The sequence below is a fragment of the Marinobacter litoralis genome (assembly GCF_016427555.1).
In the GTDB taxonomy this organism is placed as follows: Bacteria; Pseudomonadota; Gammaproteobacteria; order Pseudomonadales; family Oleiphilaceae; genus Marinobacter; species Marinobacter litoralis_A.
The window spans coordinates 1,317,638-1,548,323 of sequence record NZ_JAELVS010000001.1 but is presented as its reverse complement, the minus strand read 5'-3'; the positions used below and the strand labels follow the sequence as shown (position 1 = coordinate 1,548,323).

Below are 230,686 nucleotides of genomic sequence, written 5' to 3'. Positions count from 1 at the left end.
CCCGGATTTCTCAGTCATTCGCGACACCACCGAGCGCAAAGCAGCCTTCTTTTCTTTTTTGTTTCCACGCATTGTGCTGGCCAACAGTCGTATTTTAATCGAACGCCACTACCTTGAGACGCTCCGCGCAAAATCAGAACTCACCGAAGCGGAACGCCAATGGCTGGCCGCTCATGCCACTCGCCTTCGTATCGACGAGGCCATTGGCAGTGACGCGCAATTTGCTCTTTTGGAAAAGCGTATCGGAGTAATACCACCCTCACTCATTCTTGCTCAGGCGGCCAATGAATCGGCTTGGGGCACGTCCCGGTTTGCCACCAAGGGCAACAACCTGTTTGGCCAGTGGTGCTTTTCGAAAGGCTGTGGCTTGGTGCCGCTTAGCCGGGCAGCCGGCGCCAGCCACGAAGTCGCCAGCTTTGCCTCGCCTTACGGGTCAATCCGAGCGTACATGACCAATCTGAACCGGCATCCGACTTACCAGCTGGTTCGAAACCTTCGTCAGCAATCATTCCAAACCAATCAACCGCTGTCGGGTGTCGTGTTGGCTGGCGGTCTGCTTGGCTACTCGGAGCGTGGCGAAGACTACGTTAAAGAAATTCGGGCGATGATTCGTTACAACAATCTGGAATTCTTCGACAAACAGTTCCAGGCGTTGATTGCCGACCAATCTCCGGAGCATTTGCTGGAGCTCGCCACTGCACCGAACGCTGCTGCCTTGTTACCCCGCAATCGTGGTACAAGCTCAACCGAACAGTAACCCTACAACCTGGATCAACAGAGACGTTGCGATATGCTTAACTTCTTGCCCGCCCCACTCAAAGGGGTTTTGGTACTGCTGCTCATCGTTCTGAATACGGTTATCTTTCTGCCGTTTTTGCTGCTGTTTGCGATCATCAAACTGGTTTTGCCCATCATTTTGATTCGCAAAGGCTGCACCATCGTGATCAACGGCATCGCCTGGTACTGGATTGGTTTCAACAACACCCTGATGCGGATTTTTCACAAGGTTGAATGGGACGTGCGGGGCGCCCAGACACTGAGCAAAGATCACTGGTATTTCGTGACCTGCAATCACCAAAGCTGGGCCGATATCACCGCCATGCAATACGTGCTGAACAGTAAAATCCCGTTGCTGAAGTTCTTCCTGAAAAAAGAACTGATTTGGGTACCTCTTTTAGGGATTGCCTGGTGGGCTCTGGATTTCCCATTCATGCATCGCCACACCAAGGAACAGCTCGCCAAGCGCCCGGAATTGAAAGGCAAAGATATCGAAGCCACCAAAGCCGCCTGCGAGAAATTCCGGTATACGCCGGTTACCATTTTCAACTTCATGGAAGGTACTCGCTTTACACCGGAGAAACACCAGCGCCAGAACTCACCCTACAACAACCTCCTGAAGCCCAAAGCCGGTGGCACTGCCTTTGTGTTTGGCGCTATGGGAGAGATGATCCACACCATGCTGGACGTGACGATTGTATACCCCGGTGGCACACCCGGCATCTGGGATTACATGTGCGGGCGGGTAAAGAAAATCATCGTAGACATTCGCACCCGTGAAGTGCCAGCGCAGTTCCTAGGTATGGACTATGAAGGGGACCGTGAGAAACGGGTGGAATTCCAGCGCTGGGTCAGCGCAATCTGGGCCGAGAAAGATGCCCGGATCGATCAGCTAAAGCAGGAAGCCTGACACTGACGCACTGAGAACCGGGGCTTAAAGCAGCCCCAGTTCCCTGGCCCGCACGATGGCCTGGGTTCTGGATTTCACATCCAGCTTGGCGTTAATACGCCGAGCATGGGTTTTCACCGTATGCAGCGAGATATGCAGTTTGTCGGCAATCGCCTGATTCGACAGCCCCTTGGCAATCAATTCCAGAACGCCCTGCTCACGCTCGCTGATAGGTTCGGCCAACTGCCCGGCTGAGGCCTCAGCCTGACATCCGAACACCTCACCCAACGCCTTGGTAAACTCCCCTTTTGGCAAGAACGCGAATGCCTTCTCCATTAACGGTGCCAGTTCTTTAGAAAGCTCCATGAACGGACTGATGAAGTGTTCTGCTGACGCCTGCAGCACGACTACTTCTAACTGCTTTCTGGCGGCCTGAGTGCCTTTTTCAGACAACAAGAGCACGGCATTCAGCAAACCGACGTGAAGCTGCAATCCAGAAGGGAAGGCATCTCCGTACCGCTGATGAATGGTCTCGAGATTTTCTCTGGCCCGCACAAGATCACCCGATGCAATCGCCTCCCTTACCTGCAGGCAATCCATAAGGCCCGGCATGGAGGGAAACAGCTCTGGCACGCAGCCGTCTTGCCGATACGGCTCCAGTTTCCCGATCGCTTGTTTGGCACTGTCGGTTTGGCCACACGCCAGCCAGCAACTGGCCTTCAGTGCCTCGAGTACGGGCACGTAAAGCGCTTCGTCTACCTGCCAGGCATGCATGGTGCGCTCCGCCCGCCCGATCCAGACAAACGCTTCGTCCAGCATGCCCTGACTGCGACACATCAACACTCTGAGCGCCATGGCAAGCAACAGGCCCAAATCCCGTGTTTGCTCGGCGTGCCGGACACAGCTAACCAACAGGCGATCCGCCTCTTTGACCCGGCCTTGATGCCAAAGCACCAATACCAGGCTCAACTGGAGCCGGGTTTCGCCGATGCGAGCGGGCCGACTCAGCTCCTGGAGCGACGTATCTAAACCGGTACGAAGCAGGTTTTCTGCGTGTCCTAACGCACCCTTGCTCAACTCAATTCTCGCGTGCGAATACACGGCCAGTGCCTCTGAACCCGAATCCCCGGCTTCTCTGGCCAATTTTGACGCTTGGCGGTTGGCTTCCCGGGCTTCCTGAAAACGACCGGCAGCGCATAGCGCGTTTGCCCGCACGATGTGTGTTACCAGTTGCGCTTGCCCGGATAGCCCCCCGGCTCTGAGCGCTTTGTCAGCCATGGCCAATGCCGGCTGAACAAACCCTTCGCCCCTCAGAATAAACGCTTTCAATGCGTAGATACGCGCTTCGTGCTCTTTCCAAGCATCCGGCGCGAAACCTTCCAATAACTGGCGCGCTTGCCGGAATTGACCGCCGATCGCATGCACCCAGCCGTAGACAATTCGCAATCTGGCACTGCGCTCGAGCAGGTGCTCCGGCAGATGTTTGCGCAGCATTAGCAGCGAAGCCGTGTCCTGACCCAATAAAAGCGCTTCCGTTCCTTCCGATGCAATGCGCACAACCTCAGCGTTATCACCGGCCAGAACAGCGCATTTTAACGCCTCCGGAAACTGTTTCCGCTGACCAAACCACTGACTGGCCAGCAGCATGCGGCTCCCTTGCCCAGCCACAGGCGGGCTTTGCAGGAAAGTTTGCAACAAAGGATTGAGACGGAACCATCTGCCCCGGCCCGGTACCTGCTTAATAGGCAGACCAAGCTCGACAGCCTGAGACGGCGATAAGGCCGAGCTGTCACCCGAACCACCAATTGCATAAAACAATTCATCGCAGCAACTATCGAGCTCAGCGATAATCTTGAGAGACTTGATTTGCGAAGATGTCAGGGGCTGACATAACGCGTCTTTCAGAAAGCGTTCTACATAAGGGCTTTCCTGAATAGGCCGGCGTTCTTCTGCTGTTTCAAGCTCCCGCCGGTACAGCGCCAACGGCGTCAGCCAACCATCGGTCAGGTTGTAGAGGTAATCGATGGCAACGCTGGTGATCGGATTTTCAACCTCCGCTTTCTGGAAGAATTCAAATGTTTCGGCGCGCGTTAATTCCAGGCGTTCCTGATCAATTCGGCGGTAGTTTCCGTTCAGTTGCAACGTATGACTGGCAAACGGCAAGGGTAAACGAGACACCAATGCAATCGCCAGGTTGCCCGGAATGTGCGTTACCAAATAATGAAGTAGGCCAACGACCGCCGGGTTGGTGACATGCTGAAGGTTGTCCAGAACCAAAACTTCCGGCTGGGCGGCTGTCTGGCGCGCTTTCGATACCAGCATCAAAGCCAGATGATCCTCGAAGGCTTCGCTGTTTCCTTGACCTGTATCCGGAACTTTCAATGCCGAGGCGAGTACGGAGAGGAATCGGGAAGGCGCGTTATCACCCGCACTTAACGATACCCATCGTATCGCGCCCCGCTCAAGAGCCTCGGACAAATCCGTGAGGGCACTCACCAGCGCATGAGTTTTGCCATAACCGCTCGGGGCTTCAATCGAAAGTACATGCCCAGGCACCAGAGCAGCCCGAATGAGCTGGTCCAGTTCCGGGCGACGCAATCGGTCTGCCGGAATCGCCGGGAGTTGAAGCCGATGTTCAAGAAGCTCACGAACCAATTCACCATGCTGAACACCGGCATTGGCAATTTGAAATTCGTCGTTAGCTGCACAGCCGTCGCTTAAAGGTTTCACGCTCTGCCCCATTCAAAACCAGGCAAGGTTGCAAACAGCCTGGTACAACTATGATTCGCTTAGGTATATAAGCGCTGGCGCCCGACATAGGGGTCGCCTTTAGTATGAGATTAAGGGTAGAGGGTAAACCAAATAACAGGCCATTAGCAAAAAATGGCCCTTTCCGACATTGCAATATAGGCGCGTGATTTGAGTCACATTTTCAGGAAATATTTACGACCACAAAAAAGGGCGAGCCAGAGGCTCGCCCTTTCCACCACATCAATTGCGGAATTAACGCGTACCAGCTCTTCGCAGAGCAGCCGGCGTGTAATCACGCGAATGACGCTCAGCACCGAAAGTGTAAGGATTATTCTCTTCGTTGGTCAGACCCAACACCAAATAGCGGCCAGAGAGCAAATCGTATAACACCTCGACGGCGTACCACGGCACATCTTTATCGTAGAACTGCATGGTGTGCGCTTCAGCTACACGCCACAGCTCTCCGCGGCCATCGTAATGATCAATTACGCCGGCCTGCCATGAATCCTCGTCGATGTAGAAGTCACGCTGAGCATAAACGTGACGCTCACCTTCTTTCAAAGTAGCGCGAACGTGCCATACCCGGTGCAATTCATAGCGCGTCAGATCCTGATTAATGTGCCCGGCTTTGATGATGTCATCATAGTTCAGATCACGATCAACCAATTTGTAGGAGTTATACGGAATGTACATCTCTTTCTTGCCCAGCAACTCCCAGTTGTAACGGTCTGGAGCGCCGTTGAACATATCGAAGTTGTCACTGGTACGCATGCCATCAGCCGCTGTACCCGGGCCGTCGTAGGCTACCTGAGGCGCACGACGAACACGACGCTGACCCGCGTTGTAAACCCAGGCACGACGCGGCTCTTTTACCTGGTCGATGGTTTCGTGGACGAGGAGTACGTTACCCGCCAAACGTGCCGGCCCTGTAATGGCTTGCTTGAAGTAGAACAATACGTTGTCGTCTTGCCCCTTTTTGTAATCCTTCAATGCACTGTTCCAGGTAATCTCGTCCTGGAATCGCACGATGGAGTATGCACCATTCGCGGTAGGCGTTGCCTGCCCTACATTACGCGCAACCGAACCACCACGATAACGGGTGATGTGGTTCCAGATAACCTCTAAACCATTCTGCGGAACGGGAAACGGCGTAGCGCTTTCATAGTTGCCAAGCCCGTTACCGTTCTGAATCAGCTCTACCGTGGTGGCGTTTTCGACGGTTTTATCCATAACGTCTTTCGGATAAGTCGCCGTCCGGTGGGTTGGATACACCGGAATCTTGTAATCGGCGTATTGACGAATCATCGCAACCTGGCCCGGCGACAACTTGTCGGCGTACTGATCAACGTTACTCTGATCAATCACGAATTCAGGCTTTTCATCCGGGAACGGGTTAACGTAGATTCCATCGCCTTTATAGCCTGCGGGTGGCGTTGTCATGCCGCCAGTCCACGCCGGGATGGCGCCGCCGTTGCCGGCTTTCTCAGCACCGATCGGGGTCAATGTATCACCCAACTTGGCCGCTTCGCCGGCAGAAACTGCACCCCAGGCCTGGCCAGCAAACATGCTTGCGGCCAGAACACCTGTAGCTAATAGTTTCTTGTTCAGTTTCATTTAAATTACCTCTTTGAACAAAAGCTGTCCGGTTCAGAATGAGTAAGAAACGCTCGCGCTTACAAAGTCGCGGTCGGTTCGCTCGTTATAAGGCTTGCCACCGAAGTAGTTGGTGTAACCGATGTTGCCGGTGATGGTGTTTTGATATACGCCCGTTAGAGATAAACCGATCGATTTGCTGCCTTCATTGAAAGCGCCACCCGGCTGCGGGGCATAGCCTTTAACGTCATGAGCCCAAAACACAGAGGGGGTCAAGTTGATGCCCGCGAAAGCATTCGGATATTCCCAAGCGAGGTTGGCACGGTAACCCCAGGAGAAGGACGTTACGAAACCATCGTTGGTGCAGTTGTCAGGATTCAGGTTGTTGTTCTCGCAGTCATTACTGCCCGGCGTAGCTCCCAGCCCGAAGGTTCCCGAACGGCCGTAGCGAGCTTCGTCCTTACCCGGCAGATCGTGGATGTAAGTTGCGCCAATTTCCGTCACCAACGACATCCGGCTGGCACCCATAACCTGATCGAAGAATTTGATCAGCGTCATCTGAGCTTGGGATACGCCGTAACGGTCGTTACCGGATACGGCAACCCCGTCAGTATTGCCGTTATTTTCAGCAGCGATTTTATCTTTATCCCGAGCGTAAAGAAGACTGAAGTCTTCCTGCAGTCCGCCGTAAATCAGCTCAAAGGCGTTCCACTGGATCGGCATTTTGTCGCGGTAGCTGTATTCCGCACCAAGCGACCAACCTCCGGGTGTTGTCGTGTTGATACTGATACCATACAGATCGATAGCTTCAGGGTATTCAATGAAATAGTTCGGGAACGGCTTGCCGTTTGAAGGGTCATTGGTCCGGCCGCTAATGTACGGCAATCGGCTATGGTACTTGATGTAGTAGAAGCCCAGCTCGGAATCGTTCAACTCGGGAACGTACCAACGCACAGCCACACCAAACTGATCTTCAGGATCGGGTTCTGCGTCGGCTTCACGATTGATTACAAGGCCGCTGGCCTGGTTCTGAGCTTCAGAAAGCGCGCCAGTCACAAACACCGGCCCACAACCATCGGCGACGAAATCGACATTTGAGAAGAAGGTCCCACAATCATCTGTACGAATTTTTTCCCAATCGGTTTGCACGAAACCTTCGATGGTCACGTTTTCAGTGACACCGGCTGACATGTAGAACATCTCTACTGGCAACAGCGCATCTTTCAATTGCGAGCCGGGGGCACGGAAAGCCGGGATATCAACCGGGTTGATGGTGTTGATGCCACCTTGGATGTACGTACTCTCACCCCAGCTCAGAACCTGCTTGCCGTATCGGGCACTGACGGGCACGTTGCCCAGGTACCAATCGGTAAACACGTAGGCATCGAGGATTTCGCCGCCCGATGCGTTGTCTTTGGCTTTGTCGTTCAGTTCAACGTAACGGCGATCGCCATCTTTGAGCTCAAAGTCGTACCAATAACGGCCTCGTACCAAAGCACCTACTCGGGTCAGGTAGTCGGAATCAACACTGTAATCCAGGAACAGCTCACTATTACCTTTAACAACATTGGAGACCATGTCGCCTTTGTCGAAGTTGCGGTTGCCGTCATCGTAGTTGTTTGTTGATGCTGTGCCACGGCCATCGTGTGGTGCGAGCAGTCGCTTGTCAGCATCTTCGGTGCGCCATGCAGCCCCAACTGACAGCGTGGTGTTAAACTGGACTTGCCCGGCATCCCCCAAGGGGTACGAAATAGCAAAAGCCGGGCTGGAGACGCCGGCTGCGATGGCGACGGCAAGTGGTAACTTGGTCCAGCGCTGCCAGGGTTGAGTTTTTCTTGTCATTGGAAGGCTACTCCGTTGTTGTTCTGAGTCGCTGCTCGATTATTCTGTTGGTTGGTGTTCGTCGGCCGTGTAGATATTGCCGTGATGCTAGCACTATAGCTAAGGCTTCTCGCGGCTTTGATCAGTCAAAAGTATGATTTTGCTGTCACTCTTGGTTAGCCGTCTTTCTCGCACCTCATCACTATAGTCAAGATTCGGGGATGCAACCACTTTGGGGCGGGCGGTTTTGGGCTTGTTCTTTTGCGGGTTTTGGAGAGGAATTCGGCTGGTAGCTACTAGCAGAAAAGAAGGCAGACACCGTGCAAGCGCACAATACAAAACCTCCCCTCCGGAAACCGCTACAAACACGTCCATGTGCGCTTCTCTTCGGCCATCCCTGGCCTACGACATTTCCGGAGGGGAGGTTTTATATTGTGCTCCCAAACTTTTTTAGGGAGGTCCGGGAGCACCTATTCGACACTACGTGCCGGTTACATCATTTCGATAGCCATCGCTGTGGCTTCACCGCCGCCGATGCACAGAGCCGCTACACCTTTCTTTTTGCCGTAGCGCTGCAGGGCATACATCAACGTAACCAGCAGGCGTGAACCTGTGGAACCGACCGGGTGGCCCTGAGCGCAGGCGCCGCCGTGGACGTTTACTTTTTCAGGGTCCAGACCCAGTTCTTTGATGGGCATCATGGCGACCATGGCGAAGGCTTCGTTGATTTCAAACAGGTCAACGTCGTCTTTAGTCCAGCCGGTTTTTGCGAACAGCGTCTCAATCGCGCCAACAGGTGCACAGGTGAACTCTGCCGGCAACTGCGACTGGGTGGAGTGACCGACAATGCGAGCCAGCGGTTTGAGACCGCGTTTTTCAGCTTCGGATTCGCGCATCAGAACCAGCGCAGAGGCACCGTCGGAGATTGACGAGGCGTTGGCGGCGGTTACGGTGCCGTCTTTGGCAAACGCGGGGCGCAGGCTTGGGATTTTTTCGATGTTGGCGTTGTGGGGCTGTTCGTCGTCTTCAACAACCACTTCGCCTTTACGGGTTTTGACGGTCACCGGGATGATTTCGTCTTTCAGGACGCCGTCTTCGATGGCTTTTTTGGCGCGGTTCAATGAGCGGATGGCGTATTCGTCCATTTCTTCGCGGGTGTAGCCTTTTTTGTCAGCCACTTCCTGCGCGAAGGAGCCCATCAGGCGACCGGTTTCAGCGTCTTCAAGGCCGTCCAGGAACATGTGGTCCTGCGGTGCGGGGCCCGGACCCATGCGGTAGCCTTGGCGGGCGCCTTGGAGGATGTGCGGGGCGTTGGACATGCTTTCCATTCCGCCTGCAACCATGATGTCGTTGGTGCCGGCTTTGATCAGGTCATGGGCGAACATGGTGGCTTTCATGCCGGAGCCGCACAGCTTGTTGATGGTGGTGGCGCCGGTGCTGTCAGGCAGACCAGCTTTACGCATGGCTTGTCGTGCAGGGCCCTGTTTCAATCCGGCAGGCAGTACGTTACCCATAATGACTTCTTGCACGTCAGCCGGCTGAATGCCAGCGCGTTTGACGGCTTCTGCGATGGAAATAGCGCCCAGCTCGGGTGCGGTGATCGGGGCTAGGCTGCCCATGAATCCGCCCATGGGGGTGCGTACACCGCTAACGATTACGACGTTGTCTTGGCTCATGTTGTGACCTCTCTGTTTAGTGATTTCTAGTTTTATTTAAGGCTTGTGCGGTGCTTCCAGATATTCCTGGGACTGCATTTCCAGCAAGCGGGATTCGGTACGTTCAAATTCGAAGCTCAGACTGCCACCGGAGTAGAGTTCGGTGATCGGAGCTTCGGCGGAGATGATGAGTTTTACGTTGCGGTCGTAGAATTCGTCGATCATATTAATGAAGCGGCGCGCCTGGTCGTCTTTTTCAACACCCATCACCGGCACATTGGAGACGATGATGGCGTGAAACTGACGCGCCATTTCAATGTAGTCGTTCTGACTGCGCGGGCCATCACACACGTCGAGAAAATCAAACCATACCACGTCATCGGCGTGGGCCTGTGCCGGGATTTTACGGCCGTTGATTTCCATCGATTTACTGTGTTTGCCGGCCTCAACAGCCAACGCGTCAAAGCTTTCCCGCAAACTGGCATCGGCGCCTTCGTCCAACGGGTGGTAATACAGTTCAGCCTGTTCCAGCGTTCGCAAGCGGTAATCCACACCGCCGTCTACGTTGACTACGTCGGTGTGCTGTTTGACAAGTGCGATGGCGGGAAGAAAACGCGCCCGCTGCAGTCCGTCTTTATAGAGACCGTCCGGGACGATGTTTGACGTGCACACAAGGGTGACACCCCGGCTGAACAATTCTTCCATCAAGGTGGCCAGGATCATGGCATCACCGATATCCGATACGAAGAATTCGTCGAAGCAGATAACCCGGGTTTCTCCGGCGAAGGTTTTGGCTACTTTCTCCAGCGGGTTTTTCTCGCCTTTGAGTTTTTTAAGCTCACCGTGAACGCGCTGCATAAAGCGGTGGAAGTGGACACGCATTTTTCGGTCGAACGGCAGGGCTTCGTAGAAGGTATCCATCAGGTAGGTTTTGCCTCGGCCTACCCCGCCCCAGAAGTACAGACCTTTAACCGGTGTTTCTTTGCCTTTCTTCAGCTTGCGGCGCAACTTTTTAAGGCGCTTGGAACGGTCACTTTCAGCTTCCACCAGTTTGTCGTACAGTGCTTGTAAGCGGCGAACGGCGTCTTCCTGCGCCGGGTCCTTGTGAAAATCCGGGCGCTCGAGATCCTTTTGGTAACGTTGCCAAGGAGTCAGGTTCGCAACAGTTTCGGTGGACACGGCTTCTGTCATCAGGGTTTTCCTGCCATCTGGGTGGATTTCTGGGCGCGGTATTGTCGCTTATTTCGTGCTTTTTGGCCATGTTACTTGGGCTGTGGAGCAATACGACGATTGGCGCAGTGTTTCGGCATGTGCGCTGGTGCTTCTGAGCGGTATACTCCTTTTAAAGGTTTTCGCTCTCTCGCATGTACTGACTAGGACGATTGTTATATGACGAACCTGATTCTTGCGGCCGCGGTCGCGCTGGTAGTAGGCATTATCATTGGGGTTCTTTTTGGACGCTCGGGCCAGGGGGCCTCTTTGCGTCAGCGGCGGGCTGAGCAGAAGATTGATGAGCTTCGGGGCGAGTTTACGCGTTATCAGGCTCAGGTGAATGAGCATTTCCTGGAGTCGGCACAGTTGTTGGAGCGGTTTAATAGTGCCTATCGCGATGTGAATGATCATATGGCGCGTGGGGCGAATCGTTTGTGTAATGATGAGGAGTGGCCGGAGTCGCTGGGGCAGGATGTGTCCGGGCGTATTGAGCACTCGGATTCTGATTCTTCTGAGCCGCCGCGGGATTATGCGCCCAAGGCTGATCCTGAGGAAAAAGGCACCTTGGCTGAAGACTTTGGTTTGCCTAAGGGTGAGAAGCGGCCTGCTTGATACTTTCAAAACGGTATAGGCTGATCAGAGCTTTCCGTTAGATCAGGATGGGGCGGCTTTTCAAAAACCGCTCCTTCGGCACGTCCATGTGACGCTTCTGCTCCGCCATCCATGGCTCCGCACATTTTTGAAAAGCCGCCCCATCCTGATCCTACAAATTTATGAGTTGCCCGCCCCTACGTTTTCGACGACTTCGAGCGCCCTTTTTCTTAGCGAGACTTTGGCCACGCCCCTTCCCGCAGTACTTCCGTCCCGTTATGCCGGGTTATCGCAGTCGATAAACTGGTGTTCTACTCCAAATTCTTTCGCTAGCGCTTCACCCAATGCTTTCGCGCCATAGCGTTCTGTGGCGTGGTGGCCGGCGGCGTAGTAGTGGATGCCGCATTCCCGGGCGGTGTGGGTGGTGGGTTCGGAGATTTCTCCGCTGATGTAGGCATCGACACCGAGCTCCAGTGCTTTGGCAATGAACCCTTGAGCTCCGCCAGTGCACCAGGCGACGGTTTTGATCAGGTCTGTGCCCTCGCCTACGTGAAGTGGCTGCCGGTTCAGCGCGCTTCCGATGTGCTGGCTAAAAGCTTCTGGTGACGTGGGCTCCGCCAGTTCGCCTTGCCAGATTAAGCCTCCAGCCGGTCGTGGGTTTTGGATACCGAGTACGTTGGCCAGTTGGCGGTTGTTGCCGTATTCGGGGTGGTCGTCGAGTGGGAGGTGGTAGGCGACCAGGTTGATGTCGTGATCGAGGAGTTGTTTGATGCGGCGTTTTTTCATGCCGCGGATGGCTTGGTCTTCGCCTTTCCAGAAGTAGCCGTGGTGGACGAGGATCATGTCGGCGTTTTGTTTTACCGCGGCGTTGATCAGGGCTTGGGAGGCGGTTACGCCGGAGACGATTGTTTGGATCTCGTCTTTGCCTTCAACTTGCAGGCCGTTTGGGGCGTAGTCTTGGAAGTTTTCGGGCTGGAGCCATTCGTTTATTTTCGCCAGTATCTGATTTCGATTTGCCATGAGTTATTCCCCTATTCTTCAGACTTTCGAGATCGGATCGGCGCTTAGATATTGGTGCAGGGATGGGGCTGGGCGGGCTTTCCAAAAACCGCTCCTTCGGCACATCCATGTGGCGCTTCTGCTCCGCCATCCATGGCTGCGCACATTTTTGGAAAGCCCGCCCAGCCCCAACCTTTTAACTTGAGTGCGCGCCGGTTGTTAGATCAAATTTCTCGCGAGCTTAGAGAAAGTCCAGAGCTTTAATCAACGCGTTGTTTTGGTCGCTGGTTCCTATCGTGATTCGTAGAAACTCGCTGATCCGCGGCTTGTTGAAGTGACGAACGATAATGCCCTGCTCTCTTAGCTCGGCGGCGACATCCGCACCTTTGTGGTTCGGGTGGCGGGCGAGTACGAAGTTGGCTTTTGAGGGCAAAACTTCGAAGCCGAGGTTTTCCAATCCTTTGGTGACCTTCTCACGTTCGCGAATAACACCGTTGCAGGAGTCTTCGAACCACTGGCGGTCTTCGAATGCGGCCACGGCACCCGCCAACGCCAATCGATCAAGCGGGTAGGAGTTGAAGCTGTCTTTGACACGGTTCAATCCTTCAATGAGTTCTGCGTTGGCGACGGCGAAACCGACTCGAAGCCCGGCCAGAGAGCGAGCCTTGGAGAGGGTTTGGCAGACCACCAGGTTCGGGTATTGGTTCACCAAGCGAATCGCGGTTTCACCACCGAAGTCGATGTAGGCTTCATCGACCACAACAACACTGTCCAGATTCGCTTCCAGTATAGATTCTACGTGCTGCAGGCCGATGTAACGACCGGTCGGAGCGTTCGGGTTCGGGAAGATGATGCCGCCGTTGTCGCGCTTGTAATCATCCGGGTTGATTTCAAAGTTTTCGGTCAACGGGATGATGTTGCTTTCAACTTTGTACAGACCGCAGTAGACGGGATAAAAGCTGTAGGTGATATCCGGAAACAGGATGGGCTTGTCCTGTTTCAGCAGGCCTTGGAAGATGTGAGCCAGCACTTCGTCGGAGCCGTTGCCGACGAAGACTTGGTCCTCTTCTATGCCGAAATCGGTGTAGTACGAAGCGATAGCCTCTTTCAGAGCGTGGCCTTCCGGGTCCGGGTACAGGCGAAGGTTGTCGTTCAGCTCTGATTTAATGGCCGAGATCACTTTCGGGGATGGCCCGAAGGGGTTTTCGTTTGTGTTCAGCTTTATCAAATTGGCCATTTTAGGCTGTTCGCCTGGCACATATGGCTGTAACTCGCTGACTAGTGAGCTCCAGTATTTACTCATGTGTATTGCACTCCAGATTGGTGCGGGAGTCGGTTTGGTTGTTTTGATTTGGGAGTTTTCGCGGGTCGGGTAGTGCTTTCCAAAAACCGCTCCTTCGGCACATCCATGTGACGCTTCTGCTCCGCCATCCATGGCTACGCACATTTTTGGAAAGCACTCCCCGCCCCACTCTTTAGACTTTCAACACAACCAACCCAACTCGCAAACTTCGAAGATGGATATCAGCAGCGTTCGCTACCGGAAAAATCTATCAGTCTTTAATACGGTATTCCGCCGAACGGGCATGAGCAGTCAGGCCTTCGCCACGGGCAAGAACAGACGCCACACGCCCCATACGATCCGCACCTTCAGGCGTAAAACCGATCAGAGAAGAACGCTTCTGGAAGTCGTAAACGCCCAGAGGCGAGCTAAACCGCGCGGTGCCGCTTGTTGGCAGCACATGGTTCGGGCCGGCACAGTAGTCGCCTAGTGCTTCTGCGGTATAGCGGCCCATGAAGATCGCGCCTGCGTGGCGGATGTCTTCCAGCATGGCTTGGGGGTCTTCTACTGACAGCTCCAAATGCTCCGGAGCGATGCGGTTCGACACCTCCGCGGCTTCTTTCAGGTCGGCGACGTGGATCAGCGCGCCTCGGCCCGTCATGGATGTGCGAATGATGTCTTTACGTTCCATGGTCGGAAGAAGCTTATTGATACTCGCCTCTACCGCATCGAGGAAGTCTGCATCCGGGCTAACCAGAATGCTTTGCGCTTGCTCGTCGTGCTCAGCTTGCGAGAACAAATCCATCGCGATCCAGTCCGGATCGGTTTTGCCATCGCAAATCACCAGAATCTCAGACGGCCCGGCAATCATATCGATACCAACAATACCGAACACCTCGCGCTTGGCGGTTGCCACAAAAATATTGCCCGGGCCAACGATCTTATCCACTGCCGGCACGGTCTCCGTGCCATAAGCCAAAGCTCCCACCGCCTGCGCGCCACCCAGAGCAAACACACGGTCAACGCCGGCAATGGCGGCTGCGGCCAGAACCATATCGTTCACTACACCATCCGGCGTAGGCACCACCATAATCAACTCGCCGACACCCGCCACCTTGGCGGGAATCGCGTTCATCAAAACAGACGACGGATACGCTGCCTTACCACCCGGCACATACAAACCGGCCCGATCCAAAGGCGTTACCTTCTGGCCCAGAACCGTTCCGTCTTCATCCTGATACTGCCAGGACTGCTGATTCTGCCGCTCGTGGTAGTCGCGAACCCGCTCCGCCGCCTTCTCGAGCGCCTCACGCTGATCCTGAGGAATCGCCGCCAAAGCAGCCTGCAAACGATCCTGACCCATCTCAAGCTCGGCCATGGAGCCGACCTTCAAACGGTCAAACTTCTCGGTAAACTCAAGAACCGCCGCATCGCCGCGGGTCTTCACTTCATGCAGAATATGACGCACCGACTCGTTCACCTGATGATCCACACTGTCATCCCATGCCAACAGGTGGGCCAGCGCACTGTCAAAGTCGCTTTGGGTGGTGTTAAGTCTGGTGATCTTATCGGTCATAACTCAAATCCTGCTTTGGATTGAAAACAAATGTCTGCCGAATAAAACCCGCCGGCAGCTACGGGGTTCGAAAGAAGATAGGCCAAATACCCCAAGCCCGAAAGAGCGTTCAGGGTGTCCCTTCCAAAAATGTGCGGAGCCATGGATGGCGGAGCAGAAGCGCCACAGGGATGTGCCGAAGGAGCGGTTTTTGGAAGGGACACCCTGAACGCTCGTGCACCAAGCGTCTAAAAAGGAGAGCCTTACTCCGAACCGCGACGACGCTCCACAGCCGCCGCCATCATCTCGATGATCGGATTAATCTTCCCATGCTGCATCTTCATCGACGCCCGATTTACCACCAATCGCGTACTGATATCGTCAATCAACTCCCGCGCCTCAAGGCCATTCGCCTTCAGCGTATTACCGGTATCCACGATATCCACAATCTCATCGGCCAGATTCAGAATCGGCGCCAACTCCATCGCACCATACAACTTGATGATATCCGCCTGCCGACCCTGTGCCGCATAATATCGACGAGCAATATTCACAAACTTCGTCGCCACCCGAATGCGCCCGGCCGGCGGCTGCTCACCTTTCTTCCCGGCCGTCATCAAACGACAACGGGAAATATTCAAATCCAGCGGCTCGTACAACCCGTCTCCGCCATGCTCCATCAACACATCCTTGCCGGTCACGCCAAGGTCAGCTCCACCGTATTGAACATAGGTGGGCACATCCGTTGCGCGAAGAATCAGCACTCGAACATTCGGATCCGTCGTGGGGAACACCAGCTTGCGGGACTTTTTCACGTCGTCTACCAGCTCAATGCCGGCTTCTGCCAGCAGTGGCAGAGTCTCTTCGAGAATTCGTCCCTTCGACAAGGCGATGGTGATGGAATCTGTCATGGATCTTTCCGGGTTCCCGTTGGTGTTTGATTACGCTGGCAAACGGCGAATGCTTCCGCCCAACAGCTGCAACTTCTCTTCAATACATTCGTAACCGCGGTCAATGTGATAGATACGGTCTACAATGGTGTCGCCCTCAGCAACCAAACCGGCAATGACCAAGCTGGCCGAGGCACGAAGGTCAGTGGCCATAACCGGCGCACCGGTCAAATGATCCACGCCTTTGATAATGGCCGCGTTACCTTCCAGCGTGATGTCGGCACCCATGCGAATCAGTTCCTGCAGGTGCATGAAACGGTTTTCGAACACCGTTTCCACGATGGTGCCGGTACCTTCCGCGACCGCATTCATAGCCGCAAACTGGGCCTGCATGTCGGTGGGAAACGCGGGATAAGGTGCGGTACGAATGCTCACTGCTTTCGGGCGTTTGCCCTTCATATCCAGCTCGATCCAATCTTCACCGGTGGTAATGTGAGCACCGGCTTCTTCCAGCTTCAGCAGCACCGCTTCCAGAATATCTGCGCGGGTATCCTTCAACTTCACACGGCCGCCGGTGGCCGCAGCGGCAACCAAATACGTGCCGGTTTCAATACGGTCTGGCTGAACGTTGTGGTGACAACCGTGCAGGCGCTCAACACCGTTGATTTCAATCGTCGCGGTACCGTGGCCTTTAATGTCTGCGCCCATGGCGATCAGGCATTCCGCCAAATCCACCACTTCCGGCTCGCGGGCGGCGTTTTCCAGAATGGTTTTGCCGTCAGCCAAGGTAGCCGCCATCAACAGGTTTTCCGTACCGGTTACGGTGACGGTATCCATGAAAATGTGCGCGCCCTTCAGGCGGCCATTGGTTTTAGCATGGATGTAGCCATTTTCAACCTTGATCTCTGCACCCATCTGCTCGAGGCCGTGGATGTGCAGGTTGACCGGCCGCGTACCAATGGCACAACCGCCGGGCAAAGACACCTGAGCTTCGCCAAAGTGCGCAACCAGCGGCCCCAGCACCAGAATGGAGGCGCGCATGGTTTTTACCAGCTCATAAGGCGCGTGGTAGTGCTCAATGGTGTTGGCGTGTACTTCAACACTCATTTTCTCGTCAATCAGCAGCTCGACACCCATACGGCCCAGCAACTCGATCATGGTGGTGACGTCGTTCAGATGCGGCAGGTTGCCAACGGTTACCGGCTCGGAAGCCAGCAGCGTTGATGCCAAAATCGGCAAAGCCGCGTTCTTGGCACCGGAAATCCGAATTTCGCCATCCAGAGGCTTTCGGCCTCGGATCAGAAGTTTATCCACAATAGTAATCCTGTTCTGTTTAGCCGTTGGCCTGGCGCTCAGCCCACTCGCTCGGAGTAAAGGCTTTCGGGTGAAGAGCGTGAATGGTGCCGTCCATGATGTACTGGAACAGCACCTTGTTGATCATCTGCTGTCTTTTAATAGTAGGCAGGCCTTCGAATACGTCACCCACTGCAACGACCATGTAGTGGTTGCCATCGACTTGTACCTGAACCTCACAATCAGGCAGGGCTTCTTTGACAAGTTCGGTAACCTGGGCGGCGTCCATAGAAAATCCTCAGCATTATTAAAATCAGGAGCGGAATTGTAACCAATTCCCGAGCGGCGGTCAGCTATGTGCGGAAAATCCCGGCAGATGGGCATCCAGATTGCTCAGTGCCGCCAGCGACTTCAGGCGGTCGCTGGCACCCTCGAACGAAAGTGCCACTTGCTTCGATTGCGCCAAACGCTGCCAGCACATCAACATGGACAGCACCACGCTGTGGGCAGTGTCGAGCTGCGCCAGATCAACCTTTAACGACCCTGTGGCCGAGCCAACGAGCTTCTCGCCCTGTTTGCGCAGTTCAATCACGGTGTTCGCATCAACCTTGCCGGCGACACTCAACACGGAACCCTCCAGGTTGACGACTGGGCTGGAGTTGCTCATGACGCATTCACATCGTCTTCAAGGTTCAAGGATTTAACCGAATCGGTCCAACCATCAATCACCACCTGAACCTGGCCGCGATTTTCTTCCATTTCCTGGGCGAAGCGATCACGGAACGCCAGACCAATGTTGACGCCTTCAACAATCACGTTTTCCATCAACCAGCGGTCTTCTTTATTCTTGTACATCGAGTAGGTCACGGGGTAGCGATTGCCCGAGGCCGTAATCACCACCAACTGCACGGATGCGCGATTCTCATTTTGCGGCAAAATCTCCGCTTCCCGCACTTCGATGGTGAAATCGTCGGCGGTCACCAAGGCTTTGGCATAGCTGTCAAACAGACTGCGCTTAAACTTGGCCACAAACTCGTCGCGTTGCTCCGGGGTGGTCTGGCGTGCATAACGCCCCATCACCCGGGCCGCTATCCGTCGAAAATCCACGAAATCCGTCAGCGCATCTTCCATGCTCTGATAAAAAGCTTCCGGATCTTTATCATACAGACCTTTTTCAGCGTGCAGCTTCTCCACCAGCATCTGGGTGTTGTCGCTGACGTATTGCTCCAGATCTTCCTCTACACCCGCCCACGCCTGGCCGGCGACCAGTATCAACGCGGCAAATAAAACGAACAGCTTCTGTTTAAAAATTAACATCCTAATCTCCTGTCCTGGTTGGCATCAGCGGCCAGAGGCGAAATTGCTGATCAATCTTTCCAGATTCATTGCAGACTGGGTGGAATAAAACGTATCCCCATCACCCAACGACTCCATGTCTCCACCAATCGAAATATCAATGTACTGCTCACCCAATAGCCCAGACGTGCGAATCACGGCTGCGCTGTCCGCCGGGATGGTGTCCACATCCGAGCGAATGGCCATGGTTACTTTGGCCTGAAAGGTGTTCTTATCAAGGCTGATCGACTCGATGGAACCCACCGTCACGCCCGCCATCGACACTTTGCCGCGCGGGGTCAGACCGCCCACATCGTTAAAGTTAGCGTAGATTGTGTACGTCGAGGAGGCCGATTTGGGCGACAATCCGCTCACCTGCAGCGCCAAAAACAGCAGCGCGGCCAAACCGGCGATCATGAAGAAACCTACCACTATTTCCGTTGTTCTCTGCACCATAACAGGGCCCTAGAATCCTTATTAGAAATCGCCAAACATTACAGCGGTCAGCACGAAATCGAGGCCGAGCACCGCCAATGATGAATACACAACTGTTTTTGTTGTCGCAGAACTGATGCCTGCAGACGTAGGCACACAATCGTACCCCTGATAGACGGCTATCCAGGCACACACAAAGCCGAAAACCACACTTTTAATGACACCATTCAGCACGTCATCGAGAAAATCGACCGATGACTGCATGTTGCCCCAGAAGGAACCCTCAAACACGCCCAGCCAGTCCACGCCTACCAGCATGCCGCCCCAAATACCGACTACGGAAAAAATCATCGCCAGTATCGGCATGGCAATGAATCCGGCCCACAGACGAGGCGCAACCACCCGGCGAAGTGGATCAACGCCCATCATTTCCATGCTGGAGAGCTGTTCTGTAGCCTTCATCAAACCGATTTCTGCGGTCAGCGCAGAACCTGCACGGCCAGCAAATAAAAGCGCCGTCACCACCGGCCCCAACTCGCGCACCAAAGTTAACGCGATCATTTGCCCTATCGCGGCTTCGGAGCCGTAATCGCTGAGTATGGTATAGCCTTGCAGGGCCAACACCATACCGATGAACAATCCGGAAACCACCACAATGGCCAGCGAGAGCACGCCCACCGAATAAAGCTGCTTAACCAGAAGCGGAAAACCTGTTGCAGGCCTGGGGACACCCACCAGTACACCAAACAGAAACTGAGTCGCTCGCCCCAACGACCCCACAACTTCCAAACTCCTTCGACCAAAGCCCGCTACGTAGTCCATCATATCGATGCTCCCTTGATGCCGAAGTCATCGACAGGCTTATTGGCCGGATAATGGAAAGGAACCGGGCCGTCGGGATGGCCACTCAAGAATTGCTGAACCAGTTCGGACGGGTGATTACGTAATTCGTCCGGTGTGCCGGTGCCGATCACCTTGCCGTCAGAAATAATGCAGGCGTAATGGCAGATGCTGAGCGATTCAGGGACATCGTGAGACACCAGCACACTGGTCAGCCCCATAGAGCTGTTGAGATCCCGGATCAGCTTAACCAACACCCCCATGGCAATCGGATCCTGCCCCGCAAAGGGTTCATCGTACATGATCAGTTCCGGATCCAGCGCGATGCTTCGGGCCAGCGCCACACGGCGAGTCATCCCGCCTGAAAGCTCGGAAGGCATAAGATCCCGAGCCCCTCTCAGCCCCACAGCCTCCAGCTTCATCAATACGATGTCGCGAATCATATCTTCCGGCAAAGAGGTGTGCACACGCAGAGGAAAAGCCACGTTCTCGAACACACTGATATCTGTGAACAAAGCGCCGCTTTGGAAGAGCATGCCCATCTTTTCGCGCAGGCGGTACAGTTCTTTTCGCTTAAGCTTCGGAACTTCGTGACCCGCCACGACAACCTGACCGGAATCCGGTTTCAGTTGCCCACCGATGACCCTGAGCAGCGTGGTCTTGCCGGTGCCACTGGGCCCCATAATGGCGGTAATCTTACCCACGGGAATATCCAGGGTAATGCCATCAAAAATGCGCCGTCCGGAGCGGGAAAACACCACATCCTTTAGCGAAATGTATGCAGATGACTCCATAATCGATCCTTTTCGAGGAGCGCCTACATTAAGATAAGCGTCGCCTGACCTCAATTACAGGTTATTAAAATGTACTGATTGCAACGTTCAGATCCCCTGAACATTGGCAGCCCTACCGGGTATCAGTGATATACTTTCCGCCATAGTCGTCCGTCCCGATAACAGGGCCGGCTCCACAGACCGACCGAGTAAAGCCAGCCGAGATGACAGATTCAACTACTTCAAGTTCCCCGGATTACCGCAACTCAGCCGTTCGGGCCATCCAGATTGAACGGGATGCCATCGAAGCACTTGAACACCGCATCAACGGCGATTTCACCCGCGCCTGCGAGATCATCATGGCCTGCAAAGGCCGTGTCGTGGTCACGGGCATGGGCAAATCCGGCCATATCGGAAACAAAATTGCGGCAACTCTGGCCAGCACCGGCACGCCATCCTTCTTCGTGCATCCGGGCGAAGCCAGTCATGGCGACCTCGGCATGATCACACCGCAAGACGTGGTGATTGCCATCTCCAACAGCGGCAGCACCAGCGAAGTGGTGACCATTCTACCTTTAATTCGCAGAATGGGCGCCCCCCTGATCAGCATGACGGGCAACCCCGATTCGTTACTGGCAAAAGAAGCTGCCGCCAATTTGGATGTAAGCGTTGCCATTGAAGCCTGCCCACTGGGGCTCGCCCCTACCTCCAGCACAACCGCTACGCTCGTGATGGGCGACGCGTTGGCCGTGGCATTGCTGGAAGCCCGTGGGTTCAGCGCGGAAGACTTTGCTTTTTCTCATCCCGGCGGTCGTTTGGGGCGCCGCTTACTGCTGCGGGTTTCCGACATCATGCATGCCGGCGACAAGGTTCCTCGGGTTCTGGGAACCACCCCCCTCAGCGGTGCACTTCTGGAGATAACCCGCAAAGGCCTGGGTATGACTACCGTGGTGAACGAGGCGGGGGAATTGACCGGTATCTTTACCGATGGCGACCTGCGTCGAACTCTGGACAAATCGGTTGATGTTCATACCACCGCCATCAGTGAGGTAATGACACGCAACGGCAAAACCATCCAGGCCGACCAGCTGGCCGCCGATGCGCTCAACATTATGGAAGAGTTGAAAATCAACGCGTTGCCGGTGACCGACACCGAAGGCAACCTGGTAGGTGCCATCAACATGCACGACTTGCTGCGCGCGGGGGTCATTTGATGCCGGAGCTAACACCGCCACTCAGTCAACACTGGAGCAACGAGGTTCGCTCCAAAGCCGCCGCCATCAAACTGGTTGCCTTCGATGTGGACGGCATCATGAGTGACGGAAAACTTTACTTCAGCGCCAGCGGCGATGAACTGAAAACCTTCAACATTCTGGATGGTTTGGGGCTGAAACAATTGATGAACGCAGACATCACGGTTGCCGTGATCACCGGCAGACGCTCACCTCTGACCGAAAAACGCATGAATGATCTGGGCATTACCCATCTCATGCAGGGCCGGGAAGACAAAAAAGTAGCCCTGCAGGAACTGGTAGCCAACATGGACATCACCGCTGAGCAGATCGCTTACATGGGCGACGACCTGCCCGATCTCCCTGCCTTGCAATTCGCAGGACTGGGCATCACCGTACCGAACGGTTATTGGCTGGTCAGGCAGCATGCGGATTACTGCACCACTGCAGCCGGGGGCTCCGGTGCCGTGCGAGAAGCCTGCGATCTGATCCTCTGGTCCCAAGGCCGACTGTCAGCAACTCTTGAACCCTACATGAGTGCCGAATCGTGATTGCACGTCTTTTCAGCCCAGGAAAAGGCAAAGCCTGGGCCCGAACCCTGGCTTTAGGCGGAACGATTGCGGCTACCTTGTTTCTTATGTGGCAAAGCGACGAGCCACCGCGCAGTCAGGACAAAGCCAAGGAGCTACGTGGCCCCGCCGAACCAGACGGTTTTATTGTTCAGGCCGAGTACCGTACCTGGGATGCTCAGGGGAACCCGAAAATCCGGCTGACCAGCCCGCGCATCGAACAGTTCGAAAGCCAAAATCTCGCATCGATGGAGCAACCCAAAGCCACTTTGCACGGTGAAGGCGATCCGGTGCCGTGGAATATTGAGGCGGATGAAGGTAGCCTTTTGCAAAACGATGGGCTGGTCAACTTGCACGGCAACGTTGTTATTCATCGCCGTTTGCGAGGCTCTGACACCACCTTTGAAACCGACCAGTTAACCCTGAACAACACCGAAGGTACCGTGTACACCGACCAACCGGTGACCATCACCGAGCCACACGGAACTACCAAAGCAACGGGCATGAAAGCCTGGCTGGACGACCGAATTCTGGAACTCAATTCCCAAGTGGAAGGGCATTATGATCCCATCAGGTAACCGACTTCTTTTTCCGCTGGTAATGGCCGCCGCCGTATTGGCCAACCCGGCGGCCGCATTCACGCTGGACTCCGACGAACCCATCAAAGTCAGCGCCAACTCTGCGCGTCTGGATGACAGTGCAGGTACTGCCATCTACACCGGCGCCGTGGAATTGGTGCAAGGCAGCGTTAAACTGGATGCCGAACGGGTTGTCCTTTATCGCAGCCCCCAAGGCCTTAGCCGCATCGAAGCGAGCGGCTCCCCTGCCCATTATCGACAGCCTTCTCAGGATCAAACCGCCGTTATCAATGCCGAAGCACTGAACATTACCTGGTCTGCCAAAGACAGCCAGCTGACCTTCGAGCGAGAGGCCTTGATCGAACAAGGTGGCAGCACCTTCCGTGGCGACGTTATTCATTACGACACGGTGAATCGGGTTGTGACGGCAGAAGGCGGCAATTCAGAGGGCGCAAACACCGGCCGCGTAGAAATGGTGATTCAGCCCCGCAGCTCAGGTCAATAACAGGAAGGTTCTGATGGCAGTTCTCAGGGCCAGTAATCTGGCTAAAAGCTACAAGCAGAAAAAAGTGGTTCTGGATGTTTCTCTGGAAATCCGCTCAGGTGAAATCGTCGGCCTGCTCGGCCCGAACGGCGCCGGAAAAACCACCTGCTTTTACATGATTGTCGGGCTGGTTCCGGCTGACCACGGTCGCATTACCATCGACAACAACGACATTACCCCCCTGCCTATGCACGGGCGTGCCCGTAAAGGTATTGGCTACTTGCCACAGGAGGCATCGGTGTTTCGCAAGCTGACTGTGCGCGACAACATCATGGCCATTCTGGAAACACGCAAATCGCTTTCCAAAGCGGACCGTGAGGCGAAGCTGGAAGAGCTGCTGGAAGAGTTCCACATCACCCACATTCGCGACAGCGTAGGCATGGCGCTTTCAGGTGGTGAGCGTCGCCGCGTCGAAATTGCCCGGGCGCTGGCGATGGAGCCGGCCTTCATTCTGCTGGACGAACCCTTTGCCGGCGTAGACCCCATTTCGGTCAGCGACATCAAACACATCATCCGGCATCTTCGAGACAAAGGCATTGGCGTTCTGATCACCGATCACAACGTGCGCGAAACACTGGATATTTGTGAGAACGCTTACATCGTCTCCGGCGGCCACATTATCGCCTCGGGCAGTGCTGACGCCATTCTTGCCAACCAGCAAGTAAAAGAAGTTTACCTTGGGGACGAATTCCGGCTGTAGACAAATGTAGACCTGAACGCCGGGCTGATTGTTTTGCTGAACGCGAGCAAGTAAACTCGGCAGGGTACTTGCTTAAATTGTTGACCATGCGTCGCAAGTTACCAGCGCGCAACAACTTTTTATATTTGCAAGCAATGCTTTTTATCAGGATGCAAGCACGTTATGGATACTGAGCCATGGTTATGAAAGCTTCATTACAGCTTAAAATGGGCCAAAGCCTAACCATGACCCCCCAGCTGCAACAAGCCATTCGGCTACTGCAGCTTTCCACCTTGGACCTACAACAGGAAATCCAGCAGGCACTCGATTCAAACCCGATGCTGGAAACCTCCGAGGACGACGACCAGACGGATTCAGCTGAACAGCAGGACAACAATCTCGACGAGCAACGCGAGACCGCCTCGGCTGCAGACGAGCCCGCACCAGATTCACAAACTTCAGACTGGGACGAGTCGGAAACCGCACCCGACTGGTCGGCCGAGGACCAAACACCCGAGAACATCCCCGACGACCTGCCGGTTGATACCGCCTGGGACGACATTTACCAGTCGGCACCCGCCCCGGCCAGCCGCGGCGACGATGAAAACGACTCCGATTTTGAAACCCGGAATTCGCCCAGCGAAACCCTCCACGACCATCTGGAATGGCAGCTGAATCTGACCCCGCTCAGTGAACGGGACCAGGCGATTGCACACGCCCTTCTGGATGCAGTCGATGACCGAGGGTATTTGACCTCTTCCGTTGAAGAGATCCACTCCGGCCTGTTTGAAGGCTCGGAAGACGATCCGCTCGAACTGGATGAAGTGCAGGCCGTTTTGCGCCGACTCCAGCACTTTGATCCACCGGGGGTATTTGCGCGGGATCTTCAGGATTGCCTGATGATTCAGCTTGGCCAACTGCCTCCGGATACGCCTTGGCTCCGCCAGGCCAAACTTGTGGTTACGCAGTTTCTGCATTTGCTGGGTAATCGTGATTACGCACAACTGCTTCGCCGCAGCCGCCTGAAAGAAGATCAGCTGAAAGAAGTGTTGGGGCTGATCACCAGCCTGAACCCGACCCCCGGCGACAATATCGACCGTACCGAACCGGACTACGTCATTCCGGATGTGATCGTGCGCAAACACGAAGGTCGCTGGCGCGTGGAGCTTAATCCGGAAATTGCCCCACGCATTCGCGTCAATGCAAGCTATGCTTCATTAATACGACGGGCCGATAGCAGCGCTGACAACACCTACATGCGCGACCAACTGCAGGAGGCCAAGTGGTTTATCAAAAGCCTGCAGAGCCGCAACGAGACCTTGCTCAAAGTGGCCACTCGAATAGTTGAGTACCAGCAAGGCTTTCTGGACCATGGCGACGAAGCCATGAAACCACTCATCCTGTCGGACATCGCCCAGGCGGTGGATATGCACGAGTCGACCATATCCCGGGTCACCACTCAAAAATACATGCATACTCCGCGGGGCATTTTTGAACTTAAATACTTTTTCTCCAGCCACGTGGGCACTGCCGAGGGTGGAGAATGTTCCTCAACAGCGATTCGTGCGATGATCAAAAAACTGATTGCGGACGAAACTCCTAAAAAGCCGTTGAGTGATAGCAAAATTGCAGCCATGCTAGGAGAACAGGGAATCAATGTCGCCCGACGTACCGTAGCCAAGTACAGAGAGGCGATGCACATCCCTCCCTCGAACGAGCGTAAACGTTTGGTTTAAGGATTCGTCAGTACAAGAGGTGCTGACACTCAGACCGGCAAAAGCCGGCTATATGACAACAGGAGAAGCCTATGCAACTCAATATTTCAGGCCATCATGTAGAACTGACTCCCGCACTAAAGGATTACGTAAACACCAAGTTTGATAAGCTTCAGCGACACTTCGACCACATCAGTAATTGTCAGGTGACGTTGCAAGTTGAGAAAGTTCGCCAAATGGCCGAAGCTACCCTCCATGTGATTGGTGGCGAAATTCACGCAAAGGCTGAGAACGAGGACATGTACGCCGCCATCGACGGTCTGGTCGACAAACTCGACCGACAGATCCTCAAGCATAAAGAAAAGACAGTCGCCCGGATGCAAGGTAACGGCTAACGCGCCTCTTAGCGTGAAACCGAACCGGGTGTTTCAATAAAACGTGCTGCGGCAGGAGTATCATCCGGCCGCAGCCTTTTTTTTACGGAAATGAAGTCGATCTATGAGCGATTCATCCCTGACCATCGACAACATTCTGGCTCCAGAACTGACTCTGTGCCGTGTTGCAGCGTCAAGCAAGAAGCGAGTACTGGAGTTTATCGCTGAGCACATTCACCAGCAGGACGAAAGCCTCAACGATACAGATATCTTCAACAACCTGGTGTCGCGGGAGCGACTGGGCAGTACCGGCATCGGCGAAGGCATCGCCATCCCCCATTGCCGGCTGGACGGGCTGAATCGAGTCATCGGCGTGTTGATGACACTGGCCGAACCGGTCGAGTTCGACTCGATCGACAACCAGCCCGTCGATATCGTATTTGCCCTGGTTGTGCCCAAAGAAGCGACCAGCGAACACCTCGAGCTGCTCAGTCAGCTCGCTGAAAAGTTTAATGAAAGCTCTTTTTGCGAAAAGCTGCGCCAGTGCCAGAATACCGACCATCTGCACAAGGCCATGATTTCGAATCAGAATTGATACGAGCTCAACAAAAGCGCGCAGCATGAGAGGAACACTGTTATGAAGCTGATTATCGTCAGCGGCCGCTCAGGCTCGGGTAAAAGTACCGCCTTGCATGTACTGGAAGATCTGGGGTTCTATTGCATCGACAACCTCCCCATTGGACTGCTCTTCCCCCTGACCCAGGAAGCCGCCACCCAGGAAGCGACCACTCGCCTGCGGAAAATGGCGGTCAGCATTGATGCACGCAACCTGTCGGGCGAGCTGGCCAATTTCGAGGCCATATACAGCCAGCTCAAAAGCACGGGCATGGATGTTGAAATCATTTTCCTGGATGCCGACGAACAAACCTTGCTTCAGCGCTTTCACGCAACCCGGCGCAAGCACCCGCTCAGCGATGACAAAACATCGCTTCCTGAGGCGGTATCCTATGAAAAGAGCCTCCTTGAGCCGCTCTCCCGGCTGGCCGACCTCTATGTGAACACCACCGGGCTGTCCATGTACGAATTAAGGGACATGGTCAAACAACGGGTAGCCGGGCGGAAAGATCAGGAATTAGCTTTGCTGGTTCAATCCTTCGGCTTCAAGCACGGGGTTCCGGTTGATTCGGATTACGTCTTCGATGTTCGATGCCTCCCAAACCCCTATTGGGACACCAACCTCCGAAAATACACCGGCGTTGACCAACCCGTCATCGACTTCCTCGAGCGCGAGCCTTTGAGCCAGAAGATGGTGAACGACATTATCGGGTTTCTCGATTCCTGGCTTCCGTCGTTCGCGGACAGTAACCGCAGCTATATGACCATATCCATCGGCTGTACGGGCGGCCAGCATCGCTCTGTGTACGTTTCCGAACAACTGACCAAACACTTCGCAAAAAAGTATCGAAATGTGCAGGTTCGCCATTCCGAACTGCCTCACCTGCAGGCCAGAGGGGAAATCTGATTCGCCATGATCAGCCGCACGGTGACAATCATCAACAAACTCGGTTTACACGCGCGGGCCACCGCCAAGCTGGTTGCGACCGCCTCCGAGCACGAATCGAAGGTCTGGATCAGCCGCAATGACCGCAAGGTAGATGCCAAAAACATCATGCAAGTCATGATGCTTGCGGCCAGCCAGGGCACCATCGTTGAACTCATTGCAGACGGCCCCGATGAGCAACAAGCCATCGACGCATTAACCTCGCTGATTGCAGATTATTTCGGCGAAGGCGGCTGATTCTTCGCAATTCACCTACAACTGCCCCTCACCGACGCTCGCTAACTCCGCTATAATACGGAGGTTTTCTGACCGTAGGTGGATCCATGTCTGATATTCTGGAACAAAGTCAGGCCCACCAGAGACTCCGCTCCCTGAGCGAGGCTCTGGATAGTGGCGCGCTGAAGCAGGTTGCCCGCATCCTGAACGGCGGTCTCAGTCCCAGCGATATCGCCCACCTTCTTGAATCCTCTCCGCCTCGTCAGCGGGCTTTGCTGTGGAATCTGGTTGATAAGCAACTGGAAGGCGAGGTTCTGCAGCACCTTGGTGACGATATCCGAGGGTATTTCCTGAGCAAATTCAACGCTCAGGAACTGGCCGACATCATTGAAGATTTTGAGTCGGACGATCTCGCCGACTTGCTTCAGCAGCTACCGGACACGGTCATCCTGGAAGTCCTCGAGACCATGGACGAACAGGATCGGCAACGGGTAGAGGAAGTGCTTTCCTACCCGGAAGACACCGCCGGCGGCTTGATGAACACCGACACCATCACGGTGCGCCCGGACATCAGTATCGACGTGGTGCTGCGTTATTTACGCCGGCACCGCAGTTTGCCGCCCATGACCGATAGCCTGATCGTAGTTAACCGGCGGGATGAATTCATCGGTACCCTCGCCATCACCCGCATGCTGGTATCCAACCCGGCGTCTACCGTCCGGGAAGTCATGGACACCGACATTGAGCCCATTCCGGTCAGCCTGTCTGACACCAAAGTGGCCACCCTGTTCGAACGGTATGACCTCATCACGGCTCCGGTCGTGAACGAACACAACAAACTACTGGGCCGCATCACCATCGATGACGTGGTGGATGTTATCCGTGAAGACGCAGACCACTCCCTGATGAGCCTGGCCGGTCTTGATGAAGATGAGGATACCTTTGCTCCTGTGATGAAAACCACCCGCCGCCGCGCGGTCTGGCTGGGTATCAATTTGCTGACGGCATTTACAGCCTCAGCGGTAATTGGTCTGTTTGAAGATACCATCGCCAAGGTGGTGGCTTTGGCGGTCCTGATGCCCATTGTCGCCAGTATGGGCGGCATCGCCGGCAGCCAGACGCTGACGCTGGTGATTCGGGGCATGGCCGTGGGGCAAATCAGCAGCGTTAACGTTGCATGGTTGCTGAATCGGGAACTGCTCTCCGGTATCCTTAATGGGCTCTTATGGGCCGCGGTGGTGGCCACTGCGGCCATTCTCTGGTTCGGAGACTGGATGATCGGCGGCGTGATTGCGGCCGCCTTGGTGATCAATCTGGTGGCCGCCACAGTAGCGGGCACCGTACTGCCTCTATTCCTGAAGTCCCGTAATATTGACCCGGCCCTTGCCGGCGGTGTTATTCTGACAACCGTGACCGATGTTGTTGGCTTCATGGCCTTTCTGGGATTGGCCACCCTCTTTTACGCCTGACAGAATTGATATACAACATGACTGACCATACTGACGACCAACTTCCAGAGTATCTGGGGCCCAGCAAGTCGCAATTGAAACGGGAAATGCATGAATTGCAGGATCTCGGCAAGCGCATGCTGGAATTGAACGACGACCAGCTGGCGACACTTCCGATCAGCGACCGGCTCCAACGGGCTATTATCGAATCACGTCGCATCACTCAGCGTGAAGCACGCCGCAGACACCTGCAATACATCGGCAAGATCATTCGTCAGGAAGACGATCCCGAAACCATCAGCAAAACCATTGATGCTTTCTATGCCGGTAGCGAAGAGCATACTCGCCGCCACCATCTGGCTGAACGCTGGCGCGACAAGATGATTTCGGAAGGGGATTCAGTGGTCGGAGAATTTATCGACTACTGCCCGACCGCCGAAGTTCAGCACCTGCGAAATCTGGTGCGCAATGCTCGTAAAGAAGTGGAGAAGCAAGCCAACACAGGCCAGTCCCGAAAGCTGTTTCGCGCGCTCCGGGAATGGATTGACGAAGCCGAACAGCATTAACGCTGTTGGAGGCTTATAAACGCCGGTGCTCCCACACCGGCATGCGTGCCCGCACCTGCTCCAAATAGTCCAGATTCAGGTTCGCCAGAGCCATCCCCGGGCCTTCTTCTATTTCCGACACCACTTTACCCCAAGGGTCGCACACCAGGCTGTGGCCAAAAGTGCGTCTGCGCTCACTGTTCTGGCCGCCCTGCCCCGGCGCCACAACCCACACCTGATTCTCGATGGCCCGGGCACGAATCAAGGCATGCCAATGGGCATCACCGGTCTGCCAGGTAAAGGCGCTGGGTAAACACACCCACTCGGCGCCTTGCGCTCTTAAGGCACGAAACAGTTCCGGAAACCGAAGGTCGTAGCAGATCGCCAAACCTAACCGGCCCGCTGGCGTATCTATGGTGACGACCTGATCACCAGGCTCAAACGCGTTGGATTCTTTGTATTGGCCGTGAGCATCTTCAACCATGGCATCGAACAGATGGATCTTGTCGTAGCGAGCCACTTCACGGCCCTGATCGTCATACACCAGACAGCACGCCCGTACCCGGTCCGCGATCGCAACGCCATCCGGCCGGCTCGCCAATGGCATGGAACCGCCCACAATCCAAAGCCCCAGGGTTCGGGCTTGTTCCGCCAAAAAAGGTCGTACCACCGGGATGTCACCCGCCTCCTGCTCGCCGCAGGCCTGCATCTGCCCACTCGCCAATACCGCAAAGTTTTCAGGCAACACTGCGACCTTCACACCCTGCCCGGCAGCCTCTTTCAACAAGCGGGCAGCTTCTGCCAGATTGGCTTTTACATCGTGACCACTGACCATCTGAATTGCAGCAACCTTCGTCATTATCTGCCTCCCCAGTTACTCGCCTGTGTCAAACACACCTTTTAGCTCAACCTTCGGATCGCTCCAGTTGCCTGTGACCGTATACGTGGCACTGGTCAGCTTGCTGAGCGGATCCCCGAGTATCTTGTCCAGTACAAACAAGGCACCACCAATGGGTGCACTGGCCCCCATCAGCAAAGCCGCAAGAGGAAGATTCTGAGTAATCGGCAACACCATCACCAATCGCATATTCAGATCTTCACTCTCCATGTCGGTATTGCCGCTGATTTTAAAGGCGCCCGACGGGCCCACCAACTGTAGTTCAGGATCCAGGCTGAGCAAACCATCGGTCATAACGGCCTTCCCCGATATAGCATCAAAGGCAACGCCCGCCTCATACAAATCCGAGAAATCCAGGCTCAGGCGGCGCCACAAAGTGTCAGTATTCAAGAGATTGAATATCCGGAACAGTTGCGCCGAATTGTTCTGTTCAAGAATGACACCATCATCCAGACGCATGCTGACCTGACCATTCAGATGATCTAATTCAAGGCGAGCCGGGCTGCCGGGCCAGTCCACATCCAGCTCAATGGTGGTTTCTTTGTTGTTCAACGGGATCGAACCTCCGATAAGGGGCTCTAGATCTTTTAGGGCACCACCGGCAAGCTGGCCTTTGAATTGAGTCACCTCCCTGCCATCAAGAATTCGCCAGGCCATATCTCCCGTCAGCGCCAAAGACCCTACCTGACCTTCGATACCGGTTACGTTCAATTGATGCTCTTCGGGGCGAAGCTTCAACGCCCAGCGCCCGGCAGGCTTGCCGCCAATGGTCAAGGCCGCGATCTGCCCATTGATGTTCGGCCAGCTGCCGATGTCCAGTTGCCGGAAGGCTTCCAATTGTTGCTCCAGCGTCAACAACGGCTCCTCCGGGTGACCACCTTCTGCTTGGCGGCTTAGACTCAGGCTCTGCAGATCCACCTCGACAATGCCGCCATCATCCGGAATCACCACTCGGCCGACAGCCCGTTCGGATTCGGTATTCACCACCCAGCGATCCCCAAGATCCAGAGCACTTATCTCAATGTCGGAAAGCCGGTTGTCGCCCAGGAACAAGTGGTCAAACGTCAGGTCCACGCCGCCTTCTCTCAGGTTCAAATCAAACGCCAACCGGTCGGTCCATGTGCCCGTCACCTGAACCCCCTCGTCAACAAAGGGATCGATCGCTACTTCAAGCTGAGCGGTATCCAGGGCGTCTTTGCCTTGGGGGGCCGGCCAATCAACCGCCAGCCCGAGCAGATCAGACGTCATTGAAATCGGAGATACCCCGTCGGCTCCGACTGTCAGCCCGGCGTTGTATTCCAGCGAGCCATTCAAGCCCAACGAAGTGTCGATTCCAAAGTCAAACTGCTGCAGAAAATCGGGCAGCTGCAGGCGGCCGGATTGCTGGATGTGCAATACATTGTCCTGACGGTTATGGCCGAACCAGAGGCTTGCCGGCTGCCCCAGAAACTCCGTAGTAACCGGTCCACCTTCAAAGCCGGTTTCTGTGTGGTAGGTCAGATCGGCGCTGATATTACGCCACGCCAGCCCGGCCTCGGAAAGCGCGAACTCCGCCCCTTCGGTTTTTACGTTGGCTTCAACAACTGGCTGTGCGTCACTCAAAGGCAAATCAATATCCAGGCCAAGCTGGAACTGGCCACGAATGTTGGCATCCGTCAGAGCAGCCCCTCCCATCTCTGCGAGCGGGCTGTTCGCTAACCACCAGGACACCGATTCGCCGGAAACCGGCGCTGAGGTCGCGATCTGAATGCGAGCAGGTTGTTCGGCCGCCCCGGGCACCACCCTAACCTCAGCGGAATCAACCGCCAAACCGCCGGTGGTCGCCTGTTTGAGGGTTACCAAAGTATCACCGTTCTGAACCTCTACCCTCCCTTCAGCCCCGGTTACGACTGGCCATTGGTCGTCGTAGCGAACCCTCCCTTTCTCGAATTCATACCACATGGACGATACGAAGGATCCGGCAGGCGCATCGGAGCCAATTCGGCCATGACCATAGTATTCGCCGTTACGAATCACTGCCTGTTCAATCCGGGTAGACAACCACTCGTAAAGACCTTTATCCACCGCGTGCACCGGGACAAAAGCCGCCAGCATATCCGCTGAACCGTTTTCCACGCCCACCCGCAAGCCAAGATTATCTTCACCCTGACCATCGAGCTTCAGGTCAAACGCGCCGGTGATAACCGTGTCCTGCTGATATCCAAATTGAAGATCATCGGCGAAAACCCGAACAACGGAGCCTTCTTTTAACCAGGACACCCGTCCGGTCATTGAGTCAAACGTCCAATCATCGATAAACAAGAAAGGAAAACCCAACGTGACCGGGGCGGCGGCATCCAATTCCACATAGCCTGCTTGCGCCGACAACTCAAAATATCCCTCCAGCCCCGTTGCCGCTGGCGTGCCCTGCCACGCTTGCGCACTGACGTCGCGCAATTGCCCGGACAAACTGAAGTCTGCAGCCTGTTCTGGCAACAGCAACAGCATGTCATCGACATAGCCCTGCGGGCGGTAATGCTCCAGAGCCTGATTGGCAACGTTCGGCAACAGCTGAAGATCCAGCACCAACCTTCTGAGCGGCTCTAGTGGCAGCGCATCGGCCACAATCGCGGTACCCGAATCGTGAGGCTGAATTCGGAAACTGAACGGTTGAACGACATCTCCGGCCCATTGCCACTGCAGCTCCTGCAGCATAAATGCCTCACCGCGTCGCCAACCGAATCTTGCGTGAATATGCTCCAGCGGTGCCAGTGACTGCGTGTTGACACCCAGCTGCAAATACGGAGTTTCTACCCGGCCCTGAACTTGTTGAAGCTCGCCCTCTTCGAAAGTCAGCCAGGCTTTTCCTCCCAGATCGAAGCCTTCTAATCGAATGCCTCTCCAGCTCAAATCATCCACCAGCCCGTCAAACAAACGCCCGGAATCCACGTCCAGATAGAGCTGGCCGGTAAAATCACCGCGAAAAAAGTGTTGCCCGACCAAGGCGAAACTGGCCAGCTGCGTGGCCGTGCCACTTTGCATCGCGCGGCCCGCCGCCTGAAACAAGCCCCGTCGATACAGCAAGTCCAACTGGGGAATATCAATGTGGCGCAAGTGGTCTTTGCCGTCATCCAGGGTCAGGCTGACGCGGGTGATCCGCACTTCCGGATCCGATAACCAGGTACCGGCGTAATCCAGCCACTTTTGCAGGCTATGGCCCTTTGTTACGGGTTTTTGCAGTAACTCTTCAACAGGATTGGCATCACCGGGAATGACGGAACGGGTCAGTGTGAGCGATAGCTCATCGGCTTCGAAATTTTCGAAAACGATACGAAAACGCATTAACGACGACAAGAAATCCAGCTTGGCGCTCAGGTGCTCAAGATCTGCCACCACCTTCCCGGTGCCTGGGTGACGCACAAGGATTTCGTTGGCGGTGATCGAGGGATTGAGCCACTGCCAGGAAGACGACAGACGGCCGATGCTTACCTCGAAGCCGGTCTGTTCGGAGAGGATGCGAGCGGTTCGATCCGAGAATTGATCAATATTGGCGGTGAGCTGACGGCCAATGCCCGCGTACAAAGCAAGCAAAACCAAGCAAACCAGCAACGCCCACCACACGCATGAAGCGATGCCCGTCAGAACACGGCCGACCAACCCTCCGGGGGGCGTATTTGCCTGAACACTGCCTTCATCGCGGATCGACATCGTTATCGGTCAGCCCCTTGAAATACTGAACCGCTCAGGTATCAGAGCAGGACCACATCATACTGCTCCTGGCTGTAAAAAGGCTCAACCTGGAATCGGATGGTCTTTTTGATGAAGGTTTCGAGGTCCGCCACGTTATCGGATTCTTCATCAAGCAGCCGGTCTACCACGTTCTGGGAGGCCATCACCAGATAGCTCTCCGCCTCGTAAACCCGATTGACCCGAAGGATCTCACGGAAAATCTCGTAGCACACGGTTTCAGAGGTTTTCAGGAAGCCGCGGCCATCACAGATCGGGCACGGCTCGCACAACACCTGCCCGAGGCTTTCCGTGGTGCGCTTTCGAGTCATTTCTACCAAGCCCAGCTCGGAAACACCTGTAATTTTGGTTTTCGCATGATCGCGCTCAAGCATTTTCTCGAGCATTCGGAGCACCTGCCTTTGATGCTCCGTGTCGTCCATGTCGATGAAGTCAATGATGATGATACCGCCGAGGTTGCGCAGTCTCAGCTGGCGACTAATCGAACGCGCAGCTTCAAGATTGGTCTTGAAGATGGTTTCTTCCAGATTCCGATGCCCGACAAAAGCACCGGTGTTGATGTCGATGGTGGTCATCGCTTCGGTTTGATCGATGATCACGTAACCGCCGGATTTGAGCTGCACTTTGCGGCTGAGCGCTTTCTGAATTTCGTCTTCTACGGAATACAGATCAAAAATGGGGCGTTCGCCGGGGTAATACTCCACTTTATCCGCGAATTCAGTGACAAACTCATGCACGAAATCCATCACCCGCTGATAACTCTCCCGGCTATCGATCCGTACTTTTTCAGTTTGCGGGCGAATCAGGTCCCGGATGGTGCGAATAAACAGCGGTAGATCCTGGTACACCGCAGAAGGAGCCGGTGCTTTGTTGATGCGCTCATGCACCGACTGGCTCAACCGATGCAGATACACCATGTCGGCGATGAGCTCTTCCGCCTGTGCACCTTCGGCTGCGGTGCGGATGATGTAACCACCATCCACCTCCTGATGCTCGGCCGCGGCTTCTTCAACGATCGATTTCAGGCGGGCACGCTCGCTATCGTCTTCGATGCGCTGGGAGATACCAATGTGTTTCACCCCGGGCATAAACACCAAATACCGTGACGGCACCGACAATTGCGTGGTCAGGCGCGCCCCTTTTGTGCCGATCGGATCTTTCGTTACCTGAACAACTAATGACTGGCCTTCCCTCAACAGGGTACGGATATCAGGAACCACTCTAGGCCCCTCACCCTCGTCGTCTGCAGCGGGCTGACTGGCAACAACATCCGAAGCATGAATAAACGCAGCCCGTTCTAGGCCGATATCCACGAACGCGGCCTCCATGCCGGGCAACACTCGAACCACTTTGCCTTTGTAGATATTGCCGACAATACCTTTGCGGCTGGTTCGCTCGATGTAGGCTTCTTGCAACATGCCGTTTTCGACCAGCGCCACCCGGGTTTCCACCGGCGTTACGTTGATCAGGATTTCTTCACTCATCGCTGACTCTCCTTAGTGCTCGGCCAGTACTGGTTCACCGGGTGGCCCGCTTGAGCAAGCAAAACGGCGGTTTCCTGAAGTGGGAGCCCCACCACCGCACTGTAACTACCCTTGATCGAACTGACAAAAATGCCACCCAGCCCCTGTATGCCATAGCCGCCCGCTTTGTCCATAGGCTCGCCGCTCGCCACGTAGGCGCGAATTTCTTCAGCTTCCAGCTCCCGGAACGTCACATCCGTGACCACAACCCGGGACCAGCACTCCTTATTGTGCGCCAGCGCTACCGCCGTTAACACCTGATGCGTGCTGCCCGATAGCGCCTGCAGCATGGCCACGGCCTGCTCGGGGGTCTCGGGTTTTCCCAGTATCTCTTCGTTGTGGATCACCGAGGTATCTGAGCCCAACACCAACTTTTCCGGGTGTTCCCGGGCAACACACAAGGCTTTTTCCCGAGCCAGGCGCTCTACGTAGTGTTCAGGCGTTTCCAGTGAGGCGGGAGTTTCATCGATATCCGCCGGTTGTACATGAAATTTCAAGCCTATCTGCAGAAGCAATTCAGCGCGCCGGGGAGAGGCGGAAGCAAGAATCAGATCAGGCATATTGGTTTACCCCAGTTTTCGATTGATATGGTCCAGCACGCTGCTGAGCAACGGCCAGATCAAGGCACTGGTTACGGCCGGCCACAAATAGCTGAAACCGATATTCTCAGCACCCACCAATTGCTTGATAAAATGCACGAGCATCTGATTGATGCCCAGCAACAGAAACACCATGAGACATTGTTGCGGCAGCGGGTACATGCGAAGACGCTGGTGCACGGTCAATACCAGAAAGGCGATCAGCGCCATGCCCACCGCATTCACACCCAGAGGGGTCGATTCCAGGGTATCCAGCAGCAATCCCAGACACCAGGCCAAGATCACGCCAAACTGAGCCGGCGCCCTGAACGTCCAGTAAAACACCACCAGACCCAACCACTCAGGCCGGAACTCGAACCACCCCACAGGAAACATGGAGATACTCAGAACCAGCGATATCAGTACCGAGATTAAAAACAGTGGATAACTGATGACTGACAGCATCAGGGCGCCTCCCCTTCATCCGGAACCTGCTCACTTACCGGTTCTTCGTCATGCCGGGTTTCCGGCTGGAAGACTACCAGAACAAGGCGACTTTGATTCAAGCGCGCTTTCGGCGCAGCGCCGATCGTAACAAACGGTTCTCCCGGCTCTTTAACGATTTCTGTAATCTCTGCCACCGGGTAACCAGACGGGAATCGGCCCCCAAGACCCGAACTGACCAACACATCGCCTTCACGAATATCCGCGGTATCCGGTACGTGTACCAGATCCAGGGTATTGGGCTGACCGCTACCGAGAAGGATTGCGCGCAGACCGTTGCGCAGGACTTCCACGGGTACCGCGTGACTGCTGTCAGACACCAACAGCACGCGCGAGGTAAACTGGCTTGTCTGGACCACCTGCCCCATCAGCCCCGCGGCATCCAACACCGCCTGCCCGACGGTAATGCCGTCGCTCTGACCTTTGTTGATGACAATTTCGTGGGTATACGGATCCGGAGAAATGCCGACAACTTCACCCACAATAACGCGATCGTCCAGCACTTCGGCAGAGTTCATTAAGCGGCGGAGTTCGTTGTTCTCGGAGGCAAGAGCGGCGTACTTCAGCGCCCTTCGTTCCAGAATAAGAAGGCGGGTTTGCAGTTCTTCGTTTTTCTTCTGCAGATCTTCGTGGTCTTCGAGTGAGCCCTCGATCCAATTCCCCAATCGGGCAGGCAAGTTGCCGAACCAGTAGATGGGGGCCAACCCTGTCTCGATGGAGCTACGAACAATCGACAGTCTGTCAGAACGGCTATCGGCAGCGATTAACGCTGCCGATAACAGTATGACTAGGAGGAGTCTGAAGCCGGGTATCGGCCCCTGAACGAAGATGGTTTTAATGGTGAGCTCCCCTCACGGGATTACCCCTCCTGGGAGAACATTCCGATGCCGCTGCGATCGATCACTTCCAGCGCTTTACCGCCTCCGCGGGCAACGCAGGTCAGCGGGTCTTCGGCAATGATCACGGGCAATCCGGTTTCTTCGCTGATCAGTTTGTCCAAACCAGCCAACAGTGCACCACCGCCGGTCAGGACGATGCCGCGCTCAGCAATATCAGACGCCAGCTCGGGCGGCGACTGTTCAAGCGCACTTTTGACGGTTTGTACGATCTGCGCCAGTGATTCTTGCAGTGCGTCGAGAATTTCTTCGCTGTTCAGAGTGAACGCGCGGGGCACACCTTCCGCCAGATTGCGGCCGCGAACGTCGATTTCTTTCAGTTCCAGACCTTCGTAGGCACAACCGATTTCGTGCTTGATGCGCTCTGCGGTCGAATCACCGATCAGGCTACCGTAGTTCCGGCGTACGTAGGTTACGATGGCTTCGTCAAACTTGTCGCCGCCGACGCGTACGGAGTCGGCGTATACGATGCCGTTCAGGGAGATAATGGCGATTTCAGTGGTGCCACCGCCGATATCAACAATCATGGAGCCGCTGGCTTCTTCAACCGGTAAGCCTGCACCGATGGCTGCCACCATGGGCTCTTCAATCAGGAAGACTTCGCGGGCACCGGCACCGAGAGCAGATTCGCGAATGGCTTTGCGTTCTACCTGGGTCGATTTGCTGGGCACACACACGAGCACACGCGGGCTTGGGGTGATGAAGCTGTTTTCGTGCACTTTGTGGATGAAGTGCTGGAGCATTTTTTCGGTGACGACGAAGTCGGCGATGACGCCGTCTTTCATAGGGCGAATAGCGGTGATATTTCCGGGCGTTCGGCCCAACATGCGTTTGGCTTCAGAACCGACGGCGGCAACCATTTTCTGGGAGTTGCTGGTTCTGATGGCGACCACGGACGGTTCGTCCAATACGATGCCACGACCCCGCACATAGATGAGTGTGTTGGCGGTGCCCAGGTCAATGGACAGGTCGCTGGAGAATAGGCCTCGGAGTCTTTTGATTAACATTCGTGTTGTTTCAACCTGAGAGTTGCGGTTGCTAAAGAAGGATGCGGCAACTTTATCAGCGGGGCCCTGTGCAGGCAAGGAGCCATCGGGGCTGCTGGCTTACTAATTGCACATTTTATGGGTTGTTTCGGGGCCAATCTGCGGCAGGTTTCTGCTAATATATCCGGCTTGTTTTCAACAGGTGCAACGATGCCTTGGGGAACTGCTTTCCAAAAACCGCTCCTTCGGCACATCCGTGTGGCGCTTCTGCTCCGCCATCCATGGCTGCGCACATTTTTGGAAAGCAGTTCCCCAAGGCATCCCCGGACATCGCAGGTGCACTCATAAACAGCCGCAGCCGAGCGTCCGGGCATCATTGCATTAAATTGTATTCACACATGCTTTATTGGAGGCAACATGAGCATTTCCCGCGAGGACATTGAAAAAGTTGCCGTGCTCGCCCGCATCAAAGTGGATGACGAGCAGGTTTCGGCTCTGGAGAAAGATCTGGGCAATATTCTGGATCTGGTTGATCAATTAAGCGCTGCGGATACAGAAGCCGTGGAGCCGATGGCGCATCCGTTGGATGCGGTTCAGCGTTTGCGCGCGGACGAAGTTACCGAAACCAATCAGCGGGAAGCCTTTCAGGCGATTGCGCCGGCGACCGAGGACGGGCTGTATCTGGTGCCCAAGGTTATTGAGTGATTCGGTTCGAGTTTAGCAGCCACGGCCTTTTATCCGGCCTACTTTCTGACCATCAAAGATTTCAGGATTGATGATGCACAACAAATCCGTAGCAGAGCTTTCCAAAGAGCTGGAGAGCGGGAAGATTTCAAGCGTGGAGCTGACGCAACAGTTCCTCGACCGTCTGAAGAGTGAAGACGGCAAGTACAACAGTTTCATCACCATCTCCGAAGAACAGGCTTTGGCGGAAGCCAAAGCAGCGGACGCGATGCGGGCGGCCGGCAAGGCGACGGCCTGGACCGGGGTTCCGTTTGCGCACAAGGACATTTTCTGCACCAACGGTGTTCGCACCACTTGTGGCTCGAAGATGCTGGAGAACTTTGTACCGCCTTACGACGCCACGGTGACGGCAAACTTTAAAGCCGCTGGCGCGGTTTGTCTGGGCAAGACCAACATGGACGAATTCGCCATGGGGTCTTCCAACGAATCCAGTTTCTTTGGCGCGGTAACCAATCCGTGGGGCGACAAGCGCGTTCCCGGTGGTTCTTCCGGCGGTTCTGCGGCGGCTGTTGCGGCGCGTTTGGTGCCTGCAGCAACGGGCACTGACACTGGCGGCTCCATCCGCCAGCCTGCTGCGTTGTGCGGCATTACCGGTTTGAAGCCGACCTATGGCCGGGTTTCCCGTTACGGCATGATCGCGTTTGCTTCATCATTGGACCAAGGCGGCCCGATGACGCGCACGGCGGAAGATGCTGCGTTGATGATGAATGTGATGGCGGGGTTCGATCCAAAAGACTCCACCTGCATCGACCGCGAGGTGCCAGACTACACCGCGACACTGAACGAGCCTCTGAAGGGCCTGAAAATTGGTCTGCCGAAGGAGTATTTCAGCGAGCAGCTGTCGCCCGCTATGGAAGAGCAGGTTCGCAATGCAGTGCGTGAATACGAGAAGCTGGGCGCAACGGTTAAAGAGGTTTCTCTGCCCAACGCCAAGCTGGCCATCGCCGCTTACTACGTGATTGCACCGGCAGAAGCTTCTGCCAACCTGTCCCGTTTTGACGGCGCGCGTTACGGCTATCGCTGCGACAACCCGAAAGATCTGATGGACATGTACACCCGCACCCGGGCGGAAGGCTTCGGCAACGAGGTTAAGCGCCGGATTCTGGTGGGCAGCTACGCGTTGTCAGCCGGTTACTTTGACGCCTATTACCTGAAGGCGCAGAAGGTTCGCCGCCTGATTCAGCAGGACTTCATTAATGCGTTCAAAGAAGTGGACGTGATGATGAGCCCGGTGTCGCCCTCCCCTGCATTCGTTCAGGGCGAGAAGACCACAGACCCGGTGACGATGTATCTGGAAGACGTGTTCACCATCGCCATTAACCTGGCGGGGATTCCGGCCATATCTGTGCCCGCCGGTTTTGTTGACGGCTTGCCCGTTGGTTTGCAGATTATCGGGGATTACTTCTCAGAAGCCCGTTTGCTGAACGCGGCCCATCAATTCCAGCAGGTGACCGATTGGCACCAGCGTGAACCTCAATAAGCCCGGATAAGGAGACGAACACATGCAGTGGGATATCGTGATCGGGCTGGAAATTCACGTACAGCTTGCCACCAAAACCAAGATTTTCTCCGGCTCCAGCACCGCCTTCGGCGCTGAGCCCAACACTCAAGCCAATGCCGTTGACCTGGCCATGCCGGGCACGCTGCCGGTTCCGAACGAACAGGCGTTCCGCTATGCCGTGATGTTTGGCCTGGCTACCAATGCGGAAATTGGTCGTCGCTCGGTGTTCGAGCGCAAGAACTACTTCTACCCGGACTTGCCCAAGGGCTACCAGACCACGCAGCTGGCCCAGCCAATTGTGGGGCCGGGCCATGTCGACATCGACTTGTCCGACGGCAGCACCAAGCGGGTACGCATTCACCATGCCCATTTGGAAGAAGACGCCGGTAAGTCCTTGCACGAGGACTACCACGGCATGTCCGGCATTGACCTGAACCGCGCCGGCACACCCCTGATCGAGGTGGTGACCGAACCGGATATGAACAGTGCCGAAGAAGCCGTAGCCTTCGCCAAAAAGCTACACAGTCTGGTGACTTCTCTGGGCATCTGCGATGGTGATATGTCTCAGGGCTCTATGCGCTTTGACGTGAACATTTCGCTTAAACCCAAAGGCTCTGACACCCTCGGCACCCGTACCGAAACCAAGAACCTGAACTCTTTCCGGTTCATGGAACAGGCCATCGCGCACGAAGTTGAGCGTCAGATGGATATTCTGGAAGACGGCGGCGAGATCATTCAGGAAACCCGCCTGTACAACGGCGACCGGGACGAATCCCGCTCTATGCGGAGCAAGGAAGAAGCCAACGACTACCGTTACTTCCCCTGTCCGGACCTGCTGCCGGTGGAAATCGACGACAGCTTCATCGAAGAGGCGCGCGCTCGCTTGCCGGAGCTGCCCGATGCTCGCCGTGCTCGCTTCAAGGAGCAGTACGGCCTGAACGATTACGATGCAGGCATCCTCTCTGCCGATGCCAAACTGGCCGGTTTCTTCGAGGAAACGGTGGAACATGGTAAAGACGCGAAGCTGGCTTCCAACTGGGTTCAGGGTGAGTTTTCGGCTCGCTTGAATGCAGAAGAGAAGTCAGTAGCCGAGGCGCCGATCACTGGTGCGCAGCTGGGCGCGCTGGTCACTCGTATTGCCGATAATACGCTGTCTTCGTCGGGCGCCAAAAAGGTGTTTGAAGCACTTTGGACCGGCGAGAACGATAACGTGGATGCGATCATCGAGGCCAAGGGCCTGAAGCAGGTGTCGGATACTGATGCTCTGGAAGCGATGGTAGATGAGGTTCTGGCCGGCATGCCGGATCAGGTTGCCCAATTCCAAGGCGAGGAAGATCCGAAGAAGCGCAAGAAGATGCTTGGCGGCTTTATGGGGCCCTTGATGAAAGCCTCCAAAGGCCAGGGCAACCCTAAACTGTTCAACGAGATTCTTCTGCGGAAGCTTGGTGGTTAATGGAGTTGGGCTTGGGTCGGGGTTTATGCTTCGGCCCTAGCCTTTGAGCTTCGGGGCTGCGACCTTACTCTTGGCCTGCCAGGTTTGCGGGGCGCGTTGGCGGGAGGCCCCTCCCAAAAACCGCTCCTTCGGCACGTCCATGTGACGCTTCTGCTCCGCCATCCATGGCTCCGCACATTTTTGTGAGGAGCCTCCCGCCAACGCTTTCTTACTCCGCATTAGTATCCGCCACCATTTCCTCCACAATTCCGGACTATTGCTGCCAAGCCTGAATGGTGGTGTTTGGGGCCCCTTCCCAAAAATTTCGGAGGCCATGGATGGCCGGAGAGAAGCGCACATGGATGTGCTCGTAGCGGTTTTTGGGAAGGGGCCCCAAACATCACCTATCACCTACTCTAGCAGTCTAGGGCCGAAACCAAACCGTAAGCACCCAAAGTCAGGAACCCAGCTGCCTAAACAAGCTATCGAATTCAGCAATATTCCGCTGAATGTAATCAATAAACGCTTTCATAGCCGGTGTCGGGTGCCGCCCTTGAGGATGCACCACACACCAGCTGCGCCTTAGTGGGAACCCCTTGATATCCATAGCCACAAGAGAACCTAACGCTAATTCCGACAGAATGCTCAGCTTAGGGATCACCGCCACACCCAATCCTGCCAGCACTGCGTGTTTTACCGCATCGTTCGAGCCAAGCTCCATCACCGGCTCCATTTTCAGGCGGTGCTTCTGACAATACACCTCCAACGCCAACCGGCTACCCGAACCCGATTCACGGCTCAGCAGCTGGCTATCCAGAAACTCTTCGGGGCCAACCGAATCTCTTGCAAGCAACGGGTGCCCCGCGGGCACAACCGGCACCAACTCATTGTCCAGAAACGGCAACGACGTTAATGGCTTTCCTTGAGGCACCATGCCCATGATGACCAAATCGTCGCTGTTTTCATTCAAACGCTCCAGAGCGGTGGCTCGGTTGACCACCGCTACGGAGATGTTGACCTGCGGGTTCTGCTCCAGAAACGAGCGCAGCAAATACGGCACCACATACTGGGCGGTACTGACCGCTACCAAGCGCAAGTCGCCGGCCACCCTCCCCTCAAGTGCCGCCAGCCGATTCTGCATGTCGGCCAACTCATGAAACACACTCTTCACACAGGCCGCCATTTCTTCGCCGGCGGCGGTGCAATACAACTTGCGCCCCACGTATTCGAACATCGGCATTTCCAGAGCCTGCTCAAGATGACGAACCTGGCTACTGACCGCCGGCTGAGTTAGCCCCAGCAGCTCACCGGCTTTGCTGTAGCTTTTCAAATCGTAAACGGCCTTGAAGACTTGAAGCTGACGAAAGGTCAGCCGGTTGGCCAGTTTTTGAATGCTCAGCGGCATGCATTTACCCTCACAGAACCATCTATAATAAATTTGTTATACATAATCGAAATAATATCAATTTTTACTGATCAGCGGTCCTCGTTATTCTTTTAGAACCTTCATTCGGGACGAAGAAACGAGGAATCTCCCATGTTGAAGAAAGTTTTGATCGCCAACCGAGGCGAGATTGCGGTGCGGATTGTGCGCGCCTGCGCGGAAATGGGTATCCGCTCGGTGGCTATCTACACCGAGCCCGACCGGTACGGCTTGCACGTAAAGCGGGCTGATGAAGCTTACTCTTTAGGGGAAGATCCGATCGCCGGGTACCTGGACCCTGCCCGCATCGTGAACCTGGCTATTGAAACCGGGTGCGATGCCATTCACCCCGGTTACGGCTTTTTGTCCGAAAACGCCCGGTTCGCGCAGCTTTGCGAGCAGAAAGGGGTAACATTTATCGGCCCCAAGTCTGACGTTATCCACAAAATGGGCGACAAAACTCAGGCCCGGGACAGTATGCGCGCCGCCGGTGTGCCGATTACGCCTGGCTCGGAAGGCAACTTGGCGAATCTTGACGAAGCACTCAAGCTGGCCGATCAAATCGGCTATCCGGTTATGCTCAAGGCCACGTCGGGTGGCGGCGGCCGGGGCATTCGCCGGTGTGATTCTGCCGAGGAATTGAAAACCCAGTACCCACGGGTGATTTCCGAGGCCACCAAAGCCTTCGGTTCCGCCGAAGTGTTTATGGAAAAGTGCATCGTCAACCCGCGGCACATCGAAGTGCAAATCCTCGGGGACAGCCAAGGCAATGCCATTCACCTGTATGAGCGGGATTGTTCCATTCAGCGTCGAAACCAAAAGCTGATCGAGATTGCACCAAGCCCACAGCTCACGCCGGAGCAGCGCCAGTATATTGGAGGCCTGGCCGTCAAAGCGGCGCAAGCCGTGGGTTATGAGAACGCCGGCACGGTGGAGTTTCTGCTCACCGGCAACGAAGTCTACTTCATGGAAATGAACACCCGGGTACAGGTGGAACACACCATCACCGAAGCCATTACCGGCGTGGACATTGTTCGGGAGCAATTGCGCATTGCCTCAGGCCTGCCGCTGAGTTACCGCCAAGAAGATATTTCCTATCGCGGCTATGCCCTGCAGTTCCGGATCAACGCGGAAGATCCCAAGAACGACTTTTTGCCTAGCTTCGGCCGTGTCACACACTACTACGCCCCGGGTGGCCCGGGTGTGCGAGTGGATACCGCGATCTACACCGGCTATGAGATACCGCCCTACTACGACTCCATGTGTCTGAAGCTCGTGGTGTGGGCACTAACGTGGGAAGAAGTGATCGCCCGTGGCAAACGCGCGCTGGACGACATGCGCCTGCACGGCATTACCACCACCGCCAATTACTATCAGCAAATTCTGGATCAGCCCGACTTTCGGGCGGGCAAGTTTGACACCAGCTTCGTGCCAGAGCACCCCGAACTGCTGAACTATTCGAAGAAACGTCACCCCAGTGCGGTAGCACTGGCGATTGCCGCCACCATCGCAGCCCATGCTGGCTGGTAATCCACAGGAGAGTGAACATGAGTAACGCGAAAAAAATCGAAGTCACCGATCTTATTCTGCGCGATGCGCATCAGTCTCTGATTGCCACCCGCATGCGCACGGAAGACATGCTGCCGATTTGCGACAAACTGGATCAGGTGGGTTACTGGTCTTTGGAAGTCTGGGGCGGCGCTACTTTTGATGCCTGCGTACGCTTCCTAAAAGAAGACCCGTGGGAGCGCCTGCGCCAATTGCGTAAAGCCCTGCCCAACACCCGCTTGCAAATGCTGCTTCGGGGCCAGAACCTGCTGGGCTATCGCCACTATGCCGATGACGTGGTGGAAGCCTTTGTGCAGAAGTCGGCCGATAACGGCATTGATGTGTTCCGGATTTTCGATGCCCTGAACGACCTTCGTAACCTTGAAACCGCAATCAAAGCGGTCAAAAAAGCCGGCAAGCATGCACAAGGCACCATCTGCTACACCACCAGCCCGGTGCACACTCCAGAGCTGTTTGTTAAACAGGCTAAACAACTAAAAGCGATGGGTGCCGATTCGATTGCGATCAAGGACATGGCGGGACTGCTGACGCCTTACGCGACCTACGAGTTGGTAAAAGCCATCAAGTCAGCCGTAGATCTTCCGCTGGTGATTCACAGCCACTCAACAGCAGGTCTCGCGCCCCTGTGCCAGCTTAAGGCCATCGAAGCTGGCGTTGACCGTATCGACACGGCTATCTCTGCGTTCGCCAGCGGCACCAGCCATCCGGCCACCGAATCCCAGGTTGCCGCATTGAAAGGCACGGATTACGACACCGGACTGGACCTGGAACTGCTCAGCGAGATTGCCGATTACTTCCGCGAAGTGCGCAAGAAATACCATCAGTTTGAAAGCGAGTTTACCCGCGAGGACGTGTCGGTTCAGATCAACCAGGTGCCGGGCGGCATGATGTCGAACCTGGCCAACCAGTTGAAGGAGCAGAACGCCCTCGACAAGATCAATGAGGTATTTGACGAGATTCCGCGGGTTCGGAAGGACCTTGGCTACCCGCCACTGGTCACACCCACATCCCAGATTGTCGGCACACAGGCGGTCTATAATGTGTTGGCCGGGCAGCGCTATAAAACCATCACCAATGAAGTAAAACGCTATCTGCAAGGCGGTTATGGGCATCCTCCTGCCGAGGTGAATGCGGACATTCGCAAGAAAGCCATTGGCAACGAAACGGTCAACGAAGGTCGCCCGGCTGACTTGTTACCGCCCGAGCTGAACAAATTACGAGAAGACATTGGTAGTCTGGCCAGCTCGGAGGAAGATGTGCTCACATACGCCATGTTCCCGGATCTGGGCCGCGAATTCCTGCAGCAACGCAAGGATGGCACACTGAAGCCGGAAGAACTATTACCGGCAGAGCAATCCGGACAGGGCCGGCTGGGCTCAGCCATGGCCACCGAATTCCGTATTGATGTGCACGGTGAAACTTACGAAGTGGCTGTGACCGGTGTTGGCAACACAGAGCCCGGTAAGCGCAAGCTGTATTTGTCACTGGATGGCATGCCCGAAGAAGTGGTGTTCGAGTCCTTGAACGAATACGTGGCTGAAGGCGGCAAAGGCCGCAAGCGCGCCACCGACCCAGGCCACGTCAGTACTGCCATGCCCGGAAATGTGGTGGATGTGCTGGTTCAGGAAGGCGATACTGTAACCGCTGGCCAGGCGGTTCTGATTACCGAAGCCATGAAGATGGAAACCGAAATTCATTCCAGCGTTGACGGCACCGTGCAAGCGATTCACGTCAGCAAGGGTGACCGGGTTACCCCTGGAGAAGTATTGATTGAAATTGCCTGACCGGCAGGAGAAATTATTATGGATCACATTGTTCGCGGCGTACTGAACTTCCGCAAAAACGTCTACCCGGAGCACAAGGATCTGTTTGGCGCATTAGCCGACAGCCAAAACCCGGACGTGCTGTTTGTTACCTGTTCAGACTCGCGTATCGACCCGAACATGGTCACGGGCTCTCACCCGGGGGACCTGTTCATTTGTCGAAACGCCGGTAACGTTATCCCTCCGCACAGCAACGAAACCGGCGGCATGACCGCGTCGATCGAATACGCCGTTGCGGTTTTAGGTGTTCGCCACATCATCGTTTGTGGCCACACCGATTGCGGAGCCATCAAAGGCGCTCTGGACATTCCAGCGCTGAAAGGCCTTCCACACGTGAAAGAATGGCTGGGACATTGCCGTTCCGCGATGGAAATCGTGCGTGAACGACACAGCATTCCCAGTGATACGTGCCTGGACAGCAAGTACATGGATGAAGCGATCGAAGAAAACGTACTGCAGCAGGTACAACACCTGCGCACACACCCTGTGGTAGCGGCCAAACTGGCCAACGGCAAGATCGAAATCCACGGCTGGGTCTACGACATCAAATCCGGCAACATTCGTTGCTGTGGTCGTGACAGCATGGAATTCATGGATTTCGACCAGTACTACTCGGATTACATCGCTAAAATCAGCGAATAATTCTCGCCCAATAAAAAAGGCTCCGACATGCATGTCGGAGCCTTTTTGTTTCAACTCAACGCATCACACCAACGTTGCCCACAGGTCGTGCTCGTCGGCGTGTTCAACCACGGCCTTCACGATTTGCCCGGGTTGCACATCGGTCACGTCGTTCAGGTAAACCATACCGTCGATTTCCGGCGCGTCGGCCTTGGATCGGCCAATGGCACCCTCCTCATCCACCTCGTCAATCAGCACGTCGATGGTCTTTCCAACCTTGGCTTGCAGGCGGGCCGCTGAAATCTCGGCCTGCTTCTGCATGAAGCGCGCAAGACGCTCTTCTTTCACCTCTTCAGGAACGGCACCTTCCAGCTCGTTTGCGGTGGCCCCCTCAACCGGGCTGTAGGTGAACGCGCCCACACGATCAAGCTGCGCTTCGTCCAGCCAATCCAGCAGGTACTGGAAATCTTCTTCGGTTTCGCCCGGGAAGCCCACAATGAAGGTCGAACGGATGGTCAGCTCTGGACAAATCTCACGCCACTTGCGGATGCGGTCCAGGGTTTTGCTGTCGTGGGCCGGGCGCTTCATCGCCTTGAGCACCTTCGGGCTGGCGTGCTGGAACGGAATATCCAGATACGGAAGAATCTTGCCTTCGGCCATCAGGGGAATGATGTCGTCAACATGGGGGTACGGGTAAACGTAATGCAGTCGCACCCATACGCCCAGCTCGCCCAAGGCCTCACACAATGCCTGCATCTTGGTTTTCAGCGGTCGGCCCTGCCAGAAGCCGGTGCGATATTTGATATCCACACCGTAGGCTGAGGTGTCCTGGGAAATCACCAACAACTCTTTCACGCCCGCATCTACCAGACGCTGCGCTTCCTCCATGACATCGCCGATGGGACGACTGACAAGATCGCCGCGCATCGACGGAATAATGCAGAAGGTGCAGCGGTGGTTGCAGCCTTCGGAAATTTTCAAATACGCATAGTGCCGGGGCGTCAGCTTAACGCCTTGCGGTGGCACCAGATCCACAAACGGATCGTGGTTCTTCTGGGGTGGCACGTATTGGTGCACAGCTCCAACCACTTCCTCATAGGCGTGCGGCCCGGACACCGCCAGTACATCCGGGTGGGCTTCGCGGATGGTATCCGCTTCTGCCCCCATACAGCCGGTTACAATGACTTTGCCGTTTTCGTTAATGGCTTCACCAATCGCATCCAGAGATTCCTGCTTGGCAGCATCAATAAACCCGCAGGTATTCACCACTACCACATCAGCGTCGTTATAGGTTGGCACCACGTCGTATCCGTCCAGACGCAGCTGGGTCAGGATCCGCTCAGAATCAACCAGTGCCTTCGGGCAACCCAGGCTGATAAAACCAACTTTTCCGCCTTGGGCGGCATTTTCTGTCTTCTCGGTCATAACGTATCTTCAGGAATCCCGGAGCAATGCTCCTGATGAATGTAGGGGCGCGATTTTACATCAGCGGCTCATCAACTGCAGCCTTGCAGACAACACTTAATCATGGGGGCTCGCATCGAGTGTGCTGACAGAATGCGAGATTTGTGACACCTCGTTCACATTTTCTGTTGCGAACGTGTCACAATCTACTGCACAATTATATTTGATCACTTTTTAAACAAACAAGAATACACTAAAAGCTGGCGCAAAACATAATGGGACACGCAACGACTTTCGATTCGTCAAACGCAAGAAGAATCACTATGAAGCCTCTCGATGCAAAACCTAATTTACGGAACCAGCAGCGGGTAGACGTGTCCTCGGAGATCACACTCGAGAAGGCGGACGGCCGCCAATTCCAGTGCGAAATAGCCAATATATCCCGCACCGGTGTTATGGTTCAGTGCGATGCTCAAACCGCCAAATCGCTGATTCCCAGCATGTTGCCGCCCGCCCCCAAGAACCCTGTTGAGCTTATCGCTCGTTTCCCGGTGCCCGTTCTTCCGGCGCAGCCTGTCACCATCGTGGCCGAAAGCAATGTTGTGCACATCCGCCGAATTGCCCGCGACCAATTCCACATCGGCCTGCAATTCCGGAGCTTTGAAGGCAATGGCTTCGTGTACATCGACCAGTACATTGGCAAACTCTTTAACGAATCCCGGCAATCCTGACACCCAGACCTATTGAGGGCCAAGGATTCACGGCCCTCATTACACCTCTGCGATCATTCCCACGCCATATCATTAGAACCTAAAATTCTTATCAGACATCTTCTTATACCCTATAGCCGCCTGTTATAGTTGCTCTTCTGATTACAGCCATTAAAAGCCCCTCTGCGGCAACGGATGACCATGACCACATACAATCTCACCCATCTGAAACAGCTGGAAGCCGAAAGCATCCACATAATCCGAGAAGTGGCGGCCGAGTTTGATAACCCGGTCATGCTTTACTCCGTCGGCAAAGACTCGGCCGTGATGCTGCATCTGGCACTCAAGGCCTTTTACCCGGGCAAACCACCGTTCCCGTTGATGCACGTCGATACCACGTGGAAATTCCGGGACATGATCGAGTTCCGTGACAAGCAGGTGAGCCGCTACGGCCTGGACCTGATTGTTCACACCAATGAAGAAGGCGTTAAGCAAGGCATCGGGCCGTTCACCCATGGCAGCGCCAAGCACACTGACGTGATGAAAACCCAGGCCCTCAAACAGGCCTTGGACAAATACAAGTTCGACGCAGCCTTTGGTGGCGCACGCCGCGACGAAGAGAAGTCACGCGCCAAAGAACGGGTGTATTCGTTCCGGGACGAGCACCATCGCTGGGATCCGAAGAATCAGCGTCCGGAGCTTTGGAACACCTACAACGGCAAGGTAAACAAGGGCGAAAGCATTCGGGTTTTCCCGCTTTCAAACTGGACCGAGCTGGATATCTGGCAGTACATCTATCTGGAAAACATCGACATCGTACCTCTGTACTACTCGGCCGTTCGGCCGGTTGTCGAGCGCGATGGCACCCTGATCATGGTGGATGACGACCGCATGCCGCTGAAAGACGGCGAGAAGCCGATGATGAAATCGGTGCGCTTCCGCACACTGGGTTGCTACCCGCTGACCGGGGCCATCGAGTCTGAAGCCACAACACTGCCAGAGATTATTCAAGAAATGCTGCTGGCCACCAGCTCCGAACGTCAGGGGCGGGTTATTGACCACGATTCAGCCGGCTCCATGGAACAGAAAAAGCGGGAAGGGTACTTCTAAGATGTCACACCAGTCTGAACTGATCGCCGACGATATTCTGTCGTACCTGAAACAACACGAGAACAAAGAGCTGCTGCGCCTGTTGACCTGCGGCAGCGTTGATGACGGCAAAAGCACACTGATTGGCCGCCTGTTGCACGACACCAAGATGATCTACGAAGATCACATGGCAAGTCTGAAATCCGATAGTGCCAAGATGGGCACGACCGGTGAAAAGCTTGATCTGGCTCTGCTGGTTGACGGCTTGCAAGCTGAGCGTGAGCAAGGCATCACCATTGACGTGGCCTACCGCTATTTCAGCACTGACAAACGCAAATTCATCATTGCCGACACCCCGGGCCATGAGCAATACACCCGCAACATGGCCACCGGCGCGTCTACGGCCCAGCTGGCGATCCTGATGATCGACGCCCGCCACGGCGTGATGACTCAAACCCGCCGCCATTCCTTCATCGCCTCGCTGCAAGGCATTCGCCACATTGTAGTGGCGGTGAACAAGATGGACCTGGTGGATTTCAGCGAAGAGCGCTTTAACGAGATTCGCGAAGAGTATCTGGCGTTTGCCAGCAAACTGGGCCTCAAAGACATCCGTTTCGTGCCGCTTTCCGCTCTGGATGGCGACAACGTGGTGAACCGGAGCGAAAATACGCCATGGTTTACCGGCCAGCCGTTGATGGAGATCCTTGAAACCGTTGAAGTGTCTCGTGACAAGAACCTCGAGCATTTCCGTTTTCCGGTGCAATACGTCAACCGCCCTAACCTCAACTTCCGAGGCTTCTGCGGCACCATCGCCTCTGGCGTGATCCGCCCGGGCGAAACCGTGATGGCCCTGCCCTCGCGCCGTACCAGTAAGGTAAAAGAAATCGTCACCTTTGACGGCAACCTCGACGAAGCCTACATCGACCAGGCGGTTACCCTGACCCTCGAAGACGAGATCGATATCAGCCGTGGCGATATGTTGGTGAAGGCGGACGACGAGCCGCAAGTGGCCAATCGTTTCAACGCCAATATCGTTTGGATGACCGACGCACCACTGGAAACCGGCCGTCTGTATGACATCAAGCTCGGGCCTACCTTTACCTCGGGTACGGTGAAGAAGATTCACCATCAGACCGACGTAAACTCGTTGGAGCAGAACCCGAATCCGAGCCAGCTTCAGCTCAATGAGATTGGCCTGTGTGAACTGACCCTGAACCAGCCTGTCGCGTTTGATGCGTACCAGCGCAATCACGCGACCGGCAGTTTCATTGTTATCGACCGTTTGACCAACGTCACGGTTGGTGCGGGCATGATCGCTGGGCTGGCCGATGGTTTGGAATCGCTCGACCCGGTCACTGCGGAAGAGCGCGAGCGCCGCTTGGCTCAGAAGCCGACGATCATTGCGTGTAATGGTAAGCAAGCTCCGGCTTTGGCGTTGGCGGTCGAGCGGGCGTTGTTCGATCAGGGGCGCACGTCGGTGGTGGTGTCTGAAGAGAATACCGGCGATGCCGATGAGCGCCGCCGTGTTTCCCAGCTGCTTACCGCGCACGGGCTGATTGCTGTGGCGGTGAATCTGGGCACTGACATTGCTAATACCAGCGTTTCTGCAGATAGCGAGGCGGAGATTGCCGAGGCGGTTTCTGGGTTGCTTCGGGCGCTTTGATCTAAAATGAGATTCCCTTACTTTGGCGGGCGGGCTGCCGGGGTGAGGGTTTCTTTTTCTTTGGAAAAATAACTCGCTTCGCTCAGACATCTTTTTCCGGCAGAAAAAGAAACCCTCACCCCGCCGCCGTCCAGGATCCGTGTTCGCGTGGGCACATCTTCTGCTGATTTCCCTCAATGCTCCCCTCTCCGTACATTCTATAAATGAATCCCTTTTCGATCCGTGGCATCATCTGCGCCATCTGAATCTCGTACAACCGACAGGATCGTAATATGGCCATCAAACACCTCCGTACCGCTTTCGCCAGCCAGTATCAGCCGGGCCAACCTGCCCGCCTTGTTGCCGGTGAGGCCTTGCAGGAGCCCGGTGGCGATTACGAGGCGCTGCACAAGCAGATGAAGCGGTTGTTTAACAGCAAGCCAGGGAAAAAATACGGTCGCTTCTCCGAAGACGTTGGTGAGTGCCCGTTCAGCGCGTGGCTGAAGGACTACCTGGAAGACAAGCAAACGTTTGCGGCGATGACTGATCGGTTGTTTGGCCAGTGGCAGGAACTTCTGAATGGCAGTCAGGAGGAGTTTGATGGCCACCTGATGGTGGCGCACGACGCTTTGGCCGATTCGGAGGTGGTGTATCTGTTTATTCTGGAAACGGATAGCGCGATGCGTTTCGATGGCAGCCAGAAGCTGGACGCGACCGATGTTCTGAGCTTGTCCCGCCTGAACCTTGCCGTGCGCATTGAGTTGGACGATTGGCGCGATGGCAAAGACAGCGACAACTACATGACCCTGGTGCACGCCCGGGGCACGGGTGACCCCGGTGAGTTGTTTATTCGTTTGTGTGCTTTCACCAATAGCGTGGATGTGGAGAAAGAAACCACCACGTTCCTGGATGCGGTCGAGGCTTTTGCAAAGACCAGCGAGCCGGAGAAAGCCGGTGAAGTTCGTGCCAAGGCTTATGAGTTCTGTAAAGACCAGCATGCTTTGGGTGAGCCGGTGGCGATTGAGGCTTTGTCCAGTTATCTGGACGAGAGCCAGCCTGAGCGTTTTAAAGAGTTCGCCAGCAAGACTGTGGAGATGCCGGAAACCGGCGTTTTGCATCCGGACCACCGCAAGGTGAAGAAGCTGGTACGTATCGCCGGTTCTGGCGGGGGGATGAGTGTTTCGTTTTCATCGGATTTGGTGAATCAGGCGGTGTATTACGATCGCGACAAGGATGCGCTGACGATTACTCGTTTGCCTAAGGCTTTGCGGGAGCAGTTGCAGCGGTATCTTGAGGCTCGTGAGGAGTGATCTGGTTTATGTAGCCTGAAGGTTTGGGGGCGGGTTGCGGGGTGAGGATTCTTTTTTCCTTGGAAAAATAACTCGCTTCGCTCAGACATCTTTTTCCGGCGGAAAAAAGAATCCTCACCCCACACCGGCAGAATTTTTTGGGATACTGATTTAAGGAAAAAGATTTAAAGAAAAATCTTATCTTGCGTTGGTGTCGCTGCCGCCTACCCCTCTGTTAACGGCTCTTTTTCATCGTCCCATCTGGGGCGATTGGCTCTTAGTTTTCTGACTTCTTGCATCCAGCCTACGCCGTCGATTAGATCACCGGTTTCGTGGTCGATGGGCGGGTACGGCAGGTTTCGGTCGTCGCAGTAGCGCTTGACCGTGGGTTGGCACCATGCGAACAGCAAGCGGTTGTATTCATCCTCCGGCATCCGCCGCTGGTCAAACATGCCTGCCAGTTTCCGCTGCCTCTGGGCTTCCGAGAGGATGATTGAACAGGCCGCCGACACGTTTAGCGATTCCACCATCCCCATCATCGGCACCACGATGTGCTCATCTGCTTGTTCGGCGGTAACCGGGTTCACCCCATCTACTTCATTGCCCATGATAATCGTACAGGGCACGGTAAAATCCACATCCCGAAAATCCACGGCACGGTCTGACAGCTGAGCGGCATAGATTTTATGGCCCTGCCCTTTCAACTCGGCCACCGCTTCTTTCATGGTCGTATGAGTGTGGGTGGTGACCCAGTGGTAACTGCCACCGGCGGTTTTCCTGAACGCCCGGAAGCCTTCTTTCGGCCACACCACGTGCATATTGGCCAACCCGAAGGCATCGCAGGAACGGATGATGGCGGAGAGGTTTCTGGGTTTATGCACCTGATCGGTCAGCACCCGAAGGTCTGGCTGGCGGGTGTCGAGGATGTGTTTGATTCGGGCGAGGCGTTCGGGGGTCATATTTCGAGTTTCGTATAGTTACAGGAGCGATCACGAAGCAATCAAATACCTTGAAGACTCCAGCTCCGACTGTCGGGGAAGGGTTTTGGGGTGGGTTTTCCAAAAATTTCGTAGGCCATGGATGGCCGGAGAGAAGCGCACATGGATGTGCTCGTAGCGGTTTTTGGAAAACCCACCCCAAAAGCCTTCTAACACCAAGGCCGAGAATAATAGCACAGTGTTTGGTAAGGAATACCGAGACAACGGTGGTTGAAGTTTAATCACGCCGGTATAATGTGCCGTCCAATTTTTGCCAGCGCCAAAAACACCACATCCGGCGCAACATACACCAAACCGCGTGAGACCCATGGCCAAGAAGCTGTACATCAAAACCCACGGCTGCCAAATGAACGAGTACGACTCCGCCCGCATGGCAGACCTACTCAAAACTGGCGAGCCCGTCGAAATGACCGACTCACCAGAAGACGCCGACATTCTGCTGCTGAACACCTGCTCCATCCGTGAAAAAGCTCAGGAAAAAGTGTTCCACCAACTCGGCCGTTGGAAAAAACTCAAAAGCGACAAGCCCGACACCATCATCGGCGTCGGCGGCTGTGTGGCAAGCCAGGAAGGTCAGGCGATCATCGACCGGGCACCGTATGTCGATATGGTCTTCGGCCCACAAACCCTGCATCGCTTGCCGGATATGATCACTGAAGTGCGCGCCAAAGGTAACGGCGTTGGTGTGGTTGACGTGAGTTTCCCGGAAATCGAAAAATTCGACAACCTGCCGGACCCCGGCGCTGATGGCCCGTCTGCGTTTGTTTCCATCATGGAAGGCTGCAGCAAGTACTGCACTTTCTGCGTGGTGCCCTACACCCGCGGTGAAGAAGTCAGCCGCCCAGTGGATGATGTGATTGCAGAGGTTGCTCACCTGGCCAGTCAGGGCGTGCGTGAGGTTAACCTGCTGGGCCAGAACGTCAACGCCTACCGTGGCGAAACCCACGATGGTGATGTGATGGACATGGCGGAGCTGGTTGAGCTGATCGCCACCATCGATGGCATCGACCGTATCCGCTACACCACCTCTCACCCGGTAGAATTTAGCGATTCTCTGATCGAAGTGTATGAGCGGGTTCCCGAGTTGGTCAGCCACCTGCACCTGCCAGTACAAAGCGGTTCCGATCGCATTCTGGCGGCCATGAAACGTGGCCACACGGCTTTGGAGTACAAATCCAAGCTGCGCCGTCTGCGCAAGATTCGCCCGGATATCAGTTTCTCGTCTGATTTCATTATTGGCTTCCCCGGTGAAACCGATAAAGATTTCGAGGACACCATGAAGCTGATCAACGACATCGGTTTTGATATGTCGTTCAGTTTCATTTACAGCGCTCGCCCGGGTACACCGGCGGCGGATTTGCCTGACGATACGCCGATGGAAGTGAAAAAGCAGCGTCTGAAGATTCTACAGGATCGCATCAACCAGACGGTGATGGACATCAGCCGCAAGATGGTTGGATCCACTCAGCGCATTCTGGTTACCGGGCTTTCCAAGAAAGATCCTGGTGAATACTCAGGCCGCACCGAAAACAACCGGATTGTGAATTTCCGCCACGAAAACCCGGAGATCGTCGGGCACTTTATCGATGTGGAGATTGTCGAGGCTTACGCGAACTCCTTGCGTGGTGTGCCTGTGGATTCGGCGATGTACTAGGTTTTGGCCCCCATGTGATGTTGGTGCGGTGATGGGAGGCGGGTTGATGCAGCCTCCCAAAAACCGCTCCTTCGGCACATCCATGTGGCGCTTCTGCTCCGCCATCCATGGCTCCGCACATTTTTGGGAGGCTTCACCAACCCACCTCCTTTCAACTTCACGATGGCATGAAAAAAACCAAAGGCCTAAAACCGCAAAAGGTAATAGACCTGCACTTGTTTTTTCACTATCGAGCCTGCACATTATTTGAACGGTTCAGTGTTGGTAAGGCTTTCCAAAAATCTGGAGCGCCAGGGATGGCGCGACGAAGCCCTACACGGACGTATTTACGTGGCGTTTTTTGGAAAGCCTTACCAACACTGAACCAACGCACTAACTTGGAAATGCTGACTCCCTCTTGAAACGAGGGAAGCAAACCAATACGGAGTAAGATTGAACACTCAAGACAGCAGACAATTTGACCTGCACCCCGTAGACCAGCGACGTCTCACCACGCTGTGCGGGCAATTTGATGAACACCTGAAGATGATCGAAAAGCGACTGCAGGTGAAAGTCGGCCGTCGCGGCCACCACTTCCGGGTTGAGGGTGCCACTGAAAACGTCGCCGCAGCCACCGAAGTTATTCGCCACATGTACCGGGAAACCGAAGCTGTGGACGATATCGCACCAGATACCGTACACCTGTTTATTCGGGAAACCGGGCTAGAGCGGCTGCCGGACGACGTACCTTATAACGAAGGGCAAATTACCGTCATCAAAACACCCAAGTTGACGGCTAAGCCCCGGGGGCTGAACCAGCAGAAGTATGTTCACAGCGTTCGCACCCACGACATCAACTTTGGCATTGGCCCGGCAGGTACCGGTAAAACCTGGTTAGCCGTAGCCTGCGCGGTGGAAGCTCTGAAAGATGAGCAGGTGAAACGCATTTTGCTGGTGCGCCCTGCGGTCGAAGCTGGCGAGAAACTGGGCTTTTTGCCGGGTGACCTTGCCCAAAAGGTAGACCCATATCTGCGCCCGCTTTACGACGCGCTTTACGAAATGCTCGGGTTCGAGCAAACCACCCGGTTGATCGAGAAAAGTGTGATCGAGATTGCGCCGCTGGCGTTTATGCGTGGCCGTACGCTCAACAACTCGTTTATCATTTTGGACGAAAGCCAAAACACCACCCGGGAACAAATGAAAATGTTCCTGACCCGAATCGGGTTTGGCTCTACTGCGGTGATTACCGGCGACACCACGCAGGTGGATTTGCCGCGAGGTCAGGATTCCGGGCTGATCCATGCGGCCAGCGTTTTGAGCAACGTACGGGGTATCGGGTTTACCCGTTTCGAGTCTAAAGACGTGGTTCGTCATCCGTTGGTTCAACGCATTGTTGAAGCTTACGATTCCTTTAACGACGGAAGCGGCCCGCGCACATGAGCCAGTTGACCGTTGATTTTCAAAATGCCTTCGAAGGCGAAGGCATTCCTGAGCTATCCAGCTTTCAGAAATGGGCCGGGATTGCCTGGCAGGGTGATGCAGATTCCGAGGTGACGATTCGCATCGTTGACGTGGAAGAAAGCCAATCACTGAACCTTCAGTACCGTGGAAAGGACAAACCCACCAATGTTTTGTCCTTTCCATTTGAGGCACCAGCGGGTATAACATTTTCTCTGGCGGGTGATCTTGTTATTTGCGCGCCGGTTGTTGAAAAAGAAGCCCGGGAACAGCATAAAGAACCTGTGGCCCACTGGGCCCATATGGTGATCCACGGCATGCTGCACCTTCAGGGCTACGACCACATTGAAGACAGTGATGCCGAGGTTATGGAGAGCCTCGAAATCCAGCTGCTTGCGCAGCTCGGGTTTGCTAACCCTTACGAAGCAGAGGAAACGGAAAAAGACTCATGAGCGACGATCAGTCGAGTCGCAGTCAGGGCAACAAGTCCTGGCTGGAGCGTATTTCACAGGCCTTTTCCAGTGGGCCGGAGTCCGTTGAGGACGTACTGGAAATTCTGAGGGATGCCGAATCCCAGGAAATCATCGATACCGATTCAATGAGTATTATTGAAGGTGCGATGCAGGTGATTGATATGCGCGTGGAGGAAATCATGATTCCACGCTCACAGATGATCACCGTCAAGGCCTCTCAGGAGCCGAAAGAATTTCTTCCCGATATCATTGCCTCTGCCCACAGCCGATTCCCGGTGATCGGTGAAAGCCCGGACGACATCCTCGGCGTATTGCTGGCGAAAGATTTATTGCCGCTGGCCCTCGATGACGGGCTGGATTGGTCTCATATCCGCGAAATCCTCCGACCACCAACCTTTGTGCCCGAGAGCAAGCGTCTGAACCAGCTGCTCAAGGAATTCAAAGAAAATCGCAATCACATGGCGATCGTTGTTGATGAGTACGGCGGCACCGCCGGCCTGATCACCATCGAGGATGTACTCGAGCAGATTGTCGGCGAGATCGAAGACGAGCATGACTTCGACGAAGAAACCCATATCAAGGCCCGAGGCGATGGCACCTACGCGGTGAAAGCTGTTACCCCGATCGATGATTTCAACGAATTCTTCGAAACCGGCATGGACGAAGAAGAGTTCGATACTATTGGTGGATTGGTCCTAAAAGAGTTTGGCCACCTGCCCAGACGCGGTGAAACGGTTGAATTCGGCGGCTTGCAGTTTACCATTGCCAACGCCGATAACCGTGTCATCCGTTTGCTGCAGGTAACCCGAAGTGACTCATGAGCCTTCCCCAAGCCACCCGCTAAATCTCAAGTTTTCAGCCAACCCCTGGTTCAGCTCGGCGATCCTCCTGATCGCCGGCGCTGTGCAAACGCTGACCTTCTCCCCGTTCCACCTCTGGTGGCTCGGGCCGCTGTCGGCGTTTCTGATTCTTCTGGTAGCGCTGCACCAACCTTCTGAAAAACTGTTCCGCGCAGGCTGGCTGGTGGGTCTGGGTTTGTTTGGCTCTGGCGCCAGCTGGATCTATATCAGCATCAGCGAGCACGGCAACACGCCCGTTCCGGTCGCGGTTATCTTGATGGTTTTATTTGTGGCAGGCCTCGCGCTGTTTCACGGGCTGGCGTTCTGGTTCTGGGGCAAACTGGCAAAACAAAACCTGATTCGCCGGTTGATCCTGTTTCCCGCAATCTGGCTATTGGGCGACTGGTTGCGCGGCTGGCTGCTCACCGGTTTTCCCTGGCTTTATCTGGGCACTGCTCATACCGACGGCCCTCTTGCGGGCCTGGCGCCGGTCACTGGCGTTCACGGCATCACCTTCTGGGTAACCGCCACAGCCGCGGCCGCTTATGCATTCTGGTGGCTGCTGCGTGCCGGTCGCACCAAAGCAGCGGCCGCAACCATTGTGGTGGCCCTGCTGCCGTGGGTCGTGGCACCGGCATTGAATAAAATCGACTGGACCGAGATCAGCGAGGAACCGGCCAGTTTTGTCACCATGCAAGGCAACATCCCCCAACAGATCAAGTGGGATCCGGATTTCCTGCGCGACCAGATCGTCACCTATCTGGGTATGACCGAGGAACACTGGCAAGCTGATATCATTCTGTGGCCAGAAACCGCGATCCCGATTCCACAGGATCAAGCCGGGCCGATCTTCGCCCACATTCAGGAACGACTGGGTGAAAACAGCACGTTGATTACCGGCATTCCCTGGTATGGCTACAGCGAGAAGAAAGCGGGTAACACCTTCCACAACAGCATCATGGCGCTGGGTAACGGTGACGGCATCTATCACAAACAAAAACTGGTACCGTTCGGCGAGTACGTTCCGCTGGAGGGCCTGCTCAGAGGTCTGATCGGTTTTTTCGATCTGCCCATGAGCAGCTTTTCGCCCGGCCCAAGTAACCAATCGCCATTGCAAGCCAATGGCACTAACGTGATGCCGTACATTTGCTATGAGGTGGCTTACCCGGATTTCGTGGCCTTCAACGCCCGCAACTCCGGACTGTTGCTCACCATCAGTAATGATGGCTGGTTCGGTGACTCCATCGGCCCGCTGCAACACCTCCAGCTGGCTCGCATGCGCGCTCTGGAAACCGGTCGCTATATGCTGCGTGGCACCAACAACGGCGTCACCACCATCATCAATGAAAAAGGCCAGATGACAGAGCGCGCCCCCCAGTTCAAGCGTACCGTGCTGACCGGCGAAGTGTTCACGGCCAGTGGCAGCACGCCCTACATGCAAACCGGCTCGTGGCCGGTACTCACTCTGGCGCTGATTCTCATCGTCTTCGTGCGGGAACGGGTGATACCGAAGCGTTGATCCTCAGTCCTTTTCGGCCTTATTTGGCCAGCGACTCGTTACCCGCTCAAAATAGTGCGAGTCGCAGGCCTCACACGGTTCAAGATGGCTGGTTTTGGTCAGGCACAGCATATGACTGCAGTTCAGGCACCGGAACATTCCCGCCGTAGCCACTTCCCCAGCGATGTACTGCCCTACTTCCTCGTTTTCGAGCTTCTGCTTCAGCGCCAGCGTGTCTACCAGAGTCTGGTCGGCTACTGACAGCAACCTGTCAGTCAGGGTTTGCTCCAGCAATGAGATGTCCAGTTGCAGCCACTCTTTCAAACCTTCCCCGGTTTCTTCGACAAAGTGCATCAGGTGTTCCAGATCTCGCTTGAGATACGCACCTAACAAGTCGGCTTCTTCGCGGGTCATTTCTTCCAGTTCGTATTCGAACTCGACGGCTTTCTGAATCTCCTCCTCCAAAGTCTGCGCGGAGGTTTCCTGAAGCATATGCAAGCGAGATTGCACACGTTCCAGCATTCGGTCATAGGCCTCAAGAGCCTTACCAGAAAGATGGTTGCGCTCGGGTTCTGTCATGTTCGACCTCTCATCGGCTGAAAAACTTCAACAATAGGAAGTCTGGCACAAGTCCGACAAATTGGCAGACTACCTGTTAAGCCGCGGGTGCGTTAGAATGTTCGGCCTTTTCGAACATCATTCTGACACAGGGTAATTTTGGTAATGGCAGGACTGGACGAGCAATACAATCCAAGCGATGTAGAACAGACCGCCCGTGACTTCTGGGAAACCAACGAAACCTTCAAGGTTGTAGAAGATCCGAGCAAGCCCAAGTACTACTGCCTGTCTATGTTCCCGTACCCGAGCGGCAAGCTGCACATGGGCCACGTGCGCAACTACACCATCGGCGACGTGATCTCACGCTACCAGCGCATGCAGGGCAAAAACGTTATGCAGCCCATGGGCTGGGACGCCTTCGGTCTACCCGCCGAAAACGCCGCCATTGCCAACAAGACTGCACCCGCCAAATGGACCCGTTCCAACATTGAATACATGAAGAACCAGCTCAAGCAGCTGGGTTTCGGGTACGACTGGAATCGGGAACTGGCCACCTGTGATCCCGAATACTACCGCTGGGAACAGTGGTTCTTCGCCCGCCTTTATGAGAAAGGCCTGGTGTACAAGAAAATGTCCACCGTTAACTGGGACCCGGTTGACCAGACCGTGCTTGCCAACGAGCAGGTCGTGGATGGCCGTGGCTGGCGCTCCGGCGCTCTGGTTGAGCAGAAGAAAATTCCTCAGTGGTTTATCCGTATTACCGACTACGCGGAAGAACTTCTGGACGATCTGGAAGACCTCGACGGCTGGCCCGAACAGGTCAAAACCATGCAGCGCAACTGGATCGGCAAATCCACCGGTACCGAGCTGACCTTCCCGCTGAAAGATCGCGAAGACGGCCTGACCGTTTACACCACGCGCCCGGATACCCTGATGGGTGTGAGTTACATGGCCGTTGCGGCCGAGCATCCGCTAGCCAAAGCCGCCAGTGAGCGCCACCCGGATGTGGCCGAGTTTGTTGAACAGTGCCGCAACAGCAAAGTGGCTGAGGCCGAAATGGCCACCATGGAGAAGAAAGGCATCGACACCGGCTTCAAAGCGATTCATCCGCTGACTCAGGAAGAAATTCCGGTGTGGGTCGCCAACTTCGTGCTGATGGACTACGGCACAGGTGCCCTAATGGCGGTTCCCGGTCACGATGAACGCGACCACGAATTCGCGCTCAAGTACAAACTGCCGGTCAAGCAAGTCATCGCCCCGAGCGATCACGAAGAGATCGACGTACAGGAAAAAGCCTACACCGAAAAAGGTATTCTGGTTTCGTCCGGTAAATACAGCGGCCTGACCAGCGATGAAGCTTTCGAGGAAATTGCCAGCTTCCTGGAAGAAAACAACATCGGTAAGCGCACAGTAAACTATCGTCTGCGTGACTGGGGTGTTTCACGCCAGCGTTACTGGGGCGCACCTATTCCGATGATGACTCTGGAAGACGGCACCGAAATGCCGGTTCCGGACGACCGCCTGCCGGTACGCCTGCCCGAAGACGTTGAGATGGACGGTGTCCAGTCCCCCATCAAGGCCGATATCGAATGGTGCAAGACCGAGTTCAACGGTCAGCGAGCCACTCTGGAAACCGACACCTTCGACACCTTCATGGAGTCTTCCTGGTACTACGCCCGCTTCTGTAGCCCCAACTACGATCAGGGCATGCTGGACCCAGCCGCGGCCAACTACTGGCTGCCGGTAGATCAGTACATCGGCGGCATCGAACACGCCATCCTGCACCTGCTGTACGCGCGTTTCTTCCACAAATTGCTGCGTGACGTTGGCCTGGTAGACAGCTCCGAGCCGTTCAAGCGCCTGCTGACCCAGGGCATGGTGTTGGCGGAAACCTACTACCGCAACGAAGAGAACGGCGGCAAGTCCTGGTACAACCCGTCCGAAGTCACGGTCGAGCGCGACGGCAAAGGCCAGGTGGTGCGAGCCATTCTGAAATCGGATGGTCAGCCGGTCGAGATTGGCGGCGTGACCAAGATGTCCAAGTCGAAAAATAACGGTATCGACCCGCAGTCGATCATCGATGAGCACGGCGCCGATACCGTACGTTTGTTCATGATGTTTGCAGCTCCCCCGGAGCAGTCTCTGGAATGGTCTGACAGCGGCGTTGAAGGCGCTCATCGCTTCCTCAAGCGCCTGTGGCGCATTGTTCATGAGCACACCAGCCAGGGCGAAGCTCCGGCTCTGGACGTGGCGAGCCTGAACGACGCCCAGAAAAACCTGCGTCGCAAGACCCACGAAACCATTGCTAAAGTCAGCGATGACATCAGCCGTCGCCTGACCTTCAACACCTCCATTGCCGCAACCATGGAGCTGCTCAATGAAGTCAGCAAGCTGGCCGGTGATGAACCTCAGAGCCGCGCGGTTCGTCAGGAAGCTCTGGATGTTGCCGTGCTGGTACTGTCACCGATCGTTCCGCACATCTGTCACCAGCTCTGGCACGCACTTGGCCACAGCGAAACCGTAGTCGATGCCAGCTGGCCGGTTGCTGACGAAAGCGCCATGGTCCGCAGCGAGATTGAAGTTGTACTGCAGGTGAATGGCAAGGTGCGCGCCAAGCAGAGTGTTCCGGCCGACATCAGCAAAGACGATCTTGAAAAGATTGCGTTGGAGAACGAGAACGTACAACGCTTTACCGACGGCAAAACAGTTCGTAAAGTGATTGTGGTTCCGGGCAAGCTCGTAAACGTGGTAGCTAACTGATATGAGATGGGTGCCTCTGACTCTGAAAACCATTCGGTTACCGCTCCTTGCGGTGATGACCGCGGTCGCGGTTTCCGGCTGCGGCTTTCAGTTAAGGGGCACCTCGCCGGTACCAGCGGCTTTGCAGCCTTTGGCGGTGAACTGCCCTAATTCCTTGCCGGCGCGCTTTTGCGAGTCGGTTCGCGAGCAATTATCGCTTGGTGGCATAGAGCTTGAGCCCGCCGAAACGGCGGATTACGTGCTCACACTCAGGGATTACAACCAGGATCGGCGGGCTTCGGCCATTACTGCTCAGGCTTCAGCCGCCGAGTATGTGCTGCGCCACACTGTGACCATCGAGCTGCTCACAGCCAATAACGTCCCGCTCATCGCCGCAACAGATCTCAACGCCAGCGAAACCTATCGCTACGATGAAACCAACGTTCTCGCCAAACAGCGGGAGGAAGAAGAGCTCCAACAGCAGCTCGGCGACCGTCTTGCCCAGCAGGTTATTTTCCGCTTGGTGCCGATGACTCAAGAGCGTATAGACGCAGCGTTGGAAGCCCATTCAGCTGATCAGAAGCCTTCAGAGTCCCCATGAAGATTCAGGCCGGCCAACTCCCTCAAACATTAAAAAAGGGTCTTGCACCGGTTTACCTCGTCTCGGGCGACGAACCCCTGCTGGTTCAGGAGTGCTGCGACCAGATCCGTAAGGCCGCCAAGAACGCCGGCTTTCATGATCGCCTGACCTACCACGCCGACCAGCAACTTGACTGGGGTTCGGTGGCGAACGAATGCAATGCCATGTCGTTGTTTGCCGAAAAGCGGCGCATCGAAATTCATTTACCGACCGGCAAACTCGGCGACGGCCGAAAAGTTATGGAGCAGATTCTCCAATCTCCGCCTGAAGACGTTGTCTTGCTGCTGATCAGCGCCAAACTCGACGCCGCCGAAACCAAACGAAAATGGTACAAGGATTTGCAGGCGAATGGCGTGCATGTGCCGGTTTGGCCTGTGGATTCAGACAAGTTCAGCGGATGGCTGCAACAAAGGGCAAGCAATCAAGGCCTTCACATTACCCGTGGGGCGCTGGGGATGCTGGCCGAGCGTCTGGAAGGCAATCTGCTTGCCGCCAGCCAGGAGCTTGACCGGCTCACATTGCTTTCGGACGGCAAAACCATCGATGAAGAAACCATCGAGATGGCGGTACAGGACAGTGCCCGTTTCAACGGCTTCGAGCTGGTTACGGAATTGCTTGCCGGCAAAGCAGCGCATGCTGGCAAGATCATCGGCATCCTGCAGCAGGAAGGAGACAACCCGCTGGGTTTGCTGAGTGTACTGGTTCGCGATTTGCATTTGATCATTGAACTGAAAACCGCGTTACCACCCGGCGATAACCCTGCGGGCTTTCTGAAAAAGCGCGGAGTGTTTCAGCCCAAGCGGGCTGGCGCCATTCAACAGGCCGCACGACGCTTAAGCCTTGCGCAACTACATCGGGCGATTGCGCTGTGCAGCACGACCGACCGGGCCGCCAAAGGGTACGGCGACCTGCCGCCATGGCACCATCTTCGTGATCTATCCGCCCTGCTTGCGGGCGCTCACTGATTCGGACCGACCGAACACGAAGCGTTACGAGCGTCCCTGCCCTCGATACCCGATGTTACCCTCTTCGCAGCTTGGTCACGCTCAGCCAGATACGTGTAACAAACATACACATTAATCAGGCCAAAGCCGGTTCCAGCACACCACCACTGTGTCATACTTCACATTAATAAATAATCACACTGCCATAATTCCGGCGACTTGATCATTTAGCCATCAACCAGTTTTCCAATTGGCCCAGGCACTCGATGTAGATGTGAGACACATGGACGATGAAAAAAACAATAGCCATACCTACGACACTTGCTGTCGCTCTTTCGACCAGCATAGTCATTGCTCAGAACACGCGCTTTAGTGATCCGGATTCGGTCGTAAAGAACGAATTCTGGGGCAACCTTTATGCCGGCGGCGGTTCTTCTTTTTTCTGTGACGAGCCCTTTAAGTCCAAGGGTTTTGTGATGACCGACGGGCATATTTATCCGCTCGCGGATATTCGCTCCGCTTTGGATTGCGGCACCAAGTCCCAATGTCGGCGGGATGATCGCTATCGTCAGATTGCGGCGGATTTGCACAATATGGTTCCGGTTCGCAGTCGGGTTGAGCTGAAGCGCCGAACGGCACGTTATGAGAATTTGAGTACGTCTATCAGTAAGGATGAGTGCGGCATTCGCACGAATAATCAGTTCTTTGAGCCGCCAGAGCGCATTAAGGGTGATGTTGCTCGTACCATGGCTTATATGGTGGATACTTACGATTTGCCGTGGCTGGGGGCGACGCCGGTGTTCCAGAATTGGAGCAAGATGGATCCGCCGGATGATAAGGAACTGACGCGGCATCGCAGGGTTGCAGAGATACAGGGTAACGAGAATCCGTTTGTGACCAATCCGGACCTGATTAATCGCCTGTGACCTAAACTTTGGGAGTAGGTGACGTTTAAGTATCCACAAAAAAGCAGGCCACCTGGGCCTGCTTTTTCACTTTCCGCACTTACGAAATCGTTTTAGATCTCGTTGGCATCCAGCGCCATCATGGCATCGCTGCCACTACGGATTCCTTCAGCCAGTGACACGGCTTTCGGCAACAAACGCTCAAAGTAGAAACGTGCTGTTTTTAGCTTGCCAGTGTAGAAGCCGGAGGTATCGCCTTCCGCCTTAGGTGCAGCGGCTTTAACCGCTTTCGCCCACATATAAGCCAGAGCGGTGTATCCGAACATGTCCAGGTAATCCACGGCAGCAGCGCCGATGGCGTTCGGGTTTTCACCCGCCTGCTTGATGACGTGCTCGGTGGTGTCTGCCAGTCGCTCCAAGGAGGCCGCCAGCGGCTCCAGGTATGGGCGCAAGGCTTCGTCACTGCTGTTTTCTTCGATGAACGCGCTCACGTCTTCTGCGAAGAGTTCGAACAGCTTGCCCTGGCTCGCAACAACTTTACGGCCCATCAGGTCCATGGCCTGGATACCGTTGGTGCCTTCGTAGATCTGGGTGATGCGACAGTCACGAACCAACTGCTCCTGGCCCCATTCGCGGATGAAGCCGTGACCACCGAAGACCTGCTGGCCGATGATGGTGGCTTCCAGTCCACGGTCGGTCAGGAAGGCTTTGGCAACCGGCGTCAGCAAAGCAACCATGCCTTCGGCGTGCTTGCGCTGTTCGTCGTTGTCGGAATACTTGGAGATGTCCAGCCACTTGGCCACGTATGTTGAGAAAGCACGGCCGCCTTCAACGTAGCTCTTCATGGTCAGCAGCATGCGACGCACGTCCGGGTGTACCAGAATCGGGTCTGCGGCTTTTTCTGGCTGCTGGGCGCCAGTCGGAGCACGGCTCTGGATACGCTCGTTGGCGTATTCACGTGCGCTTTGCAGGGAGGCTTCAGCAGCGCCGATGCCCTGGATACCAACACCCAGACGCTCGTAGTTCATCATGGTGAACATGGCGTTCAGACCTTTGTTTTCTTCGCCAACCAACCAACCTTTGGCGCCGTCAAAGTTCATGACACAAGTCGCAGAACCTTTGATGCCCATTTTCTTTTCAATGGAACCACAGCTGAACTGATTACGCTCGCCCAGAGAGCCGTCGTCGTTGACCATGAACTTCGGAACCAGGAACAAGGAGATGCCCTTCGGACCTTTCGGGGCATCCGGCAGTTTAGCCAGCACCAGGTGGATGATGTTCTCCGCCATGTCGTGCTCGCCCCAAGTGATGAAGATCTTGGTGCCGGTGATGTTAAAGGAGCCGTCGTCGTTGGGCTCAGCTTTGGTACGAATAATACCCAGGTCGGTACCGGCGTGCGGCTCGGTCAGATCCATGGCGCCGGACCATACGCCGGAGTACATGTTCGGCAGGTACTTTTCTTTCAGTTCCTGGCTGCCGTGGGCGTTCAACGCCAGGCAGGCACCAGCAGTCAGCATGGGGGCCAGGCCGAACGCCATGTTGGCGCCCTGCATCATTTCTTCAAATTGCGCCACCAAGGTTTTGGGCATGCCCATGCCGCCGAATTCCGGGTTGCCGCCCAGGCCGTTCCAGCCACCTTCTACGATGGTTTGATAAGCTTCTTTGAAGCCTTCCGGGCTGGTTACTTCACCTTCGTCCCACTTGCAGCCTTGCTCGTCGGCTTCGCGGTTCAGAGGAGCAAGAACGCCGCTGGTGATTTTTCCGGCTTCTTCCAGAATAGCATCGGCCGTTTCAGGATCGACGTTTTCAGCAATTCTTGGCAGTGAGGCCCACAGCGCAGGCGCATCAAACATTTCGTTCAGTACGAAACTCATATCACGAAGGGGGGCTTGATAATCAGCCATGTATAACTCTCCAGAAAATCAGTCAGTCTCTTCGGGGGTATGCTTAAACAATGGCCCTCTTGAGAAGGCTCCCGCTACATCCGCCCGATCGGCAATGTGTCCGTATCAACGTTATTATTCTGTGATCGGTATTCTACCTCAATACCGGCCTCAAACTCATGAAAAAAGCCCGCCTCTTCACAGAGAACGGGCTTTTTGTGCACTATCAATCAGATAGCAACCTCAGCCTTAAAGGGCGAAGTGTTCTTCCGGCATATCCAGCAGAGTGTCTGCACCGGCCAACATGGTTACTGCGTGAGTCTTGGTACGCGGCAACATGCGGGTGAAGTAGAAACGTGCAGTCTGCAGCTTGGCAGTGTAGAACGCTTCTTCAGTAGTGCCTTCTTCCAGCTTTTCCTGAGCAACTTTGGCCATCTGAGCCCACAGGTACGCAAACACCGCGTAACCAGAGTACATCAGGTAGTCAACGGAAGCAGAACCTACTTCTTCACGGTTCTTCATAGCGGCCATGCCCACTTTCATGGTCAGGTCGCCCCACTCTTTGTTGATTGCAGCCAGCGGCTCGATGAACTGCTTCAGCTGCTCATTGTCGGCGTTTTCTTTGCAGAACACGTGAACCTGCTTGGTGAAGTTCTTCAGAGACTCGCCCTGAGTCATCAGAACCTTACGGCCCAACAGATCCAGCGCCTGGATGCCGGTAGTGCCTTCGTAGATCATGCCGATACGGGCATCACGTACGTTCTGCTCCATGCCCCACTCGGAGATGAAACCGTGGCCACCGAATACCTGCATACCCAGGTTCGCAGCTTCGTAACCGATTTCAGTCAGGAAAGCTTTGGCGATCGGAGTCAGGAAGCCCAATGCTTCGTCGGCTGTTTTACGCTCTTCGTCAGTTTTGCCACGCGCTACCAGATCCGCTTTCTGTGCAGTCAGGTAGATCAGAGCACGGGCGCCTTCAGCAACTGCTTTCTGAGTCAGCAGCATGCGACGCACGTCCGGATGAACGATGATCGGGTCAGCAATGCCTTCCGGGTTCTTAGCGCCACTCAGTGAACGCATGGCCAGACGGTCTTTGGCGTATGCCAGTGAGCCCTGGAAAGCCAGTTCAGCTGCACCCAGCCCCTGGATAGCGGTACCGATACGGGCGGTGTTCATGAAGGTGAACATGCAGTTCAGACCTTTGTTCTCAGGTCCGATCAACCAGCCTTTGGCACCGTCGAAGTTCATCACGCAAGTCGCGTTGCCGTGGATACCCATCTTGTGCTCGATGGAGCCACAGGAAACGGCGTTACGCTCACCGGCAGAACCGTCTTCGTTCGGCAGGCGCTTGGGTACGATGAACAGGGAGATACCCTTGGTACCTTCAGGTGCGCCCGGCAGACGAGCCAGAACGATATGAACAATGTTCTCGGTCATGTCGTGCTCACCGGCCGAGATAAAGATCTTGGTGCCGGTGATGCTGTAAGAACCGTCAGCATTAGGCTCTGCTTTGGTGCGCAGGGTGCCCAGGTCAGAACCACAGTGCGCTTCGGTCAGGCACATGGTACCTGTCCACTCACCGCTGATCATTTTGGTCAGGTAGGTTTGCTTCTGCTCTTCGGTGCCGTGCGCTTCCACGGTGTTGATCGCGCCGTGGCTCAGGCCCGGGTACATGCCCCAAGACCAGTTAGCGGTACCGTTCAGCTCGCTCATCACGATGCCGAGGGAGTCAGGCAGGCCCTGTCCGCCGTAGTTGGCGTCAGCAGCCAGTGATGGCCAACCGCCTTCAACGTACTTTTCGTAAGCTTCTTTGAAGCCAGTCGGCGTTTTAACGCCGTCTTCGCTCCAAGTACAACCTTCGCGGTCGCCTACCGCGTTCAGCGGAGACAGTACCTGTTCAGCAAACTTCGCACCTTCCTGGATGATGGCATCAACCATATCCGGAGTTGCGTCTTCAGCGCCTTCCAGATTGGCGTAGTGGGTCTCGCTGTCGAGCAGCTCGTTCATTACAAATTTGATATCACGCAGGGGCGCTTTGTACTCAGGCATTGAATCCACCTCAATGTTGGTTGCAGCTGAAGTTGTTGCAGCTATGACCGTGGTTTGCTCAATTACCATGAAGCTCGCGCTTCACAGCCTTAATTAAACACTTGTTTGAAACATACGTTTTGGAGCACAGAATTGTCAAGAGAATTGCGTCAATTTTGTTGTGCTTTGTGTTCTCAAACGTAACGGATGCGGGTCAGAAAACCCGGTAGGCCTTTCTCGCTCAGGGGGTTATCTTCAGGAAGGGATCAAACAAAAATCGAAGTAGCAGCGTCCGAGTCAAAACCGTAACCCTGCATGACCGAGACGTTTTGGTAGGCTTCTGTTGCCTGTCGGGACTGGGGTTCCGGAGCATTTATCGCGGGTTCCGCTGCGTCAGCGCCACCGTTAATTCCAGCGCTTTCATCCTCACCGCTGGCCAGCTCTACCTGAGCCTGCAACATAGTTTGCATGGCCTCCGCTGCAACCGCACGATCCTGCGATGAGGGCTGTGCCGGTGCCATGGCGGCCGCTCGCACAACACGCATTTTTTCGATCGTCGCTTGGGGATCTCCAGCCACCGGAGAGACATCAATGGGCACTTCTCCGCCGACCGCGTACTGAGCGCCGTCGGGGCCACGCTCATAGGAATAGGAGATTGCACCAGCGTATTGCCCGCCCACCGCTTGATGCGCAGCCTCGTGGGCGCGCACTTCACGATCCCGGGCTTTGAGTTCGGAGAGTTCTTGCAGTTCGGATTCCGTCAACCCCTGAAGGTTTTCGTCTTCCTGACTTTCCTGCCCCGCTGACTTGACATCGGAGGCTTGCTCAGGAGCCCGAACAGAACGGCTCTCGCCGACCACGGATTTTTCTCCAGCTGTGCTTTCTGGCCCGGCAACCACTGAATAACCGGAATCTGCCCGCGAGCCCGGGCTAAAGGAAGGAAGAACAGGGGACACTGTCGGTAGAATGTTCACAGACACTACCCGAAGCTCAGACCTTGATGTCCAGCAGGGTACCTATCGTTTCATCCGCCGTTTTAACGACTTGTGCCGACGCCTCGACACTGCGTTTGTATAGATTGAGCTCAATCATCGGCTCGGCCAGATTGCCGGCCCCCTCGGCGCTGCCTTGCGGGCCATCCGATCCACCTCGAGCGATCTTACGTGCGGCGTTCTCCATCCCGACCATTCCGTCCTGGATGCCCTGAATACCGATACCGAGTGTGTTATTGATCATGGAGGAAGGTTCCCGTGGCCGACAATTGCCCAATTAACGCACAATCCTGATCAATTTTCAAACAATGGTGCAACATTCAGATAGCGCGATAAGACGGCCGGCATGTCCACCACTGGTACTTCGCCTGCATAAGGCAAAACACCCAAACACGGTGCCTCGAGATGGGTCACCAGATAGTTAAGCGTTTCTTCTTCACAGCTCATAGGCTCCGCTTCCGGATGATTTGCAACCCAGCCCGCCACCGTCAGCCCATCTGCACGAATAGCCTCCGCTGTCAGCATGGCATGATTGATACAGCCGAGCTTGAGAGGCACCACCATGACAACCCCCAACCCCATGTCCCGGGGCACCGATGCATAGGTTTCGCGATCGTTCAGAGGAACTCGCCAACCACCAGCCCCCTCGATCAGCATCAAATCGGCAGGCTGCATTTGCAACCCACGACAAAACCCGATCAGACGCTGGGCGCTGATTTGCTTGCCCGCTTGCACCGCTGCCACATGGGGCGCAATCGCAGGCTCCAAGGCAATCGGGTTAATCACATCATAAGCAATGGATTCAGTAACCGCCTCCTGAAGCATCAACGCATCTTCATTTCGCAGGCCTTCCGGTGTTTGCTCGCAGCCAGAGGCAATGGGCTTCATGGCAATCGTGCGTTTTCCTTGCGCCTTGGCGGCCTCGAGAATCGACGCACTGACGATGGTTTTACCCACCTCGGTATCAGTACCCGTTACGAAGTATGTTTTCTTTGCCATCGTGTTTATCCTGCTGTGGGCTTTTGCCAATACAACCAACCGGCTTCGTAAGTCGCCGTCACCTGACCAGACCTTGCACCCGGGTATGCCCTGCACATCGCCCGGAAACGCCCGGGGGCTGTGACTGTCCGGCGCCGCTCTTCACCCCTGAACACCGCCCCCAATTGCTTCAGTTCCCGATTGAGCGCCATTGGAGACTCATAGGACAAACGGATGGGAGAAAACTCGAGCACAGAGCCCGGCAGTGTCGATTCCACAAGGCGGCGCCACTCATCTGCCAGGACAAACCGATTCACATGGGGCTGACCCGGGTCCGCTTTTGCCCAGGCTTGCTTGAGCTCACGCAAGGTACCATCTACCAGGGTAGACATTGCCAACACCCCGCCCGGGCGCAGCACTCTCTGGCACTCCGCCAGCACAACCTCGGGGCGCTTACTCCATTGCACCATCAGGTTACTGAACACCAGATCAACACTGTCGTTTGCCAGCGGCAACTGCTCCGCATCGGCATTCAGCCAGCGCACACCTGAGGTGCCGGGCGTCGCCCCAGCCTGCGCCAACATACCCGGCGACAAATCCGCGCCGGTTAAGCGCGCATCCGGATAACAAGCCAACAATTTACGGGAAAACCAACCGGTGCCACAGCCGAGATCAAGAACCGACTCCGGCTGAAGAGCCGAAGGAATGCGCGACAACATGGCGTCACCCATCGTCTTTTGCAATCTGGAAGCACCGTCATAAGTTTTGCTGGCACCACCGAACCCGGACGCTATCGACGCCTTGGTTCCGGTACCACCCTCCGCGCTGGTCAGCGCGGTCAGGTCATTGAACATGTTCATACAACCGCCACCTGCTCCGAATCCCCTGAATCCAGCGACGCCCGACACTCCGAAAGTGCTGCCAATAAACGATCAACCTGCTCTTGGCTATGGGCGGCACTCAACGTGACCCGCAACCGAGCCTGACCCTCGGGCACCGTCGGCGGCCGAATAGCCGTCACCAAAACGCCTCGCTGCTCCAGAGCCTGACTCAGCGCCAAAGCTTCCTCATTGCCGCCAATCATGATGGGTTGGATCGGCGTATAAGACGGCATCAGTTCATAACCCAACGATTGCGCGCCATCGCGGAAACGCGTAATCAGCTCGTTCAGGTGCGCCCGCCTCTGATCATCCGCCTCAATCAGATCCAGACTGGCGCAGGTCGCAACCGCCACCGCCGGCGGCATCGCGGTGGTGTAAATGTAGGTTCGTGCTTTCTGCACCAGATAATCCATCAACATCGCCGGCCCGGCCACAAAAGCGCCGCTGGTGCCAACCGCCTTGCCGAGAGTACCGATCAGAACCGGCACCTCATCCTCCAACAAACCCGCCTCCAGCACACTTCCGCGGCCCTGTGGTCCCAGCACACCGATTCCGTGAGCATCATCCACCACCAACAGAGCATCGTGGGCCTTACAAACCCGCGCCAATGCCTTCAGCGGCGCCACATCGCCGTCCATGCTGAACACCCCGTCGGTGACCACGACCTTGTGCCCAGACGTGTCTGCCAGCATCGCCTCCAGCGCCTCGACATCCCCATGCGCATAACGCCGAACCCGCGCCCGGCTCAGAATACAACCATCGATGATCGACGCGTGGTTGAGCCGATCCGAAAACACCGTATCGCCCCGCCCCACCAACGCAGAGATCACGCCGACATTTGCCATATAACCCGTGGAAAAAAACAAGGCACTGCTGCGCCGGGTAAAATCCGCCAACCGCTGTTCCAAACGGTGGTGAGCGTCATGATGACCACACACAAGATGGGAAGCCGCCCCGCCCAGACCGGTTTCGGGCAAGGCATTCTTGAGCGTTTCAATGTTGTTGGGATGATTCGCCAAGCCCAGATAATCGTTGCTACAAAACGACAACAACGCCTGACCGTCGGCAGTTAACTCCGGCTGTTGCGGGCCAGAAACCAAACGTCGGGTCCGGTACAGGCCCGCGCGTTTCCGTTGTTCTATCTCGTGGACAAAATCGCGCATAAAAACGACACACCAAAAGGTCAGGGCAATGAAAATCCGGGTAAAAAGGGGGCAGAATTGGCAACCGACTCCCCGAACAGATTTGGAGTGAAGGTCTGGCGCTGCTTTTCGGAACTGTTGAAGGCCAAGGACGGCCTGAAACAAGCGCACATGGATGTGCTCGTAGCGTGTCCCGAAAAGCAGCGCCAGACCTTCACACGCCACCGAAGCCTGAAATCAGGCAGATTCCCGTGTAGCGTCATAAAACATGTGCCGCGTAGCCTCATACTCAACCGCTTCAGCCAGCTCCTCTTCCTGCTGCTCCTCGGTTGCACACTGCTCCCGCTGCTCCGGGCGAATACCCAGCTTACGGAACAACTGCATATCCGCATCCGCCTCTGGATTAGAGGTTGTCAGCAACTTCTCGCCGTAGAAAATCGAATTCGCACCCGCCAGGAAACACAGCGACTGCATCTGCTCATTCATCTGCTCACGACCGGCCGAAAGCCGAACGTGCGAAGCCGGCATCATAATCCGAGCTACCGCGATCATCCGGATAAAATCAAACGGCTCGAGATCTTCCACATCCTCCAGCGGCGTACCCTTCACCTTCACCAGCATATTCACCGGCACACTTTCCGGATGCTGCGGCAAATTGGCCAACTGAACCAACAGCCCGACACGGTCATCCTCGTCTTCCCCCATACCCAGAATGCCACCGCAGCAAACCTTCATGCCGGCCTTGCGCACATTATCCAGCGTGTCCAGACGGTCCTGGTAGGTACGGGTAGTAATGATGTGGTTGTAGTACTTCTCGGAGGTGTCCAGATTATGGTTGTAGTAATCCAGACCGGCTTCCGCCAACTCCTTAGCCTCTTCTTCTTTCAGCATGCCCAGCGTCATGCAGGTTTCCAGCCCCAGCGACTTCACCTGCTGAACCATATCCAGTACATAGGGCATATCTTTTTTAGACGGGCTACGCCAGGCCGCCCCCATGCAGAACCGCGAAGCCCCCTTCTGCTTGGCCGCTCGCGCTTCTGCGACTACCTTCTCGATCTCCAGCAGCTTCTCTTTCTCGAGACCGGTGTTGTAATGCCCGCTCTGAGGGCAATATTTACAATCTTCCGGGCAAGCGCCGGTCTTGATCGAAAGCAGCGTACTGACCTGCACTTCATTGGGGTCAAAATGCTCCCGGTGCACCGACTGGGCGCGGAATAAGAGATCGTTAAACGGCAGATTAAAAAGCTCTTGAGCCTCCTGAAGGCTCCAGTCGTGGCGCAGGGCGGTAGCAGTCATGTTTAAGTCCTGTTAACCTTGGCAAGGTCTTTGGTTTACGGATAAACCACGATGATAAACAGACTGAAACTGCTGTCAACCTTGTTCGACCATTTGGTTAACAGCGACACCAGCGCAGGCCGCTGCGTTACTTGCCTTCACCCGTCGGCCTTCAATGGCCTGTGCGCACCCTGCCGCAGCGACCTTCCCCGTAACCGGCTGCACTGTGACATTTGCGCGCTCCCTCTGGCATTTTCAGGCCCGGTCAGACGCTGTGGAGAATGCCTTACCCAGCCGCCAGCCTTCACTCGCTCACTGATTCCCTGGCGCTACCAATTCCCGGTGGACAGCATGATCGGCCGCTACAAGTACAACGGCCAGCGCAAGTTCGCTCGACCACTATTATCTGATTTCAGCGACTATTTGGAACACACTCTGAGCGACGGCGAACGGCCAGAACTGCTGATTCCCGCCCCCATGCACTGGCGGCGTCGATGGCAACGCGGATTCAACCAGTCACAGGATATTGCTGAATATCTGGGCAGGCGGCTCGAAATCCCGGTCAACAGTCAGGCCGTGCAAAGAAAGCGACAAGTACGTGCACAGAGAGGGCTGAACAGAGCAGCGCGCCTAACCAACCTGAACAAAGTCTTCGAGGTCTGCCAAGCGATTCCAGAGCGGGTCGCCATCGTCGATGATGTAGTAACAACCGGGGCAACCACCCGTGCCCTAGCCGGGGCTTTAACCAAGGCAGGTGCCCGTGAGATTCAAATCTGGGCTCTGGCTCGCACCCCCGGCTAACCTAGCTGCCCTTTGACGTAGTCGGCGATCGCCAGGCTTGAGGTCAGGCCCGGCGATTCGATACCAAACAGGTGAACCAGCCCCGCCAGCCCGTGCACCCCGGGCCCATCGATCCGGAAGTCAGCAAAGCCACCATCCGGCCCCGCAAGCTTGGGCCGAATACCGGCGTATGCCGGCTGTAGCTTGCTGGCATCGAGCGACGGCCACCATTGGCGAATGCCCTCAACAAAAGCCTGAAGCCGATTAGGGTCTACGGTGTAATCTTCCACTTCAACCCATTCCACATCAGGGCCAAAACGGGCCTGACCTGCCAAATCCAGTGTCAGGTGGACACCCAGTCCGCCCGGCTCGGGCAAGGGGTAAATCAACTGATCAAAAGGCTGCCGGCCGCTGTAACTGAAATACACACCGCGGGCGTACCACTGTTCTGGCCTCGACGAAGCAGGAAGCCCCCGCCAGTTTTGCGCAAGCGTCGGCGCCCCTAGTCCCGCAGCATTTACCACTTCCCCGGCCAGCAAAGTAACCGAGGCATCCCCACCTATCTCAAGACGGTGGCCGTTGCCTGAACTTTCCGCAGATAACACCGGGCTATTCAACACCAAGCGCCCGCCCGCGTCTTCCAGCTCACCCAACAGAGACAGCATCAAGCCGTGGCTATCAACGATACCGGTTTGCGATGACCACAAGGCCCCCGAGGCCCGCAAGTCCGGGCACTGTGCGCGTATCGCATCTCCCGAAAACTGCTGCAGGTGCACACCATTAGCTTCCGCCTGACGGGCGATGGCTTCGAGCCTGGCCGCTTGCCGATCGTTGGTCGCAACAATCCATTTCCCACACTTTCGGTGCCCAATCTTGCGGCTGGCGCAGTACTCGTAGAGCAACTGCCGCCCTCGCACACAAAAGGCCGCTTTCAACGAATCGGCCGGATAATAGATACCGGCATGAATCACTTCACTGTTGCGGGACGATATGCCCTCACCAAACCGGGGGCCGGCTTCCAGCACCAAGACCTCGCGCCCGGACAACGCCAGTTCACGAGCGATGGCCAACCCCACCACTCCGGCTCCGATAACCACCGTTTGCACGTTATAGCTTTCGCGATCCACGTTTCCGCCCTGCTGTTCAATCCAGTGCCTGAAATTACCCCAGATAGCGCTACGTTACATTACCTGAGCGGTCAGAACCGTTATACTTTACCCCAAGCGCAACGGATGCACGGAGCATTGGGCAATGTCCGACAGCAAGCAGTTTCTTACGGTAATGATCGTCGCCGCACTATTCGTAGGCTGGATCGCGTGGCGTGGCTTTGAAGTCACCAGCCTGAACGATCAGCTGAAAGCGGATAAAGTGGTGTCCAGTTACCCATATCAACACCGGGTACTGCGAGTAGAAGGAGATACAGCCACTATTAGTTCGCTTCGGTCCCACACCCTGTCAACGCAACAGGCGTTGTCGGTGGTATTTCCGGGCATGAAGCATCTGGCTGACACCCATCGCGACTGGCAAAAAGCGGAAAGGGAACTTGCGCAGGTACAGGCCCGGGCCGGTGATATTGTATTGGCGTCACCAAGGATTAACCGCGTGCGCTGGGAGCTGGACGAGAACTGGTACCACCTGCAACGCATGAAATCTCAACAAAACTCGGCCTTTTGATCACTATGCAACATGAGCCTTCTGACAACACCGCCTCCCCCCATCCGTACGACACCCTGACGCCGGAAACCATTCTGGACGCCATGGAAGAAGCCGGATTCGCGGTCAGCGGGCGCCTGTTTGCGCTGAACAGTTATGAAAACCGCGTGTATCAGGTCGGGCTGGACGAAGGCGCGCCCGTCATCGCCAAATTTTATCGCCCCGACCGCTGGTCTGATGCCGCTATCCGTGAAGAGCACGAATTCACGCTGGATCTGCAAGCGGCCGACATTCCTGTGGTCGCACCACTGGCCCTCAGCAACGGCGACACCCTGGGCCACCATGGCGAGTTCCGGTTTGCCGTGTTTCCTCAACGGGGCGGCCAGGCTCCTGATACCAGCGTAACGGATACCCTCTACCGCCTCGGCCAGTGGTTAGGCCAGATTCACAATCTGGGCGCCACCAAAGCCTTCGAGCACCGTCCCGGGTTTAATCTGGTTCAGGGGCTGGAAGAACACAACGCATTACTCGTTAACGGCGGCTGGATTCCGGATGATCTCCGCCCCGCCTGGGACAGCCTGATCCCGGATTTAATCGATGGCTGCAAACAGCGCATGGAAGATGCCGGAGATGTAAACACCCTTCGAATCCATGGGGACTGTCACGCGGGCAACATTCTTTGCCGCGACGAAGCCATGCTGTTTGTCGATCTGGACGATTGCCGCACCGGCCCCGCGGTGCAAGATATGTGGCTACTGCTGAACGGCGAAGCGACTGACCGCGGCAGCCAGTTGGGCGAATTGCTCGAAGGCTACGAAACCTTCCGGGATTTTGATCGTCGCGAGCGGCACCTGATCGAGCCGCTGCGCTGCTACCGGCAAATTGCCCACTGCGCCTGGCTGGCTCGGCGCTGGGAAGACCCTGCGTTCCCGCGTTTTTTCCCGTGGTTTGCGCAGCCGCGTTTCTGGTCTGACCAAATCCTGTCTCTGCGCGAACAACTGTCTGCCCTGCAAGAGCCCGCTCTGACGCTTCCGGGGCAATTCTGAATACTGACGTTTCAAAGAGGTAACCATGAGCGAAAGTGAAAACCGCTATTCGGCGCGTGCCCTTATTGTGACTGCGGTGATTGCCATCATCGGCACGGTCACGGCACTGGAAGTCGGCGGGAAAATCAAACATTCTGACAACAAGGACCATGTTCCGGTCGGGGATTTCAAAGCCATCCACGTCACGCCCGGCGAAGCATTCCGAATGTCCCGCAAGCCCTCGGGGCTGCATGCCGTTTGCGAAAATGGCTACCTTGCCATAGCCGCCGACGTAGACCCGTCCTTTCGCGGCATCCTGGTCGATTACAAGAACCGTGGTGTCCGCTGCTCCCGACCTTCACCCACTGACCGGGACCCAGCCATGCCGAAAGCCGGAGACAGCGATGACCAGTAAAAAACCGAGCCCCGCACCTCAGCTGACCGACCGGTTATTCGCCACCGAGCGCAACCCTGAAGATTTTCGTTTCGATGCGTCGGTCGCCCGTGTTTTTCCTGACATGATTCGTCGATCTGTGCCCGGTTACACCACCATCATTCCAATGATTGAAGTGATTACCGAACAATACGTGCAACCCGGTTCTCATTGCTACGATCTGGGCTGCTCACTGGGTGCCTCGACACTGGCCATGCGCCACGGCATAGCGCACTCCGACTGCACACTGGTGGGCGTGGATAATTCCAGCGCGATGATCGAACGCTGCGAACACTATGTTGCACTCGACGATCACGAACTGCCCGTTACCCTGCGTTGCGAAGACATTCTGACCACCGAGCTCAGCCGTGCTTCGGTCACCACCCTCAACTTTACATTACAGTTCGTGCCGCCTGAAAAGCGCAAAGACCTGCTGGCCCGAATTGCCGATGCCACGCTCCCTGGCGGCGTACTGATTCTATCCGAAAAAATCCGTTTCGAATCCGATTCGGAACAGAACACCCAGACCCAGCTACATCATGAGTTTAAACGCGCCAACGGCTACTCCGACCTGGAGATCAGCCAAAAACGCGCCGCAATCGAAAACATCATGATTCCTGAAACCCTGAACACCCACAAGCAACGGCTTCTGGATACCGGGTTTGACGAAGTTCTGGTGTGGTATCAGTGCTTCAATTTTGTTTCCATGCTGGCCATCAAGAACTCTTAATCACCGGATACCACGAATCCTATGTCTGCTTTCGACTGGCGCGAACATTTCTCGCCTTTTATCGACTCTCTCAAAAACAGTGATCAGGCAGCCTGGGCCGAGGTTCTGAAGGCCCAGTTGATTCGCCGTTTCGAAGACAATCCACACGGCGATATGGCGCGCTGGCACGCTGCTCTGCAATCTCTGCCATCAGATATCCCGGCTAAAGTGGACCTGAATTCGTCAGCTGTGACCGTAACCTCAGAGCAACCATTAAGCGAACAGGATGCACACAATCTCGAGCTGGGTTTACGCGGCTTAATGCCCTGGCGGAAAGGTCCTTTCAATTTTTTCGGCACCCACGTGGACACAGAATGGCGCTCAGACTGGAAATGGGACCGGGTTTCACCCCACCTTGCGGATTTGAAAGGACGCACCATTCTCGATGTGGGTTGTGGCTCCGGTTATCACTGTTGGCGCATGGCCGGCGCCGGCGCCCGGCAGGTTGTGGGCATCGACCCCGGCCTGCTGTTCATGTTCCAGTTCTTGGCCGTCAAAGGTTACCTTGGTGACGTTCCCGTAGACCTTCTGCCGATTCGCATGGAAGATCTGCCGGAAAATCTTGAACACTTCGACACCACTTTCTCAATGGGCGTGCTCTACCACCGGCGTTCTCCCATTGATCATCTGCTGGACTTGAAAGGCACCTTGCGCCGGGGTGGCGAGCTGGTGCTGGAAACGCTGGTTGTGGATGGACCGGAAGGTTTCAGCCTGATGCCGGAGGATCGTTACGGCCAGATGCGCAATGTCTGGTTCCTGCCCAGTTGCCCGACGTTGATTCGATGGCTCGAACGCGCCGGCTTCCGCAACGCCCGCGTGGTGGATGTATGCGACACCACCACGGAAGAACAACGGCAAACCGACTGGATGCGGTATAACTCGCTGGCTGACTTTCTCGACCCCAATGATCCCACTAAAACCATTGAAGGTTACCCAGGGCCAAAACGGGCAACCATTATTGCCGAGAAACCCTGACCGGGTATTCAAAGTATAAAAAAACCGCCTGAAGCTCACGCTAAAGGCGGTTTTTTTGTCTCTGACGCTTATTCCCCGAACGGGTGCCTCAGAGTAATGGTTTCTACCCGGTCAGGGCCGGTGGAGATGATATCAATCGGCGCTTCGATCTGCTCTTCCAGGAAGCGGATATAGGCTTTCGCGTTCTCCGGCAGCTCCTCGACGCTGGTCAGACCAAAGGTGCTTTCGCTCCAGCCCGGCAACTCTTCGAAGATCGGCTCGATGTCCTTGAAGGTGTCGCAGCCAATCGGCGGACGGGTGATTTCACCGTCCGGAGTCTTGTAGCCAACGCACACCTTCACGGTTTCCAATCCGTCCAGAACATCCAGCTTGGTCAGGCAGATGCCCGATACACTGTTGATCTGGATGGCGTGACGCAAAGCCACGGCATCGAACCAGCCACAACGGCGGGAACGGCCAGTGGTGGTGCCCACTTCGTTGCCTTTAACCGCCAGATGTTCACCCATGTCGCAAAACAGCTCCGTCGGGAACGGGCCTGAACCGACACGGGTGGTGTACGCCTTGGTAATGCCCAATACGTAGTCCAGGTACAGAGGACCAAACCCGGAACCGGTCGCCGTGCCACCTGCGGTGGTGTTAGACGAGGTCACGTACGGGTAGGTACCGAGATCGATGTCCAGCAAAGAACCCTGAGCACCTTCAAACAGAATGTGCTCGCCGCGCTTACGGTGGTCATGCAGGATGTCGGTTACGTCAGCCGCCATCGGCAGAATTTCTTCCGCCATCTGCTTCAGTTCAGCCAAAGCCGCATCGATGTCTTCGGCTTCTTCTTTGAAGTATTCGGTCAGTACAAAGTTGTGGTAAGACATGATCTCACGAAGCTTAACTTCAAAGTCTTCCATGTTGTGCAGGTCGCCCACACGAACGCCACGGCGGGAGACTTTATCTTCGTAGGCAGGCCCGATACCACGGCCGGTGGTGCCGATTTTGTCTTCGCCCTTCGCCCGCTCACGCGCCTGGTCAATACGAACGTGGGTACGCAAAATAATCGGGCACGCCAGGCTGATCTTCAGACGGTCACGAACTTCAACGCCATTTGCCTCAAGTTCACGCACTTCTTTGAGCAGTGCTTCCGGTGACAGCACAACGCCGTTACCGATCAGACAGTGAACATTCTTTCGCAGAATTCCAGACGGGATCAGGTGCAAGGCCGTCTTCTTGCCCTCGATGACCAGTGTGTGGCCGGCATTGTGACCGCCCTGAAAGCGCACCACTGCTGCCACTTTTTCTGTCAGAAGGTCGACGATCTTGCCTTTACCTTCATCACCCCACTGGGTACCCAGCACAACAACATTTTTACCCATGATTCTCTCTCACATCAGGCGGCCCGAAGGAACGCGCCTTGCACATTTACTCAGGAATATTCGACAAATACTGGCACCAAAATCAGCCCAGCATCTCCACAACCCATTGCCCGTCTTTTTTCACCAGCTGACGATCACAACCTTGCAGTGCGGGATCTGCAGGTTCGTCACCCGGCAATTGTCTGATCACTGTCTCGGTCATACGAAGGCCCGAGATCACACCTTCAAGCGCAGAATCCTCAACCGCCGGTGCCCAGATAGCACCCGAGCGGTGATGCACACGCTCACCCAGTGCCACCAACGCACGAATATCCAGGCTGAACCCGGTAGCCGGTCGGGCACGCCCGAAATCGCTGCCAATGGCATCGTAACGGCCACCTTTGGCCACCGCGTCGCCATGACCGGGCACGTAGGCGGCGAAAACCAGACCGGTGTGGTAGTTGTAGCCTCGCAGTTCGCAGAAATCGAAACCCAGACTCACTTCCGGGAAATCACGGCTCAGCATTTCGACCACTCGAGTCAGCTTGTTCAAAGCCGCATCGAGGGCCTCGGACGCGCCGCCCAGAATGGTGCGGGCCTGCTCCAGCGCTTCCACTCCGCCGCTTACGCGGGCAAGCTCACGCAATCGTGCGCCCGCCGAACCGGGTTCACAGTCACCCAGCAAGCGGTCGAGCTCCGGCACCGATTTTCTGGCCATTGCATCAAAAACTGCAGCTTCGGTGTCTTTATCAAACCCGGAACTGGCAATCAGGCTTTCATAGATCGAAACGTGGGCCAGATCCAGATGTACCCGCGGCAAACCGGCTACCCGGAGGGTTTCCAGCATCAGGGTGATAATTTCCAGATCCGCCGCTTCCGAGGTGCTGCCGAACAGCTCGCAGCCTGCCTGAATCGGCGTTCGCCCGGTCAGCATGTGACGCGGGCGGGTATGCAGTACATGACCGGCGTAGCAAAGGCGGGTAATACCTTCCTGGCCCAGCGTATGCGCATCAATCCGGGCAGCTTGCGGCGTCATGTCTGCGCGCACACCCATCATGCGGCCGGTGAGTTGATCGGTCAGCTTGAACGTCTGCAACTCAAGGTCGTGCCCGGTTCCCGTAAACAGGGACTCCAGGTACTCGATCAGAGGTGGGATAACCAATTGGTATCCCCAGCGTTGGCAGGTGTCCATTACATCCCGGCGCAGGGACTCGATCCGTCCGGCCAGCGGAGGAAGAATGTCTTCAACTCCATCTGGCAGTAACCAGCGATCAGATACTGTCATGAGATTCTGTTGTCCGTTTTTCCATCACCGGCTCAGGTGCCGGGGGAATGACTCAGGGTTCAGGATGTCCAGGCGAAGAAATGCCCAAACAAAACCGGAAGGATTCTACACCCTTGGCTGACACAAAAAAACCGGAATACCTACGTATTCCGGTTTTCCTTTTCAGCCAACGGTTTTACTTGGCGCCGGCCGGGTCCTTCAGAAACTTCATGAAAGCACTGTCGGAGTCGATGACCATGATGTCATCCTTGCCGGCAAAGGTTTTCTCGTAAGCCTGCAAGCTACGGTAAAAGCTGTAGAACTCTTCATTGCTACCATAAGCTTCGGCATAAATCCGAGCGGCTTCGCCGTCACCTTCACCACGGGTTTTTTCCGCTTCGGCGAAGGCATTCGCCAAGGTTACGGTTTGCTGACGATCCGCATCGGCACGGATACCTTCCGCCAATTCCTGACCACGGGAACGGAATTCCTGAGCCAGCTTATGACGCTCAGTCGCCATCCGACGATAAACGTTTTCGCTGACGGCGCCCGGAAACTCGATGGCTTTGACCCGGATATCGAGAATTTCGATACCGAATTCTTTCACCGCAGTTTCATTAGCACGATCCCGCAGTGCATGCATCAGCTCATCACGCTGACCAGACACCACTTCGTGCATGGTGCGGACACCGAACTCGTCACGCAGACCATTGTCAACGCGAGACAGAATCAAGGTTTCCGCACGGCGCTCATCGCCACCGGTTGCACGGTAGAACTGGTCTACGTCACGGATTTTCCACGCTACGTACGAATCCACATCCAGCGGCTTTTTCTCGATGGTGAGGTACTGACGCGACGGCAGATCCATGGTCAGAACCCGGATATCAAATTCCCGGATCTGGTCAATCACCGGAACCTTGAAATGAATACCCGCCTGAATATCGGTTTGCACCAACTCACCAAAGCGGAGTTTCACGCCACGGTGGGTTTCCGGGATGATGAACACACTAGACAACACGAGCAGGACGACGATAAGAGCGCCTGCAAGGCCCAATACACCTTTAGGTCCCATAACTTATCTACTCCTCCGGGTGTTTACGTCCTGACGGGCGCGCAACTCTTGCAGAACCTGATCGGTCAGCGCCTGAACGTCGACTTGCTGATTACCTGAGCGCGATGAACGCGATCCTGAGCTGGACATCTGACCCTGAGTCAGTTTGTCCAACGGCAGGTACATCATGTTGCCGCTGCTTTCGGTATCAACAAAGATCTTGCTGCTGTTACCCAGAACCTGTTCCAGAGTTTGGAGGTACATCCGCTCACGGGTGACCACCGGAGCCTGTTCGTACACCGCCAGCAACTGATTGAAACGTGCGGTTTCACCGCGAGCCCGCTCAATCACTTCGGCTTTGTAAGCGTTGGCCTCTTCAATCATGCGCTGAGCCTTACCCCGAGCTTCCGGAACAATCTTGTTGCGGTAGGTCTCGGCTTCTTCTTTCGCACGCTGCTCGTCTTCCCGAGCCCGCTGAACTTCGCGGAAAGCGTCTTGCACGGCCGCAGGCGGCTGAGTGCTTTCAACGTTCACCCGAACGATTTCCAGACCGGTGCCGTACTCCTTCAGGAAGCTTTGCAGACGCTGTTCAACGCGAACCGCCAATTCCGCACGCCCTTCGGTCAACACGTCGTCCAGTGACGAACTACCCACTTCGTGGCGCAGTGCACTGTCAGTTGCGAAGGCCAGAGCCTGGTTTGAATCACGTACGTTCAGAACGTAGGCCTTGGCATCGCCAACCCGGTATTGCACCTGCAAGTCCACGGTGACCAGGTTTTCGTCCTGGGTCAGCATCTGACCACTGGAACGGGCAGAGCGCACGTTGGTTACACGGACCTTGGTTGCCGAATCAATCAACGGCACCTTGAAACGCAGACCCGGGTTTTCGGTACGACTGTACTCACCGAAGCGCAGCACAACCGCTCGTTCCTGTTCGTCTACGGTATAGAACGACTGGTACAGGACGTAGCCGAACGCCAGAATGGCGATGATGGCTACGATGGCACCAAAACCACTGCTGTTATTACCAGAGCCTGAGCTGCCGTTATTGCCTGAGCCGCCTTTGCCACCCAGCATACGGTTAAGCTTATCCAGCCCCTTTTTCAGGGCCTCATCCAGATCTGGTGGCCCCTGATCATTGCCGCGACGACCACCGGTTCCCCAGGGATCGTTGTCGTTACGGTTACCACCCGGTTCATTCCAGGCCATAATACTCTCCGTTCGTGTTTATTCGAATGGCTGCAAATACTAGGGTTTTATCAGCCCCCCGGCAATAGGCGGCCTGATTCACAGCGCTCTGTCTTCCAGCCGAACCTCTTCTTCGCTGACACCTGCCCGGCTGAGCAGCTGCATCCAATCACGGTTCTGCAACCGCACTTCTACTACGGTATCACCACTTTCCCGGTACTCTTCGCTCAATACAGAACCGGCCTCATGCAGCAAGGCGCGGAGCTTGCCATCTGCCGGCCCAAGCAACACGAAGTGGTGCACCACATCTTCTGCCAGGCGCTCGACAACGGCGTCAAAGAGCAAGTCCATACCTGCACCAGTTATCGCAGATACCCACACTCGCACCGGGATGCCGTCTTCGTTGCGATCAATGCGTGGAGCGAAGTCATCCAGCAGGTCTATCTTGTTGAAAACCTGCAGTTGCGGCACCTCATCGGCACCAATTTCCAGTAACACATTGTCCACTTGCTCGATGTTTTCATCGCGGCGCTCATCATGACAATCGATGATGTGCAGCAGCAACGAGGCCTGCCGGGTTTCTTCCAGAGTCGCGCGGAAGGCTTCCACCAGCTTGTGGGGCAGGTGCCGAATGAACCCTACGGTGTCGGCCACTACGACCGAACCAATATCTGGAAGTTCCAACTTGCGAAGGGTCGGATCCAAAGTGGCAAATAACTGGTCTGCCGCATAAACCGTGGAGGTAGTTACCTGATTAAACAATGTCGACTTGCCCGCGTTGGTGTACCCCACCAGCGACAGGGTTGGAACGTCAGCGCGCTTACGGGCCCGGCGCCCCTGATCCCGCTGCTTACGAACCTTTTCCAACCGCTTATGTATTGACTTGATGCGCTCGCGCAGCAAGCGTCGGTCAGTTTCCAGCTGGGTTTCACCCGGCCCTCGCAAGCCGATCCCCCCTTTCTGCCGCTCGAGGTGCGTCCAGCCACGGACCAACCGCGTGGACATATGTTCAAGCTGAGCCAGCTCAACCTGCAATTTACCCTCGTGGGTACGTGCACGCTGGGCGAAAATGTCGAGAATAACGCCGGTTCGGTCTAACACGCGGCATTTGAGCTCATGCTCGATATTGCGTTCCTGGCTCGGGCTCAGGGCGTGGTTAAACAGCACCACGTCAGCTTCATTCGCGGCAATCGCATCGCGAATCTCTTCCAGCTTGCCTTCGCCAACGAACAACCTCGGGCTGGGCTGCTTACGGGTACCGGTCACCATATCGACCGGCTCAACACCCGCCGAGGTTACCAGCTCGTGGAACTCCCCCGGGTCTTCAGAACCGTCATGGGCCGTGAATTCGATGTGCACGAGAACCGCCCGTTCTCCAACGTCAGGACGTTCAAACAAAATATAATCAACTCCATAAAAACAAACACCCGCGGCCAGCTCAGCTCAAAGGCTGCCCTGCACCGCGGGTGTCAGAACCGGAAACACCGGAATTTAACCTTCAGCTTCTTCCTCTCCGGGATTCGCCTGCGGCAAACGAACATTGCGAGCAGGTACAACCGTGGAAATAGCATGCTTGTACACCATCTGGCTGACAGTGTTTTTCAACAAGATTACGAACTGATCGAAAGACTCGATCTGGCCCTGAAGCTTGATGCCGTTAACCAAAAAGATAGAAACGGGAATGCGCTCCTTGCGCAAAGCGTTGAGGTAAGGGTCTTGTAAGGAATGCCCTTTTGACATGAGTATTCTCCTGTTAGAGGTAGGTGCAGATCGTCAATTTGCAGAGTTAAATGTGGTGTGTAGACCTGATTTTTTCAAGGTTTCCAGCACCATTTGTAAGTTATTACCATCCAGCCACTGTACATCAGGCCATTTTCGCAACCAGGTCAGCTGGCGCTTCGCCAATTGGCGAGTTGCCGCCATGCCCTTGTTCAAATAGGTTTCATGGTCGCATTCACCCGACAGATACTCCCACGCCTGGCGGTAACCCACGCAACGCATGGAGGGCAAATCAGGATGGAGATCATCCCGCGCCATCAACTGCCGGACTTCGTCCAGAAACCCTGCGTCTTGCATCGCCATAAACCGCGTACGGATCCTCTCATGGAGTACCTTACGGTCTGTCGGAGCAAGCGCAAACTGGAAAACAGTATACGGCAGGTCGGCACTCTCGTCTGCCTGCCACTTGGTGAAATAGGTGTAATCCTTGATATCCGGCGACTTTTGCGCGTCCGAAGCTTCAGAACTGGCCTGCCAAGACGCCGAAATCGGCTGTCCGGTTAACCGAATAACCTCGATCGCCCGCATCAGGCGTTGACGATTATTCGGATGGATAATCTCGGCGGCAACCGGATCTTTGGCTAACAGCTCGTCGTACAAGACTTGCCAGCCCTGCGCCTCGGCCTCTTTTTCAATCTGTGCCCTTAGCTCAGGATCCGCGGACGGCAGATTCGACATGCCGTTTAACAGTGCTTTGAAATACATCATGGTGCCACCGACCAGCAGCGGAATCCGCCCGCGCTCGGTAATCTCTGCCATTTCCGCCAAAGCATCTCGCACAAAATCTGCAGCTGAATAGCTGTCCGCCGGATCGCAAATGTCGATCAGCCGGTGCGGTGCCCTGGCCAGCTCATCGGGCGTCGGTTTGGCGGTACCGATGTCCATATCCCGGTAAATCATGGCGGAATCAACGCTGATGATGTCGCATGGCAAGTGTTCACACAGGGCCATCGCCATATCCGTTTTACCCGATGCCGTTGGCCCCATCAGAAATATTGCCGGGGGCAGCGCTGGCTGTTGCTCACCTGCCATGATGCTTACCGCCCCCTCAGGAATAGTTTGTCCAGCTCGGACAGTGTCATCAGAGTCCATGTCGGGCGCCCGTGGTTGCACTGACCGCTGCGTTCGGTAGCTTCCATATCCCTCAACAGCGAATTCATTTCCGGAATGGTCAACTGCCGATTGGCGCGCACCGAACCGTGGCAAGCCATGGTACCGAGCAACTCATGAGTTACGGCTTCCACCCGGTCGCTTTGACCGTTCTGGATCAGATCTGCCAGCACATCCCGCACCAACTGCTCGGTATCGGCTCCACGTAACAGCGCGGGAATCTGGCGAACTGCCAGGGTTTCGGGACCAATCCGTTCGATTTGCAGGCCAAGCTGCTGCAATTCGTCACCGTGACTTTCCGCCAGCGCAGCTTCCTTTTGACTGACCGACAAGGATACCGGCACCAATAGCGGCTGACTCTTCAGATCCTGTTCGACCAGCGCCCGCTTCATGCGTTCATAGGTAATACGCTCATGGGCCGCGTGCATATCCACCACAATCATGCCGGTCCGGCTCTGGGCCAGAATGTATATACCGTGAAGCTGTGCAATGGCGTAGCCCAGTGGCGGCTCGTCTTCGCCATCTTGCGGCGGTGTGGGCACCGGCTGCGACTCAAACGGGTCGGGGCGAGTCTCGGTGGTTACGCCGCCACCGGCATTGAGCGAATTATAGAAGGCCATTTGATCGCTGGCTTTCCAGTCCTGCTGCGGCTGAGCTGAAGAGGTATTGCCATAACCCCCACTGTAGGAAGGCACTTGCGAAGGCGCCGCCCCCTGCGACAGCGGAAAGGCTTCAGTGCTGGCACCTGATTGCGAAACCTCGGGCTCACGGCTCAACGCCTGCGCTTCGGCCCCTCTGAAATGGTCTGCCGGGCGCACATCGGCCAAGGCTCGGTGCAAGGTACGGAAAATGAAATCGTGCACCAAGCGGCCATCGCGGAACCGTACTTCGTGTTTGGTCGGGTGAACGTTTACATCCACGGTGGCAGGGTCCACCTCGAGATACAGCACAAACGCAGGATGGCGGTTGTTGTACAGTACATCGCGGTAAGCTTGGCGCACCGCATGGGCCACCAGCTTGTCGCGGATAACACGACCGTTGACGAAGAAGTACTGCAGGTCGGCCTGGCTGCGCGAGAACGTCGGCAGCGCCACCCAGCCCCACAACCGCAAGCCGCTGGCTTCTGCTTCAATAACCACGGCGTTATCAATGAATTGCTGACCACAGAGCGAGCTGATCCGGCGCTCTTTATCGATGTCCGATTCAGCCGGCCGCAAGCTTTGAATGACCCGCTGGTTATGGCGCAGAGTAAATCCGGCATCAAAACGGCTCAGGGCCTGGCGGCGAATGGATTCATCAACGTGATTGAATTCGGTTTTTTCGGTACGCAGAAATTTACGGCGTGCGGGGGTATTGAAAAACAGATCACGCACTTCCACAGTGGTACCGACAGGGTGTGCAGCGGGCGAGATTTTCGCGTCCATGTCGCGCCCTTCCACCTCCACCCGGGCAGCCGCTTCCTGATCCGCCGTGCGGGAAGTCAGGGAAAGACGAGATACCGAACTGATACTGGCCAGCGCTTCGCCACGGAAGCCGAGCGTGCCTACGGCCTCAAGGTCATCCAACGTCAGGATTTTGCTGGTGGCATGCCGGCTCAGAGCCAGCGGCAGATCCGATTCGGCGATTCCGAAGCCGTCATCCCGAACGCGAATCAGTTTGACGCCACCCTGCTCCAGCTCAATGTCCACCCGGCTGGCACCGGCATCCAGGGCGTTTTCGACCAGTTCTTTAACAACAGATGCGGGACGCTCCACCACTTCACCGGCGGCTATCTGGTTGGCAAGCCGGGGCGAGAGCAACTGAATGTGGGGCATAGCCGGGAACTACCTCTTGATCAGGATGAGGGGATACGTATGGTTTGCCCTACCATAACACGATCGTCGTTCATCCCGTTAAAGCGCATCAGCTCACTGACGGTGGTCTGGTTCTCACGCGCCACACCTGACAGCGTATCGCCCCGCTGAATGCGGTACTGGCCAACACGGCCATCGCCTTTGCGGTTCTCTTTTTGCCACGCTAACAAGGTTCCCGGGGGCGGGCTGCGACGGAAGTAATCGTGAATTCCATCCATCATCGCTTTCGCCAGTTTCTCCCGGTACCACTGGGCCGACAGGTTCTTTTCTTCTTTGGGATTGGAAATGAACCCGGCCTCCACCAGAATCGAGGGAATATCCGGTGATTTAAGCACCGCGAACGCCGCCTGCTCTACGCCTGGCTTGTGCAGCTTGGCGACCGTGCCTAGCTGTCCCAAAACCGAACTTCCTACACCCAGACTGGCGTTGATGCTTGCCGTCATCGATAAATCGAGCAACACACCGGCCAGCATTTCGTCTCTTCCATCCAGCGACAACGCTCCGGCGCCACCGATCAAATCCGAACGGTTCTCGCTCTGGGCCAGCCAGCGGGCCGTTTCACTGGTTGCTCCGCGCTGTGACAAGGCAAAGACCGAAGCGCCACTCGGTTGCGGTGTGCGGAAGGCATCCGCATGGACCGATACAAACAAATCGGCGTTGTGTTTTCGCGCCAGAATGGTTCGGTTTCTCAAACCGATGTAGTAATCCCCGGTGCGAGTGAGCTTTGCCTTGAAGCCGGGTTGCTTGTTGACCAGCTCCGCCAGGGTTTTCGCCATCTTCAGCACAACGTCTTTTTCCCGGGTTCCGCGCGGCCCGATGGCGCCGGGGTCTTCGCCGCCGTGGCCGGCATCAATCACTACGATAATGTCGCGCTTTCCGGCGGAACTCTGCGTCACGGTTGGGCTGGCAGCCTTATCCAATCGCGTTCCCGATTCATCAATCAAGTCCACTACCAAACGGTGGCCGTATTGCTGATTTGGCTCTAGCACAAAACTGCGGGGCTTAATGTCGGTTTTCAGATCCAGAACAACGCGAAGATCCGTGCCGTTACGGGGCGCGCTGCGGATTCGCTTGATGGGGCTGCCGGACAGATCTACCTTGCTGAAATCGGCGAGCTTGGTGGTGTTTTTCAGATCAATCACCAATCGGGACGGCCCGGAAAGCGAAAACATGTTGTGCTCCACCTTTCCGGCGGTATCCAACACCAAGCGGGTGTGGTCCGGGGCCGGCCATATACGAACCCCCTCAACCTTGGTAGCGGCATGAACCGCGCTTGCCGCGAGCGCCAGCAGTATGCACAGTACGAATCTCATGTATCCGGCCCTATCAATTCAATTTGATTTAACAACGAGGCGCCAAACTCAGAACGGGCCCTCAAAATCACGGTTCGACCGTCGCCTTGGCGTTCCAGCTGGATTTCGACATCCGGCTCGGGAAGAACACCCTCGCCCCGCTCCGGCCATTCGATCAGGCAAAAATTCCTGGCCGCAAAATAATCGCGTATACCCATGTATTCGAGTTCTTCCGGGTCACCCAGCCGGTACAGATCAAAGTGGTACACCGGCGGGGTTAAATGCTCATAGGGCTCTACCAGCGTATAGGTCGGGCTTTTCACCGCGCCTTCGTGCCCCAGACCACGCATAACACCCCGGCTCAGGGTGGTTTTCCCCATGCCCAGATCACCTTCCAGAAAAACCGTAAGACTCTGTTCCGAGATTTTAGCCAGCCGCGCTAATTCACCACCCAATTGTTCAGTTTCGGCCTCGCCTTTCAAAAACAACCGGCGTTCGTTACCAATAATGCTCATTTGTCCTCCCGGTCGTTTCTGATGCCGCTCACGTCGGTCTCTTTCAGTACAAAAGGTAAATCTTGAATGACGTCGGTGGGCAACACCCCCTTGTAACCCAAACGTTCGGCTGCCCTACCCCCTGCGGCCAGATGCGCCGATGCAGCCACCACGCTTGCCCATCCGATGTCGGTTAACTGGCCCATAAAAGCGCCCAGCATGCCGGACAAAACATCCCCCATGCCCCCGGTAGCCATCCCCGGATTACCGCCAGCAACGACAACGGGTGCGGCAGAGTTGGTTGCGATGACCGTGCCCGCTCCCTTGAGCAAAACCACGCCGCCCCAGATGCGCTGAATTTTTTGCGCCGCTGCCAGCCGGTCGGCTTCAATCTCGGCAACGCTGCATCCGAGCATGCGGGCTGCTTCTCCCGGGTGCGGTGTCAACACGTGCTGATTACTGGGAATCGCTGCACGGGTGGCCATCATATTTAGTGCATCGGCATCCAGCACACGCGGTTTCGCGCTATCCAGCACCTGCTGCAACATCTGCTGGCCCCAGGCCGACTTGCCAATTCCGGGGCCACACACAATCACATCCGCCTGCTCAATCAGTGCGGTTAATTCTGAGCCGTGGACAACCCCGCGCACCATTACACTCGGACAACGCACGAGTGCCGCAGTTACATGCTCTGGCCGCGTCGCCAGTGACACCAATCCGGCGCCAGCCCGCGAAGCAGCTTCGGCCGCCATGATGCCCGCACCACCATAGCCAGACTCCCCTGCAACGATCAGCACGTGACCAAAATGCCCTTTGTGAGCATTGCGCGGACGCGAGGGAAAAGCGGTTCGGCAGTCCCGCCAATGGGCCAACCGTGCTACTGGCTGCTCTGGGCACCCACTCAATTGCTCACGGGTCGCCAGCGGCTCAAATACCACGTTGCCGCACACCGCCGGGCCGCCCCCGGTATACAGACCGATTTTGGTACCGATAAAGGTAACCGTCAGCTCCGCCTGCAGCACATCACCCTCAGCGGCTCCGGTCGAGGCATCAAGCCCGGACGGCAAATCAACAGCCAGTACAGGCCGCATCGCCTCATTCACCGCGCGAATCACCTCAGAAAACGGCGCCCTTGGTGCGCCTGTTACGCCGGTTCCGAGCATGGCGTCTACAACCACATCCGCGGCTGCAAGCTTCTCTTGAAGCCGACCTTCCGGCATATCGGAAATTTCCGTAATCGGCACACCTTCCCGGCTTGCAACCTCGAACGCTTTCAGGGCATCCCCTGACAACTTGGCACTCGTAGCCACGGCAATACACTCTACGAAAATGCCATGGCGTTGCGCATTGGCCGCGATCAGATAGCCATCGCCACCGTTGTTCCCGGCACCGCATAATACAAGCAATGAAGCGGGCGAAGGCCAACGTTTTCTGAGTTGCCTGAATCCGGCCCGAGCAGCCGCCTGCATCAAGTCGAAACCATCAATTCCCTGCTCATCAATAAGATAGCGATCCATCGCTCGCACGGAGTCGGCGGAATACAAGGCTTCTGGTAGACTGTCCGCGTAACGCATGGGGCATCCCGCTAAAGAAAACGGTTTAAGTAAATTGGCCAGATACCTGTAAAGCATAGCAAAACAGGAAAAAAGGTCATAACTTAATCAAATTAAATCTCCGCAGGCTTTCACCGCCGAAGGCTCCGTCATGGCCACCAGTACAAACAACACGCCCTCGAACACCGCTCTTGACGCCCTGCCAGAAAGCATCCGCCAATGGGCCAAAGAGCTGGGATTCGCTGACGCGGGCATCACCTACGCTGACACAGGCCCACATGCTGAGCGCCTGAAACAATGGCTTGCGGCCGGTTATCACGGCGAAATGGCGTACATGGCCGATCACGGCGACAAGCGTTACACCCCGGATTCACTGGTTCCGGAGACTCAGCGGGTTATTTCGGTTCGCATGGATTACCTGCCGTCGCCGGACAACCCGAAACAAGCGCTTACTAACCGGGAAACCGCCTACATCACCCGTTACGCCCTCGGGCGGGATTACCACAAGCTCATACGAAAACGGCTGGCGACGCTCGCCAAATGGATTGACGAAGCAGTTAGCGGATACCAGTACCGGGCTTTTGTTGACAGTGCTCCGGTGCTTGAGAGGGGCTTGGCCCAGCGGGCCGGCCTTGGCTGGATAGGCAAGAACAATATGGTGATTCACCCGAAGGCCGGATCGTTCTTTTTCCTGGGTGAAATTTTCACCAGCGCACCTTTGCCGGTGGATGAGCCTTTCGAAAAGCAGCATTGCGGCTCATGCTCTGCGTGTTTGGAAATCTGTCCCACGGATGCTTTTGTTGGCGCGCACTTACTGGATGCCCGTAAATGCATCAGCTATCTCACCATCGAGCTGAAAGGGCCGATTCCGGAGGAGTTGCGTTCGAAAATGGGCAACCGGGTGTTCGGTTGCGACGACTGCCAGATTGTGTGCCCCTGGAATAAGTTCAGCAAACCCACTGCGGAGAACGATTTCCAGCCGCGGCATGGCTTGGACAATACCGAGCTTGCCGAGCTGTTTATGTGGACGGAACAGGAGTTTCTGAAACGTACCGAAGGGTCGGCCATTCGACGCACGGGTTATGAGAGCTGGCTGCGCAACATTGCGGTGGGGCTGGGCAATGCCCCGTCAACCATTCCGGTCATCGAGGCATTGAAACAGCGGGCGGAGCACCCGTCCGAGCTGGTGCGTGAGCACGTCGCCTGGGCGCTTCGCCAACACGGTTTATAGTTTGAAGAAATGCTCGCGGTAGTGACGTAATTCGTTGATGGAGTCACGAATGTCGTCGAGGGCCAGATGGCTGCCTTTCTTCTTCACACCATCCAGTACATCCGGGCGCCAGCGGCGGGCCAGTTCTTTGATGGTGGAGACGTCCAGATTGCGGTAGTGGAAGAAGCTTTCCAGTTCGGGCATGTACTTCACCAGAAAGCGGCGATCTTGCCCAATGCTGTTACCGCACAGGGGCGAGGTGCCGGCCGACATGTGCTGCTTCAGGAATTCCAGAGTCTGCTGTTCAGCTTCCGCTTCGCTGATTTGGCTGTCTTTCACCCGCTGGGTCAGGCCGCTCTCACCATGGGTTTTGGTGCACCATTCATCCATGGCATCCAGCAAGCTGTCCGGTTGCTTGATCGCAATCACCGGGCCTTCAGCAACCAGGTTCAGTTCCGAATCGGTAATAATCGTGGCCATTTCGATGATCCGCTCTTTCTCGGGATCCAGACCTGTCATTTCCAGGTCAATCCAGACCAGGTGGTTTCCATTGCTCATTTTCTTTTACACCTATGCTGTTGAGTTTGGGTGCTAGTGCGTGTGTGGATTGGCTTTCCGAAAACCGCTACGAGCACCCGCAAGCGGGTCCGGCCAGCAATCACAGATTGCTGTCGCGGCGCTGCACGTGAAGCTTCGCTTCTAAAACGTTTGCTTCGCCCATGTGCGCTTCTCTCCGGCCCTCCATGGCCTACGACATTTTCGGAAAGCCAATCCACACCCGCACTTCAGACTAATTAGCCTGCCTCCCAGCCTTTTGAATCCCACGCCGACGTTCTGGGTGCTGGCCGGGTAAAGCTTTCCGGGAGTATCTGAAGCCATGGATGGCTTCAGCTAAGCGCACATGGATGTGCTCGTAGCGTCTCCCGGAAAGCTTTACCCGGCCGGCACTTGCACCCAAGCACAGAAATCCTTGGATCAGGTGGCACCCATGAGAAACTCTGCCTATTGTCCATGATTCACGTATCATGTGGTACACCACTTCCCGGGAATACTAGAGAGCAGATGGCGAAACGCAAACTGAACAAACGCCAGCAGTGGCGAATCGAGAAGATCCAGAAAGAACGCACCACTCGAATGGCCCGCAAGGAAAAGGCCGTAGAAGCCCAGGCGGAAGCCGGTGAACTGGGGCCAGAACAAGAAGGCCTGATCATTGCGCACTATGGCCAGCAACTTGATGTTGAAGCCCTGCAAGGCGACGACGCGGGGCGAGTGTTCCGCTGCTTTGTCCGAGCCAATATCAGCAGCCTGGTAACAGGCGACAAAGTCGTTTGGCGACCCGGCAAAAGTGAAACCGGAGTGATTGTTGCTCGTTGCGAGCGGGAAAACCTGTTGCAGCGGCCAGATAACTTTGGCGCCCTGAAGCCCGTTGCGGCCAACATTGACCATATTATTCTGGTGATTGCGCCGGAGCCAGAGCCTCACGATAGTTTGATTGATCGCTATCTTGTGGCCTCTGAAAGCTCGGATATTCCCGCGGTATTGCTGCTCAACAAAACCGATCTGATTAACGACCAGAACCGGCCTCAGATTGAGGCGCTACTGGCTCGTTACGAAGCACTGGGCTATCAGGTTGAACAGACATCGGCTGCCGCCTGCGAAGGCGAGCCTGCGCCGGAGGTGGAAGCACTGGTTCGCAACCAGACCAGCGTGTTCGTAGGCCAGTCAGGCGTCGGTAAGTCGTCGATTATTCAAACCCTGCTGCCCGATGAACAGCTTCGGGTGGGTGCGGTATCAGAGAGCACCGGCAAGGGCGTGCACACGACCACCACCGCCAAGTTGTTCCATCTCGCCAGCGGCGGCGATTTGATTGACTCGCCGGGTATCCGGGAGTTTGGTTTGTGGCACATGACTCCGCAGGAGGTCGAATATGGCTTTCGGGAGATTCGGCCACTCATGGGCCTGTGCAAGTTCCGCAACTGCCGGCATATGGGCGATCCGGGGTGCGCTTTGGATGCAGCGGCCGAAAACGGCGAGATTTCGCGGGAACGGCTCAAAAGCTTCCACCGGATTTTGCAGGATATGGCCGAGCAACAGGCCCGCGGGCTCAAGCTCACCTGAGTTGGTGGCCGCCTGTTCTGAATCTATCACCAGTTGAGCTCACCCGGAGCCGGTTCGGGGCGCTCTTCTCGCCAGCTGCCATCCTCCAGCTTTTCCAATGCTTCTTGCTCTTGAGCTTCACTGGGGCGAGTTAGATCAATAATGGGTTTGGGCGCGGATGCCGCTCTGGGGCGAGCATCCGCCACGGTTTTGTTCTTTAGAACGATGATAGAGATTCGACGGTTAACCGGCGCTGTTGGATTATCAGCGTTGAACAACACCGAATCGCTCAACCCAACCACTCGGGCAATCTGTTCAGACCGGACACCACCCGCCACCAAGGCTCGCCGCGCTGTGTTGGCTCGATCAGCCGATAGCTCCCAGTTGGTATAACCCGGCCGACCATTGAACGGTGTGGCGTCGGTGTGTCCGGTCAGGCTCAGTTTGTTGTTAACCGAGCCAAGCGTTTTCGCGAGTTCAAACAAGAGTTCCTGAGTGTAATACTTGAGCTCTGCCCGCCCGGAATCAAACATCGGTCGCCCCGAACGGTCAACAATCTGGATGCGCAAGCCTTCATCGGTGATGTCGATCAGCAACTGGTCTTTGAATTCCTGCAGCGTTTCGTTTTGCTCAATCCGCTCTTTCAACTCCTGAAAAAGCTGTTCCATACGGCGCTGTTCCAGCGTATCCGCCAGCTCATCGACAATTTCATCTTCAATCTGAAAGGTACTCGACTCAATATCCAGTGAACTTTCATCGATAACCGAGGCACTGCCGCCCAGATCGATCGGGTTCGGAGAGCCGCCTTCGGTAAAGCCGACCGGATCCTTGAAATAGCCTTCTACGGCTCGTTTTTGCTCCGGCGAGGCGGTAGCGGTTAACCAAAGCACCAGGAAAAATGCCATCATCGCAGTGGCAAAATCGGCAAACGCCACTTTCCAGGAACCGCCGTGGTGGCCGGCGATGACCTTCTTCTCGCGCTTTATGATGATCGGCTGCTGTTCCACGCTTAACTCCGGCTACTGATGGGCGGTATCAATTGGAGCGAACGTGATCGTTCAATTCCTGAAAACCCGGGCGCTTCTCGGTTGGTAAGGCTTTGCGGCCAAACTCAATGGCCATTTGCGGCGCCTGCCCTGCCACCGTCGCAACGATGGCCGATTTCACGCATTCGTAAGCTTTCAGTTCGTACTTGGCCGTATGCTCAAGTGCAATCGACGCGGGGCCCACAAAACCGTAGCCCATCCAGATCCCTAAAAAGGTACCCACCAGAGCCGCCGCCACGCTCAAGCCGATTTTTTCTGGCCCTTCGGTCAGGAAATTCATGGTGATCACGATCCCCAAAACCGCCGCTACGATCCCTAGCCCCGGCAAGGCATCTGCGATTTTGTTCACCGCATGAGCGGGTTCTTCCAGTTCGTGCTGGCGATTTTCAATCTCGTTTTCCATCATGCCTTCCAGTTCATGAGGTGCCATGTTGCCGGAGCTGATGATGCGCAAATAGTCGGTGATGAAATCAAGTAAATGCTTTGATTTCATAATGGCCGGGTATCGGGTGAAGATCGGACTCTCTTCCGGGTTATCGACATCCTCTTCAACGGCCATTACACCCTGTTTCCGGGATTTATCGAAAATCTCATAAAGAAGGCTGAGCAGGTCCATGTAATAAGCTTTGTTGAACGGGGAGCCGGTCAGTAATCGCATCAACCCGCTAAACACCTCTTTCACAGTGTGCATCGGGTTGGCAATTACAAACGAGCCAACGGCGGCCCCGCCGATGATCAGCACTTCCGTCGGCTGCCAAAGCACCGCCAAGTTCCCGCCGTGCAGGGTATAGCCGCCTAGAACACTCGCAATAACAATCACTGCACCAATAATCAGCAGCATAAAGAAGTCGTCGCCCGTTTAAACTCTGTGAAAATCAGCGTTCGATAATAGCAAGCCCACATCAGAACAGCGAAGGGGAGAAACAATTTCTATACACTACGCCCAGTTTGATAAACTGCCCCGCTTTATAGAACCGAGAGATGTCTCAAATGCTTGATAAACTGTTCGTCCTGAGTCAATACGTCACGCCGCAGCTGACGCTATCCCGCTTGGCTGGCCGCCTCGCAGACTTTGACAGGAGTCCAGCTCTGAAAAACCGCGTTATCCACTGGTTTATCGACCGCTATGGCGTAAACATGAGTGAGGCCGCTGAATCTGATCCCACCGCTTACGACAGTTTTAACGCATTTTTTACCCGCGCACTCAAGCCCGGCGCACGCAAAGTCGATGAAACGCCCGATGTTTTTGTCAGCCCTGTTGACGGAGCCATCAGCCAGCTTGGCCAGGTCACGGCGGACGACCGGGTATTTCAGGCCAAAGGTCAGTCTTTCAGCCTGACGGAGCTGCTCGGCGGCGACGAAAAGCGCGCTGAAGCATTCCGTGAAGGCGAATTTGCCACCATTTATCTGTCTCCTAAAGACTACCACCGCATTCACATGCCAGTGGCCGGCACCCTGAAAGAAATGGTGTACGTTCCGGGCAAGCTGTTTTCCGTTAATCCGGTAACGGCCGAAAACGTTCCGAATCTGTTCGCTCGAAACGAGCGCGTGGCCTGCATTTTCGAGACTGAAGCCGGCCCTATGGCGCTGGTTTTGGTGGGCGCGATGATTGTCGGCAGTGTCGAAACCACGTGGGCCGGCGTGGTTGCGCCCAAGCCGAGCAAGGTGACGGAATGGCAGTACTCTGGCGACCAGGCGGTACGTTTCAAGAAAGGCGATGAAATGGGACGGTTCCGCCTGGGCTCGACCGTTGTTGTGGTGATGCCGAAAGGCGCCGTTAACTGGAACGCCGATCAGGTCGCCAGTAAAGGTGTCCAGATGGGCGAGGCCTTTGGCCAGTTGAAGCCAGCGAAAGCCTGACACCGGTCAGGCTCTCTCGATCGGGAAAGCCAGTACCTCCTCAATCGATTTCGCACCAACCTTCAGCATCAGCAGCCGGTCCAGCCCTAAGGCTACACCTGAACAATCGGGCAGACCGGCTTCCAGCGCCGCCATAAATGCACTGTCCAGAGCCATTTCAGGCTTGCCTGCCATTCGGCGCTGCTGGTTGTCCGCTTCAAAGCGTTGCCTCTGCTCCTCGGGGTCTGTCAGCTCCCAATATCCGTTACAGAGTTCCAGCCCGTTTATATAGAGCTCAAATCGATGGGCGACCGGGTGCCCCTGATCTTGTGACAGCCTGGCCAGTGCAGCTTGCGATGCCGGATAGCCGGTAATAAAAACCGGCCTCTCCAAACCCAGTGTGGGCTCGACCATAAAACTCATCACCAGATCCAGACAATCGTTTCGGCTCAGGTTCTCGAGCTGTTCCCGTTCCAGCCATTGCTCACAAAAACGCCTTAGGTCGGCATCGGAAATTTCCATCGGGTCGAAACCCGCGCTTTCGATGACTGCTTGACGATAGTTCACCTGATCAGGCCGATCACAGCCCAGCCAGCCGCACACCAAATCCGCCACTTCGGCCATCAGCCCCTGATCGTCCATCCCCACCCGATACCATTCCAGCATCGAGAATTCCGGATTATGACGCCGCCCCCGTTCACCGTTTCGGAAGACCCGGGCAACCTGGTAGATACAACCCGATCCCGCAGCCAACAGCCGTTTCATCGGGTATTCGGGCGAGGTCTGAAGCCAGCCGCCCTGCACACCACCGGCCTGCACGTCTGCCGAAATGCCATCGAGATTGAGGTCGGTGACACCGTGGCGGCCGAGGACCGGTGTTTCTACCTCCAACACCCCCCGCTCACAAAAAAAGCCGCGCACATAAGCAAGCTGCTGTGCACGGCTTTTCAAGGTGTCCCGCGAGGCAGTAGGCTGCCAGACAGGAGATTCAGTCATCGTGGATCAACTGCTTTTGACGCGGTTTACGTACTCGCCGGTGCGAGTATCCACTTTCAATACTTCACCAATCACAATGAACAAAGGTACGTTGACTACCGCACCTGTGGACAAAGTGGCAGGCTTGGAACCGCCTTGCGCGGTATCGCCCTTCATGCCCGGATCCGTGTCTACAACTTCGAGCTCGACAAAGTTAGGCGGTGTAACCGACAAAGGCGCGCCGTTGTACAACGTTACAGTGTAAACGTCTTGTTCTTTCAGCCACTTAACGGTGTCGCCAACCGCTTTAGCATCGGCGGCGTACTGCTCAAAAGAGCCGTCTGTCAGCATGAAATGCCAGAACTCACCATCGGAGTACAGGTATTCCATGTCCTGCTCCATTACGTCCGCCGCCTCGAGACTCTCGCCCGATTTGAAAGTACGCTCCCAAACCCGATTGGTCATCAGGTTGCGAAGCTTTACACGGTTAAAAGCTTGCCCTTTACCGGGCTTAACGAATTCGTTTTCCAGCATGATACAAGGATCGCCATCCAGCAAAACCTTGAGCCCGCCACGAAATTCGTTGGTAGAATATGAAGCCATGAAATGTCCACCTGACATACTGTCGTTAAAAATTCAAAGGCCGCTATGATACAGCGAACTCCGGTCCGTATAGAAGCCCGTGACACCAGTCATCTTTCAGACCAAAGCTCCTGCCCACCTGAAAACCAAAGCTGGCAAACGATTCTGAGTCAGTCATTGAGCACCCCCGAGCAGTTGCTGGAGCGCCTCAATCTGCCCGCAAACCGCTGGCTGGAGGGCGCAAAGAGCGGCCACAAACTGTTTCAGATCCGCGTGCCCGAACCATTCATCAGGCGCATGGAGCCCGGCAATCCGAACGATCCGCTGCTGCGCCAGGTACTGCCGATAACCGACGAAACCGTGGAGCTGCCCGGTTTTGTCCGGGACCCCTTGGAAGAAAATACCGCTATTCAGACCACCGGCCTGATCAGAAAATACCACAGCCGAGCTCTGTTAATGGTCACCGGCCAATGTGCGATTAATTGTCGCTACTGCTTCCGGAGGCACTTCCCTTACGGCGAGCATAAACTCAGCCGCGATGACCGCCACAAGATTATTGCGACACTGAATGCCAGCCCCGAGATCAACGAAGTTATTCTCAGCGGTGGCGACCCATTGGCCGTCAATGACCGACTGCTTTCGCAGTGGGTCGATTTGCTCGATGCGGTGCCGCACCTGAAACGACTGCGCATCCATTCACGATTGCCGGTCGTTATCCCCCAGCGGGTGTGTGACGACATGCTGGCCTGGCTGAACCGCACTCGCTTGCAGAAAGTGCTGGTGGTTCACGTAAACCACCCCGCGGAGATTGATCAGGCCACTCGAGAGGCGTTCGCACGTTTAAAACAAGCGGGCGTTACCCTGTTAAATCAGAGCGTCATTCTGAAAGGTGTGAACGATAACGCCGTCACGCTGTCCGAGCTAAGCGAGGTGCTGTTTGATGTGGGTGTTTTGCCGTACTATCTGCACGCCTTCGACCCGGTGGCGGGTGCACACCACTTCGATGTCAGCGATGCTGACGCGGCATCGTTGCTGCGCCAACTGCTGGAACGGTTACCCGGATTCCTGGTACCGAAACTTGTGCGAGAAGTCCCGGGGGAAACCAGCAAAACCCCGATACCGGTGTTTTAGTGAAGCATGTCGCAAAAACAAACAGCTGTAGACTTGTCAAAGATTGTTAACTCATGACTTTCTCGCTTTTTGTCAGCGCTTTGCTACTTTAAAGTTTAGATTCCGGAAACAATAACGATCTGTATTCTCGGTATTTTCACTCAAACACTCACTGTAATTTAGCCACTGGCGCGAGATCATTGCAGGCATGATTCTGAAACCCGACCTCAAGGTACCTGAGCAAAAAACAGCGAGCCTGTCTTTTTGCGACACCTCGCCAAAAGCGTTTCGTGCCTGGACTCGCCAGCTGCCTATGGCCAACATTGGTGAAACATCGCGCCGGCTTTACCACGCGGTTATTGAGCTGAATCAATTGTTTCTCCCGCCGCAACAACGCATGCAGTTTCTGGAATTGGCGCGGGACAAAATTCATTTTGTCTGCAACGAATTGTCACGCCACTTCCTCGGGCTGGCGATTGCCTTGCCCGAAAAGCAGCGCAAAATAGCCAATCTGACTCAAGCGCTACAGCTCCACCTGGCAAGTGGATACAAGCTCTGCGTTCTTGAATTTATCGACAACGGCGGGCTGGACAAGAACAAACGCCAGATCAGCATTGCCACACACCGTGCCATCTCCGAGCTTGGCGCCACCATACTTCGCGCGCACCAGCTCTATTGCCCCAGCCCGGCGAACAGTTGGCTGGAATGCCACCACCTGTTCCGGTTCGCCAAACAGCATAGACTGAACGCACACGATGTTGATGATCAATTGCTCAAACATCGCCGTTCCAGCACGGTGGCCGACAGCTACAAGCGGGTTTTGTTGCTGGGCTGTGCACGCCCCAACCAATTGCGCCAAACCGAACTCACCCTGATCTACGATCTGTTTGAAACCTGGACAGAGTTTTGCGAATGCGGTCCGGAACTGGGCGACGAAAGCCTGTTCATTGTTAACCTGGGAAAAGACTCATCACCGATTTATCGAAGTCTGCTCGAGCAGGTTTCAGGCGAAAACAATGTCGGCTTCGACACCCAAGACCTGTCAGCCCACCTGGCCGAAGCCGTTCAGGCACGCAACGAAAAATCTTCGAAGGCGACGAAGCTGCAAATTCCGGCAAACATCAGCGACACCCTGCTCACTCACCTGAGTCAGGCGCTGGGAATTCTGGCCAAGCGAAATTTCAACAGAATCGCCAGCCAGGGCACGCTGGAAATTTGTGTCGGGTTGACCGCGGCTCATTATTTCATCGCCGGCGAGAAAACCTTTCCCGAGTTCATTGACGGCAATGACAACGAACATCACGAGGAAGAGAACTTCTTTATTCGCAATTCCAAGCAAAAACCCGATGTCTGGTCAGGCGCCCACGACGCGCCTCCCCAGGATCGGAATTTGCCTCCATCCGATGCACCGATAAATTTCCGCCCCAGTTCCGGCGCCAATCCGGGCAAAACCAAACCGGTGTCCTACAAGGCGGCACTGATCAACACCAGCCCTGGCGGATACTGTGTGGGCTGGGAAGCCAAAATCCCCGCATCTCTGCAGGCGGGAGAGGTGCTGGGCGTCAGAGAGCAAAGTTCACACCCGTGGAGTCTCGCGGTAGTGCGGTGGCTGAGGCAGGTTCGTAATCAAGGTACTCAGGTGGGTATCGAATTGCTCGCCCCCAGCGCCTCCCCCTGCGCGGTGCGGCTCATTCAAAAGGTGGGAAATAGCAGTGAATACCTCCGCGGGCTCATGCTGCCGGAGATCAGCGTGATTAACCAACCCGCCACCCTGATTACGCCTCGTCTGCCGTTCCAGAGTGGCAGCCGGATATCACTGCTGCACGACGGTTGCGAAGACCAGGGTCAATTGCTGAAAAAAGTGTCTGCAACTGGCAGTGTCAGTCAATTTGAGCTGAAGCTGCACACAACGGCAACCCCTTCACGCCTAAAGGCAAACCAGAATAACGGTTCCGGCACCACAGAAGACGAATTCGACTCCTTGTGGCCGTCGCTTTAAAGCGATCGGTTGGCAGTCTAAGGAGTTCAGGGTTGTTATTAATCAACATCCCCTTCATCATTCTGTACCAGTGATAAGTCGGTTATCGGTCTGAAGTCGGGAAACACTGGAATGTTCGTTCTCCTGCAGACACTCGAGCCGGCACCATCAAACGGCATGATGAGACATCGTACGAATGCAGAAAAACAACTCCACGGTACAGCTGCTGATCCTCGACCCATCCCAGAATGATGCCGAGTCCATGGTCAGTTTGCTCCGCAATTCCGGCAAAGCCACCCGAGCCCACCGAATCACCTCGGAAGAAGATCTAGAAGAAGCCCTGAAGGCCTCTCACTGGGATCTGCTGCTCGCCCGGGATCTGGAAGAACTAGAGTTCGGGCCAGACGATGCGCTTGCGATGCTCAAACGGATGGACAAAGACATTCCGTTCATTCTGCTTACCAACGAGCCAAACCGGGAGCGGGATCTCGCGATCATGCGCCTCGGAGCCCAAGATGCCGTACCATTCGAATACACGGAAATGCTGGTATTGGCCATCAAGCGTGAACTCGGCGCATTGAACGAGCGCCGTAAACGCCGTGTGCTGGAATCTCACCTGCGCGAAGCCGAACAGCGTTGCCAGCTTTTGCTCGAAAGCTCCAAAGATGCCATCGCTTACATCAACGATGGCATGCATATCTATGCCAACCAGTCCTACATGGAGTTTCTCGGCTACGAAGATATTGACGACCTGATCTGCGTTCCGGTGCTGGACACTCTGACTCCTGAAAGCCAGGAGCAATACAAAGAGTTCATGAAAGCGTTCGAGGAGGCCGGCACCAACGGCATGACGTTCAATTGCACCGCCCGCCGCAGCGACGACCATGAACTCAACGTGACCATGGCTGTTTCTGCCGCCACCTACGATGGTGAAGCGTGCACCCAGGTGGTGCTGCAGCCAGAACACAGCGGCGCGGAGCTGGAAGAAAAGCTTAAACAGATCAGCAGCCAGGATCTTCTGACCGGGCTTTCAAACCGTCAACACCTGATGGAACAGCTTTCACAGGCATTGGCCACTGCGGCCCGAACCAACGAAACCGGAGCCCTTGCCTACATCGGCATCGACAACTTCCTCAGCATGAAGAGCGACGTTGGGATTTCCGGGGCCGATTTGTTGCTGGGTGATCTGGCGTCACTGCTAAAAGAGCAAACGCCTGACGACATGACGCTGGCCCGACTCAGCGACGATGCGTTCTGCATTATGTGCCTTCCGTGTAACGACAAAGGGTTAGCCAACCTCTGCGAAACAATTCGCCAGGCGGTGGACGACCACCTGTTCGAAATCAACGGCCGCACCGTATCGCTCACCGTGTCTATCGGCGTTTCCGCCATCACTGAGAACTCCCCCAAAGCCGAAGAGCTCCTGAGTCGGGTTCACTTGGCATCCGCCGAGGTCAGAAATCAGCCGGAGCACCAAAACGGCAATGGCGTTGTGATCTACAACCCGGTCGATTTCGAGGTGCCTGACGAGTCCAATGCTCTCGAAATGATCAGCAAGGCTATGGACGAAGAGCGACTGTTCTTGTTGTTCCAGCCAATCATCAACCTGCGCGGCGAAGGCGAAGAACACTACGAAGCATTGGCTCGCATGACCAATAGCGACAACGAAGTGGTCACGCCCTACGAACTGTTACCGGCCATCTGCCCGCCGGAAACCGCCATCAAGATCGACCGCTGGGTGATTCTGCAATCCATCAAACAACTCTCCAGCCATCGCTCGCGCGGCCAAGACACCAAGCTTTTCGTGAATTTGAGTGCCGAAACCTTGCAGGATGTCACCTTCCATCCTTGGCTAAGCGTTGCACTTAAAGCTGCTCGACTGCCGGGCGATGCACTGATTTTTCAGATCAGCGAGAACGATGCCAACAACTTTACGAAACAGGCGAAAGACTTCACCAAAGCGATGCACGAACTCAATTGCAAAGTCTCGATAAAGCACTTTGGCTGCACCATCAATCCGTTTAATGCCCTCAAGCACATTGACACGGACTACGTGAAGTTTGACGCGTCCTTCACCGAAAGCCTCCAGAAAGATGACAAAATTAAGGAGCAAGTAAAGGAAATGGCCAGTTCACTTCAGAAGTCCGGCAAACTCACTGTCGTGCCCAAGGTCGAGAGCGCCACCATTCTGGCCACGCTATGGCAGGCAGGGGTGAATTACATTCAGGGGTATTACCTGCAAGCCCCAGCTCCAGAGATGAGCTACGACTTCGGCGACCACTGATCGTCGCTGATACCAGCGACGCAAAAAAAGGGGTGGAGAAACCAATCTCCACCCCTTTCTCAATCACTGCAGGCTCCCTTACAGCATCTGGTTAGTCTCGCTCTCACGGAACCCGATCAGATACAAAATGGCGTCTAACCCCAGCGTGGAGATTGAGTGCTTGGCCGATTCTTTCACCAAGGGTTTCGCCCGGAATGCCACTCCCAGACCTGCCTGACTCAGCATCGGCAGATCATTTGCACCATCCCCCACAGCAATCACCTGCTCTCTGGCGATGTGTTCCTTCTCGGCAATTTCAAGCAGCAGCTGCGCTTTGCGCTGGCCATCGACAATCTGCCCCTTCACCTCACCGGTTACTTTGCCATCCACAATTTCCAGCTCGTTGGCATAAACGTAATCGATGCCGAGTTTGCTCTGTAAATGGCGAGCAAAGTAGGTGAAACCACCCGACAGAATGGCTGTGCGATAGCCTAGCGCCTTCAAGCTGCGAATCAGATGCTCTGCCCCTTCCGTCATTCGAAGACGGTTAGCGACGCCCTCAAGCACCGACTCGTCCAAGCCCTTTAGCAGTGACAAACGTTCTGCAAAACTCTGGCTGAAGTCCAGCTCGCCCTGCATGGCCCTTTCAGTAATCTCGGCAACACGATCACCAACACCCGCTTCCAGAGCAAGTTCATCGATCACTTCCGCTTCAATGAGGGTCGAGTCCATATCGAACACCACCAATCGACGGTTGCGTCGGAAAATCGAATCCGCCTGGAACGCAATATCCACGTTCATTTCGCCGGCAATGTGCAAAAAGTCGGCGCGCAATTGTTCCAGATCCAGTGGCGTTCCGCGCACTGAAAACTCGACACAGGCGATCCTGTTTTCGGACGCATTCAGCGATGGACGAGCCGACAGCCGGGTGATGTTGTCAATATTCAAACCATGGCGAGCGGTAATTTCAGACACTCGCGCAATCTGTTCCGCCTTGATGTCCCGTGATAGCAGCGTAACGATGTAACAGGCCCGGTTTCTGCCTTCGGCCCAGGATTCATATTCCTCAACGGTGATCGGCGCAAAGCGCACCTGCAGATCCAGCGCGTGCAATCGAAACAAAATATCGCGGATAACCGGAGACGACTTGGATGCATCCGGAATCTCGATCAGGATGCCCCAGGTCAGATAATCGTGGATGACGGCCTGACCGATATCGAGAATGCGTACATCGTATTGCCCCATGATCCCCGTTATTTCCGAGGTCAGTCCGGGCTTATCGCGCCCGGATACGTTCACCAGCACCAGTTCACTCACTGTCTACGTTCTCCTCTTCCTCTGCTCTGGCGGCAGAGGGAATCACATCGATACCGTCCACGCGCTGCAGCCCGCGGGGCAATTTATGTCCCCGGCGGCCTCGCTCGCCGAGATAATGTTCAAGATCACCGAATTTCAGACCCAGTTTGCGCTTACCGGCCCGGATTTCCAGCTGGTCTTCTTCACCAAACACTGCGACAGCAACGACAAACTCCTCCCGGTTCTGGACTCGCGCGGAGGGAATACTGATGATTTTGTTGCCTTTCCCTTTCGCCAGTTCCGGCAACTCGCTGAGAGGGAACACCAACATTCGGCCCTCGTTGGAAATAGCGGCCAGATACAAGGTTGACGCGGTTTCAGGCACCGTCACCGGCGACATGATTTTGGCGCCCTTCGGCACGGTCACCACGGCCTTCCCTGCCCTGTTTTTGCTGATCATGTCTCCGAGCGATGTCACAAAACCATAACCGGCATCGGTCACTAACAGAGCTTTACGCTCAGGATTCCCCATAAGCAAGCCTGAGAAAGTGGCTCCGGACGGCGGATTGATTCGGCCAGTCAACGGGTCGCCCTGCCCACGCGCCGAGGGCAAGGTATGGGCCATCAAGGCGTACGCCCGACCGGTTGAATCCAGGAAGATGGCCTGCTGGTTGTTACGGCCTTTGGCAGCCAGAGAAAAACGGTCACCAGACTTGTAGCTCAGGCCAGACGGGTCAATGTCGTGCCCTTTGGCCGCTCTCACCCAACCCTTATCCGACAGTACCACGGTGACCGGATCGTTAGACACCAGGTCGGTTTCGCTGAAGGCTTTGGCTTCTTCACGCTCGACAATCGGGGAGCGACGGTCGTCACCGTAGGTTTCGGCATCTTGCTGTAGCTCGGTTTTGATCAACTCCCGCATCCGCTCTTCCGAGCCCAGAATCGCCTGCAGTTCATCTCGCTCCAACGCCAGCTCATCCTGCTCGCCGCGGATTTTCATTTCTTCCAGCTTGGCCAGGTGGCGTAATTTCAGCTCAAGGATCGCTTCCGCCTGCTCCGGCGACAAACCAAAGCGAGCCATCAGCTCTGCTTTCGGCTTATCTTCGGTACGGATGATCTCGATCACCTCATCAATGTTGAGGTAGGCAATCAATAAACCTTCCAGCAAGTGCAGGCGTGCCAGCACTTTGTCCAAGCGATGCTGCAAACGGCGGGTCACCGTGGTTTTCCGGAACACCAACCATTCCGTCAACATCTGGTGCAGCCCTTTCACTCCTGGGCGGCCATCGTTGCCGATCACATTGATATTGACCCGGTAGGTTTTCTCAAGGTCGGTACTGGCAAACAAATGCGCCATCAGGCCTTCCAGATCGACGCGATTCGAACGCGGCACAATCACCAATCGAGTCGGGTTTTCGTGGTCTGACTCATCTCGCAAATCCGCCACCATCGGCAGCTTCTTGGTTTGCATTTGCTGGGCAATTTGCTCAAGAACACGATTACCCGATACCTGATGCGGCAAATCATTCACCACGATCTCGCCGCTTTCTTTGACCCAACGCGCTCTCATTCGCAGAGAGCCCCGGCCCGTTTCGTACATCTTGCGAAGATCGTTACGCGGGGTAATGATTTCGGCGCGGGTCGGAAAATCCGGGCCTTTGACATGCTCACAGAGCTGATCAACGGTGGCCTCTGGCTCATCCAGCAGACGGATACAGGCTGCAGTGACCTCCCGCACGTTGTGGGGCGGAATGTCTGTGGCCATACCCACCGCGATACCGGTTGTGCCATTCAGCAAAACATGCGGCAAGCGCGCGGGGAGAACCGAGGGTTCTTCCATGGTGCCATCAAAATTGGGCACCCAGTCTACGGTGCCCTGCCCTAATTCGCTTAACAGCACATCGGAAAAACGGGCAAGCCGTGATTCCGTGTAACGCATGGCGGCGAAGGATTTGGGATCGTCGGGTGAGCCCCAGTTGCCCTGCCCGTCTACCAATGGGTAGCGGTAGGAAAACGGCTGAGCCATCAACACCATGGCTTCGTAACATGCGCTGTCGCCGTGGGGATGGAACTTACCCAGAACGTCACCTACGGTTCGAGCCGACTTCTTGTACTTGGACGTGGACTTCAGGCCCAACTCGGACATCGCGTACACGATCCGCCGCTGTACCGGCTTGAGCCCGTCGCCTACATTAGGCAAGGCTCTGTCGAGGATTACGTACATGGAATAGTCGAGGTAGGCTTTCTCGGTATAATCGCGTAGCGCTACCCGCTCGAAACCTTCATCGGTCGTCTGAAACTCTGGCATGGACGCCCCTTTGCCTTAACTGCCTGATTTGAAATATCGATTCGTTACCCGGAAGAGACACCGGGAAATGTGGCCCACATTATATGGACGCCAGCCACGATACACCAATTTCCAATAGCGGAATTCCCGCATGGAGAGTCTGTAAGGTGCGCCGTATTCTCGCTGCTCTGGTTAAATTGCCGTCTTATCTCTGAGCAAGCGGAAACCTATGATTCCCAATCTTAAAGCCTGCGGGCACGCCATGATAACGGCTCTGGTGAATGCGACTCTTGCGGTTGTTCTGATGCTGTTGGTGGAGTTTGCGATCAGTGGCACGTTTCAACTGCCAGCCCCCTATCTCTGGGCTGGGCTGGTCATTTGGGTCGTTATTTTTGTGGCCCAGTTCCTTCGTCAGCGCCATCTTTGCAAAGCAAACGAACGACCAGATAACCACTAACCCCCCGAACCAAAGGAACAATGGCGATGGAATCGCCCAAGGGAAGGTAATCTGAGGCTCCGAAAACCCGGAACCTCAGACTGATCATTACAGAACTTACTGACGAATACCTTCGACCGAAATTTCGATCTCAACGGTTTCAGAAGCCTTGCCGAGATCCATCGGGATACCAAAATCTTTCAGTTTGATTTCGGTTTCAGCTTCAAAGCCCATCCGGTAGCCTCCCCAGGGATCCGCACCGTGGCCCAAAAGCTCCGCATCAAGCGTCACTTCACGGGTTACGCCCCGAAGCGTCAGGTCGCCGATGATATCGGCTTCACCATCGCCATCCATCACAACACGCTTGCTTTTGAACGTGGCTTCGCCGAACTCGTTTACGGCCAGGAAGTCATCGCTGCGCAAGTGCTTGTCACGCTCAGCGTGATTACTGTCTACGCTTGCGGTGTCGATGGTTACGGAGACTGAGCTGTTCTCAGGGTTTTCGGCATCGTAAACAAACTGGCCATCAAAATCGTTAAAACGGCCATACAACCAGCTGTAACCCAGGTGAGAAATCTTGAAGGTGATAAACTGATGCGCACCTTTCGTGTCAAAGGCATAGGTGCCACTGTGGTCATCGGCCTGGGCCGAGGTCATTACCGCCATCGAGACGGCGGAAGCAAGAATCAGTTTTTTCATAAAGCTCTCCTTATTTCGCTTTGATGTTACACGTAGCTTGAGTTTGACGGCTCACGATTTACCGAGCATTCGTCGCAAAGTTGCATCTTTATCAATGACGTGGTGCTTAATCGCCGCAAAGGCATGAACGGCCGCTAACACAATCAGGGCCCAGGTACTCCAGTAATGCACAAGGCCTGCTGTGTCTTCCATACCTTTGATACGGCCCGTCACCGAAGGCACCTGAAACCACCCGAATACATCAATGGCTGAACCATCGGCCGTCGAGATCAAATAACCGCTGATCATCGCAACAAAAATGAGGACATAAAGCAAAGCATGAGCCATGTGAGCCGACGCCACTTCCCAGCGTTTGTGTTCCGGCAAAGGCTTGGGGCTCGGCGTCGTTACGCGCCAAAGCACCCGAATCAGCATGACGCCAAACAACAAAATCCCCACCGACCGGTGGATATCGGGGCCTTGACGATACCACTCGTCGTAATACGACAAATCCACCATCCAGAACCCCAGCCCGAATAGCCCGATGACTGCCGCCGCAACCAACCAATGCAGTAAAATGGATACCCAACCGTACCGATCGTCAGAATTTCGAACTGCCATGCTCACTCCCGTTGAACTTTATATTCTGTGGGGCCAATCAATATCACGATGCACACCCATGCAGTCTATAGCGCTGTTAGAGCGAATCAAATCGAAACATTTTGCGCTCATTGATCAGTTTGTTTGAACAAGATATACCACCCGTTAGGTTGCGCCCCGGCCACTTTGGTCGTATAGGGATTTTACGGATTGTCGAAATTTATCGCTGAGATAGACTTTAACCAAACTTATGAACTGCCCCGAAGCGGGGTGTTAATGACAGAGGAAAGCGATATGGAACTCGATTTCGACGAAAGCGTAGTGATTCCCAGCAACAACTAATCACCCCAAAATCCCGGCCATGCCGGGATTTTTCGTTGTTTTTACCCTACGCTTATTTCCGAGATACAAACTGTTTCCTACCGAACACATTAACCTGTGGTAATCCAAGCCATTTTTTGGCACCCTTCAGCAACAAATGCCTTGAAAAAATTAGGCGTGCCAAGGATATAGGCACTCTGGCGGTTATTCAGCCAAGACTCTCATGCCCTCGACAGCTGAGTGAATCTTTTAAGCGGCCCAGACACACCTATGTCCTACAGCCTTAACGAAATGCTAGCGGCTCCTGAAGCAGACGTACTGTCACCATTGCTTAGTCAGGAAAACGATACCTGGACTGCGACCTTCCGTGGGCTGACCCTGCATACCGCCCTTCAACCTATCTACAGCATCGCCCACAAACGCACGGTGGGCTATGAAGCTCTGATTCGGGCGTTCGACAACGACAACGCGGCCGTTCTGCCGCCGCATTTATTTGACATTCCGTCTTCCCACGCGGAAAACCTGCTGCTCGACCGACTCTGCCGGTATCTGCACGTCCGCAATTACAGCAATATCAAAGATCAACTGAACTGGCTGTTCCTGAACGTTTCGCCGCGAGTCGTCACCCATGGTGACCAGTCAGATTCGTTTTTCGGTCAGATTCTTGAGAAAACCGGGCTACCCGCCCACCGCATCGTCATGGAGATCGTAGAGCAGCCCACCGACGACGCCGAAAAGCTCAAAGAAACCGTTGCCTATTACCGGAAACTGGGCTGTCTTACCGCGATCGACGATTTTGGTGCGGGCCACTCTAATTTTGAACGTATCTGGAATCTGTCGCCGGATATCGTCAAGCTTGACCGGTCCTTGTTGATGCGAGCGGTCAACGATCACCGCGCCCGACAGATCCTCAACGGCATCGTATCGCTTCTGCGTCAATCTGGCTGTCTAGTGCTATTGGAAGGGGTTGAAACGCGTGACCAGGTCATGATCGCTATTGATGCAGGGGTCGATTTCGTTCAAGGCTTTTATTTCCAGCGCCCCAGTACGGACCTGGAAGCCATGTCGCATGCCCCCGCTGATCTGGACAAGCTGCTCTCGGAATACAAGCAGAGAAAACAAGTCAAACAAGACCCGACACGGCAGCTGATCAACTACTTCACCACTCCGTTCAGGCAGGCTACAGAGCGGCTCCTTCAGGGCCTCGGGATTAATCAGGCGTGTGCGGAGCTGGTTTCTCACCCAGTGGTGTCACGCTGTTATCTGGTAGATGCCGACGGAGTTCAGATAACCGAGACGCTTCTACCCCGGCGCAGCCCTCGCAGCCAGGACCCTCGCTTCAAGCCGCTTGAAGACACCGCCAGTGCCGACTGGTGCCGCCAACAATACCTGAGTCAGGCACTCGACCAGCCAGGAAGCCTGCAAGTGACGGCGCCTTACCTTTGCGTTACCGGCGCCAATATGTGCGTCACCCTGTCTTTTGCCTACGAAGCCGAAGGCAGCCTGCACGTTCTCTGTTGCGATATCATGAGCAGCGCGGATCAGAGGTTATAGATCAGCGCAATCACACTCACCGCGACCACACCGACAAACACATTCATCGGTAGCCCCACCCGCAGAAAGTCGACAAAACGATAGCCCCCGGGCCCGAATACCATCATGTTTGTCTGATAGCCAAGAGGGGTTGCAAAGCTCGCTGACGCGGCCATCATCACGGCGATGATAAAGGGCTCTTCTGCCACGCCCATCGCCTGCGTAAGCGACAGCACAACCGGCACAATCAATACCGCCGCCGCATTATTGGTGATGACTTCAGTCAGCACCGACACCACCAGATACACCAAAATCAGTACCACCAGCGGATTGCCCTGGCTCAAGCCAAGCACCGAATCGGCCAAATACCGTGCCGCGCCGGTTTGCTCCAATGCGCCCCCCAGCGCGAAGGACGAAGCAATGGTCAATACAACCGGCACATCGACCGCCTTTTGAGCCTGTCCCACCGAGCAACAACCGGCTGCAATCATCAAGAACGCTCCCACCAGAGCGGCGTTCAACATGCTCATAACACCACAGGCCGCCAGCCCGACGAGAACAAGCAAAATTGCCCAGGAAAGCCAGGCTCGATCGTGCCGAGGTGCCTCGGTTTCCAGATCATTGATCAGAAGAAAATCTTTGTTGTAACGCTGACGACTGACAAACGCGGGGCGAGCCTCAAGCAACAACACGTCTCCCGGGCGCAGGCGTATATTCCCGAGATTTCCGGGCACCCTTTCGCCACCCCGGGCGACCGCCAGCACCACGGCCCCGTATCGATCCCTGACCCGTGCATCACGAATCGTCTGGCCCAATACATCACACTGGGGCGAAAGTACCGCCTCAATCAACCGCCGCTCCGCTCGATCCTTGCTGAGTGCGGGCTCGTCATCATGGACCGACGGCACAATGCCATTGATTCGCAGCAAATCTGATATGGCCTGAGTGTCACCAGCAAACACCAACCGGTCACCGCCTCGCAGCCGTTCTTCCGACGGCACCGCCGTAACAACGCTGCCGTCCCGTTCGATTTCAACCAGATATAGCCGCTCCAACTCCCGCAGGCCAGCCTCACCAACCGATTTGCCGACCAAGGGCCCGTTCGCCGCAACCGCTACCTCGAGCGTAAATTCTTTAACGGAACCAAACTTCTGCAGATCCTTTTTTTCAGGCAGAAAACGCGGCAAAAACAGCAGCATCGTCAACACACCAATAGCCGCCACCGGCAACCCGACCTGGGTAATGGCGAAAATAGAGAACCCTTCGCTACCCGTTAACTGTTGATACTGTCCGTTAACCACAAGATTGGTACTGGTACCAATCATAGTGAGCGTGCCGCCAAAAATAGCTGCGTAACTGAGGGGGATCATCAATTTGGAAGGCGCCACACCGATCTTACGCGACCAGGCATGAACGGCCGGAATCATGGTTGCGACCACGGGGGTGTTGTTCAGAAAGCCACTGAGCAGAGTTACCGGCAAGGCGATACGGGCCTGAGCTGCCCGCACCGTTTTGGGCTTGCCAAGGATATAGCGCACCAGAAGATCGACGCCGCCGGAGTGGTGCACACCCGAGGCAACAACAAACAAAGCAACAACGGTGATCAGGCCAGGGTTGCTGAACCCGATCAGCGCCTGTTCATGACTGACAATGCCCGTAGCGCTGAGCAACACCAGCACCGCCAACATCACCAGATGCGGCGCAAATCGGCCCGATACCATCAAAGCCAGTGCGGCGCCTGCCACGAATAAAGAAAACCAGCCTTCCCACTCCATAAGCCTGTCTGTTCCACCCGGAAAACAGACAGGATAACGAGCCAATCAAAAACTTAAAAAGAATAAGGAGTCCTTTTAATAGCTCCGAAAGAAATATCAACCGGCAACGTCTGCCATATTACCGTAGGCTTCCAGCCAGGCCTTGCGGTCGGAGGCGCGCTTTTTGCCCAGCAGCATATCCATCGCTTCGTCGGTATCGTCACCCTCTTCCAGGGTAAGCATGACCAAACGCCGGGTGTCCGGTGCCATGGTGGTTTCCCGCAGCTGCAGCGGGTTCATTTCGCCCAGCCCTTTGAAACGGGTAACCTGAAGCTTGCCCTTGCGATTTTCTGCCGCCAAACGGTCGATGATGCCTTGTTTTTCGTGCTCATCCAGTGCGTAAAACGTTTCCTTGCCCAAGTCCACCCGATACAACGGCGGCATGGCAACGAACACATGACCGGCACTGACCAGCGGGCGGAAGTGCTTCACAAACAAGGCACACAACAAGGTGGCAATGTGCAGCCCGTCGGAGTCAGCATCGGCAAGGATACACACCTTGTTGTAACGCAGACCGGCTAAATCATCGGAACCGGGATCGACACCGATCGCGACCGCAATATCATGCACTTCCTGAGAGGCCAGAATTTCGCCGGAATCGACTTCCCAGGTGTTCAATATCTTGCCTCGAAGCGGCATGACCGCCTGGAATTCCCGGTCACGGGCTTGCTTGGCGGAGCCGCCTGCCGAGTCACCCTCAACCAGAAACAATTCGGAACGGTTGGAATCAGTCCCCGAACAGTCGGCCAGCTTGCCCGGCAACGCAGGGCCCGACGTCACCTTTTTGCGGGCCACCTTCTTGCTGGCCCGCAACCGGCGCTGGGCATTACTGATGAAGAGCTCGGCCAACACCTCGGCCACATCAGTATGCTGGTTCAACCACAGGCTGAACGCATCTTTCACGACACCCGAGACAAATGCAGCTGCTTCACGGGAAGACAACCGCTCTTTGGTCTGACCCGAGAACTGAGGTTCCTGCATTTTAAACGACAATACGTAGGCAACCCGCTCCCAGATATCTTCCGGCGACAATTTAACCCCACGAGGCAGCAGATTGCGGAACTCGCAGAATTCCCGCATGGCCTCCAGCATACCCGTTCGGAGCCCGTTCACGTGGGTTCCGCCCTGCGCGGTCGGGATCAGGTTAACGTAACTTTCCTGAACGGCATCGCCACCTTCAGGTAACCATTGAATGGCCCAGTCCACTGCTTCCTGGTTGCCGGCGAAACTGCCGGTAAACGGGTCCAACGGAACTGCCTCGATATCCGCCAGGGCCGTGCGCAGATAATCCCTCAGGCCGTCTTCGTACAGCCATTCGTCTTTTTCGCCGGTTTTTTCCTGTACAAATATGACTGTCAGGCCCGGACAAAGTACCGCCTTGGCACGCAAATTATGGCGCAAACGACTGACCGAGAAGTTGGGGCTGTCAAAATACTTAGGGTCGGGCGCAAATCGCAGTCGCGTACCGGTATTGCGCTTGCCGACGGTATCGATCACTTCCAGATCGGTGGCTTTCTCGCCATTCTCGAAGGTCATGCGATGGACTTGGCCGTCCCGGCGGATGGTGACTTCGAGCAGGGTCGATAGGGCGTTTACCACCGAGACACCGACACCATGCAAACCACCGGAAAAATTGTAATTGCCTTCCGAGAATTTTCCCCCTGCGTGCAAGCGTGAAAGGATAAGCTCGACCCCGGGCACACCCTCTTCTTTGTGGATGTCGACCGGCATGCCCCGGCCGTCGTCTTCCACGCTCAAAGAATTGTCGCTGTGCAGGGTCACTTCAATCTTGCGGGCATGCCCAGCCAAGGCCTCATCGACGCTGTTGTCGATGACCTCTTGCGCCAGATGATTTGGCCTTGATGTATCGGTATACATCCCCGGGCGCTTTCGCACCGGGTCCAGACCGCTTAGAACTTCAATGGCATCGGCGTTGTATTGTTGCTGGCTCATAGAAAGGGCAAAACTCCGAAAATGGTCGTTGCGCCATAGCTTATTGATTGGCGCTGAAAGATCAACGATTGATTTTTAGTGCAGGCAGCGCGGCTCAGCGCTTAACGGGCTCTTGCAACGGTTGGTCAGTGACGCCTGTCACCTCAATCCGGTCCCAGTTGCCACCAGCCGTCGCCAGCACAACACAAGGAGACGTGATCACTTGCGCCACCATCATGCCCGGGGCCGGAGCCTTCACGTCCATACGCAGTTTCAGCGTATTCTTTTCCTGACTGACCTCCGCCAGCCCGAGGCTATAGCCGGCCGTAGGCTTTTGACCCAGCGTCACGAAGATAAGCTGCTCTTGCGTAAAATCGACCTGCCGGATTACGCCCGTTGACATATTCTGGCCCCGAACTTCCAGCAACGACTCCAATTCCCCGGCTGAATCGACATAGGCCACGCCCGGTCCGGTCAAACCACAATGGGCTGACTGCGTTACCTGCCGCACCTGCGGTTCCTGCTGAGGCGCGGTATTGCCCGAGGCAGCACAACCGGACAATGCCAACACCATTGCGGGTACAGTGAATACTTTGATCGCAAACGTGGTCATTTTAATGCCTTTAACTGTGAGTTTGTGGCAGCCACACGGTCGATGCTGTTGATAAGCCGGTAACCTTGAAAACCGGGCCTTGGCAGCACGTCAGGGCTGGCCGCAGAAATGGTCGGGCGACTAAACCCGGTGGTCATACGCAGGTCGCTGATGACTTGTCCGGGCCTCACGGTAACCACCTCGCGCAAACCTGCAACAGGGTATTCCGCACAAGCCTCTCCGGCCTGACAGATAAATCCGTCACCATCGATATCAGTCCCTGCCACCAGATAGTAATCGCCTGGTGTCACCTCTCGCAGTGACCGGGGCTCTGCGCCGTCATCGGCTTCAAAGGCAAACAAATACTCGCCATCTTCCACGGTGGTCGTTACCTGAGCCTCAGCCAGATACACACCCTGCTCATTGGGCTCGGTATCCACCAGCAATACGAAGTGCCTGCCGGCATTGCGGGCTTTCTCGTCGGTAATCAGCTGGCCAATGACCGGTATACGCAGTTCCTTGCTCAGGTTGTAGCTCACCACGATATCACCTCTGGCGGGAACATCGGGGGTCAATCTGTCTCGCAATAAAGCCACATTGAGAATAAAAGGCTCACCGGAGAAGTCAGACTCCACCTCCAGCCATTCTGGCTGAGATTCCACTGAAACGCCGGTCACCGGGGCGGAGCCGTAGACATTAAGCTCAACCAACTGAGCTTCAACACCTTCATTACTCAGCGACACCACAGCCGGTGAAGCCGACAAGACCGGCCCGGTGAAACCCTGGCTGGCCGCCGATACAGCCTTGGCCGCATCCAGCACTCCGTACCCGAGTTGATCTGAACGCCGGCCCGAATATTCCGTTAGCTCGCCGCTCGCAAGCAGCGCCCTGACATCGCCATAGTCAAGATCGGGCTTTTGCGCCTTCATCATCGCCAGCACGCCCGAGACGTGGGGCGCGGCCATGGACGTGCCCTGAAGGCCACGATAATCCGGTTTATAGGCGCCAGACTCAAACGCTGCACTGGTACTCCAGACAAGGTCTGCTTCGCCATCGGTATTGGCATCGCGCCCTGCGTCGCCACCCGGTGCAGCCAAATCAATCCAACTGCCATAGTTCGAGTAGGAAGCCAGGTTCCGGGCACCGTCCACCGCGCTCACTGCAAGCACATTGCTCGAGGCCGCCGGATAGGATTTTACCCTGGTCCCCCCATTGCCTGCGGCCGCCACAAAAAGCATGCCTTTGTTCACACCCGCGGCAATGGCCGATTCCAACTGAGGAATCTCTGGCAAACCACCCAGGCTCATATTAACAACCTGCGCCCTTGGCGGCTGTCCGCCACTGCCGTTGACCAACCAAGCGATGGCTTCAATCAAATCAGCAGACGACCCTGTACCGCCCTCGCCCAGAACGCGCACCGGAAGCAAACTGGCCCCGAACGCTACGCCGCCGCTGCCCTTGTTATCGATCACAGAGGCAATGGTGCCCGCCACGTGAGTACCATGATAGACGTTGCCACCGACGCTGCTGCCGGGATCTCGGGGATCGAAATCGTTGTCGACATAGTCACGGCCAGACACCACATTACGATTCAGATCCGGATGCCAGCCCGATGCGTCCGACTCTCTGAACAGGCCAGTGTCGAGCACGGCAACATCCACGCCGCTGCCCCCGCTGGGCTCTATTTGCCACGCTACCGGGCCGTTGATCACGTCGTAATGCCACTGTTTACTGTACAGAGGCTCACCCACCGGAGACTGGCTCTGCATCCGGTAATTGGGAGCGGCGAATTCCACGTCCGGCTGTTGTCTTAGCGACCGAATCCAGTCCAGCGTATCGGGAACCGGGCGACCACCAGCCTGCGCGCGGGCAGTAGCGGGCATCTTGCGCAACCAGGTGCGCTCGCCCAGTTTCCGGGCGACAAGTTTTGCTTGTGCGCTCAGAGCCGACGCTTGCCCGGGCGCAGACTCTTTCAAGGTAACAATCGCTTCGCCTTCCTCAAATCGGTGGTCCGACCATTGGTAGGCGGCATTTTGTTGAGTCGTCCCGGCGGTCTTCAAAAGCATATAGCGCGCCGGCAGACTGCCAACGTTTCGAACCACCACCTGATAGTCGTCTGTGGGCCCTGAATTGAGCCGAAACTGTGCGGTTTCGTCCCTGCCTGAGGTTCTGACCGGAGGATAGCCTTCAACCAGCAGCTCCAAAGCCACATCCGTGCCGCAGGTACCGAAACTTTTGAGCACGATCGTTTCACCCGCGGCCAGCGGCACCGAAAACGTATCGGCTGGATCGGCTTGATAATTTTTCGTCTGGCATGCGCTCGCCGCAGCCGGGTAGGTACCAGCGCCCCGGCTTACATAGCCGGCCATAACAAAACTGGCGGGTAACGTTTGCGCAGCATTGGCCGGTGTTGCACCTTCCCGCCCCAATTGATCCATGGTGTCCTGATCAATGCGGCTGTTCGCTTCTATCGCTATGCTGCCAGACAAAGGACTGAGCAGTCGTTCGGACGCCTCGTCGCCCGAGCCACTCGAATCACTGCAGCCGGTCAGCGTCACCATCCATGGTGATAACAGGAATAACGCAATTAAAACTCTCACGGTTGCTCCATTCGTTGAGAGATTGCCGAACTCTAAAACAAAAAACCCGCGGAGCAGGACTCTCGCGGGTTTTCGAATCCGATGCTTTTATAAAGCGTAAAACAGCATCGGAACAAAGGCCACCAATAACAGGGTCGGCAACATGACCGCCAGCGGTAAAAGCAGTCGCTCATACCGGTGCCAGAATGACCCGGTCCGCTCTGCGGCCAACACTTCCGACTCACCGACCACTTGACGTGTCAGCAAGTGGTTAAGTGCGACCGGCGGACTCAGGTAACCAAGTTCGAACGCCACCAGACACACAATCCAGAAGTGCAGCGGATCGATGCCGATCTGAATAGCAGGCTGGGCGATGGTTGCAGACACCAGAATAACCGCACCGAACGGATCCATAATCATGCCAATAAAGGTCAGCATTACCACGATCACGAGCATCGCAACCCACGGGCTGGTCAGGCTTTCCGGGAACAGGAAGTGCACGATGTCCGAACGTTCCAGAATGCCGCCCAAACAGATAGAGAAGCCAATCAAAGCCAACAGCGCACCAATGTGCACGGCGGAATCACTAGCCGCTGAGCTGCTTCGGGAGAAGAACTCCTTAACTCTTGAAGGCGCCGGAGACTCATCCTGCGTCCTGCCCGAATCCAGCATCACGATAGCCAGCATCACCAAAGGCAAAATCAGCGGCGCACTGTATTCGTTAAACTGAAGTCCCAACAGCCCCCAGATAGACAAGATCACCGCAGCAGCGACACCCACATATGGAATCAGTGGTTTGGTAGCCTGTAGCGACTCCCGCAACGCACCCGGTGCAGGTCTCGGTTTCCAGTTGCCTTCCGTCTTGCAAACAATGAAGGAGAACAAGCAGGCAGACATGATGAATACCCAGAAACCCCAGCCATACATTTCAGACGTGGTCACTTCCTTGTTTAACGCTGCAACTACCACAATCAACAAACACGGGTTCAGCACCACACCCAAGCTTCCGGACATCGCGGTTGTTGCCAGAGACAACTGGCGACCCGCTCCGGCCCGGCGAAGCTCGTCATAAACCACACCACCCACGGCGAGGATAAAGATGCCTGAGGCACCCGTAAATGCAGTCGGGAACGCGGTGGCAAAGATAATCACAGATGCCAACAACGGCGCCGGCAAGTTGAATGGCTTTATCAGCCCCAACAGCAGTTCCGGCACTCGCGTTTGCTTCAACATCATACCGACCAACACATACAGGCCGATGTTGATGAACATCGAGGACAGGTTAGACATCATGCCAAAGTAGATCGCCAGGCCCGATGCGTAGCCATCTACAAAGAAGAAATAGCTCATGGCAATCAAACCCATGGTGCAATACAGCGGCACCACAAGGCCGGAAGCCAGATCCATGCTTCCTGATTTGATCCGCTTAGGAATCGAAACAAATCGAACCGCATTAATAATCATGAACATGCCGAACACCAACACCCAGGCGTACTGCAACGTCATGGCTCCGGCAGAATCCGGGGTTCGCTCCAGATTGCCAAGATAGGAATTAAGAGAAAGCAGCATCAGCCCGTTGACAACAAACTGGGCGCCTTGACTCAAACGCCACTCTGCACGATTGCGAGGCAGTCTCAGGGCAATATGGTCAGCATCCAACGCCGAAACGGCCGCAGCCAAAGCAAACATACCGATGAACAGAAACTTGGTCAGATCAATGTTACTAAGCAGAAAACCCGCCAACCCTTGCTCGATGTCCTTGAAGACACCGAGCGCCCAGGTTGCATGTTTCTGATTCTCTGCAAATTGCACATGACGCTGTTCGCAAAGCGCCAGATTGCTTTCAAGCGATTGGCGGATAGCCTGAGCATTGGGAGGAGAGCTGAAGAGATCGTCGGGATCAGGCTTGTAGGCCTGAATCCGACGCTCCACTTCCCGATCCACATCCATGGTCAGATTACAACTGGGCTCAACCGCATCTGGATTGAGCAGATAGTAATTCGGCCAAACTTGCTCGCCTACCCAAAGCAGCCGTGAGTGAAGCGAATTACCCATCCCGAGCAACAAAGTCGCCAGGAGCAACAGCAGGAGAACCACCCCGTGCAATCTGTGCACGGGATACAGTGTCCTTACGCCTGTCGCAGTCATTGCACGCCAGTTCATGATCGGGATCCCCGTTTATTCGCGATTATCTGCGGTGCACTCTGAAGCGCCCGGATTACTGGAACACCGAATCTTGCTCATCAGGCTGAGCATTTTCGGGCTGTAGACAACCGGCGCACCGTTAACACCATCGCGCATTTCCAAACGGTTTTCCCGGAACATTTCCTGGTACCCAACGATGTCTTTCTCAGGGATACGGATCCACTTGTCGTCAGGAATGGCTTCTTCAAGCCCGGAAATCATGTTCATGGCTTGCGGGAACATACCCCAGGCCACTTCACGTGCCTTCTGCGCTGTGGCGTCGTCCAGCACTTCGTCCCGGGCAACAATCTGGATGGTCAGCTGGGCCAGCGGGTAATCAACAACACCGCCTTTATCGCCAATGCCCTTGTAGAGTTCCAGTGCCTCATAGGCGAATGCCGGCGCGTAAGCGGTATCAACCGAACCGTTATTGAATTTGCCGGCAAAGTTGGTGATGTCGGAAGGAACAACCGTTGCCTTAACATAGTTAACCATGTGAATGGCGTCATTCTGGTAGTCAAGCGTGGCCACACGCTTGCCGGCCAGCTCCGCCGCGGTATCGATGCTTCGATCGTCTACGAACAAATAACCTGCACCACCCGGCACGATGCCCAGAACTTCGTATCCGTTTTCTTTCATCAACGGAGCCGCTTTCGGTTGCGCCAGTGTTGCCAACAGCGTTTCCAGATCCTTATAGGTCGGAAGCGCGCCTACCGCACTGATACTGCCGGTGAAGCGGTTAAACGGACGTATCCGGATATCCATCGCCGCCACTGCGTCACACTGGCCAGCATTAAAATCCCCTATTGCAACGCCTTCATCGGTATAGGGTTTCAGGTCGAAATCAACACCGTGCGCTTTCATCTCAAGGGAGAAATCTTTCACCATGTTATAAACGTCACCGTTGGCGCCGATAACATCGAATACGCACATGGTCGCAGATTGTGCTGACGCCAAGGGCGCAACGGCCGCAATGGAAAGGGCTGCAAGTGTTTTACGGATCACAATAACCTCCGGGGCATCATTGTTATGGTTGTAAACTCGAATAAAGCGGGGTGATGAGGCTGCTGGTTACAGCAGCCCATCCAAACTCATGGTTTCAATATTACTGGTATCACGCTCCGGGCTCATTTTGCCGAAAAAGCGGGTGGGCGTACGATGGCCGTAGTTTTTTGTCCAGTGCTTATCTGATGAGAAGGTGACAACGGTGCGTGCAACCTCATCGAGAAGCACATAGTCGTCGAAAACCTCGAACCCCTCATCAGAGGCAGCAAAGTTTGCAATCGCATCAGCAAGCACATCTGGGCGACCGAATGTTTCTGCAGCAACAATTTGCAGTGCATGGGATGTTCTAAAGCCTGCTTTCACACCCAAGTCAGCACTATTCTGAAGCACTACCCATGGGTCTGGAGACAACGCCGGGCGAGTATCAGGAAGCAACAGCCACACCAACGCCCGAACAGCATTCGGTAACCCACCCCATTTTTCGTTATCAACACACTGTGCCGCACGCTCGGCTTGAGGTGCGATATTGCGAGGAACACCCGCCATGGCACCTGAGTTGGCATCATTCACGATGGCCTGCATACCGGTAAGCAGGCCAGCAAGGAAGGTGATCTCATCCTGGTCAGTAAACAGGAACGGACACTCCATCGGCTCTGCTGCAGGATCAAAGTCGTACGCAGCCATGGCGCGGCGGAAAGATTCGTATCGGCGGGTCGCTGTTTGCGCGTACAAGCGCTTCGAAACCTCACGGGCGTCTTTAGCCGCAGGTACGTTGCCGCTGTAATCATGCCTCAGATAATCCAGCTCTGCGTCCCAAGCTCTGTATTCCATGCAGTTGCCAGCCAGCAGCATCAGCAACGAACCCGTGGTATCAGGCGCGTCCACAACTCGAGAGAACGAGTAAAGCAACGGATCAATCCCTTCGCCCAATGCACACGCCATCCGGGTGTCGGTCATTTGCATAACATAAGGGGTAGCCTCGGATTCCGAGTAACTGGAAAGCACGACACCCGTCGTATGATAAATGGGATTAACTGTACAACCGGAAAGAACCAGAACCAAGCCTGAGGCAATCAGTTTAGGCATACGAGCCGAGAAACGGTACGCCCGGAAGAGCTTAGAGGAGATCATAATGCGACCTGTCTTTTCTTTGTATGTTTGTTTTTTTAGACGTGATCATTACTGCACGAACCAGCATGCAATTTATCAACGTTCCGTGAACCAGATCACCGAAATCCCGGAGATTTTCATTCACAGGACGAAGGATGCGGGGAAAGAGCTCAAACGGAAATGGCTCGTTTGCCGAAATATTATGCCGATCAGGCCAATTACGTATAGAAACTTAAAAATTGGACTTTTCTACTATGGAAAACGCTGAGGGAAACAGGCCCTGATCCAAACCGGCGGAGCTCTCTATGCCGAAACATCCCCAGGAGCACTCAAACCCAGCATCGCCATAACCTGATCGGTCAAGCCATCCAGCGTCAAACCACCCCGTTCGGGCTTGTACCAGGTCACGGTCCAGCTTAGAGCGCCGGTCAGCATCCGACGGGCAATAAACACATCCGCCGCCAACTGCCCCTCGCCTTTAAGTTGCTGCAAAACCGTTAACCAAAGATCCTCATAGACATCTCTTAGTGCCAGCACTTCGGCCTGAGAGTTTTCAGACAAACTCCGCCACTCGTAGACCAGAACGGCCATAGCTTCACCGGTCTTGCCATTGATCGATTCCAGTTCCGCCCGAATCAGCGCACGCAGCTTGGCTTTGGCCGAAACCTCCTGCTCAACCGCGGCCTGCATCACTGCTGTATTCAGCCGAATGGTTTCAACCATAACTGCCTTCAGAATCTCTTCTTTTGTCCGGAAATGATGAAACAAACTCCCGGACTGAATACCCACTGCGGCAGCCAAATCTCTCACAGTGGTCCGTTCATACCCTTTATCCCGGAACAAAGTGGCGGCTTCAGCCAGCAGACGCCCACGCGCACTAGAGGGATCGGAAACCAACTGTTCTTGAATAAGTGCCTGAAAAATATCGCTGTGTTTCACGAGAGTATCCAACTGCGAAAAAGATTGACCCATTTTACCTTAGTTTCGCCTATTTACAAACCAAGCGCTTGCTTGGTAACGTTGAGATCAATCACTGAAGATCCACGTTAAAACGCTAAAAAAACGGGACCAACAACATGTCAGAAGCCAACAAAATCATCCGCATCGGCTGTTCTTCGGCATTCTGGGGTGATACCGAAACTGCGGCCGCCCAACTGGTACACCTGGGCAACATCGACTATCTGGTGGCCGACTACCTCGCCGAAGTGACCATGTCGATCATGGCCGGTCAGAAGATGAAAGACCCGTCCCAGGGTTACGCCCGGGATTTCGTACAAACGGTCATGGGCCCGCTGCTTGCCGACATCAAAGCAAAAGGAATCCGGGTTCTGGCCAACGCCGGCGGCGTTAACCCCATCGCTTGCCGTGATGCACTTCAGGCACTTTGTGAAAAATCCGGTGTCGATCTGAAAATCGCTCTGGTATTGGGTGATGATTTGATCACCAAGAAACAGAAGCTGGCGGATGATGGCATCACTGAAATGACGACAGGCCAACCGTTCCCGGCCATGATGGTGAGCCTGAACGCTTATCTTGGTGCGCCCGGTCTGGCCGCCGCACTAGACCAAGGCGCAGACATTGTTTTGACTGGACGGGTTGCCGATAGCGCGTTGGTTCTGGCACCGCTAGTGCACGAATTTGGCTGGCAGTGGAATGACTACGACAAGCTGGCCCAAGGCAGCCTTGCCGGGCATCTGCTGGAATGCGGTGCTCAATCGACGGGTGGCAACTTCACCGATTGGGAAGATGTTGCAGACGGTTTTTCCAACATGGGCTTCCCGATTGCCGAAGTCAGCGCCAATGGCGATTTTGTGATGACCAAATCCGACAATACCGGTGGTTTGGTTAGCCGTGGCACGGTTGGCGAGCAATTGGTGTACGAAATCGGTGATCCAAGAGCGTATCTGCTGCCCGATGTGACCTGCGATTTTACGCAAGTTAAGCTGGATGAAATTGCGCCGAACCGGGTTCACGTGTCCGGTGCGAAAGGATTGGAGCCCACCGACAGCTACAAGGTGTCTGGCACCTGGCCCGATGGCTTCAAATGTACTGCGTCTTTCCTGCTAGGGGGTATCGACGCGCCAGCCAAAGCCCAGAAGGTTGCGGACGCTATTCTGGCCAAAACATCGGCGATGTTTGCGGACAAAGGCTTGCCAGGCTATTCCGAAACCAGCATTGAGCTGCTGGGTACCGAAGCGACTTACGGCCCTCATGGCCGTCGCAGCGACACTCGGGAAGTAATCGTCAAAATTTCTGCAGCCCATCCCAAAAAGGAAGCCTTGGTGCTGTTTTCGAGAGAGATTGCCCAAGCTGCGACTGGTATGGCCCCCGGCCTGACCGGCATTGTCGGCGGTCGCCCTTCTGTGTTCCCCAAGATTCGTCTTTATTCGTGTTTGGTTCCGAAATCCGAGGTGGTTGTGTCGGTGGATATCGGCGGCGAAGCTGTGCCTGTCGATGTTGCCTGTGATGGCAGCTTTAACCCCGCTCAGCTGGCGCCCGAACCGCAGGACAACGTTGAGGTTTCAACGGATACGACGGTTCCTCTGGTTCGGTTGGCGTGGGCGCGCTCCGGGGACAAGGGCGATCACAGCAATGTTGGTGTGATTGCACGGGAAGCGGAGTTCGTGCCGTACATTCAGGCCGCGCTGACAGAAGAGGCAGTTGCCGAATGGATGGCGCATACGCTGAATCCGGAGTCCGGCAAGGTGACTCGGTGGGCTTTGCCGGGGCTGAATGCGTTTAACTTCTTGCTGGAGCACAGTCTGGGTGGTGGCGGTATCGCCAGCTTGCGGATTGACCCACAAGGTAAGGCGTTTGCGCAGCAGCTTCTGGAGTTTCCAGTGCCGGTGCCATCGCAACTTTTTGAGTCTTAATTCGGTGCAAGCACCCCGCCGGAGGAGGACTGTTCAAAAAACGCTCCTTCGGCACATCCATGTGGCGCTTGGGCTCCGCCATCCATGGCTCCGCACATTTTTGCACAGTCCTCCTCCGGCGAGGCGCCCAAACGCTGTATATGGATTCATCAGGTTTAAACAGGAAATTGCTTATGAGCTACCAATCCGTTTTACGACCCGGGCTATTTGAAGGCCGGGTTTACATCGTCACCGGTGGCGGCTCCGGTATAGGTCGGTGCACCGCTCACGAACTGGCTGCCCTGGGCGCACAGGTTGCACTAGTTGGCCGCAAACAGGAAAAGGTCGATGCCGTCAAAGCAGAGATCGAAGAGGATGGTGGCACGGCCAGTGCTCATTCTTGCGACATTCGCGAGGAAGAGTCTGTGCGGGCCACGGTTAAAGCCATTATTGCCGAACACGGCCGGTTGGACGGGTTGGTGAACAACGCCGGTGGTCAGTTTGCCTCGCCACTGACGGGAATTAACCAGAAGGGCTGGGAAACCGTGGTGCGCACCAATCTGACCGGCGGGTTTCTGATGGCGCGCGAAGCCTACACCCAGGCGCTCAGCAAAACCGGCGGTTCGATTGTCAATATTGTTGCTGATATGTGGGGCGGCATGCCCGGCATGGGGCATTCCGGCGCAGCACGAGCCGGGATGGTGAATTTCACCCAAACCGCGGCTGTGGAATGGGCTCCGTCCGGTGTTCGGGTGAATGCGGTTGCGCCGGGCTGGATAGCTTCCAGCGGCATGGATAACTATCCCGCCCACATGAAGTCGTGGATTCGTAGCTTGGCCGATGCGGTTCCCATCAAGAGGATGGGTACGGAGTCGGAGGTCAGTTCGGTTATTTGCTTCTTGCTGAGCGAAGGCGCGGCGTTTATCAGCGGTGACTGCTGGCGCATCGATGGTGGCGGCTCTCAAGGCGGCCGGATCTGGCCCATGCCCAAGGCCAAGAACAATGAGCCATACAACGGATTTCACCGAGCGACGACTCCAAAAGTGTTGTCAGAAGACTGAGGACCATTACATGCAGGTATTAGAGTCAATCATTAGCCCCCAGTCCAGCGAGTTCCAGGCGAATGCGGAAGCCATGGAAGCTCACATCAAGACCTTTCGCGATGTTGAACAAAAGGTGTTGGATCTGGCAGAGGCGGCCCGGGAAAAGTTCACCAAACGTGGCAAGCTGCTTCCACGCGACCGCATCAATCGCTTGCTGGATCGGGGCAGCGAGTTTCTAGAGTTGTGCTCGCTGGCGGGTTATCAGATGCACGACGACAAAGACGGCTCTATGGCCGGCGGCGGCATCATTGCTGGCATTGGCCGGGTGGCCGGTATCCGGTGTTTGGTGGTCGCCAGCAATAGTGCCATCAAGGGCGGGACCATCACGCCTGCAGGTCTGGATAAAACGCTGCGACTGCATGAGATTGCCAAGGAAAACAAACTGCCCATCGTGTCACTGTCCGAATCCGGCGGTGCCAACCTGAATTACGCCACGGATATTTTCGTGCCCGGCGCCCGGGGCTTTGCCAATCAGGCGCGGTTGTCAGCAGCGGGTATTCCGCAGGTTACGGTTGTCCACGGTAACGCCACAGCGGGGGGTGCCTATCAGCCCGGCCTGTCGGATTACGTCATCACCGTGCGTGATAAAGCAAAAATGTTCCTTGCTGGTCCTCCGCTGCTGAAAGCGGCCACCGGTGAAATCGCCAACGACGAGGAGCTCGGCGGTGCGGAAATGCACGCGACGGTTGCCGGAACGGCTGAGTATCTTGCTGAAGACGATGCTGACGGTATTCGCCAAGCCCGGGAGATTATGGGCGCCCTACCCTGGAACGATCAGCTCCCTGTACAGCGGGAGGTTAGCTGGGACGAGCCGCTGTACCCGGCGGATGAACTGATTGGCGTGATTCCGGCCGATGCCAAGAAGCCTTATGACGTGCGCGAAATCATCGCTCGCATCAGCGATGGCTCTCGCTTCCTCGACTTCAAGAACGAATACGACAACCAAACTGTGTGCGGCACCGTCCGCATTGAAGGCCACAGTGTCGGCATCATCGGCAACAACGGCCCGATTACCACCGCCGGTGCCACGAAAGCGGCGCAGTTTATTCAACTGTGCGACCAAGCCGGCACGCCCATCGTCTTCCTGCACAACACCACCGGGTTCATGGTGGGCACCCACTCCGAGCAGAACGGCATTATCAAACACGGCTCAAAAATGCTTCAGGCCGTCGCCAACTGCCGTGTACCCAAAATTGCCGTGGTGGTAGGCGGTTCCTACGGTGCCGGCAACTACGCCATGTGCGGCCGCGGCCTGGACCCCAGATTCATCTTCGCCTGGCCTAACAGCCGAACCGCCGTCATGGGCCCGGCCCAAGCCGGCAAAGTGCTGCGTATTGTGGCCGAAGAAAAGCAGCGCAAGAGTGGCCAGGAGCCGGACGAAAAGACTCTCGATTTTCTGGAACAGGCTACCGCCAAGAAACTGGAAGAGGGTTCCACCGCCTTGTTCGGAACCGCGCGGCTGTGGGATGACGGCCTGATTGACCCGAGAGACACCCGCCGGGTACTGGCAACCGCACTGTCTGTTTGCCGCGAAGCCGAACAGCGCCCCTTACGGCCCAACGTTTATGGCGTAGCGCGTTTGTAATTCGAACAACACAAATAGAACAACCGTGAATTAGAGCAGGAGAGTACCCATGAATTTCACATCAGAGCACGATGCCCTAAGAAAAACCGTCAGAGATTTCGTCGAGAAAGAAATCAACCCATACGTTGATGAGTGGGAAGAAGCGGGCGAATACCCGATTCGCGATGTGTTCAAAAAACTCGGCAATCTGGGCCTGCTCGGCATTCAAAAGCCGGAAGAATACGGTGGCATGGGTTTGGATTACAGCTACAACCTGGTTGCCGCCGAAGAACTGGGCATGGCCAAGTGCGGTGGCGTTCCGCTGTCCATCGGCGTGCAAACCGACATGTGTACGCCGGCCATCGCCCGCTTTGGCTCCGACGAACTCAAGCGCAACTTTTTGACACCAGCCATTACCGGCGAGTTGATTGGTTCTATCGGTGTCAGTGAGGTGGGCGCCGGCTCCGATGTTGCAGGCCTTAAAACTACGGCCCGCAAAGACGGTGATGACTACATCATTAATGGCTCCAAGATGTGGATCACCAATTCCCCGAAAGCCGATTTTATCTGCCTGCTGGCCAACACCAGTGACGATCAGCCACATAAGAACAAAACCCTGATTGTGGTTCCCATGAGCACACCAGGCATCACGTTGAGCCCGCACCTGAACAAACTGGGCATGCGCTCCTCGGAAACCGCACAGGTATTCTTCGACGACGTGCGTGTACCCCAGCGCAACCGCATTGGCGCAGAAGGCACGGGTTTCATGTGCCAGATGATCCAATTCCAGGAAGAGCGTATGTGGGGTGCGGCCAACGTTATCAAAGCACTGGAAAGCTGCATCGAGCAAACCATCGAGTACTGTCAGGAACGCAAAACCTTCGGCCAGCCCTTGATCAACAATCAGTACATCCATTTCCGTTTGGCAGAGCTGCAAACCGAAGTGGAGGCGTTGCGCGCCCTCACCTACAAAGCCTGTGAGCTGCACGTTGCCGGCAAAGACGTCACCCAACTTGCTTCCATGGCCAAGCTCAAAGCCGGCCGCTTAGGCCGTGAAGTCACAGACACCTGCCTGCAATACTGGGGTGGTAACGGTTACATGTGGGAAAACCCGCTCGCCCGCGCTTACCGGGACATACGTCTGGTTTCCATTGGCGGCGGTGCCGACGAAATCATGCTCGGCATTATCTGCAAGACCATGGGCATCTTGCCGGGCAAACAAAAAGGCTAAGGCATCTTACCGGCGGAAGGCCAGCCACGGGGCGGTGCTTTCCGGGACACGCTACAAGTACGTCCCTGTAGGCTCGTTTCGGGCCGTCCTTGGCCCTCAACGGTCCCGGAAAGCACCACCCCGCGGCTGCCCCCAGACAAAATGCGTGGAGTCCTTATGGAACAACTATTACCAACATGCGAAACGCTTGCCCTAGAGCAACGCGGTCCGGCGTTAATGGTCACCATCAACCGGCCTGAAGTTCGCAACGCCATGAGCCTGAAAATGGTCGAAGAACTCTCGGCCATTTTCACTCAGGTTGAAAACAACGACACCATAAGAGCGGTCGTCATCCGCGGTGCCGGTGGCCACTTCTGCGCCGGCGGCGACATCAAAGACATGTCAGGCGCTAAAAATCAGGAAGGCGAAGGCCGCGACAACCCGTTCTTCAAACTGAACCGCGCCTTCGGCGAGATGATTCAACAGGTAAACGAATCCTCCAAAATTGTCATCGCCATCACCGAAGGTGCGGTCATGGGTGGTGGTTTCGGGTTGGCGTGTGTTTCCGACCTCGCCATTGCCGGTCCAACCGCCAAGTTCGGCATGCCCGAAACCACACTGGGCATCATCCCCGCTCAGATCGCACCCTTCGTGGTTGCCCGCACCGGCCTGACCCAGGCCCGCCGACTGGCCCTGCTTGGCCTGCGCGTGGACGCTCAAGAAGCCCAAGGGCTGGGCATCGTGCACCAAGTCGCCGAGAACGACGACCAAATCGACACGCTACTGGCAGCAGCTCTGGAGCGCGCGCGCCTGTGCGCTCCGAATGCGACTGCCCAAACCAAAGTCCTCCTGCACAGAGTCGGCAACGAAAACATGAGCGACTTGCTGGACGATGCCGCCGAGATGTTTTCCAGCGCTGTGCGCGGTCCGGAAGGTGCCGAAGGCACCATGGCATTTGTGCAAAAGCGTGAGCCCAAGTGGGCCAACACACAGTAAGTACAGAACATTAATTTCCGCCACCACCATCGAGCGGACAAACACCAAAGATCGCGGGAGCGCGACTGGCGGGGAGTTCCTCCGGAAAATTTCGGAGGCCATGGATGGCCGGAGAGAAGCGCACATGGATGTGCTCGTAGCGGTTTTTCGGAGGAACTCCCCGCCAGTGGTGCGGACAGGCACGATGCTGACATCGCAACAAGGTAGGTAATGTCCATGCTAAAAAAACTACTCATCGCAAACCGTGGCGAAATCGCCTGCAGAGTCATACAAACAGCCAAGGCACTGGGATACCGGACAGTCGCCGTCTACTCCGAAGCCGACGCCAACGCCCTGCACGTTGAGCAAGCCGACGAAGCCGTTTGCATCGGCCCCGCACAAGTAGCCGCGTCTTACCTGAACGCAGAGGCAATCCTGGATGCCGCCAAGAAAACCGGCGCCGACTGCATCCACCCCGGCTACGGCTTCCTGTCCGAAAACGCAGGCTTCGCAAAAGCCATCAAACAAGCCGGCCTGATCTTCGTCGGCCCACCGGAAAACGCCATCGAACTGATGGGCAGCAAGCGCCGCTCCAAAATCGCCATGCAAGAAGCCGGCGTGCCCGTCGTCCCGGGCTTTGAAGGTAACAACGCCAGCGATGAAGAACTCATCGCAGCCGCCAAAGACATCGGCGTACCCCTCATGCTCAAAGCCTCTGCCGGCGGCGGTGGCCGCGGTATGCGACTGGTCGAAGACCAAAACCAACTGGCCGACAGCATCAAACGCGCGCGCTCCGAAGCCAAACAAGCCTTCGGCGACGACGAAATGATCATCGAAAAAGCCGTGATCGAACCTCGCCACGTCGAAATCCAGGTGTTCGCGGACCGCCATGGCAACGCCGTCTACCTCGGAGAGCGAGACTGCTCCGTTCAGCGCCGGCACCAGAAAGTCGTCGAAGAAGCGCCCTCGCCTTTCGTCACCCCGGAACTCCGCCAAGCCATGGGCGAAGCCGCCGTGAAAGCGGCTCTGGCGTGCGGCTACGAAGGTGCAGGTACGGTTGAATTTCTGGTTGATAAAGACCGCAACTTCTACTTCCTGGAAATGAACACGCGCCTGCAGGTAGAACACCCGGTCACCGAACTGATCACCGGCCAGGATCTGGTCGCCTGGCAGCTGATGGTCGCAGAAGGTCAGCCACTGCCTCTGACTCAGGATCAAATTCAGCTCAACGGCCACGCCATCGAAGTCCGCCTGTACGCCGAAGATCCGGCAACCGACTTCACACCGCAAACCGGCACCCTGCACGAGTTCTCGCCGGCCACAGGTGAAGGCCTGCGCTTTGACACCGGGGTGCGGTCGGGCGATGTGGTCAGCCCACACTACGACCCCATGCTGGCAAAAGTGATTGCCTGGGGCCAAAACCGCGAAGAAGCCCGTCGCCGCCTGATTCGCGCACTGGAAGACACCACCGTGTTCGGTGTCACCACCAATCGCCACTTCCTGAGCCGTATCATCGCCGATGAAACCTTCGGGGCCGGAGAAGCCACCACGGCGTTCCTGCAGCAATCATTCAAAGACGACCCGTCTCTGGCACCACAAACGCTCAGCATGCGCGAACTGGCCCTCAGCGCCTGCGCACTCAGCCTTGGCACTTCGGGCCAGAATGGCTGGAGCAATGCCCCGGCAACGGTGATGCCCATGAGCCTCGAAGTACAGGACGAAACGGTGGAACTGCTCGTCCGCAGGTCCGGCCAGAAGCTCATTGTCTCCCATGAAGAGACGCAGTATGAGCTGCAAACCCACAGCCACAAACCCGGCCTGCTGTGCATTATCGACAATGGTGTTCGTCACCGTTGCCAATATCACCAGAACGGTGATTCCCTATATTTACAGGCCTTCGGCCGCTCTTGGTCTATCGTAGACCGCACCCATCAACCGGCCGCCGGTGCCCAAGGCGCAGGCAGTGGGCGCATTCAGGCTGCGATGGACGGTGCCATCATCGACGTACTCGTCGCGGAGGGAGAAACCGTTTCGCAAGGCCAGACGCTGGTCGTTCTGGAAGCGATGAAAATGGAGCATCCCGTCAAAGCCGACCGGGACGGTGTTGTAGCAGGGTTACACACCAACACCGGAGATCAGGTTAAACGCAGCCAATTGCTGGTTGAGTTGGCTGCGGATGACGCGTAACAAACACTATAAATTGTGAGCTGAACGTAGGCTCTCGTGACGAAGGAAATGGAACGAAAATGAGTCAAGATATCATCTCCACCCGAGACTTCATGCGCAGTTTACCCCCCGTGCTCGGTCGTTTCCCTTCGATTGCACGAGGGCTCTACTATTACCTCGCCAAAGACAACGAAAAAGACCTCAACCTCAACAAGTTGATTGCCCGCAATGCCCGGAAATATCCGAACAGGCCGGCCATCCTCTGTGACGATCTCACGGTTACCTGGCAGGAATTTGATGCCTGGAGTAACCGGATCGCGCATTACCTGAAGAATCAGGGGTTGGTGAAAGGCGACTCCATCGCCATTTTGCTGGAAAACCGCCCGGAATTGCTCGCACTCGTCGCTGGAGCAGCAAAGATCGGCGTTGCCTGCGCGATGCTTAACACCTCCCAGAAAGGCAAAGTGCTTATCCACAGCATTAACCTGATCGAGCCAAAAATGCTCGTGGTGGGCGAAGAACTTCTTGAACAAGCCGAAGGCGTTCGTTCCGAGATCAAGCTGGATCACGCCAATTCGATGCTGTATCTGGCCGACGCCAACACCCGGAACATATTTGGTGACGCACCGGAGGGGTATACCAATCTCGCGCTTGAGGTCAGCAAGTTTCCATCCACCCTGCCGGAACTGAACCAGCCGGTACTGATGGGCGATACCGCCGTTTATTTGTATACGTCTGGCACAACCGGGCTGCCCAAAGCCGCCCCGGGCTCGCATCGTAAGTTCGTTCGCGCCTACGGTGGCTTCGGCATGTTGTCGCTCAACATGAAACCGGAAGACGTACTCTACTGCACACTCCCGCTCTACCACGGCACCGCTTTGCTGGTTTGCTGGGGTTCGGTGCTGGCCGGCGGTTCCGCCATCGCACTGCGCAGAAAGTTCTCTGCCCGCGCCTTCTGGGAGGACGTGCGCAAGTACAAAGCCACCACCTTCGGCTATGTGGGTGAACTTTGCCGCTACCTGCTGAATCAGCCTGCAAGCCCGCAAGACCGAAATCATCCGCTCACCAAGATGATCGGCAATGGTTTGCGCCCATCCATCTGGAAAGAATTCAAAGAGCGCTTCGGCATTGAAACCGTGGCCGAGCTTTATGCCTCTTCCGAAGGCAATATTGGCTTCTCTAACTTCTTCAACATGGACAACACTGTAGGGTTTTCGACCGCCCCTTACCGGTTGGTCAAATTCCACGACGGTACCCGCGACCCGATCCGCAATGAGAAAGGGAAGTTCGAGGAAGTGAAAAAAGGCGAGCCCGGCCTGCTGCTAGGCGAGATCACCAAGAAGTGGGCGTTTGAGGGCTACACGCAAAAAGAAGCCACCGAAAAATCCATTCTGCGGGATGGCTTCAAGAAAGGTGATTCCTGGTTCAATACCGGCGATGTCCTTCGGGAAATCGGCTTCCGACACCTGCAGTTTGTGGACCGTATGGGCGACACCTTCCGCTGGAAAGGCGAAAACGTGTCCACCAACGAAGTTGAAAACATTATCGATGGCTCCGGCATGGTCGAAGAGGCCATCGTGTACGGTGTGGAAATCCCCCACACCAACGGCAAGGCCGGCATGGTGACGTTGGTTCCCCAGAAAGCGGATAATCACTTTGATCCCGACAAGCTGCTGACTTACCTGCAAGAAAACCTGCCGGCTTACGCGGTTCCCGTGTTCATTCGGGTCACTCAGGCCATCGAGAAAACCGGCACCTTCAAATACCGTAAGGTGGACATTCAAAAACTGGGTTATTCACTAGACCGCCCGGATGACAAGGTTTACGTCTGGCTTCCGAAAGCGTCTGGCTATACCAAGGTGACGCCAGAGCTGATTGCTGACATTGACGCTGGTGATGTTCGGTTCTGACCGGTGACGGGGTCGTTCTTCGGCCCCAGCCTGTTGGTTTGGGGGTGGCAGGGTTGGCTTGGGCTTCCAAAAAACCGCTACGAGCACATCCATGTGCGCTTCTTTCGGGCCATCCTTGGCCCTCAACATTTTTTGGAAGCCCAAGCCAACCCTGCTTTCCTGACTCCGCACAATATCTAATCCAAACAACGAATTCCGGCACTCGCCTCTATCTTTGCGAACACCACTCCGGAGATCGTTGCGCGAGTGGGTGGTCCCTCCCAAAAATCTCGGAGGCCATGGATGGCCGGAGCGAAGCGCACATGGATGTGCTCGTAGCGTTTTTGGGGAGGGACCACCCACTCGTGCGTAGCACCGAACTTGCAAGCTAGGTGCCCAAGCTAAACTCAAGCACCCACGTTAAGAACAACCTTCCCGGTAGCCCGGCGCCCCGACAACGCACCCAATGCCTCAGCATACTGCTCGAACTCGAACACCTCGCTGACTTTCGGGTCGATTTTGCCTTCAGCGTAAAGCTTCAGAAGCTCCATCATATTCTGAGCACTAACCTCAGGCTCACGCTGCGTAAAGCTGCCCCAGAACACACCCACTATCGAGCACCCCTTCAGCAACGCCAGATTTGCCGGTACTTTCGGGATATCACCGGCCGCAAAACCGATGATCAGGTGACGGCCATTCCAGGCCATCGAGCGCAGCGCCTGTTCGGTGAAGTCGCCGCCTACCGGGTCGTAGACCACATCCACACCCTTGCCCTTGGTCAGCTTCTTGACCGCATCCTTTACTGACTCTTCGGAATAATTGATCAGCTCATCAGCACCCGCTTCTTTGGCTACCGCCAGCTTTTCCGCGGTACTGGCAGCCGCAATCACCTTGGCGCCCATCGCCTTACCTAGCTCAATGGCAGCCAGCCCTACACCACCACTGGCACCCAGGACCAACAAAATCTCTCCCGGCTGAATATTGGCGCGCTGTTTTAACGCGTAATAAGATGTGCCGTAGACCATCATGAAACCAGCCGCTTTTTCATAAGGCATGCCTTCAGGCAACGGCAGCAAGTTCGATTCCGGTGCGACGACCTCTTCAGCAAAAGCGCCCCAACCGGTCAGCGCGGCCACGCGATCACCCGGTTTGAAACGGGTAACTTTATCGCCCACTTCAACCACCTCACCTGCAAGCTCTCCGCCGGGTGAAAATGGCATTGGTGGCTGCAACTGGTACTTGCCTTGAATAATCAGCGTATCCGGGAAATTCAAACCCGCAGCCTTTACCCGAACCTTAACCCCCCGGCCCTTCGCCTCGGGGCTAGGTACATCTTCGATAACCAGATTTTCAGCCGGGCCATATTCTTTGCACAGAATTGCTTTCATGATCTCTCCAAGGCAATCAGGTGTTCAGGCCTTTGCCCGCACACCCCATCCAACAGGTTGATGCTTATTATTGACCGATCTCAAGCTAAACAGAGTTGCTTCATGAAGCAAATCAAGTTCGCTTATCTAGCTTAATAAACCCTGCTAATATTGCCATTGCCTTGCGAGATCTTGTCAAAACGCGCCATATCGGATGAATTTCCAAGCGGTTTCGGCTATTCTTCGCCCTGCTCGTTCCGAATACTTCGGCCCAAGACCTTCGCTGCCCAGAGCTCACCATGTTTGACATCATCTACGCGCTTGAAATGATTGGCATCGTGGCGTTTGCCATTTCCGGAATGATCGTAGCGCGCTCGAAAAACATGGATCCCGTCGGCGTGTTTGCCATCGGTTTCATCACCGCGCTTGGCGGCGGCACGCTGCGGGATTTGATGATGGACAATCACCCGCTGTATTGGATCAAACATCAGGAACAGCCGATTTTGATTCTGGGCATGGCGATTGTGTTCAGCTACTGGAGCCGTGCCCATAGTCTGAAAGAGTCCCGCATCGTTTTTCCGGATGCCATTGGTCTGGGGATTTTCTCGATATTGGGCGCTCAGCTTGCGCTGGACTTGGGGCATTCGTGGTTTATAGCATCGATGCTCGGCGTGATGACCGGCACCTTCGGTGGTGCTCTGCGCGATACACTGTGCAATGAAGTGCCCTTTATTTTCCGGAAGGACCAGATTTACGCGTCCATTTCATTCGCTGGCTGCTGGCTGTATTTCGTGTGCCAATGGCTGCTGGAAAGCGAAACCACCGCCTTGACCATTGGCCTGCTGTTTATCGTTTTGGTGAGAATGCTGGCCGTGCGCTTTGATATCCGCCTGCAGCGTGACCAGACTCATAACTGAGCACGAAATCACCACTTGGCGCAGCGCCTTCTAGCCGGTAACATTGCCTTTTTTTCACGCAGATCGCTTTTTTTTCCGCATTTAATCAGATTTTTCACACCCTCAACCCCAGGCACCCCGAGAGGCAGACCCACGTCATGCTTGAACGACTGTTTCAACTCAAAGCCCACGGCACCAATGTTCGTAAAGAAGTCATCGCAGGGATCACCACCTTCCTGACCATGGCCTACATCATTGTGGTCAACCCCAGCATGCTGTCAGCAACCGGCATGGATTTCGGCGCCGTGTTTGTTGCAACCTGTCTTGCAGCCGTCATTGGCACCCTGATTATGGGCCTATGGGCCAATTACCCCATCGCCCTGGCTCCGGGTATGGGCTTGAACGCGTTTTTTGCCTTCACTGTTGTGGGCAGCATGGGTTACAGCTGGCAGGTCGCGCTGGGCGCGGTGTTCATCTCGGGCTTCCTGTTCTTCATGCTGAGCATTTTCAAGGTTCGGGAATGGATCATTAACAGCATTCCGCTATCCTTGCGCTTTGGTATCTCCGCCGGTATCGGCTTCTTCCTGGCGCTGATCGCTTTGAAAAACGCCGGCATCGTGGTGGATCATCCCGCTACGCTGGTCAGCATGGGCGATGTCACAGCTCCGGAAAGCCTGCTGTTCTTTGGTGGTTTCATCCTGATCTGTGCACTGGCGTACCGTCAGGTGACCGGTGCCGTGATGATCGGCATTATCGCGGTAACCGCGGTTGCCATGATGCTTGGTATGGTTGAGTACAACGGCTTCATGTCTGCGCCGCCCAGCCTGGCGCCTACCTTTATGCAGCTGGATCTGGCGGGTGCCCTGAACATCGGCATGATCAGCGTCATTTTTGCCTTCCTGTTTGTGGATCTGTTCGACACCTCCGGCACCCTGGTCGGCGCTGCTCAGCGTGGTGGCCTGCTGGATAAAGACGGAAAACTGCCTCGCTTGGGCCGCGCCCTGATGTCGGATTCGGTCGCTACTATGTCCGGTGCAGCCCTCGGCACCTCGACCACAACCAGTTATGTAGAATCGACTGCAGGTATCGCCGCCGGTGGCCGCACCGGCCTGACCGCCGTGGTTGTGGCTGGCCTGTTCCTGGCCTGCTTGTTGTTTGCGCCTATCGCCAGTGTTATCCCTGCCTATGCCACAGCGCCCGCGCTGGTTTATGTCGCCTGCCTGATGGCCAGCGGCCTGAAACTCATCGATTGGGACGACATCACCGATACCGCACCGGCCATCGTGACGGCACTGATGATGCCACTAACCTTCTCCATTGCTCACGGCATCGCACTGGGCTTCATTACCTACGTGGCCGTTAAAGCTCTGGCCGGTAAGTGGTCCGATCTCAACTGGAGCGTGACCGTTATTGCGCTTGTTTTCGTACTGAAATTCATTTTCCTGGATGTGGCGTAAGCCGCATCCCGATCAGGTGAGTTATGGATTATTTTTCCCAGAGCATTAAACAGGCCATCCGCACCGTTCCAAACTGGCCCAAAGAAGGCGTGTCGTTTCGTGACATCACCACGGTTCTGCAAGACAAAACCGCCTTTCGCAAGCTGATCGATGCCTTTGTCCATCGCTACCACGGCCAGCAAATCGATGCCGTCGCTGCGGTGGACGCTCGCGGCTTCATCATCGGTTCCGCGTTGGCTTATGAACTGAACGCCTCGCTCGTGCTGGTACGCAAGAAAGGCAAGCTGCCGTTCGATACCATGGTCGAAGACTACGAGCTGGAATACGGCACCGCGTCTGTAGAACTGCACAAAGATGCCTTTCACGCCGGCGACAAAGTCGTACTGGTAGATGACCTGATCGCCACCGGCGGCACCATGCTGGCTGCCAGCCGTTTGATCCGCCGCATTGGTGCGGAGATTGTGGAAGTGGCCGCAATGATCGACCTGCCCGATCTGGGCGGTTCCGCCAAGCTGCAGGAAGAAGGCTTGCCGGTTTATACTGTGTGTTCGTTCGAAGGAGAATAATCACACAGTCAGGAGGCGACCATGCCCGGTTATCAACACCTTTGGAAAGACGGCACACCCGTCCATTTACCCCTCGGTAAAATCGTGTGCATTGGTCGCAACTATGCTGAACACGCACGGGAACTGAACAACCCGGTACCCAGCGAGCCGCTGCTGTTCATCAAACCGTCCACAGCAGCGACTCACATCACCCGGCCAATCGAACTGCCTCGAAACCAAGGTCAGGTGCACTTCGAAACCGAACTCGCCGTGCTCATTGGCCGGCCGCTCACCAACGCCTCCGCCAGCGAAGCCGAACTGGCCATTCTTGGTTACGGCCTGGCACTGGACCTGACCCTTCGCGATCTGCAAACCCAACTTAAAGAGAAAGGCCATCCGTGGGAGCGCGCCAAAGCCTTCGACGGTGCCTGCCCGCTGTCTCCCTTTGTGCCAGCCGACAAACTGCCCAGAGACAACATTCACTTCACGCTCGATGTTAATGGTCACAGGCAACAGACCGGCGATACCCGTGATATGCTCAATACCATAGTGCCCCTCATTGCCCACATGAGTAGTCAGTTCTCGTTACTACCGGGTGATGTGGTCCTGACCGGTACCCCGAAAGGCGTTGGCCCACTGGAAATCGGCCAAACCTTGTCTTTAGAGCTGGAGGATGTACTGTTTGTGGAAACCAATGTCGTCTGAGCCGTAGCTCCGAGGGCTTCGGTTAAACTTCTGAGTTAGGGAACTTGCACGTCATTATGGCTAAGAAACCCGTAACCTCACGTTCAGGTCGTTTCCTCAAGCTGGCTGGCATGACCGCCTCGGTGGCCAGCGAATACGCCGGCCAGAAAGCCCGAGGCCTGTTTCGCACCGTAGACGATGAGGGCGCCCGAAGCGAAAGCTACACCCGCATGGCGAGTCAGATTGCCGACACCCTCGGCGAAATGAAAGGCGCGGTCATGAAGGTTGGCCAGATCGCCTCCCAGACTCAGGATTTTTTGCCTAAAGAGTTTTCAGACGCCTTAGAGAAACTGCAGAAAGAAGCGCCTCCCATGCCCTTCGAGGTCATCCTGAAGCAGGTAGAAACCGAACTGGGCAAACCCGTCAACGAACTCTTCGAATACCTGCAGGAAGCCCCTTACGCCTCGGCCTCCATCGGCCAGGTCCACCGCGCCCGCATGCACGATGGCACAGACGTCATTGTGAAAGTGCAGTATCCCGGTGTGGACGAATCCTGCGATTCCGACCTGAAACAACTGCGCATGGCGTTAAAACTCGGCGGCCTGCTGAAAATGCCGAAAGAAAGCGTTGATCTGCTGTTCGGTGAAATTCGGGAACGGTTAAAGGAAGAACTGGATTACGAGAACGAAGCGCAAAACCTCAAAATCTTTGGCGAATTCCACAAAGACCAACCTTGGGTGATCATTCCGAAGGTTATCGATAGCCACTCCACACGCCGGGTTTTGACGCTGAAATTGGTCGAAGGCGACCACATCAGCAAGGTCACTTCTGACCGCTACAATCAGGAAACCGTGAACCTTATCGGCCACCGTATCTTCACCATCATGGCCGATCAGTTGTTCCGCTTCCAGTGCATCCACGGCGATCCACACGCTGGCAATTTCGCCTACCGCCCGGACGGCACCATCGTCATGTACGATTTTGGCTGCGTGAAGAAACTGAAGCCGGAGATTGTCGAGGCTTACCGGAACGCGCTCATCTCGGCACTGGAAGAAGACTATGCAAGCCTCGATCGATACCTGATCGATTTAGGTGCTCGTGTAAGCAGCCAGCCGGCTATCGACGAAGCCTACTACGCCATGTGGCGGGATATTTTGATCGTACCCTTTGTGGATGAAGAACCTTATGACTTCGCGGAAGCGGATATCCACAAGCAGGTAGCCGCAAAAACGAGTACGGTCTTTAAATACTTGGACTCTTTTAAGCCGCCCGTGGAGAGTATTTTCATAGACAGGATGATTGCCGGGCACTACTGGATGCTGAAGCGCCTGGGTGTGCAGGCTGCGTTCAAAACTGAGCTGGAGAAATATCTGCAGACTTGAGGTGCAAGCCCTGACGGTGAAGGCTTGCCAAAAACCGCTCCTTCGGCACGTCCATGTGACGCTTCTGCTCCGCCATCCATGGCTCCGCACATTTTTGGCAAGCCTTCACCGCCAGGGCTCCAAAGTTAGTGCATCGACTCTAACCCAGCAGCTCCACCCATTCTGCGAGACCTTCACTGGCGCCTTTTCGGATTACCCGCGCCCGAGAAACCGAGGCTGGCTCGCCCGGGTCGATGACCGTAATCGGCACATCAAAGTCCACTTCATGAACCAAACCGGCAGCCGGATAGACTTGCAGCGATGTGCCTACAATCAACAAGCGATCAGCCGTCCGCACCACTTCAGCCGCGGCTTCAAGCATCGGCACTTCTTCGCCAAACCAGACGATGTGGGGGCGCAGCTGGCCGCCCCGGTCACAGGTGTCACCGGGCTGGATATCGCGGTAACCGATATCGTAAACCAGCTCAGGATCAACCGTGCTTCTCGCTTTGGTCAGCTCGCCATGCAGATGCACCACATTGGTTGAACCGCCCCGCTCGTGGAGGTTATCAACGTTCTGGGTAACGACCGTTACGCGATACCGGCTTTCAAGATCTGCCAATAGGCGGTGGGCCGGGTTAGGCTCGACTTCCTGCAGCTGCCGGCGCCGTTCGTTGTAGAACCGGAGCACCAAGTCCCGGTTCCGTTCGAAAGCTTCCGGCGTGGCGACGTCGTACACACTGTGCTTTTCCCACAGTCCGTCGTTGTCCCGGAAGGTGGAAAGACCGCTTTCGGCGCTGATACCCGCGCCAGTGAGTACAACGATATGCTCTTTCATCAGTCGAATATCTTCCCTGGATTCATAATGCCGTTAGGATCAAACGCCAGTTTAATCCCCTTCAGGTAAGCGATTTCAGCTTCGCTGCGGGTGTACTGCAAGTAGGGTTTCTTGGTCATGCCCACGCCGTGCTCTGCCGACACACTGCCCTGATAGCGTTCAACGATTTCAAACACCCACTTGTTCACCTGCTGGCACTTCTCGAAGAAGTCTTCTTTCGCCATGTCTTCAGGTTTTAGGATATTCAGGTGCAGGTTGCCGTCACCAATGTGACCGAACCAGATGATTTCGAAGTCCGGGTAATGCTCGGTGACTACGCTGTCGATTTCCTGCAGGAAGCCCGGCACCTTGGAAACCACCACAGAAATGTCGTTCTTGTAGGGAATACGCGGAGCGATGGACTCGGAAATCCGCTCCCGTAGCTGCCACAAACTGTTGGCCTGGGTTTCACTCTGGCTAATCACGCCATCCAGCACCCAACCTTTTTCGACACATTCTTCAAACAACGCCATGGCGTCGTCCATGACCTGATCGGACACAGCCTCGAATTCAAGAAGCGCATAGTACGGCGCTTCGGTTTCAAACGGTGCCTGCACCTGGCCGTGGGCAAGTACGTGCTGCATGGCCTGATGGGAGAAAAACTCGTAAGCGGTCAGGTCCAGTTTGCTCTGGAACGACTGCAGCACATCCATGGTGTTGACCAGATCGTTCAAACCCAGCACCAGCACGGTCAGGTTGTCCGGCTTGCGGGTCAGTTTCATAGTGGCTTCGGTGATGAAACCCAAAGTGCCCTCTGCGCCAATGAACAGGTGACGCAGGTCGTAGCCGGTGTTGTTCTTGGCCAGATCTTTGTTCAGGTCAAGAATGTCACCCTTACCGGTGACGACCTTCAGGCCAGCGACCCAATCACGGCTCATGCCGTAGCGAATCACCTTAATGCCACCGGCGTTGGTAGACAGGTTGCCACCCAGCTGGCTCGAACCGGCAGAGGCGAAGTCCACGGGGTAATACAGGCCATTTTCTTCCGCGAAGTTTTGCAGTTGCTCGGTAACAACCCCGGCCTGGCAGCGCACGGTACGATCACTGGCGTTGAAATCCAGCACCTGGTTCATGTTGTCAAACGCCACCACGATCTCGCCGTTGGCCGCGACAGCGCCTGCGCTCAAACCGGTACGCCCACCAGACGGCACCAAACCAATGTTGTTCTCGTTGGCGAACCTGACCACGGCCTGCACCTGTTCGGTGGTTTTCGGCAGGACAATGGCCAGCGGCTTCGGTGGATAAATCTTGGTCCAGTCCTTACCGTAGGTGTCCAGATCGGAAGGATCAGTCAAAACTTTGCCCGGGTTCTCGGCGGTAGTAACCAGTTCTTCAAGGGCGGCAATGATCTGTTCGGAACTCATGAGCGTGTCGGTCTCGTCAGGTTTGGGCTCTGGTTTGATCAAAATCAACACAAATAGAGTTGATCCAGGCAAACCGGCGCACTGTGAAAATCGAACTTTATGGTATCATACCGCCCCTGTTCTGTGAGCTAGGCTGACGATCCCTGGCCGCAGGTCATTTCACGTGACGAAAGGTTCGGAAGCACGCCCATGTCAAATACGTCTCTCGAAAAGAGCAAAATCCGGATCCTGCTGCTGGAAGGCGTCCATCAATCTGCCATTGATACCCTGAACGCTGCGGGCTACACCAATATTGAGTACCTGACCCACTCACTCGCTGAAGAAGAGCTGATCGAGAAAATTGCCGATGCGCATTTTGTTGGTATCCGCTCTCGCACCCAGTTGACTGAGAAAGTATTTGAAGCCGCCAAGAAACTGGTTGCTGTGGGCTGTTTCTGCATCGGAACCAATCAGGTGAACCTGCAGGCCGCAACACGCCGCGGTATTGCAGTATTCAACGCTCCCTTCTCTAATACTCGCTCCGTTGCAGAACTGGTACTGGCTCAGGCCATCCTGTTGTTGCGCGGCGTACCAGAAAAGAGCGCTAAAGCACACCGCGGTGAATGGCTGAAGTCTGCTAAAGACAGCTACGAAATCCGTGGCAAGAAGCTCGGCATCATCGGTTACGGTAACATCGGCACTCAGTTCAGTGTTCTGGCTGAAAGCCTGGGCATGGACGTGTATTTCTACGACGTAGTTTCCAAACTGCCGATCGGTAACGCGACTCAGGTTGGTTCTCTGAAAGAACTGCTGAACATCGCCGACGTGGTTTCCCTGCACGTGCCGGAAACACCGTCTACCAAGTACATGTTCAAAGCGGAGCAGCTGGCACAGATGAAGCCCGGCTCCATCCTGATGAACGCTTCACGCGGCACCGTTGTAGACATCGATGCTTTGGCCGACACGCTTCGTTCCGGCAAGCTGCTGGGCGCCGCCATTGACGTGTTCCCGGTTGAGCCCAAGTCCAACGACGAAGAGTTTGTGTCTCCCCTGCGCGAGTTCGACAACGTGATCCTGACCCCGCACGTGGGCGGTTCCACCATCGAAGCTCAGGAAAACATCGGTCGCGAAGTGGCCGAGAAGCTCGCGATGTACAGCGATAACGGTACCTCTGTTTCTTCCGTCAACTTCCCGGAAGTGGCTCTGCCATCGCATCCGGATCAGCACCGTTTGCTGCACATTCACGAGAACGTGCCGGGCGTTATGTCCGAAATCAACCAGGTGTTCTCCGAAAACAACATCAACATCTGTGGCCAGTACCTGCAAACCAAAGAAGACATTGGTTACGTGGTTGTTGATGTGGATAAAGCCTACGGCGAGCTGGCACTTCAGAAGCTGCGCGAGGTTAAGGGCACTATCCGTACCCGCGTACTGTTCTGATGTAAGCCCTACAGGGCATTCAGGCACAAAAAAACCGGAACAGTGTTCCGGTTTTTTTGTGCCTGAATAAGGCTTACTGCGGAGCGCGCAGCAACAGGTTCGGTGATCCGGCCTTAATACCGCTCAGCACATTTCCGGTACCGAGATTGATCACCGCATCCGTCACCTCTGCCGGTGTCAAACCTGGCTGTTCCGCCAGGATCAACGCCGAAACACCCGCTACGTGAGGTGAGGCCATCGAGGTGCCGCTGATGGTGTTGGTTTGGTTATCCCCTTCGTGCCAGGCAGCCGTAATGTCAGAGCCCGGAGCGAAAATATCCAGACACTGGCCGTGGTTTGAAAAGGAAGAACGCTGGTCGTCACGGGTGGTGCTGCCCACAGTGATCGCAGGCTCAACGCGATTTGGTGAACCACCGCAGGCATCCGCATCGTCGTTACCCGCTGCCACAACGAAGGTCACACCTTCTTCGATGGCACCGCGAACCGCGTTATCCAGGGCATCAGAAGCACCACCACCCAAAGACATGTTCGCAACGGCTGGCGCCTGGTGATTTGCCGCTACCCAGTCAACGCCTGCAATCACATCTGCATTGCTACCCGCACCCGAGCAATCCAGAACACGCACAGCTGCCACAGAAGCCTGCTTGGCAACCCCGTAGGTTGACCCAACCGACGTACTGGCTACGTGGGTACCGTGGCCGTTACAGTCGGTGGTGTCGGTCGCATCCGTTGAGCCACCCAGATTGAGAAGCGGACCCACCAAAGGTAACGCGCCCAATCCGAGCAGGCCGGCATCGTTAACCGCAAAATTACGACCTTCAATAACACGGCCAGCAAACTCTTGATGGGTATCGCGAAGCCCGGTATCGATCACATAAACATTCACACCGGCACCGCCAGATGCGGGGTAACTGTACTGATCATCCAACGGCAGTACCGTTTGATCAATTCGATCCAGGCCCCAAGTGGCATTTGACTGGCTTGCGGTATTCGCCGCAACAACACGGTCCTGCTCCACCTTAAGAACGCCCGGCAACGAAGACAACAGGCCCGCCTGCTGCTCGGTGAGCGCCAAGGCCGCGCCCGTCAGCGCAGTCTGGTACACATGCACCACTTCACCACCCCCTACAGCCATCAGAAGCGACTGAATACCGGCGGTCAAATCGCCCAGGCCCAACAGTTCTGGCAGAGCCGGATCGAGCGTGACGATGTAGCGGCCAGGAATTGCATCTCCCGCCTGCAGTGTTACCGACTGACTTGCATCGTTCGTCGATTCTGTCAGGCCAAGCGCATCAAACAATCCAGCGTGGGCGGGTGCTGCGGAAAGTAGGCAAGCGCTTAAACCGGCAGCGGTGATCAGTGCATGCTTTTTCATAGGATACTGCTCTCTTGTTGTATTTAACTGAACGAGTGAACATGACATATTGTGAGCTTGTTCACAGTACCTGATCGGGCCAACTCAAAAACCCGCTGCCCAAATAAAAAAAGCTTCACAACCCGAAGGTGGTGAAGCTTTTTAAAATCCGGCAGCGCCGGTTTTTCATGCGGTTCTATTCAGAACGAATTGAGCTTACTGCATGGGTACCAGCGTCAGCTCAACACGACGGTTCTGTTCACGGCCCGCAGCCGTTTCATTAGAGGCAATCGGCGAACGCTCACCGTAACCGGTCGCACGGGTACGACGAGGTTCAATGCCCTGATTCATCAGGAAATCACGAACCGAAGAAGCCCGGCGCTCGCTCAACAGCTGGTTATAACTGTCACGGCCGGTGCTATCGGTGTGGCCATCAATCTGAATGATGGTTTTATCGAATTCCTTCAGCACCAACGCAACCGACTCCAGGGTGCCGACAAATCCCGGGCGGATGCTCGACTGGTCTGTGTTAAACGTAATATTGCCCGGCATCACCAATTCGATCTGGTCGCCATTACGCACCACACGCACCCCGGTGCCTTCCAGCCTCTGTCGCAGCTGAGCTTCCTGACGGTCCATGTAGTAACCGATACCACCACCGACAGCGGCACCACCGGCGGCACCAATCAATGCTCCTTTACCACGATCGCTTTTGCTGGACGTGGCCGCGCCAATCGCTGCGCCACCCAAGGCACCGATGATGCTGCCCTTCGTGGCGTTCGATGTTTTCTCTTCCCCGGTATAAGGGTCGTAGGTCATGCAGCCACTCAGGCCAACCGTCGCAACGGCAAAGGCAAGGATAGTCTTCTTCATCACAAACTCCTGATGCTGTTAGTTTGGTATCCGGCCAGTCCTGACCGTATTACTGCGAGAACGTATCAATAATGGTATTGAATACCGTCGCCTGCAAATCTTTGGCCTCATTGACCAGGTGATGACGCCCATCCGGAATGGTGCGCTCGTTCACTGACGAAAACTTGTTTCGAATGATCCGCAGATTGTGTTGCCAGTCGACGGTCAGGTCTTTTTCACCCTGAACAACCGTTACCGGGAAGTCCACCGGCCGTGCCGATTCAATGTGTGGCACCCACTTCCGCAATGCCGTCACCCAATCCACGTGCACAGCCCGAGCCTGCAGAGGATCATGTTCCCGAAGAAACTTCAGGAAACGAGTATTGCTGCTGTTCTGCCCAAACGCCCTGCGCCATCGACTCAGGAACGGGCGCGCCACACTGTGCAACATCTTGGCACCCAGCCAACCCATGGGCCGCACCAACGGTGCCAACAGCACGACCTTGCGGAACGCAGAGGTTTCCTGGTTGTGATGGTTAGATAACAGATAGTCGATCAAAATCGCGCCACCTGTGCTCTGACCAACCGCGAACCACGGCCCCCGAATTTTATCCTCTACCTGCGCCATAACCGCGGACAAAACCGCCTGATACTCCAGAAAGCTGCCGATCGCTGCCGGCGTGCCACTGGATAAACCATGGCCGGGTTGATCGTAGGCAAGCACATCGAAACCAGCGCCAAGACACCGGTCAATGAGCTGGGTATAAAGCCCAACGTGATCAAAGTAGCCGTGCAATATAAACACGGTTCCCTTCGACTCAACGGTTTCCGGCAACCGGAAGTAATGCACCATGACTTCATGATGCTGAGCCTGAATGTAGCCTTGGTGATAGGTTACTTGCGGATGTTCCACCCACAAGTCCAAACCGTAAAACCGACAATAGGCTTCCATCTCGGAACTCAGTTCCCGGGGCTCCTGCGGATTGAACGGCTCCAGCCGTTCAAGCAATGAGTGCCTGTCCCAGTTCGGTATTTCTATGGTATCTGTTTTCCAGTACACGTAGAGTTAAACGCCTGTCATGTGTCAATAAATGAAGATCATCCTAACGCATTCACCGGGGAGAGCACAGATGTTCCAACTGCTTCTTGAAGCCAGCTTGCGGCAGATAATGTACCGATGCGTGCGCCCATTGCTGTCGAATGGCGTCTCGCTCGACCTGCAACGAAAGCTGATTCGCCAAGCTTACCGAACCTCAGTGCCTCCCCGAAGCGTGCGATTCACCAGAGACACTTTGGGCCATGTACCGGTGTTGCGCGCGCAGGCGAAAACCTGCTCGGCAGGCACCGTCGTGTACCTGCACGGCGGCGGATACATCCTGGGCTCTGCGGCTACGCACAAAGGTATTGCCGGTCAGCTGGCAAAACTGACCGGCTGCGAAGTGATCATTCCTGATTATCGGTTGGCACCAGAACATCCGTATCCAGCAGCCCCCGATGATGCAGAAACGGTGATCCAATCCCTGATTCAGGAAGGGAAACCCGCTGAAAAAATGGCTATAGCGGGCGATTCCGCAGGTGGCGGGCTGGCATTGGTGTTAGCAATGCGCTTGCGGGAGCAGGGTCACGCTTTGCCCTCATCTATTACGTGTTTTTCACCTTGGACGGATTTGACCAGCCAGCAGCTTTACGCCCCCGAATGCGAACCGGTTCTTCACGGCAGCTGGGTTTTCAAGGCGGCTAAAATGTATGCTGCCAGCGAAGCCTTGACCAATCCGATGATTTCGCCCGTCTTTGGCGATTTGACGGGCCTACCACCGACGTTGATTCAGGTGGGTAGTCAGGAAATCTTGCTCAATGACGCAACACGCCTGGCCGAGTCTGCTAAAGCGGCCGATGTCGATGTCACACTCGAAATCTACAACGATCTCTGGCACGTGTTTCAGACCCACAGTGCCCAACTGCAACGCGCCGCCGATGCCCTTGTCGTTGCAGCTAAACACATCAGGCGTCATCTGGCAGAGTAACGTCGCCTCGCAGCAGGGCCTCTTTTCGTGCTCTCGGCCAGCGTTTAACTTGCCACTCCAACCGGGATGCCCGGCTCCGGTCACCCGCCACTGCGTGAAACTCCAGCGTCAACGGGCCTTTGCCCCACAAGCTGCGGGCGCCCTTCGGAGCGCCCGCCTGATGCTCGGAAAAACGTCGGGGTACGTCTGTGGTTATCCCCGTGTACAAGCTGCCAGCCGCCGTTCGCACCAGGTACAGATGCCACTGGTCAGCCATGGTCCAAACCTTGAGTTCGCGCCTGAACTTTCTTTTGCTGCAACCACAAGCCAGCGATGATCAATACCAGCCCGATGTAGGTGGACGGCAGAATCACTTCTCCCAAAATGAAGTAGATAAACACCAGCGACAGAAACGGCGCAATGAAAATCAAATTACTGACTTTTGCCGTATTTTCTGCCTTTTTCATGGCTTGGGACCACAAAATAAACGCAATTCCCATTTCAAAAACACCGATGTAAACCGCCGCCGAGAGCGATCCCAGCCCCGAAAACTCGAACCCGACGGTGTACCCGCACACCAAAGCAATCACCGGCAAACCAAACAGAAAGTTCAGAAACAGCCCAACCACAGGATCACGAGTATCTCGTGTCGCGATGATCCAGTACGACGCCCAAACCAATGTGCTGCCCAGTGCGAGGGCAACCCCTAGCGGGTCTGAAAAATTCAACGATGTCACCGCGCCCCGAGTCGCAATCACCACAACACCTGCATAACACACCAACCCCGCCACTATGTCGATACGGCGCAACTTCTGCCCCAAAAAGGGAACCGACAGGTAGGCCAGCACTAGTGCCCAGGTGTAATTCAGCGGTTGAGCCTCCTGCGCAGGCAGCCGGTCAAACGCGCCAAACAACAGAAAGTAATACAGGCACGGGTTGATCAGGCCCATCCCGATCGATTGCAGGTACTGGGTTTTGCTGAGTTGAAAAACCTGCTGCCACCGCCCCATTATTACCAGCGCCACAGCCATCACGACAATGGAAGCCGAGCCCGCCACTAGCAACATCTGCACAGGTGCCAGATCCGCCAACGCCAATTTGAACGCGGTTGCCACAGTGGACCACAGCAACACGGTAGCCAGGCCGTACATCATGGCCTGCTTCTGATTTTTCATCACTTCTGCTCCAGAGAGGATTCCAGCCAACGGTAGAGGGTTCGCCTGTTAATACCCAAAATTTGCGCAGCACGGCGTTTATTACCTTCCACCGCGGTCATCACCTGGCGTACATAGCTTTGCTGCAAGGCGTCCAAGGTGGGCCATTCTGGGATATTTGTACCTTCCAGGTCTATCGCATTCCGGTGAAACGTGCCTTGACGCTTGCGAATACGCTCTGGCAAATGCTCAGGCTGGATCGTATCGCCTCCGCAAAAGGTGACCGCTCTTTCGATCGCACTTGAAAGCTCCCGCACGTTGCCGGGGAACGGGTAATCCCGGAGCACCCGCAGCGCTACCTCACTAAACTTGATAAAACCGCGACCGTGCCTCAGGCACGCTTCCTTGAGGAAATGCATCGCCAGCAATTCCACATCTTCGCCCCGTTCCCGCAACGGCGGTACAGAAAGCGACAGGGTTTCAAGCCGATAGTAGAGGTCTTCCCGAAAGGTCCCTTCCTCAACCGCCTTCATCAGATTTACGTGAGTGGATGCCAGGACGCGCACATCGACGGCCTCTTCGTGGTCCGCGCCTACGGGTTTGATCGCGCCTTCCTGCAATACCCGAAGCAGCTTGGCCTGAAGCGCCATGGGCATTTCGCCAATCTCATCCAGCAACAAGGTGCCGCCGCTGGCTTCGGCAAATAACCCTTTGCGTGCCTGCCGTGCACCGGTAAAAGCACCGGCTTCATGGCCAAAGAATTCGCTTTCCATCAGATCCGGCGGAATGCCTGCACAGTTAACCGCCAAGAATGCCTTTTCCGAACGCTCACTCTGGTTATGGATCGCATGAGCAACCAACTCTTTCCCGGTGCCACTCTCGCCATGAATCAGAACGGCCGCCTGACTGAATGCAACCTGCCTTATTTCAGTTCGCAAACGCTCCATCGCTGAACTGTCACCCACCAACCCCATATTCAACTCGCCGTATTGGCGGGACTGGATCTCGGCCAGTTGCCGGTTAATATCGGCCTGAGCCAGCAGTCTTTTTATTTTCAGACGCAGGTGATCCGTGGACAACGGCTTGGTCAGAAAATCATCCGCCCCCGCCTGCAACGCTTCGACAGCTTGATCAACCGTGCCGAAGGCGGTGATAACGATAAACGGAATCCCGGGGTGCTCCGCTTGCTGAAAAGCCAGCACCTGCATGCCATCGCCATCGGGCAACCGAAGGTCTGAAACGATCAACGCCGGGCGCTGCTCTTTCAGGGCTTTGCGTGCATCCTGAACTGTTGCCGAACCGACAACGGCGTAGCCATCCGCTTCCAGCTCCTCGGTCAGCAGCTGTCCCAGACTCGGGTCATCTTCTATCAGCAAAACCAGCGGTGCGTTTTCCGACCTCATATCGCCTCCTTCGGAAAATAAAGACTCATTCGACAGCCGCCCAGCTCACCGTCTGCCACCTCTACCCGGCCACCATGTTCTTTCAGAACACTGCTGACCACCGCAAGACCAAGTCCCGTTCCCTCGCCTGCGGCGCGTGTACTGTAAAAGGGCTCGAACACCCGTGCACGCTGTTCTTCCGGTATGCCCGGGCCATCATCGTCTACTCGAACTTCCCAGCAATCACCGGCATCGTGGGCTGAAACCTTTAGCTGGCTCCGGGCCGACTGACAGCCATTGCGGATCACATTCAGGCATGCGAGCCCTGCCCGCAGCGGCTCGGCTCGCACGGCCATAGCCTGATCAAGCCCTTCAGTGACCAGCCCGGGCGTATCGCAACGGCTGTCTTCTGCAACCCATGTCATGACGTCCGCAAGAACCGATGACAGGTCAAGCGAGCGGCGAGAATCCGGTACATGGCGAAAACAATCCAGCAGCTGCTGAATGATTGTGGTCATGCGTGTGACCTGATGTTCAATATCGGTGAGATGGCGCTGCTGTGCCTCCGGTAACCCGGAGCGCGCAAGAATTCGGGCGCGCCCCTGTATAACGTTCAAAGGGGCGCCGAGCTCATGGGCCACGCCGCCAGCTACCCGACCAATCATTGCCACCTTTTCCTGGTATTCCAATTGCTCGGCTAAAGCACGCTCTCGAGCAATGCGCCCTTCAATCTCCGATTCTGCCGCCGCCATGCGTCGGCCCAACTTCAGAATGCCACGATGAATCTGCCGAAGTTCCCGCGGGCCGGAAGGCGGAACCGCCAACAGCCAGCGCCCCGGGGCCAGGTTCGCCATGTTTTCCAGTAACCGGCTGACATGCCGCCCCACCGTTCCGTAGTGCCCCAATACCACCACCGCAATCATGATGAAGGAAAATGCGGTCCAAATTGTCACAGCCCACCAGCGCGAGGAAGCCACCAAATCGTGAAAATCACTGCGCTTTCGGGTGACCTGAAGCAACCCCTGAATCCGGCCGTCGTCCCCCACCAAGGGCGTGAAATGGGAAAACACCGATTCGCCATCTACCCGACGAAAGGCACCGCCCAGCTGCCCGCTGGCGATGACCTTTTCGGCACTCGCGCTGTTGGATACGTCCGTGTCGGCAACCCCCAGGCTGGCAACCCGAACGCTGTTCTCATCAAACACCGACGCACCGGAAATTCGGCCAATCTGGAAGATCGACTTTAACGATTCCCCCAACACCAGCTCATCGCCTTGCGCCAACGCGTTGGAGATCGGCCCACTCACGGCTTGCGCCACCAACTCCAGATCTTCTCGCAAACGTTCATTGAGGGCTTTTTCTACTGCCCCCAGCCCTATGTAGATGGCGATACCGCTGAACAGAACCAGCGGTACGACGATGCTCAAGACCAGAGTCAGCTGCAACGACCGGAACATATTCCGAAAGCGCCGGCTAAGAGGAAACATAAACAGCTCCTGTACCAAGGTGTCACAGCATTTCTGACACATGGGGCATTTTGCCACAACCTTCATTACTAACCCTTAACGCCAAAAAACCATAACCGATTGATTTACATAGCATTAAAAACAACCCCAAGGTTGGCATACGCCGTGCTGTACTGAACGCGACATCCACATAAACCGGGCGTTATGTTGATTTGACCCGGTAAGTTCAAGCGAGAGGAGTCTGATCCATGAATAAGCTACTTGTTTCCGTAACCGCATCGTTGGCGCTTCTGGCCGCTACGCCGACCATGGCTCAACAGGAGGGACAACCGAGCCCTGCAAATCCGCAGACCCAAAGCCAGGGCTATGCTGATCCCGCTGCTGCCGGCACCCAAAGCACTAATTTCAGCGATGCACAGCTGAAAGAGTTCATCAAAGCTCAGGACCGTGTCATGAAAGTTCGGGAAGAGTACATCGAGAAGATTGAAGCCGCCGACTCTCAACAGAAGGCTCAGGAGCTTCAGATGAAGGCAAACGACAAAATGGTTTCCGCCATTCAGGACGCCGGCATTGAAATTTCCACCTACAACGCCATCGCGACCGCCTACAGCAGCGAGCCGAAAATCCGCAATCGCGTTGACGCTTTAATGTAAGCCCCAACGGTCAGTTGCCCCGCGTATGCGGGGCCTTTTCACCTTATTGCAACAGTAACGGGCGGGAGATCATTTTGACATCTTCAGCGGCACAGACTTCACCAGCCCGAGCGGTCAGGTCGGCGATAAACCGGGTTTGATCACCCGGCGTTAATGGGTACGCTTTCAAACGATACTTCATACCGATGTCCGTACCCGTAACCGCAACCACCACCGGCTGATAGATTTTGGTCAGTGGGCAGGTATAAATCACATCCCGAAACAGTTCGCGCATGCGAGCAACATCGTGGTTCGGCTCAAGATACAGCTCCGCCACACACATCAGATTGTCAGTTCCGTCATTACTGTTTGCCAGCAGATTGTTCCACAACAAACCGTGGGGAATCACAATGACCGTATCATCCAGCGTGACAATTTCCGCTGCCCGCGTGCCGATAGCTCGCACCTCCCCATACTGTCCATTGATCTCGATCCAGTCTCCCGGCCGGTAAGGCATCTCATACAAGGTGACGATGCCGGCGATCAGGCTGTTGGCGTAATCCTTGAACGCAAAGCCCAGTGCTAATCCAAGCGCGCCAAAAATAGCGAGCATGTTCTCGAACGATGGCTCCACGAGAATCGGCACAACCATCACAACGGTCAGAACAATGATCACCAGCCGGAACAAAGGTACCGAAGCTAATAAATACAACCGAGGTTTGCCGGACAATTTCTGAGCCAGCATGGGGACCAGCTTCTGAATCGCCATAATCAGCAATGAAGCCATCACCACCACTGCAATGGCTTCGATGATGGCACCTGACGTGATGGTGGACAGCGCGTCCTTTAGCCCCAGCTCTTCCATTTTGTGCTCCTAGAATCCGTCTACCGAGAATCCGCGTGCCTGCAAATATTTGCGGACCGCCGGGTATCCCAACGGGGTGGGCCGATACGCCCTCGTGTTTTCATCCTGCACCACCAGCTCTGCCCGAAGAAACCGGGACAACAGTAATTTAAGCTCAACGGGGGCAATGCCTGTCACCCGCTCAAGGGAGTCAAGGGTTAAACTGCTGTGCAACATGATCGCGTGCAACACTATACCCGCCTGCTGGCCAGACCCCTGAGGCACGCCCGGCAGACTTAACTGGTCAAACGGTACTACCCAGCACTCAGCGGTTTTGCTGGTGCCATCGTCATCCTGTTCGGCATCTTCTTCCGGTTTGGCGCGCAACGCTCGTTGCCAAATTGCGTGCGCAACGCCCCGGTTTCCTCTGGCTGCGTTGGCGAGATCCTGCGCAAAACAACTGTATTTTTCTTTGGATTCGTCGGTCTTGGGTGGCAACACATAGTAACCGTCGTTGGTCATCCGCGCCGTCATTGACCGGCCGTTGCCACCACGGGCCAAAAAATCCAGCCAGCCGGTGAGACGTTCCGAATCCAACGGCGCCAAGGTTAAGGGCCCAACGTGAATCTCTGGCCAATACCTGATCCAGAATTGCCAGCACCAACTCGAACACGCCACGATACCGCGGCCTGCACTATCCTGTGCAATGCGGGCGAAGAACGACTTCAACAGCTGCAACCCCGACCGGTGGCGCAACCAGAAGCTGGCAAGCTCGGGCAGCACCCAGTCATCCTCGCCTAGCTGCTCGTCCCACCAATGATCGGCCTCTTGCTCGCTCATCAATAAGTTATCCGGCGCTTCGATGACACGGGCCGGCAAGGTCAACAGTGCCTCCGATACCCCCGAAAACGGCGGCGCGACGATAAAACTCACCTGACGATTGTGCAAACCTTGTTGGCTCAGCGCTCCAAGCTCTTTCAGGATCGCCGATGCCAAAACTGAGGCATCCGGTTCGGGCGCATATCGCTTCAGCTTATTCGCTGGCAAGGAAGGCAAGTCATCCAGGCTTTCGAACGCTTCGCTTTCAGGTGTGAGCCCCGAACGCAATTGTTCCAGTATGTCCTTGAACCCCGCACGCAGTGATTTGTGCACCGATATATCGGGCGTACTCCACTGATCGAGTGGAATCAAACCACCGGGCAGGCAAGCGTGCTCACTATCCGTTTCCGTCGCCAAAAAACCTCTCCCTTCTTTCTACTCGGGGACCAGCCAGGAAAGACTGGCCGACATTCCTAGTCTAGCTTCGCCTTCAAGCTCCGCCAGCATATCGCTGAGGCGCTGATCAAAGCCCCAGGGCGGATTGACCACCAACATGCCCGAACCCACCATTCCCCTTTCGGGCGGTTGATCGAGCATCACTTCGCTGCGCAGCACTTTACGAACGCCACTGCTTTCCACGCCTGCAATCAATTGTTGCTGAAGACCGCTGGTCAATATGGGATACCAGATCAGATACACGCCGTGGCGGCATTTCTTCCAAGCTTGGCCCAAGGTCTTCGCGACCTGAGCGTATTCATCTTTTACTTCATAGGACGGATCAATCAAGGTCAGTAATCTGGGCTGGGCAGGAGGCAAACACTTTAACAGTCCTTTCAGTCCGTCTTGATTCACAACGCGAACACCGCTCTTGTCAGCCCAATTCTCCAGATGCCGGCCTTCGCTGGGGTGCAACTCGAACGCGGTGACCGAATCCCCGGGCCGGCCAAAATTCGCCAACCAGGCCGGCGAACCGGGGTACAGCGACAAGGTTTCCGAGCCTTGGTTCAAGCTGCCCAGCAACTCAACCAGAGGTTGCCAGTCTGGCGATGTCAGCTGTCCTCGTATCGACCACAAGCGGTGGATACCGGCATCCGCTTCGGCGGTCTTTCTGGAACGTTCGCTGGTCAAATCGTACAGCGCACTGCCGGCGTGCGTGTCGAAACAAGCAATAGCCGTTTTCTTGGCTTGCATCATGGTCAACGCCAAGGTCAATGCCGCATGCTTTTGAACATCTGCAAAGTTTCCAGCGTGGAAGGCGTGAAGGTAACTCAACATATCGGGCTCCTGATTTCAGCCGTCCATTAAGCCGCAGTCATCGGTGACAAACAACACCAACGGTCGCTCTTCGCAGCATCAGCAAAATTTTCTTGCGTCAAAGTGATCAGGCACCTCATAATGCAAACGCTAATACTTCCTATTACCAACCACGTCTACGTTACACGGAGTTCTTCATGACCGCTTTGTTCCGCCCGGCTCCACTGGCCATCACCATTGCCGCCACGCTTTCCACCGGTTGCGCCTTCACGAATACTGCAGCCCAGCCTGAACCGGTCACCAAAGCCTCTGTGGTTACTCATTATGCAGATGTGGCACACGCTAATTACCAGGATGCCCTGATCACCGCTAAAGCGTTGGATAAAGCCACCGACCAACTGATCGCCAACCCCACCGAAGCGAATCTGCAAGCGGCCAAAGAAGCCTGGCTAGCTGCCCGGGTGCCCTACCAGCAAACGGAAGTTTTCCGCTTCGGCAACACCGTGGTAGATGACTGGGAAGGTCAGTTGAACGCCTGGCCGCTGGATGAAGGCCTGATCGATTACGTCAAAGCCGACGATTACCAGTACGAACTGGGTAACGCGGGTGCCACGGCCAACATCATTGGCAACACTCGCGTGAACGTGGGCGGAGAAACTCTGGATACCACGGTATTAACGCCGGAACTGCTCGCCAACCTGAACGAAATTGGCGGTTCCGAAGCCAACGTGGCCACGGGCTACCACGCGGTGGAATTCCTGCTATGGGGCCAGGACCAGCATGGCTTCGAGCAAGGTGCCGGTGAACGTCCGGTTACCGATTACGCAACAGGTTCTGATTGCACCAACGGCAACTGTGAGCGCCGCGGTGAATACCTGGACGCGGTAACAGATCTGCTGGTTACCGACCTTGAGTGGATGGTGGCGCAATGGGCTCCGGGTAACGAAAACAACTACCGCAGTGAGCTGACAAACGGCGATGTGAACGAAGCGGTTCAGAAAATGCTGTTTGGCATGGGCTCTTTGTCTCTGGGTGAACTGGCGGGCGAGCGTATGAAAGTGGCTCTGGAAGCCAATTCTTACGAAGACGAGCACGATTGCTTCAGCGACAATACTCACAACTCCCATTACTACAACGGTCAGGGCATTCAGAACGTTTATACCGGCACCTACCGCCGGGTAGATGGCAGTTTGGTCAGTGGCCCGTCGCTGTCAGATCTGGTCGAAGCCAACAATCCTGAACTGGACGCCCGCCTGAACGCTCAGCTGGATGCGTCCATGAAGGCCTTGGGGCAGCTAAAGGCACACGCTGAAAGCAGCGACAACCCAATGGCTTTTGATACTATGATCGCTCCGGGCAACACCGAGGGTGCACAAATCGTCAACAATGCGATCATGGCACTTGTTGAACAGACCGGTTCCATTGAACAAGCCGCACGCCAGCTTGGCATTGAAGCCTTGTCCCCTGACGATGCCGGCCACGCATTCTGAGGCACGATGAAACACGTACTGATCTGGGGAGCGCTGGCCATGGCCAGCGTTCCCGTTTTTGCCGCCAGCCACGCTGGCTACCCGATACAAACCACTCCGAACACCGGTGGTGAAGGCACAGTTCAGCAAGCCGACACCAATGCCTACTCGCTGCCCCAAGCCAACTTGTCGATGACCAAACGGCTGGATTTCAGCGTGGGTAACAGCTTCTTCCGGAACCCCTGGGTTGAAGCCCCCGCCAGCACCGATGCCCGCGACGGTCTTGGGCCACTGTTCAACACCAATTCCTGCCAGGGTTGTCACATCAAAGATGGCCGCGGCCATTCACCGGGTGTAGACGAGCCACCCGTATCACTGTTCCTTCGATTGGCGGTACCTGCCGACCCTCTGAAAGACGCAGACATTCTGCGCACACAGGGATTCAAACCGGCTCCCGTTTACGGTGCTCAGCTCCAGACCGCTGCTCTGCCAGCGGCCAAACCCGAAGCCAGCTTACGCATCGAGTGGCAATCGGTCACCGAGACCTTTCCCGATGGCCATCAGGTTTCTTTGCGAAAACCGGTGTATCACATCGATACCCCCAATTACGGCCCACTGCCGGAAGATCTGTTGATCTCTCCCCGCGTGGCACCGCAAATGATCGGTATGGGCTTACTGGAAGCGATTCCGGTCAGCGATCTCGAGGCCTTGGCCGATCCGAATGACAAAGACAAAGATGGCGTTTCCGGCAAACTGAATCAGGTTTGGGATTTGGCAACCCTCCAGACCGTGCCGGGCCGTTTCGGCTGGAAGTCTGCTGAGCCGAATGTGCATCAACAGAGCATGGGCGCATTCGCCGGCGACATGGGGCTGACCTCCAGCATCAAACCTGCCACCGACTGCACGCCCGAACAAAAGTGCGAGCAATTCGCCGATGGCGGTGCACCGGAAGTCACCGACAAAATCGCCGGTTTTGTGACCTTCTACGCCAAGAGCCTGGCTGTTCCGGCCCGACGCAATCTGGATCAGGAAACCGTTCAGCAAGGCGCCAAGCGTTTTAACAAAATTGGCTGTGCGGCTTGCCACACGCCAAAACACACCACGGGCCAGGTCGCCGACCGCCCCGACCTCAGTAATCAGACGATCTGGCCTTATACCGATCTGTTGTTACACGACATGGGGCCAGCACTGGCAGACGGGCGTGACGAATTTCTGGCCGACGGTAACGAATGGCGCACACCGCCTCTATGGGGCACGGGACTGGCGAACGTGGTGAATCCACAAGCAGGCTTCTTGCACGACGGCCGTGCCCGCACACCGGAAGAAGCCATTCTTTGGCACGGAGGCGAAGCACAAGCCGCAGCGGATCGATACCGCCAACTGTCAGCCGCTGACCGACAAGCGCTGATCGATTTCCTCAATTCGCTTTAAGGAGTTGCCATGCAGCCCATCATTCGAGCCTTCTGCGCTTCAACCCTCGCCGTTGCCGCCTCTCTCAGTTTCGCGGATGCACCGATGGATGGGCCACAAAATACGCGTGCAGGCTGGCACGCAGCAATTCAATCAGGTTATGACTTGCTCGCCGAGGAAACCACGCAGCTTGCCGAGCACGCCAGCAGTTACTGCACAGCACCCGACGAACAGCTCAGGGCGCAGCTCGAGCAACACTGGCGCGATGCCTTTATGGCTTGGCAGCAGGTGCGCTTTGTCGATTTCGGGCCGGTAGAAAACAACAATCTGGCCTGGCAATTTCAATTCTGGCCAGACCCGAAAAATCTGGTTGCCCGCAAAGCCGGCTACCTGACGAATTCGGACCAGCCCATTACCGCTGACCTTATTGAACAATCCGGCGTGGCGGTTCAGGGTTTTCCGATGCTGGAATACCTGCTGTTCGATGAGGCTTTATCTAACAGTAAAAACGCGCTGCCCGCTCCGCACAGCTGCGCGCTTTTGACCACCGTTACCCGACATATTGCTGAAAACAGTAAACAGCTCAGCGACGACTGGCACAGCTTCAAAACGCCCTACCTCAACACCGAGGCCTATCAGGTTTCCACCCTCAAGTCGGCCATGGCCGCACTGGAGATTCTTGAGGAGAAGCGTTTAGCAAAACCCATGGGGCTGCGCGGCAACGGCAAACGCAACCCTTACATCACCGATGCCTGGCGCAGTGGCACCAGTGCGTTATCCGTGGAAGCCACCCTACGCGGGCTGCAGCAACATTTTCTACCTGAATTTCTGAAACTGCTGGAACAAAAGGGTGAAGCACCATTGGCCCAGCGAATCCAGCGACAGTTTGAAGCGGCACTGGATAACTTTCCGGGAGCGGACCGCCCGATGGCCACGCTGCTGTCCGACGACAACGCATTTCGTACCCTGCAAGGGTTGTACGTTGACGTTTCTCAGCTCACGACACTGTTCAACGACCAAGCCGCCGTTGCTTTGGGTGTAGTTCGGGGCTTCAATTCCAGCGACGGTGACTAAAGAGCCTTCCATGATGGACAGACGCCAACTCCTGAAAGCCGCGCTTGCCGGCAGTGCCGCATTAAGCCTGGGTGGCTGTACGCTATTGCCGCGAAAGTCCGGGTTCAACCCAGAACTGTATTCGGCAGCGGTGGGTAAACCCGATGGAACCTTTGGCGTTAGCGCCTTCGACCTGAGCGGCCAGCCGCTTTGGGTGTCCCCCGTGGCTACCCGTTGTCATAGCGGCTGCACACGCCCTGTGAATAACCAATTGGTGTTCTTCGAACGTCGGCCGGGATGGAGCTTCTATGTGTTGGATGCCTCTACCGGAAAGCGCCTTCACCATATTGATGCCGCTGAAGGCGAACACTTTGTCGGCCACGGCGTGTTCTCCCCGGATGGGCGCTGGTTGTATGCCACCGCCAGCCGGTACGAGCCCGGCGAAGGGATCATCGCGGTCTACGATGCCGAACAAAATTACCAACGGGTAAACACCTTCGAGCTGGCTGGTATCGGCCCGCACCAGATTACCCTGCACCCTGACGGTGAAACCCTCGCCATCGCCTTGGGCGGCATTCTCACTCACCCGGATTATGACCGGCTCAAGCTCAATCTCGACACCATGGCACCGGCCCTGATTCTGATGAACCGTCGCTCCGGAGAGATTGTTGGCCGCCTGAACCCGAGCCACCATCAGCAGAGCCTTAGGCATTTGGACGTTCATCCCTCCGGCAAAGTCTATGTCGCCTACCAACACCAAGGCCCAAGACACGAAATGCCAGCCTTGCTTGCCCGAATGGAAAACAACCGATTGCGGGAAATCCGTTTTGACGATGAAACCCAAGCGGGCCTCGCCAACTACATAGCCAGCGTGATCGCCCATCCTGAGAACGATCTGGTCGCGGCCGCCTCTCCAGTCGGTGGCACAGCCGTGGTTTTTCAAGGCAGTACCGGAAAGCTGCTGGCAAAAGCCTCGATTCCTGATTGTTCGGGTGTGCAGGCCCTGGCTGGCGGTGACTTCCTGATCTCCTCGGGCCAAGGCAAGCTGGTTAGAATTGGCGCACAGCAGCCAGCTGTGGACATTGCCCAGCTGCCGCTGTATTGGGATCATCATTTGGTGTAGTCAGCCGCCACAGCACGAACCCACCCTTAAGCAACTTCCCGGCTCCTGCTATGCTTGGCGAAACCCTTCGCCGGAGTAGCCACCTTGTCCGAAAAATCTTCCTATTCAATTGATCAGTTATACAGCCTGATCGCCAACGAAGAAGATGCCCGTGTTTGTAAAGACATCCCCGCCGAAGCCTGCCGGGAAGTACCGCGCAACTTTTTCCTGATCCTGTTCAGTAACGTACTGACCAAGCTGGGTGACCTGTTAATCAGCCCGAAAACGGTTCTGGCCTGGCTGATGAGCGCGGTCGGTGCTCCGGCACTGGTGGCCTGGCTGGTGCCCATTCGTGAATCCGGTTCGATGGTGCCGCAAATGGTGATCGGGGCCTGGGTTAGGCGCAAGGCCGTGCGTAAATGGTTCTGGACGCTGGGCAGTTTCGGGCAGGCCGTGAGTGTTATGGCCATGGCGGCCAGTGTCTGGTTTCTTGAGGGCTACGCCGCAGGTGGCGGCATTGTTGCCGCTCTCATCGTATTCTCTTTATCCCGAGGCTTTTGCTCCGTCTCCATGAAAGATGTGCAGGGCAAATGCATCCCCAAAACCCGCAGGGGCCGACTGTCGGGCCTGGCCAGCACACTGGGCGGCACGGCAACCGTAATTCTGACCGCGCTGCTATTCTGGGACCGGGGCGACCCGACCATTGGTTTTTACACACTGCTATTATTGCTTGCCGCCAGCATGTGGATCATCGCCGGTTTTCTGTTCGCCGGGGTAGAAGAATACGCGGGCGAAACCGATGGCGGCGGCAACGCGTTGGCGGAAGCATTCAAAAGCCTGTCTTTGTTGCGCACCGACACCTTGTTCCGAAACTTCGTGATTACCCGGGCCTTGCTGCTGTGCTCTGCCCTGGCCTCGCCCTACTTCGTGGTGCTGGCTCAAAAAGAATCAGACATCGGCTGGATGCTCGGGGTGTTCCTGCTTGCCAGCAGCCTGGCCAGCTCTCTCAGTGCCAGCTTCTGGGGCTGGGCGGCCGACACCTCCAGCCGCCGCGTGATGATCCGTGGTGCAGCCATGGCCAGCGGTATATGCGTTGCTGTGGGTTGTCTGGCGCTGGTGTTCGGCCCCGGCTTCGGTGGTGCCTGGTTTTACCCGATTGCGTTTTTCATTCTCAGTATTGCTCACGCGGGTGTTCGCCTTGGCCGTAAAACCTATCTGGTGGATATGGCCGGCGGCAACAAACGCACCGATTACACCTCGGTCAGCAACACCGTGATCGGCATTTTGCTATTGGCAACCGGTGGGCTCACGGCGGCAATCTCGCTGATCTCCAATGTCGCGGTGATTATCGTGCTGGGCTTGATGGGGTTTGCGGGCATGATCAGCGCGATGCGGCTGGATGAGGTGACAGAGGGCTGAGTCCGAGTGTCCAACAAACAACAAAAAGGCCGGCAAATTGAGGCTGTGTGAAAACAGCCTCCGAAGCTGGCAAAATAACCGCGACATGGCTCGCGGTTATTTTTTATGAGGCATCTTGAAGGCACCCCTCGAAGCCAGGCGCTGTTACTCCCACCCAGCGTTGAAGATTATGTCCCCGAAGATCACCCGGTTCGCGTCATTGATGCGTTTGTGGATTCACTGAATTTGTCAGAGATGGGGGTCAGGAAAGCTCAGACGGCCCATACCGGCCGCCGCCCTTACCATCCCGGCGATTTGCTCAAGCTTTATATTACGCCTACCTCAACCAGACCAGCAGTACCCGACGGCTGGAAAAAGAATGTCATCGCAACCTGGAAGTGCTCTGGCTGATGAAGCAGCTAGCACCGGATTTCAAGACCATTGCGGACTTCCGTAAAGATAACGGTGACGCGGTCAAGAAGGTGTGCCGGCAGTTCATTGTGTTCTGCAAACAGGCAGGACTGGTCAGCGGCCAGTTGGTGGCGATTGATGGCAGCAAGTTCAAAGCGGCCGCTGATCGTTCACCACGACCTGACACAGGCAGATAGCGATAACCAGCTACTGAAACCGATCGCCCAAGAGACCCATGATGTACTGGAGGGCGGACTAGAAACCCTCGTTGCCGATGCCGGCTACTCCAACGGTCAGCAGATCAAAGAGCTTCAGTCTTCTGGGTACGATGTGGCAGTGCCATCGAACCGAGCGGTCAACAATCAGGGAAACGGCGAGTACTTCCAGAAACGTGACTTCACCTATTTGCCCGAAGAGGACGCTTACCTCTGCCCTGCTGTAGAGCGGATGATCCGTCGAATGGCTACCGTTGAGCCGACCTTCGCTACACTCAAGAGAATGCTGAATAAAGGGAGATTTACCTGCTGGGGTCTGAGTTCTGCCAGTAGTGAATACAGTCTGGGGGTGCTGAGTTACAACCTGATGCGGGCGATCAACGTGCTGGGCGTAAAGGGTATGCTGGCAAGGCTGGCTTGAGGCACTTAGGCCTCTTTATTGCCTATAAATATAGGCTGACTGAAAGCAAAAATGCCCCGGACGATGTCCGAGGCATTTTGTGGGCCTGCTCAGAAGCTATGTAAATCGTGTTTTTACACAGCCTCAAATTGCCGGCCTTTTTTGCGTGATTCAGGCTGCCCTTAAGGTACCTGAACCTCGGTTTTGGACGCGCACACGGCGTGTACGTTGAATTCATCCAACAATGACAGCAGCTGGAACCCGCCACTGACCACTTCCACCGAATCAAAGCGCTTGGAAGTCTGGAACACCAGGAAACCAACCTCATCGCCGCCCAAAAGACCCGAGATGCCTAGCAGATCCAGCTCATAACCTACCTGGCCATCGGATTCTTCCTGAATTTCACCATCCAACAGGGTTCGTACTTTCAAACCACCGTTGGTCAGCAGGCCCAATTGAACCAATTGAGGAGCTTCTGCAATCGACACACCAATCACGTTTTGGCCAGGGTAGGCAAAACCGGAGGTGGCCGCTACGCGGAGGCTAACGTTCGAAAGACCAAGCAAGTTGGTGTTCTGAATGGTCGCAAAATTGGCGAGGTCATCATCAATCACATTGCCTTCATTGCTAACGTTGCACAGCAGGCCACCCAAAGCAGGTAACAAGCAAGCGGACTCGTCTACGGAAGCCACCGCAGCAATCTGGCTGTCGCTAGCCAACATCGGCGTGAACTGTTCTCCAACACCGCACGCAAACTCGATGTTATTGACTCGATCACACGCGTCACCCACGCCGTCACCGTCGGTGTCGGTCTGATTACCTACGCCGTCAACGCCTGCTTGATCTGCACCGTTAGGCACGTATGGACAGTTGTCCGGATCAATCAGCTTAGGACTGAAGTTACCGGCTATTTCGATTTTATCATCGACACCGTCGCCATCCATATCCACATCACAGGCATCGCCAGTGCCATCAGAATCGGTATCTTCCTGGTTCGGATTGGACACCGTCGGGCAATTGTCGCCAGTAACCACACCGTCTCCATCTTCGTCCTTGTCGGCAGAACACGCATCACCTACGCCGTCGCCATTCGTATCTTCCTGACCCGCATTCGCTTCCAGTGGGCAGTTATCGCCACCGTTAGCCGGATCGATCACCGAAAACTGGCCGGTAGCCTCATCCAGGGCTTTATCGGGCACCCCATCTCCGTCTGCATCGGTATCACAGGCATCACCAACACCATTACTGTCACGGTCAGCCTGAGACGCATTGGCGATCAACGGACAGTTATCGGCGCCCGTATCGGTGTAGCTGCCATCGTCATTTTTTACCTTGTCGTCAACACCGTCGCCATCGGAATCGATATCGCAGGCATCGCCGAATAAATCACGATCTGTGTTCAGCTGGTCCGGGTTCGGAATCAACGGGCAGTTATCCACACCATTGAGAACGCCGTCACCATCAATATCGTCCTGATTGGAGGTTTCGCCGTCACAGGCGTCATCAATACCGTCCGCATCAGCATCCACGCCGTCGTTGCCGGCATTCGGGCAAGAATCTTCGTTGTCTGGAATACCGTCACCGTCCGAATCAACCTGCTCGGTACCATTTGCACTTGTGCCGGAGCCAGAGCTATCTGCCTCACAGCCTGCCAACGACAGCAACGCTGTCAGCAACAGGATCAAAGGGAAATTCAGGTTACTCAACTTCATGATCAAACACCCTCCCCGGCCGTCACCGAGATCACATTAAATTCAACGCGGCGGTTACGTTCACGACCTTCCTCAGTGTCGTTACTGCGTATCGGATTGGCCTCACCATAGCCGTTGGCCGTTAGCTGCTCAGGAGCAACGCCCAGATCCAATAGATAATTGCGAACTGCGTTCGCACGTTCTTTCGATAGCTTTCGATTGTAGGCTGCGGAACCCTGGCTATCGGTGTAACCGGCCAGTTCCACTTTCAGATCCGGCTGGCCTTTTAACGCGTCAGCCGTGCTGATCAGAATGTCCCGGGCATTCGCAGTCAGGCGATCCGAGTTAAACTCGAAAGTAACGCCTTGCAGTACCACCGTTTGGGCTTGAGTGGTTTCGACACAACCAACCGCGTTTACTTCCAGACCTTCCAGCGTGTTCGGGCACTGGTCAACACCATCAACCACGCCGTCGCTGTCTGAGTCTGCCAGGCTTTTCTCAACCACGACGGGCTTCTCGATGACCACCGTTTTCTCAACAATGCGGGTGCGCGTGGCGCCAATCGGAACGGTCAAGCCTAGACTAAAATGCAGATCTGAGTAGTTTTCTTCGAAGGCATCCCAGAGATATCGAGCTTCAGCTCGCATACGCAAGCCCGTTGCCGTAAAGGACGAGGTAATGAACCCCAGGGCAGCGTTCGCGTAGCCATCAAACTCACTGGCGCTGTTGTTAAATACATCGTTTCGGGAAACCCCCACACCAAGAGAAGCATAAGGGCTGAAGGTCTCTGCACCAAACAAACGGTAGTTTATATCAGCACCTGCACCCTGCTGGTAATGGTCGGTGGCACCGTCAATTCCTGTTTCTATAGTCGCCATAAAAAACTGGGGTTCAAACCACCAGTGCTTGCTCAGGCGATGACTATACATGCCGCGAACCGCTGTACCGTATTCATCGGTGCGGTCGCTGTCCGGATCGATGTAACTACCAAGAATGGACACCTCGCTTTCATGCTGAACGGGCTGCGCGTACACCGCATGAGGTGTCGACGCGATGAAGACCCCTACTGCGGCCCCTGCTAACAAATCCTTTCGTACCATTCAAACGCTCCCTAGTGCTTGTTGACTGTTGTGAACATTAGTTTTCAACCTTGAACGGCGGTCATATTAGGCCATTCCCAAACCTCGGCCTTTGACCCAAACGGTTATTACCTGCGTCAGATGCGCCACTAGCAGACGATCCGAACCAAAACCGAGACACGAACCTCAAAATAAAACCTTTTTATTACATTAAGATAACCTGAAGTCAGCATAGACATAGCTCGCGAAGCCATCCAAACATCGATCATTACATTTCTGTTAGACAATACTTCATTACGACATTTGGAGGCGGCCGTTTATAGAAGGCAGCGATGAACGAACTTCGCCCCAAATGTTGAGGCGGAGTCGAGAAAAGAAGGGAAGCGGGGAGCTACAAATCAAACAGCAAAAGTTTACACGGTTTTCCGGTCGTTCAGTGCCAACGCGCCTTTGACAATTTTATAGATGACCCAGATGGACGTGCCCAGCAAGATGAACCACCCAATAATCAATGGCGTGGTAACGATGCCAATCACCGTCCACAGCAGACCAATCCAGAAGGTTCGGATTTGCCACCGAAAATGGCTTTCAATCCAGGTGCCACGAACATCGTCCAGTTTGACGTAATTGACGATGACCCCCACCAAGCCGGTGATGCCGCCAAGAAAGAAAGACAACGCCTGAAGGATGTATACGACAACTGCCAGGTTACGTGCTGAATCCTTAGCGGGTTGTTGAGGTTCGTCGTTGCGGGGTATGTATTCCGATTCGGCCAAGATCGCGGCTCCTAGAAGTGGTTTTTCCCAAGTCTAGCATAGCGGGCTTGCTCGCTTGCAAAGCCCGCCAGGTTCCAGCCGCGCCGCTAACCTTACGTTGGCGGGATCAACTTCCGATCACCCCGCCGTCGTCGCGGGTTACGATCACCGTGGCATCCCGCGGTCTTGGATCCTTGGCATCCGGCCAATTGGCTGCGGGGTGCTGGATATTCACGAACATCGTGGCCATGTCGGGGGTTCCGGTGACACCGGTTACTTCGCAACCTTGAGGCCCTACGAAGAAGCGTTTGATTTCACGGGTTTCCGGGTTGGCAGCCAGCATCATGTTGTTCTGATACGGCGCTTCATCCCGACCGTCTGTCTGGATCCACAAGCGGCCGTTGTAATCGAACCACAAACCGTCCGGGCTGTTGAAGATGTTGTCGTCGTTCAACGTGACAACCTCCTCGCCATCAACCACCGTTTTGGTGCCTTGCTCGCCGGCAAACACGAAAATGTCCCAATCAAAGCGGGTGGCTGCGTGGTCATTCTCCGCTTCCTTCCAACGAATGATGTGACCATTTTGGTTATTGGCAATCGGGTTGGCAGCGTCGGTTTGTTCTTCGGTGCGTTTGGAGTTATTGGTCAGCGTGAAATACACCTCGCCCGAATTCGGGTCTACGGCACCCCACTCTGGCCGGTCCATCGGCGTGGCACCGGCAATATCCGCCGCCAAACGGGTGTTCAGCAGTACATCTGCCTGATTCTCAAAACCATCGAACGCAATGGTGCCGACAGTGGTGCCCTTGGCAGCGGTGACCTTAGCGGCAAAATCGGCATCACTCAGATCAAGCGGCAGCCATTCACCGGAGCCATCGTCGTTAAAACGCGCCACGTACAGGGTGCCTTCATCCAACAAATATCCACCTGCCGTCGCCGCGTAGTATGGCTTGGACGAGACAAACTTGTAGATATACTCGAACCGGGAATCGTCACCGGAATAGCACACCACCGGCTGCCCTTCCTTAACCGGCGCAAAGATCACGCCTTCATGACCGAAACGCCCGAGAGCCGTGCGTTTCTGAGGCGCGCTTTCCGGTGTAAAGGGATCAATTTCAACCATGTAACCGAAGGTATTGGCCTCGTTGCGATAATCATCGGTTGCCGTGACTGCCTTGGGCGTTACATCAAAGCGCACATAGGCATCGGCACCGTTATCCGCCAGCTCCCAGTCGTAGCGGGAGGTTCCGTCCACGCCGTGGCGCACCTGCTCGCGCGGGCGTTCGCCCGGCGTTTTATTGGCAAAGTAGCCGTGCCAGTTTTCTTCCGCTGCCAGGTAGGTGCCCCAAGGCGTTGGTCCCATCGAGCAGTTGTTCAGAGTTCCCCGAGTGCGCTCGGCACCGGGGCTGAATTTCGTCGCCAACTTTGGATAGCCTCGCAGCGGGCCTCGTATTTCCATTTCAGTGCCGCCGGTAACGCGCCGGTTGAACGGGCTGCCAAATACAATATCCCACGTACCGTTTTCGTCTTGCTTGATGTGGACCACTGACACACCGTGCGCGGCAATTTCCTTACGGACTTCATCGGCAGGGCGCACACCGCCATTGCTGGCCGCTTTTGTGGCTCCATTTGCATGCAAAGCCGTCTGGTTGATGTACTCATGGTTCATCACCAGCAATCCTTCGGCGGAACTGTTGCCCCCGGCTTTCAAATCAATGGGAAAGAAATGCACGCCATCATGGTGCATGCCCATTTGCTGTTCTTGTTCTGCACCGGTATTGGAGCCATCCGCTTTGTAGGCCGGGTAGCTACCGGTAATCGGAGTGCCCCATGGCAGGAACGCCTTCGTGGTGTAACCTTCCGGAACAATCACGTGATTGGCATTCGACACGGGCACCGCGTTGAAGCCGATAGAAAGATCGGGCGTGTCAGTACCCGGGCCACCGGTGCCTTCAGGTGCAGACGACGAATCATCATCACTGTTTCCACAGCCCGCAAGCCCAACACCCACCAAGCTGGCCAGCGCAGCGCCTACCGACCCTTTCAAGACCGCGCGGCGCTGCATTCGTGTCGTCAACACCTGATCGAAAGGACGGTTGCCGGCGTGATTCACCACCGGTTCGTAGTCAGGGTCCAGATAATTGGAATCAAGATCGTGCTTAGCCATACTTTCTCTCTCTTGAATTATTGAGCCATCCGGCGTTGTCGAGAGATCAGTGTCCTTATTCAGTATGACAGGCTTGCCTCGATTTCGTGTCAGTTTGGTGACCGCTGGAAGACAATATGCAGCAGACACAAAAAAGGCGCCTTCACGGCGCCTATCGCAAACTGCTTATACAACAGACTTATTTGGCAACGTCGTCTGCAGCTTCTTCCATTGCATCGCTGGTGTCGTCAGCGGCTTCTTCCATTTTGTCGCCGGCTTCTTCAAAGCCTTCCTGAATTTCGCCCAGAGCGCTCTCGTCTGTACCGGTCGCTTCTTCCATACCCTCTTCCGCAGAATCGGCGGCATCGTCCATCATTTCCGCAGCGTTTTCGCCGGCCTGCTCGAAATCAGCGCCTTCATCACTTTCGGAACTGCAAGCTGCAAGGCCAAGCGTCATCAGGAGCGCCAGTGCACTTAGTGTAAGCTTGTTCATAACATTTCCTTCTGTTGGTACATGACTGTAGTGTTTCTAGCGTAGAGCCCCAGCCATTTGAGCGCAATTACCGCAGAATTACTGTTTCGTTAACTCCTGGCCGTCGATCAGCAGCACCCGTTCAACACCGAGCACTTTTCCGGTGCCCAATACCAAAAAGTCGTGACCCGCCCGACTTAGAATGTCGTGCAACACTTCGTGCACCACCACCATTTGTCCCGACGGATCCTGATACACAATTTCCGCCTGCCGCTTTGTTCTTATGTACTCTCGTATCCACTCCTGAGCACTCCAGGAAATTACCGCCCGAGCGGGATTTGTAGCACTCATTTCGACCTGTCCTTGTTGTTTTTATTATCCGAAGAATGGACCACCGTTGCGCTTTAAGCCAATTTGCCGAACTTATCATTACAGGCCATAATACTCGCACCTTGTTGTATTGCCATATTGTCCGACATAAATTAAATCAAACAACGAACAAGAGGGAGCGCCAGCTATGAATGCAAAAGTTCAATCATCTCCAGACTCATCTGCCCGTCCGGCCGGTAAAGACTGGAAAGATCCTAAGCGGTATTTGTGGTTACTTGGCCCCGCACTGCCCGGCATTGGTGTGGCCGCATTGGGCGCGTATGCCATTGCTCCGAAAAAGCTGAAAGCACTGGCGTGGACAGGGCCGATTTTGATTCACGGCGTTATTCCGGCCCTCGACCGAGCAGTAGGCGTGGATAAAAGCAACCCGCCCGAAGACGCCGTGAAAACGCTGGAACACGACAAGTATTACGACCGAATCGTTAAAGCGTTTATTCCCACCCAATACGTTCTGACTTTTATGGGTGCCTGGTTGGCCAGCCGAAAAAACGTTCCACTTGAAGACAAAATCGGGTTAACCCTGTCGGTGGGAGCCATCAATGGCATCGGGATCAACACGGCTCACGAACTGGGCCACAAATCAAACAAGCTAAACAAGCTGATGGCGATGGCGGCCCTGGCACCTACCGGTTACACCCATTTTGTGGTTGAACACAATTTTGGCCATCACAAACGAGTCGCCACACCGGAGGATCCCGCCAGCAGCAAGATGGGCGAAAGTTTCTGGAAGTTTCTACCGCGCACGGTGGTAGGTGGCCTGAAGTCGGCGGTCAAGATCGAGAAGGCGCGTTTGGCTCGTAAGGGTAAGAGTTTCTGGAGCCTGGACAACGAGCTGCTACAGGGATGGGCCATGAGCGCAGGATTCTTTGGTGCCACCACGCTGATTTGCGGCCCGCGGGCGATTCCGTTCCTGGCTGGGCAAGCTGTCTATGGCGCCAGTTTGCTTGAGAGCGTGAATTACATTGAGCACTATGGCTTGCTGCGCCAGAAGAATGAGAATGGCAAGTACGAAAGAACCAAGCCGGAACATAGTTGGAACAGCAACAATATCGTGACCAATTTGTTCCTGTACCAATTGCAGCGTCATTCTGACCATCACGCGCATCCAAGCCGGAGCTTCCAGGCATTGCGCCACTTTGAGGACGCGCCCCAGTTGCCTAGCGGATACGCGTCAATGCTGTTGCCGGCGTATTTCCCGAAGTGGTGGTCGGAGATGATGGATAAGCGGGTGATTGATCACTACGAGGGTGATTTGTCGAAGATAAACTGGGACCCGGACCGCAAGGCGGAGCTTATGGCCAAGTATGCGGATTACGCCGCTGAAGTGGCTGCGGCCGCCAAAGCCCCTAAGTCTGACGCCGCCTGATCCTTGAGCTGGTTCCGGCAAGTAACCGGAACCAGCTTTACTCTTACTTTCCTTTGAATACAGCTTCCCTTCTTTCCAGAAACGATTGGATGCCTTCTTTGACGTCTTCACTGGCCATCACCGGACCAAGGTCGGGAAACAAACGTTGTTTAGCGGCCTCCTGGCCTTCGCTAACGGCGATCTTGGACGATTTCAAACTACCCTGAACGCCCAGTGGTGCGGCTTTAGCGATCTTTTCGGCAATTTCCAGAGCCTTATTCAGCTGCTCGCCGGGCTCGACCAGCTCTTGAATCAAACCCCATTCATAGGCCTGCTCAGCCGTCCATTCATCGCCCGTTAGCAAGTAACGCTGAGCATTGCCCCAGCCGATTTCCCGCTGCAGTCGAATGGTGGCACCGCCGCACGCAAAGATGCCGCGCTGCACTTCAAGCTGGGCAAAGCGTGTGCCTTTGGCGGCGACGCGGATGTCGGTGTTGAGCATCATTTCCACACCGCAGGTAAAACAAATGCCTTGGGCCGCGAAGACCACAGGCTTGGTGAGTCCTTCGCCCGTGATATGAAATGGATCCAGCTCCCCTTCAGCGGTTTCAATACCCTTGCCATTGGCGAAGACTTCCGCCCAGTCGTCCAGCTGCAGGCCGCTGGTAAAGTGATCACCTTCGGCGTACATCACCGCCACGCGCAGTTCCGGGTCGTTTTGCAGCTGGTGATAGGCGGCAGCAATTTCGTGATACATGGCCCGGTTCATGGCGTTCATTTTTTCCGGGCGGTTCAGTCCGATCAGCAGGATGTGATTTTTCTTCTCAACATTAACCAGAGCCATTTCGCTTTCCTTTCCTGTTCTCCTGTCAGCAGGCTATGCCCATGTATGGGCGCAATCGGGTGGGATCGCTTTCAGGGACCGTCTGTGGCCATGGATGGCCACAGTCGAGCGCACATGGATGTGCTTGTAGCGTGTCCCTGAAAGCGATCCCAGCCAATTGTGCCTACTCCTAAATCAGAACCAATCAGCTTTCATGTTCAAACAGGTATCATCCTGATTTCGGAGCAATACCAAGTCCTGTGCCACGGTAGGCAATTCCCAGTGGAAGAAGTACTGGGCAGCCTGCAACTTGCCTTGGTAGAAGTTGCGTTCGCTATCACTGTTCGCGGAAGCCAACGCATTGGCAGCGGCATTGGCCTGACGCAGCCACATCCAGGCAACCACAATATGCCCGAACAGGTGCAAGTAGCAGTTGGCGTTGGCCAGGGTTTTATCCACTTCGCCACCCATCAGGGATTTACCCAGGCTCTGGGTCACTTTCACCGCTTGCTGCAAGGTTTCACTCAGTGACAACGCCCACTGTTGGCAACGGTCGGTGGTAGCAGCTTGCAGGTCGGCCTGCATTTCCTGCATCAACAACTGCAATCCGTGGCTTTGATCTTGCCAGATCTTCCTACCCAGAAGATCCAGTGCCTGAATGCCGTTAGTGCCTTCGTGAATCGGGTTCAAGCGGTTGTCGCGCCAGCATTGCTCCACCGGATATTCACGGGTGTAGCCTGCGCCGCCGTATACTTGAATGGCCAAATCGTTTGCTTTAGGGCCATATTCTGAAGGCCAGGCTTTGATCACCGGAGTCAGCAGGTCCAACAATTTTCCGGCTTCAGCACGCTTTTGTTCATCCGGATGGGTGTGTTGTTCGTCCATCAAGCGGGCACCGTAAAGGCACAACGCCAAGCCGCCTTCACTATAGGCTTTCTGGGCCAGCAGCATACGGCGCACGTCGGCGTGGTCGATGATCGGTACTTGCGGGCTTTCCGGGTTTTTCTCGCTGGCTTTTCGGCCCTGCAAACGGTCTTTGGCGTATTCAAGGCTGTGCATGTAGCCACGATAACCAATGACCGCCGCACCCATGCCTACGCCAATGCGGGCTTCGTTCATCATCTGGAACATGTACTTCAGGCCTTGGTGGGGTTCACCCACCAGATAGCCGTGGCACGGCGCGTCGTCGCCGAAGCTCAATGCGGTACTGGTAGTGCCCCGGTAGCCGAGCTTGTGGATCAGGCCGGCCAGGCTCACGCCATTGCGCTCGCCCGGGTTGCCGTTTTCGTCCACATGGAATTTGGGCACGACAAACAAGGAGATGCCTTTCACGCCGGCCGGTGCGCCTTTGATTTTGGCCAGCACCATGTGAACGATGTTTTCGGTGATGCTTTGTTCGCCGCCGGAGATGTAAATTTTGGCGCCTTTGATCAGGTAGTGGCCGTCGTCGGTGGGCGTGGCGGAGGTGCGGATGTCTGCCAGGCTGGAGCCGGCATGGGGCTCGGTCAGGGCCATGGTGCCGCTAAACCGGCCATTGAGCATGTTCGGCAGGATGGTGGCTTTTTGCTGTTCGTTGCCAAACACGCGGATCAGGTTGGCCGCTGCCGTGGTCAGGAAGGGGTAGCCTGCGGTGCCGGGGTTGGCAGCGGTGAAGAAGCCGTTGCAGGCGGCCATGACCGATTCCGGCAATTGCATGCCGCCCAGTTCGTAATCGTAGCGCCCGGCGAGAAAGCCGGCTTCGGCGTAGGCGTCGAAGGCTTCTTTCACTTCGGGGAGCATTTCAACCTGGCCGTTGACGAATTTCGGTTCGTCTTTGTCGGCGGCGCTGTTGTGGTTGGCAAACTTTTCTTTTGCCATTTTGTCAGCGGTTTCGATGACGGCGTCGAAGGTTTCTTTGCTATGTTCGCTGAAGCGCTCGCGCTTGGTCAGGGCTTCGGTGTCCATGACTTCGTAGAGCTGGAATGCCAGGTCGCGGCGGTCGATCAGGGTATCGGTCATTCGTGTTCTCCTGTTGATTGGCTATAGCCTCTCACAACCGTTACGGTTGTTGGAATTGTCGTTTCTGACTTATTCTTGGTTAAAACCGCCATTACCTTACTATGCTGCCGGGAACTTCTGCGGGAGAGGGCTTCCGAGAGACGCCGTGAATACATCCCTGTAGGCTTCTGCGCAGCTTCCCTGCTGCGCACACTCTCGGAAGCCCTCTCCCGCAGCAGCTCCCTACTTTTGAGATGGGTGGCCTAGTTTTGTTTATCAGGGGTTATCTTTGTGAAAACGGTCACGATTATTGGTTTTAACGGAGCGCTTGCCAGCGCAATTACTGGGGTTATTGATCTGTTCCGAATGGCCGGTGTGACCTGGGCGCGGGTTCATGGCGAACCGCCACAGCCGTATTTTCGCACCCGCCTTTTAACCGAAACCGGTGAAGCCTGCCGGTGCATCAATGGCCTAAGCATTGGTGCTGATGGCTCTTGGCGAGATGTTGCCGCGGTGGATTCAAACGATCTGGTGATCATTCCCACCATCGGCGCGCCGATTGATCAGGTGCTGGCCGATAATCCTAAGTTGCTCACATGGCTTTCGCAGTTCCGGTCGGTCAACGACGATCAGGTGCGCATCGCCAGTAACTGCACCGGGGCTTTTTTGTTAGCCGAAGCCGGGGTGCTGAATGGACGGCAAGCAACGACGCACTGGGGGTTCAGCAACCAGTTTCGCCAGCGCTTTCCGGAGGTGGATTTACAACCGGACCGGCTGGTTACGGTGGATGGCCACGTGGCCTGTGCCGGGGGCGGGATGGCGTGGTGGGATCTTGGCGTGTATCTGGTGGAGCGCCATGCCGGCGCTCAAGTGGCGCGAGAATTGGCGAAGGCGTTTGTGATTGACGCTGGGCGTTCAAGCCAGGCCCCTTACAGTGCGCTTCAGGCACGGCGTTACCATTCCGATGCGGATATTCTGAAGGTTCAGGAGTGGTTAGACACCCATTACAGCGATCCGGTGACGCTGTCATCTTTGGCCTCGTTGAGCGGGCTGACAGAACGTTCGTTAATTCGTCGCTTTAAGGCCGCGACGGGGGACAGCCCCACCGGCTATTTACAGGTTTTACGTATCGAATCGGCCCGGCAGCATCTGGAAAACTCTCGACTGACGGTTGAGGAGGTCACGCGCTTGGTGGGTTACGAGGATGTGAGTTCGTTTAGCCGTTTATTCAGAAAGCATACCGGACTATCGCCCGGGGCCTATCGCGCCCGGTTTGGGCGGTAATGATTTGCCGCTTATTTCTGGCCCAGGTTATGCAGCAATCTTCGTGTAAGGCCTGTTTTAGGCTGCTAGTGTAAGGAATCCCGACAGATGTACGAAGGGGAAGACGCCGTGAACAGAATACTAAGGCAAAGCCAGTCCGAGGTTCTAAACCGGCTCTACGAGATGAAGTGCAAGCAAATCAAGCACGCTCGCGAGCGAGGGCAAAGCTTACACAGTCAGGTGCTGGAAGCCGAGGCCGAGGCCATTTCGAACGCATTGAAAGCCGTTCGGTAGGGCCCCACCCCACAGTGCCCAAAAGTGACCACTACAGTCACTTTTGGGCAAGGAATACCAGCGTCAGAGTGCAGCGGCCACTTCGGTACCTTGGCGAATCGCTCGCTTGGCATCCAGTTCTTCAGCCACATCCGCACCACCAATCAGGTGTGCTTTCACCCCGGCCCCTTCAAGCTGATCGTATAACTCACGGAAGGACTCCTGACCGGCACACAAGATCACGTTATCGACCGGCAGCACTTTCTTATCGATTTCATTGCCATCTTTATCTGACAAAGTGATGTGCAGGCCTTCGTCATCGATGCGGTCGTAGCTGCACCCTTTCAGCATTTCTACGTCACGGTGCTTCAGGCTGCTGCGATGCACCCAGCCGGAGGTTTTACCCAAGCCACCGCCCACTTTGCTGGTCTTGCGCTGCATCAGGTAAATCTTGCGTGGTGTCGGGGTTGCTTTGCGTTCGGCCAAACCACCGGGACCGTCAAATTCAGGGTGTACACCCCACTCTGCCTGCCAATCAGTGACTTTCGCTTGCTCGCCTTCGGGCTGGCGTTCAAAGTCGTGGGTCAGGAACTCGCTGACATCAAAACCGATACCGCCTGCGCCGATCACAGCCACGGTGTTTCCAACCGGTTTGTTGTGGCGCAATACATCCAGGTATCCGAGTACTTTCGGATGATCCACACCTTCGATCTTCGGGGTCCGGGGTTTTACTCCGGTGGCAATGATCACGTCGTCAAAGCCTTGAGCTTTCAAGGATTCGGCATCCACCCGGGTGTTGAGCTGCAGATCAATTTCCAGCAGTTCGATCTGGCGCTGGAAGTAACGCAGGGTTTCGTAGAACTCTTCCTTGCCGGGAATACGCTTGGCGTAGTTGAACTGACCACCAATCTTGTCGTCAGCTTCGAACAACGTCACTTTGTGACCGCGTTTGGCTGCGGTTGTGGCGGCCGCCAGGCCCGCAGGTCCCGCTCCGACTACCGCAACATTGCGCACCACCGGTGCAACCGTCAGTACCAGTTCCGTTTCGAAACACGCGCGCGGGTTCACCAAACAAGACGCTCGCTTGGCCTGGAATACGTGGTCCAGACAAGCCTGGTTACAGGCAATGCAGGTATTGATCTCGTCACTGCGATCTTGTTCGGCCTTGCGCACGAACTCGCTGTCGGCCAACAACGGCCGCGCCATAGACACCATATCCGCTTTGCCGTCTGCGATAATCTCTTCGCCTTTTTCAGGCGTGTTGATGCGGTTGGTGGTGCACACCGGAATATCGACTTCGTCGTAGAACTTGGCGGTTACATCCGCAAACCCGCCGCGGGGCACGGAGGTCACGATGGTGGGCACGCGGGCTTCGTGCCAGCCAATGCCGGTATTAATGATGGTCGCGCCGGCTTTCTCAATGGCTTTACCCAAGGTCACAATCTGATCCCAGGTTTGGCCGCCTTCCACCAGATCCAGCATCGACAAGCGGTAAATGATGATGAACTCGGGGCCGACCGCTTCGCGCATACGGCGAACAATCTCAACCGGCACACGCATGCGGTTTTCGTAGGGTCCGCCCCACTTATCCGTGCGTTTGTTGGTACGTTCACACAGGAATTGGTTGATGAAATAGCCTTCGGAGCCCATCACCTCAACGCCATCGTAGCCGGCAAACTTGGCCAGCTTGGCCGCATTCACGAAGTCGTTGATGTGGCGATCAACCCCTTTGGTGGACAATGCGCGAGCTTTGAAAGGGCTGATCGGCGCTTTGGTAGCCGAAGCTGAAACAATCAAAGGCTGGTAGCCGTAACGGCCTGCGTGCAGCAACTGCATACAGATCTTGCCGCCGGCTTCATGCACAGCACCCGTCACGTGGCGGTGCAGCAGCGCCGTGGCACGGTTATTCATGGTGGATGCCAGCGGTGCCAACTGACCGGCCAGGTTGGGTGAGAATCCGCCTGTAACCATCAGGCCTACCCCGCCTTCTGCACGCTCGGCAAAATAGCGGGCCAGTTTGTGAATATTCCAGAACCGGTCTTCCAGACCCGTGTGCATGGAACCCATCAATACGCGGTTCTTCAGCTCGGTAAAACCAAGATCCAGCGGTTTCAGAAGGTTAGGATACGGAGTGCTCATGGTTCTCTCTCAATGATTATTTTTGCGCAGTATACACTTGATTGTCGTCATGTTGACTTGACCTCCCCCGCGAGCCACGTATTATCGGCGTTCAAGTTTTATTGACGGAGCAAACATGACCGGAAGGTCCACCGGCCGCATCGTTTCGCCAGGATTCCTTCAGCCCGCTGACATTGTTTTGCAGCGTGGCCGTCTCCCCTATTTTCCGGACCCACCAAAACTCGGCTAACTCTTGAGTAAACCGGTACTTACTCGGTTTGTCTGTGCAGTGCGGCCCGTCGCCCACTACACTTTGAGTGGCATTTCGCCCTACATTCACGCCTGAAAACACCGAAAACGAGGTTGCGATGTCGCTACCGCTGGTTGTATTTCTGCCATTTTTAGGGGCAATTGCTGCCCCGTTGTTTGCTCTAGGGGGGCGAACAGCGATTGCGATTGCCTCTTCCGTTCCGGCGCTTATTGCCTTAGCGGCCTTGTTCCCCCACTGGGAAACCCTGGCCAACGGTGGCACCGTCCTGCAATCCTGGGAGTGGTTGCCGGCGATCGGCATTTCCTTCAGCTTCCGGCTCGATGGCCTGTCGCTGCTGTTCGCACTGCTGATTCTGATTATTGGTGTGCTGATCATTCTCTACGCCCGCTATTACCTGAAACCGGCGGAGAATATCGGAAAGTTTTACGCTCTACTGCTGTGCTTCAAAGGCTCCATGCTGGGCATCGTGCTCTCCAGCAACCTGTTGCTGATGATGGTTTTCTGGGAGCTGACCAGCCTCACCTCGTTCCTGCTGATCAGTTTCTGGAATCACAAACAGGACGCTCGTCGTGGTGCCCGCATGGCTCTGGCGGTGACAGGGGGTGGCGGCCTGGCGTTGCTGGCGGGCATTCTGATTATCGGCAATATTGTGGGCAGTTTTGAGCTGGACGACGTACTCGCGGCGGGCGATGTCATCAAAGCTCACGCCATGTACCCGGTTGCTCTGACTCTGGTGTTGCTGGGTGCGTTTACCAAATCAGCCCAGTTCCCGTTTCACTTCTGGCTGCCTCACGCCATGCAGGCGCCCACGCCGGTTTCGGCCTACCTGCACTCGGCCACCATGGTTAAGGCCGGTATTTTCCTGATGGCCCGGCTGTACCCGGCACTGGCCGGCACTGAACAATGGTTCTACATGGTCAGTTTTACCGGCATGGCAACACTGCTGATCGGCGCCTACGTGGCCATGTTCAAGCACGATCTGAAAGGTCTGCTGGCACATTCGACTGTCAGCCACCTGGGCCTGATCACCCTGCTGTTCGGTATGGGTACCGAGCTGGCGGCGGTGGCTGCGGTTTTTCACGTTATTAACCACGCGACTTTCAAAGCCTCGCTGTTCATGGCCGCCGGTATTATTGACCACGAAACCGGCACCCGGGACATGCGCCGGATCAACGGCCTGTGGCGATACATGCCCCACACTGCCACGCTGGCCATGGTCGCCGCTTCATCTATGGCGGGGGTTCCGCTGCTGAACGGCTTCCTGAGCAAGGAGATGTTCTTTGCTGAATCCCTGCAACTGAATCTGCCCGGCATCTGGGCATGGCTGCCGCCGATTGTCGCCACCTTGGCGGGTATTTTTGCGGTCGCCTATTCCGCCCGGTTTATTCACGATGTGTTTTTTAACGGCAAGCCCGTTAATTTGCCGATCTACCCGCCCCACGAACCACCCCGGTATATGAAGATTCCGGTGGAGATTCTGGTGTTTGCCTGCATCATGGTGGGTATGTTCCCTGCCGTTTCGGTTGGCCCGCTGCTTTACGCGGCCGCCCATGCCACCCTTGGCGGCGCAGTTCCGGACTATCAACTGGCAGTTATTCATGGCTTCAACCTGCCACTGATCATGAGTTTTGCAGCCTTCTTAGGCGGCTTGATCATGTATAGCCAGCGCCAGAAGTTTTTTGATTTCCACGCGCGTTTCAAGGAAATCGACGAAAAGGCTGTCTTTGAATCGATCGTGCTAAAAATCGTCGATCTGGCGAACGGCTTTACCGCGCGGATCGAAAACGGCTCTCTGCAACGATACGCAATGCTGCTTGTGGCCAGCGTTCTGGCCGTCGCGGCAATGCCGCTGCTGGATCTCGGGCTCTTCATTGGCGAGACCGGATTAAGCCCTGTGGACTGGCCCACGGCCATTGCCGCAGGTGTGCTGATCATTTGTGCGCTATTGACCGCAGCCGTTCACCGGCAGCGGTTCTACGCGCTGGTTGTACTGAGCGTTGTAGGCCTGATTGTGGCATTGGCCTTCGCACGTTTCTCGGCACCCGACCTGGCCATGACCCAGCTTTCGGTTGAAGTTGTGACCATCGTCCTGCTCATGCTGGCGCTCTACTATATGCCGGCCTGGACACCACTGGAAACCTCGCTGCCAAGGCGGCTTCGGGACATCGCAATCGCTGTGGCGGTCGGCATTGGCATGACTCTGATTACCCTGGCCATGCTGACCCAGCCATTCAGCTCAATTTCCGACTTCTTCCTCGCGAACAGCAAACCCGGTGGTGGCGGTACCAACGTCGTGAACGTCATTCTGGTGGACTTCCGCGGCTTTGATACCCTTGGCGAGATTACCGTTCTGGCGATTGCGGCACTGGGTATTTACGCGCTGCTCAAGAATACGCCGCTGACGCCACCGCCCAGCGATGGCGAGGGCCATGTCTGGTCCCGGGATAATTATCCAATGATGCTGCGGCTAATTGCCCGGCCACTGCTGCCGCTTTCTCTGATGGTGTCCGCGTTCATTTTCCTGCGCGGGCACAACCTGCCAGGCGGTGGTTTTATTGCCGGCCTGATCACCTCAATTGCGCTGATCCTCCAGTACATTGCCAGCGGCATGAACTGGACCGAGGATCGGATTCCGTTCAAGTATCACACCGTTATTGGTCTGGGGCTGTTATTCGCTACCGTTGCAGGTGCGGCCAGCCTTGCTTTCGGCTATCCGTTCCTGACGTCTACCTTCGGCTACATTACCTGGCCGGTGGTCGGCAAGTTCGAAGTTGCCTCGGCACTGGTGTTTGATCTTGGCGTTTATCTCACGGTCATCGGCGCTACTCTGCTGGCATTGATGACTATCGGGCGCATGTCGCCGCATTCGGCCATCAAGAGCAAAAAGGAGCGCGCGTAATGGAACTTATCTATGCCCTGACGATTGGCGCCCTGACCGCATCCGGCGTTTATTTGCTGCTAAGAGCGCGCACTTTCCCCGTAGTGCTCGGACTGACCCTGCTGTCTTACGGGGTGAACCTGTTCCTGTTTTCCACCGGGCGCCTTGCCACCGGAAAGCAACCGATTATCGGCACAGCAGAGAGCTATGCCGACCCTCTGCCGCAAGCTCTGGTGTTAACCGCTATTGTAATTGGCTTTGCCATGACCGCCTTTTTGGTGGTGATGTCGCTACGAAACCTTGCAGACAATGAAGATGACCATGTGGACGGCAAGCAACCCTATAAATCGCCTGCACCGGAGCAGGAAGACGAGGAGGTAACCGGTAAATGAACCCTTGGCTTACCGCTCCGATTCTGATTCCTCTGCTTGGCGGAATTTTACAGGCGCTGATGGGCTATGCCCCCATCACGCTGCGCCGGACCCTGGCGCTGGCTACAACGGTGCTGATCCTGATCTCCGCCATTGTCCTTCTGGTATTGGCAGACGACGGTAGTTACCGTCTGTATGCGTTTGGCAACTGGCAACCGCCGTTCGGGATTGTTCTGGTTCTGGACCGACTGGCCGCATTGATGCTGATCATGACAGCCGTGTTGGGGCTGTTCTGCCATTTGTACGCCATCGGCGGCGCCGATGAGGGCAACCGCCAATTTCACGCCCTGTTCCTGTTCCAGCTGATGGGCCTCAACATCGCCTTCCTCACCGGCGATCTGTTCAACCTGTTCGTCGCCTTCGAGGTACTGCTCATCGCCTCCTACGGTTTGCTGATGCACGGTGGCGGCACTCTCAGAACCGTGCCGGGCCTGCACTATGTGGTGCTCAACCTGATTGGCTCTGCGATCTTCCTGATCAGTGTGGGTATGATCTACAGCGTCACCGGCACCCTGAATATGGCGGATCTTGCGGTCAAGGTGCCAAACGTCACCGGTGAAAGCCTGAATATCGTCAAGGCCGGCGGCATGATGTTGCTCGTCGTCTTTGGCCTTAAAGCAGCCATCCTGCCACTGTGTTTCTGGTTGCCTCGGGCATACTCCAAGGCCACGGCACCGGTGGCAGCCCTGTTTGCGGTAATGACCAAGGTAGGCATCTACGCCATCTTGCGGATCTACCCACTGGTTTTTGGCGACGAGGCTGGCGAGCTGGCCAATCTCGGTATGGACTGGCTGTTCCCTATCGCTCTGGCCACCCTTGCCATGGGCGTCATTGGCGCTCTGGGATCAGGCAGTCTAAAGACTCTGGTGGCCTGGCAGGTGATCATATCGGTGGGCACCTTGTTGGCCCCGATTTCTCTCGGCTCTGAAGCGGGCCTGTCAGCAGCCCTGTTTTATATGCTCAGTACGACCTGGACCGTAGGCGGCCTGTTTCTTGTCTCAGAGCTCGTGGCCAGCCAGCGGGGCAGCGCAAACGACCGCATCATTACTGCGCCAAAGATGCACAACCGCACGTTTCTGAGCGTGCTGTTTTTGATTGGTGCTGTTGCGGCTGCCGGCTTGCCACCGCTGAGCGGATTCTTTGGCAAGGTTCTGATTCTTCAGTCCGTTGAACCCGGCTTTGAAATGGCCTGGCTCTGGTCTGTGCTTCTGGTCGGCAGCTTCCTTACTATCATCGCTTACAGCCGGGCTGGCAGCATTGTGTTCTGGCGAACGGTGGACGGCCACGTACAAAAGCCCGAACCCTTAAATGGCCGGATTTCCTCGGCAGCGGGTGCTCTTACGGCATTGGCGATCATTATGGTCATCCTTGCCGGGCCCATAACACGCTACACCGATGCAACAGCGGAGCAGCTCCACAATAGCGATGCTTATATCGACATCCTGCAGATGCCTATGGTCGGGGAGGATAACTGATGCTGGATCGACTGAGGTTTCCACACCCCTGGCTAAGCCTGACCCTGTTCGTGATGTGGCAGTTTTTGAGCGACGGCATTAGCGGTGGCAGTGTTGTTCTGGGCCTGATCCTGGCGTGGTTAATCCCCTTGATGACCCAGAGTTTCTGGCCAGAACCGCCCACGCTTAAGAAGCCCTGGAAGTCCCCCATCTACCTGTTGCGAGTTCTATGGGATATCGTGGTCGCCAGTGTTGATGTGGCAAGACTGATCCTGAGCCCGCGCGAGCCACGGCCGATGTTCATCTGCTACACCCTGGAGTTAAAAGATCCGTTGGCTATCAGTATCCTGGCCAGTACCATTTCCCTGACACCGGGTACCGTTAGCGCGGATGTGAGCGATGACAATACCCTGCTGCTGATTCACGCTCTGGACGCCGACAACGAGCAGGAAGTCATCGACACCATCCGAAACCGCTATGAAAAGCCTTTATTGGAGATGTTCCAATGATCCTAACCGCGCTTTACATCACCATTGCCATGGTCACGCTGGCGGCCTTGCTCAACGTCTACCGTCTGATCAAGGGCCCGGATGCGCCGGATCGGATTCTGGCGCTCGACACGCTCTACATCAACGCCATCGCATTGATCATTCTTTTGGGTATCACGCTAGAAACACGCATGTACCTTGAATCCGCCTTGCTGATTGCTGTCATGGGATTTGTCGGCACCGTCGCCATGGCCAAATACCTCAAGCGCGGCAGCGTCATCGAGTAATCCGGAGGACATCCTATGAGTACCTTCGCTGAGTACACCATTTCAGCTATGCTGATTATTGGAGGCGTTTTTACCCTGATCGGTGCCATTGGCCTGGGTCGTTTGCCGGACTTCTACAGCCGGCTGCATGGCCCCACCAAAGCCACCACTGTCGGCGTAGGCGCCATTGTGATCAGTTCAGTAATTTACTTCAGCACGCTGGGGCAAGGCGTCGGAATAGAGGAAATCCTGATTACAGCGTTCCTGTTCATGACCGCGCCCATCAGCGCCAACTTTCTGGCAAAGGCCGCCATGCACCTGGAAGTCAAAACCTCCAAGGACACTCGCGGCCAGACTTGGGATCAATGAGGCCCTATACACAAAGGGCCCAGTGATCCTCCATTTTCAAAGCATCGTACAGATTATAAGGCTACCGGTATCGAGAAGATTTAAAACACGTAAAGTCAGGTTGAAAGGAGTTATCTCCCATGATGTTACTGGCTGTCCTGTCCGGTTTTTTACTGGCAGTCGCGGTCCCGGCACTTTGTCGCTTGACCGGCAGCTACACAGGCTGGGTCCTGGCACTGCTTCCCGCATCCCTTACTGCCTACTTCGCCAGCCTGATCCCCGAGATCCGCGGGGCTGAAAAACTTCTGTTTGAAACGCCCTGGATGCCGGGCCTCGGGATAACCCTGGACATCATGGTCGATGGTCTATCCCTGACGTTTGCCCTTCTGATCAGCGGTATCGGCACTTTCATCTTCATATACGCCGGCGCCTACCTGAAAGGCCATAAAGCCATCGGCCGGTTCTACGCGATCATGCTGTCGTTCATGGCTTCCATGCTCGGACTGGTGCTTTCCGACAACCTCATTACCGTTTTCGTGTTTTGGGAACTGACCAGCATCACTTCCTACCTGTTGATTGGCTTCAACCATGAAGATGCCCAAGCACGAAAGTATGCGCTCCAGGGTTTGTTGGTAACGGCAGGTGGTGGGCTCGTGCTGATGGCAGGCCTGATCCTGCTGATGCTAATCACCGGGAACGCCTCTTTCTCAGGCCTTCTGGCCTCCGATCTGCCTATCCACGAACACCCGTATTACACTGCGGCCGTTGTCTGCATCCTGATTGGTTCCTTTACCAAATCCGCACAGGTGCCTTTTCATTTCTGGCTACCAAACGCCATGGTCGCGCCCACGCCGGTTTCGGCTTACCTGCATTCTGCAACCATGGTGAAGGCCGGCATTTATCTCTTGGCCCGTCTGAATCCGTCAATGGCTGGAGATCTGCTGTGGAGCGGCTCGCTGCTGGTATTTGGTGCCGTCACCATGCTCACCGGCGCCTATCTTGCCTACAGCAATACCGGTATCAAAAAGGTGCTGGCCTATTCGACGGTGATGGCACTGGGCACCCTGACCATGCTCGTGGGTGTGGGTACCGAGCTAGCCATCACCGCATTTGTCTGTTTCCTGGTGGCCCATTCCCTGTACAAAGGCGCCCTGTTCATGCTCGCAGGCGCCCTGGACCATGAAACCGGTACCAAAGACATTACCCGGATGGGCGGGCTCCGGCACAACATGCCCAGGACGGCCGTCATTACCGGCCTCGCGGCTCTGTCTCTGGCGGGGCTCCCGCCGCTGTTCGGGTTCGTGGCTAAAGAACTGTTACTGAAGTCCCTGTTACATGCACCCCTATGGCAAACCGGTCTGTTAATAACAGCCTTTCTCTCTTCCGCGCTGCTGGTGGCGGTCGCCGGCCTGGTATTGCTCAAACCCTTCTTCGGGCCGATTGCCAAAACACCCAAATCGCCCCGCGAGGCGTCCTTTGCGATGCTGGTCGGCCCCGGCGTGCTGGCACTGCTGGCGCTGGTGTTCGGCGTTATGCCGTCTCTGCCCGCAGATCTGGTTCTGGATTCGGCTATTTCGGCATTCTCAGGCTCCCCGGTAAAAACCGATCTCGCTCTTTGGCATGGCATTAATGTTCCCCTGATATTGTCGGGCGCGAGTCTCCTGGCCGGCTCATTCTTGGTTGTGGCTTGGCACCGGGTGCAGCCAATTATGTATGCCGTCAATACCGCCGCCAGCCGAATCGGCCCAGAAGCCGGTTATTTCCGCTTTTTGGAAGGGCTTAGCCAGGTGGCAGGCTGGCAGACACGACTGCTTCAGAACGGCATCCTCGGCACCTATTTACTGGTTCTGGTCGTTGTCACTTTTTCTCTGGCTGGCTACACCCTGCTGACCCGAAACGGCCTGCATCTGGATTTTAATTTCAGTGACAGCTATTTCTACGAGTGGGGCATCGCGCTACTGATTGTCGCGGCAACGGTCTTTGCCTGTACCACCCGGTCCCGGCTTGGCTCTGTGGCTTCTCTGGGGGCCGCGGGCTTTGGCATGGCACTCACATTCATTCACTTCAGTGCGCCGGATCTGGGCATCACACAACTGCTGGTGGAAACCCTCACCGTGATTCTGTTGGTGCTGGTGTTGTTCCGGCTGCCAGCATTTGCCACGCTTTCGTCTCCCTGGGAGCGCTACCGAGACCTCACGGCCGCCGTGTTTGCGGGCGCGGTCATGACGCTCGTCATGCTGGCTGTGCTGGATATCCAGTACTTTGACAGCATTTCCAGCTACTTCGTTGAAAACAGCTACGGCCTGGCGTTTGGTAAAAATATCGTCAATGTGATCCTGGTGGACTTCCGGCAACTGGATACTCTGGGAGAGGTATTTGTTCTGGGCCTTGCCGCCATCGGCGTTTACGCCATGGTCAAGCTCAAAGCGGAGGATCAATACAAACCATGAAACCCAATACCCTGATCCTTCACACCGCAGCATTGGCGATCATGCCGCTGCAACTGATGTTCTCGGTCTTTCTGCTGTTACGAGGCCACGACGAGCCCGGCGGCGGCTTTATCGGCGGCCTGGTTGCGGCAAGTGCATTTGTCCTCTATGCCTTCGCATTCGGCGCCGAAACCACCCGGAAACTCCTTCGGGTGCACCCGAAGGATCTTCTGGCAGCCGGCCTGCTGTTCGCGCTGGCCTCTACTGTTCCGGCCTTACTGTCCGGCCAGGCCATGCTGACTGCCCACTGGTGGGAATTGCCGTTACCTGGCGGGAGTCATCTGAAGCTATCCACCGTGCTGATCTTCGATATTGGCGTGTATCTGGCCGTCCTCGGCACGCTAATGGCGTTCGTGATCAGCTTGATGGAAGTTGAAAAATGAGACGAGCACCGATTTTCAGAGGGGGAGCATCGCTATGGAAAACCTGATGGCCATTGTCGTTGGCATCCTGTTCGCGGCGAGTATCTATATGATGCTCAGACGCTCCATCGTCAAAATTGTGATTGGCCTTATCATTCTGAGCAACGCCGCCAACCTGCTCATTTTCGTCGTTTCGGGTTTAACCCGGGGGGCACCACCGTTGATCCCTGACGACGCACAGCTGGTGGCCGGAACAGTCGCAGATCCGCTGCCCCAAGCCCTGATTCTCACCGCCATTGTGATCGCCTTCAGTGTTCTGGCCTTCGCCGTGGTTCTTATCCGCAGGGCATATGAGGTTGTGGGCACCGATGACCTGGACAAGATGAAGGATACCGACACTTGAACCTGGAAGTTGTTCTCCCGATTCTGATCCCGCTGACTGCCGGAGCCCTGTCCCTGGCGCTGTGGCGCTCTGCTCGTCTACAACGTCTGGTTGCCGTGGTGGCTGCAGCTCTTTTGCTGGCCAACAGCATCTGGCTGATGAACTCGGCCATCGACGAAGGCTTCCTGGTTGTTGAGATGGGTAGCTGGCCGGCACCGTTCGGAATTGTGCTGGTCGCCGACATCCTCAGTGCCATCATGGTTGTCCTGACCGGCATTATCGGGCTCGCCATCGCCATCTATTCGCTGGCATCAACACCTCCGGGTCACGAAAGGTTTGGCTACTACCCGCTGATGCAGCTGTTGCTTGCCGGGGTGGCAGGCGCCTTCCTGACCGGCGACATTTTTAATCTCTTTGTCTGGTTTGAGGTCATGCTGCTGGCGTCTTTTGCCTTGCTTACCCTCGGCGGCGAGCGAGTCCAGATGGAGGGCGCCATCAAGTACGTTACCCTGAATCTGTTTTCATCAGCGATTTTCCTGTCTGCCGTCGGTTTGCTGTACGGTATGGTTGGCACCCTGAACATGGCCGATATTGCCCAGAAGGTGGGCCGTGTTGAAGATCCCGGCATGATCACCGTAGTGTCGCTTATGTTCATGGTGTCGTTTGGCATCAAGGCAGCGGCATTCCCACTGTTTTTCTGGCTTCCGGCCTCATACCACACTCCTCAGGTGGCTGTATCAGCACTGTTCGCGGGATTGCTCACCAAGGTCGGAGTTTATGCACTCTATCGGGTATTCACGCTGATTTTCACTCAGGATGTGGAATACACCCACACCATCCTGCTCTGGGCAGCCACCCTGACCATGCTGACCGGTGTTCTCGGCGCGGCCGCACAGTTCGAATTCCGGCGGATTCTGTCCTTCCACATCGTCAGCCAGATCGGCTACATGCTTCTGGGGCTCGCCTTGTTTACACCCTTGGCGCTGATTGGCGGTGTGTTTTACATCATGCACCACATCATCGTTAAAACGAACCTTTTCCTGGTGAGCGGCATTACCTATCGCCTGCTGGGCAGCTACGAGCTGAAAGACCTGGGGGGCGTGTATCGGCAGCGTCCTTATCTGGCACTGCTGTTCCTGATTCCGGCCTTGTCGCTGGCCGGCATTCCGCCTTTGTCCGGCTTTTTCGCCAAATTCGTGGTTGTCCGCGCCACACTGGAATCCAGCGAATATCTTGTTGCAGCGGTTGCCTTACTTGTGGGCTTGCTGACCCTGTACTCCATGGTCAAGATCTGGGCAGAAGTGTTCTGGAAGAAGGTTCCCGAACACGTTACCGACACCAGCCGGCTCAACGGTGACATCGAGGACAAGCGCAGTTGGGCCTACTACACCCCGGTGGTGGGGCTTGCAGTGTGCACACTGGTTATTGGCCTCTATGGTCAGCCCATTTACGTGCTTGCAGAATCCGCCGCCGAACAGCTGATGAATCCGCAGCTTTATATTGAAGCGGTTCTGGGAGGACAACCTGAATGATCGGCCTGTTCTGGAATTTACTGCTGGCACTGGCCTGGGTGGGCCTCACAGGCAGCATCACGGCTATGAACCTGCTGGCTGGTTTTATTTTTGGCTACATCGCGCTCATGGTGCTGCAGAAACAGGTGCCGGTGCTAAAAGGATATTCCCGCCGGATTCCACGGCTTGCAGCTTTCCTGATGTATTTTCTGAAAGAGCTGGTGAAATCAAATCTGAGAGTCGCCTATGACATAGCTACGCCGGTCTGGCACATGAAGCCCGGGGTGATCGCGTTTCCGCTCCGGGCTGAGACGGACATGGAAATTCTCTTTGTCAGCAGCGTGATTTCTCTCACGCCCGGAACCCTGAGCCTGGATCTTTCTGACGATCGAAAGGTACTGTTTATCCACGCCATGTTTCTTCACGACGAAGAACAACTGAGAAACGACTTGAGAGAACTTGAACACCGCATCCTGAAGGTTACACGCTAGGAGCCCGACATGCTGAACGTTGTCATCAATATCATCTATCTGACGCTGTCACTGGCGCTGCTTTTTGCCTTCATTCGGCTTACCCGGGGGCCGTCCCTGCCCGATCGGGTGGTCGCACTGGAACTGATCGCCTCCATCGTGGTTGGCTACGTCGGTGTCCACGCGATTGATACTGGCGTGGCCAGCTTTCTCGATGTGGCCATCGTGATCGCCCTGACTGCATTTTTGGCAACCATCGGCTTTGCCCGATTCGTGGAGCGCGGAGGCGTGAAGAATGAGTGAGCTTCTGGTTTCGGTCCTGCTTCTGGCAGGCGCGGCTTTTATGGTAGTGGCAGCCATCGGCGTTCTACGGCTGCCGGATCTCCCCACCCGCATGCACGCGACCACAAAAGCCAGCGCCCTCGGGACCATGATGACTATGGCTGGCGTGGCGTTCCATTTTGAGGATAGCACCGTGACTGCGCGCGTCGTAGCCATTGTGATCTTCATTTTTCTCACGGCGCCCATTGCCGCTCACGTCATTGGACGGGCGGGTTACCTTACCGGCACGAAACTTTGGGCGGGAACGATCAAGGATGAATTGCAGGAACGGTATGACCCCAAGACACACAGACTCAGCAGCGGACTCGAAAAAAACGAACCGAGAACCTCGTCCGCGCGTAGCAAAGACCTCTCAAAAGGTCAGAAATGATAAAGACATGATTCGCTTAATCTTGATAGGAAACACCCTTCCAGTCGATAAACGTTGTCCAAAGTTGATGGTAAGGTAACATCCACCTCTGGCGGTCCAACTTTCCTTTCCAAGTGGCAATAATTACAGGCAGATAAAGAGGATAACAACATGGCACAAACTCGAATTCTCAAACCAGCTGGCGACGCATATCAGTACCCGTTACTGATCAAACGACTCCTGATGTCCGGCCCCCGATACAACCCGGATCAGGAGATCGTCTACGCCAATCGCAGCAAGTACACCTACAGCGATCTGGTTGAACGTGTGCACCGTTTGGCGAACGCACTGACGGATGCCGGCGTGAAAGCCGGAGACACCGTCGCCGTGATGGATTGGGACACGCCTCGTTATCTGGAATGCTTCTTCGCCATTCCGATGATTGGCGCCATCCTGCACACCGTCAATGTGAGGCTGTCACCGGAGCAGATCGTCTACACCATGAACCACGCCGAAGACGACGTGGTGCTGGTACACGACGACTTCATACCGATTATTGAAAGCGTGAAAGACGACATCCAGACGGTCAAAAGCTGGATTCAGCTAACCGAAAACGATTCGCCAGCCGACACCTCGGTCAACACCCTCGGCGAATACGAAGCGTTACTCAGCAAAGCGGACAGCCAATTCGACTTCCCGGACTTCGACGAAAACAGCGTCGCCACCACCTTCTACACCACCGGCACAACTGGCAATCCCAAAGGGGTTTACTTCAGCCATAGGCAACTGGTTCTGCACACGCTCGCCATGACCGGCACGTTGTCGGCTTATGATGAAATGCCATTCCTGCGCTCCTCTTCAGTCTATATGCCGGTAACGCCCATGTTCCACGTTCACGCGTGGGGCGTGCCCTATGCAGCCACACTACTGGGCATCAAACAGGTGTATCCGGGCCGGTACGAGCCCGAGCTACTAGTGGATCTGCTCAAAACTCACAAGGTCACCACTTCGCACTGCGTACCCACTGTCATGCAAATGATGATGGCCACCGAATCCATCAAAACCGCAGACCTCAGCAACTGGCACGTATTGATCGGTGGCAGCGCCCTGACCAAGGGCTTGTGTGATGCCGCCGCAAAACTCGGCATCAAGATGTACACCGGTTACGGTATGTCTGAAACCTGCCCACTGTTGAGTACCACCTACCTCAAACCGGAAGATCTGGAATTGCCACTGGAAGAGCAAACCCACATCCGTGTAAAAACGGGTATTGCGGTACCCATGGTGGAGCTGGAAATTGTGGACCCAAGTGGTAAACCGGTTGCCCATGATGGCGAAGCCAAAGGTGAAGTCGTGGCACGGGCGCCCTGGTTGACCCAGAACTACTTCAAAGAGCCCCAGAAAGGCGACGAGCTCTGGCAAGGTGGCTGGCTGCACACCGGTGATGTGGCCTCGATAGAGCCGAACAATACGCTCACCATCAAAGACCGCATTAAAGATGTGATCAAAACCGGCGGCGAGTGGCTGTCGTCTCTGGATCTGGAAAACCTGATCAGCCAGCACCCGGCCGTTGCCGGTGCCGCCGTGGTGGGCGTACCGGACGAAAAATGGGGCGAGCGGCCTTACGCTCTGGTAACGCTGAAGCCCGGTGAAAATGTTGGTCTGGAAGACATTCAGCAACACCTTCAGCAATTTGTAGAGACCGGCGAAATCAACAAGTGGGCGATTCCCAGCCAGATTGATTTCGTGGAAGACATCCCGAAAACCAGCGTTGGCAAGATCAACAAGAAACTGATTCGGGATCAGTTAGCCGACTAACCTGCCCGCAAACCAAAAAGCCAGTACCCATTCGCGTGTACTGGCTTTCGTCCTGGCCTTCACAGCCCGGTGAACGCGAAGTCCACGTCTGGTGGGCGCCCACCCACAATGTCCGCAAGCGCAGCCGCGGAACCACAGGAATGAGTCCAGCCCAAGGTGCCATGGCCGGTATTGAGGTACAGGTTACTGAACGGACTTTTACCGATGTAAGGCACGTTGGACGGTGTTGTTGGCCGAAGCCCGGTCCAGAACGCGGCCTGCTCCCAATGCGCGGCTTCCGGCATAAGTTCTGCCGCCCGACGCACGATTGCCCGGCAGCGGGTGACGTTCAATTCACGGCTATAGCCGCCCAGCTCCGCCGTGCCTGCCACCCGAATACGATTCCCTAACCGCGAGTACACCAGCTTGTATTCATCGTCGGTCAGGCTGACCTGAAACGCAGCATCCTCTTGCTTGACCGGAACCGTGATGGAATACCCCTTGGCAGGATAGATATTCAGAAACAGGCCTAAGGGCCGGGCGAGCACTGCACTGAAACTGCCCAGGCTCAGCACATAGCTATCGGCTCTCAGCGTGTGATGCTTTCCTTCGCTCAGAACCTGAACCCCGAGAATCCGGTTACCTACCTTCTCAAACCCCAACACCTCTGTGCCGTAAAGAAACTCGACCCCCGCGTCCCGGCATCGTTCGGCCAGCGCTTGAGTAAATTTCCGGGCATCGCCACTTTCGTCTTCGGACGTATAGGTGGCGCCAGCAATTCGGTGATGAACGGGCTTCAGTGCCGGTTCCAGTTCTACCGCGCGATCGGCATCCACCACCTGCCGGTCACAGCCCAATTCGCGCATAATCCGGGCCGGCTCTAGCGCTGCCTCGAATTCTTTGGGGTTGGTGTAAAAATGGAGAATGCCCTTATCGAGCTGGTCGTAATCGAGATTGATGTCTTTTCGCAACGCTTGGAGCTGGCCCCGGCTGTAGGTGCCAAGGTTCACCATCTGGCGGATATTGTGGGCCGCTTTGGCCGAGGTACACTGCCCAAGAAAAGATAACGCCCAGCGCCACTGGTAGGGGTCTAGCCCCGGGCGGAACAGCAAGGGTGCCTCGGGCTGAGACAGCCACTTGAGGACTTTCAACGGCGCGGCCGGGTTAGCCCAAGGTTCCGCGTGAGAGACCGAGATCTGACCGCCATTCGCATAACTGGTTTCCAGCCCGGAACCGGGCTGGCGATCGACCACCGTAACCTGGTGCCCCTGCGCCTGAAGAAACCAGGCCGTAGTAACGCCCACGACCCCAGCGCCCAGTACCAGAAGGTGCATACCTCTTGTTCCTTACCCGTCGGATTAAAAAAAACTTCAGCCGCCGGACCGCTTTACGGTCCACCCTTTTTGCTGAAGCAGCGGCACCAGCAGATCCCGGTGATCACCCTGAATCTCGACCACGCCGTCTTTTACTGTACCACCTGTGCCGCATTTTGCTTTTAGCACTTTGGCGTAGTCTTTCAGCGCTTTGCTATCGAGGGGAATGCCGGTAATCAAGGTTACGCCTTTGCCTTTCCGCCCCTTGGTTTCCCGGCTGACACGCACAATGCCGTCGCCCTCTGGCTGAACTGGCTCACCGCATGAACATTCGGAAACCGGGTTACGGCACCCCGGGCACATGCGGCCCTGCTCCGTGGAAAAGACCAGACCACCTTCCCGCTTCTTCATACCCATCAACGAAATCCTGTCGGTTAATCAGTTTAAGCCGGGAGGGTATTTCGAAAACATTTCCGCGACAACCTCATCAATCAGCTTGCGCCGGGTTTCCGGAGACTGGTTTTCATTCAAGTACCGGCGACTGGCGGCTCGCCAGACCACTTCCTCACTTTCCTGATCGACCAGCTCTACCACCAACTTGCCTTCAGTGACTTCACGAACCGGTGGCGGTGCCGACAAGGCCCAGCCAAAGTTACCGCGACCAAACCCGAAGCCCAGACCTAAACCGCTTTGCTCCAGCCTTTCTTCAGACACAATCTGCCAGCTAACAAGCAGGTCGGCATTGTCCTTCGCGACTTTCTTCATGGCCTTGCGGTTTAGCTCCCGCTCAACCGCACTGCGCACCCGGGCATCATCAAGGGAGGCGAAACCGGTGCCTTGATCCATCGGAGCATAGGCCCAACTGCTGTAATTCCCGAACACGGTCGAAGTGTTGTAATCCGTCACCACGTTGCTGGCACAACCGGCCAGAATCATGGTCATGGCTGCAATCATTAAAACGCGCATCGATGTTCTCCTGTTTTGGAGCTTGTTTGTCACATTATACCCAGTGTACCTGCAGTGCCACCCGACAGATTGGTCAGGTTTCCAAACGGTAATCCAGTCTCTGCGATTCGCAAAACGCGGACAGTTCGCCCTGCCGTACTTCAGGGACTGAGACCAACGCGTGAACTTTAGAGCTGTACTCAATCGATTCAATCGTGCCCTCGTGACCATCGCACCAATGCCGCAGTGGCTGCTCGTCGGCGAAGTCGAGCTCCACACGGGCTTGCACACGGGCTTGATGAATTTCTCTTCCGACTTCCGACAATACGCTTTCCGCAGCGCCGGCATAGGCTCGAACCAAGCCACCGGCACCCAGTTTGATACCGCCGAAATAGCGCACCACAATGACCAGCACATCGCCCATATCTTTGTGCTGAATCACGTTCAAAATAGGCTTGCCTGCGGTGCCGGACGGTTCGCCGTCGTCGTTCATGGCGGCCTCGGCCGCAGAGCCGGGGCGACCAATTTGATAACCCCAACACACGTGGCGGGCATCCGGGTAATCCCGGTGCGCCTCGGCCACGCGTTCGCGCACCTCGTCTCGGCTACCAACAGGGTGAACCCGGGCGATAAAACGGCTTTTCTTCACTTCCATTTCCCGCTCAAGGTATCCTGACGGAACCGGGTAATCTTTACTCATGAGGCAACCTATGACATCCAACGACAGTGAAAACAAAACACCAGGCACGGCCAGCCCGGCAAAATTCCGCAAAGCGGGCTGCGGCATTCGGTTTGAAGAAGATGAATTGCAAGAAGGCATTGATTTCTCAAAGGCCTCTCACCTGAAACCTGTTGACGACGAAACGGAACCAGCGCCGCTTGCCAACGCCGGGTCAACTCCCGAAGAAAACCGGTAACCGAACGGTCACCTGAAGACCGCTACCCGACCGGTTCTGAGCAGTAACATCTCCATCATGGGCAAGGATGATATCTCGAGCGATAGCTAGCCCCAAGCCCCAACCCTTACCACCCCGAGATTCGTCGGCTCGAAAGAAAGGCTCGAACAACTGCTTCAGCATTTCCTCTGGCGCGCCTGCGCCCTCATCGGCAATCGAAACTTCTACCCGCCCGTTGGAAACTGAAAGCCCCACATTAACGGACTGACCCGGCGGCGTATGATCCAACGCATTCTGCAGAATGTTATCGAACGCCCTCTGCAACAAGCCCGGGTCACCTAATATGGTAATGTTGGCAACGTCATCACTCGCCACCATCTTGCAGTCTACCCCCTGCTGCTCGGCGTAATCACTCGCATCGCCCAGCACCCGATTGATCAAGGACAGCGGCCTGACGGGTTGTTGCTCAACAACACCGCCATTTTCAGAGACTCGGTACAACGTCAGGATCTGGCTGGTCATAGTTTCCAGCCGCTCATTCTGGCGCAGGATACTGTCCATGAGTGCCGGGTCAGCGCCCGCGTCACTGGCCAGTTCAATTGCAATCCGCTGACGCGCCAGTGGGGTGCGCAGATCGTGGGAGATATCTCTGAGCAAGCGGTTATGTCGATCCAGCAGCTGGCACAATCGGTCAGTCATGGCATTAAAGGCGGAAGCCAATTGGCCAACCTCGTCGCGGCGGCGGGCAATGGTATCGGCCACGCGCAATTCCGTATCGCCTTTAGCGATCGAACGAGCCGTACCCTCCATGTGTCTGAGCGGTCGGGAGACAAACCGGGCAACCAACCAGCAAGCCATCGAGATCACAACGAACGCCAGAACCAGCTCAAACATCCGGAACAAACCGGGATGTAACCAGCCTCCAGCGCCCATTCGGGGCCAGGCAATTAATTGATAGCCGCCGTTCAAATCCAATACCGCGGGTTTACTCAGGTGCCAGTTTGACTGCATGCGCTCGCGCACCATACGCGGCAAACGGTGGTGACTCTGATCCGGTTCAATCAGCATCAAATGAAGTTTCAGCCGCTCACCTTCCATCCGCAAAAATCGCCGAGCCTCGGCCCGGCCCAGCTGCTCTCGCAGGTTGATGGCTTCGCTGGCGATGTCCTGCAAGCCGGCTTGGCGAACGATGGCCTGACGTTCCCGATCCAGCAAAACGCGGGTGGCTAGTTGGCTGGCCACAACCGTTACCGCCATCGCCAGCCAGATCGACAGGAAAATTCGCCAGAATAATGGAAATCTGAAACGCGTCATTGCGTCGGCACCCGATAGCTGTATCCAAGGCCTCGCACCGTTTCAATTCTCGGCGGGTCGTCATTACCAAGTTTTTTTCGCAAGTTGCTGATGTGCATATCCAACGTTCGGTCGTAGGCTTCGAGCCTGCGGCCCAACGCCCATTGCATTAAATCGGTTTTACGCACCACACTGCCGGCATGGGCAAGCAAGACCTGCAATACTTCGTATTCGGTGGCGGTCAGCTCAAGAGGCTTACCGTGCTGATAGATACGGCGCTGGTCAGGCTCCACCCGAAGGTCGCCATACACCCGGCTGGCATCCACATCGGCCTGCTGATCCCAGGCAATCCTGCGCAACAGTGCCTGCAAACGAGCCACCAGCTCACGCGGGTTACAGGGTTTGGGTATATAATCGTCTGCACCGACTTCAAACCCAACAATCCGGTCGGTTTCGTCACCCCGGGCGGTCAGCAAGATAACCGGCAAGTGGGTTTTACCCCGCAGCTCACGCAGTACATCCAGACCATTGATATCGGGCAGCATAATATCCAGAACCACGATGTCACAATCCTGCCCCAACGCCAGCGACAGGCCATCACGACCATTGGCCGCCTCGCGGACACTGAAGCCTTGCGTTGCCAGATAACGCGACAGCAATTGCCTCAATTCATCGTCGTCTTCAACCAGCAATACCCGATTTTGCATCTCTGCCCCTCAATCGTTATCTGCCGCTAGTCTAGCACGGTGCTTAAGTCCTTCTGCCGGGCAGCTTTTTCTCTTTACCCAACCTTTACACAAGCCTGACGCTCGCTGACGTTTCAAAGGCGTAGCATGGGTTCCGTAGACAGTCCAAACACGAAAAAGGAACAGATCATGAAAGCACATACTTCTGTAATGACCGCCGGCGTTCTGATGGCGGCGCTGTTCGCAGCCAGCCCGGCTGCCTTTGCCCATGACCACAAAGGCATGGATCATCACGAAGGCAAGCACAACAAGAAAGAGGTGTGCGAAGACTTCCGCGAAGGTAAAGGCAAATTCAGCAAAGAACATCGTGAAGAACGCCGCCAGAAAATGCAGGAACATCGCGCCGAAATGGCCGACCGCCTGATGCTCACCGATGAGCAGCGGGTGATCTGGAGCGAGATCCACGACGAGCGTCAGGAGAAACACCACAAGCATATGGAAAAGTGGCAGAAGAAAATGGAAAAACGCTGCGCTGACATGAAAAAGTGATCAGCCCTCGGGTTCTGTCGTATGGTATGGCCTTGGTTTACAAGAGTTCACTATCATCATGGCAGCACCCGAGATCACGGTAACCACCTGCGCCAGCATCGCCGACATTCCCCAAGCGGAGTGGCAGCGACTGGCCGGATGTAAAACTCCGTTTCTTCGCTACGAATTCTTTCAGGCGCTGGAGGTTTCCGGCTGCACCCGTCCGGAAACCGGCTGGACTCCCTGCCATTTGGTTTTCCGTCGCAACGGGCAGATCTGTGGCGTGGCCCCGGCTTATCTGAAAAGCCACTCGATGGGTGAGTACGTGTTCGACTGGGGCTGGGCAGACGCCTACCAACGTCACGGCCTCCCTTATTATCCGAAGCTACTGATCGCCGTACCCTTTACGCCCTCACAAGGCCCTCGTCTGCTGTTAGACGAAAAAGCCCGGTCACAGCTAACGCCTACAACGCTGGAAAACCTGCTAACCAACCTGACCGCACAGCTTGGCGCCCACTCCTGGCATCTGCTGTTCCCGGATGCTGCGGACCAGGCGTTACTCAGCCACGATCAGGAACTCCATCGCATTGGCTGCCAGTTTCATTGGCACAATCGCGACTATCAGTGCTTTGATGACTTTCTGGCTGAACTCACCTCCCGCAAACGCAAATCCATTCGTAAAGAACGGCGGCAAGTGGCTGAGCAAGGCATCGGCTTCCGGTGCTTTCACGGGCGGGATATTTCCGACCGGGTGCTGGCGGCGTTTTACGTGTTCTATCAGGCCACCTACCTGAAACGCGGCCAGCGCCCATACCTCAACCAGGCCTTCTTTGAGAATCTGCGGGAAAGCTTACCCGAACACCTGCACGTCATCATGGCTATGCACCATGGAAAAATGATAGCGGGCGCGTTATTCCTGACCAGTGATTCAACGCTTTATGGCCGCTACTGGGGCTGTCTGGAGGAGTACAATCATCTGCACTTCGAAACCTGTTACTACCAGGGCATTGAGCTTGCCCTCGAACTGGGCCTGCAGCATTTTGATGCGGGCGCTCAAGGAGAGCACAAACTTGTGCGCGGATTTGAGCCCGTGATCACCCACTCCTGGCACGGCATCCTACACCCCGGCTTCAGGGAGGCCATTGCCGATTTCACACGGGACGAGGCGATGCAGGTAACCGACTACTTTAACGATGCCCATTCCGTGCTGCCTTACCGGCAACAGACTCAGGAATAAGCTCTATACTGAAAGCTTGAAACGGGAATTCGACGGAGGTCGAACGCCATGGACGCGGGTCAACTCTGGACCATGCTGCCGCCCCACAATCTGTCGCTACTGGTCGCGGCGGGCGCTTCGCTGCTTGCCTTGGTGGCACTTCTGATACTGCTCATCAGCCGAAGGCGTAATCAGCATCAAATCACTACTCTGAAGCAGCGAATTGACAGTCTCTGGCGGGAAGTGGACGACATGCGAGTGGTAGATTTCAATCAGCCGCTAGGGGGCAAAGCGCCAGACCAGGCCGCCGCACTGGAACAGGAACGCTACCGTGCAGAAAAAGCAGCCTATGACCTTATCTGGCCAACAATCTGGCAACTCCACGACCATCTAGGGGTGTTCCTGCGAGCCGTAGAAGCCGGAGATTCCGCCAATGAGTTGCGCCTTGAGGCACGACAGGCGGCCATTGAAGCCCGCACTCAGCTAAACCAAAGCCGCCCGTTCTGTAGCGAAACGGTTGAAAACCTGGCGTCTCGACTGATCGACACAGAGATCAAAGCCCATCTGGCTGCCTGCGAACATCTGGATAAGAAAAAGGAATTGGCCAATGCGCCCGACAGCCAAAACCTGCGCGAATTTCAAGACAAATGCCACACGCTTCACAATGCCGAAGCCCGGGAACTGCTGAACCAATTGGCCTCAAGCATCCGTCACCGAACCCTGAGAGACGGCTGACGCTCAAATCCCATCAGCCGTCAGGTGAAATAACGCACCAAAGCCGCTGCCACCAGCCCCACCGAGATCGCGGGCAGCGGCTTACGAATCGCCAGCATGGTGACCGCAGTAGCCACCAGCGCGGCCAAAGCCCCGGCGTCACCTGCCACCGCCATAGGCACTATGATCGCGATCAAAACAGAGCTGGCCATGGCGTTGATGAAGCTTTCAACCCGCGGGCTGATCTTCACAAACGACATGGCGAACACGCCGCCGAATCGGGTTACCAAGGTGACCAACGTCATGAGCACAATCAGAATCAGAACGCCGACCGAAGTGGTTTCAATGGTCATGTTCAGCTCCTGCATGCTCTGAGTTGTCTGAGGCTCGCGGCTCCAGCCAGAACAAACCTACGGCTCCGCCAGCCAAAGCGCCGACAACCACGTGCATGTTGGCAGGCAGCCACTTCCAGGCAGCGAGAGACGTAACGCCAGCCACCAACCACACCACCACAACCCGCGGCGTAGCCTTACCACCCAACACCATCGACAGCAGGAAACAACCGAGCACCATATCCAACCCAAAAGCTTTCGGGTTTTGCAGCAAGCCACTGAAGTAGGCACCAAACGCCGTGCCCAACACCCACGCCAGCCACAAGACCACGCCACCACCCAGAATCACTTCCAGGTTGCGCCGACCGTTCTGGTAATCCTGTGCCGAAACCGCCCAATTGGCGTCGGTCAGGAAAAGCAGCAGGCCATACCGCCGCGCCGGCGATACGTCTTTCAACATGGGGTAAAGCGAGGCCCCCATCAGCAGGTGGCGTGCGTTTATGGCAAACACCACAACCATCATGGGAATCACCGAAACTTCGGTGCCCCATAAATCTAACGCCCCGAACTGCGAAGCACCGGCAAAGACCGTGAAGCTCATCAAAATTGACTGGAACGGAGACAAGCCGGACTGGGTCGCGGCTAATCCAAACGCAGCACCAAAGGCGACAACGAATAAGGAGATCGGCAGCAACCGGAAGAATTCAGCGCGCACCTTGTGCGGCTGAAATTGGTAAGAATAAGTATGAGCAGACATCGAAGGAAATTAAGCTTAATCCCGCAAAACACGAATAGGTAAAAACCCCTAAGCCAAATTATTTTCTGCCGCCACCTCAGCCGGTTAAATGCAAAACTCACACTTCAGGCAGCCGCAAGCACCCTCACGCCTGTTGACGTACACGTAAACTTACTCTAGTTTGTTTTTCGTCCAGTCCCAAAAGGACAACCCGGGTAATCCTCCGGGCAGGACCAATGAAATCGACCATCCGGCCAAAAGCCGGGATTACAAAAACAAGACATTACCTACCGCCGCGATCCGGTCAGGTAGTAGAGGATTTCAACATGTCAGATCTTTCACGCTCCCCCACGGGCCTGCGTCCCGTCAGCCTTGACGATGTCTGGAAAAAAGATACCGGTTCGGTCTACATGAACGGTAGCCAGGCTCTGGCGAGACTCCCCCTGCTCCAAGCCCAACTCGACCGTAACAACGATCTGAATACGGCCGGCTTTATCTCCGGTTATCGCGGGTCTCCTCTTGGCGGGTTCGACAAGGTTTTGTGGAAAGCCCGCGATCACCTCAAAGAGCGCAATATTCACTTCTTGCCCGGTGTAAACGAAGATTTAGGCGCAACCGCTGTCTGGGGTAGCCAGCAGGTCAACATTTTCGAGGGCGCCCGTTACGATGGTGTATTTGCACTCTGGTACGGCAAAGGGCCGGGCGTAGACCGCACCGGCGACGTCTTCAAGCACGGCAACGCGGCGGGCACTTCCCGGTTTGGTGGTGTACTGGCGGTTGCGGGCGACGATCATGCCTGCAAATCGTCCACCTTGCCTCACCAAAGTGATTACGCGTTTCTCGATGCCGGCATGCCGGTTCTGAACCCCGCCGGCATTCAGGACATTCTTGACCTCGGCTTATACGGCTGGGCCATGTCGCGCTTCAGCGGCTGCTGGGTCGGCTTTAAAGCTCTGGCCGAGAATATGGACTCGTCCATTTCCGCCAACCTGGATCTCAGTCGGATCAACATCCGCATTCCCACACACTTTCCGATGCCGGAAGGTGGCCTGAACTCCCGCTGGCCCGACAAGCCCATGGAACAGGAAGAACGCCTGCACCGGCACAAACTGGAAGCCGCAAAAGCCTTCTGCAGAGCCAACCACCTGGACCATACCGTACTTGCGGCGAAACAGCCTCGACTGGGTATCGTCACCACCGGCAAAGCCTACCTCGACGTTATTCAGGCCCTGGCCGATCTCGGTTTGGGCGACGAGGAACGTGAAGCCATCGGGCTGGCCGTTTACAAAGTGGCCATGCCCTGGCCTCTCGAGCCCGAAGGCATCTATGAATTCGCCTCGGGACTGGAAGAAATTCTGGTAGTTGAAGAAAAGCGGGGCTTGATCGAGGAACAGATCAAAACCCAGCTCTACACCTGGCAAGATGGCAAACGCCCCAATGTGATTGGCAAAAAAGACAATCAGGGAAACGATTTGCTACCGACCATCGCCGAGCTCACCCCGGCTATGGTGGCGCGGGCCATCGCTTCCCGTCTGGATGGCCGCTATTGCAATGACCAACTGCAGCAGCGCCTGAACTTCCTCACGGAAAAAGAAAACAGTCTGGCGCAGCCCAAAGAGCGGCTGGAACGCACACCTCATTTCTGCTCTGGCTGCCCGCACAACACGTCCACTCAGGTCCCCGAAGGCAGCCGCGCCCTTGGTGGCATTGGTTGCCACTACATGGCCACCTGGATGGAGCGCGGCACCGACACCTTTACCCAAATGGGCGGTGAAGGGGTCACCTGGCTCGGCCAGGCACCGTTTACCAACCAGAAGCACGTGTTTCAGAACCTGGGTGACGGCACCTATTTCCACTCCGGAGTTCTGGCCATTCGGGCAGCCATCGCTTCCGGTGCCAACATCACCTACAAAATTCTCTACAACGATGCCGTTGCCATGACCGGTGGCCAGCCGGTGGACGGAACCTTGACGGTTCAGCAAATCAGCCACCAACTCTACGGCGAAGGCGTACGCCGCATCGCTGTGGTCAGCGACGATATCGATAAATACCCGTCCCGTGCCGATTTTGCTGACCGTACTACCTTCCATCACCGGGATGATCTGGACGCGCTGCAGCGGGAAATGCGTGAGATTGAAGGCTGCTCGGTGATCATCTACGACCAAACCTGCGCCGCCGAAAAGCGCCGTCGTCGCAAGCGCGGCACCATGGAAGACCCGGACCAGCGCGTGATGATTCACTCGGATGTGTGCGAAGGCTGTGGTGATTGCGGCATTCAATCCAACTGTTTGTCGATTCTGCCGAAAGAAACCGATGCCGGGCGTAAACGCACGATTGACCAATCTTCCTGCAACAAGGATTTCTCCTGTGTGCGCGGTTTCTGCCCCAGCTTTGTCACTGTCAAAGGCGGCAGACTGAAAAAACCGGCAGGGGTCAGCTCTGCGGTGGACTTCCCCGAGCTTCCGGAACCTACGCCCGTATCTGGCAGCAATCCTTACGGCATTCTGCTGACCGGCGTGGGTGGTACCGGTGTGGTGACCGTGAGTGCCCTGCTGGGCATGGCGGCACACCTCGAAGGCAAAGGCGTGTCCGTGCTGGATCAGGCTGGCCTGGCCCAGAAGTTTGGCGCGGTGGTCAGCCACATTCGCATCAGTGACAAGCAAGAGGACATCCACGCTGTGCGCATTCCGGCCGGCGAGGCCGACCTGATGATCGCCTTCGATCTGATGGTATCGGCAACCGACGATGCCCTGGCCAAACTGGATAACCGGTTTTCACGGGCGGTGGTTAACACCGAAAAAGCCATGCCCGCGGCCTTTACCCGTGACCCTGACCTTCAGTTCCCGGGTGAAGCGATGGAACAAACGGTGAAAGAAGCCTGCCGCCCCGATGGCAGCTGGTTCCTCAATGCCGGCGATCTGGCCAAGGCCTTGATGGGCGACGGCATGGCCGTAAACCTGTTCACCGTGGGCTTCGCCTGGCAGCAGGGCTTGTTGCCGCTAAGCGCGGATGCCATTGAGCGGGCCATCGAGCTCAACAACGTGGCAGTCGAAAAAAACAAACAGGCCTTCCTCTGGGGGCGCCGTGCTGCCCACGATCTGGACCGGGTGATGGCTCTGGCCTTCCCGAAACCCAAAGGCACGCCGGTGCAGGTCATGGAAACCACAGACCAGTTGATCCAGCGCAACATGGCGCATCTGAGCGATTACCAAAATGCATCGCTGGCCAAACGCTACGAGAAGCTGGTGCGCAATGCGGAACAGACCATCGCTCACAAGCTGGGCCGTGACCCACTTCTGTTGCGCTCTATCGTCGAGAACTACGCCAAAGTGTTGGCCTACAAAGACGAGTACGAAGTCGCCCGACTGTTCAGCAATGGCAGCCTGCGCAAGCAACTCGAGGAACAATTCGAGGGGGACATCGAGCTGGAGTTCAATCTGGCGCCGCCGCTGCTCAGCCGCGGTAGGAACGGCGAACGGCCGAAAAAGCACACCTTCGGGCCCTGGATGGAAACCGTATTCACGTGGCTGGCGAAAGCCCGCGGTCTGCGCGGTACCCCGCTGGACCCATTCGGATACACCGCCGACCGCCGCCTGGAACGCAAACTCATTCGGGAGTACGAGGCGGACGTGGCTTTCCTGCTCAAGCATCTGAGCAAGGACCACGCCGATGCGGCCCGCAACCTTGCCAGCCTGCCCGCGAAGATCCGCGGCTACGGGCCGGTGAAAGAAGCCGCCTATCACGCTGCCCAAAAAGAACGGGCGCAGTACCGGGCTGAATTAAGCCCGAATGAAAGGGCTCATCAACAAATCGCCAACGCAGCTGTCTAAAACAATAAATGGCCACCGCAGGCCCCACAAGGGTAACGGTTGGCCACCGACAAGAGGTGAAACGCCATGAACGTATTCAGCCATCCGGAGTTCGATAACCACGAACACCTGTCTTTCGTCTGCGATGCCGAAACCGGCCTTAAAGGCATCATTGCCATTCACAATACCTCACGGGGAGCCGCGCTTGGCGGTTGCCGAATGTTCCCTTACGCCAGTGACGAAGAAGCGCTCAGAGATGTCCTTCGCTTATCGAGAGGCATGACCTATAAATCGGCGCTGGCCAATCTGGATCTCGGCGGCGGCAAGTCGGTGATCATCGGCGACCCTCGCAAGCACAAGACCGAAGCCTTGCTCGAAGCCATGGGCCGACACCTGGAAAGCCTTGGCGGCCAGTACATTGCCGCTGAAGATTCCGGCACCAGCGTGCCTGACCTGAAAGTCATGGGTCGCCAGACCTCTCATGTGGCCGGTGTAACAACCCGCACCGGCTTTGACGGCCTACCCAGCACGGGCGATCCGTCACCGGTAACCGCCTACGGAACCTTCATCGGCCTGAAAGCGGCCGTCAAACACAAACTCGGCACGGATGACCTGAACGGTTTGAAGGTAGCGGTTCAGGGTATTGGCAATGTCGGCTTCCGACTGGCCCGCTACCTGAAAGAAGCCGGTGCCGAACTGTGGGTGACGGACATTCACACCGACAACCTCAAACGTGCGGTAGACGAACTGGGCGCCACTGCCGTTGCATCGGGAGACATTCTTACCTTGCCGGTCGATGTGATCGCCCCCTGCGCCATGGGAGCGGTGCTGAATGACCAAAGCATTCCCGCGATTCGGGCTGGCATCGTGGCGGGCGCTGCCAATAACCTGCTGGACCGCCCCGAGCACGACGCAGCACTCAAACAACGGGGCATTCTCTATGCCCCGGACTTCGCCATCAACGCCGGCGGCATCATCGATGTGTTCTACGAGCGCACCAACGGCTCTCCCGAGCAAATCCGCGCCCATGTAGACACCATCGGTGACACCCTGACCGAGATATTCCAGCGCTCAGATAATACCGGCCGCGCGACCGGTGAGATCGCCAATGAACTGGCCGAAGAGCGTTTCCGAAAGCATGCTCCGGGTGCAGGGCAAACGCCCAGGCGACTGGCTTGCGCCGGCTGATCTGACGCCGGCGCGTTCCCTTGGGGGCTGCAGGGTTCTGCAGCTCCCCTTTTTAACCCCTGAAACAAAAACAATACCTTCGGGAGATCATTATGTCTGTCACTTCATCCGGCTCCGCTACCTATTCGGAAGCCCTTGAGGGCTCCAATGCAAAACGTGGACTCTGGTCCTCACGGCTCGCCTTTATTCTGGCGGCCACGGGTTCCGCCGTTGGCCTCGGCAATATCTGGAAGTTCCCCTACGTTACCGGCGAAAACGGTGGTGGTGCCTTCGTACTGGTATACCTCGCCTGTATCGCCGTTGTGGGCATCCCCATCATGATGGCCGAAGTGATGATTGGCCGCCGGGGTGGCCGCAGCCCGGTCAACAGCATTCGTCTGATTACTGAACGCGACAAACTGAACCCGGCCTGGAAACTGGTAGGCGCCATAGGCGTTCTCGCCGGATTCTTAATTCTTTCGTTCTACTCGGTGATTGGTGGCTGGGCCATCTCTTACGTGGGCACCACCGCCAGCGGACAACTCACCGGGCAATCTGCAGACGCCGTGGGCGCCATCTTCTCAGGATTGCTGAGCACGCCCTCTACCCTGCTGCTTTGGCACACCGTGTTCATGGCCTTGGTGATGCTGGTCGTGGCCCGGGGCGTTCGCTCGGGTCTTGAGCGGGCCGTCAGTATCCTGATGCCTGCGCTGTTTGTACTGCTTCTGTTGGTTGTCGGCTACGCCATGACCACCGGCCACTTCGGTCAAGCCGCTACGTTCCTGTTCCAGCCGGACTTCTCCAAGCTGACCACGTCGGGCGTACTGGTGGCCCTTGGCCATGCATTCTTTACGTTGAGTCTAGGCATGGCGGTCATGATGGCCTACGGTTCCTACCTGCCCAAGAATATTTCCATCGCCAAAACATCCGTTACTGTCTCGGTGGTCGATACCGGCGTGGCACTGCTGGCCGGCATGGCGATTTTCCCGATCGTCTTTGCGAATGGACTGGAGCCGGGCGCAGGTCCTGGACTGATTTTCCAGACTCTGCCACTGGCCTTTGGTCAGATGCCGATGGGCTCGTTGTTCGGCACTCTGTTCTTCGTATTATTGGTGTTCGCTGCCTGGACATCGGGCATTTCGCTTCTGGAACCCATCGTGGAATGGCTGGAAGAGCAGAAAGGTATGAACCGTGCGATCAGCACCCTCGCCGCCGGTGGCGTGTGCTGGGCACTGGGTATTGCCTCGGTGCTGTCGCTGAACTTGTGGGCCGACGTCGCGCCGCTGGGCTTCATCCCGATGCTGGAAGGCAAAACCATTTTTGATTTGCTGGACTTCTTCACCGCCAACATCCTGTTGCCGCTGGGTGGTCTGCTAGTTGCGCTATTTGCCGGTTGGGTGATGTCTCGTCAAGCCATGGAAAACGAACTGTCGCTGTCACCGGGCGTGTTCAACCTGTGGTTTGTCACCGTCCGCTTTATCACGCCGGTCGCTGTGGCTATCGTGTTTATCTACAACCTGATGTAAAAAAACGCCCGGGCAGCGCGCTGCCCGGGCGTTTCACTGGTCCACCAAAATAATTCTTACGGTTCTCAACTGTCAGAGATACGAAATCCGATTTTCAGCACCACCTGATAATGCCCCACCTTGCCATCCACGATATGGCCCCGGGTTTCCATCACCTCAAACCACTCCATATTGCGAACGCTTTTTCCACACTCCTCAAGCGCATTTTCGATCGCATCCTCGATGCTTTTCTTCGAGGAGCCGACAATTTCCACTTTCTTGTAAACGTGGTGATTCGACATAAACACCTCCTGCAACTTGCTCCGTTTACTTGAGCCTAGAAGACAAGAGGCGTACCAGCAAACCTCAGTTTTTCACCCAGGCTTACGGGCGACGTAGACGGTGTTGAAGGATTCCCGGTTTTGGAAGGGGTTGAAGAAGCTGACAACGTGGCAAGCGACGTCTTCGAATACTTCATTCAGTACAGCCATAAACTCGTCGTCTTCGCCTTCGTTTGACCACATGGCAAAAATGCCGCGCGGCTTCAGCTGCCGGGCCATCAGGCTGATATTTTCGGTACTGTAGAAGCTGGCACTGGAGTCGTGCAGCAGGGCTCTGGGCGAGTGGTCGATGTCTAGCAGAATGGCATCAAACTGTTTCCCGGGCGCTTCAGGGTCAAAGCCTCCGGTGGCGGGGTCTGCCACGGCCATGTCGAAGAAGCTGCCGTGGACGTAGCGGTGGCGTGGGTCGTCGTTCTGTTCTTTGCCAAGGGGTACGAGCTCTTGCTGGTGCCACCCGATCACGGGCTTGAGGTATTCAACGACCAGCAGTTCGGATACGCGTTGGTGTTTGAGGGCTGCAACGGCGGTGTAGCCCAATCCAAGGCCCCCGACGACGACACTGAGGTTGTCGCCTTCGGTTGCATCGAGGCCGATATCCGAGAGCGCAATTTCGGCATCGACGAACATGCTGGACATAAGAAACTCTTCGCCCAGTTTCACTTCGTAGATATCCCGATCACCCAGCGCCGGTATCCTGCGGCGGCGCAGAGTGATTTCCCCGATCACCGAGGGTTCGCTGTCTATTTGTTCGAAAAGCAGTCCCATGTTTTGGCTCTTGTGTGTTGTCTGGTTTTACTTGGGAGCTTGCTGTCACTAGCCTTCGAGTTAGTGCGAGTCGCCGGTGGGGGATCGCCTTCCAAAAACCGCTCCTTCGGCACCCCTCCGGGGTCCGGCCCGCAATCACAGATTGCGGTCGTTCATCTGTCGCATGAAGCTTCGCTTCATAAGCGCTCGGCTGAACCCATGTGGCGCTTCTGCTCCGCCATCCATGGCTCCGCACATTTTTGGAAGCGCCCTACCCACTGGCTTCGTTCTTCTACTCCCCGGTTCGCTTGTTTTCTATCTCGGAGAAACAGGCCTTAAGCAGGCTTTTCAGCTTGTCTGCGCCTTCCCGGTTCATCAGTTCAATATTGCGATCGGGAATACCATCCACATCGGGATAGTTATCAATCGCAGACTCCAGACTCGCTTCCCGCAAGATATGCAGCATAGGGTATGGAGAACGGTTCGTGTAATTCTCTGCCGCATCGGCCTCGGTGTCGGCAAACTGGTAATCCGGATGGAAACTGGCGATCTGGTAAACGCCTTCCAGCTCAAGATATTCCAACAACGCATCCGCGGTATCCAGGAACTCGTTGTAGGCATAGAAATCCTGCAACACGCCCGGGTGAATCAACAAGGTGGTTTCAACGTCTGGCTGGTCTTCCAGCAGTTGAAGCTCAGCGTGCAGCGCCTGCACAAGGTCGTCTTCGGTCTTGGCTTCCGTCACCACAAACCGAACCCGGTCTTTCACCAACTCACGCTTGGCAAACGGGCAAAGGTTGTAACCAACTACAACGTCTTCCACCCATTTTCGGGTGGAATTAATAATCTCAGAATCACTCATGCTTTTATCTCTTACTTAGTCGAATCCCACTCAAAAGCATGAGCGGACGTGTGGGTGGCCCCTTCCAAAAATGTGCGCAGCCATGGATGGCGGAGCAGAAGCGCCACATGGGTTCAGCCGAGCGCTTATGAAGCGGAGCTTCATGCGACAGATGAACGACCGCAATCTGTGATTGCGGGCCGGACCCCGGAGGGGTGCCGAAGGAGCGGTTTTTGGCAGGCTCACCCCACATGCCCGCCAGCACCATAGTCTGACATCGGAGAATAACTGGCTCCCAAGCTAAACCTCAGAGATACCCCTGACTCCGCAAGTAATCATCGTAACTACCGCTAAAGTCCGTAATCCCATCCGGCTTCAACTCGATAATGCGAGTCGCCAAGGAAGAAACAAACTCCCGGTCGTGGCTCACGAAAATCAACGTACCCGGATAATTCTCCAGCGCCAGGTTCAGCGCCTCGATGGACTCCATATCCAAGTGGTTCGTCGGCTCATCCAACAACATCACGTTTGGCTTCTGCAGAATCAGCTTACCGAACAGCATCCTGCCCTGCTCACCACCGGACAACACCTTCACCGACTTACCAATGTCATCACCTGAGAACAACATCCGCCCCAGCGTACCGCGAACCAACTGCTCGCCACCGGTGGTCCATTGCGCCATCCAATCGGTCAAAGTGTCATCCCGCGCAAAGTCGGCGGTGTGGTCCTGCGCGAAATAACTCACCTTCGCACTGTCGGTCCACTTCACCTCACCGGCGTCTGGCTCATACGCGCCCGCCAAACACTGCAGTAACGTGGTTTTACCAATACCGTTCGGGCCGATGATGGCCACACGCTCGCCGGCTTCAATCTGCAAATCCAGATTCTCAAACAGCGGGCCTTCGTCGAAGCCTTTGGTCAGGCCTAGCAACGTGACCGCTTGGCGGTGCAGTTTCTTTTCCTGCTCAAAGCGGATGAACGGACTCACCCGGCTGGAAGGTTTCACTTCTTCCAATTGAATCTTGTCGATCTGTCTGGCCCGAGACGTCGCCTGTTTGGCCTTCGAAGCGTTGGCCGAGAAACGGCTTACGAACTGCTGCAATTCAGCAATCTGAGCCTTCTTCTTGGCGTTGTCTGCCATCATGCGCTCGCGGGCCTGGGTGGCAGCGGTCATATATTCGTCGTAGTTGCCCGGGAACAGCCGCAGCTCGCCGTAATCCAGATCCGCCATGTGCGTGCACACGCTGTTCAGGAAGTGACGGTCGTGAGAAATGATGATCATGGTGCTGCTACGGGCTACCAAAATGTTTTCCAGCCAACGAATGGTGTTGATGTCCAGGTGGTTGGTTGGTTCGTCCAGCAGCAGAACATCCGGGTCGGAAAACAAAGCCTGAGCCAACAAAACCCGCAACTTCCAGCCCGGTGCCAAAGCACTCATGGGGCCAAAGTGCTGGTCCAGAGGAATGTCGAGGCCCAGAAGCAGTTCGCCAGCGCGAGATTCAGCGGTGTAGCCGTCCATTTCGGCGAATTCTACTTCCAAATCCGCCACGGCCATGCCGTCTTCTTCGCTCATTTCCGCCAATGAATAAATGCGGTCACGCTCTTGTTTAACGTGCCACAGCTCTTCATGCCCCATGATCACGGTGTCGATCACCGTGCAGTCTTCATAGGCGAACTGATCCTGGCGCAGCTTACCCATACGGACGTTCGGCTCCAGCATAACCTGGCCCGCAGATGGCTCGAGGTCGCCACCCAGTATTTTCATCAGGGTGGATTTGCCGCAGCCGTTGGCGCCGATGAGGCCGTAACGGTTACCACTGCCAAATTTGGCAGAAACGTTTTCAAACAGGGGCTTAGCCCCGAATTGCATGGTGATATTGGCCGTGGAGATCAAGAAAAGAACCTATAAACGTGAGGGCCAGCACTGTGGCGGCAAAAGAAACGGCGCATTGTACAGGTTTGCAGGCCCGACTGTGAGGCCGAAGAAACACGCATAAAAAGCACTTGCCTCGGGCCGGCGGTACGGGCAGCATTCACCTTCTGAACATTTCATCCATCCAACAACAGGATATTGATCATGGCACAAGCAACTGCACGCCACATTCTGGTAGACAGCGAAGCAAAATGTGAAGAACTGAAGAAAGCCATCGAAGGCGGTCAGGACTTTGCTGAAGTTGCCAAGCAGCACTCTTCTTGCCCATCCGGCCGCAATGGCGGCGACCTGGGTTCATTTGGCCCGGGCCAGATGGTTCCCGAGTTTGATAAAGCGGTATTCAGCAGCGACCTGAACACCGTGATTGGGCCAATCCAGACCCAGTTCGGCTACCACCTGCTGGAAGTGACTTCCCGCAGCTAATAGCTGTTGGTCTGCCTGTGCATTCGCCGCACAGGCAGACTGCTCTCACTGAGCGCTTTCATTCCCTAAATTTCTGAACCGAGCCAGCTGGTTGCCGATATTCTCGATCGGCTCTGTCACGGCCTGCTGGATGCTCTCGACCACTACCTTGGTGAACTGCCGGCCGGCATCACTTTCCAGAAACTCCAGATACATCTCCATCTCCTTCGGACTGATTTTCTGGTAGGTGTACAAATAGCTGTCGTAAACCTGTTTGCGCACCACACCTTGCAACGCCGGGCGCTGCGCTTCGAGTTGTTGGCGCGTTGCTTCCGGGTTCGCAGGCTCACCCCGCACTGCGGCCAGCGCTGATGACAAACCTAGCTGCAGCGCAATAGCGGTATCGACGGCACTTTCGCTGGCACGGGCAGCGCGGTCAAAACGCTCGAAGCGTTCCTCGCGATCCGTACCCTGATTGGCTTTATTCAACTCTGGCGCTTTCTTGCGAATTTGCGGCCAGATAGCCGGAGCAGAGGCTGCAACTTCAGCCCGGGCAATTTTTCTCGCCACCGGCCTCTGGTACCAGTCGTGCACTTTGGCCAGCTGCTCATCACTTAATGATGTTTCAAGGTTGGCGGCGATTTTGCGTTTGATCTCTTCGGGGCGGAAGCTGTTCTGCACCACATACGCGATGGTATCAGCCACCATCGGCGGCAGCTGTGCTTTCTGTTTAAGGCCGTCCCGTATGCCCTGCCCCATCATTGCCGGATACTGCACAACGATGTCATCCACGGGCGAAGCTTCCAGCACCTGCTGTGCGCTCGGTGCGGCCTGTGCCAGACTGCTCACCAGCAATCCGGCCACTACAAGAGGTTTCATCAGGGTCTTCAATGTCATGTCACTCTTATCCGGTTACGGGAATAGCGATGTTTATGACATGCAGGCCCGCCCTTCAGCAAGCTTCCAATGCCGCTGAAGATGACGGTTTGGTAGGAATGATGTCGCACCGGAGGAAAAATCCTTGGGATATCCGGCACAAACACGTTAATACCGGCGGCGCTTAAAGCGTGTTGCTGAATTCAATGGCCGGCCCCAAAGCCTTGAGCCGCTCCACCAGAAACTCCATGGCGATCCGTACCCGAGCCATTTGCTGGGTGTCGTGGTTGACGTGCAACCAGAGATCGATGCTTTCTCCGTCCAGCGGGTCCGACAGCCGCCGAAGCTCTTTCGCCGCTTCTCCCAAATAACACGGTAAAACCGCCAAGCCAGCTCCGGCCCGCGCCAGAGCATGCATGGACTGCAGACTGTTGCAGCGGATCACCGTGGGGACGTTCTTCAGGTGCTTTCGGTACCACTTGCCGGTCGCCAAATGGCTGAAGGACTCGTCCGGAATCAACCAGGTGCAGGCCTCCGGGTGATTTTCGATGTCCATTTTCCGATTTCGACGGCAGTAGTTTGTCGAGCCGTAGACCGCAGAATCAATGGCAGCAATTCGCTCGCCTTCCAAAGTGGCCTGAGGCTTGTTCTCGGGCCGCAAGGTTAAATCGGCTTCCCGGTGGCTCAGGTTGGCCACATCGTTGTCGGTCAGAACCTCCAGCTCAATTTCCGGGTACTCGCGCACGAGCGCCGCCAATACCGGACTCAGCAATTCATACATCACCGCATCTTCTGCCGCGATTCTGACTTTGCCAACCGGTGCACCATCCTGCCCAACCAGCTTGCGCTCCAGGTTTTCCATGTCTACCGCGAGCTTTTCGGCTTCCCGATAGGCCATTTCACCGGTGGCGGTAAGCTGCAATCCGTCACGGTTGCGGTCAAAAAACTGCACACCTAACGACTCTTCCATCTGATCAAGTCGTCTTAAAACAGTGGTTTGGTGCACACCGAGTATTTCACCGGCTTTTGCGAAGGTTCCAGCTATTGCCAGAGCCCGTATATATCGAAGATAATCCCAGTCCATAGTCACTGCACATTTGCAACATGAGTACGAAGTTTAACGTATTCAAACTGCAAATAAGAACCTCTAGAATAGTTTAAAATCTAACAAACCAAGCCACCCTAAAAAGGAGGAAGGCACCATGATTCATCAGCGTAACGTGAGCGTTCGCCCACAGCCATCCGGCATCCTCCACAACGGCGTGGAGATGCGCAGCGAGTATACCCGTGCGGCAGTCAAACAGGGACTGGCATTTTTGAGTCGTAAGCTGCGCAAAGCGAATCGCGAAGCCGTAGCAGCGGTGCAGGATTTGCCACAGGCTCAAGGCGGAGTATAAACACCCGCTTTTACGCCACAAAAAAACCGGCATGCTTACATGCCGGTTTTTTTGTGGCTGACCGCTAAGTCAGAACTCCCAAACCACCCTTCGGTTTTGCGCAAACCAATTGTCCATCTTCTGGTGATAGAACTCTTCGATCACATTGCGTTTGATCTTCATGGTGGGCGTTAACATGCCGTTCTCCATGCTCCATGGCTCCTTGACCACCACCAGGAACGCCACCTTTTCGTGGGATTCACACTCCGCGTTTACCGCATCCAGCTCTTGCGCCAGCTCCTGCTCCAAAGCCGTTCGATCAATGCCTGTGTCAAGCGCTGCACGGGCCTCCTCCGACAACAGTAACATCAGGCACGGTTGGGGTTGGTTGGCGCCAGCCACGCAGACAACCTCGGCCATGGGATGATTAAAACGATTTTCGATCGGCACCGGCACCACGTATTTGCCTTTCGAGGTTTTGAACAAATCTTTCACGCGCCCGGTAATACGGAGATAACCATCCTCGTCGATCTCACCCATGTCGCCGGTTTTCAGGAAACCATCGTGGGTTACGTCCTCTTTGGTCTTCTCTTCGTTCTTGTAATAACCGAGCATCTGTCCGGGGCTTTTAACCTCGATCTCGCCGCCCTCGCCAATCCTTTGTTCTACCCCGGGATTCGCTACACCGACATAGCCAACTTTCGCCTGGCCCGGGCGACTGGCATGGGAGTACCCAAAGTTCTCCGACATGCCATAGACTTCGAGCAACTCAAGCCCCAGATTCCGATACCAGTTAATGATATCTGCGGACAAAGGTGCGGCACCGGTCAGAGCTACCCGGCAGTGATCCAGCCCCAATTGACGGAGCACCTTCTTCTTCACCAACCCACCCAGAACAGGAATATTGAACAGAACTTTCTGCTTCTTGGGCGGAAGTTTGGCGGTTACACCCAGATAAAACTTCATCCACAAGCGCGGCACCGAGAAAAACAGGGTGGGTCTAGCCCGCTGCAGATCTTCCTGAAACGTCTCCAGCGAATTCGCGAAATAAAGGTGGAAACCGTAATACAGCGATTGGGTTTCGACAGCCGCCCTTTCGGCTACGTGGGCCAAAGGCAGATAGGACAACATCCGGTCGGCGGGCGACACCTGAAACAACTGCTGCAATCCGTCCGCCACGGAAATCATGGTTCGAAAGCTGTGCATCACGCCCTTGGGGCGACCGGTGCTACCCGATGTATATACGATCGTCGCCAAATCATCCGGGGCCGGCAGCCGGGGTTTGGCCGGGGCGTGCTTTGCCACCAGATCCATCCACATAGGTGTGTCATCGCGGGGGGAAAGTGGCAAAGAAACAACGGGCAAATCCTGCGGAATGTGATGTTTGATATCGTGCCAACCGTCCGCGGTACCATCCAGCTTACCGAGGAACAGCATTTGCGCGTCGCTATGCTCCAGTACATAGGCCGCCGTGTCACCATTCAGCGTTGGGTATAAAGGTACACTCACGTAGCCCGCTGACCAGATAGCCAGGTCCGCTAAAATCCAATGGGCGCTGTTTTTGCCCAATATTGCAATTTTGCTTCGCTCGGGCAGGTTCAAGCTGGTCAGGTACGCCACCATGCGGCATACCTGGTCCGCCGCCTGAGCCCAGGTGATGTCCTCCACGCGACCATCCGGGAAGGGCTGGGTCAGGTATACGTTATCCGGTGTTTTCTCGGCCCAATAAAACAGGCAATGGGCAGACGTCAGTTTCTGAGGGTCTACAGTCATATGAAGTCCTTGTTGTTGTTTTTGTGACTACTTCAGGAAGTACTCGCCTTAAACACACTTCATACTAGACGACTATTTGAACAACCGGGCGTGACAATGCTCAAGAATGGTCTAAATTGACAATGACCGCGTAATGATTAGCCATACCGAAGGAGGTTGCGATGATCAGACCGGCACGTTCTGTAATGATTGTTCCCGCTTGGAGCCTGATTCTGCTTGGTTCCTGTGCATTCTTTTACACCGCCTACGCAGGCATGCTCGGTTCCTGAACCGGTAGGCCTTTAGCTTGATTACAGCCACACGGTAACCAGTCCAATACTGCTTACAATTAGCAGGATTGTGCCCAGCACCCGGTAGAACAGTGACGTTTCCGCGTGCAGCATTCGATCGTGCACATACAAACCGATGACATGTCCAACCGCCGCCGCAGGCAACAACCAGATGTGGTGTTCAAGCTGCAGATCAACACCGGCCCAAACGAACGCTCCCAATTTGATCATCACCAGAATAAACCAAAGGGCAAACAAGGTGTCCCGCAGCTTCTCTTTAGGCAAATGCTGAGCCGCGACGGCGATGATCAGAGGGGCACCGATCAATGAGGTGCCACTGATGTACCCCCCCAGCATCAGAAACAACGCATCGACTGTTTTACTGCCACTACGGAAGGGCTTGTTAACGATGTACGAAACCGAATACAGGCCTACAATGATGAAGATGATCGCACTGAGGATGTGTCCCGGCAGGGTGATCAGGCCGAAAACACCAATGAGTTTCGGCACGATCAGAATCGAGAACATTCGTCCCAGGTAGTGCCAATCTACCGTTCCGGATTTCGGAGAGCCCTGACGATCGGTCTGCCCTTGTCGGTTGTTCATCCAGATGGTTAGTGATGAAAACACCAACAAGTGGATGGAAATGATCGGCAGGAACACCAGCGGCTCGTCCAACACCAACAACAGGAACGGCAGCGACAGCACAGCGCCGCCAAACCCTAATCCTGAGCGCACGAAACCGCTCCACACGAAAATCAGCGCAATCAAAACATACTGTACAACTGACAAGTCAGACATATTGAACTAAAACTCCAGCAAGCCTGACGGCTCAGTTTGCAAGACATTCACGAGGAGGACGATGTGCAGGATGCAGAATCGAAGACAAACATAGGGAGCTGCCTACTGTTCATAATGCTACTGGCATTTGTGCAAAATGCCCAGAGCGACGATCGTATTATCAATCATCTGGAAGCGCTGCAATCCGGTTACCCCGTTACAGTAAATGACATACAGCTACATACAGAGAGTTCTTTGGCCGAGTTTTACCAAAACCGGCACTACCAACCAGCCTGGGAGTCGCCGATTGCCCGGCGCGAACTGATTCAGGCTATTGATGAGCTGGCCGACGACGGGCTTAACCCGGCGGATTACCACCAAGACGCCTTACACGACATTACCCAAAGCACTCAGGATGCACCCACCCGGCTGCCATCCACAGAACTGGACCTGATTTTTACAGACGCCTTCCTTTTGCTTGCCTCCCATCTTCGTGACGGCAAGGTCAATTCACAAACCCTTCAGGCGCAATGGACAGTGCAACAGCGGCAAGCGCCCCTGCAATCGGCCCTTGAACAAGCCTTGCAGGACGAAACCGTTTATCGAACACTGCAATCCTTCAAGCCACCCGCACCGGCCTACCAGAAACTGCGCGACTACAGGCGCCAGCTCTCCGGCCTGCTTGGCCGCCCCTGGCCCCTGCTTGACTCAGGGCCGACCATACATCCGGGCGACAGCGACGCTCGCATACCGACAATCCGGCAACAACTCAGGTTGCTGGGCGATCTTCCGGCGGCAGACGGCGACACGCATGACAGCACTGGCGAACCCCCGGAAAGCCAACTGTATTCAGGCAATCTGATTGACGCCATTCCCGCGTTTCAGGCTCGCCACGGCTTGGAGCCCGATGGTCTTATCGGCCGAAAAACGCTGGAGGTACTGAACACCATGCCCATCGAACGCATCCGCCAGATCGATGCCAATCTTGAGCGATGGCGCTGGCTACCGGATTCATTGGGCGACACCTATGTTCTGGTCAATATCGCAGGCTACGATATGGTTTTGGTGGAAAACGGCGAAGAGGTCATGCATCAGCGAGTGATCGTTGGCGACCCTTTCCGGCAAACGCCGGTATTCAGTGATCGCATTCGTTATCTCGTATTCAACCCGACCTGGACGGTTCCCCGAACGCTGATGATCAAAGATCAGCTGCCCAAACTACAAACCGATCCCGGCTATCTGTCCCGGATGAACTTCAAGGTTTATAAAGGCTGGGGAGCCAGCCGCGTTGAAGTGGCCCCGGACGAGATTGACTGGAATGCCCTGACGGCCGACAACTTTCCGTATCAACTTATTCAGCAGCCCGGGCCCAACAATTCACTCGGGCAGGTTAAGTTCATGTTCCCGAACAAACATGCGATCTACCTGCACGATACGCCGGGCCAATACCACTTCAACCGCGAACAGCGCACCATCAGTTCCGGCTGCATCCGGGTTGAGCGCCCCTTTGAACTGGCGGAACGATTACTCACGCGAAACAGCTCCTGGACCAAAACCACGATCCAACAGGCCAGAGAAAAAACAGAACCCGTGAAGGCGGTTCTGGATCGGTCGGTGCCGGTTCATCTTCAGTACTGGACAGCGTGGGTCGATAAATCCGGTAATCTGCAGACACGAAAAGATGTGTACGGGCGGGACCGCCGATTGGTTGATGCGCTAAGATCTGATTTCAAAGGAAATCTGCAACTAACCCCCAGGAGTCACCGATGATTCGAACGTTAGCCCCTTTGCTGATTGCTGTGTATCTCACCGCCTGCCAGAGCCTGCCAGGCGTAGATCCTGACATTGGGGAAAACACGGTACTCCTGAGCGCCCAACACTGCCTGGAAGAGCCCGTAGGCGATAATAGCCGCATTCATTACGGCCCCTGTCTCAAAATCACCGAGATCAACGGTAACAAACCAGCGGTTCGGGATGACGGGTTCATTGCCTTACCCGTCGGCCAGTCTTTAACGATTGAAACGGCATGCGTCTACCGTTTGGCCGACGGCCGACCCATCCCCGCCACAGTGGAAACCGCAACGTTTCCAGTCGGGGCGGACACCTTTTCTCGCGGCGGCCGGCGCTGGTACCTGCATGCGCATAAACAAGCTCGCGGGGTGATCGGCTGCACCCCCACCTTGGCACCGTCGGTGTATCCGCTGGAATCAACCGACTGAAAGCTGACCGCACCATGACCATCGTTTAACGTAACGCACTCAAAATTGCAGTAACACCCATGTTGTGCCACGTTTACTAGGCATTGCAAAAAAGGAGGAAAACAAATGCTCTATTGGGCTTTAGTGTGTCTCGTTGTTGCGATCATTGCGGGGGTATTGGGTTTTGGCGGCATAGCCGGAACAGCGGCAGGCTTCGCTAAAATTCTGTTTTTTATCTTTCTGGTACTGCTCGTTGTCTCTGTACTGGTGAACGTACTCAAAGGGAAGGGACCCAAGGCTTAGGGCACTCAACTGCTTTGAGGGTGGCCCTGACTCATCAGGGCCACGCCTGTTTATTCAGTCGCTGGCCAGCATAGTTTGCAGCTTCTGGGTCAGTTCAACCGCCTCGCACCCCATAGGCGTTAGGTAACCACCGTCTTCCTGCGAGATCAGCCCCTTCGAAAACAATGACGCAGCCGCACGAACGGTTTCAGGCGCCGCCTGACTGGCGTGCACCTTGATGCCTTCCTGCGTCGAGGTGGAAGGAAACTGCAACAACAGATTCAGTTCGGCAAGATGAACCGGCGAGAAAGGCATAAGAAACTCCTTGTTAGGTATCTCCCTTGCAGCATAGCGGAAATAATCCCTGCCGAGCGAAATTTCTCACAAACAAACAAAAAGCCTACACTTCAAGGTACATCTCCGTTGGCAATAACGGTACATTGAAGCCTTCGATTCTGCATTCCGGTCATGAAATGAAGTTTAGCCGTATATCGCCCCCAACCTCTGCCATCGCACTTTCAGCCCTTCTGTTTTGGGCCGCAAGCACGAGCGTTCTGGCTGATACTATTAAACGGGTTGTTCACCCCGACGGGCGCGTGGAGTTCACCAACGTCAAAAGCAAAAGCCAGCCACGGCCCTCTACGAAAAATGAAACGGTTTACCGCTACAAAGACCAACACGGCGTGATTGCCTACAGCAGCCAACGACCGGCCAGTTCAGATTTCGACGTGATCAGTTTCCATTGCTACGCCTGCGATCCGGATTCCAAAGTGGACTGGCGCAAAACCCCACTGTTTCTTCGACCATTCAAAACCGAGATTGCAACCGCTGCCAAAGAATATGGCGTAGACCCGGCACTGGTGCGTGCCGTGATTCATGCCGAATCCGCGTTTAATCCACAGGCGCTCTCCCCTGTAGGCGCTCAAGGCTTGATGCAACTGATGCCCGGCACCGCAAAAGAATTGGGGGTGAAAAATCCGATGGCCGCGTCCGAAAACATCCGAGGTGGCGTGAACTACCTGTCTCAGATGCTCACGCGCTTCAAGGGTGATACGCGGCTTGCCACCGCAGCCTACAACGCAGGCCCCGGTGCGGTTCGGCGTTACAAAGGCATTCCTCCCTATGCCGAAACCAAAGCCTACGTAGAACGGGTGGGCATTCTGCATCAACGCTACGCAGCCAACTGATGAGCAATCCGCCAAACACCGTCGCCATTCCCGGCGACATTGTGCACGTGGACCGGGATAAATACGGCAACATTCTGGTGATCGACGACCGCAAACACCGGGTGCTCAGTTTTGATTCGGTGTTTGAGCAAAGCAAAATCGTGCGCGCCGCCCCAAACGTTCCGGTGCATGAATACAATCGCGCCATGCTCTTACCCGTGGCCTTTCATGAGCCACGGCATATCACGGTTCTGGGCTTAGGTGGCGGCGTGCTCGCCCACGGACTGCACAAGCTTCTACCCAAGAGCGATATCCAGGTATTCGAGTTGCGGGAGAAGGTGGAACTGATTGCCCGCAAGTGGTTTGCTCTACCGAACAGCGACCGCCTGAAGGTGACCATACAAGATGCCCGGCTGGCTGTGGACAACCTGCCAGAGGCCAGCACAGAGATGATCCTGACCGATCTTTACAGTGCCGACAAGATGAGCCCGGCCCAGGGGCAAAGACGCTTCATCAAGGCGTGTAGCCGCGCACTTACCAATTCAGGCTGGCTCGCGCTGAACTACCACAAAATGCCGGACGCCCATGGCAATCTGGTAAGAGAACTCCGGCGACAGTTTCCATTGCTCTTGGTGTTTCGAAGCAAAACCAACAACTGGGTGATTTACGGCAGCAAGCAAGGCTTCAGCAAGGTCACCATTGACTCATCCCGGTGCGCCGAACTGGAAAAACGCTTACCGATAGGGTGGGCAAAACTGAGGAAAAAGCTGGAAGTAATGGAACTGTAGAAAGGGGCTGCTTGCCCCTCTCTACCATCGTCAGAAACCGGTATCAGGCCCGGCTCAGGAATTTGCGTTCTTCCACGTTGACCTTGATACGGTCGCCTGTGGAAATGTGCTCTGGCACTTGCACAACCAAACCGGTGGTCAGGTGAGCAGGCTTGGTGCGCGCGGTTGCTGAACCGCCTTTTACCGAAGGATCGGTTTCTTCAATCGTCAGCTCAACCGTTGGCGGCAAATCCAGGGCCACCGGGGTATCACTGACCAGAATGGCCATCACGCCCTGCGTTTCCTCAGTGATGAACAGCAGTTCGTCTTCAATCGCACTCTTGTTCAGCATGTACTGAGTAAAGTCTTCGTTGTCCATGAAGACGTACTCATCGCCATCTGAGTAAGAAAACATAACCGGACGACGAACCAGATCCGCCAGGTTCAGCATGTCTGAATCTTTGAAGGTTTCGTCTACCTTCTGGCCAGTGACCACATCGTACAAACGCATGCGGTAAAGGCTGCCACCGGCACGACCCTGGGGCACCGAACGCTCGATGTCTTTTACGAAAAACGCACGTCCATCAAACTCAACCGCTTGGTTCTTTTTAATCTCACTCGCTTTTGGCATGTCACCTATTCCAATATAAGTTGATCACCGTGGCCGTGATATACCACGACTGGGCTAAATATGCGACTTTCCTCAGCTATTCGCCTTGGTCAGCTGCTCGCGTGTTTGCAGGCGCCCGGCCCTGCGAATTTCCGCATTGGCATACCGCCGGCGTTGCTCACTCGTTTCCGGAATCACTTCCGGGACATCTACCGGCTTACCCTCTTCATCAACGGCCACAAAGGTGAAAAACGCGGACAGGATGTGCCGAACATCGCCGGTGTAGCTGTTTTCCGCTTCTACCCGGGCACCAATCTCCATAGAAGAGCCCCAGCTGCGGTTCAGGGTCAAACTGAACAACAGGGTATCCTTACCTCTTGCGGGTGCACGAAAGTGGATAGAATCGACCGCAGCCGTCACACACACATGCGCAGAATGCCGTTCAGCCACAACCAACGCCAAACGGTCGCACTTGGCCATGATCATGCCTCCGAACACCGTGTCGTGTGAGTTCATATCATTGGGAAACACTTTATACACATGCTTCTCAATGGCGGAAGCCGAAACGGGCTTGGCCGGTTTATCAGTCATTGAAAGGCGTTCCTTCTGTTATTTGCCCACAAATACTGTGGACAACTGTGTTAGCAAGGTAAGGACATATAAGCTAAAACCGCTCTGCGAGCGGGTTTGCGGATTTTGTCGCTAATTTAACCAAGGTATCTATCAACAACACAAAATACACAATAAAGGCTGCGCATTGAAGTAATGCACAGCAAATGTTCGGTTTCCGGCCAGCATGGGGATAACCTTATCCAGTTACGCACAAATTCTGTGGACAACTGTGTTAGCAAGGTAAGGACACATAGGCTAAAACCGCTCTACAAGCGGATTCGCGGATTTTGTCGGTAATTTAACCAAGCCGAATACTGCATCATAAAAATACCGACCGACCCGTTTTTCACTGTTAAAAGCAAGCGAAATCGGGCGTTTTTTCAGGATAGCTGGGGATAACGACAAGCAGTTACCCACAAAGTCTGTGGAAAACTGTGTTAGCAAGGTAAGGACACAGGACTGGAAGGCTTGGTACGAGCGGGTTTGGGGAATATGCCGGTAATTTGACCAAGGATAATTCAGGCGGCCGCGCGATCAGCGGCCGCCGAACACATCATCCCATCAAATCAGACTTATCTGCGTCTTGTTCAATGGCGCGATCCAGTGTGGCCAGATATTCGGCCTTCACCTTAAGTTTGGTTTGCTTGTGCGCGCGCATGTTCAGCTGCTTGTATTGAGACGCAACGGCTTTTGCACGCTCCATCAGCTGCTCTGGTGCAACCAATTCATCCAGAATACCGGCGGCGGTCGCACTTTCCGGGTTGAAGATTTCTGCATTCACCACGGAGCGGTAGAAATAAGGCGCAGGCATACGGTGGCGGGCGATCTCAATACCCGCGTGGTGCATGGTCATCCCGATCGCCACTTCGTTCAGGCCCAGTTTAAAGTTGCCTTCTACACCAATGCGGTAATCCACAGACAACAGCACAAAGACGCCTTTGGCAATTGCATGACCATTACACGCAGCAATCACCGGTGTCGGGAAGGCGGCCAGGCGACGAGTCAGCGTGGACCCCACTTTCACCAGAGCCATGGCTGCATCTATGCCTTTCTGCATTTCTTTCAGGTCGTACCCGCCGGAGAACATGCCGGGCTGGCCTGTCAGGATAACAATTGCCTTGTCTTCTTCGGCACGGTCGAGTGCGGCGTTCAGCGCTTCAAACACGTCGTGGCTCAGGGCGTTAGCCTTGCCATTGTTCAGAGTAATCGTGGCAATGCCATCGTTCAGTTCGTAAGTTACGAGATCTGTCACCGCTGTATCCTCATTAAATTCATTTTATTAAGTGAGCGTTTGTTAACTGTATAGGTTGCGCCGATTTTCGGCAACGCCACGAATACCGAGGTACCCACTCAAGGTTGCACGATACCCGTTTGGCGAACCAGGCAATTCATGGTGGTAATCGTGATATCCCTGAAAACCGCATCTGAACGCACCTTATCCGGGAACTGGTCGTACGCCAAGCGCCGGCACGATGAGGTCCGAGACTCCGCCTGCGAAACGCATTCCTCTTGAGCTTCAGAACTGTCGGCGTTGGCCGTGGCCTCTTCACACAAGTCTGAAATGCGGGAAATGGCCAGGTCCACCACCGCACTGCGATCCACGGGGTTGGCTTCAAGGTTGGCGAAATCGGCTGCCCCAACGTCAGCTGCGTCGGGCTGCGTCTGATTCCAGAACACATACCCCAGCGCAGCCATCACCAGAGTCACCGTAACAATGGGAAATTTCATCAGAAAAGCTCGTTTAGCAATTAACGTTTAGCGCGTCGGGTCAGGCGGAAAATCAGCTCAGGCGACAGCCGCTTCACCCAAAGCGCCGCCATTTCTTTGCCCTTGCCCACCGGGATCTCACGCTTGCGGGCTTTCAAGCCTTTGAAGACAACGGCCGCGCACTCATCCACGTCCATGCCTGACGCTACGTCATCATCGGTTTCGCCAATTGGCGTACCATCGGCAGACAAGGAATTCTTCGCAATATCGGTACGGATAAAACCCGGCAGAATGGTAGACACGTGCAAACCGCTGGTTTCCACTTCCGCCCGCAGTGCATCAAAAAAGCCTACCATCGCATGTTTAGCGGCACAGTAGCCGGTCATCTTGGGCACACCGACTTTACCCGCAACACTGGCCGTGACAGCCAGATGCCCCCTACCGCGCTTCAGCATGTGTGGCAGTACCGCTTTGGTCAGGGCGATCTGGCCCATTACGTCCACATCCATCAGCTTTTGGTAGACCGACATATCGGTTTCAGCGCACAACGAACCTTGCGACAAGCCCGCGTTATTCACCAACAGATCAATCGCCCCAAAACGATCCACCACCGTTTGAGCGGAGGCTTCGTGGGATGCCCAGTCTGTGACATCCAGCGGCAGCACCAGAATGTTATCTTCGGGCAGGCCCGCTTCAACGCAACGGGCGGCTACGCGCTTCAATTGGTCTTCGCGACGGGCCGACAACACCAATCCAGCGCCGTCTTTTGCGTACTGAAGCGCCAGTGCTTCCCCAATACCCGACGAAGCGCCGGTAATCCAAACGGTTTGAGCCGCCATAAACAAGCCTCCAACAGACAAAACGTATTTATTGTTAATGCGTCGGGATACTATCAGAAAAGTTCCACGGCCCCTCAGCACTCACTGGATACCGGCCGCTTTTGTCCTCAACGGCTATAGGGTGGGTAGTCTTTCGCTGCTTCAGGCCGGCGAACACTATTGAACGCGTCAATCTCCCAGGGCCGCATGGCCATCAACAAGCTCACACCAAAACGGTGCTCCAACGGCAAAGAGAGATCCTCTTCGTGGCAGTGACGGAACTCCAGAGCCAACCGCTTGAGCTTCTGCTGAACCGCTTCATTGGATTGGGTGGACAACATGCCACTCACGAACAGCCTCAACTCGCCGGGGTGATTAAAACGACACTTCAGAAAATCCTGCTGCACTTCGGCTTCAAAGAACTTCTGGATAGGGCCGCCCGGCTGCCAGGCGAAGTCATGGCTGACCAAAAGCTTGAACCGGTTGCCGGGCAACAGCTCCAGCACCCCCATGCGATCCAGCTTGGCGAGATAGCCAATCAACTCGGTTTCCGAGACATCGTAAACCTGATGAATCTCCCGAAACTGCCACCGGTTCATCGCACAGACAGCCACCAGCAACAGGCGCACATCCGACACCAGTTCCTGCTCTTGCTCCAGGCTCAACTGCTCCATTTTCGGTTCGGGGGCCAGCTTGCGCACCAAATCGCTGATTTCCATGCCCATCAGGGTGCATACCTGATCCAGCCGCTTCAGCGAAAACTGCTTCTCCGAAAACAGCCGCTTTACGCTCGCTTCTGACAAGCTCAGTGCATTGGCCACGTCCTGATACGTCAGCCCGTGCGCTCTTAATTGCCGCTTGAGTTCACTGATAATGGCACTGGTTTGAGCCATCGATTTTCCTCCCGCTGAGCTCCGCCTGACAGAAAGTATCACCATTCGATACCCAATAGATACACTCTCGATACCTTTAGGGAAGCGCTCGCGACACATCCGGCGATGGCGCAAAGTTCGGTTGTCCCAACAACAACGCCAATGAGGAAGACATCATGGATAGCGAACTGAAGAGCAACTCAAACTCCTGGGTATTTTTTGTGAAGGTTTCATTCGCGATTGCACTGTTTGCAGCCGCCGCGGGTGTGGTGCTTGCCCCTGTGGACATGGTGGTAAAAGGCTACATGGCAATCAGCGCCCTGTTTCTCGTCAGCACCACCATCACACTGTCAAAAACGCTGCGCGATGAACACGAGCAGAGCCGAATTGCGAATCGCATTTCCGAAGCTCGTACCCATCAGCTTCTGAAAGAATACGGGGAGTAACATCATGAGCATCTGGCGCAAACTGAATACGCTGTTTCGGGCCTCGGCCCACGAACCGGTCGCAAAGCTGGTGGAAGCAAACGACCTTCGAATTTTCGAACAGGAACTGCGAGACGCGGAGCAAGCCATTGCGCGATCAAAACGCGAACTGGCGTACCTGATGGCAGAAAAAACCCGACTGGAACGGGACAACGACGGCCTGCAAGCCGCCATTGCTAAACGAGAACAGCAAGCCAGCCAGGCGCTGGAACAAAGCGACGAAGCCTTGGCGCTGGAGCTGGCCAACCTGATTGCAGAGGATGAAACCGTGCTGCAACGCCAGCAACAACAACACGCCAAGCTTCAGCAACAGGAAAACCAGCTGCGCCGCCAGCTGCGGGATTCGGGCCGGGCACTGAAACATTTCCACAGTGAAATGCGTCTGGCGAAAGCCAACCGACATGCCGAGCAGGTCACCAGACAGCTCCGCGGCCATGCAAGTGGGTTGCACAGCCACATGGAAGAACTCAACGTGTCTGCCAGTCGAATTCGTGCCCGTCAAACCGAGGCAGAAGACGTAGAAGCCGCCTTGACCGAACTGGATGCGGAACAAAATAACGGCGATTTGGACGCCCGCCTGAAAGCGGCCGGTATCGACAACGGAGACAGCAATGGCGAGAAGGTGCTGGCTCGCTTAAAGGCCCGCCAGTGCCACGATGTCTGAGTACTGCTGCACCGATTCCTGAACACCTGCGCGGGGGCCAGAATCGATACGAGAAATCTCGTTCGCCATGGCCACCGCAATCGTCTCTGCCCCAATCGCACGGTACTTACGCAACGGCCCGACCAAAGCCCGGTTTGCCACCGGCATCACCGCCATACCCAGGCCTTCAGCCGTGCGATGCTCTTGCCGCTGGCCCAGCAACAAGCTCGGTTGATAAATCGAGAGGTAAGGAAACTCCAATGCCCGAACGGCTTCTTCCAACTCGCCTTTCACCCGACTGTAAAACACCGAAGAGTTCGGCGACGCCCCGATGGCTGACATCAAAATGCAGGCTTTTGCGCCCGCTTCTTTAGCCAATCTCGCGGCATTCAGGGCGTAGCTGTAATCCACCTTGCGGAACGCGTCTTGAGAACCGGCTTTCTTGATGGTGGTACCCAAACAACACACCAGCACATCTACATGGAACATTCCCGCGTGAGCGTTCATGTCATCAAAGTCGATCACAGGCGC

Annotated in this window: 211 protein-coding genes and 1 pseudogene (2 of these 212 cut by a window edge); 102 read left to right on the top strand and 110 right to left on the bottom strand. The window is 55.6% G+C overall.

The annotated features are described in order from the left end of the window. Together JAO79_RS07170 and JAO79_RS07165 are read left to right on the top strand one after the other, a co-directional pair. A protein-coding gene (locus JAO79_RS07170) for a glucosaminidase domain-containing protein (RefSeq protein WP_199006489.1) crosses the window boundary here: on the top strand, positions 1-757 show its 3' portion. Its footprint begins 158 nt before the window's first position; the window shows 757 of its 915 coding nt (coding positions 159-915); its start codon lies off the left edge, out of view; it ends in the stop codon at positions 755-757. A gap of 33 nt (positions 758-790) precedes the next feature. Further along, positions 791-1,687, top strand: coding sequence for an acyltransferase (locus JAO79_RS07165; protein ID WP_199006488.1), 897 nt, complete (start codon positions 791-793; stop codon positions 1,685-1,687). Positions 1,688-1,711: 24 nt separating this feature from the next. Here the strand turns inward: JAO79_RS07165 and JAO79_RS16395 are convergent, their stop codons facing one another. The 5 genes from JAO79_RS16395 to zapE all read right to left on the bottom strand — a co-directional run bounded on the left by JAO79_RS16395 (position 1,712) and on the right by zapE (position 10,641). Further along, entirely contained in the window at positions 1,712-4,396 is a 2,685-nt protein-coding gene (locus JAO79_RS16395; protein WP_320158944.1) for a LuxR C-terminal-related transcriptional regulator, read from the bottom strand. A 273-nt stretch (positions 4,397-4,669) separates the two neighbouring features. Next, on the bottom strand, positions 4,670-6,031 hold the full coding sequence (locus tag JAO79_RS07155; RefSeq protein ID WP_199006486.1) for a DUF1329 domain-containing protein: 1,362 nt from the start codon (positions 6,029-6,031) through the stop codon (positions 4,670-4,672). Between the two features lie 33 nt (positions 6,032-6,064). Further along, the gene (locus JAO79_RS07150; RefSeq protein ID WP_199006485.1) at positions 6,065-7,852 is read right to left on the bottom strand and encodes a DUF1302 domain-containing protein; all 1,788 of its coding nucleotides are present in this window, start codon (positions 7,850-7,852) and stop codon (positions 6,065-6,067) included. A 470-nt stretch (positions 7,853-8,322) separates the two neighbouring features. Then, on the bottom strand, positions 8,323-9,507 hold the full coding sequence (locus tag JAO79_RS07145) for a thiolase family protein (protein ID WP_199006484.1): 1,185 nt from the start codon (positions 9,505-9,507) through the stop codon (positions 8,323-8,325). A gap of 36 nt (positions 9,508-9,543) precedes the next feature. Next, complete coding sequence (gene zapE / locus JAO79_RS07140) at positions 9,544-10,641, bottom strand: cell division protein ZapE (RefSeq protein ID WP_227664458.1); 1,098 nt, start codon at positions 10,639-10,641, stop codon at positions 9,544-9,546. Positions 10,642-10,875: 234 nt separating this feature from the next. Between zapE and JAO79_RS07135 the strand changes: the two genes are divergently transcribed. Further along, positions 10,876-11,310, top strand: coding sequence for a YhcB family protein (locus tag JAO79_RS07135; RefSeq protein ID WP_199006482.1), 435 nt, complete (start codon positions 10,876-10,878; stop codon positions 11,308-11,310). A gap of 255 nt (positions 11,311-11,565) precedes the next feature. On the opposite strand, the gene JAO79_RS07130 is transcribed toward JAO79_RS07135, so the two are convergent. From JAO79_RS07130 to JAO79_RS07080, 11 genes are all read right to left on the bottom strand, one after another. After that, positions 11,566-12,309 (bottom strand): Nif3-like dinuclear metal center hexameric protein, encoded by a 744-nt coding sequence (locus JAO79_RS07130; RefSeq protein ID WP_199006481.1) that lies wholly within the window; start codon positions 12,307-12,309, stop codon positions 11,566-11,568. Between the two features lie 220 nt (positions 12,310-12,529). After that, a complete protein-coding gene (gene hisC / locus JAO79_RS07125) occupies positions 12,530-13,591 on the bottom strand; it encodes a histidinol-phosphate transaminase (RefSeq protein WP_199006480.1) in 1,062 nt (353 codons plus the stop codon). Positions 13,592-13,841: 250 nt separating this feature from the next. Then, entirely contained in the window at positions 13,842-15,146 is a 1,305-nt protein-coding gene (gene hisD / locus JAO79_RS07120; protein WP_199006479.1) for a histidinol dehydrogenase, read from the bottom strand. Positions 15,147-15,388: 242 nt separating this feature from the next. After that, on the bottom strand, positions 15,389-16,036 hold the full coding sequence (hisG, locus tag JAO79_RS07115; protein ID WP_199006478.1) for an ATP phosphoribosyltransferase: 648 nt from the start codon (positions 16,034-16,036) through the stop codon (positions 15,389-15,391). Positions 16,037-16,066: 30 nt separating this feature from the next. After that, entirely contained in the window at positions 16,067-17,329 is a 1,263-nt protein-coding gene (murA, locus tag JAO79_RS07110) for a UDP-N-acetylglucosamine 1-carboxyvinyltransferase (RefSeq protein ID WP_199006477.1), read from the bottom strand. Positions 17,330-17,348: 19 nt separating this feature from the next. Then, positions 17,349-17,597 carry a BolA family protein gene (locus tag JAO79_RS07105; protein WP_199006476.1) on the bottom strand — a complete coding sequence of 83 codons (249 nt, stop codon included), beginning with the start codon at positions 17,595-17,597 and terminating at the stop codon, positions 17,349-17,351. A 60-nt stretch (positions 17,598-17,657) separates the two neighbouring features. Continuing rightward, positions 17,658-17,975, bottom strand: a complete 318-nt coding sequence (locus tag JAO79_RS07100) for a lipid asymmetry maintenance protein MlaB (RefSeq protein WP_199006475.1) — start codon at positions 17,973-17,975, stop codon at positions 17,658-17,660. Beyond that, positions 17,972-18,625 carry a phospholipid-binding protein MlaC gene (locus JAO79_RS07095; RefSeq protein WP_199006474.1) on the bottom strand — a complete coding sequence of 218 codons (654 nt, stop codon included), beginning with the start codon at positions 18,623-18,625 and terminating at the stop codon, positions 17,972-17,974. The genes JAO79_RS07100 and JAO79_RS07095 overlap by 4 nt, the downstream gene beginning before the upstream one ends. A 24-nt stretch (positions 18,626-18,649) precedes the next feature. Beyond that, a complete protein-coding gene (gene mlaD / locus JAO79_RS07090; RefSeq protein WP_199006473.1) occupies positions 18,650-19,099 on the bottom strand; it encodes an outer membrane lipid asymmetry maintenance protein MlaD in 450 nt (149 codons plus the stop codon). A gap of 21 nt (positions 19,100-19,120) precedes the next feature. After that, the gene (mlaE, locus tag JAO79_RS07085) at positions 19,121-19,903 is read right to left on the bottom strand and encodes a lipid asymmetry maintenance ABC transporter permease subunit MlaE (RefSeq protein WP_199006472.1); all 783 of its coding nucleotides are present in this window, start codon (positions 19,901-19,903) and stop codon (positions 19,121-19,123) included. Then, entirely contained in the window at positions 19,900-20,712 is an 813-nt protein-coding gene (locus tag JAO79_RS07080) for an ABC transporter ATP-binding protein (RefSeq protein ID WP_199006471.1), read from the bottom strand. The genes mlaE and JAO79_RS07080 overlap by 4 nt, the downstream gene beginning before the upstream one ends. A 203-nt stretch (positions 20,713-20,915) precedes the next feature. Here JAO79_RS07080 and JAO79_RS07075 point away from each other — a divergent pair, with 203 nt between their 5' ends. The 12 genes from JAO79_RS07075 to yjgA all read left to right on the top strand — a co-directional run bounded on the left by JAO79_RS07075 (position 20,916) and on the right by yjgA (position 30,173). Next, positions 20,916-21,905, top strand: a complete 990-nt coding sequence (locus JAO79_RS07075; RefSeq protein ID WP_199006470.1) for a KpsF/GutQ family sugar-phosphate isomerase — start codon at positions 20,916-20,918, stop codon at positions 21,903-21,905. Beyond that, positions 21,905-22,474 carry a KdsC family phosphatase gene (locus JAO79_RS07070; protein ID WP_199006469.1) on the top strand — a complete coding sequence of 190 codons (570 nt, stop codon included), beginning with the start codon at positions 21,905-21,907 and terminating at the stop codon, positions 22,472-22,474. Before JAO79_RS07075 ends, JAO79_RS07070 begins: the two co-directional genes overlap by 1 nt. Further along, on the top strand, positions 22,471-23,070 hold the full coding sequence (lptC, locus tag JAO79_RS07065; protein ID WP_320158943.1) for an LPS export ABC transporter periplasmic protein LptC: 600 nt from the start codon (positions 22,471-22,473) through the stop codon (positions 23,068-23,070). Before JAO79_RS07070 ends, lptC begins: the two co-directional genes overlap by 4 nt. Beyond that, complete coding sequence (gene lptA / locus JAO79_RS07060; RefSeq protein WP_199006468.1) at positions 23,054-23,575, top strand: lipopolysaccharide transport periplasmic protein LptA; 522 nt, start codon at positions 23,054-23,056, stop codon at positions 23,573-23,575. The genes lptC and lptA overlap by 17 nt, the downstream gene beginning before the upstream one ends. A gap of 13 nt (positions 23,576-23,588) precedes the next feature. Further along, positions 23,589-24,314, top strand: coding sequence for an LPS export ABC transporter ATP-binding protein (gene lptB, locus JAO79_RS07055; RefSeq protein ID WP_199006467.1), 726 nt, complete (start codon positions 23,589-23,591; stop codon positions 24,312-24,314). A 182-nt stretch (positions 24,315-24,496) separates the two neighbouring features. Further along, on the top strand, positions 24,497-26,029 hold the full coding sequence (locus JAO79_RS07050) for an RNA polymerase factor sigma-54 (protein WP_199006466.1): 1,533 nt from the start codon (positions 24,497-24,499) through the stop codon (positions 26,027-26,029). A 71-nt stretch (positions 26,030-26,100) separates the two neighbouring features. Next, the gene (gene hpf, locus JAO79_RS07045; RefSeq protein ID WP_199006465.1) at positions 26,101-26,403 is read left to right on the top strand and encodes a ribosome hibernation promoting factor; all 303 of its coding nucleotides are present in this window, start codon (positions 26,101-26,103) and stop codon (positions 26,401-26,403) included. A gap of 103 nt (positions 26,404-26,506) precedes the next feature. Next, entirely contained in the window at positions 26,507-26,977 is a 471-nt protein-coding gene (gene ptsN, locus JAO79_RS07040) for a PTS IIA-like nitrogen regulatory protein PtsN (RefSeq protein WP_199006464.1), read from the top strand. Positions 26,978-27,019: 42 nt separating this feature from the next. After that, complete coding sequence (gene rapZ / locus JAO79_RS07035) at positions 27,020-27,904, top strand: RNase adapter RapZ (protein WP_199006463.1); 885 nt, start codon at positions 27,020-27,022, stop codon at positions 27,902-27,904. A gap of 6 nt (positions 27,905-27,910) precedes the next feature. Next, positions 27,911-28,180 carry an HPr family phosphocarrier protein gene (locus JAO79_RS07030; protein WP_199006462.1) on the top strand — a complete coding sequence of 90 codons (270 nt, stop codon included), beginning with the start codon at positions 27,911-27,913 and terminating at the stop codon, positions 28,178-28,180. Between the two features lie 86 nt (positions 28,181-28,266). Continuing rightward, positions 28,267-29,628: a magnesium transporter gene (gene mgtE / locus JAO79_RS07025; RefSeq protein WP_199006461.1), complete on the top strand. Its 1,362-nt coding sequence runs from the start codon at positions 28,267-28,269 to the stop codon at positions 29,626-29,628. Positions 29,629-29,645: 17 nt separating this feature from the next. Next, complete coding sequence (yjgA, locus tag JAO79_RS07020) at positions 29,646-30,173, top strand: ribosome biogenesis factor YjgA (protein ID WP_199006460.1); 528 nt, start codon at positions 29,646-29,648, stop codon at positions 30,171-30,173. 13 nt (positions 30,174-30,186) lie between these two features. Here yjgA and JAO79_RS07015 read toward each other — a convergent pair whose 3' ends face one another. Genes JAO79_RS07015 through JAO79_RS06985 form a run of 7 tightly spaced genes read right to left on the bottom strand, consistent with a single transcriptional unit; the run spans position 30,187 to position 39,284 of the window. Beyond that, entirely contained in the window at positions 30,187-31,011 is an 825-nt protein-coding gene (locus JAO79_RS07015; RefSeq protein ID WP_227664340.1) for a carbon-nitrogen hydrolase family protein, read from the bottom strand. Positions 31,012-31,026: 15 nt separating this feature from the next. Next, entirely contained in the window at positions 31,027-34,737 is a 3,711-nt protein-coding gene (locus tag JAO79_RS07010; protein ID WP_199006459.1) for a YhdP family protein, read from the bottom strand. 41 nt (positions 34,738-34,778) lie between these two features. Continuing rightward, complete coding sequence (rng, locus tag JAO79_RS07005; protein WP_199006458.1) at positions 34,779-36,260, bottom strand: ribonuclease G; 1,482 nt, start codon at positions 36,258-36,260, stop codon at positions 34,779-34,781. Next, on the bottom strand, positions 36,257-36,859 hold the full coding sequence (locus tag JAO79_RS07000) for a Maf family protein (RefSeq protein WP_199006457.1): 603 nt from the start codon (positions 36,857-36,859) through the stop codon (positions 36,257-36,259). The genes rng and JAO79_RS07000 overlap by 4 nt, the downstream gene beginning before the upstream one ends. Before the next feature lie 6 nt (positions 36,860-36,865). Further along, a complete protein-coding gene (gene mreD / locus JAO79_RS06995; protein ID WP_199006456.1) occupies positions 36,866-37,342 on the bottom strand; it encodes a rod shape-determining protein MreD in 477 nt (158 codons plus the stop codon). After that, positions 37,342-38,211 carry a rod shape-determining protein MreC gene (mreC, locus tag JAO79_RS06990; protein ID WP_199006653.1) on the bottom strand — a complete coding sequence of 290 codons (870 nt, stop codon included), beginning with the start codon at positions 38,209-38,211 and terminating at the stop codon, positions 37,342-37,344. The genes mreD and mreC overlap by 1 nt, the downstream gene beginning before the upstream one ends. A 29-nt stretch (positions 38,212-38,240) precedes the next feature. After that, on the bottom strand, positions 38,241-39,284 hold the full coding sequence (locus JAO79_RS06985; RefSeq protein WP_199006455.1) for a rod shape-determining protein: 1,044 nt from the start codon (positions 39,282-39,284) through the stop codon (positions 38,241-38,243). Positions 39,285-39,680: 396 nt separating this feature from the next. Between JAO79_RS06985 and gatC the strand changes: the two genes are divergently transcribed. The 3 genes from gatC to gatB all read left to right on the top strand — a co-directional run bounded on the left by gatC (position 39,681) and on the right by gatB (position 42,961). Continuing rightward, entirely contained in the window at positions 39,681-39,968 is a 288-nt protein-coding gene (gatC, locus tag JAO79_RS06980; RefSeq protein WP_199006454.1) for an Asp-tRNA(Asn)/Glu-tRNA(Gln) amidotransferase subunit GatC, read from the top strand. A gap of 73 nt (positions 39,969-40,041) precedes the next feature. Continuing rightward, entirely contained in the window at positions 40,042-41,487 is a 1,446-nt protein-coding gene (gatA, locus tag JAO79_RS06975; protein ID WP_199006453.1) for an Asp-tRNA(Asn)/Glu-tRNA(Gln) amidotransferase subunit GatA, read from the top strand. A 22-nt stretch (positions 41,488-41,509) separates the two neighbouring features. Then, on the top strand, positions 41,510-42,961 hold the full coding sequence (gatB, locus tag JAO79_RS06970) for an Asp-tRNA(Asn)/Glu-tRNA(Gln) amidotransferase subunit GatB (protein ID WP_199006452.1): 1,452 nt from the start codon (positions 41,510-41,512) through the stop codon (positions 42,959-42,961). A gap of 436 nt (positions 42,962-43,397) precedes the next feature. On the opposite strand, the gene JAO79_RS06965 is transcribed toward gatB, so the two are convergent. Further along, a complete protein-coding gene (locus tag JAO79_RS06965; RefSeq protein ID WP_199006451.1) occupies positions 43,398-44,345 on the bottom strand; it encodes a LysR family transcriptional regulator in 948 nt (315 codons plus the stop codon). Positions 44,346-44,477: 132 nt separating this feature from the next. On the opposite strand from JAO79_RS06965, the gene JAO79_RS06960 reads away from it, so the two are divergent. Genes JAO79_RS06960 through JAO79_RS06950 form a run of 3 tightly spaced genes read left to right on the top strand, consistent with a single transcriptional unit; the run spans position 44,478 to position 48,397 of the window. Next, positions 44,478-45,893: an acetyl-CoA carboxylase biotin carboxylase subunit gene (locus tag JAO79_RS06960; RefSeq protein ID WP_199006450.1), complete on the top strand. Its 1,416-nt coding sequence runs from the start codon at positions 44,478-44,480 to the stop codon at positions 45,891-45,893. A 17-nt stretch (positions 45,894-45,910) separates the two neighbouring features. After that, positions 45,911-47,716, top strand: coding sequence for a sodium-extruding oxaloacetate decarboxylase subunit alpha (oadA, locus tag JAO79_RS06955; RefSeq protein ID WP_199006449.1), 1,806 nt, complete (start codon positions 45,911-45,913; stop codon positions 47,714-47,716). A gap of 18 nt (positions 47,717-47,734) precedes the next feature. Next, positions 47,735-48,397, top strand: a complete 663-nt coding sequence (locus tag JAO79_RS06950) for a carbonic anhydrase (protein WP_199006448.1) — start codon at positions 47,735-47,737, stop codon at positions 48,395-48,397. 63 nt (positions 48,398-48,460) lie between these two features. On the opposite strand, the gene rimO is transcribed toward JAO79_RS06950, so the two are convergent. Beyond that, a complete protein-coding gene (rimO, locus tag JAO79_RS06945; protein ID WP_199006447.1) occupies positions 48,461-49,801 on the bottom strand; it encodes a 30S ribosomal protein S12 methylthiotransferase RimO in 1,341 nt (446 codons plus the stop codon). Between the two features lie 302 nt (positions 49,802-50,103). Between rimO and JAO79_RS06940 the strand changes: the two genes are divergently transcribed. The 4 genes from JAO79_RS06940 (at position 50,104) to JAO79_RS06925 (ending at position 54,531) form a co-directional block, all read left to right on the top strand. Continuing rightward, positions 50,104-50,511 (top strand): PilZ domain-containing protein, encoded by a 408-nt coding sequence (locus JAO79_RS06940; protein WP_199006446.1) that lies wholly within the window; start codon positions 50,104-50,106, stop codon positions 50,509-50,511. Positions 50,512-50,685: 174 nt separating this feature from the next. Further along, positions 50,686-51,600 (top strand): sulfate adenylyltransferase subunit CysD, encoded by a 915-nt coding sequence (cysD, locus tag JAO79_RS06935; protein ID WP_320158942.1) that lies wholly within the window; start codon positions 50,686-50,688, stop codon positions 51,598-51,600. A 1-nt stretch (position 51,601) separates the two neighbouring features. Continuing rightward, the gene (cysN, locus tag JAO79_RS06930; RefSeq protein ID WP_199006444.1) at positions 51,602-53,242 is read left to right on the top strand and encodes a sulfate adenylyltransferase subunit CysN; all 1,641 of its coding nucleotides are present in this window, start codon (positions 51,602-51,604) and stop codon (positions 53,240-53,242) included. A gap of 272 nt (positions 53,243-53,514) precedes the next feature. Beyond that, entirely contained in the window at positions 53,515-54,531 is a 1,017-nt protein-coding gene (locus JAO79_RS06925) for a nucleoid-associated protein (RefSeq protein ID WP_199006443.1), read from the top strand. A gap of 203 nt (positions 54,532-54,734) precedes the next feature. On the opposite strand, the gene trmH is transcribed toward JAO79_RS06925, so the two are convergent. After that, positions 54,735-55,469: a tRNA (guanosine(18)-2'-O)-methyltransferase TrmH gene (gene trmH / locus JAO79_RS06920; RefSeq protein ID WP_199006442.1), complete on the bottom strand. Its 735-nt coding sequence runs from the start codon at positions 55,467-55,469 to the stop codon at positions 54,735-54,737. A gap of 346 nt (positions 55,470-55,815) precedes the next feature. On the opposite strand from trmH, the gene miaB reads away from it, so the two are divergent. The 5 genes from miaB (at position 55,816) to lnt (ending at position 61,430) form a co-directional block, all read left to right on the top strand. Beyond that, on the top strand, positions 55,816-57,162 hold the full coding sequence (gene miaB, locus JAO79_RS06915) for a tRNA (N6-isopentenyl adenosine(37)-C2)-methylthiotransferase MiaB (protein ID WP_199006441.1): 1,347 nt from the start codon (positions 55,816-55,818) through the stop codon (positions 57,160-57,162). 432 nt (positions 57,163-57,594) lie between these two features. Further along, positions 57,595-58,581 (top strand): PhoH family protein, encoded by a 987-nt coding sequence (locus JAO79_RS06910; protein ID WP_199006440.1) that lies wholly within the window; start codon positions 57,595-57,597, stop codon positions 58,579-58,581. Beyond that, entirely contained in the window at positions 58,578-59,051 is a 474-nt protein-coding gene (gene ybeY / locus JAO79_RS06905; RefSeq protein WP_199006439.1) for an rRNA maturation RNase YbeY, read from the top strand. Before JAO79_RS06910 ends, ybeY begins: the two co-directional genes overlap by 4 nt. After that, positions 59,048-59,893: an HlyC/CorC family transporter gene (locus JAO79_RS06900; RefSeq protein WP_199006438.1), complete on the top strand. Its 846-nt coding sequence runs from the start codon at positions 59,048-59,050 to the stop codon at positions 59,891-59,893. Before ybeY ends, JAO79_RS06900 begins: the two co-directional genes overlap by 4 nt. Next, positions 59,883-61,430 carry an apolipoprotein N-acyltransferase gene (gene lnt / locus JAO79_RS06895; protein ID WP_199006437.1) on the top strand — a complete coding sequence of 516 codons (1,548 nt, stop codon included), beginning with the start codon at positions 59,883-59,885 and terminating at the stop codon, positions 61,428-61,430. Before JAO79_RS06900 ends, lnt begins: the two co-directional genes overlap by 11 nt. A gap of 3 nt (positions 61,431-61,433) precedes the next feature. Here lnt and JAO79_RS06890 read toward each other — a convergent pair whose 3' ends face one another. Beyond that, entirely contained in the window at positions 61,434-61,988 is a 555-nt protein-coding gene (locus tag JAO79_RS06890) for a zinc ribbon-containing protein (RefSeq protein ID WP_199006436.1), read from the bottom strand. Positions 61,989-62,141: 153 nt separating this feature from the next. Here JAO79_RS06890 and leuS point away from each other — a divergent pair, with 153 nt between their 5' ends. From leuS to JAO79_RS06870, 4 genes are all read left to right on the top strand, one after another. Further along, the gene (gene leuS, locus JAO79_RS06885) at positions 62,142-64,727 is read left to right on the top strand and encodes a leucine--tRNA ligase (RefSeq protein WP_199006652.1); all 2,586 of its coding nucleotides are present in this window, start codon (positions 62,142-62,144) and stop codon (positions 64,725-64,727) included. Position 64,728: 1 nt separating this feature from the next. Further along, positions 64,729-65,307: an LPS assembly lipoprotein LptE gene (gene lptE, locus JAO79_RS06880; RefSeq protein ID WP_199006435.1), complete on the top strand. Its 579-nt coding sequence runs from the start codon at positions 64,729-64,731 to the stop codon at positions 65,305-65,307. Further along, positions 65,304-66,311, top strand: a complete 1,008-nt coding sequence (gene holA, locus JAO79_RS06875) for a DNA polymerase III subunit delta (RefSeq protein ID WP_199006434.1) — start codon at positions 65,304-65,306, stop codon at positions 66,309-66,311. Before lptE ends, holA begins: the two co-directional genes overlap by 4 nt. 269 nt (positions 66,312-66,580) lie before the next feature. Continuing rightward, entirely contained in the window at positions 66,581-67,216 is a 636-nt protein-coding gene (locus JAO79_RS06870) for an endonuclease (protein ID WP_199006433.1), read from the top strand. 92 nt (positions 67,217-67,308) lie between these two features. Here JAO79_RS06870 and JAO79_RS06865 read toward each other — a convergent pair whose 3' ends face one another. The 8 genes from JAO79_RS06865 to bioB all read right to left on the bottom strand — a co-directional run bounded on the left by JAO79_RS06865 (position 67,309) and on the right by bioB (position 76,395). Then, on the bottom strand, positions 67,309-69,099 hold the full coding sequence (locus JAO79_RS06865; RefSeq protein WP_199006432.1) for an acyl-CoA dehydrogenase C-terminal domain-containing protein: 1,791 nt from the start codon (positions 69,097-69,099) through the stop codon (positions 67,309-67,311). 228 nt (positions 69,100-69,327) lie between these two features. Further along, complete coding sequence (locus JAO79_RS06860) at positions 69,328-71,127, bottom strand: acyl-CoA dehydrogenase C-terminal domain-containing protein (RefSeq protein ID WP_199006431.1); 1,800 nt, start codon at positions 71,125-71,127, stop codon at positions 69,328-69,330. Between the two features lie 245 nt (positions 71,128-71,372). Then, a complete protein-coding gene (locus JAO79_RS06855) occupies positions 71,373-72,080 on the bottom strand; it encodes a putative metalloprotease CJM1_0395 family protein (protein ID WP_413785048.1) in 708 nt (235 codons plus the stop codon). Between the two features lie 16 nt (positions 72,081-72,096). Then, complete coding sequence (locus tag JAO79_RS06850; protein WP_199006430.1) at positions 72,097-72,342, bottom strand: flagellar basal body rod C-terminal domain-containing protein; 246 nt, start codon at positions 72,340-72,342, stop codon at positions 72,097-72,099. A 50-nt stretch (positions 72,343-72,392) separates the two neighbouring features. Next, positions 72,393-73,097, bottom strand: a complete 705-nt coding sequence (gene bioD, locus JAO79_RS06845) for a dethiobiotin synthase (protein ID WP_199006429.1) — start codon at positions 73,095-73,097, stop codon at positions 72,393-72,395. 5 nt (positions 73,098-73,102) lie between these two features. Beyond that, positions 73,103-73,936, bottom strand: coding sequence for a malonyl-ACP O-methyltransferase BioC (bioC, locus tag JAO79_RS06840; RefSeq protein WP_199006428.1), 834 nt, complete (start codon positions 73,934-73,936; stop codon positions 73,103-73,105). Next, on the bottom strand, positions 73,933-75,120 hold the full coding sequence (gene bioF / locus JAO79_RS06835; RefSeq protein ID WP_199006427.1) for an 8-amino-7-oxononanoate synthase: 1,188 nt from the start codon (positions 75,118-75,120) through the stop codon (positions 73,933-73,935). Before bioF ends, bioC begins: the two co-directional genes overlap by 4 nt. A 216-nt stretch (positions 75,121-75,336) precedes the next feature. After that, complete coding sequence (bioB, locus tag JAO79_RS06830; RefSeq protein WP_114334148.1) at positions 75,337-76,395, bottom strand: biotin synthase BioB; 1,059 nt, start codon at positions 76,393-76,395, stop codon at positions 75,337-75,339. Between the two features lie 51 nt (positions 76,396-76,446). On the opposite strand from bioB, the gene JAO79_RS06825 reads away from it, so the two are divergent. After that, positions 76,447-77,175, top strand: coding sequence for a ComF family protein (locus JAO79_RS06825; RefSeq protein ID WP_199006426.1), 729 nt, complete (start codon positions 76,447-76,449; stop codon positions 77,173-77,175). Here the strand turns inward: JAO79_RS06825 and JAO79_RS06820 are convergent. Further along, complete coding sequence (locus tag JAO79_RS06820; RefSeq protein ID WP_199006425.1) at positions 77,172-78,281, bottom strand: NAD(P)/FAD-dependent oxidoreductase; 1,110 nt, start codon at positions 78,279-78,281, stop codon at positions 77,172-77,174. The two genes, JAO79_RS06825 and JAO79_RS06820, sit on opposite strands and share 4 nt — an antisense overlap. A gap of 124 nt (positions 78,282-78,405) precedes the next feature. Here JAO79_RS06820 and JAO79_RS06815 point away from each other — a divergent pair, with 124 nt between their 5' ends. From JAO79_RS06815 to cmoB, 5 genes are read left to right on the top strand one after another with little or no spacing between them, the layout of a single operon-like run. After that, the gene (locus tag JAO79_RS06815) at positions 78,406-78,828 is read left to right on the top strand and encodes a hypothetical protein (protein WP_199006424.1); all 423 of its coding nucleotides are present in this window, start codon (positions 78,406-78,408) and stop codon (positions 78,826-78,828) included. A 5-nt stretch (positions 78,829-78,833) separates the two neighbouring features. Beyond that, positions 78,834-79,853, top strand: a complete 1,020-nt coding sequence (locus JAO79_RS06810) for a serine/threonine protein kinase (RefSeq protein ID WP_199006423.1) — start codon at positions 78,834-78,836, stop codon at positions 79,851-79,853. A 25-nt stretch (positions 79,854-79,878) separates the two neighbouring features. Next, on the top strand, positions 79,879-80,247 hold the full coding sequence (locus JAO79_RS06805) for a kinase (RefSeq protein WP_199006422.1): 369 nt from the start codon (positions 79,879-79,881) through the stop codon (positions 80,245-80,247). Next, positions 80,237-80,995 (top strand): carboxy-S-adenosyl-L-methionine synthase CmoA, encoded by a 759-nt coding sequence (gene cmoA / locus JAO79_RS06800; protein WP_199006421.1) that lies wholly within the window; start codon positions 80,237-80,239, stop codon positions 80,993-80,995. Before JAO79_RS06805 ends, cmoA begins: the two co-directional genes overlap by 11 nt. Before the next feature lie 21 nt (positions 80,996-81,016). After that, positions 81,017-82,009, top strand: coding sequence for a tRNA 5-methoxyuridine(34)/uridine 5-oxyacetic acid(34) synthase CmoB (cmoB, locus tag JAO79_RS06795; protein ID WP_199006420.1), 993 nt, complete (start codon positions 81,017-81,019; stop codon positions 82,007-82,009). 68 nt (positions 82,010-82,077) lie between these two features. Here the strand turns inward: cmoB and JAO79_RS06790 are convergent, their stop codons facing one another. The 11 genes from JAO79_RS06790 to JAO79_RS06740 all read right to left on the bottom strand — a co-directional run bounded on the left by JAO79_RS06790 (position 82,078) and on the right by JAO79_RS06740 (position 94,957). Next, on the bottom strand, positions 82,078-83,373 hold the full coding sequence (locus JAO79_RS06790) for an adenylosuccinate synthase (protein WP_199006419.1): 1,296 nt from the start codon (positions 83,371-83,373) through the stop codon (positions 82,078-82,080). Between the two features lie 82 nt (positions 83,374-83,455). Beyond that, positions 83,456-84,637, bottom strand: coding sequence for an ATP phosphoribosyltransferase regulatory subunit (locus JAO79_RS06785; protein ID WP_199006418.1), 1,182 nt, complete (start codon positions 84,635-84,637; stop codon positions 83,456-83,458). A 175-nt stretch (positions 84,638-84,812) separates the two neighbouring features. Continuing rightward, on the bottom strand, positions 84,813-85,688 hold the full coding sequence (gene hflC / locus JAO79_RS06780) for a protease modulator HflC (protein WP_199006417.1): 876 nt from the start codon (positions 85,686-85,688) through the stop codon (positions 84,813-84,815). A gap of 3 nt (positions 85,689-85,691) precedes the next feature. Beyond that, positions 85,692-86,876 (bottom strand): FtsH protease activity modulator HflK, encoded by a 1,185-nt coding sequence (hflK, locus tag JAO79_RS06775; protein ID WP_199006416.1) that lies wholly within the window; start codon positions 86,874-86,876, stop codon positions 85,692-85,694. A gap of 78 nt (positions 86,877-86,954) precedes the next feature. Next, on the bottom strand, positions 86,955-88,256 hold the full coding sequence (hflX, locus tag JAO79_RS06770) for a ribosome rescue GTPase HflX (protein ID WP_320158946.1): 1,302 nt from the start codon (positions 88,254-88,256) through the stop codon (positions 86,955-86,957). A 90-nt stretch (positions 88,257-88,346) separates the two neighbouring features. After that, positions 88,347-88,595 carry an RNA chaperone Hfq gene (hfq, locus tag JAO79_RS06765; RefSeq protein ID WP_114334161.1) on the bottom strand — a complete coding sequence of 83 codons (249 nt, stop codon included), beginning with the start codon at positions 88,593-88,595 and terminating at the stop codon, positions 88,347-88,349. A 33-nt stretch (positions 88,596-88,628) separates the two neighbouring features. Further along, positions 88,629-89,666, bottom strand: coding sequence for a tRNA (adenosine(37)-N6)-dimethylallyltransferase MiaA (gene miaA / locus JAO79_RS06760; RefSeq protein WP_199006414.1), 1,038 nt, complete (start codon positions 89,664-89,666; stop codon positions 88,629-88,631). A gap of 5 nt (positions 89,667-89,671) precedes the next feature. Further along, entirely contained in the window at positions 89,672-91,558 is a 1,887-nt protein-coding gene (gene mutL / locus JAO79_RS06755) for a DNA mismatch repair endonuclease MutL (protein WP_199006413.1), read from the bottom strand. A gap of 20 nt (positions 91,559-91,578) precedes the next feature. Beyond that, positions 91,579-92,910 (bottom strand): N-acetylmuramoyl-L-alanine amidase, encoded by a 1,332-nt coding sequence (locus JAO79_RS06750; RefSeq protein ID WP_199006412.1) that lies wholly within the window; start codon positions 92,908-92,910, stop codon positions 91,579-91,581. Beyond that, positions 92,907-93,404: a tRNA (adenosine(37)-N6)-threonylcarbamoyltransferase complex ATPase subunit type 1 TsaE gene (gene tsaE / locus JAO79_RS06745; RefSeq protein ID WP_199006411.1), complete on the bottom strand. Its 498-nt coding sequence runs from the start codon at positions 93,402-93,404 to the stop codon at positions 92,907-92,909. Before tsaE ends, JAO79_RS06750 begins: the two co-directional genes overlap by 4 nt. Then, on the bottom strand, positions 93,401-94,957 hold the full coding sequence (locus JAO79_RS06740) for an NAD(P)H-hydrate dehydratase (RefSeq protein WP_199006410.1): 1,557 nt from the start codon (positions 94,955-94,957) through the stop codon (positions 93,401-93,403). Before JAO79_RS06740 ends, tsaE begins: the two co-directional genes overlap by 4 nt. Positions 94,958-95,087: 130 nt before the next feature. On the opposite strand from JAO79_RS06740, the gene queG reads away from it, so the two are divergent. Next, positions 95,088-96,167 (top strand): tRNA epoxyqueuosine(34) reductase QueG, encoded by a 1,080-nt coding sequence (gene queG, locus JAO79_RS06735; RefSeq protein ID WP_199006409.1) that lies wholly within the window; start codon positions 95,088-95,090, stop codon positions 96,165-96,167. Here queG and orn read toward each other — a convergent pair. Next, positions 96,162-96,704 (bottom strand): oligoribonuclease, encoded by a 543-nt coding sequence (gene orn, locus JAO79_RS06730; protein WP_199006408.1) that lies wholly within the window; start codon positions 96,702-96,704, stop codon positions 96,162-96,164. The two genes, queG and orn, sit on opposite strands and share 6 nt — an antisense overlap. A gap of 504 nt (positions 96,705-97,208) precedes the next feature. On the opposite strand from orn, the gene rsgA reads away from it, so the two are divergent. Continuing rightward, on the top strand, positions 97,209-98,264 hold the full coding sequence (gene rsgA / locus JAO79_RS06725) for a small ribosomal subunit biogenesis GTPase RsgA (RefSeq protein ID WP_199006406.1): 1,056 nt from the start codon (positions 97,209-97,211) through the stop codon (positions 98,262-98,264). 26 nt (positions 98,265-98,290) lie between these two features. Here rsgA and motB read toward each other — a convergent pair whose 3' ends face one another. Then, complete coding sequence (gene motB, locus JAO79_RS06720) at positions 98,291-99,250, bottom strand: flagellar motor protein MotB (RefSeq protein ID WP_199006405.1); 960 nt, start codon at positions 99,248-99,250, stop codon at positions 98,291-98,293. 28 nt (positions 99,251-99,278) lie between these two features. Continuing rightward, positions 99,279-100,130 carry a flagellar motor stator protein MotA gene (gene motA, locus JAO79_RS06715; RefSeq protein WP_199006403.1) on the bottom strand — a complete coding sequence of 284 codons (852 nt, stop codon included), beginning with the start codon at positions 100,128-100,130 and terminating at the stop codon, positions 99,279-99,281. A 149-nt stretch (positions 100,131-100,279) separates the two neighbouring features. Here motA and asd point away from each other — a divergent pair, with 149 nt between their 5' ends. Further along, a complete protein-coding gene (gene asd, locus JAO79_RS06710) occupies positions 100,280-101,149 on the top strand; it encodes an archaetidylserine decarboxylase (RefSeq protein ID WP_199006401.1) in 870 nt (289 codons plus the stop codon). Between the two features lie 6 nt (positions 101,150-101,155). Here the strand turns inward: asd and epmA are convergent, their stop codons facing one another. Both epmA and efp read right to left on the bottom strand, forming a co-directional pair. Further along, complete coding sequence (gene epmA, locus JAO79_RS06705) at positions 101,156-102,124, bottom strand: EF-P lysine aminoacylase EpmA (protein ID WP_199006399.1); 969 nt, start codon at positions 102,122-102,124, stop codon at positions 101,156-101,158. A 6-nt stretch (positions 102,125-102,130) separates the two neighbouring features. Then, the gene (gene efp / locus JAO79_RS06700) at positions 102,131-102,706 is read right to left on the bottom strand and encodes an elongation factor P (RefSeq protein ID WP_114334174.1); all 576 of its coding nucleotides are present in this window, start codon (positions 102,704-102,706) and stop codon (positions 102,131-102,133) included. Between the two features lie 45 nt (positions 102,707-102,751). On the opposite strand from efp, the gene epmB reads away from it, so the two are divergent. The 3 genes from epmB to JAO79_RS06685 all read left to right on the top strand — a co-directional run bounded on the left by epmB (position 102,752) and on the right by JAO79_RS06685 (position 108,057). Then, a complete protein-coding gene (gene epmB / locus JAO79_RS06695) occupies positions 102,752-103,816 on the top strand; it encodes an EF-P beta-lysylation protein EpmB (protein WP_199006397.1) in 1,065 nt (354 codons plus the stop codon). 178 nt (positions 103,817-103,994) lie between these two features. Continuing rightward, positions 103,995-105,794 (top strand): GTPase, encoded by a 1,800-nt coding sequence (locus JAO79_RS06690; RefSeq protein WP_199006650.1) that lies wholly within the window; start codon positions 103,995-103,997, stop codon positions 105,792-105,794. Between the two features lie 175 nt (positions 105,795-105,969). Further along, the gene (locus JAO79_RS06685) at positions 105,970-108,057 is read left to right on the top strand and encodes an EAL domain-containing protein (RefSeq protein ID WP_199006395.1); all 2,088 of its coding nucleotides are present in this window, start codon (positions 105,970-105,972) and stop codon (positions 108,055-108,057) included. Positions 108,058-108,135: 78 nt separating this feature from the next. On the opposite strand, the gene serB is transcribed toward JAO79_RS06685, so the two are convergent. Further along, on the bottom strand, positions 108,136-109,353 hold the full coding sequence (serB, locus tag JAO79_RS06680) for a phosphoserine phosphatase SerB (protein WP_199006394.1): 1,218 nt from the start codon (positions 109,351-109,353) through the stop codon (positions 108,136-108,138). Further along, positions 109,346-111,640, bottom strand: coding sequence for a DNA topoisomerase IV subunit A (parC, locus tag JAO79_RS06675; protein WP_199006392.1), 2,295 nt, complete (start codon positions 111,638-111,640; stop codon positions 109,346-109,348). The genes serB and parC overlap by 8 nt, the downstream gene beginning before the upstream one ends. Before the next feature lie 208 nt (positions 111,641-111,848). Here parC and JAO79_RS06670 point away from each other — a divergent pair, with 208 nt between their 5' ends. Beyond that, the gene (locus JAO79_RS06670) at positions 111,849-112,076 is read left to right on the top strand and encodes a hypothetical protein (RefSeq protein ID WP_199006390.1); all 228 of its coding nucleotides are present in this window, start codon (positions 111,849-111,851) and stop codon (positions 112,074-112,076) included. Between the two features lie 96 nt (positions 112,077-112,172). Here the strand turns inward: JAO79_RS06670 and JAO79_RS06665 are convergent, their stop codons facing one another. Beyond that, positions 112,173-112,754 carry a YceI family protein gene (locus tag JAO79_RS06665; protein ID WP_199006388.1) on the bottom strand — a complete coding sequence of 194 codons (582 nt, stop codon included), beginning with the start codon at positions 112,752-112,754 and terminating at the stop codon, positions 112,173-112,175. 51 nt (positions 112,755-112,805) lie between these two features. Next, the gene (locus tag JAO79_RS06660; RefSeq protein ID WP_199006386.1) at positions 112,806-113,354 is read right to left on the bottom strand and encodes a cytochrome b; all 549 of its coding nucleotides are present in this window, start codon (positions 113,352-113,354) and stop codon (positions 112,806-112,808) included. A gap of 570 nt (positions 113,355-113,924) precedes the next feature. Here JAO79_RS06660 and JAO79_RS06655 point away from each other — a divergent pair. Continuing rightward, on the top strand, positions 113,925-115,208 hold the full coding sequence (locus JAO79_RS06655; protein ID WP_199006385.1) for an EAL domain-containing protein: 1,284 nt from the start codon (positions 113,925-113,927) through the stop codon (positions 115,206-115,208). Here the strand turns inward: JAO79_RS06655 and JAO79_RS06650 are convergent. The 8 genes from JAO79_RS06650 to JAO79_RS06615 form a co-directional block, all read right to left on the bottom strand. Beyond that, positions 115,196-116,962 (bottom strand): SLC13 family permease, encoded by a 1,767-nt coding sequence (locus JAO79_RS06650; protein WP_199006383.1) that lies wholly within the window; start codon positions 116,960-116,962, stop codon positions 115,196-115,198. The two genes, JAO79_RS06655 and JAO79_RS06650, sit on opposite strands and share 13 nt — an antisense overlap. A gap of 96 nt (positions 116,963-117,058) precedes the next feature. Next, positions 117,059-118,954: a DNA topoisomerase IV subunit B gene (gene parE, locus JAO79_RS06645; protein WP_199006381.1), complete on the bottom strand. Its 1,896-nt coding sequence runs from the start codon at positions 118,952-118,954 to the stop codon at positions 117,059-117,061. 94 nt (positions 118,955-119,048) lie between these two features. Then, positions 119,049-119,546 carry a protease complex subunit PrcB family protein gene (locus JAO79_RS06640; RefSeq protein ID WP_199006379.1) on the bottom strand — a complete coding sequence of 166 codons (498 nt, stop codon included), beginning with the start codon at positions 119,544-119,546 and terminating at the stop codon, positions 119,049-119,051. After that, entirely contained in the window at positions 119,543-122,125 is a 2,583-nt protein-coding gene (locus JAO79_RS06635; protein ID WP_199006377.1) for a S8 family serine peptidase, read from the bottom strand. Before JAO79_RS06635 ends, JAO79_RS06640 begins: the two co-directional genes overlap by 4 nt. Before the next feature lie 87 nt (positions 122,126-122,212). Then, a complete protein-coding gene (locus tag JAO79_RS06630) occupies positions 122,213-124,267 on the bottom strand; it encodes a TRAP transporter large permease subunit (RefSeq protein ID WP_199006375.1) in 2,055 nt (684 codons plus the stop codon). 15 nt (positions 124,268-124,282) lie between these two features. Further along, positions 124,283-125,293, bottom strand: a complete 1,011-nt coding sequence (locus JAO79_RS06625; protein WP_199006374.1) for a putative solute-binding protein — start codon at positions 125,291-125,293, stop codon at positions 124,283-124,285. A 66-nt stretch (positions 125,294-125,359) separates the two neighbouring features. Then, positions 125,360-126,424: a hypothetical protein gene (locus tag JAO79_RS06620; RefSeq protein WP_199006372.1), complete on the bottom strand. Its 1,065-nt coding sequence runs from the start codon at positions 126,422-126,424 to the stop codon at positions 125,360-125,362. Between the two features lie 282 nt (positions 126,425-126,706). After that, entirely contained in the window at positions 126,707-127,375 is a 669-nt protein-coding gene (locus tag JAO79_RS06615) for a TetR/AcrR family transcriptional regulator (protein WP_199006370.1), read from the bottom strand. 104 nt (positions 127,376-127,479) lie between these two features. Between JAO79_RS06615 and JAO79_RS06610 the strand changes: the two genes are divergently transcribed. The 7 genes from JAO79_RS06610 (at position 127,480) to JAO79_RS06580 (ending at position 138,183) form a co-directional block, all read left to right on the top strand. Further along, on the top strand, positions 127,480-129,276 hold the full coding sequence (locus JAO79_RS06610) for an acyclic terpene utilization AtuA family protein (protein WP_199006368.1): 1,797 nt from the start codon (positions 127,480-127,482) through the stop codon (positions 129,274-129,276). 173 nt (positions 129,277-129,449) lie between these two features. After that, a complete protein-coding gene (locus tag JAO79_RS06605) occupies positions 129,450-130,316 on the top strand; it encodes an SDR family oxidoreductase (RefSeq protein ID WP_199006366.1) in 867 nt (288 codons plus the stop codon). A gap of 10 nt (positions 130,317-130,326) precedes the next feature. After that, positions 130,327-131,943, top strand: a complete 1,617-nt coding sequence (locus tag JAO79_RS06600; RefSeq protein ID WP_199006364.1) for an acyl-CoA carboxylase subunit beta — start codon at positions 130,327-130,329, stop codon at positions 131,941-131,943. 49 nt (positions 131,944-131,992) lie between these two features. Then, on the top strand, positions 131,993-133,153 hold the full coding sequence (locus JAO79_RS06595) for an acyl-CoA dehydrogenase family protein (RefSeq protein ID WP_199006363.1): 1,161 nt from the start codon (positions 131,993-131,995) through the stop codon (positions 133,151-133,153). Between the two features lie 156 nt (positions 133,154-133,309). Then, positions 133,310-134,128, top strand: a complete 819-nt coding sequence (locus JAO79_RS06590) for an enoyl-CoA hydratase/isomerase family protein (protein WP_199006361.1) — start codon at positions 133,310-133,312, stop codon at positions 134,126-134,128. A gap of 216 nt (positions 134,129-134,344) precedes the next feature. Continuing rightward, positions 134,345-136,294, top strand: coding sequence for an acetyl/propionyl/methylcrotonyl-CoA carboxylase subunit alpha (locus JAO79_RS06585; protein ID WP_199006359.1), 1,950 nt, complete (start codon positions 134,345-134,347; stop codon positions 136,292-136,294). A gap of 59 nt (positions 136,295-136,353) precedes the next feature. Next, positions 136,354-138,183, top strand: a complete 1,830-nt coding sequence (locus tag JAO79_RS06580; protein WP_199006357.1) for a long-chain-acyl-CoA synthetase — start codon at positions 136,354-136,356, stop codon at positions 138,181-138,183. A 386-nt stretch (positions 138,184-138,569) separates the two neighbouring features. On the opposite strand, the gene JAO79_RS06575 is transcribed toward JAO79_RS06580, so the two are convergent. After that, a complete protein-coding gene (locus JAO79_RS06575; protein ID WP_199006355.1) occupies positions 138,570-139,550 on the bottom strand; it encodes an NADPH:quinone oxidoreductase family protein in 981 nt (326 codons plus the stop codon). 278 nt (positions 139,551-139,828) lie between these two features. Here JAO79_RS06575 and JAO79_RS06570 point away from each other — a divergent pair, with 278 nt between their 5' ends. The 5 genes from JAO79_RS06570 to JAO79_RS06550 all read left to right on the top strand — a co-directional run bounded on the left by JAO79_RS06570 (position 139,829) and on the right by JAO79_RS06550 (position 144,493). Next, complete coding sequence (locus tag JAO79_RS06570) at positions 139,829-140,446, top strand: trimeric intracellular cation channel family protein (RefSeq protein WP_199006353.1); 618 nt, start codon at positions 139,829-139,831, stop codon at positions 140,444-140,446. A 137-nt stretch (positions 140,447-140,583) separates the two neighbouring features. Further along, positions 140,584-141,882: an NCS2 family permease gene (locus tag JAO79_RS06565; protein WP_199006352.1), complete on the top strand. Its 1,299-nt coding sequence runs from the start codon at positions 140,584-140,586 to the stop codon at positions 141,880-141,882. A gap of 23 nt (positions 141,883-141,905) precedes the next feature. After that, on the top strand, positions 141,906-142,448 hold the full coding sequence (locus JAO79_RS06560; RefSeq protein ID WP_199006350.1) for an adenine phosphoribosyltransferase: 543 nt from the start codon (positions 141,906-141,908) through the stop codon (positions 142,446-142,448). 21 nt (positions 142,449-142,469) lie between these two features. Further along, positions 142,470-143,132 (top strand): fumarylacetoacetate hydrolase family protein, encoded by a 663-nt coding sequence (locus JAO79_RS06555; protein WP_199006348.1) that lies wholly within the window; start codon positions 142,470-142,472, stop codon positions 143,130-143,132. Positions 143,133-143,188: 56 nt separating this feature from the next. Continuing rightward, a complete protein-coding gene (locus JAO79_RS06550) occupies positions 143,189-144,493 on the top strand; it encodes an ABC1 kinase family protein (RefSeq protein ID WP_199006346.1) in 1,305 nt (434 codons plus the stop codon). 139 nt (positions 144,494-144,632) lie between these two features. Here JAO79_RS06550 and JAO79_RS06545 read toward each other — a convergent pair whose 3' ends face one another. Together JAO79_RS06545 and JAO79_RS06540 are read right to left on the bottom strand one after the other, a co-directional pair. Beyond that, positions 144,633-145,310, bottom strand: coding sequence for an SIR2 family NAD-dependent protein deacylase (locus JAO79_RS06545; protein WP_199006344.1), 678 nt, complete (start codon positions 145,308-145,310; stop codon positions 144,633-144,635). Next, positions 145,310-146,713, bottom strand: a complete 1,404-nt coding sequence (locus JAO79_RS06540; RefSeq protein ID WP_199006342.1) for an FAD-binding oxidoreductase — start codon at positions 146,711-146,713, stop codon at positions 145,310-145,312. Before JAO79_RS06540 ends, JAO79_RS06545 begins: the two co-directional genes overlap by 1 nt. Positions 146,714-146,902: 189 nt before the next feature. On the opposite strand from JAO79_RS06540, the gene serA reads away from it, so the two are divergent. Next, positions 146,903-148,132, top strand: a complete 1,230-nt coding sequence (serA, locus tag JAO79_RS06535) for a phosphoglycerate dehydrogenase (RefSeq protein ID WP_199006340.1) — start codon at positions 146,903-146,905, stop codon at positions 148,130-148,132. Between the two features lie 73 nt (positions 148,133-148,205). Here the strand turns inward: serA and JAO79_RS06530 are convergent, their stop codons facing one another. From JAO79_RS06530 to JAO79_RS06520, 3 genes are all read right to left on the bottom strand, one after another. After that, complete coding sequence (locus JAO79_RS06530) at positions 148,206-149,507, bottom strand: S8 family peptidase (RefSeq protein ID WP_199006338.1); 1,302 nt, start codon at positions 149,505-149,507, stop codon at positions 148,206-148,208. A 195-nt stretch (positions 149,508-149,702) separates the two neighbouring features. Next, on the bottom strand, positions 149,703-150,359 hold the full coding sequence (locus JAO79_RS06525; RefSeq protein ID WP_199006336.1) for an OmpA family protein: 657 nt from the start codon (positions 150,357-150,359) through the stop codon (positions 149,703-149,705). A gap of 49 nt (positions 150,360-150,408) precedes the next feature. Then, entirely contained in the window at positions 150,409-151,398 is a 990-nt protein-coding gene (locus JAO79_RS06520; protein WP_199006335.1) for an alpha/beta hydrolase, read from the bottom strand. A gap of 70 nt (positions 151,399-151,468) precedes the next feature. Here JAO79_RS06520 and JAO79_RS06515 point away from each other — a divergent pair, with 70 nt between their 5' ends. Further along, the gene (locus tag JAO79_RS06515; protein ID WP_199006333.1) at positions 151,469-152,362 is read left to right on the top strand and encodes an alpha/beta hydrolase; all 894 of its coding nucleotides are present in this window, start codon (positions 151,469-151,471) and stop codon (positions 152,360-152,362) included. On the opposite strand, the gene JAO79_RS06510 is transcribed toward JAO79_RS06515, so the two are convergent. Genes JAO79_RS06510 through JAO79_RS06495 form a run of 4 tightly spaced genes read right to left on the bottom strand, consistent with a single transcriptional unit; the run spans position 152,340 to position 156,364 of the window. Beyond that, complete coding sequence (locus JAO79_RS06510; protein ID WP_199006331.1) at positions 152,340-152,618, bottom strand: GIY-YIG nuclease family protein; 279 nt, start codon at positions 152,616-152,618, stop codon at positions 152,340-152,342. The genes JAO79_RS06515 and JAO79_RS06510 overlap by 23 nt on opposite strands. Next, complete coding sequence (locus JAO79_RS06505) at positions 152,611-153,516, bottom strand: DMT family transporter (RefSeq protein ID WP_199006330.1); 906 nt, start codon at positions 153,514-153,516, stop codon at positions 152,611-152,613. Before JAO79_RS06505 ends, JAO79_RS06510 begins: the two co-directional genes overlap by 8 nt. After that, positions 153,516-154,898 carry a sigma-54-dependent transcriptional regulator gene (locus JAO79_RS06500; protein ID WP_199006329.1) on the bottom strand — a complete coding sequence of 461 codons (1,383 nt, stop codon included), beginning with the start codon at positions 154,896-154,898 and terminating at the stop codon, positions 153,516-153,518. The genes JAO79_RS06505 and JAO79_RS06500 overlap by 1 nt, the downstream gene beginning before the upstream one ends. Further along, the gene (locus JAO79_RS06495) at positions 154,895-156,364 is read right to left on the bottom strand and encodes an ATP-binding protein (protein WP_227664338.1); all 1,470 of its coding nucleotides are present in this window, start codon (positions 156,362-156,364) and stop codon (positions 154,895-154,897) included. Before JAO79_RS06495 ends, JAO79_RS06500 begins: the two co-directional genes overlap by 4 nt. A 227-nt stretch (positions 156,365-156,591) precedes the next feature. On the opposite strand from JAO79_RS06495, the gene JAO79_RS06490 reads away from it, so the two are divergent. Beyond that, the gene (locus JAO79_RS06490) at positions 156,592-156,996 is read left to right on the top strand and encodes a DUF4168 domain-containing protein (protein ID WP_199006328.1); all 405 of its coding nucleotides are present in this window, start codon (positions 156,592-156,594) and stop codon (positions 156,994-156,996) included. A 43-nt stretch (positions 156,997-157,039) separates the two neighbouring features. Here the strand turns inward: JAO79_RS06490 and JAO79_RS06485 are convergent, their stop codons facing one another. Genes JAO79_RS06485 through JAO79_RS06475 form a run of 3 tightly spaced genes read right to left on the bottom strand, consistent with a single transcriptional unit; the run spans position 157,040 to position 159,913 of the window. After that, positions 157,040-157,840 (bottom strand): mechanosensitive ion channel family protein, encoded by an 801-nt coding sequence (locus tag JAO79_RS06485; protein WP_199006327.1) that lies wholly within the window; start codon positions 157,838-157,840, stop codon positions 157,040-157,042. A 9-nt stretch (positions 157,841-157,849) separates the two neighbouring features. After that, positions 157,850-159,055 carry a hypothetical protein gene (locus tag JAO79_RS06480; RefSeq protein ID WP_199006326.1) on the bottom strand — a complete coding sequence of 402 codons (1,206 nt, stop codon included), beginning with the start codon at positions 159,053-159,055 and terminating at the stop codon, positions 157,850-157,852. Positions 159,056-159,073: 18 nt separating this feature from the next. Then, positions 159,074-159,913 carry a 23S rRNA (adenine(2030)-N(6))-methyltransferase RlmJ gene (locus JAO79_RS06475; protein ID WP_199006325.1) on the bottom strand — a complete coding sequence of 280 codons (840 nt, stop codon included), beginning with the start codon at positions 159,911-159,913 and terminating at the stop codon, positions 159,074-159,076. Between the two features lie 176 nt (positions 159,914-160,089). Between JAO79_RS06475 and JAO79_RS06470 the strand changes: the two genes are divergently transcribed. The 6 genes and pseudogenes from JAO79_RS06470 (at position 160,090) to JAO79_RS06445 (ending at position 167,371) form a co-directional block, all read left to right on the top strand. Continuing rightward, positions 160,090-161,382 (top strand): imelysin family protein, encoded by a 1,293-nt coding sequence (locus JAO79_RS06470; protein WP_199006323.1) that lies wholly within the window; start codon positions 160,090-160,092, stop codon positions 161,380-161,382. Between the two features lie 6 nt (positions 161,383-161,388). After that, positions 161,389-162,792 (top strand): di-heme oxidoredictase family protein, encoded by a 1,404-nt coding sequence (locus JAO79_RS06465; protein WP_199006321.1) that lies wholly within the window; start codon positions 161,389-161,391, stop codon positions 162,790-162,792. A gap of 9 nt (positions 162,793-162,801) precedes the next feature. Further along, positions 162,802-163,845, top strand: coding sequence for an imelysin family protein (locus JAO79_RS06460; RefSeq protein ID WP_199006320.1), 1,044 nt, complete (start codon positions 162,802-162,804; stop codon positions 163,843-163,845). 10 nt (positions 163,846-163,855) lie between these two features. Then, positions 163,856-164,947, top strand: a complete 1,092-nt coding sequence (locus JAO79_RS06455) for a DUF1513 domain-containing protein (protein ID WP_199006318.1) — start codon at positions 163,856-163,858, stop codon at positions 164,945-164,947. An 84-nt stretch (positions 164,948-165,031) separates the two neighbouring features. Further along, positions 165,032-166,345, top strand: a complete 1,314-nt coding sequence (locus JAO79_RS06450) for an MFS transporter (protein WP_199006317.1) — start codon at positions 165,032-165,034, stop codon at positions 166,343-166,345. Positions 166,346-166,450: 105 nt separating this feature from the next. Beyond that, positions 166,451-167,371: pseudogene (locus JAO79_RS06445) on the top strand (transposase). Between the two features lie 161 nt (positions 167,372-167,532). Here the strand turns inward: JAO79_RS06445 and JAO79_RS16550 are convergent. The 6 genes from JAO79_RS16550 to JAO79_RS06415 all read right to left on the bottom strand — a co-directional run bounded on the left by JAO79_RS16550 (position 167,533) and on the right by JAO79_RS06415 (position 173,844). Beyond that, complete coding sequence (locus JAO79_RS16550; RefSeq protein WP_199006316.1) at positions 167,533-169,062, bottom strand: thrombospondin type 3 repeat-containing protein; 1,530 nt, start codon at positions 169,060-169,062, stop codon at positions 167,533-167,535. Positions 169,063-169,064: 2 nt separating this feature from the next. After that, a complete protein-coding gene (locus JAO79_RS06435; RefSeq protein ID WP_199006314.1) occupies positions 169,065-170,141 on the bottom strand; it encodes an OmpA family protein in 1,077 nt (358 codons plus the stop codon). 392 nt (positions 170,142-170,533) lie between these two features. Beyond that, positions 170,534-170,896: a DUF4870 family protein gene (locus tag JAO79_RS06430; protein ID WP_199006312.1), complete on the bottom strand. Its 363-nt coding sequence runs from the start codon at positions 170,894-170,896 to the stop codon at positions 170,534-170,536. Positions 170,897-171,002: 106 nt separating this feature from the next. Continuing rightward, positions 171,003-173,042 carry a PhoX family protein gene (locus tag JAO79_RS06425; RefSeq protein WP_199006311.1) on the bottom strand — a complete coding sequence of 680 codons (2,040 nt, stop codon included), beginning with the start codon at positions 173,040-173,042 and terminating at the stop codon, positions 171,003-171,005. A gap of 178 nt (positions 173,043-173,220) precedes the next feature. Then, on the bottom strand, positions 173,221-173,514 hold the full coding sequence (locus tag JAO79_RS06420; protein ID WP_199006309.1) for a hypothetical protein: 294 nt from the start codon (positions 173,512-173,514) through the stop codon (positions 173,221-173,223). Positions 173,515-173,592: 78 nt separating this feature from the next. Beyond that, on the bottom strand, positions 173,593-173,844 hold the full coding sequence (locus JAO79_RS06415; protein ID WP_199006307.1) for a hypothetical protein: 252 nt from the start codon (positions 173,842-173,844) through the stop codon (positions 173,593-173,595). Between the two features lie 166 nt (positions 173,845-174,010). Here JAO79_RS06415 and JAO79_RS06410 point away from each other — a divergent pair, with 166 nt between their 5' ends. Beyond that, positions 174,011-175,249 (top strand): alkane 1-monooxygenase, encoded by a 1,239-nt coding sequence (locus JAO79_RS06410; RefSeq protein ID WP_199006305.1) that lies wholly within the window; start codon positions 174,011-174,013, stop codon positions 175,247-175,249. Between the two features lie 43 nt (positions 175,250-175,292). Here JAO79_RS06410 and JAO79_RS06405 read toward each other — a convergent pair whose 3' ends face one another. Beyond that, positions 175,293-176,072 carry a crotonase/enoyl-CoA hydratase family protein gene (locus JAO79_RS06405; protein ID WP_199006303.1) on the bottom strand — a complete coding sequence of 260 codons (780 nt, stop codon included), beginning with the start codon at positions 176,070-176,072 and terminating at the stop codon, positions 175,293-175,295. A gap of 174 nt (positions 176,073-176,246) precedes the next feature. After that, entirely contained in the window at positions 176,247-178,049 is a 1,803-nt protein-coding gene (locus JAO79_RS06400; protein ID WP_199006301.1) for an acyl-CoA dehydrogenase, read from the bottom strand. A gap of 270 nt (positions 178,050-178,319) precedes the next feature. Between JAO79_RS06400 and JAO79_RS16490 the strand changes: the two genes are divergently transcribed. Continuing rightward, on the top strand, positions 178,320-179,312 hold the full coding sequence (locus JAO79_RS16490; RefSeq protein WP_199006300.1) for a GlxA family transcriptional regulator: 993 nt from the start codon (positions 178,320-178,322) through the stop codon (positions 179,310-179,312). 87 nt (positions 179,313-179,399) lie between these two features. Then, complete coding sequence (locus JAO79_RS06390; protein WP_199006659.1) at positions 179,400-179,585, top strand: hypothetical protein; 186 nt, start codon at positions 179,400-179,402, stop codon at positions 179,583-179,585. Between the two features lie 63 nt (positions 179,586-179,648). Here JAO79_RS06390 and JAO79_RS06385 read toward each other — a convergent pair whose 3' ends face one another. Next, positions 179,649-181,703, bottom strand: a complete 2,055-nt coding sequence (locus tag JAO79_RS06385; protein WP_199006298.1) for an NADPH-dependent 2,4-dienoyl-CoA reductase — start codon at positions 181,701-181,703, stop codon at positions 179,649-179,651. Between the two features lie 347 nt (positions 181,704-182,050). Between JAO79_RS06385 and JAO79_RS06380 the strand changes: the two genes are divergently transcribed. The 14 genes from JAO79_RS06380 (at position 182,051) to JAO79_RS06315 (ending at position 195,541) form a co-directional block, all read left to right on the top strand. After that, on the top strand, positions 182,051-184,852 hold the full coding sequence (locus tag JAO79_RS06380) for a monovalent cation/H+ antiporter subunit A (protein WP_199006296.1): 2,802 nt from the start codon (positions 182,051-182,053) through the stop codon (positions 184,850-184,852). Then, a complete protein-coding gene (locus tag JAO79_RS06375) occupies positions 184,852-185,223 on the top strand; it encodes a Na+/H+ antiporter subunit C (protein ID WP_199006295.1) in 372 nt (123 codons plus the stop codon). Before JAO79_RS06380 ends, JAO79_RS06375 begins: the two co-directional genes overlap by 1 nt. Next, entirely contained in the window at positions 185,220-186,737 is a 1,518-nt protein-coding gene (locus JAO79_RS06370; protein ID WP_199006294.1) for a monovalent cation/H+ antiporter subunit D, read from the top strand. Before JAO79_RS06375 ends, JAO79_RS06370 begins: the two co-directional genes overlap by 4 nt. Continuing rightward, entirely contained in the window at positions 186,737-187,225 is a 489-nt protein-coding gene (locus JAO79_RS06365; protein WP_199006293.1) for a Na+/H+ antiporter subunit E, read from the top strand. Before JAO79_RS06370 ends, JAO79_RS06365 begins: the two co-directional genes overlap by 1 nt. Continuing rightward, positions 187,222-187,491 (top strand): K+/H+ antiporter subunit F, encoded by a 270-nt coding sequence (locus JAO79_RS06360; RefSeq protein ID WP_199006292.1) that lies wholly within the window; start codon positions 187,222-187,224, stop codon positions 187,489-187,491. Before JAO79_RS06365 ends, JAO79_RS06360 begins: the two co-directional genes overlap by 4 nt. 15 nt (positions 187,492-187,506) lie before the next feature. Beyond that, complete coding sequence (locus JAO79_RS06355) at positions 187,507-187,839, top strand: Na+/H+ antiporter subunit G (RefSeq protein WP_199006291.1); 333 nt, start codon at positions 187,507-187,509, stop codon at positions 187,837-187,839. A 119-nt stretch (positions 187,840-187,958) separates the two neighbouring features. Then, positions 187,959-190,268: a putative monovalent cation/H+ antiporter subunit A gene (locus JAO79_RS06350; protein WP_199006290.1), complete on the top strand. Its 2,310-nt coding sequence runs from the start codon at positions 187,959-187,961 to the stop codon at positions 190,266-190,268. Further along, positions 190,265-190,690 (top strand): Na+/H+ antiporter subunit B, encoded by a 426-nt coding sequence (locus JAO79_RS06345; protein WP_199006289.1) that lies wholly within the window; start codon positions 190,265-190,267, stop codon positions 190,688-190,690. Before JAO79_RS06350 ends, JAO79_RS06345 begins: the two co-directional genes overlap by 4 nt. Positions 190,691-190,724: 34 nt before the next feature. After that, positions 190,725-191,072: a Na+/H+ antiporter subunit C gene (locus tag JAO79_RS06340; RefSeq protein WP_199006288.1), complete on the top strand. Its 348-nt coding sequence runs from the start codon at positions 190,725-190,727 to the stop codon at positions 191,070-191,072. Continuing rightward, positions 191,069-192,583: a Na+/H+ antiporter subunit D gene (locus JAO79_RS06335; RefSeq protein ID WP_199006286.1), complete on the top strand. Its 1,515-nt coding sequence runs from the start codon at positions 191,069-191,071 to the stop codon at positions 192,581-192,583. Before JAO79_RS06340 ends, JAO79_RS06335 begins: the two co-directional genes overlap by 4 nt. Further along, the gene (locus JAO79_RS06330; protein ID WP_199006285.1) at positions 192,580-193,053 is read left to right on the top strand and encodes a Na+/H+ antiporter subunit E; all 474 of its coding nucleotides are present in this window, start codon (positions 192,580-192,582) and stop codon (positions 193,051-193,053) included. The genes JAO79_RS06335 and JAO79_RS06330 overlap by 4 nt, the downstream gene beginning before the upstream one ends. 9 nt (positions 193,054-193,062) lie before the next feature. Next, positions 193,063-193,335 (top strand): monovalent cation/H+ antiporter complex subunit F, encoded by a 273-nt coding sequence (locus tag JAO79_RS06325; protein ID WP_199006284.1) that lies wholly within the window; start codon positions 193,063-193,065, stop codon positions 193,333-193,335. Beyond that, positions 193,328-193,744: a monovalent cation/H(+) antiporter subunit G gene (mnhG, locus tag JAO79_RS06320; protein ID WP_199006283.1), complete on the top strand. Its 417-nt coding sequence runs from the start codon at positions 193,328-193,330 to the stop codon at positions 193,742-193,744. Before JAO79_RS06325 ends, mnhG begins: the two co-directional genes overlap by 8 nt. A gap of 150 nt (positions 193,745-193,894) precedes the next feature. After that, the gene (locus JAO79_RS06315) at positions 193,895-195,541 is read left to right on the top strand and encodes a fatty acid--CoA ligase (RefSeq protein ID WP_199006282.1); all 1,647 of its coding nucleotides are present in this window, start codon (positions 193,895-193,897) and stop codon (positions 195,539-195,541) included. A 59-nt stretch (positions 195,542-195,600) separates the two neighbouring features. Here JAO79_RS06315 and JAO79_RS06310 read toward each other — a convergent pair whose 3' ends face one another. From JAO79_RS06310 to JAO79_RS06295, 4 genes are all read right to left on the bottom strand, one after another. Next, positions 195,601-196,854 (bottom strand): D-amino acid dehydrogenase, encoded by a 1,254-nt coding sequence (locus JAO79_RS06310; protein ID WP_199006281.1) that lies wholly within the window; start codon positions 196,852-196,854, stop codon positions 195,601-195,603. 36 nt (positions 196,855-196,890) lie between these two features. Next, complete coding sequence (locus JAO79_RS06305) at positions 196,891-197,250, bottom strand: translation initiation factor Sui1 (RefSeq protein ID WP_227664337.1); 360 nt, start codon at positions 197,248-197,250, stop codon at positions 196,891-196,893. A gap of 21 nt (positions 197,251-197,271) precedes the next feature. After that, positions 197,272-197,799 carry a DUF4136 domain-containing protein gene (locus tag JAO79_RS06300; protein WP_199006280.1) on the bottom strand — a complete coding sequence of 176 codons (528 nt, stop codon included), beginning with the start codon at positions 197,797-197,799 and terminating at the stop codon, positions 197,272-197,274. A 73-nt stretch (positions 197,800-197,872) separates the two neighbouring features. Further along, a complete protein-coding gene (locus JAO79_RS06295; RefSeq protein WP_199006279.1) occupies positions 197,873-198,478 on the bottom strand; it encodes a YigZ family protein in 606 nt (201 codons plus the stop codon). 10 nt (positions 198,479-198,488) lie between these two features. Here JAO79_RS06295 and JAO79_RS06290 point away from each other — a divergent pair, with 10 nt between their 5' ends. Continuing rightward, the gene (locus JAO79_RS06290) at positions 198,489-198,695 is read left to right on the top strand and encodes a hypothetical protein (RefSeq protein ID WP_199006277.1); all 207 of its coding nucleotides are present in this window, start codon (positions 198,489-198,491) and stop codon (positions 198,693-198,695) included. On the opposite strand, the gene JAO79_RS06285 is transcribed toward JAO79_RS06290, so the two are convergent. Both JAO79_RS06285 and JAO79_RS06280 read right to left on the bottom strand, forming a co-directional pair. Then, positions 198,672-199,988: a sensor histidine kinase gene (locus JAO79_RS06285; RefSeq protein WP_199006275.1), complete on the bottom strand. Its 1,317-nt coding sequence runs from the start codon at positions 199,986-199,988 to the stop codon at positions 198,672-198,674. The genes JAO79_RS06290 and JAO79_RS06285 overlap by 24 nt on opposite strands. Next, entirely contained in the window at positions 199,985-200,674 is a 690-nt protein-coding gene (locus JAO79_RS06280; protein WP_199006273.1) for a response regulator transcription factor, read from the bottom strand. The genes JAO79_RS06285 and JAO79_RS06280 overlap by 4 nt, the downstream gene beginning before the upstream one ends. 168 nt (positions 200,675-200,842) lie before the next feature. On the opposite strand from JAO79_RS06280, the gene JAO79_RS06275 reads away from it, so the two are divergent. From JAO79_RS06275 to JAO79_RS06265, 3 genes are read left to right on the top strand one after another with little or no spacing between them, the layout of a single operon-like run. Then, positions 200,843-201,202 (top strand): hypothetical protein, encoded by a 360-nt coding sequence (locus tag JAO79_RS06275; RefSeq protein WP_199006272.1) that lies wholly within the window; start codon positions 200,843-200,845, stop codon positions 201,200-201,202. A gap of 58 nt (positions 201,203-201,260) precedes the next feature. After that, complete coding sequence (locus tag JAO79_RS06270; RefSeq protein WP_199006271.1) at positions 201,261-202,418, top strand: GNAT family N-acetyltransferase; 1,158 nt, start codon at positions 201,261-201,263, stop codon at positions 202,416-202,418. A gap of 48 nt (positions 202,419-202,466) precedes the next feature. Further along, positions 202,467-203,132 carry a hypothetical protein gene (locus JAO79_RS06265; RefSeq protein WP_199006269.1) on the top strand — a complete coding sequence of 222 codons (666 nt, stop codon included), beginning with the start codon at positions 202,467-202,469 and terminating at the stop codon, positions 203,130-203,132. A gap of 20 nt (positions 203,133-203,152) precedes the next feature. Here JAO79_RS06265 and JAO79_RS06260 read toward each other — a convergent pair whose 3' ends face one another. Further along, positions 203,153-203,464, bottom strand: coding sequence for an AzlD family protein (locus tag JAO79_RS06260; RefSeq protein WP_199006267.1), 312 nt, complete (start codon positions 203,462-203,464; stop codon positions 203,153-203,155). Beyond that, positions 203,454-204,200 (bottom strand): AzlC family ABC transporter permease, encoded by a 747-nt coding sequence (locus JAO79_RS06255; protein WP_199006266.1) that lies wholly within the window; start codon positions 204,198-204,200, stop codon positions 203,454-203,456. The genes JAO79_RS06260 and JAO79_RS06255 overlap by 11 nt, the downstream gene beginning before the upstream one ends. Positions 204,201-204,505: 305 nt before the next feature. Between JAO79_RS06255 and JAO79_RS06250 the strand changes: the two genes are divergently transcribed. From JAO79_RS06250 to JAO79_RS06240, 3 genes are all read left to right on the top strand, one after another. Beyond that, entirely contained in the window at positions 204,506-208,009 is a 3,504-nt protein-coding gene (locus JAO79_RS06250) for an indolepyruvate ferredoxin oxidoreductase family protein (protein ID WP_199006265.1), read from the top strand. A gap of 66 nt (positions 208,010-208,075) precedes the next feature. After that, positions 208,076-209,176, top strand: coding sequence for a Glu/Leu/Phe/Val family dehydrogenase (locus JAO79_RS06245; protein ID WP_199006264.1), 1,101 nt, complete (start codon positions 208,076-208,078; stop codon positions 209,174-209,176). A gap of 92 nt (positions 209,177-209,268) precedes the next feature. Further along, positions 209,269-210,681, top strand: coding sequence for a sodium-dependent transporter (locus tag JAO79_RS06240; RefSeq protein WP_199006263.1), 1,413 nt, complete (start codon positions 209,269-209,271; stop codon positions 210,679-210,681). Positions 210,682-210,746: 65 nt separating this feature from the next. On the opposite strand, the gene JAO79_RS06235 is transcribed toward JAO79_RS06240, so the two are convergent. From JAO79_RS06235 to JAO79_RS06220, 4 genes are all read right to left on the bottom strand, one after another. Beyond that, entirely contained in the window at positions 210,747-210,962 is a 216-nt protein-coding gene (locus tag JAO79_RS06235; RefSeq protein WP_199006262.1) for a dodecin, read from the bottom strand. A gap of 72 nt (positions 210,963-211,034) precedes the next feature. Then, positions 211,035-211,766, bottom strand: a complete 732-nt coding sequence (locus tag JAO79_RS06230) for a spermidine synthase (RefSeq protein WP_199006261.1) — start codon at positions 211,764-211,766, stop codon at positions 211,035-211,037. 271 nt (positions 211,767-212,037) lie between these two features. After that, positions 212,038-212,607: a DUF1415 domain-containing protein gene (locus tag JAO79_RS06225; protein ID WP_199006260.1), complete on the bottom strand. Its 570-nt coding sequence runs from the start codon at positions 212,605-212,607 to the stop codon at positions 212,038-212,040. 286 nt (positions 212,608-212,893) lie between these two features. Beyond that, complete coding sequence (locus JAO79_RS06220; protein ID WP_199006258.1) at positions 212,894-214,480, bottom strand: ABC-F family ATPase; 1,587 nt, start codon at positions 214,478-214,480, stop codon at positions 212,894-212,896. A 183-nt stretch (positions 214,481-214,663) separates the two neighbouring features. Here JAO79_RS06220 and JAO79_RS06215 point away from each other — a divergent pair, with 183 nt between their 5' ends. After that, positions 214,664-214,942, top strand: coding sequence for a peptidylprolyl isomerase (locus JAO79_RS06215; RefSeq protein ID WP_199006257.1), 279 nt, complete (start codon positions 214,664-214,666; stop codon positions 214,940-214,942). Positions 214,943-214,987: 45 nt separating this feature from the next. On the opposite strand, the gene JAO79_RS06210 is transcribed toward JAO79_RS06215, so the two are convergent. Both JAO79_RS06210 and JAO79_RS06205 read right to left on the bottom strand, forming a co-directional pair. Further along, positions 214,988-215,818 carry a DUF2059 domain-containing protein gene (locus tag JAO79_RS06210; RefSeq protein WP_199006256.1) on the bottom strand — a complete coding sequence of 277 codons (831 nt, stop codon included), beginning with the start codon at positions 215,816-215,818 and terminating at the stop codon, positions 214,988-214,990. A 163-nt stretch (positions 215,819-215,981) separates the two neighbouring features. Beyond that, positions 215,982-216,881 (bottom strand): LysR family transcriptional regulator, encoded by a 900-nt coding sequence (locus JAO79_RS06205; protein ID WP_199006255.1) that lies wholly within the window; start codon positions 216,879-216,881, stop codon positions 215,982-215,984. Positions 216,882-216,999: 118 nt separating this feature from the next. Here JAO79_RS06205 and JAO79_RS06200 point away from each other — a divergent pair, with 118 nt between their 5' ends. Further along, positions 217,000-217,194, top strand: a complete 195-nt coding sequence (locus tag JAO79_RS06200) for a hypothetical protein (RefSeq protein WP_199006254.1) — start codon at positions 217,000-217,002, stop codon at positions 217,192-217,194. Positions 217,195-217,263: 69 nt separating this feature from the next. Here JAO79_RS06200 and JAO79_RS06195 read toward each other — a convergent pair whose 3' ends face one another. Then, positions 217,264-218,946: an AMP-binding protein gene (locus JAO79_RS06195; protein ID WP_199006253.1), complete on the bottom strand. Its 1,683-nt coding sequence runs from the start codon at positions 218,944-218,946 to the stop codon at positions 217,264-217,266. 290 nt (positions 218,947-219,236) lie between these two features. Further along, the gene (locus tag JAO79_RS06190) at positions 219,237-220,016 is read right to left on the bottom strand and encodes a TSUP family transporter (RefSeq protein ID WP_199006252.1); all 780 of its coding nucleotides are present in this window, start codon (positions 220,014-220,016) and stop codon (positions 219,237-219,239) included. A gap of 114 nt (positions 220,017-220,130) precedes the next feature. Here JAO79_RS06190 and JAO79_RS06185 point away from each other — a divergent pair, with 114 nt between their 5' ends. The 3 genes from JAO79_RS06185 to JAO79_RS06175 all read left to right on the top strand — a co-directional run bounded on the left by JAO79_RS06185 (position 220,131) and on the right by JAO79_RS06175 (position 222,496). Then, positions 220,131-221,765, top strand: coding sequence for a L,D-transpeptidase family protein (locus JAO79_RS06185; protein ID WP_199006251.1), 1,635 nt, complete (start codon positions 220,131-220,133; stop codon positions 221,763-221,765). Beyond that, positions 221,762-222,214, top strand: a complete 453-nt coding sequence (locus JAO79_RS06180) for a hypothetical protein (RefSeq protein ID WP_199006250.1) — start codon at positions 221,762-221,764, stop codon at positions 222,212-222,214. Before JAO79_RS06185 ends, JAO79_RS06180 begins: the two co-directional genes overlap by 4 nt. Before the next feature lie 105 nt (positions 222,215-222,319). Beyond that, complete coding sequence (locus JAO79_RS06175; RefSeq protein ID WP_199006248.1) at positions 222,320-222,496, top strand: DUF1328 domain-containing protein; 177 nt, start codon at positions 222,320-222,322, stop codon at positions 222,494-222,496. Positions 222,497-222,550: 54 nt separating this feature from the next. Here JAO79_RS06175 and JAO79_RS06170 read toward each other — a convergent pair whose 3' ends face one another. Continuing rightward, on the bottom strand, positions 222,551-222,790 hold the full coding sequence (locus tag JAO79_RS06170) for a TIGR02647 family protein (RefSeq protein WP_199006247.1): 240 nt from the start codon (positions 222,788-222,790) through the stop codon (positions 222,551-222,553). 158 nt (positions 222,791-222,948) lie between these two features. On the opposite strand from JAO79_RS06170, the gene JAO79_RS06165 reads away from it, so the two are divergent. Both JAO79_RS06165 and JAO79_RS06160 read left to right on the top strand, forming a co-directional pair. Beyond that, complete coding sequence (locus JAO79_RS06165; RefSeq protein WP_199006245.1) at positions 222,949-223,662, top strand: lytic transglycosylase domain-containing protein; 714 nt, start codon at positions 222,949-222,951, stop codon at positions 223,660-223,662. Beyond that, complete coding sequence (locus JAO79_RS06160; protein ID WP_199006244.1) at positions 223,662-224,429, top strand: spermidine synthase; 768 nt, start codon at positions 223,662-223,664, stop codon at positions 224,427-224,429. The genes JAO79_RS06165 and JAO79_RS06160 overlap by 1 nt, the downstream gene beginning before the upstream one ends. A gap of 43 nt (positions 224,430-224,472) precedes the next feature. Here JAO79_RS06160 and yeiP read toward each other — a convergent pair whose 3' ends face one another. From yeiP to JAO79_RS06130, 6 genes are all read right to left on the bottom strand, one after another. Continuing rightward, the gene (gene yeiP, locus JAO79_RS06155; RefSeq protein ID WP_199006242.1) at positions 224,473-225,039 is read right to left on the bottom strand and encodes an elongation factor P-like protein YeiP; all 567 of its coding nucleotides are present in this window, start codon (positions 225,037-225,039) and stop codon (positions 224,473-224,475) included. Positions 225,040-225,111: 72 nt separating this feature from the next. Then, positions 225,112-225,609 carry an acyl-CoA thioesterase gene (locus JAO79_RS06150; protein WP_199006241.1) on the bottom strand — a complete coding sequence of 166 codons (498 nt, stop codon included), beginning with the start codon at positions 225,607-225,609 and terminating at the stop codon, positions 225,112-225,114. 574 nt (positions 225,610-226,183) lie between these two features. Continuing rightward, complete coding sequence (locus JAO79_RS06145; protein ID WP_199006240.1) at positions 226,184-226,882, bottom strand: crotonase/enoyl-CoA hydratase family protein; 699 nt, start codon at positions 226,880-226,882, stop codon at positions 226,184-226,186. A 98-nt stretch (positions 226,883-226,980) separates the two neighbouring features. Further along, on the bottom strand, positions 226,981-227,358 hold the full coding sequence (locus tag JAO79_RS06140; RefSeq protein WP_199006239.1) for a hypothetical protein: 378 nt from the start codon (positions 227,356-227,358) through the stop codon (positions 226,981-226,983). Positions 227,359-227,378: 20 nt separating this feature from the next. Beyond that, complete coding sequence (locus JAO79_RS06135) at positions 227,379-228,176, bottom strand: SDR family oxidoreductase (RefSeq protein ID WP_199006238.1); 798 nt, start codon at positions 228,174-228,176, stop codon at positions 227,379-227,381. Between the two features lie 107 nt (positions 228,177-228,283). Further along, positions 228,284-229,048 (bottom strand): helix-turn-helix domain-containing protein, encoded by a 765-nt coding sequence (locus tag JAO79_RS06130; RefSeq protein ID WP_199006237.1) that lies wholly within the window; start codon positions 229,046-229,048, stop codon positions 228,284-228,286. Between the two features lie 155 nt (positions 229,049-229,203). Between JAO79_RS06130 and JAO79_RS06125 the strand changes: the two genes are divergently transcribed. Continuing rightward, on the top strand, positions 229,204-229,473 hold the full coding sequence (locus tag JAO79_RS06125; protein WP_199006236.1) for a YiaA/YiaB family inner membrane protein: 270 nt from the start codon (positions 229,204-229,206) through the stop codon (positions 229,471-229,473). A gap of 4 nt (positions 229,474-229,477) precedes the next feature. Then, positions 229,478-230,176 carry a PspA/IM30 family protein gene (locus tag JAO79_RS06120; RefSeq protein ID WP_199006234.1) on the top strand — a complete coding sequence of 233 codons (699 nt, stop codon included), beginning with the start codon at positions 229,478-229,480 and terminating at the stop codon, positions 230,174-230,176. On the opposite strand, the gene JAO79_RS06115 is transcribed toward JAO79_RS06120, so the two are convergent. Next, positions 230,147-230,686 carry the 3' portion of an NAD(P)H-binding protein gene (locus tag JAO79_RS06115; RefSeq protein WP_199006233.1) on the bottom strand. The gene runs 135 nt beyond the window's last position, so the window shows 540 of its 675 coding nt (coding positions 136-675); the start codon falls outside the window, past its right edge — the gene reads right to left on this strand; its stop codon occupies positions 230,147-230,149. The two genes, JAO79_RS06120 and JAO79_RS06115, sit on opposite strands and share 30 nt — an antisense overlap.

What these genes read in the sequence shown, in the direction of transcription:
- JAO79_RS07165 (WP_199006488.1), top strand. Translation starts at nt 791, where the DNA reads ATGCTTAACTTCTTGCCCGCCCCACTCAAAGGGGTTTTGGTACTGCTG.
- JAO79_RS07155 (WP_199006486.1), bottom strand. Translation starts at nt 6,031, where the DNA reads ATGAAACTGAACAAGAAACTATTAGCTACAGGTGTTCTGGCCGCAAGC.
- JAO79_RS07150 (WP_199006485.1), bottom strand. Translation starts at nt 7,852, where the DNA reads ATGACAAGAAAAACTCAACCCTGGCAGCGCTGGACCAAGTTACCACTT.
- JAO79_RS07145 (WP_199006484.1), bottom strand. Translation starts at nt 9,507, where the DNA reads ATGAGCCAAGACAACGTCGTAATCGTTAGCGGTGTACGCACCCCCATG.
- JAO79_RS07135 (WP_199006482.1), top strand. Translation starts at nt 10,876, where the DNA reads ATGACGAACCTGATTCTTGCGGCCGCGGTCGCGCTGGTAGTAGGCATT.
- JAO79_RS07130 (WP_199006481.1), bottom strand. Translation starts at nt 12,309, where the DNA reads ATGGCAAATCGAAATCAGATACTGGCGAAAATAAACGAATGGCTCCAG.
- hisC (WP_199006480.1), bottom strand. Translation starts at nt 13,591, where the DNA reads ATGAGTAAATACTGGAGCTCACTAGTCAGCGAGTTACAGCCATATGTG.
- hisD (WP_199006479.1), bottom strand. Translation starts at nt 15,146, where the DNA reads ATGACCGATAAGATCACCAGACTTAACACCACCCAAAGCGACTTTGAC.
- hisG (WP_199006478.1), bottom strand. Translation starts at nt 16,036, where the DNA reads ATGACAGATTCCATCACCATCGCCTTGTCGAAGGGACGAATTCTCGAA.
- JAO79_RS07105 (WP_199006476.1), bottom strand. Translation starts at nt 17,597, where the DNA reads ATGGACGCCGCCCAGGTTACCGAACTTGTCAAAGAAGCCCTGCCTGAT.
- JAO79_RS07100 (WP_199006475.1), bottom strand. Translation starts at nt 17,975, where the DNA reads ATGAGCAACTCCAGCCCAGTCGTCAACCTGGAGGGTTCCGTGTTGAGT.
- JAO79_RS07095 (WP_199006474.1), bottom strand. Translation starts at nt 18,625, where the DNA reads ATGTTAATTTTTAAACAGAAGCTGTTCGTTTTATTTGCCGCGTTGATA.
- mlaD (WP_199006473.1), bottom strand. Translation starts at nt 19,099, where the DNA reads ATGGTGCAGAGAACAACGGAAATAGTGGTAGGTTTCTTCATGATCGCC.
- mlaE (WP_199006472.1), bottom strand. Translation starts at nt 19,903, where the DNA reads ATGATGGACTACGTAGCGGGCTTTGGTCGAAGGAGTTTGGAAGTTGTG.
- JAO79_RS07080 (WP_199006471.1), bottom strand. Translation starts at nt 20,712, where the DNA reads ATGGAGTCATCTGCATACATTTCGCTAAAGGATGTGGTGTTTTCCCGC.
- JAO79_RS07075 (WP_199006470.1), top strand. Translation starts at nt 20,916, where the DNA reads ATGACAGATTCAACTACTTCAAGTTCCCCGGATTACCGCAACTCAGCC.
- JAO79_RS07070 (WP_199006469.1), top strand. Translation starts at nt 21,905, where the DNA reads ATGCCGGAGCTAACACCGCCACTCAGTCAACACTGGAGCAACGAGGTT.
- lptA (WP_199006468.1), top strand. Translation starts at nt 23,054, where the DNA reads ATGATCCCATCAGGTAACCGACTTCTTTTTCCGCTGGTAATGGCCGCC.
- lptB (WP_199006467.1), top strand. Translation starts at nt 23,589, where the DNA reads ATGGCAGTTCTCAGGGCCAGTAATCTGGCTAAAAGCTACAAGCAGAAA.
- JAO79_RS07050 (WP_199006466.1), top strand. Translation starts at nt 24,497, where the DNA reads ATGAAAGCTTCATTACAGCTTAAAATGGGCCAAAGCCTAACCATGACC.
- hpf (WP_199006465.1), top strand. Translation starts at nt 26,101, where the DNA reads ATGCAACTCAATATTTCAGGCCATCATGTAGAACTGACTCCCGCACTA.
- ptsN (WP_199006464.1), top strand. Translation starts at nt 26,507, where the DNA reads ATGAGCGATTCATCCCTGACCATCGACAACATTCTGGCTCCAGAACTG.
- rapZ (WP_199006463.1), top strand. Translation starts at nt 27,020, where the DNA reads ATGAAGCTGATTATCGTCAGCGGCCGCTCAGGCTCGGGTAAAAGTACC.
- JAO79_RS07030 (WP_199006462.1), top strand. Translation starts at nt 27,911, where the DNA reads ATGATCAGCCGCACGGTGACAATCATCAACAAACTCGGTTTACACGCG.
- mgtE (WP_199006461.1), top strand. Translation starts at nt 28,267, where the DNA reads ATGTCTGATATTCTGGAACAAAGTCAGGCCCACCAGAGACTCCGCTCC.
- yjgA (WP_199006460.1), top strand. Translation starts at nt 29,646, where the DNA reads ATGACTGACCATACTGACGACCAACTTCCAGAGTATCTGGGGCCCAGC.
- JAO79_RS07015 (WP_227664340.1), bottom strand. Translation starts at nt 31,011, where the DNA reads ATGACGAAGGTTGCTGCAATTCAGATGGTCAGTGGTCACGATGTAAAA.
- JAO79_RS07010 (WP_199006459.1), bottom strand. Translation starts at nt 34,737, where the DNA reads ATGTCGATCCGCGATGAAGGCAGTGTTCAGGCAAATACGCCCCCCGGA.
- rng (WP_199006458.1), bottom strand. Translation starts at nt 36,260, where the DNA reads ATGAGTGAAGAAATCCTGATCAACGTAACGCCGGTGGAAACCCGGGTG.
- JAO79_RS07000 (WP_199006457.1), bottom strand. Translation starts at nt 36,859, where the DNA reads ATGCCTGATCTGATTCTTGCTTCCGCCTCTCCCCGGCGCGCTGAATTG.
- mreD (WP_199006456.1), bottom strand. Translation starts at nt 37,342, where the DNA reads ATGCTGTCAGTCATCAGTTATCCACTGTTTTTAATCTCGGTACTGATA.
- JAO79_RS06985 (WP_199006455.1), bottom strand. Translation starts at nt 39,284, where the DNA reads ATGTTAATCAAAAGACTCCGAGGCCTATTCTCCAGCGACCTGTCCATT.
- gatC (WP_199006454.1), top strand. Translation starts at nt 39,681, where the DNA reads ATGAGCATTTCCCGCGAGGACATTGAAAAAGTTGCCGTGCTCGCCCGC.
- gatA (WP_199006453.1), top strand. Translation starts at nt 40,042, where the DNA reads ATGCACAACAAATCCGTAGCAGAGCTTTCCAAAGAGCTGGAGAGCGGG.
- gatB (WP_199006452.1), top strand. Translation starts at nt 41,510, where the DNA reads ATGCAGTGGGATATCGTGATCGGGCTGGAAATTCACGTACAGCTTGCC.
- JAO79_RS06965 (WP_199006451.1), bottom strand. Translation starts at nt 44,345, where the DNA reads ATGCCGCTGAGCATTCAAAAACTGGCCAACCGGCTGACCTTTCGTCAG.
- JAO79_RS06960 (WP_199006450.1), top strand. Translation starts at nt 44,478, where the DNA reads ATGTTGAAGAAAGTTTTGATCGCCAACCGAGGCGAGATTGCGGTGCGG.
- oadA (WP_199006449.1), top strand. Translation starts at nt 45,911, where the DNA reads ATGAGTAACGCGAAAAAAATCGAAGTCACCGATCTTATTCTGCGCGAT.
- JAO79_RS06950 (WP_199006448.1), top strand. Translation starts at nt 47,735, where the DNA reads ATGGATCACATTGTTCGCGGCGTACTGAACTTCCGCAAAAACGTCTAC.
- rimO (WP_199006447.1), bottom strand. Translation starts at nt 49,801, where the DNA reads ATGACCGAGAAGACAGAAAATGCCGCCCAAGGCGGAAAAGTTGGTTTT.
- JAO79_RS06940 (WP_199006446.1), top strand. Translation starts at nt 50,104, where the DNA reads ATGAAGCCTCTCGATGCAAAACCTAATTTACGGAACCAGCAGCGGGTA.
- cysD (WP_320158942.1), top strand. Translation starts at nt 50,686, where the DNA reads ATGACCATGACCACATACAATCTCACCCATCTGAAACAGCTGGAAGCC.
- cysN (WP_199006444.1), top strand. Translation starts at nt 51,602, where the DNA reads ATGTCACACCAGTCTGAACTGATCGCCGACGATATTCTGTCGTACCTG.
- JAO79_RS06925 (WP_199006443.1), top strand. Translation starts at nt 53,515, where the DNA reads ATGGCCATCAAACACCTCCGTACCGCTTTCGCCAGCCAGTATCAGCCG.
- trmH (WP_199006442.1), bottom strand. Translation starts at nt 55,469, where the DNA reads ATGACCCCCGAACGCCTCGCCCGAATCAAACACATCCTCGACACCCGC.
- miaB (WP_199006441.1), top strand. Translation starts at nt 55,816, where the DNA reads ATGGCCAAGAAGCTGTACATCAAAACCCACGGCTGCCAAATGAACGAG.
- ybeY (WP_199006439.1), top strand. Translation starts at nt 58,578, where the DNA reads ATGAGCCAGTTGACCGTTGATTTTCAAAATGCCTTCGAAGGCGAAGGC.
- JAO79_RS06900 (WP_199006438.1), top strand. Translation starts at nt 59,048, where the DNA reads ATGAGCGACGATCAGTCGAGTCGCAGTCAGGGCAACAAGTCCTGGCTG.
- JAO79_RS06890 (WP_199006436.1), bottom strand. Translation starts at nt 61,988, where the DNA reads ATGACAGAACCCGAGCGCAACCATCTTTCTGGTAAGGCTCTTGAGGCC.
- lptE (WP_199006435.1), top strand. Translation starts at nt 64,729, where the DNA reads ATGAGATGGGTGCCTCTGACTCTGAAAACCATTCGGTTACCGCTCCTT.
- holA (WP_199006434.1), top strand. Translation starts at nt 65,304, where the DNA reads ATGAAGATTCAGGCCGGCCAACTCCCTCAAACATTAAAAAAGGGTCTT.
- JAO79_RS06870 (WP_199006433.1), top strand. Translation starts at nt 66,581, where the DNA reads ATGAAAAAAACAATAGCCATACCTACGACACTTGCTGTCGCTCTTTCG.
- JAO79_RS06865 (WP_199006432.1), bottom strand. Translation starts at nt 69,099, where the DNA reads ATGGCTGATTATCAAGCCCCCCTTCGTGATATGAGTTTCGTACTGAAC.
- JAO79_RS06860 (WP_199006431.1), bottom strand. Translation starts at nt 71,127, where the DNA reads ATGCCTGAGTACAAAGCGCCCCTGCGTGATATCAAATTTGTAATGAAC.
- JAO79_RS06850 (WP_199006430.1), bottom strand. Translation starts at nt 72,342, where the DNA reads ATGATCAATAACACACTCGGTATCGGTATTCAGGGCATCCAGGACGGA.
- bioD (WP_199006429.1), bottom strand. Translation starts at nt 73,097, where the DNA reads ATGGCAAAGAAAACATACTTCGTAACGGGTACTGATACCGAGGTGGGT.
- bioC (WP_199006428.1), bottom strand. Translation starts at nt 73,936, where the DNA reads ATGAACATGTTCAATGACCTGACCGCGCTGACCAGCGCGGAGGGTGGT.
- bioF (WP_199006427.1), bottom strand. Translation starts at nt 75,120, where the DNA reads ATGCGCGATTTTGTCCACGAGATAGAACAACGGAAACGCGCGGGCCTG.
- bioB (WP_114334148.1), bottom strand. Translation starts at nt 76,395, where the DNA reads ATGACTGCTACCGCCCTGCGCCACGACTGGAGCCTTCAGGAGGCTCAA.
- JAO79_RS06825 (WP_199006426.1), top strand. Translation starts at nt 76,447, where the DNA reads ATGATAAACAGACTGAAACTGCTGTCAACCTTGTTCGACCATTTGGTT.
- JAO79_RS06815 (WP_199006424.1), top strand. Translation starts at nt 78,406, where the DNA reads ATGTCCGACAGCAAGCAGTTTCTTACGGTAATGATCGTCGCCGCACTA.
- JAO79_RS06810 (WP_199006423.1), top strand. Translation starts at nt 78,834, where the DNA reads ATGCAACATGAGCCTTCTGACAACACCGCCTCCCCCCATCCGTACGAC.
- JAO79_RS06805 (WP_199006422.1), top strand. Translation starts at nt 79,879, where the DNA reads ATGAGCGAAAGTGAAAACCGCTATTCGGCGCGTGCCCTTATTGTGACT.
- cmoA (WP_199006421.1), top strand. Translation starts at nt 80,237, where the DNA reads ATGACCAGTAAAAAACCGAGCCCCGCACCTCAGCTGACCGACCGGTTA.
- cmoB (WP_199006420.1), top strand. Translation starts at nt 81,017, where the DNA reads ATGTCTGCTTTCGACTGGCGCGAACATTTCTCGCCTTTTATCGACTCT.
- JAO79_RS06790 (WP_199006419.1), bottom strand. Translation starts at nt 83,373, where the DNA reads ATGGGTAAAAATGTTGTTGTGCTGGGTACCCAGTGGGGTGATGAAGGT.
- JAO79_RS06785 (WP_199006418.1), bottom strand. Translation starts at nt 84,637, where the DNA reads ATGACAGTATCTGATCGCTGGTTACTGCCAGATGGAGTTGAAGACATT.
- hflC (WP_199006417.1), bottom strand. Translation starts at nt 85,688, where the DNA reads ATGGGACCTAAAGGTGTATTGGGCCTTGCAGGCGCTCTTATCGTCGTC.
- hflK (WP_199006416.1), bottom strand. Translation starts at nt 86,876, where the DNA reads ATGGCCTGGAATGAACCGGGTGGTAACCGTAACGACAACGATCCCTGG.
- hfq (WP_114334161.1), bottom strand. Translation starts at nt 88,595, where the DNA reads ATGTCAAAAGGGCATTCCTTACAAGACCCTTACCTCAACGCTTTGCGC.
- miaA (WP_199006414.1), bottom strand. Translation starts at nt 89,666, where the DNA reads ATGGCAGGTGAGCAACAGCCAGCGCTGCCCCCGGCAATATTTCTGATG.
- mutL (WP_199006413.1), bottom strand. Translation starts at nt 91,558, where the DNA reads ATGCCCCACATTCAGTTGCTCTCGCCCCGGCTTGCCAACCAGATAGCC.
- JAO79_RS06750 (WP_199006412.1), bottom strand. Translation starts at nt 92,910, where the DNA reads ATGAGATTCGTACTGTGCATACTGCTGGCGCTCGCGGCAAGCGCGGTT.
- tsaE (WP_199006411.1), bottom strand. Translation starts at nt 93,404, where the DNA reads ATGAGCATTATTGGTAACGAACGCCGGTTGTTTTTGAAAGGCGAGGCC.
- JAO79_RS06740 (WP_199006410.1), bottom strand. Translation starts at nt 94,957, where the DNA reads ATGCGTTACGCGGACAGTCTACCAGAAGCCTTGTATTCCGCCGACTCC.
- queG (WP_199006409.1), top strand. Translation starts at nt 95,088, where the DNA reads ATGGCCACCAGTACAAACAACACGCCCTCGAACACCGCTCTTGACGCC.
- orn (WP_199006408.1), bottom strand. Translation starts at nt 96,704, where the DNA reads ATGAGCAATGGAAACCACCTGGTCTGGATTGACCTGGAAATGACAGGT.
- rsgA (WP_199006406.1), top strand. Translation starts at nt 97,209, where the DNA reads ATGGCGAAACGCAAACTGAACAAACGCCAGCAGTGGCGAATCGAGAAG.
- motA (WP_199006403.1), bottom strand. Translation starts at nt 100,130, where the DNA reads ATGCTGCTGATTATTGGTGCAGTGATTGTTATTGCGAGTGTTCTAGGC.
- asd (WP_199006401.1), top strand. Translation starts at nt 100,280, where the DNA reads ATGCTTGATAAACTGTTCGTCCTGAGTCAATACGTCACGCCGCAGCTG.
- epmA (WP_199006399.1), bottom strand. Translation starts at nt 102,124, where the DNA reads ATGACTGAATCTCCTGTCTGGCAGCCTACTGCCTCGCGGGACACCTTG.
- efp (WP_114334174.1), bottom strand. Translation starts at nt 102,706, where the DNA reads ATGGCTTCATATTCTACCAACGAATTTCGTGGCGGGCTCAAGGTTTTG.
- epmB (WP_199006397.1), top strand. Translation starts at nt 102,752, where the DNA reads ATGATACAGCGAACTCCGGTCCGTATAGAAGCCCGTGACACCAGTCAT.
- JAO79_RS06685 (WP_199006395.1), top strand. Translation starts at nt 105,970, where the DNA reads ATGCAGAAAAACAACTCCACGGTACAGCTGCTGATCCTCGACCCATCC.
- parC (WP_199006392.1), bottom strand. Translation starts at nt 111,640, where the DNA reads ATGCCAGAGTTTCAGACGACCGATGAAGGTTTCGAGCGGGTAGCGCTA.
- JAO79_RS06670 (WP_199006390.1), top strand. Translation starts at nt 111,849, where the DNA reads ATGATTCCCAATCTTAAAGCCTGCGGGCACGCCATGATAACGGCTCTG.
- JAO79_RS06665 (WP_199006388.1), bottom strand. Translation starts at nt 112,754, where the DNA reads ATGAAAAAACTGATTCTTGCTTCCGCCGTCTCGATGGCGGTAATGACC.
- JAO79_RS06660 (WP_199006386.1), bottom strand. Translation starts at nt 113,354, where the DNA reads ATGGCAGTTCGAAATTCTGACGATCGGTACGGTTGGGTATCCATTTTA.
- JAO79_RS06655 (WP_199006385.1), top strand. Translation starts at nt 113,925, where the DNA reads ATGTCCTACAGCCTTAACGAAATGCTAGCGGCTCCTGAAGCAGACGTA.
- JAO79_RS06650 (WP_199006383.1), bottom strand. Translation starts at nt 116,962, where the DNA reads ATGGAGTGGGAAGGCTGGTTTTCTTTATTCGTGGCAGGCGCCGCACTG.
- parE (WP_199006381.1), bottom strand. Translation starts at nt 118,954, where the DNA reads ATGAGCCAGCAACAATACAACGCCGATGCCATTGAAGTTCTAAGCGGT.
- JAO79_RS06640 (WP_199006379.1), bottom strand. Translation starts at nt 119,546, where the DNA reads ATGACCACGTTTGCGATCAAAGTATTCACTGTACCCGCAATGGTGTTG.
- JAO79_RS06630 (WP_199006375.1), bottom strand. Translation starts at nt 124,267, where the DNA reads ATGAACTGGCGTGCAATGACTGCGACAGGCGTAAGGACACTGTATCCC.
- JAO79_RS06620 (WP_199006372.1), bottom strand. Translation starts at nt 126,424, where the DNA reads ATGATCTCCTCTAAGCTCTTCCGGGCGTACCGTTTCTCGGCTCGTATG.
- JAO79_RS06615 (WP_199006370.1), bottom strand. Translation starts at nt 127,375, where the DNA reads ATGGGTCAATCTTTTTCGCAGTTGGATACTCTCGTGAAACACAGCGAT.
- JAO79_RS06610 (WP_199006368.1), top strand. Translation starts at nt 127,480, where the DNA reads ATGTCAGAAGCCAACAAAATCATCCGCATCGGCTGTTCTTCGGCATTC.
- JAO79_RS06605 (WP_199006366.1), top strand. Translation starts at nt 129,450, where the DNA reads ATGAGCTACCAATCCGTTTTACGACCCGGGCTATTTGAAGGCCGGGTT.
- JAO79_RS06600 (WP_199006364.1), top strand. Translation starts at nt 130,327, where the DNA reads ATGCAGGTATTAGAGTCAATCATTAGCCCCCAGTCCAGCGAGTTCCAG.
- JAO79_RS06595 (WP_199006363.1), top strand. Translation starts at nt 131,993, where the DNA reads ATGAATTTCACATCAGAGCACGATGCCCTAAGAAAAACCGTCAGAGAT.
- JAO79_RS06590 (WP_199006361.1), top strand. Translation starts at nt 133,310, where the DNA reads ATGGAACAACTATTACCAACATGCGAAACGCTTGCCCTAGAGCAACGC.
- JAO79_RS06585 (WP_199006359.1), top strand. Translation starts at nt 134,345, where the DNA reads ATGCTAAAAAAACTACTCATCGCAAACCGTGGCGAAATCGCCTGCAGA.
- JAO79_RS06580 (WP_199006357.1), top strand. Translation starts at nt 136,354, where the DNA reads ATGAGTCAAGATATCATCTCCACCCGAGACTTCATGCGCAGTTTACCC.
- JAO79_RS06575 (WP_199006355.1), bottom strand. Translation starts at nt 139,550, where the DNA reads ATGAAAGCAATTCTGTGCAAAGAATATGGCCCGGCTGAAAATCTGGTT.
- JAO79_RS06570 (WP_199006353.1), top strand. Translation starts at nt 139,829, where the DNA reads ATGTTTGACATCATCTACGCGCTTGAAATGATTGGCATCGTGGCGTTT.
- JAO79_RS06565 (WP_199006352.1), top strand. Translation starts at nt 140,584, where the DNA reads ATGCTTGAACGACTGTTTCAACTCAAAGCCCACGGCACCAATGTTCGT.
- JAO79_RS06560 (WP_199006350.1), top strand. Translation starts at nt 141,906, where the DNA reads ATGGATTATTTTTCCCAGAGCATTAAACAGGCCATCCGCACCGTTCCA.
- JAO79_RS06555 (WP_199006348.1), top strand. Translation starts at nt 142,470, where the DNA reads ATGCCCGGTTATCAACACCTTTGGAAAGACGGCACACCCGTCCATTTA.
- JAO79_RS06550 (WP_199006346.1), top strand. Translation starts at nt 143,189, where the DNA reads ATGGCTAAGAAACCCGTAACCTCACGTTCAGGTCGTTTCCTCAAGCTG.
- JAO79_RS06545 (WP_199006344.1), bottom strand. Translation starts at nt 145,310, where the DNA reads ATGAAAGAGCATATCGTTGTACTCACTGGCGCGGGTATCAGCGCCGAA.
- JAO79_RS06540 (WP_199006342.1), bottom strand. Translation starts at nt 146,713, where the DNA reads ATGAGTTCCGAACAGATCATTGCCGCCCTTGAAGAACTGGTTACTACC.
- serA (WP_199006340.1), top strand. Translation starts at nt 146,903, where the DNA reads ATGTCAAATACGTCTCTCGAAAAGAGCAAAATCCGGATCCTGCTGCTG.
- JAO79_RS06530 (WP_199006338.1), bottom strand. Translation starts at nt 149,507, where the DNA reads ATGAAAAAGCATGCACTGATCACCGCTGCCGGTTTAAGCGCTTGCCTA.
- JAO79_RS06525 (WP_199006336.1), bottom strand. Translation starts at nt 150,359, where the DNA reads ATGAAGAAGACTATCCTTGCCTTTGCCGTTGCGACGGTTGGCCTGAGT.
- JAO79_RS06515 (WP_199006333.1), top strand. Translation starts at nt 151,469, where the DNA reads ATGTTCCAACTGCTTCTTGAAGCCAGCTTGCGGCAGATAATGTACCGA.
- JAO79_RS06510 (WP_199006331.1), bottom strand. Translation starts at nt 152,618, where the DNA reads ATGGCTGACCAGTGGCATCTGTACCTGGTGCGAACGGCGGCTGGCAGC.
- JAO79_RS06505 (WP_199006330.1), bottom strand. Translation starts at nt 153,516, where the DNA reads ATGAAAAATCAGAAGCAGGCCATGATGTACGGCCTGGCTACCGTGTTG.
- JAO79_RS06500 (WP_199006329.1), bottom strand. Translation starts at nt 154,898, where the DNA reads ATGAGGTCGGAAAACGCACCGCTGGTTTTGCTGATAGAAGATGACCCG.
- JAO79_RS06495 (WP_227664338.1), bottom strand. Translation starts at nt 156,364, where the DNA reads ATGTTTCCTCTTAGCCGGCGCTTTCGGAATATGTTCCGGTCGTTGCAG.
- JAO79_RS06490 (WP_199006328.1), top strand. Translation starts at nt 156,592, where the DNA reads ATGAATAAGCTACTTGTTTCCGTAACCGCATCGTTGGCGCTTCTGGCC.
- JAO79_RS06485 (WP_199006327.1), bottom strand. Translation starts at nt 157,840, where the DNA reads ATGGAAGAGCTGGGGCTAAAGGACGCGCTGTCCACCATCACGTCAGGT.
- JAO79_RS06475 (WP_199006325.1), bottom strand. Translation starts at nt 159,913, where the DNA reads ATGTTGAGTTACCTTCACGCCTTCCACGCTGGAAACTTTGCAGATGTT.
- JAO79_RS06470 (WP_199006323.1), top strand. Translation starts at nt 160,090, where the DNA reads ATGACCGCTTTGTTCCGCCCGGCTCCACTGGCCATCACCATTGCCGCC.
- JAO79_RS06465 (WP_199006321.1), top strand. Translation starts at nt 161,389, where the DNA reads ATGAAACACGTACTGATCTGGGGAGCGCTGGCCATGGCCAGCGTTCCC.
- JAO79_RS06460 (WP_199006320.1), top strand. Translation starts at nt 162,802, where the DNA reads ATGCAGCCCATCATTCGAGCCTTCTGCGCTTCAACCCTCGCCGTTGCC.
- JAO79_RS06455 (WP_199006318.1), top strand. Translation starts at nt 163,856, where the DNA reads ATGATGGACAGACGCCAACTCCTGAAAGCCGCGCTTGCCGGCAGTGCC.
- JAO79_RS16550 (WP_199006316.1), bottom strand. Translation starts at nt 169,062, where the DNA reads ATGAAGTTGAGTAACCTGAATTTCCCTTTGATCCTGTTGCTGACAGCG.
- JAO79_RS06435 (WP_199006314.1), bottom strand. Translation starts at nt 170,141, where the DNA reads ATGGTACGAAAGGATTTGTTAGCAGGGGCCGCAGTAGGGGTCTTCATC.
- JAO79_RS06425 (WP_199006311.1), bottom strand. Translation starts at nt 173,042, where the DNA reads ATGGCTAAGCACGATCTTGATTCCAATTATCTGGACCCTGACTACGAA.
- JAO79_RS06420 (WP_199006309.1), bottom strand. Translation starts at nt 173,514, where the DNA reads ATGAACAAGCTTACACTAAGTGCACTGGCGCTCCTGATGACGCTTGGC.
- JAO79_RS06415 (WP_199006307.1), bottom strand. Translation starts at nt 173,844, where the DNA reads ATGAGTGCTACAAATCCCGCTCGGGCGGTAATTTCCTGGAGTGCTCAG.
- JAO79_RS06410 (WP_199006305.1), top strand. Translation starts at nt 174,011, where the DNA reads ATGAATGCAAAAGTTCAATCATCTCCAGACTCATCTGCCCGTCCGGCC.
- JAO79_RS06405 (WP_199006303.1), bottom strand. Translation starts at nt 176,072, where the DNA reads ATGGCTCTGGTTAATGTTGAGAAGAAAAATCACATCCTGCTGATCGGA.
- JAO79_RS06400 (WP_199006301.1), bottom strand. Translation starts at nt 178,049, where the DNA reads ATGACCGATACCCTGATCGACCGCCGCGACCTGGCATTCCAGCTCTAC.
- JAO79_RS06390 (WP_199006659.1), top strand. Translation starts at nt 179,400, where the DNA reads ATGTACGAAGGGGAAGACGCCGTGAACAGAATACTAAGGCAAAGCCAG.
- JAO79_RS06385 (WP_199006298.1), bottom strand. Translation starts at nt 181,703, where the DNA reads ATGAGCACTCCGTATCCTAACCTTCTGAAACCGCTGGATCTTGGTTTT.
- JAO79_RS06380 (WP_199006296.1), top strand. Translation starts at nt 182,051, where the DNA reads ATGTCGCTACCGCTGGTTGTATTTCTGCCATTTTTAGGGGCAATTGCT.
- JAO79_RS06375 (WP_199006295.1), top strand. Translation starts at nt 184,852, where the DNA reads ATGGAACTTATCTATGCCCTGACGATTGGCGCCCTGACCGCATCCGGC.
- JAO79_RS06370 (WP_199006294.1), top strand. Translation starts at nt 185,220, where the DNA reads ATGAACCCTTGGCTTACCGCTCCGATTCTGATTCCTCTGCTTGGCGGA.
- JAO79_RS06365 (WP_199006293.1), top strand. Translation starts at nt 186,737, where the DNA reads ATGCTGGATCGACTGAGGTTTCCACACCCCTGGCTAAGCCTGACCCTG.
- JAO79_RS06360 (WP_199006292.1), top strand. Translation starts at nt 187,222, where the DNA reads ATGATCCTAACCGCGCTTTACATCACCATTGCCATGGTCACGCTGGCG.
- JAO79_RS06355 (WP_199006291.1), top strand. Translation starts at nt 187,507, where the DNA reads ATGAGTACCTTCGCTGAGTACACCATTTCAGCTATGCTGATTATTGGA.
- JAO79_RS06350 (WP_199006290.1), top strand. Translation starts at nt 187,959, where the DNA reads ATGATGTTACTGGCTGTCCTGTCCGGTTTTTTACTGGCAGTCGCGGTC.
- JAO79_RS06345 (WP_199006289.1), top strand. Translation starts at nt 190,265, where the DNA reads ATGAAACCCAATACCCTGATCCTTCACACCGCAGCATTGGCGATCATG.
- JAO79_RS06340 (WP_199006288.1), top strand. Translation starts at nt 190,725, where the DNA reads ATGGAAAACCTGATGGCCATTGTCGTTGGCATCCTGTTCGCGGCGAGT.
- JAO79_RS06330 (WP_199006285.1), top strand. Translation starts at nt 192,580, where the DNA reads ATGATCGGCCTGTTCTGGAATTTACTGCTGGCACTGGCCTGGGTGGGC.
- JAO79_RS06325 (WP_199006284.1), top strand. Translation starts at nt 193,063, where the DNA reads ATGCTGAACGTTGTCATCAATATCATCTATCTGACGCTGTCACTGGCG.
- mnhG (WP_199006283.1), top strand. Translation starts at nt 193,328, where the DNA reads ATGAGTGAGCTTCTGGTTTCGGTCCTGCTTCTGGCAGGCGCGGCTTTT.
- JAO79_RS06315 (WP_199006282.1), top strand. Translation starts at nt 193,895, where the DNA reads ATGGCACAAACTCGAATTCTCAAACCAGCTGGCGACGCATATCAGTAC.
- JAO79_RS06310 (WP_199006281.1), bottom strand. Translation starts at nt 196,854, where the DNA reads ATGCACCTTCTGGTACTGGGCGCTGGGGTCGTGGGCGTTACTACGGCC.
- JAO79_RS06305 (WP_227664337.1), bottom strand. Translation starts at nt 197,250, where the DNA reads ATGGGTATGAAGAAGCGGGAAGGTGGTCTGGTCTTTTCCACGGAGCAG.
- JAO79_RS06300 (WP_199006280.1), bottom strand. Translation starts at nt 197,799, where the DNA reads ATGCGCGTTTTAATGATTGCAGCCATGACCATGATTCTGGCCGGTTGT.
- JAO79_RS06295 (WP_199006279.1), bottom strand. Translation starts at nt 198,478, where the DNA reads ATGAGTAAAGATTACCCGGTTCCGTCAGGATACCTTGAGCGGGAAATG.
- JAO79_RS06290 (WP_199006277.1), top strand. Translation starts at nt 198,489, where the DNA reads ATGACATCCAACGACAGTGAAAACAAAACACCAGGCACGGCCAGCCCG.
- JAO79_RS06285 (WP_199006275.1), bottom strand. Translation starts at nt 199,988, where the DNA reads ATGACGCGTTTCAGATTTCCATTATTCTGGCGAATTTTCCTGTCGATC.
- JAO79_RS06280 (WP_199006273.1), bottom strand. Translation starts at nt 200,674, where the DNA reads ATGCAAAATCGGGTATTGCTGGTTGAAGACGACGATGAATTGAGGCAA.
- JAO79_RS06275 (WP_199006272.1), top strand. Translation starts at nt 200,843, where the DNA reads ATGAAAGCACATACTTCTGTAATGACCGCCGGCGTTCTGATGGCGGCG.
- JAO79_RS06270 (WP_199006271.1), top strand. Translation starts at nt 201,261, where the DNA reads ATGGCAGCACCCGAGATCACGGTAACCACCTGCGCCAGCATCGCCGAC.
- JAO79_RS06265 (WP_199006269.1), top strand. Translation starts at nt 202,467, where the DNA reads ATGGACGCGGGTCAACTCTGGACCATGCTGCCGCCCCACAATCTGTCG.
- JAO79_RS06260 (WP_199006267.1), bottom strand. Translation starts at nt 203,464, where the DNA reads ATGACCATTGAAACCACTTCGGTCGGCGTTCTGATTCTGATTGTGCTC.
- JAO79_RS06255 (WP_199006266.1), bottom strand. Translation starts at nt 204,200, where the DNA reads ATGTCTGCTCATACTTATTCTTACCAATTTCAGCCGCACAAGGTGCGC.
- JAO79_RS06250 (WP_199006265.1), top strand. Translation starts at nt 204,506, where the DNA reads ATGTCAGATCTTTCACGCTCCCCCACGGGCCTGCGTCCCGTCAGCCTT.
- JAO79_RS06245 (WP_199006264.1), top strand. Translation starts at nt 208,076, where the DNA reads ATGAACGTATTCAGCCATCCGGAGTTCGATAACCACGAACACCTGTCT.
- JAO79_RS06240 (WP_199006263.1), top strand. Translation starts at nt 209,269, where the DNA reads ATGTCTGTCACTTCATCCGGCTCCGCTACCTATTCGGAAGCCCTTGAG.
- JAO79_RS06235 (WP_199006262.1), bottom strand. Translation starts at nt 210,962, where the DNA reads ATGTCGAATCACCACGTTTACAAGAAAGTGGAAATTGTCGGCTCCTCG.
- JAO79_RS06230 (WP_199006261.1), bottom strand. Translation starts at nt 211,766, where the DNA reads ATGGGACTGCTTTTCGAACAAATAGACAGCGAACCCTCGGTGATCGGG.
- JAO79_RS06225 (WP_199006260.1), bottom strand. Translation starts at nt 212,607, where the DNA reads ATGAGTGATTCTGAGATTATTAATTCCACCCGAAAATGGGTGGAAGAC.
- JAO79_RS06215 (WP_199006257.1), top strand. Translation starts at nt 214,664, where the DNA reads ATGGCACAAGCAACTGCACGCCACATTCTGGTAGACAGCGAAGCAAAA.
- JAO79_RS06210 (WP_199006256.1), bottom strand. Translation starts at nt 215,818, where the DNA reads ATGACATTGAAGACCCTGATGAAACCTCTTGTAGTGGCCGGATTGCTG.
- JAO79_RS06205 (WP_199006255.1), bottom strand. Translation starts at nt 216,881, where the DNA reads ATGGACTGGGATTATCTTCGATATATACGGGCTCTGGCAATAGCTGGA.
- JAO79_RS06200 (WP_199006254.1), top strand. Translation starts at nt 217,000, where the DNA reads ATGATTCATCAGCGTAACGTGAGCGTTCGCCCACAGCCATCCGGCATC.
- JAO79_RS06195 (WP_199006253.1), bottom strand. Translation starts at nt 218,946, where the DNA reads ATGACTGTAGACCCTCAGAAACTGACGTCTGCCCATTGCCTGTTTTAT.
- JAO79_RS06190 (WP_199006252.1), bottom strand. Translation starts at nt 220,016, where the DNA reads ATGTCTGACTTGTCAGTTGTACAGTATGTTTTGATTGCGCTGATTTTC.
- JAO79_RS06185 (WP_199006251.1), top strand. Translation starts at nt 220,131, where the DNA reads ATGCTACTGGCATTTGTGCAAAATGCCCAGAGCGACGATCGTATTATC.
- JAO79_RS06180 (WP_199006250.1), top strand. Translation starts at nt 221,762, where the DNA reads ATGATTCGAACGTTAGCCCCTTTGCTGATTGCTGTGTATCTCACCGCC.
- JAO79_RS06175 (WP_199006248.1), top strand. Translation starts at nt 222,320, where the DNA reads ATGCTCTATTGGGCTTTAGTGTGTCTCGTTGTTGCGATCATTGCGGGG.
- JAO79_RS06170 (WP_199006247.1), bottom strand. Translation starts at nt 222,790, where the DNA reads ATGCCTTTCTCGCCGGTTCATCTTGCCGAACTGAATCTGTTGTTGCAG.
- JAO79_RS06165 (WP_199006245.1), top strand. Translation starts at nt 222,949, where the DNA reads ATGAAGTTTAGCCGTATATCGCCCCCAACCTCTGCCATCGCACTTTCA.
- JAO79_RS06160 (WP_199006244.1), top strand. Translation starts at nt 223,662, where the DNA reads ATGAGCAATCCGCCAAACACCGTCGCCATTCCCGGCGACATTGTGCAC.
- yeiP (WP_199006242.1), bottom strand. Translation starts at nt 225,039, where the DNA reads ATGCCAAAAGCGAGTGAGATTAAAAAGAACCAAGCGGTTGAGTTTGAT.
- JAO79_RS06150 (WP_199006241.1), bottom strand. Translation starts at nt 225,609, where the DNA reads ATGACTGATAAACCGGCCAAGCCCGTTTCGGCTTCCGCCATTGAGAAG.
- JAO79_RS06140 (WP_199006239.1), bottom strand. Translation starts at nt 227,358, where the DNA reads ATGAAATTTCCCATTGTTACGGTGACTCTGGTGATGGCTGCGCTGGGG.
- JAO79_RS06135 (WP_199006238.1), bottom strand. Translation starts at nt 228,176, where the DNA reads ATGGCGGCTCAAACCGTTTGGATTACCGGCGCTTCGTCGGGTATTGGG.
- JAO79_RS06130 (WP_199006237.1), bottom strand. Translation starts at nt 229,048, where the DNA reads ATGGCTCAAACCAGTGCCATTATCAGTGAACTCAAGCGGCAATTAAGA.
- JAO79_RS06125 (WP_199006236.1), top strand. Translation starts at nt 229,204, where the DNA reads ATGGATAGCGAACTGAAGAGCAACTCAAACTCCTGGGTATTTTTTGTG.
- JAO79_RS06120 (WP_199006234.1), top strand. Translation starts at nt 229,478, where the DNA reads ATGAGCATCTGGCGCAAACTGAATACGCTGTTTCGGGCCTCGGCCCAC.